Raw genomic sequence first — 200,136 nt, forward strand, 5'->3', positions numbered from 1 at the left:
CACAAAAAGAAGTAAATCCTGATACAGAAAACACAAATGGACATGGCTGTGGACATAATTTACTCGGTACAGCTTCACTTGCTGCAGCAATTGCGACAAAAGATTATATTACAGAGCACAACATACCAGCTCAAATAAAGTACTTTGGTTGTCCTGCTGAAGAAGGTGGATCCGGAAAAACATTTATGGCAAGAGCAGGAGCTTTTGATGGATTAGATATGGCTATTTGTTGGCATCCAGGAACAGACAATGCGATTTGGGGTGTAAAAACACTTGCTAATATCCAAGCAGCTTTTGAGTTCAAAGGAAAATCAGCGCATGCTGCAAATGCTCCAGATATGGGACGTAGTGCATTAGATGCATGTGAGTTAATGAATGTCGGTGGAAATTATTTACGCGAACATGTTACTCCTGAAGCGCGCTATCACTATGCCTATCTTGATGCTGGTGGATTAGCCCCAAGTGTCGTACAAGACCATGCAAAACTTTTATATTTAATTCGTGCTCCTAAAGGAAGTCAAGCAAAAGAAATTTATGACCGTTTGTGTAAAATCGCTGAAGGTGCTGCATTAATGACTGAAACTGAAGTAACAGTACATTTTGATAAAGCTTGTTCAAACTATATTCCTAACGTTATTTATTCACGAATCATGGGAGATGTGATGATGAATTATGGTGCTCCTGAATTTGATGAAGAAGATCAAGTATTTGCTAAAGCCATTCACGATACGTTAACTGAAGAAGAAAAACAATTTAGAATGGTCCCTCCAGCTACTCCTGTTGAACAAAAAGTTCTAGCTGAAAATCCAGGAAAAGTATTAGCTGATTATGTTTATCCTTTTAATGAAGTCTTAACAAACGTAACCTTACCTGGCTCGTCTGATGTTGGAGACGTTAGTTGGATTGTCCCAACTGTTCAATGTATTGTGGCAACAGAAGTACAAAATACTGCAATGCACACTTGGCAATGGGTAACAAATGGAAAAAGTGGAATTGCTAAAAAAGGGATGATACAAGCGGCTAAGATCATGGCTGCAACTGCTGTGAAAGTCATTGAAGAACCTGAGTACATTGACCAAGCAAAAGCAGAATTAAAAGCCATAACAGATATTACACCTTATGTTAATCCTATCCCTAAAGAAGTAAAACCAAATAGCTTGAAGTTTTAAAGTAAAACAAGGTTGAAGCATTAATTGCCTCAACCTTGTTTTTTATTTTATACTCACAATGGTGCGACCACTATGAGTTCCCTCCAATAGCTGTTTTGTTACTGGAAGAATGCCTTCTAAAGACACGTCATTTGAAATTGTTGATTCAACCATCTCTTTTGTTATTGATTGATTAATCGTTTGCCATAACTCTTTTTTCTCATCTGAGGTTAACTGAACGGAATCAATCCCAAACATCGTGACACCTCTTAAAATAAATGGTAATACTGTTGTATTAAATTTAATGCCACTTGCATTTCCACATAAAGCAATACCGCCACCATAAGAAATTTTAGGTAAAATAGCTTCTAGCGTTGCTCCACCAATCGTATCAATCACATAATCAAATTCTTGTTTTTGAAGCGGACGAGTATTTTCTAACATTTCATCTGTGCTAATAATATGTTGAACCCCTAATTTTTCTAAGTAATCTGTTGATTTTTTACGTGTTAATGCCGTAATATTAGTAAATCCTTGTGCTTTTAATAAATTAATTGCCATACTACCAACACCACCTGTAGCACCTGTAATTAAAATACTTGCACCTTTGTCATTGTTTAACCCAATAGATTCTAAACGATGGATTGCTTGTGCTGCCGTAATCCCTGCTGTTCCAACAAATGCTGCTACTTTTAAATCCATCTCTTGTGGCACAACTTGAATCCATTCACCCGGAACACGCGCTATTTCACTAAATCCTCCTGTATGGCTAACCCCTGTTCCTTGGCCAGTTACAACCACTTTATCGCCCACTTTTAATCCATCATGTGTTGTTTCAATAATGGTTCCTGAAAAATCGATTCCTGGAATCATAGGATAAGAACGAATGACTCCACCATTTTTTACCGTTGCTAATGCATCTTTATAATTTATCGCAGAATAATCCACTTCAACAAGTGTGTCACCTTCTGATAATTTATCAACTGACCATTCTTTTACACTTGAGATAACGCTATCATCTTGTTCATCTACAATTAACGCTTTGAATATTTTATCTGACATATTACTTATCTCCTTTATCTCTTTGATACCCTTATTTTATCACAAATAATTTAACAATGTTTGCGTAAAAAATGAATTGATTTGTTGAAAATCATCTTGTATACTACCTTGAGAAAGTAAACATAATGTTTAATATAAGAAAACTTCTGTCTTTTTAAGTTTAGTATATATAAACATTTTTGGAGGTGGTTATTATTCTAATTGGTCAAAAAATCAAAAACCTAAGATTACAAAAAAATTTAACACAAGAAGAGCTTGGTGAACGCACAGATTTAACCAAAGGATACATTTCTCAACTTGAACGGGATTTAAGTTCCCCTTCACTTGAAACATTTTTTTCCATTCTTGAAGTATTAGGTGTCTCACCTAAGCAATTCTTTGATGACAAAAATCAAAAACAACAGGTTGTTTACCCAAAAGAAGAACAGACACTTCATATAGATGAAGACAAAGGGTATGAAATTAATTGGTTGGTTGCTGATTCTAATGAAAACGATATGGAACCTATTCTTCTAACATTAGAAAAAAAAGGAGAGTACAAAGAATTTGAACCATCACAATCTGAAACCTTTGGATATGTGTTAATAGGAAAAATCTGTGTTACCATTGGTGAAGATACTTACATTGCTGAGCAAGGAGAAAGTATCTATTATCAAGCATTAAGCACACATAATATTTCCAACGCACATAATGGAACAAGCCAATTATTAATTGTTGCAACAAATTCTTATTTATAGTAAAGGTGGGAAAATATGAGTCATACAATTATTGAATTTAAAGATGTTGTAAAAGAATACGATGACACAACTGTGTTAAAAAGCGTGAGTTTTGAAATTGAGCAAGGAAAATTTTACACCTTGCTTGGCCCATCAGGTTGTGGGAAAACAACGATTTTACGTTTGATTGCTGGTTTTAGCGAACCAACTTCAGGAGAGATTTTATTTGATGGAAAAGTCATTAACAAAGTTCCCGCAAATAAACGTAAAGTAAATACCGTTTTTCAAGATTATGCTCTTTTTCCTCACATGGATGTCTATGAAAATGTCGCATTTGGTTTAAAAATCAAAAAATTACCAAAAGAACAAATTGATGTAAAAGTACGTGAAGCTCTACGTTTAGTGCAATTATCTGGCTTAGAAGAAAGACAAATTAGTGACATGTCAGGTGGACAAAGACAACGCGTGGCAATCGCTCGTGCGCTTGTAAATGAACCTGAAATTTTACTATTGGATGAACCTTTATCTGCTCTTGACTTAAAATTGCGAACAGCCATGCAATCAGAGTTACGTGAACTACAAAAACGTTTAGGCATTACCTTTATTTTTGTTACTCATGATCAAGAAGAAGCTTTAGCTATGAGTGATGAAATTTTTGTTATGCATGATGGGAAAATCGAACAAAGTGGCTCTCCTTCTGATATTTATGATGAACCAATTAACCGATTTGTTGCTGATTTTATTGGAGAAAGTAATATTGTAAAAGGGGTTATGATTGAGGATAACTTAGTTGAATTTGTCGGAAAACAATTTGAATGTGTCGACAGTGGTATGAGGGAAAATGAGCCCGTTGATGTAGTAATGCGTCCTGAAGATATTTCCCTAGTACCTGTCGAACAAGGAAAATTAAAAGCGACAGTTGATACCTTATTATTCAGAGGGGTTCATTATGAAATTTTCTGTATTGACTCTGAAGGAAATGAATGGATGGTTCATTCAACTAAGAAACCACTTGAAGGACAAGCTGTTGGGTTATTTTTCGAACCAGAAGATATTCACGTCATGCGTTTTAATGAGTCAGAAGAAGATTTTGATGCTAGATTAGAAAGCTATGACGATTAAAGGAGGCGCGACAAGTGACACAATCAAAACGATTCTATACCATTCCATATTTTTTATGGATAGCTCTATTTGTTATCGCACCAGTAATTTTAATTATTTACCAATCATTTTTTGATATTAATGGTCAATTTACTTTAAGTAATTACCAACAATATTTAACAAGTGGAACTTACCTTAGTATGACCTTTAATTCATTATTCTACGCTTTACTTATTACCTTATTTACGTTAGTCATTAGCTATCCAACGGCCTATTTTTTAACTAAGTTAAAACACAAACAACTTTGGCTAATGTTAATCATCTTACCGACATGGATTAATTTATTACTAAAGGCTTATGCATTTATTGGTATTTTTAGTATTCATGGTGGAATCAATAATTTTCTAGATACAGTCGGGATAGGAACACAACAGTTACTTTTTACAAATTTTAGCTTTTTAACTGTTGCGACCTATATTGAAATTCCATTTATGATTTTGCCTATTTTTAATGCCTTAGAAGAAATTAATCCCTCTCTTGTGTTTGCTAGTCGTGATTTAGGAGCAAGTAATTTTGAAACATTTAGACGAGTGATTTTCCCATTATCTTTAAATGGGGTAAAAAGTGGCGTTCAAGCAGTCTTTATCCCATCACTCAGCTTGTTCATGTTAACGCGATTAATCGGTGGTAACCGTGTCATCACGTTAGGGACAGCTATTGAACAGCATTTCCTTGTCACACAAAACTGGGGAATGGGATCAACCATTGGTGTTGTTCTGATTATTGCCATGTTTGTCATTATGATGTTAACAGGTGAGAAGAAAAAGAAAGGAGCGAAGAAAAAATGAGCCAACGTAAATTTAATTGGAGTCATCTCTATTTAATTTTAGTTTTCATTATTCTCTATGCCCCAATCTTTTATTTGATTTATTATTCATTCAATGCTGGTGGATCTATGACATCTTTCACTGGATTTACTTTAGAGCATTACCAAGCTGTATTTAAAGATACAAGATTGATAGGGATTGTGGTTGATACCTTTCTACTCGCTTTTCTCTCTGCATTAATAGCCACGATTATTGGAACCTTTGGCGCAATGGGAATTCATTACACCAAACAACGTGGTCTACGAAATACGCTCCTTAGTTTAAACAATATTTTAATGGTGTCTCCTGATGTTATTATTGGGGCTAGCTTTTTAATTTTATTTACTTTCTTAGGAACTTTGTTTGGTTTTCAACTAGGTTTTATATCTGTATTGTTAGCACATATTGCCTTTAGTATCCCGATTGTTGTGTTAATGGTTCTACCCAAAATGCAAGAGATGAACCCATCACTCATTGATGCTGCGAGAGATTTAGGAGCAAACAACTGGCAAGTATTAAAGCAGATTATCTTACCTTACTTGACTCCTGGTATCATTGCTGGCTATTTTATGGCGTTTACCTATTCACTAGATGATTTTGCTGTGACCTTTTTCGTAACAGGTAATGGTTTTAGTACTTTATCAGTGGAAATCTATTCTCGTGCTAGACAAGGAATTAGTTTAGAAATCAATGCTTTGAGTGCTCTTTTATTCTTATTTTCTATTTTATTAGTAACTGGTTATTACTTTATCAGTAAAGACAATAAACCAAAGTATAAAAAGAAAAAAGCACAAAAGATAGGAGGAAAATAATATGAAGAAACTTAACGCTCTTTTTTCAGGTATTCTTCTTATCATTGTCCTTTTAGCTGTTACTTCTTTTAATCTTGCAAAAACAAGTGGTGCTTCTGGAAGCCGCGTTTTGACGATTTATAATTGGGGAGACTATATAGAGCCTTCATTAATCAAACAATTTGAAAAAGAATACAACTACAAAGTGATTTATGAAACCTTTGATTCAAACGAAAGTATGATGACAAAAATCAAACAAGGTGGAACAGCCTATGATTTGACCATCCCTAGTGAATACATGATTCAAAAAATGGTCAAACAAGACATGCTCATCCCTCTTGATCATTCAAAAATAAAAGGCTTAGAAAATATCGATAGTCGCTTTTTAAATATACCGTTTGATCCTAAAAACAAATTTTCTATCCCCTATTTTTGGGGAACATTGGGAATTATATACAATGATGAATTCGTTAAAGAAGGTCAGATTAAACATTGGGATGATTTATGGAATCCCTCACTAAAAAACAATGTGATGTTAATTGATGGAGCTAGAGAAGTCATGGGATTAGCTTTAAATAGTGATGGGCATTCTCTCAATAGTAAAAATAATAAGCAATTAGAAAATGCCTCTACTAAGTTAGATAATTTAAGTCCTAATGTCAAAGCCATTGTAGCTGATGAAATCAAAATGTATATGATCAACGGCGAAAGTGCTGCGGCTGTGACGTTTTCTGGTGAAGCTGCTAGTATGTTAGAAGAAAATGAACACTTGCATTATGTGATTCCTGAAGAAGGATCTAATCTTTGGTTTGACAACTTCGTCATTCCAAAAACAGCTAAAAATATTGATGGGGCTTATGATTTTATTAATTTTATGTTGAAACCTGAAATAGCCGCTCAAAACGCGGAATACATTGGGTACTCTACACCTAATAAAAAAGCATTAGAAATTTTACCAAAAGAAATTACAAACGACCCTCAATTTTATCCGAGTGACAAAATCATTGAACATTTAGAGGTTTATGAGGATTTAGGTCAAACTTATTTAGAACTTTACAATGATTTATTTTTAAAATTTAAAATGTATCGTTAAAGATAGGAATCGTTCCTATCTTTTTTTATCATTAAATAAATCTAACGAAATAGTCATCTAAAATGTTTTATATTCGCTCTTTTTTCATGTATAATCAAACAAACGGCAATTTTTAGAAGTGGAGGTAGTCAATGGAAATCATCGAAAAAGCCCCAGCAAAAATAAATTTGGGACTTGATGTCCTTTATAAACGTGATGATGGATATCATGAACTTGAAATGATTATGGCTAGTGTCGATTTATCTGATCGTTTAATTTTTACGCCAACTAATACAAATGATATCATCATTAAAACTGATAATGGCTTCCTACCAGTAGACCGTAAAAACAATATCTATCAAGCAATTGACGTCATGAAAAAAACGTATGGATTGACTCAAGGTGTTGAAGTAAATTTAAAGAAAAACCTACCCGTTGCAGCTGGTTTAGGTGGAGGTAGCAGTGATGCTGCTGCTGCGTTTAGAGGGGTCAATCGCTTGTTTAATCTTGGTGCGACATTGGAAGAAATGGCAGAATTATCCGTTCCCATTGGCACAGATATTCCATATTGTCTTTATGGGCAAACAGCTCTTGTGACGGGCGTTGGTGATTGTGTGAAACCACTATCTCATCCAATGCCACAGTGTTGGATTGTTCTAGTCAAACCCAAAATCAGTGTATCCACTCCTCGCGTATTTTCAAAAATCCAAGTTGACTCACTTTCTCACCCAAATATAAAAGCGATATACGAAGCGATAGAGAATCAAGACTATCAAGAGATGATTCAGCACTTAGGTAACTCCCTTGAATCATACACAATGGACGTTTTTCCCATTGTCAAATATGTCAAAGAAAAAATGTTAGAATTTGGAGCTGATGCTGCCGTTATGAGCGGTAGTGGTCCTACTGTTTTAGCTCTTTGTAAAAAGCGCTCACGGGCTATACACGTAGCAAATGCTTTAAAGGGATTTTGTGATGAGGTTTATTTAGTCAGAACATTAAACAGATAAAAAGTAAGTTTAAGCTGCTTTTTATCTGTTTTATCTTACACCTTAACCAACTATCCTTGCTTTAATTCAACACACATGCTATGATTCTTTTTGTTCAAAACGTAACGCTTACGATTACGATTAAAGGAGGTTACCATGAATTATATTGATGTCCAGCATCTCACTTTCTATTATGATGATGAACCCGTACTAGAAGACGTTTCTTATACTGTTAGTCCGGGAGAATTTGTTATTTTAACTGGTGAAAACGGTGCGGCAAAATCAACTCTTATTCGAAATACATTAGGTTTATTAAAGCCTGATGAAGGAGACGTCTATCTCTCTCCTACTAATATAAATGGCGATAAATTAACAATTGGTTATATTCCCCAACAAATTGCTTCTTTCAATGCTGGATTTCCTAGCACTGTTTTAGAATTTGTTCAATCAGGTCGTTTTCAACGTGGAAAGTGGTTTAAACGGTTAGATACTATTGACCATCAACATGTTGAAAAAGCCTTAAATTCTGTTGGTATGTGGGATATGAGAAAAAAACGAATTGGTGATTTATCTGGTGGACAAAAGCAACGTGTCTGTTTAGCACGCGTGTTTGCAACTGATCCTGATTTGTTTGTCCTAGATGAACCTACTACTGGTATGGATGAATCTTCCCGTAATGATTTTTATAAATTATTGCAGCATAGTGTCAAAGAGCATAATAAAGCGATTTTAATGGTGACACATGATCATGAAGAAATCAAAGAATACATGGACAGACATATCCACCTTGTTAGAAAGGAGGAAACGGAATGGAGATGTTTTCATATGAGTTCATGAGACGCGCGTTAATCGCTGCTTCTATGATGGCAGTGATTGCTCCTTCTCTAGGAGTCTTTTTGGTACTGCGTAGACAGTCCCTCTTAGCGGATACTTTATCTCACGTATCACTAGCGGGTATTGCTTTAGGATTTTTTATTAATGTTAATCCAACTGTTACTACATTAATTGTCGTGATTGCTTCAGCTTTTGTTTTGGAATACATCAAAAATTTATATAAATCTTATTCAGAAGTATCAACAGCTATTTTAATGTCTGGTGGATTAGCTGTTGCTTTAGTTTTAATGAATTTAACTAAAGGAAAAAATTCCATGAATATCCAACAATACCTATTCGGTTCAATTGTGACAATTAATTGGCAACAAGTCAAAATACTCGCTATTTTACTTGTTATCATAGTCTTTTTATTTTTCGTTTTAAGAAAACCAATGTATGTTTTAACGTTTGATGAAGATACTGCTCATGTAGATGGATTACCTGTTCACCTACTTTCTATGATGTTCAATGTGATTACAGGAGTAGCCATCACAGTAATGATTCCTATTGCAGGAGCATTACTTGTGTCAGCTATTATGATTTTACCAGCCACCATCTCGATGAAGATTGGGAAAACTTTTTCCACTGTTATTTTAAGTAGCATTGTGGTTGGATTTATTGGGATGACTTCTGGTCTTGTTACATCGTATCAATTAGATACTCCACCAGGAGCAACTATCACGTTAATCTTCATTGCGATGTTCATTCTAATTAATTTACTAACTAATGTTCGTAAAAAAAACAAACAGGTTTCCAAATAATCTGTTCGTTTTTACGAACATTTTTTATTTATTTTTAAAAATACTTTGCTTTTTTGGAATTTCATACTATAATAGTTTATATTACTTAAATTTAACTTTAAAAGGAGTATTTTAATGAAAATAAAACGAAGTGAACGATTGATTGATATGACTGCTTATATCTTAAATCATCCCCATACATTGACTCCTCTGACTTATTTTGTTAAAAAATATGAATCAGCTAAATCTTCAATTAGTGAAGATTTAACGATTATAAAAAAAACATTTAAAGAGCGTGGCTTTGGTGTACTTGAAACTGTTGCAGGAGCAGCTGGTGGGGTTATCTTTACGCCGTCTATCCCGTTTAGTGAATCAAAAACGATGATTGATTCTTTATGTGAACGCTTATCTGAACAAGATCGCTTACTTCCTGGTGGGTACGTTTATTTATCAGATTTACTCGGAGAACCTCAACTACTTAAACAAATTGGACAAATCATTGCAACACAGTATGCTAATAAAAATATCGATGCTGTTATGACGGTGGCAACAAAAGGTGTGCCAATCGCTCAAGCGGTATCATATTACCTAAATGTTCCATTTGTTATCGTGCGTCGTGATTCTAAAATCACAGAAGGCTCTACTGTAAGTGTCAATTATGTATCAGGGTCATCTGAGAGAATTGAAAAAATGGAATTATCAAAACGTAGTTTGAAACGTGGCTCTCGAGTATTGGTCGTGGATGATTTCATGAAAGGTGGCGGGACTGTTAATGGTATGAAGGCTTTGATTGAAGAATTTGAAGCGGAACTTGTTGGTATTACTGTTTTTGCGGAATCTACTTTTAGTGGTCGTCGTATGGTAGAAGATTATACTTCACTGATTTGTGTAAAAGAAGTTGACACAAAAACTAAAAATATCACCGTTGTACCTGGAAATTACTTTTCAGTTATGGAAAAAAAGACTAGATAAAATTAAGGGCTTGAATATCAAGCTCTTTTTTTGTTAGAATAAAGTGTTTAAAACTACACTTAAGGAGTGTCAATAACGTGAAAAATAGATATGCTATTATTTTAGCAGCAGGAAAAGGCTCTCGTATGAAGTCATCATTATATAAAGTATTACATCCTGTTGCTGGAAAGCCCATGGTTGAACACGTCTTCGAACAAATTGAACCATTAAATACAACAGATATTGTAACGGTTGTAGGCTATGGTGCTGAAAAAGTGCAAGAACAATTAGGTGATCGCTCAAAATATGCCTTACAAACAGAACAATTAGGAACAGGTCATGCCGTTTTGGCAACAGCTGATTTATTGAAAGATAAAGAAGGGACTACCTTGGTAATTTGTGGTGATACTCCTCTACTAACAAAGGAAACATTAACAAAATTAGTAAATCATCATGAACAACTAAATGCAAAAGCAACAATCCTCTCTGCAGTTGCAGAAGACGCAACTGGATATGGGCGTATCATTCGAAATGACGAAAATTTAGTCGAGAAAATTGTTGAACAAAAAGACGCTTCAGAATCAGAACTTGCTATAAAAGAATTTAATACGGGTACTTACTGTTTTGATAACCAATTTTTATTTGATGCTTTAACAAAAGTTGGAAATGATAATGCTCAAGGAGAATATTATCTACCTGATGTCATTAGTATTTTAAAGCAACAAGGTGAAGTCGTGACTGCCTACACGATGGGATCAGAAGAAGAGTCTATGGGTGTAAATGATCGTGTTGCCTTAGCTAAAGCAAACCAATTAATGAAACAGCGAATTAATGAACATCATATGAAACAAGGCGTGTCATTTATTGATCCGGACAATACGTACATTGAATCAGATGTAGTTATTGGTGTAGATACTGTCATTGAACCTGGTGTCATGATCAAAGGTAACACTATTATTGGTAACAATTGTGTTATTCATTCAAATTCAACCATCATTGATAGTGTCATAGGTAACCATGTAGAAATTAAATCTTCAACCATCCAACAATCTAATATTGGTGATTATTCTGATGTAGGTCCATATGCTCACCTAAGACCTCATACTGACTTAAAAGAACATGTTCACATTGGAAATTTTGTTGAAATAAAAAATGCTTCCATTGATAATGGATCAAAGGTTGGCCATCTAACTTATGTGGGTGATGCCACTTTAGGAAAAGATATTAATATCGGTTGTGGAACTGTTTTTGCTAATTATGATGGTAAAAATAAACATCATATTACAGTTGGAAATCACGTTTTCATCGGTAGTGGGACTATTTTAGTTGCCCCACTAACTGTTGAGGACAATAGTATGACAGCCGCTGGCTCTACTATTACTAAAGATATAAGTGAAAATGACTTAGGAATTGCTCGTTCTCGCCAAGAAAATCTGAAGAATTATGCTAAAAAATTACCATATAATAAATAATTATTAATCAAACACTTGATTTATTAGTAGAAAATGTCTACTATTTGTATGTAAGTGTATACTCAGTTAAAACAAGAAAGTGGAGGTTCTCATGTCTAATCATTACTTTGATCCAAAGTTAAAAATCTTTTCGTTAAATTCAAACAAACCTTTAGCACAAAAAATTGCAGATGCAGTTGGTGTGGAACTTGGTAAGTCTGAAGTAAGAAAGTTTAGTGATGGTGAAATTCAAATCAATATCGAGCAAAGTATCCGCGGTAGTCACGTATACTTAATCCAATCTACAAGTAACCCAGTAAATGACCATTTAATGGAATTACTTATTATGATTGATGCTCTTAAACGTGCTAGTGCACAAACTATTAATATCGTTATGCCTTATTACGGCTATGCAAGACAAGATAGAAAAGCACGCTCTCGTGAGCCAATTACATCTAAACTTGTTGCGGATATGCTTGAAACAGCTGGAGCAACTCGTTTATTAACACTAGACTTACATGCTGCTCAAATTCAAGGATTTTTCGACATTCCGGTGGATCATTTAATGGCTGCACCATTACTTGCAAATTATTTCAGCGAACATGGTTACGAAGGTGATGATGTCGTTGTTGTATCACCTGATCATGGTGGTGTCACACGTGCTCGTAAATTAGCAGAACATTTAAAATCACCAATTGCGATTATTGACAAACGTCGTCCAAAAGCTAACGTTGCTGAAGTAATGAATATCATTGGTGAAGTTAAAGGGAAAAAATGTGTTATTATCGATGACATGATTGACACAGCCGGAACAATCACTTTAGCTGCGGAAGCTCTTAAAGAAAAAGGTGCTACAGAAGTTGTTGCTTGTTGTACACACCCTGTTTTATCAGGACCAGCAATTGATCGTATAAATAACTCTGCAATTGAAAAATTGATCATTACTGACTCTATCCTTTTACCAGAAGAGAAAAAATCTGATAAAATCGAAACAGTTAGTGTTGGTGAATTGATGGGTGATGCAATTAAACGTATCCATGAGAACAAACCAGTTAGCCCATTATTTGAAAAAAAACGTAAATAGAAAACCATGAGGAGTTTAAACTCCTCATGGTTTATTTTTTATCTTCAGTTTTTTCATCTTTGGTATCAGTTGCTACTTGGTTTGCTAATAACTGGCGAATATCTTTTAAAACATCCTCAGTTGTTTCAACTTGCTCTTCTTCTTTTTGTTCTTCCTCTTCTTCTGGTTTACTCATTAGAGTCTCTGCTTTATTAACAGATTTAACAATAATAAACAAAACAAAAGCTGTAATCAAAAATGTAATAATTGCTGAGATAAGTTTACCATAATCGAATGTGACACCGTTAACTATAAATGTCAAACCTTTTGTTGCATCTTCTACTGTTTCTGCACCTGGAAATAAAAAACTGATAATTAAACCAATAATCGGTGTAATCATTCCATCAACTAATGCATTAACAACACTTGTGAATGCACCACCAATGATAATACCTACCGCCATATCTATCACACTTCCACGTGCAATAAATTCCTTAAATTCTTTTACCATCTATACCCCTCCAATCAATTTCATATTATATCAAATTTTTTTCAAAAAATCATTTATTATAAATTGACATGTAACACTGTTGTAATATATGATAATATATTGTAATCATGCATATTTATTGTTAGCATTACAATTTTGTTAAATTTTAATCAAAAATATAAAATTCAATGTGTTTTCCTATCTTACCATGCTCATTTTTGGTAATCTAGAGAGTGTATCGTCATGTTAGAAACACACTATTTGACGGTAATTAAAGGAGTTTTTTTTATGACAATTAAATTAAATAACCAGGTAAATTTACATATTATTCCTACCAATAAATATAAAACTGTCCGTATTGTCGTTCGTTTCGCTACACCTCTTGATGCGATAACAAGTAGTAAACGTTCTTTACTTGCCAGTTTAATGGAAACAAATAGTTTAAACTTTCCTGATCAAGTAGCACTTAGTAAAAAATTAGCTGAATTATACGGTGCAGGGTTTTATGTCAGTGTGAATCGTACAGGAAATCAACATTATTTAAGCATTGGTTTGAATGTGATAAATGATAACATCGCACCAAATGGCGTGTCTATTTTAGAAGATTCTGTTGAATTTTTAAAGGAAATTATTTTTAACCCAAATATTAAAAATAATGCCTTTGATACTGAAACCTTTGCTCGTGAAAAAGAAAACTTAATAGTTGATATTGAATCAATTTTTGATGATAAGCAAACTTATGCTGCCATGTCTTTACAAAATCTTTTCTTTTCTGATAATAAAAATCAAAAAACACCTAGTTTTGGTGATATTAATCAAATTAAACAAGAAACCCCAGAATCAATTGCTGAGTATTACACTCATATGATTGCGCATGATAAAATTGATATTTTAGTGAGTGGTAATGTTGAAGAAGGCTATGTTGAACGCTGTTTTAAAAATTTTGGGTTTGTAGATAGAGAAGAAATGGAAACTGATTTATTTTATAAGCAACCTTTTAAAAATATTATCCAACAAAAAAGTGAAGTATTACCAGTTGTTCAATCTAAATTAAATATTGGCTATCACTGCGATGTTTATTATCATGATGATATGTATTTTCCATTAATGGTTTTTAACGGATTATTTGGTGGATTTCCACATTCTAAATTGTTCTTAAATGTTCGTGAAAAACATAGTCTTGCTTACTATGCAAGTAGTTCCATTGACCCTTTTCGTGGATTTATCAGTGTACAAACTGGGATAGATAGTTCAAACCGTGAACGTGTTTTACGTTTGGTTAATGAGCAATTAAAAAACATGACTGCTGGTGAATTTTCAGATGAATTACTTGAGCAAACAAAGAAAATGTTAATCAATCAATACTTACTATCATCTGATAATCAACGTTCTGTCGTTGAACAATATTATTTATTCTCAAATATCCCATATGCTGATTTGCCTCAAGAAGAATGGATGAGCAAAATGAATGCTGTCACAAAAGAAGATGTACAGGATGTAGCAACAGGAATTAATCTACAAGCAGTTTACTTCATGGAAGGAGGAAAATAACATGGAAAAAAACTATTATCCTTCTATTAATGAAACACTTTATACTGAAGTTTTACCAAATGGTTTAGAAGTTATGTTATTACCAAAAGAAGATTTCCATAAAACATATGGATTATTTACAACAAACTATGGCTCAATTGACAGTGAATTTGTGCCCATTGGACAAAAAGAATTCATAACTGTCCCCGATGGCATTGCTCATTTTTTGGAGCATAAATTATTTGAAAAAGAAGACGAAGATGTTTTCCAAAAGTTTGGACGACAAGGGGCTGCGTCAAATGCTTTTACAAGTTTTACTCGTACAAGCTACCTATTCTCCAGTACTGATAATGTGATGCAAAATGTCGAAACATTAATTGACTTTGTTCAAACACCTTATTTCACTGAAGAATCTGTCCAAAAAGAAAAAGGGATTATTGGTCAAGAAATCCAAATGTATCAAGATGAACCAAATTGGCGATTGTTTTTTGGTATTTTAAATAATATGTACCCAAAACACCCATTACATATTGATATTGCTGGAACCATTGAAAGTATTGAACCTATCACAGCAGAAGATTTATATACTTGCTACAATACATTTTATCATCCAAGTAATATGAACCTCTTTATTGTTGGTAAAATGAATCCTGAAGAAATGATGACTTTTATTAAAGAAAATCAAGATGCAAAAGAATTTCCAAAAGCAACCGAAATCAAACGCCATTTTCCGAAAGAAACAGCGGATGATATTATCAAAGAAGATGGTATCACCCTATCTGTTAATCGACCTAAGGCTATTGTTGGCTTAAAAGGACTGGACACACCACCTGTTGATGGCTTTGAACGGTTAAAATACCAGACAACCATTCAATTATTATTACAATTATTATTTGGTATGAGTTCTGAAAACTATTTAGCAATGTACAATAGTGGTTTAATTGATGATAGCTTTTCTTTCGAATTTTCGTTCGATCGTAGTTTCCATTTTGCAGATTTCAGCTCAGATACTGATGAGCCTGAACGATTTGCAAATCAAATTATCAATTACTTATTAAAATCTGAGGACAGTCCTGAATTAACAAAACAAAATTTAGATTTGGCTAAGAAAAAAATGATTGGAAAGCATCTAAAATCTTTAGATTCCCTTGAATATATTGCCAATCAATTTAGTGGGATGAAATACGGTGACACGACATTATTTGATTTAGTGACTGTTATTAATAGTATTGAATTAAACGATATTAAAGCAGTTCATCAGTCATTTATCAGGCCAGAAGCATTAAGTCGTTTCTTCATTTATCCCGAAGAAAGGTAATAAAATAATGAACTATGTTTTAGTAACTGGTGCAAGTGGTGACATTGGTGAAGCGTGTGTAAAGCAGTTAGCAAAGAAAGGATATTCAGTCTATTGCCATTACTTTCGCAATGAACAAAAAATTAAGTCTTTATTATCTGATTTAATCTTAAAATATCCAAAACAGGATTTCTTTGCTCTTCAAGCTGATCTAAGTTCTCCAAAATCTGTGGAGCAAATAACAAAAGATATGTTTCAATTGCATGCTATCATTTTTGCTCATGGAGATACGGTATACAAATTACTTTCTGATACAACGCCTGATGAGATGACACATTTATGGCATACTCATGTTTATAATCCCATCAGGTTATGCCAATTATGCCAGCCAAAATTAACGCAACACTCCCATAGTCAAATTGTTTTTATCAGTTCAGTCTATGGTCTGATTGGCAGTTCCATGGAAGTTATGTATAGTACAGTTAAAGGAGCTCAAATTGCTTTTGTTAAATCTTATGCAAAAGAAGTCGCCTCGATGAACCTAACAATCAATGCAATCGCTCCAGGAGCTGTTGATACAAACATGAATACGTTGTGGTCTAAAGAAGAAAAACAATCATTACTCTTAGATATACCACTTAATCGATTGGCACAGCCAAAAGAAGTTGCCTCACTTGTTTCCTACTTACTTAGTGAAGACGCATCTTATATTACAGGTTCAACCATCCCGCTAACTGGTGGGTGGTCCGTTTAATAAAATGAGAAAGAAAGGTGTAAGCTCCCGTGGATACAATCGGTGAACAATTAAAACACGCCCGTTTAGAAAAAGGGCTAACAATGGAAGATTTACAAAAAATCACCAAAATTCAGCGTCGCTACTTATCTGCTATTGAAGTAAATGACTTTGACGCAATGCCTAGTGATTACTATACGAAAACATTTATTAGACAGTATGCTGAAGCTGTTGGTCTAAATGCCCGTCCCCTAATTCGCCGATTTGAAGGAAAGCCCGATGAAACACAAGAGGAACTACCTCAAACTAAGCCAATCAGGGGTTCTCGTAAAGAAAAACATCGTAAAAAAAAGAAAAGACAACCAACCTTTAAAGATTACTTACCAGTAACTCTTCTTTCTCTAGTTGTTATTGCTATTATTGGAACCATTATCTATGCCATGCGTTTAGATATTGCTAGTGGACCTTTAGTACCAAAACCTGAAAAGGCAGTAGTCATTGGAAGTGATTCAAAAGAGAATAAGGAAGAAAGTACCTCCCAGTCTAATCCTACTGACAGTACTGAAAAAACAAAAGATTCTTCTAAAAAGAAAAAAAATGATAGTAAATTTAATATTACCTCTGATTCCATTGATTTAGTGACTTACTCTGGTAGTAATGTTTCAAAACCTATTAAACTTGATTTCACTGCCTTAGAAGGGCCTGTTTGGATTGGTCTACAACAAAGTGGAACAAGTGCTATTTATTATCAATACACATTACAAGCAGGTGAAGAGATTAGCTCTATTGTGCCAGAAGATGCAACAGGAATTGATATTATTGTTGGAGCATCTAATAATCTATCTATTAAAGTTAACGATCAAGAATTAGCTTTCAATAAATCTAATCCAACAACTGGGAAAAAAATTATCACGATTAATTTTGATAGTACTACTAAAGAAAATGAATAAAAAGGAAGGTTGTTTATAAATGAATTTACCAAATAAGTTGACAGTGATTAGAATATGTATGATTCCCTTATTTATCATTGTCGCTTTAATCCCTAACTGGGGAATGATTGATGTATTAGGTAGTCCACTGTTGATTTCTCAATTAGTTGCTGCTATTATTTTTGCCGTAGCAAGTATTACAGATTGGTTAGATGGTAAAATTGCCAGAAAACATAATCTTGTAACCAATTTTGGGAAATTTGCTGATCCACTAGCGGATAAAATGTTAGTTATGACAGCTTTTATCATATTGGTTGGACAAGGTCTTGCTCCATCTTGGGTTGTCGCTATTATTGTCTGTCGTGAATTAGCTGTTACAGGTTTACGCTTATTATTAGTGGAGGATGGCGAGGTTATGGCTGCCGCATGGCCAGGCAAAATAAAAACTGCTACTCAAATGGTTGCTATTATTTTATTACTATTGGGTAATGTTCCATTTAGTGCAATTAATTTGCCACTTGATCAGATTTTCTTATATATCTGCCTAGCTGCTACTATTTACTCTGGTATTGATTATTTCGTAAAAAATAAACACGTTTTTAAAGATTCTATGTAACGAACTGTGCTACTTCAGATAATTGCTTATACGAAGTAGCACAGTTTTAACTTTTTATTGGTTATTTTTTTGATAGACACGTATAATAACATTAGCATTAAGTTAATTTAAACAAGGAGTGATTTTATATGTCTTCTCTATTTCGTTCAATCCAACGTCATGCATTCTCTCGTGGGATTCTTTATTTACTGATAGGTATCTTAATCTTTTTAAAACCAAAACAACTATTTGATGCAGGTGTCTATCTAATCGTTGGTTATAATGTGTTACTTGGGGTAATTAATTTAGTTGGCTATTTGAAGAACAAACAAAACGGTCAAGTTTCTATGAGTATATTTTATTTTATAGTCGCGCTTATTATCTGGCTATTCGCCCAACCAATAGTTAGTATCCTTCCTATCTTTTTAGGTATTTTAATTATTATTGGTGGTGCTACACGTATTTCTCGTGCATTAAACTTAAGACAGTATGTTAACATCAGTTATCTTCCTATGTTAATCTATGGTATTGCTCTTCTTATAGCAGGTATATTTATTTTATTTAATCCATTTGGTAGTTTAATTGTATTATTCCAATTTTTTGGTATTGTATTAACATTATCAGGTATCTCAGAATTAGTTACTGCAATTAAATTACGGAATTATAAAAACCCTGATGTCTTTTAAATAAAAAAGTTGTTTTCTTTAAAAGAAAACAACTTTTTTATTTAGGTGAATTTATTTGTGGAAGAACTGGTGGTTTTTTATGATCTACTTTAACATCTAATAAATCAAGTAAAAAAACAAAAGCTGGTATTCCTATAACTAATCCCCATACACCAAAAAATTTCTCTGAAAACATTAAAATTACAAACACATAAAAAATAGGTAAATCTGTTTTACTACTCATTAATTTAGGATTTAACAAGTAAGATTCAATCGCGTGAATAATCATAATCATAATCAAAATGTAGATAACATCTTGAACACCACCCACTGTATAGGCAATTAACGATAACGGAATACAAGAAATAATGACCCCAGCTACCGGTATCAAACTTAATATGAATATCATTAATGCTAAGCTTAATAATTGATCTTGTGGGAATTTCATAAAAATTAATCCGATAATAGTCAAGATAGTATTTACTATCGCGATAATAAACTGTGCCTCTATCACTACCCCAAATGTATTAACAAATTTTTTCCCTAAATAAGCAACATCTTGACTAAATAATCCTATCTTACTTTTGAAAAAAGCTTGACCAAATGCTGTTACCCAGTCTTTTTCAATAATAAAGAAAAAACTTAAAATTAAAGACATGACAAACGTTAAGCCCATTGATCCAATACTAGTAATCGTTGTAAAGACTACTTTTGCTCCGGTTGTTAATTGTTGTTTTATCTCGTTAAATCCTACATTTTTAGCTATCCACTCATATAATTTATTATTGGTATCTGCTTTTTGATAAAATGTAAAAACATCTTCAATCATCTGAATCGTTTGATTAAATAATTTTGGTACATAAACTGTTATTGAAAAGTATAAAAAAATGATAATTAACAAATACATCACAATAGCAACTAATTTTTTAGGAAGTTTTGTTACATGATGAATACCATCTACTCCCCGAATGATTAAATACGTTAATATAAAGGTTAATAAAATTAAACTAAGGATATTACGTATCAAATATAATCCCGAACAAATAATTAGCAAAACCAGCGTTCGTCGAACGCTGTCATTCGCTTTCATACGTCGCCATAAGTCGACCATATTCTCACCCCATTGAACATTATATAACTTATTCTACGATAAAAACGAAGGAAAAGATAGTATTTCACTTGTTGACTTTGACGCAACGTCAAGCCATATACTACTTATTGAAAGGAGGAAATACAGTGTATTCGATAACTGAATTAGCTAAATTATCTGGTGTCACAACAAGAACATTACGCTACTATGATAGTATCGATTTATTAAAACCTGCTAGTATAGGTGAGAATGGATACCGTTTTTACGATGATAAAGAACTTGATTTACTTCAACAAATTTTATTTTATAAACAATTTAATTTTCCGCTAAATGATATTAAGTTACTTATATCAACGGATACCTCACAAGTAGTTGATTCCTTATCTAAGCATTTTGATAAACTTGTCACACAAAAAGAGCAACTAGAAACTTTAATTCACTCTTTAGAACAAACCATTCATTACTATAAAGGGGATATTACTATGACAAATGAAGAAAAATTTACTGCATTTAAACAACAACTACTACAAGACAACAAGGAAATATATGGTGAGGAATTACAGCAAAACTATGATGAAGAAACCATTGAACAATATAATGATAACTGGATTAATTTTTCTAGGGAAGATTATGCTAAACTAAAAAAAGTAGAAGAAACGCTTTTTATTCAATTAAATGACTTAGAAAAACAATCGATTACTGATGTTACTCACCCATTAGCAAAGGATACTTTTTTATCACATAAAGAATGGTTATCACTTGCTAGCCCTATTTACTCTCATGACTATCATAGACAAATGCTTGATATGTATCTAGCAGATGACCGTTTCACTAAGTATTATACTAAACATATTTCAAAAAATAGCTTAATATTCTTAAAAGAAATTGTCTATTACTACACATTAATTAAATGACTTTCTGTTTAATCTATCGTATAATAATCCTTGTTAGTTATCTATTCTGCGAAATAGGGACTAAATGAATAGGAGGTTTATTATGACTAAATCAACATGGATTAAGGATTTAATCTGGTATGTTTTCTTAATTATCGCACTTGTATTATTACGTGTCTATGTCTTCACACCAGTTACTGTTAGTGGTGAATCTATGATGCCAACGTTAGTCGATGGGGAAAGAAACATCGCCTTAAAAATGGGTGACACCAAACGTTTTGATATTGTCTCTTTAATAGCACCAGATGATCCTTCAAAAAATTATGTCAAACGAGTGATTGGATTACCAGGTGATACTATTGAGTACAAAAATGATGTATTATATATCAATGGAAAAAAAGTAGATGAACCTTATCTAGATGAGAAAAAAGCTGAATTAAAGCAAACAAACCCTGATGAAAATTTAACCTATGATTTTACATTAAAATCATTAACTGGGAAAGATACTGTTCCAGAAAATACTTACTTTGTTATGGGAGATAACCGACAAAATTCAAAAGATAGTCGTTTTCCTGAGGTTGGATTCATTCCAAAAGAAAATATTATCGGCAAGTCAAAAATTGCCTTTTGGCCACCTAGTAAATGGGGTATGGTTAAATAATTTAAAAAACGTATTGAAAGAGAATTTCTCTGTCAATACGTTTTTTTGTGCTATGTTTTCTCTTTTTAAAAATTTTTTATGCTACACTATGATTAAATCATTAAAGGAGTTTTAACATTATGATAGAGCTATTTATCCTAATGATGGAGCGTGTGGGTTTAATTATTCTACTTGCTTTTTTATTAGTAAATGTCCCCTACTTTAAAAAAATACTATTAAGTCGGGATAAGTATCAATCAAAGTTACAGCTTGCAATCATTTTTAGTTTATTTGCCATTATTTCAAATTTTACCGGAATCGAAATCAAAGACAATCAAATTGTTCCCAGTAGTATTTTAACTAATCTACACGATAATGTTTCCATAGCCAATACAAGAACATTAGCTATTGGCGTTTCTGGTATTGTCGGAGGACCTTTTGTTGGTGGAATGGTTGGTCTAATTGCTGGAACACATCGTTTTATTCAGGGTAGTCACTATAGTTTGTTTTATATTCCCTCTTCCCTCTTAGTTGGTTTTTTGTCAGGTAAGCTTGGAAAAAAGCTAACCAAAAAAGGGCAGTTTCCTACTGCGACTCAAGCTGCTTTTATTGGAGCTTTTATGGAAGTCGTTCAAATGTTATTTATTATGCTATTTAGTGGTGGAAATTTACAACAAGGGATAAATTTAGTCAGCTTTATTGCCTTTCCTATGATTATATTAAATAGTACGGGAACTTTTATATTCTTATCTATTTTAACCACTACCTTACAACAAGAAGAACAAGCCAAAGCTGTCCAAACACATGATGTATTAGAGTTAGCAGCTGCGACACTTCCTTACTTTAGAGAAGGTTTAAATGAACATTCAGCACAAGAAGTTGCAACTATTATTCAGCATTATACTAAGGTAAGTGCGATTAGCTTAACCGATACTCACCGAATACTTGCTCATTATGGTGCGGGCAGTGATCATCACATTCCTGAGCTAGAAGTGATTACCGAATTATCAAAAGATGTATTAAAACATGGTAAACTCTCCATTGTCCATCATAAAGAACATATTGGGTGTTCAAATCCAAATTGCCCTCTTGAAGCGGCGATTGTGATTCCTTTATTCGTTCATAAGAAAATTGTGGGAACATTAAAAATGTATTTTACTGATGCTAGTCAACTTACTCATGTTGAAGAACAACTTGCTAAAGGTTTGGGTACTATTTTTTCCACACAAATCGAGTTAGGTGAAGCAGAAGTGCAATCTAAATTATTAAAAGAAGCAGAAATTAAATCATTACAAGCACAAGTAAATCCACATTTCTTCTTTAATGCAATTAATACTATCTCTGCTTTAATGAGAAAAGATAGTGATAAGGCCAGAACACTCTTACTTCAGTTAAGCACTTATTTTAGAGGAAATTTACAAGGCGCAAGACACACACTCATCCCTTTGAAACAGGAATTAGCACAAGTAGATGCATACCTATCACTAGAGCAAGCACGTTTTCCAAATCGCTACACGGTTACTTTTGACGTTGATGATACCTTGATACACTACGTGGTTCCTCCATATGCCGTCCAAATTTTAGTGGAGAACACCATTAAACATGCCTTTGGGTCAAGAAAAGAAAATAATCACGCTCACGTTTCAATCTACAAAAAACAAGAAAAATTGATTATAAGTGTGAAAGATAACGGATTAGGTATCCCTGATGAGAGATTAACCCATCTAGGAAAAGAATCCGTTGTTTCAGAAAAAGGAACTGGTACAGCACTAGAAAATCTTTCAAAACGGATGACTAATTTGTTTGGTGAACAGGCTGAGTTTAATGTACAGAATAATTTAGATAGTGGTGTAATATTTACTTTAACCATACCACTAATAGAAGCAAACAATTCAACCACTTTAAATTAAAGGAATGATAATTTATGACACATGTCTTACTTGTTGATGATGAACCTCTTGCTCGCGAGGAACTCGCTTATTTAGTGACACAACATCCTAATATTTCATCCACTGCCGAAGCTGATTCTGTTGAAGAAGCAATGGAGCAAATAATGGATAAAAAACCAGATATTATTTTTTTAGATATTCATTTGACCGATGAAAGTGGGTTTGATTTAGCTACTAAATTAAAAAAATTAAAGAAATCTCCTTATCTGATTTTCGCTACTGCCTACGATGACTATGCGTTAAAAGCGTTTAAAGTCAATGCCATGGATTATATTTTAAAACCATTTGATGAGACTATTGTCCACGAAGCACTTGATAAAGCCATTTCTATCATTAAACCTTCTGACACCTCTCCAAAAAAGAAAACAGAGCCAATTGACGCTATTCCTATACAAGGTGAGGACCGTATTTTCTTAGTTCATCCAAAAGATATTTACCTAGTTTCTGTTGAAGATAAAGAGCTTAGCGTCCATACAAAAAATGAAGCCTATCAAACTAGCGGTAGTTTAAGTAAAATCGAAACACGATTACCAACAGATATTTTTATCAAAACGCATCGAAGTTTTATTTTAAATACAACAAAAATCCAAGAAATTCAGCCATGGTTTAATAATACATTACAAGTCACACTAGATAATGGATTAAAAGTACCTGTCAGCAGATCCTACGTCAAACCATTCAAAGAAATGATTGGCTTATCTTAAATAAAATCACTCCTTTTTGCTTCATGCATTTTGGGAGTGATTTTTTGTATTATACGCTTACATTTTTGCGTTTCACGCCAAAAGCCACACAAATCAATCCCTTTCTCCTATACTAGGTTTATCAAATGAATCAGTGAAAAGGAGTTTTACAAATGGAAAAAAAAGTTTATTCATTCTTACATCAAGCATTTATCTTTGTAGCCATTATGCTTATCTCTAAAGGAATTGCCTTCATCTTACCCATCCCTATGCCAGCATCTGTTATTGGTTTAATTCTTCTATTTGTCGCATTAAGCACTAACATTGTGAAACTAGAACAAGTTGAAGGTCTAGGGACAAGTTTAACTGGTATTATTTCTTTTCTATTTGTTCCTTCTGGTATCTCTTTATACAACTCATTAGACATCTTAAAAGTTTACGGTGTGCCAATCCTAGCTGTCATTTTTATTGCAACCTTTGTCATTCTTGCTATTACAGGTTGGAGTGCATCTTACCTATTAGGAGTTAAAGAAAAATCTGGCACTAAAGAGAGAAAATTAGCCTTTCTTAAAAAACAACAATTAGAGGAGGTGCAAAGATAATGACCCCATATATTGGTATTGTTATTTCATTCGTCGCATTTGGTGTTGGTACATTTTTATTCAAAAAAACAAAAGGATTTTTCTTATTCACCCCATTATTTGTTGCTATGATTTTAGGTGTTATCATCTTAAAAGTAACTGGTATCAACTACGAACAATATAATCAAGGTGGAACAGTCATCAGTTTCTTCTTAGAACCTGCAACCATTGCTTTTGCTATTCCTCTATACAAAAAAAGAGATTTATTGCAAAAATATTGGTTGGAAATAGTTGCTGCAATTACAATAGGATCTGCAGTATCTGTCACAAGCATTGTCGCTGTTGGAAAACTAATTCAAATGCATCCTCAAATGATGGTCTCTCTCCTACCACAAGCAGCAACAACTGCTATTGCTGTTCCAATTTCTGAATCAATGAACGGGATTGTGTCTTTAACCGCTTTTGCCGTTATCTTTAATGCCGTCATTATTTATGCCACTGGTAAGATGGCTTTAAAATTTTTTCACATCAATAATCCCATTGCTAAAGGATTAGCTCTTGGTTCTGCTGGACATGCACTAGGTGTATCTGTTGGAATTGAACTAGGTGAAACAGAAGCAGCTATGGCAAGTATTTCTATGATTCTAGTGGGAGTCATTACTGTCATCGTGGTTCCTCTTTCAGCGAGTTTATTACAACTAACTTAATCAACTAAACAAACATCATCTAACTTTTCCCTATTTAAAAGTTAGATGATGTTTTTAATTATTTCTATCAAGTAATACTTCTGTCACATGATACAAAATTTCTTTTTCTTCAATATCTGGTAATTTTTTTATACTAGTTAAAGCCTTATTAGTGAAACGCTCTGCAATCATTTCAGCTTTTTCTATGCCTTTATACTTTTCGATTAATTGTTGCACTTCTTTCATTTCATGATTTGATAACTCTGTCTTCTTCTCTAGATAAGGTAAAAATGCTACACGATTTTCATTCATTGCTAAAATAAGTGGTAACGTGTAATAGCCATTTTTCATATCTTCAAAAACAGGTTTCTGCATGTCTTCTTCTGTCGATTTATAATCAAGAATATCATCCATAATTTGAAATGCCATTCCAATATTATACCCAATTCGTTTAGCCTGTAATTGAATTGTCTTAGGAGCATGAGCATAATGCGCTCCTTCATAGCAAGAAAATTCAAATAACTGAGCCGTTTTACCTTTAATATGTTGAAAATATTGTTTCACTGTAATATCTGTATTATAGCGTAAATTCATTTGATCTAACTCCCCAACTAAAATACGTTTCATACTTTGGGCATTTAACGCGATAGTTTTTAAATCACTTGTCGCATTTGACAATAAATGAAAATACACTGTAAATAAAAAATCTCCCGTATAAACTGCGATATCTTGACCATATAAAGCTTGCACTGACGGCATTGAGCGACGTACAGGTGAATCATCGATAATATCATCATGAACAAGCGTTGCAACGTGCAAAATTTCAAGCGAGGCTGCCATACGGTAACGTTTCTTATCTGATTCTATCGTACCGAATTTTGAAAATAATAAAAAATATGCTGGACGTAATAATTTTCCACCAGCATCAAAAAATAATTGCAGTGTTTCCGTGATTTCTTTATTTCTAATTTTAACTGACTTTTCCATGACACGCTTGGTTTCAATCAATTCTTTTTGGACAGCAGGATACATTTCCCACAGTGGATGAACAGTCATAGCGGCCTCCTATAAAATCATATAATGTACAATAATTAAGCAATGAACAATTTTCAATCATTCATTTTTGAAAAATACCTACTCTAACAGTATAATAAACAGTGGATAAAATGTGAAGGAGTTTACGAATGAATTTTAAAGTATTTGCCGAATTAATCGAGCTTAAAGCAAAAGCTGCGAGTGTTTTCCCATTTATTATGGGATTTTTATATTCATGGTACCACTATCAACAAGTCAAACCAATGTATATGCTCTTATTTTTTATATCAATGCTACTATTCAATATGGCTGTCGATATATTAGATAACTACATGGACTACCATAATGCGACTGATGCGCACGACTATAAAGAAGAAACCAATATTATCGGGCGAGAAAATTTATCACTCACTCTTGTAAGAAACATGATGATTGGGTTAATTGCAATCTCTGCCATCATCGGTATATATCTTGCCTCACAAACAAGTTGGATTATTTTATGGTTAGGGATGTTTAGCTATTTTATTGGAATTAGTTATTCTGCTGGTCCAAAACCTCTCTCAAGTTTACCAGTTGGTGAAATCACATCTGGAATTACAATGGGTATTGTCATTCCTTTAATTTGTGTTTATCTCAATCTATTTGATATTGTACCATTTAATTGGAACTTTATTATAAATGTGGCTATCTTATCATTACCTACTGCTTTAGCTATCTCGAACTTGATGCTAGCTAACAATACATGTGACATGGAAGAAGATATTTTAAATAATCGTCATACACTCGTTTTCTATATTGGTAAAAAACGAGCTGTCACTTTATTTAAAACACTAGTTATTTTATCATTTGTCTTTGCTACAATTGGTGTGATATTACATATTGTTCCTATCACTTTACTTGGTATTTGGATTATTTTTCCAAAAATCTGGAAAAACACGTTAATTTACTCGAAAGAACAAGTCAAAATAAAAACATTTCCATTAGCCATTAAAAATCTAGGTATGATTGCTTCATCTCAAGTCGTTCTATTTTTTATTGGTCTATGGTTTTAATATAAAAAAGGCACCTACAGAAAAGGGAGTAACTGTAGGTGCCTTTTTTTCTATTCTTCTATTAGGAGGAAGATAGATTTAACGATAATTATCACACTAACATCAGCGGCAACTTTTGTTGTGTTTATCTCATCTATAAGCCTAGTATAATAAACATACTGACAAACTAAAATACCACAAACTGGATAAACATTAACCAATTTATGGTACAACTAAGAGTAGATTCAATATCATACTTTTGACGGAGTAACTTTCCCCTATATAATAGATACAATTATCTTATCAATTAATCTCGTGGGTGAACCTGGTGTTATAACTCAAAGAAACTACTCAACCGATTAGTCTCTATTTACTGAGGTGTAGGTTCGAATCCTACCATCCACTTAAAATAACTAATTTTATGAACAAATCTATATTTTTTGAATTTTACAATTAAGAATTATTATCACATACAAAACGCCTTGATATTCTCAAGACGTTTCTCTCTATTTACTACGCTTACTTCGTTTAGCTTCTTTAATAATTTTTAATGCACGTTTTTTTGTTTTGATATTAGGACTACTTAATCTTCTATATGCACTTGATACATCTGTTTTTTCCATTTACGACATCCCTTCTTTTGATTTTGCGAGTACTAGCTGAAAAGCCTCGCTAATTTCATTTTTATCAATATTCTTACCAATGATAACTAATTTATTACAATAAGTTTCTGTTAATCTATTAGTCAAATTAAAGTTTAACAGTTGATTAACTCCTTGAATTTCTGTTTGAAAATCCTGACCGGCAACATTCAAAAATCCCTTCATTCTAAAAATTGAATCCTGATAATTCATCATTAACCAAGACAACCAATTATGTAATAAACTTTCTTTTATACTGCCTTCAGCTTCTATGATAAATGACTCAAAGTCATGATGATGATGGTGATGTTCATCATGACTATTGTCAACTGATTGACTAAATAATTGATTATTTAATACTAATTTAGCTAATTCCTCTTTTGCATTATTTAGAGAAAACACATGACTATCAGCTAATGGATTAACTTCCTTCATTTGTTGTTTGATTTGATTGATACTCTCTAGATTCGTTACTCCTTTTTCAGAAATCAATAACCGATCTGACATGACGATTTGTTTCATTGCTTCATGATGTTTTAAATTCTCTTCAATATTCTCTGCATCTATCACACCTATCACACTATCTAAATAGAAATAAGGTTGTAAATTAGGCGTTGCTACAATCGTTTGAATAATCGGCTGTGGATCTGATATCCCACTGGTTTCTATGATGACTTGTTTGATGGGATAGCCTTGTTTAACAAACACATCTAATGTCGCTGTTAATGCATTTAACAAGTCTCCCCTTAAACTACAGCAAATACAACCACCATTCATTTGAACAATATTTTCTTTTGAGTGAATAAGTAATTCATGATCAATTCCTTCTTCACCAAACTCATTTTCTATGATAATAATTTCATCAGGTGATAATCCACTTCCTTTTATCACTTGATTGATAAGCGTTGTTTTTCCTGAACCTAAAAATCCGGAAATAATTGTTATTGGTATTCCCATAAGACTCTACCTTTCTGATAAGTATTCGGTAATTTGTAGTATAGCATCATACCCCATTTTTTCCGATTTTATTTCCTTAATTAATTGTTCTTTAAAAGAATGGCTAATTTCCCAAAACCCGTCAATTAACTGAAACTTATTTTTATCATAAGAGCAAAATATAGGATATAGATTCAAAAATTCCTCAAATGATAGATTTTCTTCCTCATAAAAATCTTTTACCCATCCTTTTTCTAAGGCCTCTTTTGTTGGAAGTCCGTACTCATCAATGACTCCAGCTGATAGCATTGACTGATACATATCTACCTTATCTTGTAAATCAATCTCTTTATCGTAAAAGTAATATGATAAACTATCTTCCACAAGAGGAGGATAAATTATGTTCATTTTATTCCCCTCCTAATCGATGACTTTTCTCCCTTTATAATACCCATCAGGTGAAATATAATGACTTCTTTTATACACTCCTAATACAGAATCATATGACACTGCATTAGAAGATGCTTTTTGATGTGTTCTTCTTGTTCGCTTTGATGCTTTTGATGTTTTTCGTTTAGGTACTGCCATTGTCTAATGTCCTCCTACTTTCTTATTACCAACTTGCTTTTTTAACGCCTGGTATTTGTCCTTTATGTGCCAACTCTCTAAAATTAATACGTGACATACCAAATTTACGCATGTAAGCTCTTGGGCGACCATCTATCTCATCTCTTAATTTCAAGCGATTAGGATTAGACTCTTTTGGTAATTTCCTCAATCCTTCATAATCTTTATTAGCCTTTAATTCTTGTCTCAGTTCTGCGTACTCTGCAACTAATTTCTTTTGTTTATTGTATTTTGCTATTTTTGATTTTTTTGCCAATGCTCTTTATCTCCTTATTTTTTAATTTCTCTAAACATCACATGTTTTCTAAGTTTAGGGGAATATTTTTTTAATTCTAACCTATCAGGTGTATTACGTTTATTTTTACTTGTTAAATACAATCTTTCTTTTGTTTCCACACATTCTAAAATAATTGGTGTCCTCATATCTGTCTTCCTTTCTTCTCTAGTGTGCTATCATTTCTTGAGCTACTTGTTTTCCTGTCAATTCTTTTGGATAGTAAGTTGGCCAATTCTCTAACTCTTTATATAAAGCTTCTTGACTGTCATTGCCAAAATAAAGGTGGAAATGAGCTACTTTTGTATCTGTAATTTCGTGGTCACTAAACTGCACATATTTAAATGCACCATTGCTTGGATCCGTTGCTTCGAAACAGTATCTTACACCTCGGTTACCTTTTTCATAGGTCAATACTTTATACCCAACATATTTATATTCAGAACCCATTTTCTTTCCATCATCGTTAATAAACGTCATCATTGAGTCCGTTATATCAATTTCTTTAATATCTGTTTTATACCCTGTTTCATAGTATTTTTTATACTCTTGTGCTGATTTATCTTGTTTCATTTTTGCTTTATAATCAAACACTTGATCTAGAGTGCCATTTTTTAATAATGGATAAACAGATTGCCACTCACCACTCCAATTTGACAATGGTCTATTTTGTATCTGACTATCTTCAAAGTAACCTGTCTGAATTGTTTTTTTGTTTTTATCATCTGAAACTATTTTAGTAGATGACACCCCTGTTGTTTTACTTAAAGACTCTAGATTTTTTTCCATAACAGTGACATAATTTTCACCATTTTCAATTTCTTTTTTACTCAGCCCCTCTAAAGGATTTAATACCAATAATTCCACACCTGTTTCTTTAGCCAATGTTTTAGCAATCGCGTCTGTTGCATTAGATTCAAAATAAATGTGTTTAATATCGTTGTCTTTAACAAATTTATTTAATTCTACCAACCTCGCTGGAGACGGTTCTTCATCAGGTGATAATCCAGATATGGGTACTTGTTTTAACCCATACTCTAACGCTAAATAACCAAAAGCCGCATGTTGTGTGACAAAACTTTTTTGCTTAGCATCATTCAATGTATTTTTATAATTTGTATCTAATTTAGCTAATTTTTCCAAATATTTTGATGCATTAGTGGTAAATACTTCTTTTTTATCTGGATAGTTTTTAATTAACTGATCTCTAATTTCTTCTACTTCTTTCATCGCTAAATTTGGTGCCAACCAAACATGAGGGTCTAACTCATGAGAATGAGAGTGCCCTTCTTCAGAATGATCATGCTCCTCTTCTTCATTCCCAGGAAGAAGTACCATGTTTTCAGTTGCTTTAATTTCATGAACACCTCCATCTTTTAATACTGATTGAATAGACGGAACCCATGTTTCCATGTTTTCATTATTGTAAACAAACACATCGCTATCTTGTATTTTCTTTAAATCTTTAGCAGAAGGTTCAAAGTCATGTGCTTCAACACCTGCTGATACAAGCATGTCAACCTCTCCCTCATCTCCTACAACTTCTTTTGTAAATTCATACATAGGATAAAATGTGGTCATCACTTTTAATTTATCAGAATGTTTTTCTACTTTTTTTTCAGAAGAGCATGCTCCCATAATCCCGCCAATTGCTATAAGTGCTATACCTAACAATATTTTCTTTTTCATTATCCTTAATCTACCTCACTTTTTATTTTAAATCGTAATTATTACGTTTTACATTTTGTAACAATATCAGACATTTTTTATATTGTCAACTAATTATTATTAAAAAATTGAGTTATATTTTCTAAAATGGTTTTTATTAAAATTTGTTTTATATCACTTATTGACACGGTCTAAAAAAAGGTTATCCTTGAGATATCTCTAATAAAACTACTTTTTTATAATACTGAAAGGAATGATTTAAATGGCAGAAGTAGAAAGTTTCACCTTAGACCATAACAAAGTTATTGCACCATATGTTCGAGTAATTACAACTGAACATGGACAAAAAGGAGATTCCATTACAAATTATGATTTACGATTTGTTCAACCCAATAAAGGAGAAATGCCAACAGGCGCTATCCACACTTTAGAGCACTTACTAGCAGATTTATTAAGAGATCGTTTAGATGGTATCATTGATATTTCACCATTTGGTTGTCGTACTGGGTTTCATTTAATTGTTTGGGATAGCTACCCTGCTGATGTTGTAGCAAAAGCGTTAAAAGAAACATTAACTCAAATTGTAGAAGAAATTTCTTGGGAAGATGTTCAAGGAACTGATGCTAAAAGTTGCGGAAATTACAAAGATCATTCTTTATTTTCTGCAAAAGAATGGGCTAAATCTGTATTAAATCAAGGAATCAGTACAGATGCTTTTGAACGAAAACCTATTTAAAATATTCCTTTATTAGATAGCCTATCTCACTGTGGTAAGGTTATCTAATATTTTTTTATGACTATCATAGTAATAGATTCTTCATCTACAACCGAATACGATACAAGAGGTAAAATAAACAGAATGGTAATTGATGGTATTAGCATTGATGTACAAATATCATTTTAGATGTTTCCATATATTTTTATGACACAACACCACCCTTAAAGACAATAAAAAAACTATCACAGTCATTTGACTATGATAGTTCATTTTTCTTTAACTAAGCAAATTTTGCTGCAAACTCACTAAACTGTTTTCCTGCACTTGCTAAAAATTCTTTTGTTGAATCATTTGTTGGTTCTAGATTTTCATCAAATAATTGATCAGAATGACCAATGTATAATTCTGGTTGTTGCATGGTTGGCATATCTAAAAATACTAACGACTGTCTTAAAATGTGATGTGCTAGTACACCTGATATGCCAGAAATTGATTGAGAAGCTACTAGAGCTGGCTTACCAGCCCAAACACTTTGTCCCCATGGTCTTGATGCTACATCCAATGCATTTTTTAATGCAGCAGAAATACTTCTATTGTGTTCTGGTGTGACAAAAATAAACGCATCTTGCGCAGCAACTTCTTCTCTAAATCTTGTGTACTCAACAGGTGAATCTACATCTAGATCTTGATTATATAAAGGTAAGTCACTAATTTTAATGAATGTTACTTTCGCATCTTCGGGTAAACCTTTTACAATCGCTTTTGCCACTGCTTCTGAATAAGAATTTTTTCTTGTTGATCCTACAATTACTCCATAATTTTTCACAATAATCGTCTCCTTAACAACTTACATTTTGTAAGTGTTTATTTATATTTTTATAATAACACCTCATTTTTTATTACGCAATTATTTTGACTCATGATAAACAAAAAAATAATATATCTTTCAATCTTTTTAGTGTATTATATTATCTATAGAAAAACATAATCAACAAACAAGAACTGAAAGGGATAAATTAATGGGAAAACAAGCACATATTCAATTAGAAAAAATGGATCATTTAACAAAAGCTATTATTGTGGGAGATCCTAAACGTGTCACAATCATCGCTTCTTGTTTAGAAAACGTAGAAAAACTTAGCAAAAATAGAGGCTATATTTCAATTAAAGGAACCTATAAAGGAACTCCTATTTTGGTTGTTTCCACTGGTATCGGGGCACCTTCTACAGCTATTGTAGTAGAAGAATTAATTAATATTGGGATAGATACTATTATTCGTGTTGGAAGCTGCGGGGCAATGCAACACCGTATTTTACTAGGAGAATTGATTATTCCAACAGGGATTGTGCGAGATGAAGGACTAACTAAAAAATATGTTCCAAGTAATTTTCCTGCTATTGCAAATGAAACTTTATTAAATTTAGCACAATTATATGCACCCAAAGCTAATTTTGGCATCACTCGTTCACATGACGGTTTCTATATGGAAGATAATGCTAAGAATGAGGCATTTTGGTCACATTTTGGTATTTTAGGAGCTGATATGGAAAGTAGTGCTCTATATGTTTTAGCTAGTTTAAAAAATGTTCGAGCATTATCTATTTTAAATAATGTTGTTTTGTATGAAGAAGATTTAAACGAAGGCGTGAATAATCTTGTAAACGAAGAAGAGATGGTAGCTCTTGGAGAATTAAAATCAATTAAGCTAGCATTAAAAATTTTACATGAGGTGGATAGTAAGCATGTCTGAAAGAAAACAGCCTTGGTTAGTCAATCAACTTTTTGTTGGTTGGAAACCCTTTGAAATCAAATATGTGTCTGTATTATTAGCACTTCAAGTTATTGTGTTCTTACTTTCACCAGATTCGGTAATTGGTATGATTAGTGGCGTTGCAGGTGTCATTTGTTTAGTTTATGGAATGAAAGGAAGAAAGATTACTTTCTTCTTTGGAATTATTCAGTGTCTGGCTATGACTTATATTGCTTGGCAAAGTCATGCTTATGGATCATTTGTGATGAATATTATTTATGTCATCTCTCAACCCATCGGCTGGTTTTTATGGGGAAATGATGAAGCTGTCCATCAATTCAAGCCAAAGACAAAACAGTTACTATTTATTGGTAGTATTATTGCTTGGTTAATTGGTTGGTTAGTGATTGGAAATTTCGGTGGTCAACTACCATATATTGATAGTGCCAATCTTGTGATTTCCCTCATCGCCCAAACTCTTTATATTTTTAAATACAAAGAAAACTGGTCATTGTGGATTTTTGTCAACATTGCCAATGTATTTTACTGGACCTTATTAGCGTTTAATTCATGGACTGGAAAATCTGATATTGGTTCTTTAGGAATTTATCTGTCACAAATTGCCTTACAAGTTGCACTTTTATTTAACAGTATTTACGCTAATAAAGTTTGGAATGACTATGAAACAGATTAATTCTATACTATACACCTAACTCAAGTTTATGATTTAGGTGTATTTTTAATGGGTATTTATTAATCTTTTTATAAAAATTAATGTACTCTTAAACAGAAATAGTTTCACTAATCACAAGGAGTGTGATTTTATGAATTATTGGTTAACCAATGTGCTACTTGACACAAATTTTATCAAAGAAAAGGACTGGGTAAAAGGAACACAAACAGAATTATCTGCTATTCATATTATAGATGGAAAAATTGTCGATATTATCCCCCAACAAGAGTTGCCTTTAATAATTGAGAATAATATAATTGTTGCTAATCATCAATTACTTCTTCCTGGATTGGTTGGAAAACACTATCATCTTGGTAAAAGTAAGTTAGGAACTCCTTGGACTCCTGTAACTCAAGCCAAAAACCTTGTCGAACGGTTTGAAACAGAAATCCCCATTTTAGATAGTTTAAACAAAACTATTAGTGAACGTGCTAATATTTTATATCAACTTGAAGTGACAAACGGTGTCACATCGTTTCGCTCACATATTGATATCGAGCCCGCCACTGAACTTCGTTACTTTGATGCTATTGTTGATTTAAGAAAGCAAGTTAATATCCCCTATTGACATCGTAGCTTTTCCACAACATGGATTACTTAGATCAAACAGTAGTCAGCTAATTGAAGAATCTCTAAAAAAGGGAGCTAATTTCGTTGGTGGTGTAGATCCTTATTCACTAGATGGAGACTACAAAGCGTCATTAGCTGAAACATTTCGTTTGGCTACCACCTATCACGTTGGCATTGACATTCATGTTCATGATAAACAAGAGGCAGAAAAAAACACCATTAAGGAAATCATTCGATTAACAAAAAAATATCATATGCAAGATAACGTATTTATCAGCCATGCATTTGGTTTAAATGATTTTGTTGGAGAAGAAAGAAAACAGGTCTTTACAGATCTAGCTGAACAGAGTGTACATATTGTAACCAGTGTGCCAATTACCCCAAATACTATCCCACCGATTATGGAATTACTTTCATATGGCGTAAAGGTTCATTTAGGTTGTGATAATATTTATGATTGTTGGTCTCCTTATGGTGATGGCTCACTTCAAGAAAAAATGGCACGTTTAGGCGAGTTATTCAATGTAAAAAATCAAGAAGACTTAACACAACTTTTAGGATTAATGACAGATAGAATCACGACGTTAGATGAATATGGCCAATCCATTTGGCCTAACATCAATGATGATGCGACTTATATACTCACTACTGCGAATTCTTCTGCTGAATTTATTGCTAGAAAATCACCTATTATCGCTAGTTTTTATAAAGGAATACCTATAAAAGAATAATATAAAAGAGCTGAAAACAGTAATTGTTTTCAGCTCTTTTATATTATGAAAATGTTCTTTTCTAAAATATTTCATAAATTAACCAAATTACTTATGTCATTTTAAGGTTATAAACCTATATATAGTAAACAAATAAAAAGATTTTACTTACAATCCAACACTTTTATTATTCCATCAAATATATTTCATCATTAATTAACTTTAAGCCTCTTTTAAGTTTAATATTTATACTTAATTATAACCTAACTACTGGAGGCGATAATTATGAATTCTATTGTTCTAATTCCAATTTTTGAACCGACTGATAAAACAATTGGGTTTATGAAAAAACTAACACAGGAACCATTTCCTATTTTTGTAGTAGATGATGGCTCTGGTGAGCTATATAAAGAAAAATTCCAACAACTCACTTTAATGGGAATCACAGTTCTTAGTTATCCAATAAACCACGGAAAAGGATATGCTCTGAAATATGGATTTAAATACATTCAGGAACTCTATCCAACAAGTCATATTGTTACTGCTGATGGAGACGGCCAACATAGCATTGATGATATCAAACGCATGATACAACGTATGGAATACTTGCCATCAGATGTTCTACTATTAGGTGTGCGACATTTTGATAAACAAACAACACCTACTAAGAGTTATTATGGTAATCGTCTGACCTCTTTCATTTACTATCTTTCCTCTGGTATTAAATTAGAGGATACTCAAACAGGTTTACGAGGCTTTCATTCCAACATGATACCAGACTTACTTAACATACCAGGAAATCGTTTTGAATACGAAATGAATCAATTAATTGATTTAGTAAAAGATGGCTATACAATGGACATTCTACCTATTGAAACAATTTATGAGAATAATAATGAACACTCTCATTTTAGAGCTATCCGGGATTCTTATCTTGTCTACCGTCCATTGTTACAATTTTTAATTTCATCGCTATCTTCGGCTTTGATTGATGTTCTATCATTTTTAATTTTAGCTACTTTATTTGGCAGTCATCCTTTTATGTTACTTGTCGCTACCATAGGATCTAGAGTTTTATCTGGACTATTTAATTTTCAGTTAAATAGGAAATATGTCTTTAAAGATCAAAAGAGAGTTCAAAAATCACTGAGTAAGTATGTTCTATTATTTAGCTGTCAGTTACTTTTTAGCTGGCTAGGTGTTATGATGCTAAGTCATTTATTACAGTCTATTCTCATTTGCAAATTATTAGTGGATGGCACATTATTTTTTATTAGTTTTAGTATACAAAAACGATTTGTTTTTAACTGACAGACTTATAGGAGGAAGATTATGAAAAAATTATTCAGAAAAAAATATAGCTGGCTTTTACTAACTATGATGAGTTTGATTGGGGCTGATTCTTTTGTTTTACTAAAAGCATTTTATCTACCTGAAGTGGGTACTACTGTCACGCAAACACAAAAAACTGAGAGTTCACAAGTCACACAGAATATAAGCAAAACGACTGAACCAACCATAACTGATACAAGCTATTCTGATGAAAATGTTCAACTTAATATTAAAAAAGATTATGCGGATGATACTAATGTATATATTGTAGATATCAAAGTTAGTGACCCAAAATTTTTAAAATCCGCTTTAGCGAATAACACATATGGTAGAAATATCACTGAGAAAACTTCGACAATGGCAGAAAATAATCAAGCAATTCTAGCTATAAATGGAGATTTTTACGGTTTTCGTAGTACTGGATATGTCATAAGAAATGGCGTTCTTTATAGAGATGTTGCCAATAGCTCTGACCAACAAGATTTAGTTATTGATAATGATGGAAACTTTTCAATCATTAATGAATCTGATACCACCGCTCAATCTTTACTAGATAATGGTGCTTGGCAAGTTCTTTCATTTGGACCATCTTTAATAGAAAATAATCAATTGAGCGTTTCAGAAGACAAAGAAGTAGGACAATCAATGGCTAGTAACCCTAGAACAGCCATTGGACAAATTGATACAAATCACTATGTCATCATAGTATCAGAAGGAAGAACAGATGACAGTAAAGGTCTCTCACTATATCAACTAGCAGAGCAATTTAAATCACTAGGGGCAAAAACAGCATATAACTTAGATGGTGGTGGGTCATCTACTTTATACTTTAACGGAAAAGTCATTAATCAAACAGTGGGTGGCGCAAAGGGCGGAAACGAGCGCTCGGTCAGTGATATTTTATATATTGGTTCATAATAGAAAGGTAGATTTTATGTCAACTAAAAAAGCAATATTAATGTATGGTTTAAGTAGTGTTTTCTTATTTGTATTTCAATTTATTTATCATAAATTTGGTCATGGAGTTATCTCAGCTAGTCTTCAGTTCATTTGGATACTCCCTTTAATTTGTGGTAGTTTTCTTATGATTCTCAACCGTCCTTTACACACTTTATCTAATCGTTTTGCTTTTAATTTATATAACATGGGAATTGCATCAATTGTAAATGGCTTTGTTTTAAAAGGAATCCTAGATATAGCAGGAAGCGATTCTCCATATCTAATCTATTTTTATATCATAGGTCTCTTATTATTGATAATAAGTATTGTATCTTTTATTATAAAAAGGTTTAGCCATCAAATGGTTTAGTCTGTTGAATGAGTTTATAATCTCTCCCCACTCTGACAGGCTAGTTAAAACAAATGAGAGACTATAACCAACATCTGTTAGTTCATATTCAACACGCGGTGGCACTGGAAGTTTATATACAGATGATTCGAAAACCCTGCAACTTAAAGACACACCAGAATTTCCAGAAGAATTTAAATTACTGGTTAACAGTATGAGTGATGGACTGGATATCTTGAGAAAAGCTGATGATGTTCACTGGGTATATGTCACCAGCTGCTGATTTCCAAGTTGATGGAGAAGAATCTGAAAATTATGCTGTTTCCGGTGAAATTTTAACGACTAACGATAGTGGGGAAAGTTATATTAATTACAAAGGTTATGCTGATGCCTTAATCAAAGAAATCCTTCATCCAACAGTAGATAAAGCACGCATTTCTATTTACACAAAATAAAACATTCCTCCTATCTTGCAAATTAAGATAGGAGGAATGTTTATTATATTGTAAATAAATATAAAACAGAAATAACTGTAATAAAATGCATCACTGTTGGTATTTCTTTCATACGTCCAGCAAAAATCATACACAATTCATAAGATAAAAATCCTAATACTAGCCCTAAAGCAATTGATCCAGTTAATGGCATCATGACAATGGTTAAAAAGGCTGGGATGACTTCTTCAAACCCTCCATCCCAATCGATACCTGTGATATTTTGCATCATAAAAATTCCAATCACAACCATGGCCGGAGTTGTTACTGCAGTGGTGACAAGAGATAAGACTGGATAAAAGAAAGCAGATAATAAAAAGAGTCCAGCAACAATCACACTCATCAAACCAGTTCTAGCTCCAGCGATTATCCCTGAGACAGATTCGATATAAGTTGATAAACTTGATGTACCCAGGATAGAACCAAAGAACGTACCTAATGCGTCTGCACTATAAATGCGTTTATTATCTTCAAAACTTTCTTGTTTAATATCAGATACTTGTGTTGCAGCTGCAGAAAGTGTTGTCGCTGTCCCGAAGAAATCTAAAAATAAAAAGGTCAAAATAATAACAATAGAATCTAATGATAACATTTTATCTAAATTTTTTACTGCAACCATAAACGTATCATTCATCATGGCATTCATTGGCTCAGTTGGAATGACAACTGGTGAGCCTTTTGGTAATTGAGGTAAGGTTGCCACAACATCTGCACTTAAATTAAACCAGTTCATTGATGCGCCGAATCGAATAAACAACCCACATACTGCGGCTCCAATCATTCCTAAAAACACGGCATATTGATTTTTTCTAACTAAGAAAAAAGCGGCTGTGATAATACCAAAGAAAGCAATAATCACATTGGGATTAGAAAACCCACCAAATGTAATAAACATGCCATCATCTGGCACGATAATACCTGAATTTTTAAAGCTGACAAAGGCAATAAAGATACCCAAACCAACTGTCCCTGCTTGTTTAACATTTGATGGAATAGCTTTAATAATTTTGGAGCGTGCCCCAGAAAAAGCCAACATTAAAAATAGAATCGAGGCTACTAACACTGAGGCTAATGCTTCTTGCCATGATTTTCCCATTTGCAAGACAACTGAATAAGCAAAAAAAGCATTCATTGACATACAAGGTGCTAGACCTAACGGAAATTTCGCCCATAATCCCATGACCAACATCGCAATGGCAGAAGACAAAATCGTCGACATAAAGACAGCATCTTTTGGCATTCCTGCTTGTCCTAAAATAATTGGATTAACAAAAATAACATACGACATCGCAAAAAACGCTGTTAATCCTCCTGTAAACTCGCGTTTAAAAGTAGAACCTGATTTTGTGATCCCAAAATAGTGATCAATCTTTTCCTTCATTTACTATTCCTCCTATTAGTAAAAAAACTCATACTGGCAGAATAATAACATTCATTTGCCAAAGTAAGTTACTTTACGGGTAACTTGTAGAAACTCCTAGACCGTATTACTAGAATTATATGGTTTTTTATTACTTTGATATCATATCAATTTTTCAAATTTTTTTCAATTTAAAAACGAACATATTTATATAATTTTCTGTTTATAGTTAATTTTTTTATAAAATAAATAAATTAACGGCTAATTAATTCTTTCTATTTAAGTTAAAACATGATATTAAAAAAGAGTTAACCACCAAAGTTAGTGATTAACCCTTTTTTTAATTATTTTCTTTTGGTAACACAATGCTGCTATATATCACAACTGTTAAAACATAATAAATAGCATACAAGAAGATAAAGATTGAAAAAGGAATCCAAATACCATGATATGGATCACTCATTAATTCTTTAAACATTTGCAAGCCAAACAATACATGAATCACACCTAAAATACCTGGCAATAAGAATAATACACCGATTTCTTTTCTCACAGCTCCTTTAAGAAGTGATGGTCTTGTCCCGATTTTTCGTAACATTTGGAATCGTGCTTTGTCTGTATTAGCAGAAGATAAAATTTTAAACATTAAACAACTTGCTAGCATAGTCAGAAATGCTAATCCTAAAAAGAATCCCATAAATTGGAAACCAGAATAGAGAGAATTGGATATTTGATACATCACATATTTTTGTGCCGTTTGATTAAATCCATCACCTGTAGCTAAGCTTGGATTATTTGCTGTGTTTTCTTCTACCAACTTTTTAATTTGAAGAAGACTCTCTTTGAAATTAGAGACACTGACTAGTTCCAAACTTGCTTCTGGTAAATCTAATTGATTAAAATCTTCTGCTGAAACCAATTTAATGTCTTTAGCTTGTTGTTCTGGTGTGCCATACCATCTTAAATTTTCCAAAATATTCGGATCATTTAACATATCCTGACCAGTATAGCTTATCACTTTTTGAGTTTGATAGTCTTTATTTTGAAGAGGACGTTCATTAAACTGTTCTTCATTATAGTATAACGTCTTATCATCTTCTTTTTGACTGTAACTATCATTTACCGTTGGATTTAACTGATTAATTTGTGTTTTGTCTATTTTTTGTGCATTGTTTAGCACCAAATCATATGTTGCTGCTTTATTTGTTGAATCAAGTGTTTGGCTTCTAAAACCTAAACCAACAGTAATGGCACCCATTGCCATGGCAAACAAAATCGCCACCATTGTTAAAATTTGTGTGTAATCACGAATTCGGAAAGTTAATTGTGATAAGGTAAAATTATTTAGTTTTTTCATAGAAATAGCATCTATACTTTTTAAGATACTTAATACAAAAATCGCAATCGCATGAAATAGTAAATAGCTTCCTAATACTATTGTGACCAAAGCGATAGCAATACCAAATAATTGATATTTATTAATATGTGCTAACATATAGTAGCCAATTCCTAAACTGATAATCCCTATGACTGTTTCTAAAAACAGTAATATTGGTCTGATTTTCAATGTTTTTGGCATTGTTTGTTCTTTTAGTAATTGCAAAATAGGTTTTTTAACGATAGAACCTGCGTTAATAAAGGCTGTAACAATAAATAGTATGCCAAAGAAAACAAATGTCCAAATCATCGCTGATACATTAAACGGTGAAAAATGCTGCACTGTGATATCCAGTTGATTAACCAATAAGGAATTAACAAGAGATGTTAATCCAATTCCAACAAGAGTCCCAATAAAGGTTGCCGCGATTCCTATGATAAATGTTTCTAAAAAAATGATTTGAGCAATTTTTTTCGTTTTTGCTCCTAACATCATGAGCATCGCATACGTTTTTTGCCGTAATGTCATCAAAAAGGAATTCGCATATAAAATGTACACTACTGTGATAATACCTAATAATACTGTCCCAAATTGAAAAATGACAGCCGCCATTTTGACTGTGTTACTACTTTCTAAAAAGGCTTTATTTGTGGCAATACTTTGAAACATATAAAAAATGGCTGAGGCAACAGCTAGACCTGAGAAGAGAATCATATAATCTCGTAATCGACTTTTTATACCTGTCATGGATAATTTCCAAATCATCGTTCATTCTCTCCTTTCTATTGTTCTAAATTACCTAAAGAAACTAATATTTCTCGGTAAAATTCATCACGTGATTTTCCTTCACGTCTCAATTCTTGATGAATGACACCGTCTTTTATAAATAAAATACGTTTACAGTAGCTAGCTGAGAACGGATCATGCGTTACCATTAAAACAGACACATTGTCCTCATAATTCAACTCATCCATCATATCAAGCAAATCTTTTGCACTTTTAGAATCCAATGCACCCGTTGGCTCATCTGCTAATAAAATACGTGGTTCAGTGACTAGTGCTCTCGCTGCAGCGACACGTTGTTTTTGTCCTCCTGATAATGCTGTAGGATATTTTTCTAAAATCTCATTAATTCCTAAACGATTTGCCACATGATTGGTTTTCTTTTTAATCATTTTAGGTTTAACACTTTGTAATGATAAAGGAATGGCGATATTTTCAGCTGCTGTCATGGTTTCAAGTAAATTGAAATCTTGAAAAATAAACCCAATTTTTTTTGCACGAAAATCTGCTAATTTATTTCCTTTTAATGTTGTCACATCTTCACTAGCGATTTTTACAGAACCATTTGTTGGTTTATCCAATGTTGATAAAATATTTAATAAGGTTGATTTTCCTGAACCAGAAGCTCCCATAATGCCAATGAACTCACCTTCTTCTACATCAAACGTTACACCGTCTAAAGCAGTTGTTTGTTTCTCATTATTTTTTCCATATACTTTTTTTAAATCTTTCACACTTACAACTGATTTCATATATATCCTCCTATACTAACTTCCAGTAATTGTTCTTTATTATGACTATACATAGATTAAACTAAAAATCCCTCTCTATCTATTGAACTAGAGGGCGATTTATTCCCCGACTTAAGACTGATTAAAAAATATTCACTAATAGACAAAAAATAGTCATCTTATATAAAAATAACATAAAATACTTTAAAAAAACAAAAAACAACAACTTAACTGTTGTTGTTTTCATTACTTTTCGTAAATAAACTGATGTGTCCCATATTTACTCAGCATCTCTTCATTTAAACTGACTCCTATCCCCTCTTTGTTAGGAACTGAAATCCGTCCATCTTCTAACACAAAAACCTCATTTATAATATCTTCTTCAAAATAGCGATTTGATGCTGAAATATCTCCTGGAAAATTAAATCCTTGTTGTGATGCAAACGCGATATTTAACGCTCTCCCTACGCCTGATTCAAACATCCCACCACACCACAGCATTAATCCTTGTTCTTTACAGTAATCAACTATTTTTTGCGCTTGAAAAATACCACCTACTCGCGAAATTTTTAAATTAACTGCTCCTAAACTTCCCAGATGATGAGCCAATGTGACATCTTCCACACTACGAATGTTTTCATCTAAACAAATTGGTGTCTTAATTTGTTTTTGTAATGTTGCATGTTCTAAAAAATCCGAATAACCAAACGGCTGCTCAATCATTGATAACTCATAACAATCTAATTCTTTAAAAATAGATACATCTTTTAATGTGTATGCTGAATTGGCATCAACCATTAACAAAATATTAGGAAAAGCTTCTCTAACTGCTTTAACAAATGAAATATCTTGATTGGGAGCTATTTTTAATTTAATGCGTCGATACCCTTCATCAACATACTCTGATACGACAGCTAATAAGTCAGAAATAGATTTTTGAATGCCAATACTCACCCCAACTTCTATATTAGAGGATTGACTATGACATAATTTTGCTAAACTCATTTGCTGTCGTTTTGCATACATGTCCCAAATAGCTGTTTCAATGGCTGATTTTGCCATCCAATTTCCACGAACAACAGATAATAAAGAGAATACGTCATTTGGATGATGTATGTTTTTGTTTATTACTAAAGGAAGTAAATGATGTTTTAACACAAGACGAGCTGTTTCTAATGTCTCTTCTGTATAATCTGGTTGTTCAAATGCGACAAGCTCACCAAACCCTTGATTGCCAAATTCATCCGTCACGACTAAAATATCCATAGCTTTATGTGTTAGATAACCGTAACTTGTTTTAAATGGAGAAAGTAATGGTAATTTTATGCGATAGCTTTCAATTTTTGTGATGTTCATTATGGTCCCTCACTTATTAAGATATCTCTTATCGTTTCAGCAAATTCATTTGGCTTTTCAAGATGAATACAGTGACCACTTTTTGAAAAAGTTATCACACGACTCCTACTTATTTTTTCAGCCATTTGATTAGCCAATGAGACAAATTTTTTATCATACTCTCCCACTAATAAGGCAACAGGTACACCATTTAATAAAGACAACTTATCCCATAATGGTGGCTGAATTCCTGTACCAAAATAGCGTAAACTCATCGCTAGTCCATATGGACTTTGAGACAGTCGTTCGTTTCTTATTGTTTCTTGAGTCAGTACTGGAAGTTTTTTTTGAGTTTCAAATAATGGGATGTTTCCCCAAAAATCAACAAAATTCTCAATCCCATAATCAATTAGTAAGCATGCTAAATGATTATCCGATGCACGTCTTTTTTTTCTTTCATCATATCCAGATAAACCTGGAGAAGAACTTTCTAATATTAACTGATTAATTTTTGTGGAATGTTTTATCGCATAAGATAACGCTAACCGTCCCCCCATTGAATAACCTAATAAATCAATTTTCTCTAAATTTAACACAGAGATTATCCAATCCAAATCAGACAGTTGAGAGGCCGTTGTGTATCGATAAGGATGAACAAACACACTCGTATCACCATGACCTATCAAATCAATCGCGATAATATTATGAGACAATCTAGCTTTGTTTAAACAATCAAATGTAGCTGATGTTCCCGTAAAACCATGAAGGCAAACAAGCGTAGGACGTGACGGATTAAACTCCGTTAAATAATGGATAAAATACGTCACACCTTTGACGTCCATTAGCATAAAAAATCACGCTCAATCGCTTTTTTTACTTGTTCCTGAAATTGACGTCTCATATCCGCGTTTTCTTCTCTATTGGTAAATACTTCAATAAATCTCGGCTTAGTCGATTTTTTACTTAATTCATCTTGCAACTGATTAATAGCATTTATTGAAACATACTCAATGTCATACATATGGGCGACATGTTCAAATGTCACACCTGTTGAGGTTGCAAATAAATCATCAAACAAATCTTTAGGTAATTCTTTTTGTGACAGCATTGAAAAAATACCACCACCATCATTATTGACTAAAATAACAGTCACAGGTAACTGGTATTTTTTTGCCATAGCTAATCCAGTTGTATCATGAAAACAAGCCAAGTCTCCGATTAGTAAACGTGTATTCATCTCTTTGTTTCTTGCTGCTAAACCTAGAGCGGTTGACGTTACCCCATCAATACCGTTCACACCACGATTACCATAAATCGAAAATCGTGTATCCGTTACCGGAAGATAGGTATCCAAATCTCGAATCGGCATACTATTTGAAACAAATAATTGCTCATTTTCTGTCATTGTTTGATAAACAGTTTGTATAATCATCGCTTCACTTAAAAACGTCTCATCTTGTTTCGTCATAGTCTCTAATACAAGTGCATCTAATGTTTTAAATCGTTCTAACCACTGCTTGTCTGTTGCAACTAACTCTTTAGACAATAACTGAAACAATAAAGAGACCACATCTGACGCAATCAATGTTGTCATCATTTTAGATGAATCTAGCCATTCAGTTTGTGACTCAACCAAATAATAAGCACCAGTAAAACTAGATAACCATTGATTCAATGGCTTAGAAACAGGTGATTTTCCAAAACGAACAATCACATCAGGTGTTATCTCTTTTTTCATGTAACGTAAGTACGTGTCATAATAAGGAGAGATTGTTTCACTTCTTCGTCCAAACGTGCGAATATTTGCCAATGGATCAGCTAAAATCGGCCATCCTAATTTTTCTGACACATCTATTAATAAATTAATCGCTTCTTGGTTAAATGAAGGCCCTACAACGAAGACGCCTTTTTTATTTGACCATTCGTCTGACAGTGTGTCGATTATTTCAGATGATAATTCAGTTTTACCAATGAATGTATTGACCTGTTTAACAGTTGGTCGAGGTAAAAGGTTATCTGGTAAAAGTGGCTCACGTAATGGGATATTAAGATGAACTGGTCCCATAGGCAACACCTGTGATAAGGTTGTCGACTTCACTCCTTGCGTGTAAGCATATTGATACATCTCTTTGGAATCCTCTGCCAAAGCAAGCTCGACAAACAGTTTGACTTGTGCCCCATATAAATTCAGTTGATTCATTGTTTGAGGAGCACCACTATTTCGTAACTCATGTGGGCGATCAGTCGTTAACACAACTAAAGGTAAATTTGATTGGTTTGCTTCTGAAATGGCTGGTAAATAATTAGCCGCAGCTGTTCCGGATGTACAAACTAGAGCAACCGGTTCTTGATAAGCTTTACTTAACCCTAAAGCAAAAAATCCCGCAGACCTTTCATCTACATCAATATACGTTGTTATCTCTGAGCATTGATGCAGCAAAATAGAAACAGGAGTTGATCGTGAGCCAGGACTAATAACTGCTTGTTTCACTCCTCCATCAATCAACCCTTGAATTAGTGCATTAATATAATTGGTCATACTACTTTGATGTGACACTTTTTTTTCCTCCTATTGCTCGCAGCATTGGTTGAAATTTCACACGTGTTTCGTTTAGTTCTTCAGTTGGAACAGAATCTGAGACAATCCCACATCCCGCATACAAAAGAGCTTCATTCTGTCTGATAAGAGCCGAGCGAATTCCTACTGCAGCCTCGCCCTCTTCTGCCATGACAGCGTACCAACCAATGGGGGAACCATAAAGCCCACGACAACCTGGTTCATATTCTTTAATCCATTTTGTCGTCAATTCTTTGGGTTCTCCACCCAAAGCAGGTGTAGGATGTAATGTCTTTATCGCTTGAAAAAAGGAAACATCTGCTTTTTTTTGACCACTAAATGGAAAAAATAAATGTTGAATGTCTCGATTTTTCAACAATGATGGTTGACCTTTTTCAGATAATGTTGTCGTGATAGTTTTCATTTCTTTTTCAATAGCATCGACCACAATATTATGTTCAGACTGATTTTTCATATCCTCTAATAATTGTTTACCTAATTTATCATCCTCTACTGTCGTCTCTCCTCGAGGAATAGATCCTGCCACACAGGCAGTTGACACGACTCCCTCAGATAATGACAATAATCGTTCCGGTGTTGCCCCAACAAAAGCGACGTCATTTAATTCTAATGCAAAAAAATAAGTATTTTCTTGTTGGGCTAAACTATTTTTTAACACCACATTAACAGAAATTGGTGATTCTGATTCTATTTTTAATTCTCTTGCTAAAACAATTTTTTTAATCGGACTATCTGACTTGATTTCATCAATGGCCTGTTCAACTGTGGTTAGCCATTCTGGAACAGATACTTCAGTCATTTCAACTGATGCGTCACTAGATGTTGATGCTATTTTTTTATTTACTACTTCTTGCCATAAAAAAGTTACTTCTTGCCATTTATCCTCTAAATCACTCCTTGACTCAGCCACTACATTAATTGTTAAAAATTGTCCATGGTGTGTTTCTGTTAGCATTATTTTAGGTAAAAATAAGTACCCATTTCCTAATTGATTCCATACTTTTTGACTATTAACAGAGTCATCAAATGGAAATCCACCTAATATCACTGGACCTGTTCCAAGTACTGATCTATTAGTAACAGTACTTTGTTGTAATATTTGCTGATAAAGTGCCATCTCTTCATAAGTTTTAGAGAAATAAGTTTGACATGCCTCAATTCCCACTAATGAAAAAGAAGCATCTGGTGTCCGCCAAAAGTAGCGTGTCTCACATGCTTCTGCTAAATAAAAATAATCAACTAAATCATGTGACACATCTGTCAATTCAAATACCCAACTAATTAAGGTTGGTGTATTTATGTCTAATTGACGTAACTGATTTGGTAATAAAAAAAACATAATGTGAACTCCTTTAATACAAGTAAAAGAAGCAGACTATGTTAAAAAACATAGTGCTTCTTTTACTTGTTTAATAATAATTTCTTAGCCACTTTTCCACTAGCTGTTCGTGGAAGGGCATCGATAACATAATATTTTTTAGGACATTTATATTTTGCTAAGGATTGTTGACATACTTGGTCTAAAAATGATGAGTCTATTTTATTTTCTGTCACAAGATAAGCAACAGGAACTTCCCCCCAATACTCGTCTTCCTCCCCGACAACAGCCACTTCTACTACTCCAGGTATTTTTTCGATACAATGTTCAATCTCAGCTGGATAAATGTTCTCACCACCTGAAATAATTAACTCACTCAGTCGACTCACAACATACAAATACCCATCACTATCTAAGTAGCCTAAATCACCTGTTTTAAAATAGCCATCTTTTGTCCAATTAGATTTAACTGGTTGATTCAAATACCTTGTGCTGATATTTTCACCAGATAATAAAATCTCACCCACTTCTAATGGCTGACAATCTTTTTCACCTTGTCTAATCATGAGCGCAATCCCCTCTAATGGAACACCTGATGAACCGATTTTATTTAAAGCATCCTGATAACTTAAAGCAATTACTTGTGAGCAAGTTTCTGTCATGCCAAATGATTGAATAACAGGAATGCTTTTTGTAAAACACTCTTGTAACATCTCTTTTGAGACAGGTCCTCCACCCACTAATAGGCATTTGAATTGATCAGAATAGCCTTGTCTGGGGTAATTAGCTAGCAGTTGTTTTAACATGACATTCACAACAGAGGCAACAGTGACATTTCCCATTTGTAATTGATTGGTCAATTGACGTGCATCAAATTTTTCGAAAAGATAAATACTACAACCTAATACCAGTTGACGAATCAGAATAGATAGCCCACTAATATGAAATAAAGGTACTGCACATGCCCAAACATCATCAGATGTAATCTGCATATTTTTTTGTGTGCTTAAACTACTTGCTTGATGATTACGAAAAGTTTGGATAACGCCTTTTGGTTTTCCTGTTGTCCCTGACGTGTACATAATAGACGCCGTATTATCCAAACAAAATTTAGTCGTTGGGATGCTCTGAATTTGATCTTGATTTTTTATCTCTGAAAAAGAAATGACTTGGCAATGACGCAATGATTTATCTAATAAACTATCTGATACAAATACTGTGTTAACCTCTGAATCACTCAATTGAAAAGATAATTCATCAGCTACTAAATGCGTATTTAAAAAAACTATTTCTTTATTCAATGTCCATAATGCTAAAATCAAAAAATATAGCTCACTTGAATTTTGACTCAAAATAGCCACACGTTTTTCTTTTTCTGGTAAAAACACCATCACTTTTTTTGCCCATTTATCCACTTCATTAGCTATTTCTTGAATTGTCCAAAATTGACTGTTAGTATATAACCCTACTTTTTTAGGGTTCGTTTCTACTTGTTTTTTTAACCATGGTAACATATCAATCACTCATTTAAGGGAATTTTGGAAATTGATCGAAGTCAGGGTCGCGTTTTTCTTTAAATGAATCGCGTCCTTCTTTTGCTTCATCCATTGTGTAATATAACAGTGTCGCATCTCCTGCCAATTGTTGAATACCAGCTAATCCATCTGTATCAGCATTCATCGCAGCTTTAATCATACGTAAAGCAATTGGACTTTTGGTTAATAGCTCTTCTGCCCACTCCATAGTCACGTCTTCTACTTTATCTAATGGCGCAATTGTATTAATCCATCCCATATCTAATGCTTCTTCAGCTGTGTACTGTTTTGTCATAAACCACACTTCTTTTGCTTTTTTATGACCAATCACACGTGCTAAATAACCAGAACCATAACCACCATCAAAACTACCAACATTTGGCCCAGTTTGACCAAACATAGCATTATCTGCTGCAATGGTTAAGTCACACACTAATTGTAAGACATTCCCTCCACCAATTGACCAACCTTTAACCATGGCAATAACCGGTTTTGGAATGACACGAATTAATCGTTGTAAATCTAAGACATTTAAACGAGGGATTTGGTCTTCTCCTACATAACCACCATGACCACGAACTTTTTGATCGCCACCAGAACAGAAAGCTAAATCTCCTTCACCAGTTAAAATAATCACTCTTATATCAGTCATGTCACGACTAATTGTAAACGCATCTATTAATTCAAACACAGTTTTAGGTGTAAATGCATTGTGTACATGTGGACGGTTAATGCTAATTTTAGCTATTTTCCCATGTTGTGTAAATAAAATCTCATCATATTCTTTAATTGTTTTCCAATCATACATTTTATAAAGTTCCCCCTTAATTTTCTACTCACCAATTATACACAATCTTATCTGAAATAGTAGAATTGATGCTTATTACTAATAAACTTTTATAAAATACTTCGCAATGTTATAATCTAGCTACTAAAATCAAAGGACTGATAACAAATGAATGCTTTAGATTATTTAGATATTAAAATCAAAGACGTTTCAAAAGAAAAGGTCACCTTAACTATGGTAATTGATGAAAAACACTTACAACCTTTTGGCTTAATGCACGGTGGGATGAATGCTATTTTGATTGAAACAGCAACAAGTATTGGAGCAAATGAGTCAATAGACACAACCAAGCAAGTTGCTGTGGGACTTGATATTCAAGTCAATCACCTTAAAAGTGCTGTCAAAGATGATACATTAACCATTGTAGCTATCCCTGATCATATCGGAAAAACAACACAAGTTTGGCAAGCAGAAATTACCAATCAAACACAACAAAAAATCAGCGTGGGAAGATGCACGCTGATGGTAAAATCTATTAGCTAAGAATCAAATAGCTGATTAAAAAAATGACTTTTTCGACTAAATACCATACCCCACTGTTCGATTATTTGAGAGTTATCTAAAGGTATCTTCTTAATACCTTCTTTTGTTATTTCTAAAATATCCACTTTTGGAAACATCATGAGTATTAGAGAATGTGTGCAAATAATAAACTGTGAATCCTATTTCACTAAATCATTCATCATTACCATTAGCTCTAGTTGTGATTGTAGTGATAATCCTGTCTCAGGTTCATCAAAAAGATAAATTCCATGACCAAAAAATCGTTCTTGTATAAGAGCTTTAATCGATTGACCTCGAGAAAAAGAATGCAATGGGCGATTAAACAAATCATTTGAAACATCCAGATTATCTAAGTCTGTCGTTAAATTATAGAATGACTCTGCCCGATAAAAATAATAATCTTTAGGATAAGCTGCATAACGTACCAATCGACAATTCCTTGCCAAATCAGATTGCGTTTCTTGGGTAATAAACTGATTATTCTTTGACCTACCTTCTAAATTTAACCTTAATAATTCAGCAATCGTTTCAAGAAAAGTTGATTTTCCAACACCGTTTTCTCCGGTAATTAAGGTTACTTGATGAGTAAAAGATATATTATTTATATTTTTTATAAAGGGTAAGTTGTAAGGAAAATAACCTTCCTCTACTCCATCATAATGTAGTTGTTTAGTGTACATTTCTACACCTCTCCCTATATAATGAACTACACCTCTCCCTATATAATGAACGATAGCCTGTCTTCCTTATGGGAAAACAGGCTATCTAACTAATCAATATTTAAGTTTTAAAGTTGTGAGTGACTATTTACTACATTTAGGTTTACTTCTCATTTAAACGACACAATCCCAAACCTCTATTGCGTCCTTGTAGCCCTATAGCTACGCCAGTTTGAATAAATTTCATTAAAATATTCCAAATTTCGCTTAATAAATATTTTTCATATTACATACATTATAACATACTTTTATAATAAAATACGATTCTCTTTACGGATATACTTGACTGAAGTCATGCATTCCTACTCGTTGGTAAATACGTCCATCTGTATACACTCTAAATTGTTTTCCTCCTCCAGTAGTACTTCCATCGTCATCATTTGTTTGAATCACTACTGAATAATAGTTACCATTTCCATCTTTATGCTGCTCTTTATTATTTTCATTGACACTAATTACCTCGATATTGGATGCATTTTTATCTTGAGTAGCGTAACTCCAAGATTCTCTATTATTTAAAAGATACTTTTTAGCATCATCAAAACTAGCTATATCAAAAGATTTCTCTGCATTATTGGAAATTTGTTCTCCTCCAACAATCTGACTAAATCCTGCTTTAATATCTGAATTTTGTGTTTCACTAAAGTGAAGGTAATTTTCATTATTTCCTTGATTTTGTTGTGTCACATAAACTTTTGGTTGCCCATTTTCAATAATAAAGAAATACACATGTTTCTGAAGGTAAGGTTGTGTGTCAGCATCTGAATATACAGCTACTAATTGGTACGCTGAACTACCTTCTCCAGTTTCTGACCATTCCACTTTTACGGGTTGATTATTAATTGCCATTGTCCATTCTCCACTAAAGATATCTCCTGGGACATTAACGCCATATAAATCCACACTACTTGTTTTGCTATATTCTTTGTAATCTTGTCCCATTTTATTACTGAATTGTGCCATAAATCCTCTTAGACTATCTCTTTTACTATCATTCCATACAGTATTTGATGCTTCTTCTTTTTTATCAGAACTCTCTGTTGTTTTTTCCTCTTTTTTACTGTCATCTTTTTCGGCTTCTTTTTTCATCTTAGATATTTCTGTTTTTTCTTTTTTAGCATACTCTACTAATTTATCAGATCCATGTTCAATTTTTATAACAGCATCTAAACTAGCCTTGGCTTCGTCGTATTCTTTCTTTTCTTTTTTATCCAGCGCATTAATGTAAAGTTTTAATTGACTTTGATAGTTTTTTGCTTCTTCATCTTTCGGTTTGCTTTCCAAAGCCATTTCTACAAATCCTTCAGCTTGTTCAAATTTCTTCTCCACAATTGCTTCTCTTGTTTTTTGCATTGATTGATCAAAGTTACCACTTTTCCCACAAGCTGTAACACTCACCAATACGCCCCATAGTAATAATATTTTTTTCCATTTTTTATTCATGATATTTCTCCTATGATAAATTAATCAACAACTATATAAATATTATACATTAAAAAATAGAAGTCTGTCTCACATTTTTTAATAACTTTCTTAATTATATTTTTGTAAAGGGTAAATGCTTTTTCCTTTTGCACACACAAATGATGTCACGCAGACAATAACAAAGAAAGGTAAGTAACTAAAACCAAATACTTCTCCTCCAATAAAAATAGGGGCAAAAAGGGTATTCGTTGCACTACCAAAAACACTCGCATATCCCAATGCTGCGGTCAGTTCTATTGGTAACCCAAGTAATTGACCCAAGACAACACCTAATGTCGCCCCAATAGAAAATAATGGTGTGACTTCCCCGCCTAGAAATCCGACTGATAAGGTTAAAACAGTCAATAACAGCTTTAACAACCAATCATAATAATGAACTGTTTGACTAGTAAATGACATCTCGATAAGATTTGTTCCTAAGCCAGAGTATCTACCTTGTCCCAATAGCATCAATAATACACTTAAAATTACCCCACCTATTCCTATTTTAATAACAGGATTTTTAATTAATTTGCTCAAGTACCCTTTAGTATGCTCTAAAAGTCCGACAAATAATAGACCAGTTAACCCAAATAATACTCCTAATAAAATTAAAATAATAAATAACGATAAATCAATGTCTAATTTTGTCGTTAATAGAACCTGAAATTTTTCCAAGCCTAATTGTTTTGATGTCTGACTAGCTACAAAAGCCCCAATCAACGTAGGAAATAGTACATCATGACGTAATGTTCCTACTACTAAAACTTCCAGCGCAAAAAAAGTTGCCGCAATAGGGGTTCTAAATAATCCAGCAAAACCTGCTGCAATCCCTATAATAATAAAATGACTTTTTAACTCCTCTTGTTTTATAAGTCGCCCAAACCAACTCGACACTGTTGCCCCAAGTTGAACAGCGACACCTTCTCTACCCGCACTTCCACCAAATAGATGCGTCATCCATGTTCCAATCATAACAAAAGGAATCAATCTCAATGTAATCTCCTGTCTTGTTTCATGCCCTGCTTCAAAAACAAGAGACATACCTTTATAACTTTCTTTACCATACTTCATAAACAAATGCATAAAAATCATACCAGAAAAGGCTAAAAATGGTATAAGCTGATAAAAATATTCCACCCTAATAGTGGATAACCAAATCAATATTTTGCCAAAAAAAGTGTCTAATCCACCAACTATTAACCCAATAATAACACTACTAATCATTAAAATGATTTGCTTTTTAATTAACTCTTTCATTTTTTCCTCCTAAAAAAATGACTCCTACACACCTAAATAAGATATGTAGAAGTCATTAGCATTTTTTGCGGTTTCAGTATCTATAACGAACTGTGGGAGACATTCATTCCCTCATATTAAGTTAATTAAATTATCTTACATGACGAGATAATTGTCAATTATTGGTTTTTCTCTGATACAAACACATTAGAAGAAGCGATAAAATATAAGACTTACCATGACTTCATTAATTTTTTGATAGAACAATAAAGGGTATTCAAATTTTTGGTAATTTTTCTTCTTTAGTTGTATTATATAGTCAGGAGGGTGATATATATGAAATTAGAAGAAACTAAACGTACATTGAATCAATTAGTAGCAGATTTAAGTCAGTTTTCAGTGGTTATTCATCAGACACATTGGTATATGAGAGGACCTGAATTTTTATCACTACACCCATTAATGGATGAGTATATGGATGAAATCAATGATCAACTGGACGTCATTTCTGAACGTTTGATTACTTTAGGTGGCGAACCTTACTCTACCTTACAAGAATTTATTGACAACACTGGTATTAAAGATGAAAAAGGAAGCTATTCTAAACCAATTCCTGAACGCCTAAAAAACTTAGTCGCTGGTTATAAATATCTAATCGGTGTTTATGAAAAAGGAATTGAAGTGAGCGAAAAAGAGGGCGACCTAGGAACTCAAGACATCTTTATTTCATTTAAGACAGATCTTGAGAAAAAAGTATGGATGTTACAAGCAACTCTTAATGAAGCTCCTGGAATTTAAACAACTAATTATAATAAAACAGAACAGATTTTTGTTCTGTTTTTTTCTTTTATTAGACTAGTTATTCTCCCTGATGTATTATCATAAAAAAGGATAACTAAATGGAGAATCATGACAAAAAAAGGAAAGAAGGATACATCATGTCTCATAATATTCTTTTTCAACAAGGAAACATGCAACTTTTAAGTGAGGGTCTTTTAGATGGAACAATTACCTTAAAAGAATTACTCTCTCATGGTAATACAGGAATTGGCACTGGTGAAGGTATTGATGGTGAACTAATTATAATCGATGGTGTTGGGTATAAAATTAATCATCACGGGGAGACCGAAATTCTTAATGACTCTTTTAACATTACTTTTGCAGATACACACTTTGATCACTATCAATTACTAACTGAAGTAGACGATGTTAATTTGACAACTTGTCTAAATGATATTAAACAACTTATTTCAGGAAACAACCTATTCTTTTCAGTTAAACTTCATGGTAACTTTAAACAGATTACAACTCGTTCAGCAAAAAAATCAGTTAAACCCTATCCTAGCTTAGAAAAAGTAGGAGAAAATCAAGTTGAATTTACAGCTAAAAATGTGACAGGCACACTTATCAGTTATTATTCTCCAATGCTATATCAGGGTGTTACTGTTGCTGGCTTTCATAGTCATTTCTTAGCTGATGACTTATCTATCGGTGGACATGTCTTAACAGCAGAAATTGATCATGTTACAGCTTATACTCAAATCTTCCGTTCATTTTTACAAAGTAATCCCATTGATGATTTTGACTTTATTCATGCTGATTTAAGTGATATCAATAAATTAGATACTGTGATTAAAAATGTTGAATAATGAACAGCTCCTCTCTAATTTATTGAGAGGGGTTTTTAATTCCAAAATACTGGATATATTTTTTGTTTTTTTTACTCTGCTACTTCTTCCTTGTCTCATAAAATAACTTTCCTAATTTTTTATCAATATTTTTAATATTATATTACATACTCTCCTCTAATTTAAATATAATATAATTTATTCATACAAATTTTGTTTTTGATAAAAAAAGTTCATTATCTTTTTTTCTGTTAATTCTACAGGAATTTGTTTAAAAAAAGACGCCTTTAACATGAAACGACCTTCTCCTGTTTCATCACAAGTTATTAATGTTAATTCTGCCTTATTGTCATTATCTTCAATGACATGGACATCTGTTGCTTGGATATACGCCATATTTGTCACTCTATACTCATAAACATTTTCCAAATCTGTTAAATAAATGGGCATATCTATTTTAGCGTGAATAATGGGCCCAAATAATACTTCTTGATTTAACATATGATGACTGGTCAAAGAATAGTTCCCTTTTCCCATCTCTTGGTCTTTTTTCATTGTTCCAGCACCCATTAAAATGGCATAATCTGAAACACCACGTAAAATAGGTAAATTTATATTTAAATCAGGTATTGTTATTCCTCCTAGTACAGGAACTTTTTCATCTTTAAAAGTTGATTTTAGTGCAGATTTAATATCTGCTTTACTTGATTTTTCAAAATCAAACTCGGAGTCTTCTGATTCATTGTGATGTTTTTTTATATCAGCTTTAGTAGTCTGGCTAATATTTGGAGCATGATGCGATTTTAATACAAATGATGTCAAAGATTCATTAAATAATAAAACCAAAGATACTAAAATAACCATAAAAGATAACCATAATATCAATTTTCTTTTTCTGTTTAGTTTTTGTTTATTTTTTCTTAATTCTTGTCTTTTTTTCATTTTATTTTACTTTTTTCCTTTTTTTGTGTTATTATATTAATGTATTATATCATAATATTGGGGGTATTATAATTGAAAAAGAAAGTTTATATTGGGTTATTTTCAGCTTTATTATTAGTTGGTGGAACATCAGTTTATTCATTAGCTGAAGAAACAACTGATGAGGTAAAAACTGAAGACGTTGCTAAAGAACAAGGAAATAATGTGAAACCTAATTTAGGAAAAGTAACATTGATTGGGTACACTAAAAATGAAGATAATCAAGATTTCAGTGATTATGCATTTTCAGTGCCAAAACCAGCAGAATTTCAAGGGTTAAAACTTGGTGAGTTAACTTTAGTAAACGTTCCGTACAGTGCAGATAATAAAAATCTAATTGGTGCTACTGAACTTTATCATACGGTTTTAGATGGTAAATTTGATACAAAAATTCGTTACGGGATATATGACGAGGGTGATCAATTACGATTCCAACCGATACTAGGAAATGTTAATGTAGGTCAAGCCAATTATCCAGGAAAAGTTGGTTTAACTCCATTTATTGGCGGGGAAATAGGCAACGGTAATGCTTTCTTTGAAACACCTAATGGCACTTATAGTGCGTTCATTAGAGTTATTTTCACTAACGTCCCTCAACCTAGTGATGATGAAAACAATGATACAAATAACGCTGTTGTAGAACAACCTGAAAATTCTACAAGCAATAGTCAAAATCAAACTGACTCAACTGATGCTAAAGATACGACAGATAACAACATAAATGCTACAAAACAAAGTGGAACAACCAATCCTAAAAACTCTACAGATAACAACACAACCCCTGCAAAACAAAATGAAAAAGAGTTTGTTAATAACATAAAAAAAACAGGTGATACTAGCGAAAAATATGCAAATAACAAAAAATTACCTCAAACTAGTCAATCAAACACTGTTTTACCTGGTTTAATGTTACTTTTACTAGGTAGTGTAACAGCTGTCTTTGCAAAATTTAAGTTTTCTACTAAATAAAATTAAAAAACTTCTAACCCATCCTAAAAGTTAGAAGTTTTTTAATTTAGTCTATTGATAGATAATCTACTGCTAATCCACGTTTTACTGCTGGTCTTTCAGCAATTCGATTTGTCCATTCGATTAAATTAGTATAGCTAGAAACATCTAAAAATTCTGCAGAACCCTCATAAAGATTACCTAATACAAGTTGCCCGTACCATGACCAAATAGCAATATCTGCAATAGTATAATTTTCTCCAGCAATATAAGATCTATCAGCTAAAACTTTGTCTAATAAATCTAATTGTCTTTTTGTTTCCATTGTATATCGATCAATTGGGTATTTTAACTTTTCAGGAGCATAGTGAAAGAAATGGCCAAATCCACCACCAACAAAAGGTCCAGCCCCTACTTGCCAAAATAGCCAATTAAGCGTTTCTGTTTTTTCATGTATATTTGATGGTAAAAATTTCCCGAATTTTTCGGCTAGATAAACTAAAATAGAGCCTGACTCAAATACATCCACTCGTGGCGTTTGACTTTGATCAACCATTGCTGGAATTTTAGAGTTTGGATTAATTGAGACAAAATCAGATCCAAACTGATCTCCTTCACCTATATTAATTTTGTATAAGTCGTAATCTGCCCCTGTTACTCCTAATTCTTTCAGTTCTTCAAATAGGATAGTAACCTTCACGCCATTAGGTGTTCCTAATGAATACACTTGAAATGGTGCTGTTCCAATTGGCAAAGTTTGATCAAATCGACTTCCTGCTGTTGGTCGATTGCCACCTCTATTGGTATTTTCATCGTCCCATTGCCAAATTTTTGGTAATTGATAGTCTGTCATAGTATCACTCCTTACTCTTATTCTACGTTTATGATAGCACTTATAAAAAAAAACTGTCCAACATTTCGTTTTTACTTTACATTTATCTCGTTAGATGACAGTCCCCAATTTATATTCAATAAATAGGTTTGATGATACTTTTGACTTAACTCTTTTAAAAAATTTTCTAATTCTTTACTTTGTAAAGGTGTTGTTTCAATTAGATCTTTGTATCTATTTTTTTCCTCAACTGTTGCAATCTTTTTAAAATATCCCCAAATATGTTGGTAAGTAACTGTCAGGGTTTTGTCTGTTGGTTGATAATCCTCTAATTCAGATAATTTGTTTGTATATTGGGTATGTTTTTCTTGAGTCCATTGATTACCTTTAGCTAGTAAACGGATATCATTGTATGCCTGTTGCGAACGAGACATCACCCAATATTTATGTTTAGTCCACGATGTTTGAAATTCTTTTAATAATTGCTTATCTGTCTGCTCCATATAATCCTCCTATCTTTCCATTGGTTTTCCTTATATATTAAGGTATATTATAAATGCAAAGACAAATCAATTAAAAGAGGTGATTCTATGGGAAAATATCAATTAGATCAAAAAGGAAAAATCGCTGTTTCTAAGTATCATGAAAAACAAACACCAAATAAAGTTGACAAAAAAGAACAACTTGCTAAATTACGTGAGAGTTACATGAAGAAAAAGAAATGAAAGCAAGTAGCCAATTTTCAGGCTACTTGTTTTCATTTATACTAATCTAAATTACCCGTTAAAAATTCATACATGTTAGGCTCGACTCTATTTTTTAACAAAAAATCCATTTCAACAACATTTTTTAATGTATTATCAGATGTTGGCTTTTTGTTCTGTTCAATTGTTTCAATGATAGGATTCATTTCTCCAACATAGTAAAAATCTGTTTCTCTGTCTTGTTGATTGTATTTACGCTTTATAAATAAATGAATCGTCCAGTTTTCTGAATCTCTTAAAATTTTTACTTCTGGAGAATCTATGGTTCTAGGAGATTTAGTAAACCAATGGAATGTCTGTTCATCAATAAATTCATCTTCATAGGCCATTAAAGATGCTTTGAAATCTTTTCCTTTGTCTAGCGTGACAAATATAACAAACTGATTATTATTATAGGTGTATCCACCAATCCCTTGTTCATTTTGATTAAATTTCATATTTAACAATCTTAATACATCTTTGCGTCGATATTTAGAATACAATTGTAAGCTGTCTGGCATACCTTTCGACTCTAATTTTTTTAATCCTGTATCAATAACATCTTTCAAAAACAAAATAAATGAATCATTTTTCTTTGCCTCTTTAAAAAATAATGTTAATTCTAATCCTTTAGATGATTTAGTAACCAGTTGTGCGGGCATATAACTTTTCTGTAAGCCCGACTCATAAAATGATAAATCCAGAACAGACATCACGGAATGTAGTATCTGAGGATTATAATTAATCCCTTTACTTTCCCACAATTCCTTTATCTCATTAACTTCGATTTCATCACGATTATTTTTTAAACACTCTTTTAGTACCAATAATTCATGAGGTCTACCACCAAATAGGAATTCAATGGATACAAATTTTAAAGCCAGTTGTTCTTTGTCATTTATAGGTGCATAACTTTCTTTCATTTTGTCTAAAAATTGATTGTATGTTTTTTCACGCTGAATAACTACCAATGGATCTAGCTCGCCCATTTCTTCAAAATCATATAACATTGGTATTCTATTTAATCTATTTTTCAAACGTTGATAACTTTTTCGAAGTTCTGCTAAAGAGTTTAATTTTGCTGCGTCTATTGATTTGAAAATCCGATCTTTCGCAACTTTTTCAAAATTAATAGCTGACAAACCTGATAAATAGTTAACATCAATAGTATCTCTTCTTAAATTATTTTTATTACGAGAAGAATCTCCAGATAAAGCCATTGGAATCATATAATTATTTTGATAATTTCCAATAAAATCAATCACCGTTACAAACTCTTTCGAATCATCTTTTCTTAAGCCACGTCCTAATTGTTGAATAAAAATAATATTAGATTCTGTATTTCTAAGCATAATCACTTGATTGATTTTTGGAATATCAATTCCCTCATTAAATATATCAACTGTAAAAATATAATGAATCGTTCCATTTTCAAGTAATTCAATCACTCTTTCACGCTCAGCAATAGTATCTTCTCCTGATAAAAAATCACTTGGAATCCCACGTTCTTTAAATAGTAAGGCTAATTGTTTAGCTTCTTCTTTTCGACTACAGAAAACTAATCCTTTAGGAATATTTCCAGAACACCCATAATAATTAATTTTTTCTATTAAAAAATCGACTCGATCAGGATAAGTTAAATAAGATAAATCAGTTGTTTCATTAATAATCAACCCATTTTTTTCATAGTCTGTTACACCAAAATAATGAAATGGGCATAGTAAATCTTCTTCTAATGCATCTTGTAAGCGAATCTCATAAGCCACATTATAATCAAATAATTCGAAAATATTAAACCCATCTGTCCTTTCTGGCGTTGCCGTCATTCCTAGTAAAAATGTTGGTTGAAAATAGTTTATAGTATTAATATAAGAAGTTGCTCCAGCTTTATGAACTTCATCTATTAAAATATAGTCAAAGGCATCAGGCCCTAAAATATCTTGATAATCCTTTTTAGAAATTGTCTGAATGGTTGAAAACAAGTATTTTGCTTCTAAATCTTTATATTGGCCTGATAAAATACCATAGTCAGAATCGTCACCACCCACAACTTTCTTAAAAGATTCTATGGCATTGTTTAATATTTGTTCCCTATGGACAATAAATAAAAATCTTTTCGGCTTTACTTTAGCTACATCAAAAGCTGCAAGATAGGTTTTCCCTGTACCCGTCGCAGATATAATTAATCCCTTGTTTGCACCTGATTTTCTTAATTTATCTAGACTATCTAATGCTTCTTTCTGCATACTATTCGGAAAAATATAACCATTGGTATTTTCTTTAATTAAATCTCTGTTCTGTATTATTCTTTTAGGTAAAGGTTGATAATTTTTTGAAAATTTTCGAATCCATTCTTTAGTCAATATAGAAGCTTGTTCCCACTCTTTTTCTAAATGATTATTAATTGTTGATATCAAATCACCATTATCTTTAGAAGTTAATTTTATGTTCCATTCATAGTTGAGCTTTAAGGCATTCATAGTCAAATTAGAACTTCCAATGATAAAAGTTTGATAATCACTATGACTAAATAAATAACCTTTTGAATGAAATCCTTCTTTTTGAGATAGACGTACCTCAATATTTGGAATTTCTAGCAATGATAAAAATACGTCTGGATTATTAAATCCTAAATAAGTAGATGTTAAAACACGACCTTTAACACCTTGTTTAGCTAAATCTGCAAGTTGTGCTTTTATCGTATTTAATCCACTTTGAGTAATAAATGCAACAGATAAAATAAACGATTGGCAAGCAACCAATTCTTGTTGAATCGTAGATAGTAGAAATTCTTTTTTCTCTTTATCATTGACAATAAATTTTGGATTAAGATATTGACTCTCCACCGTTTTATCTACAAACGCTTTTTTTAAAGCTTTATCTAATAAAGTATCATCCATCAATACCAACCTCCATCAATTTTTGAACGATTGGCCTATCTGCAGGAGCCCAATCGAGTGTATTCAGTTGTTTAATCGGTACCCATCTTGCTTGCAAATGTTCTGTTAATTTTGGTTTTCCCGATTTTAATTCACAGATAAAAGTAGTTAGATGAACAGTACCAAAATCATAATGAAACGAAACATGCGCATATTCAGGTTCCTTCATCTCAACAGAAATTTCTAATTCTTCTACTAACTCTCGAACCAGTGCCTGTTGTTTGGTCTCTCCCATTTCAATTTTGCCTCCTGGAAACTCCCATTTCTCAGCTAAAGTTTTTTCTAGTCCTCGTTGACAACAAAAAATTTTATCCTTTTTGACAATTATCGCACCAACAACATATATATCTTTCATCATCTCTATAAACCTCATTTTATTCATTATTATAAATTTAGGATCGCATATAATATTTAAACGTGCAATCATTTACTAAAAATATATAGTATAATTAAAAAAGCATTGGAGGGATTTTTATGTCAGAAAAAAAGTTGTTAAAGTCAGAAAAAATCCGTATAAAAAATGATAAATTAAGAGCTGAAGGAGTCAATTTAGAGAAAAAATGGGGTAAAAACCTTATTAATAATGGTTTAAATTCAAGTGCAATGGCAGGTTTTCCTGGAACAAATTCAACAAATATAGAGATTAAAGTAACAAAATAACTAGAAAATGTCCCTGAAAAACAATAAACTATACAAGTTATTGATACAAAAAATTTAATAATTATAATTTTCAACTTATGTTATAAACTGGTCAAATATTAAATAGTTCTTCTTTACCTTAATACAATAAAGCCCTCTGATTTAGTAAAAATCAGAGGGCTTTATTGTATTTAATTTTAATTATATTCATCCAGTTCTTTTAATTTTGCAACAAAATCTTGATAAAGTGATATAGTCCATTCTATTTCAAAATCATCAACATAATTATTCTCTTTTTCATGTGTCATTTTATTAACTTCTGTCATATAATAAGAAATCAATTCTTTAATTTCCATGATTTGTCATCCCCTAGCTCTACTTTTATATTAGACTGTTTCATTTCATAAAATAGGTCTAATTTAGGATGCAAATAAGTAATTTATGGACTAGACTAACAATGATTATAAATTAAATCGATACCCACTTCCCCAAATGGTTTCAATAGGAAAATTTTGAATTCCATGTTGCTTTAATTTTTCTCTAATACGTTTTATATGTACTGTAATTGTAGATGCATCACTATAAAAAATATCTTGTTCCCAAATCATTTCAAATAATTTCTCTTTACTCCAAACAGCATTAGGATGTGTCACTAGAAAAAGCAATAAAGAAAATTCTTTAGTTGTAAAAATGACTTCTTCAAGTTCTTGTATAAAGTTAGTTAAATTAACTCGATCGTAATGAAAAATAACAGCGTCCATATCAAATTTTGAATATAAAAATAATTCTCCTATCAATTCATTTAAACTTTGAGACTTTTTATAGATGGTTTGTAAATAACGTTATTTTTTCTCATCTGTATTGGCCACACCATCTAACATACCTTCAACATATCCCATAATGGAAGTGATTAGTGTTTTTTAATCATGCGAGATGTTAGTAATCAATTCTTTACGATTATCTTCGTACTATTCACTGATTTTTTTTGCTCTTTCTAACTCTATTCACATATTTTTAAAACCAATCTGTAAACGTTCAACTTCTTTCACAATATTCTTATCAGAAATTGGAAAAAATACCATGTTGTCCAATACTGCTAAAATATTTTTACAAAAAATAAAAGAAAACGTGAAACTCTAAAATAAAAAGTGACCTAACTAAAGTCAATCCATCGTTTTATACTATTAACTCGCTATTTTTATTAATGAGGAAATTAGCGATTGTCCTAAAGTCCTGTTTATGATGATTGCTATTACACAATTTTCACCGATTAATTTATTATTTACTCTATTGAAGATAATCAAACTAATTTTGCCATTCGTAAACAAATAAAGACTATTATTAAAAATACTAGAAGCTTTTAATAATAAAAAAGTCACACGGTCTTAATGAAGGCCATGCGACTTTTTAAAAGACATTTGGTAATTCGACAGAAAAAATCATTTTATTTAAAGTATTATTTATTAAATACACAGCAACACTACTAGGAATAACACCGTCATCACTATAATGACAAAAAACACCATATTTAAAACTACTATTAGGATGATCTAATATATAACTTGTCGCAACTCTTTCAAAGTCATCCAACGAATAATGACTACCAATTGGTGCTGGTGAGGGAGCAGAAATATGTTGAATAGTGATATTAGATTCTTTTATTGACTTTGTTTTTCTTATTTTAGTCTTACATAAGTCAGACAAATAGAGTTGGCGATAATAAAAACTATCTTTAAATAAATTATCATTTGGAACAAAATAATGAAGCTGTGGACGACTCCCACTGTTCAAATGAGCTGTACCTGTGAATAATAAATTAGTCATATCATCTCCCTCGCTTAAACAAAATCGAAAAGGCAAAAGATGTGTTCGATGGTACATTGCTTGCATACGTTTATCACACTTTATTTTTTCACTTCTAACTTCATCAAAACCTGGTACATAAGCATTATATCTATCTTCGTCATTTCTAAAAATCGATCGATTGACTTTATTTTTCCTTTCCATTAGTATGCTACGATTAATGACAACATAAGCTCCTTGAACTCTTCCCTCTTTTAACCTAGAAGTATAAACTTTCCCTAAGTGTTTTGCTTTTTTACGAGAAAAAAAAGTTTGCTTTAACTCATAAGGTTCAACCATCAAAAATTGAACACCATACTTATTAACATATGTGTCCTCCACTGTTTGTATGCCTGTTAAGCCCATAATTATATTAAACATTTTACTACTAAAACGAAATGCTCCAAAAAGTAGACTCAAAAAAAATTTACCCATTAAAAATAAAATATCACGCACAATAATTAGGCCACCTATCATCATAATAACTATACATCCATAATTAAATTGTTTTAAATCAAGTCACCTAAGTAACCTACGAATTACAACAAGATATTATTGCTATCATTTATTTTAAAAAATATCAATAACACTTAATTCAACTATATAACCAATATAAATAATAAAAACTCTAATACCAATAAAAAACGACGCACACTTTTATAATAACATTTATATATTTAAAGTGTAGACATTTCCATCTCCTATAAGATTATTACTATACTATTTATCATTAACATTACTTAGTACTGGCGTATAATGTCACTAGAAAGATAAAACATCATGATAACTATTTAATTCATTCTTTTTAATTTATAAACATATCGCATTAGGACAACTTAATGAGTTAACCGAAAAATATAATATAACTGAAAAAATGAACATATTAAAATTATTCGTGAGGTACTAAAGGACTGGACTATCAAAACGTGAGATTAGAAGTTTATCTAGAGTTAAATGATTGTAATAACCTATTACTTAATACAACCAGTTAATTAACGTTATTTAACATCATGATATAGCAAAGATTCTTATAACAAGTCGTTCGTTTTCAGTAAAGAAAATAACTCAACTTATTACATTCCATTACAAAGGATACCAAGAAGTAGTGCTAGATCGTTTTCCTCAAGCAGTGATCAAAAAAGTAGTTAAAAATCAATACACAATCTTTGAAATTAGAGCTTTTGATAATGGAATGATGCGCTGGGTTCTTAGTCAAGGCTCTCTGGTTGAAATTATCAGCCCCACTTCATTTAAAGAAAAGATAATAGCTGAACTTACGCAAATACAACAAAATTATTTATAAACATAAATACATAGGCTCCCTCCTCCTATAAGAGAGAGTCTATGTATAATAATCTTCTTTGCTTAGTTTATAAATTTAAACTATTCGACATACGTACTGGTAATCCACTAATTTTAGTCAATCATATAAAATCATAGGAATCCCTTATTAATCACTCGAATCAATACTTCACCATTGTTTAGAAATATCTATATTTTCTTTTAATTCTTGATACGTTTGATAAGATGGATGCTTTTGTAATTCTTGATTATTAATATCTAACATTTGCTTCTCTTTTATTTCTTTAGTTAATTTATCTGCAAAATTAATAGAATCATTTTTTGTTGCTTTATTGTAATCGAAAGAATAATATTTGGATTGTCGTTAGTAAGGTTTTAAAACGTCTTCTGTCATTTTTTCCTGCTCATCTGCGAAATATTCATCATACTAAACTTCTGTGATTTTATCGTTTGTCGTCACCACTTGTAATCGCCCGATTAATCCATTCGGCATTTCCTTATCATAGTCAAAATATTTATTTTCATATGGCTCTCGTATCCAATCTTTCATTTTTTCTGCCAATGGCATAAAACCTGAAGGGGCTGACGTTGAAGATCCTTTGACAGTTAAAAAGTCTCCTGTCACACGATTTTCATCTCGCATTTGTTGCTCTAAAAATGTGATACCATTCATCACAGTGACAAGTGTTTCATCTGTTCGTGTATTATCTGCTTGAAAAAAGGCATAGTCTGACAACCGTTTATTAGTCCCAGCATATTTAGGTTCATAATAACTATCACTAGCAAATTCAGTAAATTCAACATCTAAAATATCATGCGTTTTTGGTTCTGTCACTATTTCAACAATCCCATAGTTATTTCCTTGAAATAGACCCTCATTTTTATAATAATATCCCTCAAGTAACCCTAATGGCGGTTGATTTGACCAAAACATTTTCTTCATTTTTTCTTCTTTTGTATAAATGGCTAGGGGCGAGAACCAAAGGTTGTTTGCGTTACTCCTGTCACGACATCATAAGTATATTCATTATTATCAAATAAAATAGTCTCTTCTTCCGTATTATCTTGTGTCTTAAGGGATCTATTTTTTACAATAACTTGTTAACTTGTTTGTCTTCTACTTTTTCACTCGTTGTGTGCGTCGTCTGACTAGCTTTATTTCCAGAGCAACCAACTAATACTAAACTACTTAATGCCATCATCAAATATCTAAATGGTAATCTCATAACTATCAACTCTTTTCTTTGATCTACTTTATAATACTTATAATACTAAATACTAATAAACTAGAGATGACATTATCATTAATTATTCTAACATTTTATAAACAACTATGAACAAAATCCCCCCTATTTTCTGACCATTCCAATAAAATGTGTCATTCATTTATTCTTCTGTCAGATTAATCAATACTTTTTCTAATTTTTCAAATCCACTTTCATCTGCTAGGATTAAATCCTCTTTTGTTGTTGGTATACCATGTTTGTACTCCTTTGAACTGTCATACTATATTTATTATAACCAACTATTAGGCCTCCAATAAATTTATTTAAATGTTTTTCTATTCATATAAACTTTATATTTTGAATAGTCAGTTAAACACGTTATAATTTATATATCTAAAATATGTGATAAATTTATTTTAATAAAAAGGAGAGAATTTTATGTCTAATATTTATACATCAGTTGATCAATTAATTGGAAACACTCCCTTACTTGAATTAACATCTATTGAAAATACTCAAAATATTGAAGCAACTATCCTAGCTAAGGTAGAGTCATTCAATCCTGGTGGTTCTGTCAAAGATAGAATTGCAAAAGCCATGCTTGATGCAGCAGAAAAAGCGGGTAAACTAACAAAAGAAACTACCATCATCGAACCAACATCTGGAAATACTGGCATTGGCTTAGCCATGATGGCAGCGGCTCGTGGCTATAAGTTGATTATCGTCATGCCAGAAACAATGTCTGTTGAACGTCGTCAGTTAATGAAAGCTTACGGAGCTGAATTGGTTCTAACTGAAGGAGCAAAAGGAATGAAAGGGGCTATTGCTAAAGCAGAAGAATTAGCTGAAAGCATTGATAACAGTTTCATCCCTTCACAATTTTCTAATCCTGCTAATCCTGAAATACATTATCAAACAACTGGACCTGAAATCTGGAACGCAACTGAAGGAAATGTTGATATTTTTGTTGCTGGAGTCGGAACTGGTGGGACTGTGACTGGTGTGGGAAAATTTCTTAAAGAAAAAAATCCTAATATACAAATTGTAGCAGTTGAACCAACCGATTCTGCCGTTTTATCTACCGGAGTGGCTGGAAGTCATAAAATCCAAGGAATTGGCGCTGGTTTTGTTCCCTCTATTTTAGATACGACAATTTATGATGAAATTATTACCATATCTAACGAAGATGCTTTTGCAACAGGGCGACTATTAGCAGAACAAGAAGGTGTCCTTGCAGGTATTTCTTCAGGGGCTGCAGTATTTGCTGCAATGGAGCTAGCTAAACGAGATGAAAATAAAACTAAACGTATTGTAGTATTGTTACCAGATACTGGTGAACGCTATTTATCTACACCTATGTTTACAGAATAGGAAAAATTATGAATAAGAATTACATTGGGATGGATCAAGCGGTCGAACAGGTTATTTCTGACTTTTTCGCATTGCTATTTCCAGCATTTTTTGGTTCACTCGATCAAAAAATGACAACGTCAACCTTCAAACATTCTCTTAAATATTTATTATCTTTTACTGTCAAATCAAAAGATAAATGCGAGATTGTCGCAACTACATTATCACAAAATATCACACATATTAAACAGTTAATCGATACAGACATTCAAGCTGCCTATCAAGGAGACCCTGCGGCAAAAAGCACAGAAGAAATCATTTTAACATATCCCGGTTTCAAAGCTATCAGTATTCATCGACTGGCACATGAACTCTATCTGTTAGATATTCCGATTGTTCCACGTATGTTATCTGAAAAAATGCATAGTTTAACAGGGATAGATATTCATCCGGGGGCACAAATTGGCGCGTATTTTTTCATTGATCATGGAACTGGCATCGTCATTGGAGAAACAACTGTGATAGGAGAGCATGTCAGAATTTATCAAAATGTCACCTTAGGCGTGCGTAACTTTAACATAACGGAAGATGGCTCTCTAGCAAAATATGGAAAACGCCATCCAAATATTGGTGACGGTGTGGTTATTTATGCTGGGGCAACAATTCTTGGAGGAGATACGTTTATTGGTAACAATACGACTATCGGAAGTGGCACATGGATTACGCGATCCGTACCAGAAAATACAGTAATAGTAAATAAAAATTCAACTTATTAAAAAAGAACTATGAGGAAGAGACAAGCTCTCCTTCATAGTTCTTTTTTGCATTAAATACGATTCGTTTAGAAACGACATAATTAATAATCGTTGCCAATATCTGTGATAATACTGTAAAAATAAATTCATTCAATAAATAAGCATTTCCCATGTACGGACCAATTAGTGGGTGACGAAATATTAACTGTTGATAGTTAATTCGTTGTAAATGAAATACAGAAATCATTAATCTACTATACTTTTCAGCAAAAAAATATGCTATGCCAAGATCAAGCATAATCACGAAAAGTCGTCCAGCAATAAACTCAATAAATTGTTTTAATGAACGAGCCAATCCTAGTCCAGTATTTTTAAACACAAAAAATTTGTTAGCAAAGAATGAGAAAACAATCGCAACACTTTGAGCTAAAATAACACTTACTAACACATTATCTGTCCAATTTTTAGACATAAAACGGATAAAAAAATAGATAAATGTAGCAGTCGTTCCAAAGATACTATACCATAGTAGTTCACGTCGTTTAATCACCCTATCACCTCCAAATTTGGCTTGATTTCATAAAAAAAGAATGTCCGAAAACATTCTTTACTTAAAATAGTGCTTCAAAATACTTAATGCATTACGGTCAATAATTAATTCACCATACTCATCCAGTACGTCTTTTGTAATGTTAGTTAACTGCATAAATTCATATATTTTTGAGACATCATTTTTTGCTTGATTCTCAGAAGTATCTTCAAGTAAGAAAGTTAACTGTAAATAATAAGTGTTATTATAAAAATAAAGCGATGATAACACATTTAACAACTGAATATTTTTAGCTAGCTCCACAATGTCCTCAAAGTCGTTTGCTTTAAAAACTGTTTCGTAAGTTGCACCTAACATACTATCCTCTAAATAATTCAAGTCTTCACTATCTGTTGGTTCTTCAACAGAACTTTTAGCTTCAGGAGAATTCATTTGATTTTTGAGGTAATCAACAAAACCATCTGCTTGTCCATTATCTAATCCACTAAAATCAGTCGTTTCATCTATTGACGCATTTTTACTGATAAACAATTCAAGTCCATCATGATTGGGTAGCACTTGGAACGTTACAGCGTCGGTCCCTTGGAACTGTTCATCCACATCCACTTCTTCTAAAATGCTATAGAAGAAAGTCTCAATTTGTTTTTGGTTACCTAACAAATCTAAAAAAGTAATTCCACGTTCTGCAAGATCATCATTTCCAATTGATACTCGAATTGTGTTCTCATTAATTCGTTCCATTTCCATACGGCTACACCCCTTTTCAAAATTATTTATATAGTTACATTGTATAGTATATTAGCAAAAAGTAAAGAAAATCACCTTTATTTCGTCCGTTTTCCCTACGAAAATTAAGAATTTTTAAGAAAAAAAAGATACATTTGAACATAAGTCAAATCCATCTTCTTATAACCAGTTTCGCTATTTAATTATATTGTACAAAATGATCTGTTAAATACCTGCCATCAATTGTGCTTGTTTTAATTCAATCGCTCGAACATCCCTTGGTAAGAAACGACGAATCTCGTCTTCATTAAAGCCTACTTGAAGTCGTTTTTCATCAATCATAATTGGGCGACGTAACAATCCAGGATTTTGTTGAACTAATTCTAATAACTCTGGAAGTGATAACTCGTCTAAATCAACATCTAACTTTTGAAATACTTTCGAACGCGTTGATATAATTTCTTCGGTTCCATCTTCTGTCATTCGTAATATTTCCTTTAGTTCATCTTGTGTCAATGGCTCAGAAAAAATGTTGCGTTCAACAAAGTCTATTTGATTTTCTTGTAGCCAAGCACGCGCTTTTCGACAAGATGTACAGCTGGGTGAAGTGTATAATTTTAACATATCTGTCACTTCCTTTCACAAGTAATAAGTAGAAAAAATTTTATTTAACTAAAATCTAGTATGTGTAAATTGTACTATAAAAAACCTATGATTACTAGGTTTTTTTTACATTATATGACTAAACTTAATATTTTTTTAGAATATCGAAATACCTTTTTATAAAATCGAGCGTATTAAAAAACACTTTATATCATCCTTTTGATGTGTTTCAAACTACTTTTATATCTTTTCATAACAAGGTAACCGTTTAAATAAAATTTCCTTTCTTTTTATTCCCTATTTATTCTTACTTTCTAGTATAATACACTTATGACTAAAAAATTTTACGGAGGCATGATTATTTTATGAAAACTATTTTTTCAGGTATTCAACCAAGTGGTATTCCGACCATTGGAAACTATATTGGTGCGATGAAGCAATTCGTCCAACTACAAAACGACTACCATTGTTTCTTTTGTATCGTAGATGAACATGCGATTACTGTGCCACAAGATCGTTTAAAACTAAGAAAACAAATTTTACAACTAGCCTCTTTATATCTTGCTGTGGGCATTGATCCAGAAAAAGCAACTGTTTTTATCCAATCTGAAGTTTCAGCACATGCAGAAGCAGCATGGATTGTACAGTGTAACACATCTCTTGGTGAATTGGAACGTATGACACAATTTAAGGATAAATCACAAAAAGTTGGTGCAACTTCTGTTAGTGCTGGTTTACTCACTTATCCACCACTAATGGTTGCTGATATTATTCTTTATAATACTAATTTAGTACCAGTAGGAGAAGATCAAAAACAACATTTAGAATTAACAAGAGATTTTGTTGAACGCTTTAATTCTCGGTACGCAGAAAATGTAAATCAGCCACTCCTTGTCCTACCTGAAGTGAAAATTCCAGACAAAAATGCTGGTGGACGTGTCATGAGCTTGCAAGATCCTTCTAAAAAAATGAGTAAATCAGATAGTAATAGTAAAGGATTTATCTCAATGTTAGATGAGCCCAATATTATTCGTAAAAAAATCCGTTCAGCTGTCACTGACTCGAGCGGAAAAATCGAATACGACGTGGAAAATAAACCTGGTGTTTCAAATCTTTTAGTGATTTATTCTTCTTTTTCTGATTTTACAATTGATGAACTTGTTAAAAAATACGCTGACGCTGGATATGCTGAATTTAAAAATGACTTAGCGGAAGTTGTGGTTTCAACACTCGAACCTATTCAAGCTCGTTATAGAGAACTATTAAACTCTGATGAATTGCAAACCATTTTAGATGATGGAGCAGTTGAAGCTGCAAAAGTAGCTAATAAAACATTACGCAAAATGAAAAATGCAGTTGGTCTAGGTCGTAAAACTAAACGCTAATAACGCGTATATTTTAAGTATTTATGCTAAACTATTACTAGATAACGACTTGAAAGGGGATTTTATTTTATGTCAGATAAAACACAGATGGACACAAATACCATGTTAACTCAAAAAATGATTGAAACACGAACTATTTTAATTTATGGAGGAATCGATCAAGATTTAGCAAAAGAAGTTAGCAGTCAATTACTATTACTTTCATCACTAAATGATGAACCAATCACTATTTATATCAACAGTCAAGGTGGCCACGTTGAAGCTGGCGATACCATTCATGATATGATTAAATTTGTTAAACCGGAAGTAAAAATTGTAGGAACTGGTTGGGTAGCTAGTGCTGGGATTACAATTTTCTTAGCAGCAAAAAAAGAAAATCGCTACTCTCTTCCAAATACTCGATTTATGATTCATCAACCAGCTGGTGGTGTTCAAGGACAAAGTACTGAAATTCAAATCGAAGCACGTGAAATTGTAAAAATGCGTGAAAGAATTAATCGTTTAATTGCAGATGCAACTGGTCAAACCTATGAAAAAGTTGCAGAAGATACTGACCGAAACTTTTGGATGTCAGTTAATGAAGCGAAAGATTATGGTATTGTGACAAATATTATTTCTTCTGCTAGTGAGTTAGAAAAGTAACAACTTAAAGCAAATAAAAACTACTCATTATGATAATGAGTAGTTTTTTTATTGCCATTTATTAAAAAAATTGACGTATAATCTCTTTTAATGGCGGTAATGTTGGCATTTTATGCTCTTGAACAATCGATTCAACAGAAAATTTTCCATACCCTTTTGCTTCATCCCAAACAATTTTTCCTGGTAATGGTGCATCATCTGCTACATAAACATTGACTAAAGTTGGAATAGTCACTTCTTTTAAAGTAGGTAGTAACTTTTCTAATTCTTCAGGCGTACGAACAGTATACCCTACCCCTCCACATGCTTCAGCTACCTTGGCATAGTCTATATCATGTAAATCAATCTCATAATTAAGTTGACCAGCTGATTGTTGCTCATATTCAATAAAAGCAAGTTTTTGATTATTTAAGACAAATTGAACAAAGGGCAACTTATATTTTACTGCTGTTACAAAATCTTGCATCACCATAGAAAATGCCCCATCTCCTGCGATTGAAATAGTTTGTCTCTCTGGATAATTTAATTTAGCAGCCAATGCCCCTGGTAAAGCACACCCCATCGTTCCTAACCAAGCTGAAATAAGGTAAGATTGAGTTGGTTGTACCCTTAGGAATCTTGCTCCCCATGAGGTAGATGTCCCAACATCAATTGAGAAAATGGTATCTTTTTTGGCTATTTTTTCAATTGAATCCATAAGAAACGCAGGATGAATAAATTCTCCTTTTCTACTTCTTTCTTCTTCCATCCAATTATTCCAATGACTCATAGTTTGTTGACAAGCTAATAAAAAGCGATCATTTTTGTATACCTCACCATATGACAAGATAGCCTCTAAAAAATCTTTCACGTCAGCTTCTATTGCTATATCTAATGGGAATCTAGTACCCATCACATCTGGATTAATATCTACCTGAATACCACGACACCCTTTGTTAGGTAAATAATCCACGTAAGGATAGTTCGTTCCAAGTAATAAGATTAAATCTGCCTCTTTCATCGCTTCATACGCTGGTTTTGTTCCTAATTTACCAACATTTCCTAAAGAATTTGGATGATTATCAGCTATAGTACCTTTACTTGGCATTGTTTGAATAATTGGTAAATGATTTTTTTCAATAAAAGCCTTTAATTCTTTACCACTATTTTTTGCACCAACTCCGGATAGGACGATTGGATGCTTAGCTTCTTGAAGTAATTGAATAACTTTTTCAATGTCTTGCTTTTCAATGGCTGGTGTTCTAAAAATATTTTCTTTCCCAGTAACATTTTTATATGTATTTGGAATCATTTTAGCTGGTAAATCATCTGGTATTGTTAACACTGCAACACCACGTTGATTAATAGCTGTACGAATTCCTTCATCTAATAGGCGAGGTAGAGAATCTGCTGATTGTACCATCTTATTAAAAACAGCAACATCTTGGAACATCTCTGTTGTATCTACTTCTTGAAAGAAATTTGAATTAACTAAAGAGGAACTTACTTGTCCTACAATAGCTAATACTGGGACATGATCCATTTTAGCGTCATATAAACCATTTAAAAGATGAATAGCACCAGGTCCACCAATTGATAGACAAACGCCAATATTACCTGTCAACTTTGCTTCACTGGCCGCCGCTAAAGAAGCTACTTCCTCATGTCTAACTTGAATAAATTCTATTTCATCCTTCTTTTTTCGAAGGGCATCAACTGTTGTATCCACCGAATCGCCTGGTAAACCATATACACGCTCTATATTCCAAGATTCCATAACTTCCATCATGATATCAGATGCTTTTACTTTTCCCATCATTCATTCCACCTCTCCTAATTATAAGACTTATTTTACATCTTAATTCAAAAACAAACAAAAATTTAAATCTAAAAGAGATTATTTTTTTTAATATATTTTTTATGTTTCAAAACAAACATAAAAGAAATAAAAAATCGATTATCGTATTGGATAATCGATTTTTTCATTACTTTTATTTTATTATTCGGCTAATGGTTAAAATAATTAGTGTCTGCTACCTCCCATTCTTGCACCTCCTCCCATCATATTCTCAGGAATCTTATTAACTTCTTCACCATTTATAATAATTGTCCCACCATTATAAGTAGCATTTCCATCATAATCAAAGGAAGAATTTCCAGAAATTGTTATGTTACCACCATTTACAATTATGTCTCCATTTGAATCAATCGCGTCCGTATCGCCTTCTTCCATCGTGATATCAATTGTTCCATCATTGATGGCTATGATAGGATCTGAAAAATTAGAAGCTACAGCGTTAATACCGTCGTCAGACGCTTTTATTGTGATATTACCACCATTAATTGACATCAAGGTTGCCTCTAATCCTTCTACACCACTTTGAATGTCAATAGTACCATCATCTATCACCATTTTTTCCTCTGCATGTATAGCATCATCTCCGCTATTGACTGTGATACTACCACCTGCAATATAAACAAATCCTTTTGTTTCATCAGTATCATTAGTTGATTTAATACCATCTGCAGCAGCATCAATAGTAAAGGTGCCATCAACAATATAAACTGAGTCTTTTCCTCTGATACCATCATCTTCGCTTTTCACAATGTAGTTACCAGAAATAAATTTCAAGTCATCTTTCGATACAATACCGTCAGCAAAATTTGACACAACATTTAGGGTTCCAGTTCCAGTAAAAATTAAGTCATCTTTTGAATAAATTGTACCATCAATACTCTCATCACTTCGTGTTGCCGAATCTTCTAATGTGTTATTACTACCCTCAGATAATTCAATAACTGTATTTTTAGCTTGCTCTACGTAAATAGCTTCTCCGTCATTACTTTTAATTGTAACACCGTTTAAAATAAGGCGAACATTTTCCTCTGTATTAATATGAACTCCGGCTGTTGATGAACCTGTTAACTCATATGTACCAGCTTCAGTTATATTAAGAGTTTCATTATTTAAGGTTATTTTTTTAGTTGGTAGACTATCCCAATCAATGTCTTCGTCTCCATTATCTAAATCAACCTCATTTGTTTCAGTTTGACTGTCTTTAGTAGAAGTTGATATAGCACTTGTGACAATACTTTTAATTGATTCAGACGAATCATCCTTAGCAGTTAAATTGATTTGGGTAAAGAAAATTGTCCCAATAATAATGAAACATGATAATCCAATATACAACCATTTTTTTATAGATTTCATTATAAGTTCCTCCTTAATAGATTATAGTTATTTAATTTAAGACACATTTTAGCGTTAAAAACTTAAACTAACCTAAAAAAGAAAGATTATTTGGTATTTTATTAATCCTTAAACTTTCATCACTTATTAAAATGTCAAACTATTAAAAAAACCATTATTCCTATGACATACTTAAATAAATAGATTAAAAAGACAATCAGTATTCACATCTAATAGTCCTTTTAACATTTTATTTCAAAAATAATGACTTATATACCCAGTAAAAGGAGAACACATCATGTCACTCATCATTCGATTAATAAGTGAAATACACCAAGATGATATAAATCTCAAAAATGAACCCTTTCCTATTTATGGGTGACTGATTCCTTCTTATAATAATGAATCGTTGGATTATACGACTGAACTATTTGAAGAAAATAAAAAAGGAACTCTCTGTTTTCCCGGTGAACAGTATTCCTATGATGAATTAAAAAAAGAACATTTTTTTATTGGAGCATATGATAAAAATCAATGTATTGGATTGGCTATTTTTAAAAAAGGATTCTTTAAATACATGTATTTGTATGATTTAAAAGTTAATTCGAACTATCGTCAACAAGGAATTGCGACACAACTAATAAAAAAAGGATTATCATTGGCATTAAATCAAGGTGATAAAGGTATTTATACTCAATGGCAGGATAATAATCTATCAGCTTGTCTATTCTATCTAAAATGTGTTTTTGTTATAGGCGGACTTGACACTAAAGTATATCAAAGAACTCCTCAAGAATATAAAAAAGACATCTATTTCTATTTAAATGTTTAAATTTTATACTAAATTATCCAAAATAAGAAAAAGTTAGTAATTTATAAAAAAAAGTCAGATAAATCAATGGTTGATTTATCTGACTTTTTTATTTAAATATCATAGTTTCTATCACTTTTTGAACAAAATGGTTATCTAAATAAAATAAGCAATAGATAAAATAAAAGGCTCAAACCAAACAACATAATAAGTATGAGCAACCATTTGGGTAAATTTTTATATGCATCCTTTAAAGTAGAGTATTTTCGTGCATCAAAATGATTCTGTAAATTTTTAGCTCCTTGTTTTGACCAATTATCTTTGTCTGCCATATTCAATAAAAAATTAAAATCCTTATCATATTTGGAAGATTTCCCAGATTGATAAGGTATAGAAGTGGCTTCAACGATATAAGGCTTCGATTGCTTATTGATATAAATATTAAAATGATACACATATGGTTTTATCAAATCTTTTTCAACTTCTACTTTGTTAATCTCCTTTATGTTTACTTTATTATCCAATACTTCCTCCATAGAAAAATAGGCAGGCTTCAATTTATAATAATTCATTGGTAGATAATAAAAAATAACAAATATCACCACAGTACATAATGCAAACCAAACACATGCTTTGATTAGATCCATCATTGCTTTTTTTGTATTATCCAACTGACAATCTCCTTTTAATTAACATACTATCCATATCTTAATTAAGTATATAATGATTTTTTAAAAAATAGCAACAAATAAAACATAATCGTGTTAATGTTCTGTTTATTTTTTATTTATAATACATAAAACAAAAATAAACTCATTAATATATATACTCTCTATGTATCATATTTTTTAACTTTTCTTTTACTTCTACACTTGAAAAAGATGCTTCTACAGCATTTAAATTCAATTGTTTCATCTCAACTAATGTGAGATCAAAATAGGTTGCTAATAAAAAAAACTCATTAGTCAAATCCGTATTAGAGACTGTACGATTATCAGTATTTATAGAACATAAAATATGATGATCTAAAAATAATCTAAAAGGATACTCTTCCCATGTTTCTATAGCATTAGTTTGAATATTACTAGTAGGACATAATTCCAATAAGATATGTTGATTAGCACAATATTCCATTGCTTCAACACTATCTTTAATAGCCACACCATGACCAATCCTTGTTGCTCCCATTTCGATGGCTTCAATCACATGTTGAATACAACCACATTCTCCTGAGTGTAAAGTTATATTCAACTTTGATTGCTTCGCAATAGAAACAACATCCTTAATTTGTCTATTTGATACAGCTTTCTCATCCCCCGCAAAATCAAACCCAACAACTGATTTATCTTTTACCTGTTTAATACTATCTATAAGCTCCATATTCTTTGTTGTTTGATGGTGCCTCATAGCAGATATTAACAAGTTAACTTGTACATCAACTTCCTCCTGAGCCTTATCTATCCCTTTCATCACAGCTTGAATAATCTGCTCAACACTTAAGTTATTTCGCTGATGAAGTAGTGGAGCAAACCGAATCTCTATGTAACGAACATTTTCCTCTCCAACTTGTTTAACTAAATCATAAGCCGCTATTTCTAGGTTTTCTTCATTTTGAAGTAATGCCAACACACTATCAAAGCTCTCCAAGTATTCTCTCAAATCCAGACATTTTTTAGGTGCTACGACCTTCTCTAATTCCTTTAATGGAATTTCTTCTTTAATTGCTAGTTTTTTTAAAGTTTCCATTGAAATCGAACCATCTAAATGACAATGCAATTCTATTTTTGGTAATTGTTTGATTTTTTCTCTCGTTAACAAACTATCTCCCCTCTCTTATTCAGCCATGCTTGTATTTTTTACAATTATTTATAGAATCATACTAAAATCTGTTGGTTTAAGCAAATTATTATCATTTTAAGGATAGGTACCTAATCACATAGATAGTTTCATGATGATAGCTTTGGTAAATGGCAAAAAAGTTCATAAACACAATATATTAAAAGTAATATAAACATAAAAAAATACCCCCGCTGAATTCATGTAATAGAAATCAACAGAGATAGTTTTTATCATCATCACGTAAAATTTATATTTCCCTAATCTTGATACGTTTGATCTAATATTTCTTTTGTTTTTAAATAATCTTCTTCAAGTGAATGATATTTTTCTATATCCTTTTCATCAATTTTCTTATTTTGTATCTTTAATTTATCTAAATCAGTATCAGATAAAGTATCTAGTTTATTAATAAGTGGATTAGATTGTTGGTTACTTGTGAAAACTTCATTTCCAAATTCAAATGATTTAGCTTCTCTACCATTCATCATGACTTTAAAAGCACTATTCATTAAATATACTCTTCCTTGATTTGCTGTCTCATGTGGATAAGTCGTTGGTGCATAAGTCGCATCAACATAGGTTGGACTTCCTAGCCACGTAGCAATTGAGAGCTCTGGTGATGCCATCACCAGAAGCGAATCTGGAGATTTAGTTTGGCTATTGGGTACAGAACTCTCAAAATTACTTGAACCTGACTTCATCACATAAGTATCTTGACTAAAACCTGTATATTTAGGTCCAGCATACGGCTCTGATCCGTTCTCTCCAGTCACTTCTTTTAGCATGCTCACCATAGTTTTTGTCGTGCTTGAACTCATCGTTCGCTCGCTTTCAACATCAGAAAGTTTTATTTTGACAGAGTCCGTTTCAATACTTTCAATAGTTGTAGGCTCAACTCGAACGCCGTCATTTCCAAAAACGCTAAATGCAGATGACAATGCTAAAACATTCGTTGGATAATTAATTGCTTGCTCTGCTGTGTAAGTTGAACCTTTTGGGTTATAAGATGCCAAACCAAAAGGTTCCATCATGCTGTTTTTTTGTTGGTCATTTGTCATTTGAAATGCTTCTACTGCAGCCGTATTAAGTGATAAGCCTAAAGCAAAAGAAGCACTCACCCTACCAAAATTTTGATTGCCATAGTTATTAACTTTCCAATCGCCCACTGTGAAAGAACTCCCATTTTGCATCGTATTTGGTGTCAGTCCAGCATACTCAACAGCTGGAGCATAATCCAGTAAAGGTTTAATCGTAGATCCTGATGAACGTGTTGCAGTATATGGAATGACTGGGTTATCTGAATTAGTTGCAAGACCAAGGATGTGTCCTGTTTTCGTATCTACCACTGAAAGAGCAGTCAAACTTTCTTTATGCTCAATATAGCCATTAGGTAATCGGTCATCTTTAGGATAGGTTCCCTCTACTATATTGTGTAATTCTTTTAATTGATTACTATCTGCATAAGTTTTGACTGTAATCGTTGTATTTTGCGGTAAATTTAATCCGCTTAGTTCATCTTTAACTTTTGAAACATAAGATTGATATTCTTTCGGTGTACCTTGTTGCTTGTATCTTTTCAATGTAAACTCTTCATTTTCACTTTGAACTACGTCTACCGTTTGCTCATATATTTTTTTACTAATGAGTTCTTTATCTTTCATAATAGATAGAACAGTAAGAGTCCGCTCCTTGCCACTTTTTTCAAAATCTTGAACATAGACTGAAGGAGATTGACCTAAACCAGCCATATAAGCCATCTGAGCGACTTGTTTTGGATCATTTTTATCTATATTAGACATATCATTACCAAATAGCTCAATTGATGCTGCTCTAACCCCTACAGTATTAGGAGTTAAACGTAATTCATTTAAATAGGCTTTTAAAATCTCATCACGATTATATTTTAATGATAATTTTCTAGCATCAATTAATTGAATAATCTTATCTGACAATGAATTTTTATTATTTGAGCCAAAAACCATGATTTTAACTAATTGTTGCTCAATGGTTGAGCCACCTCTAGAAACAACTTTTTTCCCTAATTTCTTTCTAACTTGAGAAACTACGGCCCCCATCGTGTCTTTGATAGAAAAGCCATTTGTTTTTCTAGTATAAAAAGAAGCATCTTCTACTGCTAGTAGTGTATCTAAATATAATTGATTAACATTCCAAGTTGGATTGTATTGAACTGGATCAAATTTAACGACGACATTATTTTTATCTAATGGTTCATCATTTTTATCTAAAATAATGAAAGATTGTGTAATCTTATCATCAATGTTTTGAATTTCAAGTAAAGAGCTATAAGGACTGTATCGTTTGCTAATAATATAAGTTCCTATCGACATAGATAATATCATAAGCATGGCTACCATGCATAGAATGATTACTACTAAATGGCGACGATTAAGAAACTTTGAACGTTTCTTAGAAACTTTTTTTTGAGACATTGTAGACCTCCTTTTCCTATTTATTAATCATGCTTTTTATAGAATAACAACATGATTAATCACTTGATTCTGTTGTCTCCTCTGTACTAGGTGAGGTAGTTTCACTAGTTGTCGAAGAGATAGAAGTAGAGGTAGAAGATGAAGTAGACGAGCTACTCGATTCTGAAGAGAATGCTTTTTTAGCAATAGGTTGATTCTCAACCACTACTTGGATGGTAGACCCTTTAACAATAAATTTATAGGTTTGAGATGAAGGTTCTTGTTTTAAAATTTTATCTTTTTCATCCCTATCCCAACTTTCCATATCACGGATATCATCAGGGACTGTTTCTCCATTTTTATATGTCGTGTTGGTATAACCTTGTATACTTAAATTTAAGTTTAATTGGTTCATTTCTTTCTTAGCTTCTCTAACAGTCATACCAACTAAATCTGGCATATCGACTGATTTTTTAATTAGTTTCTCGTTAGTTTCCAAATTAGATTGAAGTTCACTATATTTTCTCTTAAACTCCTCTTCCATAGTTTTTGACTGCAGATAATTATTTGCTGAATCAATATATTCACTTAGTTCCATTCCAAATTTAGTATTCGGTGCGGGTATAGCTTCTACAAGATTACGATAAGAATAAACTTGATTTTTAATGTTATTCGCTTCAATTATATTGTCATTTATTTCATCTAATAAACTAACAGATTTTTTAAAGCTTTGCTCACTTGTGACTGTTAGCATCCCCTCTTGATTATATATTTTGTTCAATAAATCTAGTAATTCTTGTGCATCTTTACTCATCTCTTCAGCATCTGTAACAGTTGCTTCTTGAAAAATATCCCTTAATTTATCATACTGTCTCGGTAGGACACTTTTATAGTACATAATATATAATTCTTCAATATCTTCATCTTCTATAATGTCGATATGTTTCTTTAGATTCACCATAGTAGCATCAATATCTGAAATAGCTGTTTTTCCCTTCATTACTTCTAATAATAATGCTTCATTTTTAGATAGTTGTTTAACTTTTTCATCATTTGCTTCATATAACCAGGACTCAAATGCATTATTTTTTAAAGCTCTTATTAGTCTAGTATCTGTTTTTTCAATCTTAGTTAGAAGATAGATCTCTTCTTGAGTGATATTTTGTGCCTCAGGTATATCATTAATATAATGATATGCTTTGAAAAATAAATAGGCACTGGCTAAACTAATTATTAGAAAAAATGAAACAATAAATAGTTTCCAAGATTTACTTAGTTTCTTATATTTTTTATTCTTTGTTTTAGATATCCTCACACGTTTTTTCTTTTTCATTTCGGATAACCTCATGTATCTTTTATTATTAATATAGTTCTATATTTTTTTGATAAATATGTAATTAATTATACACTAAAATAGAACAAAAAAGACAAAATACCTATACTTAAAAAAATAGATTAATAGCTACCTCATCATAGTCAGTAAAACTATCCATACAAAGTTACTAAAATAAAGAACATATTTTATCGTCATGACAAAAACTATGTATATCTTTATATATTAATTTAACCTTTTTATCTGGATCACTTTCCAAAGTTAGCTTTTTATCAACTATTAAAACATTGGGATTTCCCACCGAATATTTTTTCCAAAAAAGATTCTTACCATTTGGATTCCCTGTTTTAGCAAAGTTACCAATATATTGACGCATATAATGGTCTAATCTTTTAGCTTTTAGTATATTTCCAAAATATAAATACATCCCCATATCAAATTGAATAGGTACATCAATTATATGACATGATATCTGTTAATAATTTACTATTTTCCAAAAAGTTTGGAAAATTGGGATAATGATAAATTATGTGTTGACACTCTTGTGGAGTCATATATGGAAAAAATTTCTTACCTGTCTCTTCCGACACATTTGGGGTAAATCTTGTAAAAATCCTTGCTTCATTTTTTGTACTACCAATCATCATAAGTTTTTTGCAAAAAAATATCCTTTATAAACAGATTCTGTTAAGAATATACCATCAATTACTGGGGCGAATGTCATGATTCCTAATATTTTTTCTCTAACAAACTCTTCTAATTTGTGATTAACTGCTAATAATCTATCAGTGGAAAAGTCCAATAAATCATCTACCTGATCAACTGATACTCTCCTAATAAATCTAAATACTTTTGAGAGATTGCTGTGGTCTCTTGTTGAGTAAATAGTGATTCTATACATGCACTTTCTATAATCATTTTATGAGAAAGATGCTGAGCAGAAGAAACTTTATTTAAACAAGCAATTAACATAGCTCCAGCAGATTGCCCAAATAAAGTAACATTATCAGCGTTACCTCCAAATTCATAAATATTTTCTTTAACCCATTCTAATCCGCAGATAACATCTTTAAGTCCAATATTACTATCAAAATTATCACTAAAGGATGTAAAATCTAAAAAGCCGAATACATTCAACCTATAATTAATTGTGATAATGATACACTATGTATCTTCACATAATTTTTGAGCATCATATGTTAATTCAATCCCAGTACCTTTTTTACCGATACCTCCAGATTCAAAACTCTCTCCATAAATCCACGCTGTGATTGGAATATCATCTTTAATTTCTGAAGGTTTCCAAATATTTATGACATAATGAAGCAGAAACCCTCGATGTATCCATGTAAATTTATACTTTACAAATTTTTCCTAAATTTATTTATAGCAACTGATGATTCTTTAAACAAAAAAACGCACCATTTATGATAAGGTTATCTGTACCATAAGTAAATGCGGTCTTTTTAAGCTTTAAGTTGCTTTTCAGATAGCTATTCATAAATAAAATACCAAATATATAATTTTGATGTTCCGTTATATTGTCCCATCCTCTTTTTAGATTTTAACATATCTCATATTTTTATTTACTGTTCACTTGATACTACCGTTATGTAACCTTTCTCTTTGTACTCTAATAAAAAAATAATCTACCTATAATCTTATTATATAGGTAGATTACTTAATAGAATATTACCGTAATTGATATGTCAATTCCTACTCGATTTTTTTATACGTTGTTTCTCCCATTTTCATCGTTTGATCATCAATTAATTCTAACGTCATTGTTTTATCCACCAAAACAATAGTAAGCATATCGCCATCAAGTGTTACCTCTTCCACCTGTTTTTTCTCGATTGGTTCACCTGGTCCTCTAAAGATCTCCACTTCACTATCTGAAATGATCGTGAAGAAACTATCTCCTGGTACAACTCCCCACTTACCTACCATCTCTTGTAACTTTTCTTTTCCTTTATTGGCTGAGGTTTTAACTACTTCCCCCGCCGCAATATCTGTGTCTAGTATTTGATCCCAATTTGTATCACGACTTAAATTTCTAGGTTGACCATTTCTTGGCATATCATTATACATATTGCCATCATAGTCAATCGCGATTGTTGTGCCAGGGGCTTTTTCATAACCTGGTACATAAATATTAACACTGTAACGATAATCGCCATTTGTTTTTTCATCTGATAGCACACGGTATGAATACCCATTTGCTTTTGATTGATACATATGAGCTAACACCCATTCTCCAAAGGCATCTACTGTTTTAAACAAAGCTCTAGTATCTTTGGTAAGATGCATCTCTTTTTTTGCTTCATCAAACGTTTTAACCGCTGTTTTATCCTCTGATAATATACCATATGTATCATCACTAACTGATTTATTTTTAACCTCATCTTTTTTTAACCCATATGTTAATAAGATTGATCCGTCATCTTCTAAATATAATCTTTCAAAATCTGATTTAGTACTATTTTCATCTAGTGCTAAATACTTTGAAGGATTAGTTGGCAACACAGTATAGGTTTTATTAGTAGATGGTCTTAAAATAATTTCATCATTGTGAATAATATATTCTCCTTCAGTATACGTTACACTTTTTTCTCCAACCACACTATAGTCACTAACTTCTTTGTATTTATTTCCCTTAAGAAACGTAAAAGATAGAGTATGTTTTCCCATTTTCCCCTGAAAATTTTTTCCCACAATTGATGCTTGTTTGTTCTCTGCAGAGTTTGTTGTCTTTATCTCTTTTGTCACTGCGCTTGTTGACTCTATAGTTGAATTTATAGCATCCTGTTCTTTATTTGTACATCCAGATAAAAATAACCCCATACAACAAAGCAATACCCATAAAACACGATAAATCATTTGTCTCCTCCTAATAATTTAATTTATACTTTTTTATTAAAAATAATAAAATTATTTTACCATATACTTCACTAATAATTGTACTAATTTTATAACTAATCTTGACTCACAATCGAAATAAATAGGATACTGATGGTCCAAATAATGTTAAATAAAGATTCAATACACATAATAAAACAGAACTAGGCATATTCAGTTGACTTACTCTCTATGAACTCTTTTTGAATATCAACAAGAAAATCAATAGCACCAATAAGAACAATTACTTCTTTTAATTGTTAAATATAAGCACCTCATTCATCTGTTATATTTATTAATTCTTGATTTCATCAATGATAAGTTCATAATTGATACACGTTTATTTGTAATGTAATCATTTTTTCTATCCTTATAGTTTTATTTTTTCCAATAAAGTTTCAGATAGTTTCTTTGTGGAATCAATCCCTGAGGCAAAGTTCGCGACTAAATATCCTTGATATCCCATCTCAACCACATGATTTTAAATCAACATCGTTATCAGGTCATTTTCTACCCCACCCACTGAAGCTGGCTTCAAGGTAATCACGACAACAATCGCTTGATTATCAGCTCCCCATGTTCGTTGTAATAAGTACCGGTGGTTGTGATCATCACTTAAAAAGACCTCATTTTTTATTGTATGCGTTTCTACTTTCATCTTATTCTCTCCTTAATATTCCTCTGGTAGTAACATGGTTTGTGCTTGTCCATCATCAATCGCCCATATTTTGTTTACGCTAAGTGAGCGGTATTCTTCAAACAAGTGAAGATGATATATCTGTTTAACCTCGGGGTTTTCTTGGCGATGAACAATCGTTAATAGCTCATGTTCAGTATCCACATTGAATTCAATGATTTGTAGGTAATCCATTGTTGGTTCATTATCTTTTGCCTGTTGTAAGATCAATTGCCAACAAAAGTATTGAAGTTGATACGATACCGCTTCTTGAACGCCTTTTGTCACGTAATACTGATTCTCTCTATCAAACATCTCTTTTCCTCCTTCTATTTTTGTGTACACAAAAAAGCCCAACAACCTAAATAGTTGTTGGACTCATTGTTATAATATATATTTGAAACTTAATTTATATCAATTTATCAATCTTATATATTACTTTTTTCTGTATCTAACATTCGTTTCATAAACCATTCAACTTGTTGAGGATCATCGTGGTCAAAAAAAGCTGATTCTTTTTTATCTAGTTGAGCAATCTTTTTCATGTCCTCTTCTGACAATTCAAAATCAAAAATATTAAAATTTTCTGCCATGCGTTCAGGACGAACAGATTTTGCTAAAGCAATGATATTTCTTTGCATTAACCACCGCAATACCACTTGTCCCACCGTCTTATTATACTTTTTCCCAATTTCTGCTAATTCTTGATTTTGGAATAATTCATGTCGCCCTTCCGAAAATGGTGCCCATGCTTCTATTTGAACATCATATTTTTCATGCCATTCCTGATCTTCTATCCGTTGATTCCAAGGATTGACCTCTATTTGATTGATTTGAGGTTTTACTTCATTTAACCCAACAAACTCAATCATTTTAGATGATTTAAAATTTGATATGCCAATCGCTCTCAATTTTCCTTCTTTTTGGGCAGTCATTAAGGCTCTCCAAGCTCCATAAACATCTCCATATGGTTGATGAATAAGATATAAATCTAAATAATCTAAACCCATTATGGAAAGTGAATGCTCTATGGTCTTCATTGCTTTTTCTTCCGGTGTTTGTAAAATAAACAATTTTGATGTGATAAATAGTTCCTTACGAGTAACGATACCTTCTTCAATCGCTCGTTTAACCCCTTGCCCTGTTTCTTTTTCATTTCCATAAATAGCAGCAGTATCAATTAACCTATATCCAACTTTTATGGCTTGATACACAGCCTCAGCTGTTTCTTCTAATGGTATTTGATAAACACCAAACCCAAGTTGTGGCATTTCGACTCCATTATTTAATTTAATTATATTCATATACTCGTCCTCCTAAACATTTATTAGTACACAATTAATCATAAACCTTAGAGTTCACTCTATAGCAAGTAAAAACTTATTTTTTTCTTTCCCATAATTTTTCAATATTCTCATCTGTCATCTTGCCAGCTTTAAATTTAGCTAGATGATCATCATACGTATCGATTTTATAGACTAATAGTTCTCTTACTTCATTCATTTCTGCCAACTTCTTATCTAGTTCATCCAATTGATCCAGTAATAATTGTTTTTGAGCCTCATCAACATCTTGTAATCCCCTTAATTGAGATAATTGAGCAAATTCAATCATCGACTCAATCGATAGTCCTGCACGACGCAGATTTTTAGCTAAGTAAATCCAATTTAAGTCTCTTATTTGGTAATCTCTATAACCACTCTCATTCCGATTAACTGGAGGAATAACCCCCACTCGTTCGTAATAACGCAATGTATCCGTACTCAAATCAAACATTTCTGCTGCTTTTTTGATATTCATATTCATGTCTCCTCATATTATTAATATAATATGATTATAAACCTTAGACCTTACTTCATAGCAATCCATTATTTTTAGTTTAGTAAAATTAAAATAACCGCATCATTTGTGATACGGTTCTCCATTATTAATCCTGAAAGTTCGATAAATTTGTTCTGTTAAAACCAATTTCATTAATTGATGTGGATAAGTCAGTCGACCAAATGATAATTTTTCATCACTTCTCTTTAACACATCTGTGGATAACCCAAGTGATCCTCCTATAATAAACACAAACTGACTTTTCCCACGTGTGGTCAATTTGTCTAATTTACAAGCAAATTCTTCTGAAGATAATTGCATGCCTTCAATAGCTAAAGCAAAGACGTAATCTTGGTCACTCACCTTACTTAAAATGCGTTGTCCTTCTTTGTCCTTAACTTGCTCCATCTCTATCTGGCTTAGGTTTTCTGGCGCTTTTTCATCGGACACCTCTATCATCTCTAATTTGCAATATCGACTCAAGCGTTTACTATACTCATCTATCCCCTGTCTCAAATATTTCTCTTTTAATTTGCCTACCGTAATGATTTTTATTTTCACATTTATCCATCCATTCTCTTTATTTTTATACTAAAAAAGTTATCCACATTTATCCACGGTTTTACTCACAATAAAAAAATTTCTATGATAAAGATTTTTCTACTTATCCACTAAACTGTGGGTAAGTTATGTTGATAACTTTTTTATTTTCCACCTTCATACTTTTTCCTTAAATTCATTATTTCTTCATAGTTTAAAAAAATATCTTAAGTTTTTCAAGTATTGTTACAATATAACCACTAATATTAGACTAATACCACGTTCTTATCTTATAATAAGTTAAACATAAATTTAAAGGAGGATGACATCTATGAGAAAAGACGTCACACCAAACGAAGAACAAAAGCGTGAAACTATACATAAAAAAAACAATCCCACTCCATCAAAACCCTCTCTTTTTAAACGTTTTGGTATTTCATTAGCTGCTGGAGCATTAGGTGGACTACTTGTAGTAGGGGGCTATGCTTACATAAATGACCATAATGCTTCAAGTTCCAATAATGCGTCAACTACAACTGCTCCTGTTGAAAAAGGAAAAACAACTGTTAGCAATGTGAATGTCAATGTTGAATCTGAAGTAACAAAAGCAGTTGAAAAAGTTGAAGATGCTGTTGTATCCGTTACAACTTACCAAAAAAGTAGTTCTGAATTATCCGATATAGAAAAAATATTTGGTCCTGCTTCTGGTTCACAATCATCTGAAGATGAGTTACAAGAAGCTGGCGAAGGTAGTGGTGTTATCTATAGAAAAGATAATGGAAAGGCTTATATTGTAACTAATAATCATGTTGTTTCTGGTGCTAGTGCTGTCAGTATCATGTTAAATAGTGGTAAAAAAGCTGATGCAAAAATCGTAGGAACAGATACCTATAGTGACTTAGCTGTTCTTGAAATTTCTGATAAAGACGTTACCACTATAGCTGAATTTGGTAATTCAAACAACATAAAAGTTGGTGAAACTGTTCTAGCAATCGGTTCTCCTCTTGGATCAACTTTTGCAAACTCTGTTTCTCAAGGGATTATCTCGGCGAAAGATCGTATGATTACAAATCAAACATCTGATGGAGCAATTATTAACAGTAAAGCAATCCAAACAGATGCAGCAATTAACCCAGGTAACTCAGGTGGTGCTTTGATCAATACTGCAGGACAAGTTATTGGGATTAATTCAAGTAAAATTGCTCAAGCAGCTTCTGGTGTTAGTGCTGAAGGGATGGGATTTGCTATTCCAAGTAATGAAGTAGTTAACATCATTAATCAATTAGAACAAGGTAAATCTGTGGCTCGTCCTATGCTTGGTATAAAAATGGTTAATTTAAATGTATTAAAAGCAGAAGACAAGAAAAGTGTTCTAAAATTAGATGATAAAATTACTAATGGAGTCGTGGTTGCATCTGTTGAGAAGGATACACCTGCTGCAGCGGCTGGTTTGAAACAATACGATGTCATTACTAAAATTGATGGGAAAGACATTGCAAGTACAGCTGAACTACAATCCATTCTTTATTCTAAAAATATTGGAGATAAAATTGAGTTAACATACTACCGTGACGGGAAAGAAGCAAAAACAACGGTTAACTTGACTGAAGATTCCAGTAAATTAGAAGAACAACAAAAACAGGCTCAAAAACAACAAACAGAACGAAGTAGTAACAACTCTACTAACCCTTTTAACTAATATAAATTATAAACGCCCCAATCAGTCATTATTCATGACTGATTGGGGCGTTTCTTTTTAACTAAATTGCAAATAAATCACAGGCTTTATCAGGGTCAGTGTCCATAATTTTAACTTGACCACCTGCATCAATATTATGTTGTTGTAAAATACCTGTTACCGTCATGTTAGCTAGCTCTTTCATATTATTTTCTTTACTTAAATGCCCTAAATAAATATGTTTGGTTCGATCACCAATAATTTCAGTAGCAGCTAGTGCACCATCTTCATTTGATAAATGCCCTTTGTCACCTAATATACGTTGCTTAGTGTTCCATGGATAACGACCCATCCGCAACATATTAGGGTCATGATTACTCTCTAGCAAATAAGCATCAGCATTTTTTATAACACCTTTAACTTGTTCACTACAATATCCAGTATCAGTCAAGACAACAAACGATTTATTATCCTTATAAAATCGATAAAATTGTGGCGCTATTGCATCATGGGATACACCAAAACTTTCAATATCCATATCACCGAAAGTCATAATTTTTCCCATATCAAATATATTTCGTTGTTCAACAGGAACATTCCCTATTGATTTTTCCATCGCTTGCCAAGTTAACTCATTAGCATAAATATCTAAATGATATTTCCTTGCTAAAACACCTACCCCATGAATATGATCACGATGTTCATGAGTTACCAAAATTGCATCTAAATCTTCTGGCGATCGATCAATGGATGATAATAGACTCGTAATTTTTTTTCCACTAAGGCCAGCATCAACCAGTACTTTTCGTTTATCTGTTTCAATATATAACGAATTACCAGTACTTCCACTAGCCAGTACACTAATATTAAAACTTGTTTCTGACACTATTAAATGCATCCTTCCTACTAGCTACTTATTAATAACCTCTGATACAGAAGATGAAATGACCGCATTAGTAAAGGCGTTCACACGTTCTGTTTGTGTCACATTTTTACTACTTTCAACTGAAACAAACCACGCTGGAATATAGACATCCTTTCCTCGAACCGAAAAAATACGCGTATAACCTAGATGTATCCATTTAATTGTATCACCAGATTGAATACGATTATTGGTATATAAACTAATAATCGCATCACGCTCAGAAATCACACTTTGTATTTCACGTAGTGGCTCAATACGACTAATGTGTGTTTGTTTATAGCTAGATATCTGATTACTTTCAAATTTATCTTGAGAAACAATCACAGATAATTGAGCTGTTTCATCATAAAATGGAATGCCTTCATATGTTTGATTGTAAATATAATTCTTTAACGGAATGGTTTCTTCTTCGTTTAGTACATAATCTTTTCCATATAATACATTAGATGAATTACGAATAAAATCATCAAGTGACTCAATGGCATTTGCTTTTTTTATGACGACATCAGATTGAGTCAGCATTTGACTAGTAAGTTGATTATTGTTCACTTGCCATGATTGGTCAGTCAATTTTTCACGTGCATCAGTTGCTAAGTCATCTTCTTCTGCTGAAAGATAGTACCCCTCTTTTTTCACTTTTGACAGATCTCTAGGAATCTCAATATGATCTGCCTTTAAACGTTCTTCTAAATTTTCTGAAATACTTCCTGTTGAAATATAATCTTGAGGCTCTCTTCCTTCTTGATAGATATAGAACAAAAACATGTTCAAAAATAAAAACACGATAAAAAAGATGCCTTCCACTCGCCTAAAATCCATTAAGTCTGGCCTCCTTTAGCCAGTGTTTTTTCTAGCTCTTCTTGAGTCATCCAATTGTTATCATATTTTATATACCAAGAAGGGACTAGATCAATGGCCTGTTGTGTTTCTTTATTCTGCTCCCACTTGTACCCTATCTGAATATCTATTATTTTAGACATATCTGCACCTTGATCTTTCAAATGATCAACTAATTCTTGAGTGGGCACAAGAGTCACAGAATCGTCTGAAGGTAGAGGAATTTGCAAAGTATCTTGATTGGCTTTAATAAACACATTTTTATTTTGAACAGTCGTTGCCAGACAGCCTTTCATATTATCACCAAATACAGGGAAACCTTCTACATAATTTCTATATACCACTTCATTACTAGTATCTGAAAAATATCGAAGATTACCTAAAGATGTCCCCATATCTTCTACATATTGAAACGTATCATAATATAAGCTATTTTCATTTCCAGAATGACTCTGTTTTAACTTACCAAAATAATTCACTTCACCTGTTTGACTATCAATAGTTAATGACTCTCCCTCACTATTTGATAAACTTAAGTTTTCACCTTCATTTGAGAACAAATCATTTGGTTGATTGAAAAATCCACGTGAAAACGTCGTAAAAGACTGTGTGGCAATAATATAACTATAAGTTTTGAGCTTGGCGCTATCAGCTAAATAATAGATACCTGCGACATTATCTGTAGGTAATAGGGCATTTACATAATTATTATTTTCAGCATCAAGTATTGAAGTAATACTAGAAATATTTCCTTTAACCTCAACTTCTACCCCTAATTTATTTTTGTAATTCACAAAATAAAGTTTTCCATCATCTAGGGACATAATTAACCAATTAAACATTAAGTTTTTGCTATCACGTGGCAAGGTGATAGATAAATTATTCATATTGATGAATAAAGAGGCTGGAATAGCACTTGGATAAACCAAATTAAATAAATCGCGTTGCATAGTTAGACTTTCTACTTGGCCTGTTGTCATAGTACGAGTAGTTCCAAATTCAAGTGACACAATTTTCTCATGCAAACTTGTCATGGTAGATTCTTTATTAGAGTACAGGAAATGATCTCCATTCCCATGATGATAAAATAACTTGGTTGGCATATAAACTTCCGTCATATCTTTTTTTTGCACAACGGCTTTGACTTTTGCTGTTCTATCTTGAAAACTTCGATTAGCAGGTTTTGTCCAAATTTTCCAAGATAAAAATAAACTAAGTAGCACCATGCAAATAACGCCTACTTTTAAAATATTCTCTCCCATTTTACTCATTCCCATAGATCCTCCTCGTAAGGTTCATAAGGTAGTGAAATAAAGAATGTCGAGCCTTTATTTTCTTCACTTTCAGCCCAAATATTTCCGCCATGAGCCAAGATTGATTCTTTAGATATAGCTAGTCCTAAACCAGAACCACCCATCGCACGAGATCGTGCCTTATCCACTCGGAAGAATCGATCAAATACACGTCCAAGGTTTTGTTTTGGAATACCTAATCCCTCATCTGAGATACTTAATACGACATTCTTATGCGTTTCAAGTAAGCGACATGTTATGGTCCCGCCATCAGGTGAATATTTCATTGCATTATTTAAGATATTATCCAATACTTGAATCATGCGATCAGTATCAATATCGACCCAAATCGCTCGTTGAGTAAATTCTCGTTTAATCACATAATTTCTATCACTATCTTTAATAACCATATCAAAACGATCTAACACATAATTAAACAATTCATTTAAATTGACTAATTCTTTTTGTAACTCAATTTTATTGGCATCCATACGTGATAATTGAAGTAAATCATTAATCATCCGAATCATGCGATTGGTTTCTTCTTGTGTAACTTTTAAAAATTGTGGGGCAACTTCTGAATCTTGCCATGCACCATCAAGTAAAGCTTCAATGTAGCTTTTCATACTTGTTAGCGGTGTTCTTAACTCATGAGATACATTTGAAACAAATTGGCGACGTTCTTCTTCATCTTTTTCTTTTTTGGTCACGTCATGAAGCACACACACTAATCCACTGATAAAACCAGACTCTCGCCGAATCATTGAAAACTCTGCACGAATAAGAGTTGTTTCACTAAAATCTTCACTAAAATCAAGTAACACATCTTCTTGTACTTCTAGTAAGTCCCTAAAGCTATACTTATCTCCTAATTTTAATAACTCTAAAATGGATTGATTGATGACATCTTCAGTGCCAATTCGAAGTAGATTTAACGCTGTGTCATTAATTAAAATGATGTTTCCACGACGATCAGTTCCGATAACACCATCAGACATATGAGTTAAAACACTATCTAGCCGACGCCTCTCAGCATCCATGGTTTCTTGTGTTTCTTTAACACGATAAGACAGTTCATTAAATGTCTCCCCTAATTGTCCTAACTCGTCTTTCCCATAAACTTCCACTTGTCCTGAATAATCACCATTAGCAATTCTATCTGCTTGTTGTTTCATTTCGCCAATAGGCTTTGTAATCGTTCTAGATACAAGCAACGCTATAATTAACGTAAAGATAAGCGCAATCATCGATGCATAGAAAAATATCAACGTAATCTCACTAACTTGTTGATACTTACTTTCTATATTGCTTTTAACATATAATGAACCAATTACCGTATCTCCAGTAGGGGAATATATTTGTTCAATATTAATAAATACCCTCTGCCCCGTTTGTGGGTCTGTTCGTTCTTCTTTTTTTTGATTAAATGAATTAAATAATTCATAATCATTCTTTTTTCCAACATCTCCTTGTAGATTTGGATCACTTGTTGCCATAACAATCCCTTTATCATCTACTAAACGAACTTCTAAAATTTCATTTTTAGAAAATTCATCTAAAATTCGCTTTAAATTAGATTCTTGTTGTGAATCATTTTTTTTGCTAATTTCAGAGCTTAAATTGGTCGCGAGTGTTTCAACTTGGTTAGTCACATTTTCCTCAAACGTCTGAATTGTTGATGTTTCAAGCACTCGGATAAAAATAGCTCCGATAATCTCAATCGAAATCATCAACAGTAGCACAAACACTAAAGCAATTTTAAAGTGAACCGATGAAAAAAAGGGCGTTCTATTTTTTTTCATTATACGATTCACCTAATCTTGTTCTGGATTTCTAAGATAATAACCAACACCACGCCGTGTAATTAACCAATTAGGATGACTAGCATTATCCTCTATTTTTTCTCTCAAACGTCTTACCGTCACATCTACTGTACGCACATCACCAAAATAGTCATAACCCCAAACCGTTTGAAGTAAATGCTCACGCGTCATAACTTGTCCAATATGTTTTGCAAGATAATGGAGTAATTCAAATTCACGATGTGTTAACTCAATGGTTTCCCCACGTTTTGATACCACATAGGCATCAGGGTGAATAGTTAAAGCACCTATTGTTAATTCATTATTTTGTATTTCTTCCGTTTTAGACGTTGTATTATCATGTCGACGTAAATTAGCTTTCACGCGCGCCACTAATTCACGATTAGAGAATGGTTTTGTCACATAATCATCTGCACCAAGTTCCAATCCTAATACTTTATCTATTTCGGAATCTTTGGCTGTTACCATAATAATCGGCGTATCATACTTTTTACGTACATCGCGACACACTTCTAAACCATCTTTTTTGGGTAACATTAAGTCCAAAATAATTAAATCTGGATTTACTTCATCCACCATTTCAACTGCTTCTTCACCATCAAACGCGGTAAAAACTTCATATCCTTCTTTTGTTAAATTAAATTTTACTATATCTGAAATAGGCTTCTCATCATCTACAACTAGTATTTTTTTCACTATTGGTCACCGTCCTCAATTCTTCTTCTTTTTCATAAAGGTCATCCACACTATTATACAACATTTTGAATACTTAAAAAACATTTCCGATTTTCAGAATCATTTCAGACTTTTTTGATACTTTTCAGTAAATATTACTTATTTTATTTCGGTATTTTGCGTATGTATGAGAAAAAAATGACGACTTTATATTGGTTGATATATCAATGTTTATAAACATTCTAATCTGTGTTATTTAATTAACTTGTTCTTTTTCATTGTGACTTTCCTACATATAACTTAAACTTAATATATAAATTAATTCATTTAATTTATTCGGCTAATAATTGAAGTAAGACTAGGTTTCCCCTTCCCTTACAAAGTCTAGTCTTATGGAAGCAAAAAAAGTTGAGAGTAAATCTCAACTTTTTTTGTATCTTTTTTATCATGCTAAAAAATCAAGCTTTCGCCTGTGTTTTAATTGCATTTAATTTTGACTTTAATGAATCAATATGACTTTCCGTTGGCTCAACTTCTAAACGTTCAAAGACACTAACCATAGTTTTCAACTCTTCATCATCCAAATCATCGATAATATCTAACAAATTTTGATTGTCTTGTAATTTATCTTTTACCAACAATTTATACTTTAGACGATTTACTGATTCTGTAGTTTTCTCAATACCTCTTTTAGTTAGTTTAGTTACAGCGATGAGACCCATGATGCCTGTTGCTGTAACAACACATTTTGTTGATTTTTTCATACTAATCATCCTCCATCTCTTTACTAGTTATTATAACATCAAAGAATTTTTTCTTGTACTAAAAACCCTTCTTTTTATAACGATACTCTTATCATCTCGCCACAGATTGAATTTTTAATGAAGTAAAAATAAAAAAACATTGTGGAATAAGTTCATACTAACTTATTCCACAATGTTTTTCTCATTTTATGGGCTGTAAGGGGCTTGAACCCTTGACCCACGGATTAAGAGTCCGTTGCTCTACCAACTGAGCTAACAGCCCAATAGTTAACAGATTTATTATATCACTTGTTATTTTTCCACGCAAGAAATTTTCTAGATTTTACGTACTTTCATTGAAATGATATTTCTAGACCTTGTTCCCTCATTCTGTACTAATTCGGCTAATTGGTATAAACAATCAATGTCTTCTAAGTTGCTTATGTCGAGACCTATTTCTTCACCTAATGTTAATAAATCTGCTTCTGGAGTTCCTATTAATAAATTCTCGACTTCCAGTAAAACCAATTCTTTTAAATTTTTAGTCGTCTCGGCTAATTGTAGCCCTTGTGAAAATTTTTCGTGAAAATATAGAAATTCAAAAAATTTTGCCAAAATAAGAAGAATTTTCTCAAAACATTTCTTTCCTGCAATAACTTCATGAGGAAAAATATCCAATAAGACATCTTGTAGCGCTTGCTCATTCCAATTATCTAATGTCTGAAAGTGATAATCAAACATGTATTCACTAAAGGACATAATAACTCTTTGAGACATTCTCCGTTCAGAATAATCAAGTTGTCTATAATAAAATGTTTTTTCAAATACATTTAATTTTTCTTTGGTGTCACTCATCGCTTCTTCAAATAAATGATTAGCTTTTTCTAAATAGTCATTTGCCATTATCTCACCATCTTTTCTGATATCATCTATTCTTCAAAAAGGGATATTAATATCTTGTTCATTAAATATACCATATAAAATTTAAGGTAACCACCTTTTATAAAGGTCATCTGTGCTATTCATTATTATATAAATAATTTAATATAAGTTTATGAATAGTTTCGTCTGATGAGACGACAAATTTGTTTTTTTTCCAAATTTTTTTCTATTTACTTTTATACTTAGTATGTCTATACTAGAGACTATTGGTTAAGAATTTTTATTTTATGAGATTTTTTTCTTTTTCGCCTAAAACACAATAGATAGTAGCCTTCAATAATCTGAACACAATATCTAGTGTTTCGTTATTGACTTTTTTTTATTTCAAGCTATACTTATGTTTATATAATAAAGAACAAATTAGGAGGAAAAACTCATGAGTACAATCACACTATATACAAAAAATAATTGTCCACAATGTCTAATGACTAAGAAATTTTTAGCACAAAAAAATGTTGAATTCAACGAAATTAATATAGATAAAGAACCACAATATATTGATTCATTAAAAAAAGAAGGCTTCCAAAGTGTTCCTGTTTTAAAAACAATAGATGAAGATATTACAATCGTTGGTTTTAGACCAGATCAATTAAGAACGTTGGCGGTTTAAATTATGAGATTAGTCTTTTTTTCTTTAACCGGACAGACAAGACGCTTTATTAATAAAATCGGCCTTCCATCTTATGAAATCGATACTACTAATCCTTTTCATGAAATCAACGAGGATTATCTACTAATCGTTCCTACTTATGACAAAGAAGTCACAGAAGTAGTGAACGATTTTATTGAGTACAAAACCAACCAAGAGCACTTACTAGGTGTTGCAGGTGGTGGCAATCTTAACTTTGGAGACTTATTTGTCTTTACTGCAAAAGACATTGCAAAAGATTATGGCATCCCTCTTGTGTTTTCTTTTGAATTTAGTGGCACAAATGACGATGTAAAAAATTTTAAGAAAGTAGTGAATGAATTTGAGTCTAAAAGATCTGACTGATGTAACTTATTTCGAATTAAACAACGAAATCAACCGCCCCGTAAATGATCAAATTCCCTTATATAAAGATAAAGAAGCCTTAGATGCCTTTTTTAAAGAAAATGTGGAACCAAACACGAAAAAATTTTCCTCTATAGAAGAAAAATTAACATTCTTAACTAAACACGATTATTTAGAAGAAGAATTTCTATCTCTTTACTCACTAGAATTTATTGAATCACTATATGCTTATCTAGCGTCTCAATCATTTACCTTTAAATCATTTATGGCAGCTTACAAGTTTTACTCTCAATATGCCTTAAAAACAAATGATGGCACACAATACTTAGAACGTTATGAAGACCGTGTGGCGTTTAACGCATTGTACTTTGCTAACGGTAATGAAGAACTTGCTATGAGTTTAGCTGATGAAATGATTCATCAACGTTACCAACCAGCAACACCATCCTTTTTAAATGCTGGACGTAAACGTCGTGGTGAGTTAGTATCTTGTTTCTTAGTGCAAGTAACTGATGATATGAACAGTATTGGTCGCTCAATTAACAGTGCCTTACAATTATCACGTATTGGTGGTGGTGTGGGTATCACACTATCAAACTTGCGTGAAGCTGGTGCACCAATCAAAGGATTTGAAGGAGCAGCGAGTGGAGTTGTTCCTGTGATGAAATTATTTGAGGATAGTTTTAGTTATAGTAATCAACTTGGTCAACGTCAAGGGGCTGGTGTGGTTTATTTAAACGTCTTTCACCCAGACATTGAAATGTTCTTATCAACAAAAAAAGAAAATGCGGATGAAAAAATTCGTGTTAAAACATTATCACTTGGTTTGTTAGTACCAGATAAATTCTATGAATTAGCTCGTAATAATGAAGATATGTACTTATTCAGTCCATATAGTGTGGAAAAAGAATATGGCGTACCATTTTCTTACATTGATATTACAGAGGAATATGACAACTTAGTAGCGAATCCACGTATTAGAAAACAAAAAATTGACGCTCGTTACTTAGAAAATGAAATTAGTAAATTACAACAAGAATCTGGTTATCCTTATATCATCAACATTGACACTGCCAACCGTGCCAATCCTATTGATGGTAAAATCATTATGAGTAACTTATGTTCTGAAATCTTACAAGTCCAAAAACCATCTGTCATTAACGATCGCCAAGAATATGACGTCCTTGGAACAGATATTTCTTGTAACTTAGGCTCAACTAATATTGTTAACTTAATGGATAGCCCTGACTTTGGAAAATCTGTTAAAACAATGACACGAGCACTCACTTATATCACAGACGCTTCTGATATTGAAGTTGTTCCATCGATTCAAAACGGTAACCGGCTAAATCATACAATTGGTTTAGGGGCCATGGGATTACATACTTACTTTGCTAAAAATCAAATGGAGTATGGTTCAGAAGAATCATTAGAATTTACTGATGTTTACTTTATGCTACTAAACTACTGGACTTTAGTTGAAAGTAACAATATCGCAAAAGAACGCAACGAATCATTTGATAACTTTGAAAACTCAAAATATGCTACTGGAGAATACTTTGATACGTATATTAAAGATGAAATCAAGCCTTCTTCTAATAAAGTCAAAGAATTATTTGACGGTATTTTCATTCCTACAGCAAAAGATTGGGAAGAATTAAAACAGTCTATTAAACAATATGGCTTATACCATCAAAATCGTCTAGCCGTTGCACCAAATGGCTCAATTTCTTATATCAATGATACTAGTGCTAGTATTCATCCAATTACTCGTTTAATTGAAGAACGTCAAGAAAAGAAAATTGGAAAGATTTACTATCCAGCACCTTTCTTATCTAATGACACGATGCCATACTACACATCAGCTTATGACATGGATATGCGTAAAGTGATTGATGTGTATGCGACAGCTCAAAAACATATCGATCAAGGGATGAGTTTAACGCTATTTATGCGCTCAGATATACCTGAAGGCTTGTATGAATGGAAAACAAAGACAACAAAACAAACAACACGTGATTTAAATATTTTACGTCACTACGCATTCCATAAAGGCGTTAAATCAATTTACTACATTCGTACTTATACTGATGACGATGAGGAAATTGGTAGCAACCAATGTGAAAGCTGTGTTATTTAAGGAGGAACAATAAATGACCACGTTAGACAATAGCTATTACCAAGCAATTAACTGGAATGCTGTTGAAGACATTATTGATAAGTCCACTTGGGAAAAATTGACAGAACAATTTTGGTTGGATACACGTATTCCTTTATCAAACGATTTAGATGATTGGCGTAACTTTAACGACGATCAAAAAGAAAATATCGGTCTGGTATTTGGTGGGTTAACACTACTAGATACGATTCAATCTGAAAGTGCCATCGAAGCCTTACGAAAAGACAGCCGTACACCTCATGAGGAAGCTGTGTTAAACAATATTCAATTTATGGAATCTGTTCATGCCAAAAGTTATTCATCCATCTTTAGTACACTAAACACTAAAGCTGAGATTGAAGAAATTTTTGAATGGACAAACACCAATCCTCAACTACAAAAAAAAGCTGAGATTATTAATGAAATTTATTTAAATGGATCCCCACTACAAAAAAAAGTAGCCAACGTGTATGCTGAAACGTTTCTTTTCTACTCTGGTTTTTACGCACCATTGTACTACTTAGGAAACAACAAATTAGCAAACGTAGCTGAGATTATTAAATTAATCATCCGTGATGAGTCAGTTCATGGGACTTATATTGGGTATAAATTTCAACTAGGTTTCAATGAATTAAGTAATGAAGAACAAGAAGAAATGAAAGAATGGATGTATGACTTACTCTTCACTCTTTACGAAAACGAAGAAGTCTATACTGAATTATTATATGATAAATTAGGTTGGACAGATGAGGTTAAAACATTCTTGCGTTATAATGCAAATAAAGCTCTAATGAACTTAGGGATGGTTCCATTATTCCCAGATACAGCCAATGACGTGAACCCTATTGTCATGAACGGCTTATCAACTGGTACAAGTAACCATGACTTTTTCTCTCAAGTAGGAAATGGTTATTTACTTGGGACAGTAGAAGCAATGGAAAATGATGATTACTTAATCGGTATGTAAAACCAAAAAGACTCACCCGTTTATTACAAAACTCTAAAAACACACCCGTTTTATTTCACATAAATTCAACGGGTGTGTTTTTATGGTTAAAAGAATATCTCACCCAGTAGAAGTAAAATAAAAAAGCCCTCCCTAATTATCAAGGAGAGCAATTATTAATTAAAAAAGCGATTGTATCTTTTTGTAATATATGTCACAACTAATAAACAGAGACTAGAAATGATAAGTACAATATTAACACCCAGCTTATCTGATACAATACTTAACAAGATTAAACTTAAAGAAAAAATCAATGAACATAATATACACTACTTGTTGAATAAACTGATGCAATTTTTTCTGAGGATATTTTTTGTTATGTAACTGTCACTTGAGGAATATTTTTCATTATTTTTTCTACTTTCACTTAGGTGAATAATTTCATCACCTGTTTAAATTATTTACACTAAGTGAAATGGTCTAAATTTGTCTCATAAGATGCTCCTAGCTACGATGTATTTGTTTAAGTTTACCACTTTTAAAACAAAAAATAAAACACCCCTTTATTAAAGAGTGTTTCTTCAAATAGATTAATTATCTTGTGGCATAAATAGGCTTTTATTTTTATTCAAGATTAATAGTAAAATAACCATTGTCACAACACCAGTCAGTAAACCACTTATCCCATTTGCTACTAATGAATACGTCACTGGGGATAATCCCCAAATGGCATATTTACCCCAAAAGATAAATCCGGCAATAAAATGAAAAATGTAACGCGCTAACACACCAACAAATGTTCCAGAAACAACATATCTCCAAGCATTTGATGAATTAGTTTTCAAAGTTGCTTGTAGTTTTTTACTAAACAAGCCAGAAAAACCAGCCGCTGCAAAAGCAAAAATGTATTCAATAATAACTTGAGAGACGGTTAAAAAATAAACTTGTCCCATTAAAAAATGTAGTAAGCCCCAAACTAACCCAGCATATATTCCCGGTACAGTTCCACGACGTAATGCATATAATGTTAAGGGAATCATTCCTAAGGAAACAGAAAATCCTGTCCCTATATTTAATGGAATAAACGATAATGCCATTGATAATGCGGCAACGATCGTCCCCTCTAAAATAATTCTTGACCTTTTAGACATAAAAAAACTCCTCCTATTATTGATTCATACGTGACCAATCAACAAAAGAGCAGTACTTACTTGCTACCACTTCACACAATTCCTACGATTGAATTAACAATATCAGGTTCGAGGGTTTAGAGTTTAGACTCATTCTCAGCTTGAAGGGCTCCCCTTTGTGACGGTTATGTATTTGATTTATTCCACACACAGTATGTCATGTATCCGCTTAAGAGTCAAATTAATCACTCATACTCTGTTAATCATCTAATTATTTAATTATTCAGATACAATATTTTTACAAATTTGAATAATATCAGTCATCCCTTGCGCTAAGCGATGATAGTCATTAACAAGTAAGTAGCATATTTCCTCTATCTTTTTTGCATTCTTTAAAAAATTCTGCTCCTTATTCATAACATAATCATACAAATATTACGTTAATACATAAAGAGTTCGTTGTTGAAATCCCTCACCCGTATCTTTTTTGACATCAAAAAACGCTTCACGATACTTTTTTAAACTTTTCTAGTCTTAATTTTCCTATGCCTTGTCTGAATTTAACATATATTTTATATTACTTTTCTTCTATATTCTAGTGTAAAAGCTCAATAACTCGTAACAATTTCTCTTATAAATACCAAATTTTTATCATCATTATATAAAAAGAAGCTATTTTTGATAAAATAATTTCTTTTACATAACACACTACATACATTTTTCTGTTTCATATAATTTCTAATATAGCTAAAACCATGAATAAAAAATGTGATTACTAATTTCCAATTAATTCTTGGTAAATAGTAATCACATAGATATTTTTATTATTTATATCTTATATAAAAATATTATATTAATTGAGGCAAAATAACATCACACATGATAATAGTAATAAAAAACCAATATAAATTAATTCTATATCAAATTTATCTCCAGTTTTTGGTAATTGTCGTCTGATATTTTTTTTGTCCTTAACAATAATTCTATCCGCCGTCTTTTGATTGCTCATTTTCATCTCAGTCACTTCACTGGTTTCACCTGCTTTAATCGCAAATCGTTGAGGGCTCGTGTCTAACTCATACCCCTCTGGGGCTTGAGTTTCCACAAAGTAATACGACCCCACAGATAAGCCCTCATAATTTAAAATGCCTTTCGCATTCGTGGTCAATTCACTCGCCACTTCCTCACCCGCGGCCGTATACAAACTAAATTTGGCCCCAGATAATACCTCATGCGTTAACCCATCTTCTTTGATCAATCGAACGGCCCCACGTTCTTCCGCCGTCTTTTGATTGCTCATTTTCATCTCAGTCACTTCACTGGTTTCACCCGCTTTAATCGCAAATCGTTGAGGGCTCGTGTCTAACTCATACCCCTCTGGGGCTTGAGTTTCCACAAAGTAATACGACCCCACAGATAAGCCCTCATAATTTAAAATGCCTTTCGCATTCGTGGTCAATTCACTCGCCACTTCCTCACCCGCGGCCGTATACAAACTAAATTTGGCCCCAGATAATACCTCATGCGTTAACCCATCTTCTTTGATCAATCGAACGGCCCCACGTTCTTCCGCCGTCTTTTGATTGCTCATTTTCATCTCAGTCACTTCACTGGTTTCACCCGCTTTAATCGCAAATCGTTGAGGGCTCGTGTCTAACTCATACCCCTCTGGGGCTTGAGTTTCCACAAAGTAATACGACCCCACAGATAAGCCCTCATAATTTAAAATGCCTTTCGCATTCGTGGTCAATTCACTCGCCACTTCCTCACCCGCGGCCGTATACAAACTAAATTTGGCCCCAGATAATACCTCATGCGTTAACCCATCTTCTTTGATCAATCGAACGGCCCCACGTTCTTCCGCCGTCTTTTGATTGCTCATTTTCATCTCAGTCACTTCACTGGTTTCACCCGCTTTAATCGCAAATCGTTGAGGGCTCGTGTCTAACTCATACCCCTCTGGGGCTTGAGTTTCCACAAAGTAATACGACCCCACAGATAAGCCCTCATAATTTAAAATGCCTTTCGCATTCGTGGTCAATTCACTCGCCACTTCCTCACCCGCGGCCGTATACAAACTAAATTTGGCCCCAGATAATACCTCATGCGTTAACCCATCTTCTTTGATCAATCGAACGGCCCCACGTTCTTCCGCCGTCTTTTGATTGCTCATTTTCATCTCAGTCACTTCACTGGTTTCACCCGCTTTAATCGCAAATCGTTGAGGGCTCGTGTCTAACTCATACCCCTCTGGGGCTTGAGTTTCCACAAAGTAATACGACCCCACAGATAAGCCCTCATAATTTAAAATGCCTTTCGCATTCGTGGTCAATTCACTCGCCACTTCCTCACCCGCGGCCGTATACAAACTAAATTTGGCCCCAGATAATACCTCATGCGTTAACCCATCTTCTTTGATCAATCGAACGGCCCCACGTTCTTCCGCCGTCTTTTGATTGCTCATTTTCATCTCAGTCACTTCACTGGTTTCACCCGCTTTAATCGCAAATCGTTGAGGGCTCGTGTCTAACTCATACCCCTCTGGGGCTTGAGTTTCCACAAAGTAATACGACCCCACAGATAAGCCCTCATAATTTAAAATGCCTTTCGCATTCGTGGTCAATTCACTCGCCACTTCCTCACCCGCGGCCGTATACAAACTAAATTTGGCCCCAGATAATACCTCATGCGTTAACCCATCTTCTTTGATCAATCGAACGGCCCCACGTTCTTCCGCCGTCTTTTGATTGCTCATTTTCATCTCAGTCACTTCACTGGTTTCACCTGCTTTAATCGCAAATCGTTGAGGGCTCGTGTCTAACTCATACCCCTCTGGGGCTTGAGTTTCCACAAAGTAATACGACCCCACAGATAAGCCCTCATAATTTAAAATGCCTTTCGCATTCGTGGTCAATTCACTCGCCACTTCCTCACCCGCGGCCGTATACAAACTAAATTTGGCCCCAGATAATACCTCATGCGTTAACCCATCTTCTTTGATCAAACGTACTGCTCCAAATATTGGAAAAATTGGGTTTGGATCCCATCGATGAGTCTCACTATTTATTTTAATATTTTTCCCGATTATACTACCATCAAGATTTTTATCCACATTTATATCTGCCTTTGGAGCCAAAACAGTCCCTAAAAAAGGGGCCTCTATATTTAAACCTGTAATATTATTTCCAAAGTTCCATATCAAATTAGCATCTGAAAAATCCTCTGTTTCATGGTTACTACGATTGTTATATTCTATTTTAGACAATACATTCAGTTTATTGACTTCCCCTGTAACATTTATAATGACTAATTTGTTGTAAGGATTAATAATTTGAAAAGGAGTATTACTCTCTAATAACTCACTCTTAATATTTATAAAAACGGTATCTTCTTTAATTTCGGGGACTATAAATTTTCTTATGTTTTTATCTTCAAAACTATTATTATCTAAAAATATTTTACTTAACGTATAAAAATATGATGCTTTTTGTTCTAATCTATTAAATTCATATTGAAAATCTATATATTCTTTATTGTGATCCTGATAAATAGAAGAAATCGGTACGTGATCCAATTTGATCCCGTTAAGAGACACATAACGACCATTATCTACTATATCTAACTTATTATCTTTTCCAACTACAAATTTTGTAGACCGTTGATCATTTTCGTTAATAAATGAAGAACTAACAATACTATGAACTTTATTTAAGTATACTATTTCTTGATTCAATGTTCCTTCACGAATATCCGTTCCAAAATTCGAGTTAGCATAAAAATTATTACAAGCAATATTACCATTAACATGTGCTCCTATTTCAACACTATTTTCAGCAAAAGCATGAAACTTAGATGCTATACCCAACTCACCTAAATTGGGGCCCAAATCTGAATAAATATCTCCCCCTTCTGGAAATGACTGACCACTCGCAACAGTTACAATACCCATACAGAATAAAAACAAAGTTACAAAAATCATCCAAACCCTTATAATGCTTTTTTTCATACTTCATCCTCCTCATTGCTCAAAAATTCACAATCGTTATGTCGTAATTATAACACTTTAAACGATAAAAAAGAATACTTTGTATAATAAATAAAAAGTAAAAAACATTATTATATTAAAAATAAAGTAAGAAAATACATTTTCCTACTTTATCAAATCTAACTACCATTATTATCTTTCATCAAACATTAATCCAAATTTCTTTTATCATGGTAATCTTTCTTTTTTTGATTCCATATTTTTTTATCTTTTTCACTAACTTCACGAATTAATTTAGCAGGATTTCCCCCCACAATTGTATTATCAGGAACATCTTTTGTTACTACCGATCCTGCGGCAATAACCGCATTTTTACCAACTGTTACTCCAGGTAGGATAATTGAATTTGCTCCTACCCACACATTATCTTTAATTGTAATTGGGTACCCAAATTCTAATTTTTCAATACGAATATCTGGATCAATTGGATGACCTGCTGTATATAACCCTACTCTTGGACCTAACATCACATTATTTCCAATAGTTATCTGATTAACATCCAAAAAAATACAATCCATATTAGCAAAAAAATTATCGCCTACTTTTGTATGTCTGCCATATCCTACATGAACAGGCGGAAGTATATGAGGATTGTCCCCAGTTGAATCAAACAACTCTTTTACTAATTGCTTAATCCTATCTTGGTTTTCTATAGGCTCCATATTTATTTTTTGAGCAATTATTTTTCCGTTAAGTGATTTATTTTCTTCTAAAATATGTTTTGATACATATAATTCACCATTCAACATCTCTTCATATTCAAAATCATTAGGCATAAAAAAACACTCCAATCTAGATAAAGATAAACTACAATTCAATATCATAAATTTTATCAAATATAGTAATTTAAGTACAACTTAACACTCTTATAAATATTAGAAGTGATAAAAATAGCTCTCATCCTACTATTGGCAGTAAGAAAGTTGATAGAACTTATCCAAATATATAAATCGTTGTTTCTATGAGTTAATTACTAAATATTGTCTTAGAAAACCTATAGAAAGGAAAGAAATAATGATTAAACAAATTTCAATGATACTAATATGAGAACTCATCAACCAAAAAATTAGATAGTTAGATTAGTAATTACTTTTATTATTTTAATTAATTTTTTTGGCATATCGGGCTATAGATTAGTCAGAAATACTGATATTTCTTCGAAAATTCACCTTATAACTGTTTTTAGTAATGGAGATATTTAAGTGAAAATATCCATTTTATCGTATCATGTCATCTTATATGTCTAGTAAAGATACTGAAAGTAGCGTGATATAAATAACACTTGGATATAGTTTTGACTGATCTTTTAAACACAAAGAAAGCATCATCATTCCATATGATAAAGAATTCTTTAATGGCATTGATACACTCCATATCGTCAGTCCTGATGACGAAGTGTTATCATCTATTCCTTTGGATGAAAAAAGAATTAGATATTTCCTTTCTTTCCATGATATAGTTATCCAAACAAACAACGAGGAGAAAAATATATGATTATTTGGATAAATGGGGCATTTGGCGCAGGTAAAACAACAGTGGCGACTGAATTAGTTAAACAAATTCAACCTTCCTTTTTGTATGATCCAGAAAATATTGGTGATATTTTTCGTTCAAACTTACCAATCAGTATGCAAAAAAATGATTTTCAATATTATCCTGAATGGCGTCAGTGGAATGTTTATCTACTTAAAAAAATTTATCAAGAATACGATGGAGATATCATTGTACCTATGACGATTTACAAAGCAGAAGCTGTTTCTGAGATTCTTGGAAAGTTACGTGAAGAAAATATACCAGTTTGTCATATTCAACTCGATGTGCCAAAAGAAACTATTATTTCAAGACTCCAAGAACGTCCTAAAGCATTAATTGAATGGGGTGAGAGTAAAGTCGATGAGATAATAGAAGCATTCAATGCTTTTCCACAAGACGATAAAATAATGAATGATGAGAGACCAATAAAAGAGGTCTTATCTGACATCATAAAAAAAATAGAACAGCAGAGATAAATTACCTTATCTTCTGCTGTCTTTTAATTATCTATCCAATATCTTCTGACTAACTTACCATCTGATTCATCCAACACTTTATTTTCAAGTATGCCACCATTATGTTCAATTACTTTGGCTGACCCAATATTATCATCATTACAAGTGATGAGTAATTTTTTAATAGGACTTTCTTTCTTCTCAAGTAACATCTCTTTAAGCATTCGGCTTCCATAACCTTTGTTTCTTTCAGACGGAGCGACTGAATAACCAATGTGTCCGCCAAAATGAAACAAATACTCATTCAACTCATGTCTAAAGTGAATCATTCCTATAATCTTTTTATCTGTTTCTCTAACAAATAAATACTGCTCTCCCGTGACAAAATCTGGATTAGGAATTGTTTCGTTGGATTCGTATAATACAAGATGTTCTATCCAATCTTGTATATTGGTAAAATTAGATAACCCACTTGCCCCATCTATCCAATTAACACCTGATTGACTTAAAAATTCTGTTTTATAATCTAATATCTCTTTTTCCCATTCAGTTGTTGGTTTAATTAATAACATTTTCGTCACATACTTTCTAAAGAATTTAAGAAATCATCGATTTCTTTTGAGTTCGTTAATTTGATTAAAGTTTGTTCACTAGTCAAATCCTTAAGATACTCCTCTATCAACGGCTCATGATTTTTTGAAAATTGCCAGACCCATCTGATAAACTCCCGATCTAATTTCTCTGGACAGTTTTCTTGCATATCTGGACGAGTTTTTCCACGATAACTAATAAAACGCTTAAACACATGATACAAACAAGTCATTCTTGAACGTTTTAAATAAATGATGGTGTCTGCTTCTTTTATCCGAATATCTAACGTACTACTATAATTTCCATCAATAATCCAAGAATTCTGTTTGACTATATCATACAATATCTCTCGTTGCTCTTCCTTTGTGCTCATCTTCCATTGTGGTTTCCAAAACAATTTATCTAAATGATACAATTTTATTATTAAACTATCAGCTAATTTTTTTGCTAGGGTACTTTTTCCTGTACCAGGAGAACCTATGATTATCATTTTTTGCATCTAGCATTCCACTCCTTGACATTATATGAATTTAGCTATATAGCTGATCACCTATACACATGTAGAAAAAAATCCAACCGTTAACCTGGTTGGATTTTTTCTATTTCTTCCATTACTTGTTATTTCCGTCTAAACCCACGTTTCTCTAAACGCTTATATTCTTTATAAGAATACACACTTAATAAAATACCTAATATTAAAAATACTAGACTTACTATAACTTGTACTAGCATTGGTAATTTAAGACTTTCTACAATCCATACTTTCATGTGATCGTCAATAATCGATAAATAAGTCAGTGGATTTTTCATTGATAGAATAACGGTAAAAGATACAAGTAACAAACCTGTACTCGTTATCACATAGGCAATATTTCTTACAAACACATGCTTATATCGACCGCTTGCAAAGTACAAACATAAAATTAATAAACACAATACGATAAGCGACACAATCAAAACTATTGTAGTTAATCGTTTGATTAAACTAACTCGTAAACCAATTGTTGAAATAATTTTATTATGAATTTTTCCATTATAAATCTCGATGCTTTTTGTAATGAATTGGTCGACAGACACTTGATTTTCTGCTGTAATAGGTTTATTTTCTTTTTTAGCATACTCTTCTACCGCGGTCTTTAGCCTTGATTCAACTACCTCTTGTTTTATTTCATAAGATTCGCCTTTGAACGCCTTAGTTATAAATTGATCAAAATCTTTTGTCACTTCCGATTGTGATACTATTTGATTTAATCCGTCCTGTTTTATGCCACTAGCCATCCCGATATCTTGAATCGATTGATTAATTGAATCAGTTAAACTTTTAGTATAATCACTTTCCATAGCTACCTTTATCCAATGATTTGAAGATAGCAAAAATGGTTTTGCAATCAGTATCTCACTAGCAATCAATAAACATAATACAGAAAGTAATGTTAGCAAAAATTGATAGACATGCTTTATCGTTTTATTCATCTAAACATCCTTTCTCTATTGGTTTTGGTCAATCATTTTTCCAGAAATCCGTTCAGCATAGACAAACAATCGATTATCAGTTAAACCAATCATATCTATCGGATAACACGTGTATAAAATTAATTGATTATTATCTGATTTTTTATAGAGGGTTTCAATAGCAGACTTATCGTCAAATCGAGCAACTTTTTTATGAGTTACTTTGTACTGATACGTTTCATAACTTGTTTTAATAGTAATTGTATCACCTGATTCAACTCCACCTAAGGCTGCTAAATCTGCCGTATTATGACCACCTATAAGTGTCGTTCCTTCTTCACCAGGAAAAACACTCCCATTAAATTGCCCTACTCCTTCTCTCAAATCTTCCTGAGAATCACCATAAATTAATCTTGCTTGAACATTATATTTATCTATATTAACTATCCCATACTCCGTTCCTAGACTAGGATATTCAATCTGACTCGAAGGGATTTTATTTTTTACAGATGTAATATTTTTTTGCTTAGCTTCATCAAAGATAGAACTAACTTTTTTATTTTCTGCTTTTTCTGTAATGCTAATAGCACTGACAAATAAGTCAACTGTCTCTCTAAATGGCAAGAATAATAATAATAAAATGACATAGGCAGAAATAAAAAAGAGTACTGGCATATAAACATATGCCAGTACTCTTTTATTCATTAACAACTAGCTCCTCTTCTTTTTGACAAGAAACCTGTCGCTACTGTTAATGCCACTAAACTAGCAATTGTCATGATGGCACTAGTTAGTGAAATACCGGTTGTTTTTACAACTGGATTACTACTTGTTGTCGCAACAAATACTTTTTGTCCAGCATTATTTGTAACATTTCCTTTACTATCCACAGATAAACCTAGTGCTTTTGCTGCTTCTAAAATATGATTTTGAATTTGATTCTGTATATTTTTAGGTAACTGTTTTAAGAAATCTTCCAAACCTGTTGCTTGAATACCTGCTGAATTATCAATAGCTAATTGTTTAGCCGCTTCAATATGACCAACTACAGTATTAACAGTTGTAGCACTATAATCATTGGTTTTTAAATCATTTTCAGCTTGCTGAATATCAGTTGCCGAAAAGAAAAAACGTTGGCCTTCTTTAGTCGTAATACCTGCATTCAAAGAATCTAATATACGTTGTTCATCAGTAGAGATTGCTCCAGCAGCATTCGCTGTAATCGGCAACATGACTACTAACAAAGTAAAAATAAGTGATACTAATTTTTTCATTAATTAAAACCTCCTTTTTATACCACTATATTATATCACAACCTAATGATACAACCTACTTTTTTATCTATTTTTTCTAATATTTTTCTAATCATATCTATTGTTCATTCCTTTATACGACTATATAACATAGTACTTTTTTTGATATTACATTATAATAAATAAAAGGAGGTCAAACATGAAAAAACTTCTAAAAGATAATATACTATTATTACTCAGTATTTTTTTTATTCTATTGCTACAATTATTTTTTATTTCCTCAACTAAGGTGTCCGGCGAGTCAATGAATTATACTTTACAACATAATGATCGTAGTTTAGTACTTAAAAGTAACTCTGCCAAACGATTTGATATTATTATCTTTAACAGCAATAAACTAACTGGCGAAGACAAACAATATGTTAAGCGTATTATTGGTTTACCTGGTGAAACTGTTTGCTATAAAAAGAAACAACTTTTTATCAATAATAAACAAGTAAGTGAACCCTTTGATTTAAAAAACAGAGTACATACTGGAGATTTTTCTTATAAATTAAATCGTAATGAATTTTTTGTTTTGGGTGATAATAGAGGAAATTCAATCGACAGTAGACATTTTGGTTGTATTAATAAACGCGATATTGTGGGAAAAATGATTTATCGTTTCTTTCCACTTCACTCCATTGGAAAAATAAATTAAAGGAAAGTGAGATAATATGAACTTAGGAACCATTATTACAAGTAAACGAATTGAAAAACAACTAACCCAAGATCAATTAGCGAAAAAATTACACGTTACAAAAGATACTATTATAGAGTGGGAAGATAGTACTCTCTATCCAGATATAAATGATTTAGTAGAACTTGCAAAACTATTAGGTTTTTCCTTGGATGACCTATTCCTAACAGACAATCAGACACCATTAAAGCCTATCATGAAGCAAACAAATAAACACTATTTTCAATTTTCCATCATTATGTCCCTAGTGACTTTAATTATTTTATTGGCTATTTTATTGGTATCATTGCTAAATGAAAATTCCAAGCTGATTATTTCTGGAACTATTATTTTAGGAGAATTAGTGAATCTATTTGCACTCACTTATTATATAAAAAAACTAAATTAATTAAAAAATCACAAATCTATATTTTGTGATTTTTTAATATACTTAAGTAAATCTATTAGAATCTTGCTACTTAATTCTAAATACAAATAGTTCCATTTTCATCTACTTAATATCAACTTCTCCCTGTCAATAGTGACACCTTATATTCTTTTTTATTTAACTCTTTCGAGAATTATTCTTAGAAAGTTATATTCATTACTTTTTATTATAAAATGATTAAATAATTAATAAATAATAAATATCATTAGTCTTCTAATGAAAAACTATCATAATATGACTATAATTATGATAGTTTGATTTATAAGGAGGTCTACTTTGTTACAAAAATATCTATGGCGCTTTTTTGCCGCCATCCTTTTAACCTTAAATATTTGGTGGATTTATCAAACATTGCAATATAATCAATACCATGAACCTTTAGGGAAAATTACTAAAATTGAAACAAGCAATAAACAAGACACTATTGATGAACATCAAAATAAAGACGTTCTAACAACTCAAAAGATAGAATTAATTGTATTATCCTCTCAATATAAAGGAAAAAAACTAACTCTTTCAAATACCTTTAGTCAATCAAAAATTAAGGATCAAGATTATAAAAAAGGCGAGTTAGTATTTCTATCTATCAAGGATAGTAACATGTCACAAACTACCATTCTCGATACTAAACGAGACACAGGTTTGGCTATCATGATGTTTTGTTTTGTTCTTTTACTGATACTTATAGGAAGAAAAAATGGGGTTATGTCTCTACTGGGACTTATAATAAATACTGGTCTTTTTTACTGCTTATTAATCATTTATGAACAGATTTCTAGTCAATCTCTTGTGTGGCTTTGCTTACTATTTTTTCCTATCATTGTGTCTAGTACGTTAATTATTTCAAATGGTTGGAATCAAAAAACTAATATTTCTATTTTAGCAACAATTTGTAGCACACTAGTGACTTTTATCATTGGAGTAGGCGTAATCACTTTATTAAAACATAAAGGACTTCGTTATGAAGAAATGGAATTGATTACTCGTCCCCAACATGCTCTCTTCATCTCTAGTTTATTAATTGGGACGATGGGAGCATCAATGGATATTTCCATTACACTCAGTACTGCCATGAATGAAATCGGTCAAAGACATAAGCAATTAACCCCTCAAACATTGTATCAATCAGGGATACAAGTTGGATCTGATGTCATTGGTCCAATGATTAATATTATGTTTTTTTCTTATTTAAGTGGATCCATTCCTTTAATCCTTATTTTTTTAAGAAATGGTATGTCCTTTAATTATACGTTTCCTATCTCTCTCTCGCTCGAAGTGACTCGTGCATTAATTGGAAGCATTGGGATTGTCTTAACTATCCCCATTACCAGTTTCATTGCAAGTATTTTTCTAACAAGGAGGAATGAACATGAGTGTTAACTTAGGCTTACTTCTAGTTCTTATCTTGTTATTATGGTTTTTTCAAAAAAAAAAGGGATTACTTACATTAATTACATTGGGGATTAATTTAGCGATGCTATTTTTCATGATTTTAGGAATCAACTTGGGCTTTTCTCCAATTATATTGACAGTTATAACCTCTATTTTAATCAGTGCAAATAATCTATTTAATATTAATGGGTTTAACCCTTCAACAAAGTCAGCTTTTTTAAGTAGTACATTCATTATTTTACTCATGGTTTTCCCGATATTTTTTACCACTTCCTTATTGCATCTTCAAGGAATCCCTCTTGAAGGATTGATGGAAATGGATATGTACTCGTTACATATTGGAATATCTTTTATTGATCTGAGTGTAGCTGTCCTTCTTATGACTGTCGTTGGCGCTATTAACGATATTGCTATTTCAATTACCTCATCGATGATTGAAATTAAAGAACAACTTCCTGACCTGTCTCTTTCTGAATGGAAATCTTCTGGTCTAACAGTGGGCAAAGATGTTTTAGGACCAACAATTAATACCCTCATTTTCGCGGCTATAGGTAGTCAGTTTGCGTTATTAATTTGGGTATTTGATTTGAATTATAGTCTAACACAACTGGTAAACAGTAAATTAATTGTCACAGAATGGGTTGCGATTATTTTTAGCGGGATTAGTATTTCCATCACGATTCCCATTACGATTTTCTTACTCATAAAACAAGTTAAAAATTGACAATTCATTATATTCTGTTAAAATAAAATACGATAAATGAATTTTGTTAGGTGAGGCTCCTATGCAAACACAGGCTATTGCCCAAAAACGTCGAGAGACACCAATGGGTAGAACAGGAATTGTCGTTAAGGCTTTTCATAAGATAGCTAAGATTTTTCTTTACGTTGCATAGTGCTAAAGCTCAACATATTACTTAAAATATGTTCGTTCTTTCAAGCCCTAACCTCTTTATTTGGTTAGGGCTATTTTTAATTTTAGGAGGTGGATGATTATGATGATAGTTGTTGCCATTGCAATTGTTGTGGCTCATATTGTAGGACACAATGCGACAGAAATAGTTACAGACATGCCAATATTATCTGAAGATTTTGACCCTCATCCCACTCTAGTTGGATGTCGTCAATTTAACTAAGCCTTCCTAACAATTATTTATCGAACAAAAAACAGGAGTGACTTGAAGCTCCTGTTTTTCTCTTGTTAAAATAATTAATAATTCTTTGAACAAAATAATTGAAAACGTTTGCATTTTATTTAGAAATAGGTTATTATAAGCACATAAGGAACTACAATTCCCACAATTAGTTAACAAGATATTTAGATTTTATCAGCTTTAAATGAGAAAGGTAATATTTAAAAGATTTGTAACTGGTTGACATGTAAACAGAAACACATGTAAGTGAATTACAGTTTAAACAAGATAGAAAGGCGTGGGAATTTGAAATCTTCCTTATTAACTGAATAAGACCTAACAGGTGTTTAAGAATGATTGGAGAAACAAAAAATACTCCAGCGTGAAACGTACGACAAAATCCTGTTAGGTCTATTTTTTTATCAAAAAATAAATAAATCTATTGTAGAAAAAAAGAATGATGAGGCATCTCATCATTCTTTTAATCTTTCAGGCATCATAAATTCAAGAAATTCAGTCAACCCATCTTGAATAAATAATTCTTCCCTATCATACATAGATAAAGACGTTCTAATAAGAGACTCTTTATTATCCAATATTTTTTGTGCCCAATGAGGATCAATAATCATAGAACGGCCAACTGCTACAAAATCAGCATTCGCTAGAACATTTTTGACATCTTTTAAAGTTCTCACGTCACCTATTCCAATTAAAGGGACTCTATTATTTATTTTTTGATAAACATATTCAAGCATCGATTTATCCTGATAAAAAGGAGAAATAGATTTACGATTATAATCATTTAAAGAAATATGAAGATAATCCAATCCTTTATTAGATAATTTATCGATTAAGAACAACGTATCTTCAAATTTAATACCAGGATTTTCAAACTCCTCTGGTGAGAATCGATACCCAATAATAAAATTTTCTACATCTGATTGATCAACTGTATCAATTATTTCATCAACAATAGCATCAATAAAATGGTATCTTTTTTCTAATGTACCACCCCATTCATCTTTTCGTCGATTAGAATGTGGTGAGAAAAATTGTTGAATAATATAAGTATTTGCTCCATGTATTTCAACTCCATCAAATCCTGCCTTAATTGCACGAGTTGTAGCTTGCTTGAAGCTATCGATTAAATGTAAAATATCACTTTCAGTCATTTCACGTGGCATTTCCGCATCTGGTCTTTCTGCAGCTATACTACTTGCTGAAATTGGTTGAGTACCACGCAAAATCTGAGAATCAGTCATTCTTCCAGCATGAAAGATTTGTAGAATAGCCTTGGTACCATTTTTTTTAATACTACTTGCAAGTTTACTCAAACCAGGAATCTGTCTATCGTCATAAACTCCCAATTCGCCTTCCCATCCTTTACCATCTTCTTGAACATTAGCCGCAGCTGTGATTACTGCTCCCACGCCACCTGAACGCAAACCATAATAATTTGCTTCATCCGTCGTAATAACGCCATCGTAAAAAGACATCTTAGTTGTCATTGGGGCCATAAACAATCTATTTTTTAATGTTAATCCTCGCTTAAATGTTACACTATCAGTAAAATTCTTCAACATGATCCTCACCTTTCATAAAATTTTATATAAATGCATGCGCACGCATTTTATGAATCGTATGTTATAATAAAAAAAGTCTATGAGCAAGCATAATGACTTAATCATAAACTTTCATTTAGGATAATTTCTATATATCTCTCAGCTTCAATCAACATATTTTTTCCTTTTTCTGTTAGATGGATATATATACCACGTTTATCATCTAGACACGTTTTTCTTTCTATCATACCATAATCTTCACTTTCCATTCTAACCATCATTCTAGACATCGCACTTTGACTTAAATTAAAATATTTACTTATATCAATCAATTTAATACAGTGGCTAGGTGTCTTTCCCAAATAATATAAAACATAATATTCATTTAATGATAAATTCACTTTTCTTTTTAGTGTATTTTCTAATTTCTTTTCTAGCTTATTATGCTGATTGGTATAATCTAACCATCTCTCCATTAAATTATTCTCCATACTCACATTCCTCACAGTACTATGTATCATATCTACACTATACATCATTTAAGTAACTAATAAAATTAATAATATTTTTAATGTATCAGCCTATTATTATCTGATGTCTATTGTAATAATGGTGAATTTAACAAATGTTTATAATTATTACACTATTTATTAACAAAAAATTCACAAATTATAGATATTATATGAATGTACCAACAAAACAACCCTAACAAACTTTTTCATTTTATTTACTCCTCCAAAGTAAATAAAAACAACTCCTTCCTTGAATGGTTAAGCCATTCAAGGTTTTTTTATTTCCAAACTATAAAAACAATAATGATTTAATTACTTCATTATTTCCTATTTCTAATGGTTATGAACAACAAATTATATCATCGTAAGTTAGAATCTTTGACATTCTTTTTACTTATACATAGTATTAGCGTTAAGAAATAAGAAGGGGGTCATTGAAATGAATGAAAATTATTTAACTACATCTCATGGGGCACATGTTGGAGATAATCAAAATTCCTTAACTGCAGGGGAATTTGGTCCTGTCTTAATTCAAGATGTTCATTTATTGGAAAAATTAGCACATTTTAACCGAGAACGTGTTCCTGAACGTGTTGTCCACGCAAAAGGAGCGGGTGCTCACGGTGTTTTTAAAGTAACAAATGATGTTTCTCATTATACAAAAGCAAATTTTTTATCAGAAGTTGGTAAAGAAACAGACATGTTTATTAGATTATCAACGGTAGCTGGAGAATTAGGTGCTGCTGATACATTACGTGATCCTAGAGGTTTTGCAATTAAATTTTATACGGAAGAAGGAAATTATGATTTAGTAGGAAATAATACACCAATCTTTTTTATCCGCGATCCTCTAAAATTTCCAGATTTTATACATACACAAAAACGCGATCCCAGAACCCATCTAAAAAGCCCGACTGCTATGTGGGATTTTTGGTCTCTATCGCCAGAGTCATTACACCAAGTGACTATTTTAATGAGTGATCGTGGTATTCCTGCAACGTTTCGTCATATGCATGGTTATGGTAGCCATACCTACACATGGATAAATCAAACAGGTGAAAAATATTTTATTAAATACCATTTTAGAACAAACCAAGGTGTCAAAAACTTAGATTCTTCATTAGCTGCAAAATTAGCGGGTGAAAATCCAGATTATCATATTGAAGATTTATCAAATGCTATCGAACATGGTGACTTTCCTTCTTGGACACTCTATGTTCAAATCATTCCTTTTGAAGAGGGATTAAATATGAAAGAGACTCTATTTGATGTCACAAAAACTGTATCACAAAAAACATATCCTCTCGTTGAAGTTGGGATTATGACATTAAATCGTAATCCAGAAAATTACTTTTCTGAGGTAGAACAAGCCACATTTTCTCCTGGTAACACTGTACCTGGTATTGATGTATCACCAGACAAATTATTACAAGGTCGTTTATTTGCATACGGTGATGCTCATAGATACCGTGTTGGTGCGAATAGTGCCCAACTTCCAATAAATGCTCCAAAAGCAACAGTTCATAATCACCAACAAGATGGCTCTATGGCATATAAAAATGTAAATGGAAGTATAAACTATGAGCCAAATAGCTTTGATGGAACAGTAGAAGATGAACAAGCTAAATCTACAAATTACAAAGTCACAGGAGAGGTAGGTAATTATAGTTACAACGATGATTTTTATACCCAACCTGGTCTCCTGTACAATATTTTCTCTGAAGAAGAAAAAGAACGTTTAACAGATAACATTGTTGCATCGTTATCTCTTGTTGAAAATGAAGAAATCAAAAAACGTCAAGTAGAACAATTCTACAAAGCGGATAAAGACTACGGAGAACGTGTTGCTAAGAAGTTAAACTTAAAAATATAACTGAACTGAATCATTCCTTAGAAACGTGCCAAGTATTAAAAAAGGAAATACTAAAATATCCAATCTAAACAATAGATTATAAATTTTAGTATAATGACTCGTATTTTCTTGATACAATTCAGCCATAGTCTTTTTAGATACCATTTTTATCACCTCTCTTAATATCTTGTTACACAAAACGTTTTTATTAGTAGACATATTTTATCATATAAAAAAGCCAAGAGTCAGTTTACTCTTGGCTTTTCGTCAGTTTCTAAATTGTGCGTCATATAATTTTTTATATGCTCCTTGTTTTTCTATTAACTCATCGTGTGTCCCACTTTCAACAATACCTGTTGTATCGACCACGACAATACGTGTTGCATCTTTAATTGTTGCTAAACGGTGAGCGATGATGAGAGTTGTTCGTCCTTTTGAAAGTGAACCTAATGACTCTTGAATCACTTGCTCTGTTGCGGTGTCAAGTGCGGATGTGGCTTCATCTAAAATTAAAATTGGCGGATTCTTTAAAAACATACGGGCAATCGCCACACGTTGTTTTTGACCACCGGATAGCCTCACACCACGTTCACCAATTACTGTGTTTAATCCATCAGGTAAGCCCTCTATCACTTGTTCTAAATGAGCGAGTTTCACGGCCTCTAACACATCTTCTTCTGTTGCATCTAATTTTCCATATAAAATATTTTCCTTAAGTGTTCCAGGAAATAAAAAGACATCTTGTTGGACTAATCCAATTTGTTCACGCAATGATTTTAACGTGACATCTTGAATAGTTTGACCATCTATTAAAATATCCCCACTGTCTATATCATAAAATCGTGGTAACAAATGACACAGGGTTGTTTTCCCTGCCCCACTTGGCCCAACAAAAGCCACCGTTTCACCTGATTTGATATCTAAAGATAGTTTATCAAATACTTGTGTGCCATCACTGTAGCTAAATGAAACATCTCTATATTCAATGTTTCCGTTTACTGGTTTTAAGTCAACCGCCGTTTTGCTATCTTGAATAGAAGGCTCTTTGTCTATTTCTTCGACAAAACGTTTAAATCCAGCAAAGCCTTTTGGGTAACTTTCTATCATGGTATTAATTTTTTCGATTGGTCTAGCAAACACATTGGATAACAGAATAAATCCAACAAAGTTTCCGTTGGTTATATCTCCTCTTATTGTATAGTAAGAGCCAAATAATAAGGCAAATAAATTAATTAAACGAATCATCAAATAATTATAAGACGAACTGACTGCCATCGTTTTATAAAAAGCTAGTTTTGACTGGCGATACAATTCATTTAAGCCAGAAAATCGAGTGACCTCATGCTCTTCATTGGCAAAAGCTTGTGTGACACGAATACCACTTACACTGGCTTCTATTCCTGCATTAAATTCTCCTAGATTTTCATAGATGGTTGTATTTACTTTCGTCATTTTTTTATTGAAAAAGACTAATGCAATCGTGATGAAAGGAACCATCACAGCTGTTGCAAAAGCTAGTTGTGCATGAATTTGATACATTAATAAAAATGATCCAACAAGTGTCATAATCGTGATGAATACATCTTCTGGACCATGATGAGCTAGTTCTGATATCTCAAATAAATCACTTGTTAAGCGTGTCATCAACTTTCCTGTTTTTTGATTGTCATAGTAATCATATGGTTGTTTTTGTAAATGCATAAATAATTCATTACGCATATCTGTTTCAATGTTAACCCCTAACTTATGACCAAAATAAACTACCACATATTGTAACGCAGTATTAATCACATAAAACCCAAACAACGCCGCACTAACTAATAAAATTAAGCGAATATTTTTTAGTGGCATAATTTTATCAATCACTTGATTGACAATTACGGGAAAGGATAATTCTAATAAAGCTGCTATAATTGCACACGTAAAATCGACGATGAACAATGTTTTATACGGCCGATAATACGAAAAGAAACGTTTTACCATCTGACTCCTCCTAAATAAATACTGTAAAAATAACTATATCATACAAAAAGAAAAACATGAAAGAGTGACCTTTCATGTTAATCTTCATCACCAATAGCTAAAATATGTTTGATATCGTCCATTGTCATTGATGATAATTCTGGGGCATCTTCTGAATGGAGGACTTTTTGGAATAATGCTTTTTTCTCTAATTGAAGTTGATTCATTCGCTCTTCAATTGTCCCTTCAGCCAGTAGTCGCCATACTTCTACTTTTCTTGTTTGACCGATACGATGTGCTCGCCCTGTTGCTTGTTCTTCAACGGCTGGATTCCACCATAAATCGTATAAAATGACCGTATCAGCACCCGTAAGGTTTAATCCTGTTCCACCGGCTTTAAGTGAAATCAAGAAGACATCTTTTTCGCCACGATTAAATCGCTCCACTAATTCTTGACGCTCTTTAACAGGCGTACTGCCACGCAAGTAAAATGTGCCAACATCTCTTTTAGCTAACTCATCTTCTAAAATACTTAACATTCCAGTAAATTGAGAAAATAACAGCACGCGTCTACCATTACTTTTAGCTTGTTCAATCAAATCAAGTGCCTGATTCATTTTTCCAGAACCGCCTGTATAATCCTCAATAAATAATCCTGGATGACAACAAATCTGACGTAATCGGGTGATGCCAGCTAAAATAGACATACGCTGTTTGTTAAAGTCTTTAGCGTTTAGTTTTGATAATGATTCTTGTATTTGTTTTAAATAAGCCACATAAACTGTTTTTTGCTCATCAGTTAGTTGTGAATATCTATCTGTTTCAACTTTGTCTGGCAAATCTTGTAGCACATCTTTTTTCACACGACGCAGTACAAATGGTTTAATCATTGTGGCAATTTCCGTTGTTTCAAGTTGCTTAAAGCTACGCATTGGTGGGAAGAAACCAGGCATTAATAATTTAAATAATGACCATAATTCTTCTAATCTATTTTCAATTGGTGTCCCGCTTAAAGCAAACACACGATCTGATTTTAACTCAGCTATTGATTGGAACGTTTTGGTTGCCGAATTTTTCACCATTTGTGCTTCATCCAAAATGACGCTATGGCAATCTATTTTCTTTATCTCTGCACTATCTTGACGCAATGTTGAGTAAGAAATAATCGCCACATCAACATCATCAAGTGATGCAATTTGTACACTTCTCTCTTCTTTTCCACCGATAATCAACTTAGATTTTAGGCTTGGTGCAAATTTTTCTAACTCAAGTTGCCAATTATACAACAAACTAGCTGGAGCCACAATAACACTTGGTTTTGTCAACTCGCCATCTTCTTTTTCAGACAATAAATAAGCGATTGTCTGAATCGTTTTTCCTAATCCCATATCATCTGCTAATATCCCACCAAAGTGATACTTACTTAACGTTTTAAACCATTTAAATCCCGTGATTTGGTAGTCACGTAAAGTAGCGTTTAATTGTGCTGGTAATGAGATATCAATCGTTTCAGGATGTGTTAACTCATCTACCATCGTTTCAAAGTAATCACTCGTCTCAACATCCGATAACTGTGTCATAGCTTCACTCAAGACCAAACTTCGATAAGTTGGCACTTCTAAACGATTGCCATCTAATCTAATATCTTCACGTAACAAACGAAGCATCTGATTGGTTTCCTTATATGCTTCGTCATCAAGCATTAGAACTTGGCCATTTCGCAACTGATGATATTCTTTATTTTGCATTAAACTACTTAATACATCATTAACTTCGGTTTCGTCAACAGATGAGATATCAAATTGTATGTCAAACCATGACCCATTTTCAATAATACGTGCTTTGGGTTGATGTTCATCGGCTGCCAAGTAGAGTGATTGTATCTCTTCAGATAAATGGACTTCAGTATATTTTTTAAAGGTAGGAATTTCTCTAGTGAAAAAGTAAAAACGTTCCAAATCATTTGGAAATTTTTTACTGTATCGTTGGGCATATGTGCCATAGCCATAATGACGAAGTAATGTGATTAACCGTTCTTCTTGAACTTTATCACGTAAGACAGCCCCCTCTTTTCCACTTGACGTACTGTAACTTGGTACATTTGAAAAAATATACTCACCATAACAAAAATCGACACGCACAACTAATGAGTCGTCTTCTTTATGAAAATATAATTTAATATCAAGAGGATAACGCAACACCTCATCATCCAATGACTCTGGTAAATCAAAGTCACATAATAAAGATAATTGCGGTAACACATATGAAAATAGTGAACTCACTTGGTCTTTCGTATAATAAATCGTGGGTTTATCCAATCTCTTTAACATTTGAGTTAACACTTGATAACTAGCTGCTTGTTCTTCTGTTAATTCGTAAAAACCATCTGTTCCAACAAGCCATTGGTACTCCTCTAAAAACACGATGAATGGATCAATAATCGTTAATTCATAGTCAGATAGTCGCACAGGCGAGAGAGTCACTGTCAATGGAATTTTTCCTTGATGAATGACCGCTCGTTTTATTTGAGACCCTAATCCTTTAATCATAAATGATTTATCATGTTTAAATTCATCGAATAATTGGCTAGCTACTTGTTTATTTAAAATTAAATATCGACGATCAATCACCGATTTAGCTTGTGAACGACTGTTTATAACCAAGTTTTGTTGGTCCTTCATCATTAACATCAAATGAATTAACGCATTGTCTTCAGAATTAAACGCACTAGGACCTACTTTCCAATTAATTGTGCTAATTCGAATTTCTTTATCTTGTTTATAAGCCTCTAAAAATTCATCCATATTTTTTACAATATATGTCTTTTTCGGTGTATCTCGCCTACCAATGCGTAAATGTAGTCCCAAAACAGATTGTTCTTCATGATACTCAGATGTTGAGACAATATCGACACCGTAAGTTAAAAATAAATCATCTGTTTGTCGAATCAATTTTCTCAACTCAGCATCTTGTAATCGCTCAAAGCCTTTCGTAAACACGACTGCTGGAGAAATAACTTTTGGGGCGTCTGCTTCTTTTATTTCCGTCCGAGGAATAAATCGTGAGACACCTTTTTCACGCATTGCCAGTTCTACTGCAACAGTATGCTTACAATAACCGTGTTGTTCCCAATACATACACTGGCATACATCATCTTCTTTAGCTGTTCCGTCTAGTTCAACATAAAGCATGTCACTTCCGATGACTTCAGCGTACCATACACGTCTTTCTAGATTTTTAGACCAAGAGACGACCCGACCCTCTTTGGCACACTCTCGTCCTTCTTCTATAACTTTTTCCGGTATGGACCACTTCATTTTACCACTCCTTACGTGAATTCTAGCTGTGGTGTCGCGTGACTTCTGTTGTCTTTAGACACCGATATTTTTAATTGTTGTGGAATTCTTTCTTTTAACTCATTAACGTGCGAGATGATGCCGATTAATCTATCACTTCCACCCATGGTTTCTAATGCTCTGATGGCTGTTTCTAACGCTTCTTCATCCAACGAACCAAATCCTTCATCAATAAACATTGCATCTATTTTAACGCCTCCTGATTCGCTTTGAATCACTTCAGCTAATGCTAATGCCAAAGTTAAGGAAGCAATAAAACTTTCGCCTCCTGATAAAGTATTTACTCCTCTTAAGCGACCGACATTATCATCAAAGATATCAATTTCTAACCCTGTTTTTTTCTTAGAAGATTGTTTGGCATCTCTTAAGGCAAATGTATAACGACCTCGAGTCAAGCGTTTCAGTGTATGATTTGCCACGTTTAAAATTTTGCGTAAGTAACTTTGTAACACATATCGTTCAATACTTAATTTATGGTCACTATCACCATTTAATACATCAGATAATACGCTCAACTCATGTAAAGATTGCATCTCTTCTTTAATATTTTTCATTAATCGTTGAATTGTAGCGATTGTTTTATTATTGTTTTCAAGTTGTATTTCCTCTTGACGTTTTTTATCCACTAGTTCGTCATATGTTTGAGAAATTTCTTGATAGCTTTCTTCCATATCTAAAACATTAGGTTTTTCTGTCTCTTTTGTTTTTTCTTCTAACGCTACTAAGGATTCTCTTAGTGAAAAGACTTCTTTCTCATATTGATTGATTGTTTTTTCGTAACTTGCTTTATGTGTTTTGTCTGTCAAAACAGCCTGCAACTTATCTTCATCCCATTGATAGTTGGATAGAAGCTCTATTTTTGTTGACTTCAATGTATCTAGTTCTTTTTCTTGAATTTGATTATTTTTTTCAATTTCTTCTAACCTTGTTTGAGTTTTAGTATGCTCATTCGTCGCATCAGAAATAGCTTTTTCGCACTGACGAGAAGATTGTACCCAATCTTCTAACTGATGCTGTAATTTTTTTTGCTCCGCCGTCACGTCTTCTAAGGAAGAAAACTCTTCTCCTAAACGTTTCTTTAATTGTTCGTAGCTATGTTGTTGCAGACGTTTTTCTTCTTGTGTTTGTTGCCATTCTTTTGTGACGGTAGCGAGTTGTTTTTCTATCTCTTTTGATGATTCTTTTATAGTCATTATCTCTTGTTCTTGTTGCTCCAAATTTACAAGTTGTTCTTTTAATCTATCTAACTGCTCTTGTGTTTTCCCAACTTGTTGTGTGATGTCATCAAGCCAACTGGATGATTCTTTATCCATGAATTCAGCCGATATGGTTTTCCTCATCTCGTTTAACTCTTTCTCATCATTTGACAGTTTTTCTTGCGAACTAGTTATTTGGGCATTGATATTGCTCAATTGTTGAACAGCTTCTTCTTGTCGCTGTTCTAAATGAGCGATTAACTCTTCTAATTCATTAAATTCTTCTTTCGACAGTTGTGTCACATGAGCAGGTGTAGGATGTTCTATTGCACCACACACCGGACACGGTAACCCTTCTTTTAAATCCAAACTTAAACGGGCAATTTGTCCTCGTGCCCACTGATCTTTTTTATCAGATAACGTGAGTTTAATTTGGGATAGTTCTGCATCCAACTGTTTTTGTGTATGATTTAACACGAGTAACTCACTTGAAAGAGTTGCTTTTTGTTGTTCAAGTAGTTGATAGTCCTCAATCTTAGATAACAACTTTTCTTCCCTAGACAATCTTTCTTTTAACTCTGCTTGCTCTTTATAACGAGTTGGAATACTTGCTATTGATTCTTGCAATTGCGTGTATTGACGTTGTTTAGCATTAAGACTCTGTTCTAATACCTCTTTTTTATTTGACTGTGTTTCTTTTGTCTTTTGAAGTGTTGTAAGAGTTGCTTTAATATTTTTTTCTTCTTCAAAAAGTGGCACGAGTTCTTCTAATTTGACTAATCGCTTTTCGTATTCTTTCATCACAGGCTGTTGTTTTTCTAGTGCTTGTTTTTGAGTCGTTAACTCAACTAGCTGTTGTGTCACGTCTTCTAATAAATGCCTGACTTGCTCTTGTTCTTCTTTTAGTGTTTGGATAGTTTGTTGGACTTTCAATATCTCATCTACTATTTTTTCAAGAGGTTCTACTTGAATAAAATCATTCATTTTTTCTTTTAGCAGATGAATGTTATCTGCTTCAAGTAATTTTACTTCGATTTTTTTTGTTGTTTCTTCTTTTTCCTCAAAGCATTGTGTAAGTGTCCGTGCTTTTTCTAATACAGATAACTGATTGTCTCGTTGTTTTTTTGTTGTATTAACTGTTTCATCTAAACGAGCAATGTGACGCTCTTTGCTCTCTTTTTGTTCCCCATACAAGTCTAATTTTTCATCAATTGTTAACTCATCTGTTGATTTTTCTATATATGCTTCATCCCAATTGATTTGCTCAAATAAGGTTGAAAGCTTTTGTTGTTCCTTTTTTAGTTGATTGGATTGTTCTTTTTTCTTGTCTTTTAAGCTTCTGGCAATATCTTGATACATTGTGGTATCAAACAATTGGCGTAACACTGCTTCTTTGTTGTCACTATCCGATTGTAAGAATCGTTGAAAATCACCTTGTGGTAACATCACGATTTGAGAAAATTGTTTAGCACTCAACTGTAACAAATCCTGAATACGCATGTTGACATCCATCTGTTTGGTGTACTGTGCTTCTTCTTTTCCTTCTTCGTTGTATATCGTTAAAACAGATTTGGCTTTTTCTAATTTTTCTCCATCACCACGTAACCGACGACGTAATTGTTCTGGTTCACGCATGATGTGATACGTTTTTTTATCATGTTCAAAAATAAACGTCACACGTGTTGTATCATCAATGGTTGAAAAATTTGACCGCATCTCTTTGGCTTCGCGTGATTCTCCAGATGTACTACCATAAAGAGCATAACTCATCGCATCAAAAAGGGTTGTTTTTCCAGACCCTGTTTTCCCGGAAATAAGAAACAATGATTGGGCATAAAAAGAAGAAAAATCAATGGTTTCATTTTCATAAGGACCAAAATGTTCAAGTATTAAAGTTAAAGGTTTCATTGTCTTCCTCCTATTTTTCTTTTCTTACCTCAATCATAGTATCTTCTAACCAACGACTTTGTTGCTCAGTTAACGGTTCTTCTGTCACATCTTCAAAATAATTAGTAATCAATTCTTTGGGTGATACTTGCTTTATTTCAATCGCTTCATATCGCTCATCTGAAACAACTTTTCCTTCACCTACTCGCTCTAAACTGATGAGCCTTGGATAAATTTGCCTTAATTCAGATAAAGCATTAGGGATACTTGTTTTATCAGTCAATTCAATCGCGATGTAGTCTTCACGATTAATGGTTTGATAATAGTCGTAATCTACTAACGTTGTAAATTTTTCACGCAACAATGAGACATCTCTTAAAGGGGTAATTGGTATAAACTCACTCGACACGCTAGTTTCATCCAATGTTACTATTCTGACACCTTTTTCTTGATTTCTTTCTGATAAAGAATACTTCAATAAAGAACCACTGTATTTAATTTTTTCATGTTGACCTATCGCATCTTTATAATGTAAATGACCTAATGCCACATAGTCAAATACCTCAAACATGTCCGTTGACACACTAGATAATCCACCTACTTCAAGTGGTGTTTCGGATTCGCCTTTTAAAGCACCTGTAACAAAAAAATGACTAATCAACACATGGTGTTTATCCGGTAAAAATAATGGTTTTACTTCTTCCATAATTTTTTCCATCGCTAATGGAATAGTCACTAATGTCTCATCATCAAAATATAATCTTGCATGAATTGGTTCAATATAAGGTAATAAGAAAAATTGAGTATCACCAATAACAACTGGTGAAAATGCTTGTTCAAGCTGTGTGTATAAATAAAATTGTTCCTTCTCTAGCCAAGGAGAACCAGTTGATAAACGCGTTGCACTATCATGATTACCGGATATGGCTAATACAGGAAATTTTTTCTCTAAATTCATTTCAATCATCATGGCGTTTAATAATTCAACTGCCTCAACTGATGGCATCGAGCGATCATATAAATCACCTGCCACAACAATCGCATCTACTTGTTGAGTAACGGCAATGGTTAACATTTTTTCAAACACATCTTTTTGTTCTTCAAGTAAACTAAATCCGTTTAATTTACGACCAATATGCCAATCTGCTGTATGTAAAAATTTCATCGTATCCCTCCAAAAAGGTCTTCTCACCATTATAACAAATTTTAAAGCAATTGTTTAACTGATTCTATTTTCTATCTGAATAGATATTCAAGATACTTAAACATCATAATTTTTAATTTCATTTTTTCTACAAACTTTTTTAAGCTAAATTTAAGATTATCAAGTTAAACTAGTAACATAGTTAAGTAGCACAACTTAAATATTTGTGGGTGAACGAGGTGTTTTGACTCATTGAGATTTAACAAACAGTTCATTCTCTATCCATTGAGGTGTAGGTTCGAATCCTACCATCCACTTTTATTTCTTTTACCCCAAAAAAGAAATAGAACACTAAATCATTTTTTTCATGTTTTAATCCTTCCTTCTCTCATCATTTATTATGATGAGAGTTTTTTGTTTTCAAAGCATATTAGCCTTATCTTGTAAAGTCTGTTAATATACTTATACAGATATTTTTGAACGAAAATAGTACCATAGGAGACACTATGAATCTTATTACAAAAATAACCTTTACATTCCTTTATCTCTTTTCATTATTATTATTAATGGCTAGCATATCTACAAAAGAATTTATTACAACAGGTATTGTTGTTTTACCAATAATTGCTTTAACTATTCTCTTTAGACAGTTCAGAAAATATTTCAAACGAAAAAAAGAATTAACTGAAATAAAACGAGAATTAAGAATAGCAACTAGAAGATATCAGAGGCAACAAAAAAGACTTCAACAAACAGAAGACAGATTATCAAAAAAAGACGCAAATTATCATCAACTAAAAACAGATATAAAAAAAAGAAAAAAAGAACTCCAACGTGTAGAAAGGAAACTACACCATCTAAATAAACAAATTGATGATACCCTAATGTCAAACACTCATGTAAAAGATAATCGTCTAAATCAAAAACAACTAAATATGACACACGAAAAACTTGTAGCTTATCAAAAAGATGTTAAAAAAGTAAAAAAACAACTACGTCAATATCAACGCATACAGCATAAGATACAGCATTTGCTTATCGAAGATGAACTAAGAAAAATTGATAACATGACCGGTCGACAATTTGAGATTTATTTGGCAAAACTACTGTCTATAAATGGTTACCGTACAGAAGTTACTCAAGCAAGTGGGGATCAAGGTGTTGATATTATCGCTAAAAAGAACGGTCAAACCTATGCCTTTCAAGCAAAACGCTATGTCAATCCTGTGAGCAATAAAGCTGTTCAGGAAGTCTTTTCTGGAAAACAATATTATAACTTACAACACGCAAGTGTAGTGACTAACAATACTTTTACTAAAAGCGCAAAAGAATTAGCTGAAAAAACGCACGTAACACTTATGGACAGAGGACAATTAAGACAACTGCTTGAACAGGCAATCAAAGTAAAACCAGAAAAATTTATATTATAAACATAAAAAAACCGTAAGTCAGCTTCAGATAGAAGATGGCTTCGGTTTTTTTTAGGTATGTAAATTAATAGTTGTAACAATCAATAAAAATTATACGTTCTATACATATTAATTTTTATTTTTTCAATCATTTCCTCTTTTTTAAAACTATTATTAAAAATCTGAAACATCTCCTCATAAACATTTTTGGAAACTCTAGATTGTTTACTCATAATAGTTATCAACTCATCTTTATCTTTCGGATTATTTAACACATTAATAAAATAGTTATAAAGATACATTATTTTTAAGTTCCATATTAGTTCTTTTTTCGCAATTTTTTTATTTTTACCATATACTTTACTTTTTCTATAACATATTGCTTTACTAAACAAAGGAGTATATATCCAATCAAAAAATAATTTCCGTCTAACCTTATATCTATAGGCATTATCACTAATAGAATATTGCCTAATAAGTTGTTGTTCAACTGTAGAGTAGCCACGCTTATATTTATCAATCCAAGGTTTATTTTCATAATTTATTTTCCCTTTAAAAATAACAGGATCTCTTTTTGAATCTAAAATATTAGCAAATGATAAATGACATTGTTTTCTATCGAATAAATATCTATCTTCAATATACACAACAAAAGCGACTAATTCTAACTTTTCATTTAAAAATTCTCTCTCAAAAACATCTTTAGGTTGCTTGTTATTTTTTATGCCTAAATTTATATTTTTTATTTGAGAAAAAGTTTCTCCATAAGAATTTATTCCAAAATAATCTTTTACAATAGATAAATATTGTAATATTAGGCAACTAGCAATAATTATTAAAGATATATAATAATTAAATTTAAATATATAACTTAATAAAATACCAAAAGGTAGAAAATAATTATTTGTTATAAAAAACCATGAAAAAGATGAATAGAATAATAATTGCATTCTGCTCAATTCCTTTTCTAAATCAAAAGATTCATTTAAAGAATAGGATAATCCACCTAAAAAAAGAATAGTATTAATATACCAAAAACATACACTGGAGTCGCAGAAAAAAATAGTATAATAGCGAGAATGACTGCATATGAAATTAGAACAAATTTTAATTGTTCTTGCTTTCCTTTCTTTTCATCTCCTAATCCCAAAAATATAACAGATACCGATACAAATAATGTTACAACCGCTATAAATGTGTCTAAATTATTTTGTATTAGATTAATCATCTTTATCACCCATTAAATTTTATTAAAAATAAAGACCCTTAGAACCATGTCTAAGAGTCGATTTTTTCTTTTTTAATTGGTGGCACATAAACAAAATCAGGATTTACTTGATAATCTAGTTGATTAAATGATTCTTGCATACGTCGTTCAACTTCTGCAATACCATCTTTGTCCATTTTTTTTATATCAGAAATATCTATTGGTGTGCCATACGCAATCGTTACGCGACGTTTTGTAAATAATCCACCAAACGTTAATGGTCCTTGATAAACCGCAGGGATGATTTTAACTTTCCCCATTTTAGCAATTAATGCGGCACCACCCTTTAATTCTTCAGAGTAGCGACTGCCACTAGGAAAGACCATCACACTCAAATCAGTATTTTTTAACGCTTTAACTGGTGTTTTAATCACGCTCGGACCAGGATTATCACGATCAACTGGGAACGCATGACATTTTCTCAAAATATAAGATAAAATCGGATTTTTAAACAATTCTTTTTTAGCCATAAAGGCAAATTTTTTCGGCCAAGCACCCATCGCAAAATAAAGTGGTTCAAACCACGTTCTGTGCGGACTAACCAAAACATAATTTTCATCTTTTGGTAAATTATCTTTACCAACATATCTCGCATTTGTATTAATCACAAATGTCAAAAATCGAACAACTGCTAAAAGTACTCGATACATTTTTTTCATCCTTTACATTAAAGTCCCTATTAGTATGCCGAATTCTACCAAAACTTGCAAGTTTTTCTTATTTTATTTCAATGTAATTTTGATATAATAGACAAATGATATCAAAGGATGTGACTTTATTGACAACGAAACTCTTTCCAGGGGAACGTATTGATCAACTGTTGTCCCAGAATATACAAATTATACAAAGTTCCGATGTGTTTTCCTTTTCTTTAGATGCCGTTTTATTGGCTCATTTTGCTTCTATTCCAAAAAGAGGGGCTATTGTCGACTTTTGTGCTGGAAATGGTGCTATCGGCTTATTTATGCGCCCTAGAACGCAAGCTAACATCACCGGCGTTGAGCTACAAGAAAAACTATATGATATGGCACAAAGAAGTATTGAATTAAATCAATTCAACGACTCAATGACTATGATTCATGCTGATATTAAAAATATTACTCAATTTATTAAACCGGATTCTGTCGATTTTATTACGTGTAACCCACCCTATTTTAAAGAAGCGCCCAATAGCAAAAAAAATCCTAACCCTTATTTAGCGATTGCGCGCCATGAAATTCATTTAAGCATTGATGATGTGTGTCAACAAGCTTCAAAATTGTTAAAAATGAATGGAAAAATTGCCATGGTACATAGACCTGATCGATTGATTGATATTTTACATAGCATGGAAAACAATCGTATCGCACCAAAACGAATCCAATTTGTCTATCCCAAAACGAATAAAGAAGCAAATACATTACTCATCGAGGGAATCAAAGATGGGAAAACAGATGGATTAAGAATTCTTCCCCCTCTTTATGTTTATGGTGAAGATAATGAGTATCTACCAGATATTAAGGAGATGCTTCATGGTACAAAGTAACAATCATTATTTTTACGTACTACTATGTGCTGACAATACTTTTTATGCTGGTTATACAACAGACCTTACAAGGCGCTTAGCTGAACATAATTCTGGTAAAGGGGCAAAATACACCCGGCTCAAGAAACGTCGCCCAACAAAAATGATTCATCATGAAGTGTTTAAAACAAAAAGTGATGCTATGAAAAAAGAATACGCCTTTAAACAATTAACTCGTCTTAAAAAAGAAGCTTATTTAGCCGATAATTAATCGCTATTTTTTCAAATAATTGCACATATCTATTCTTATTTATTTCATAAATAAGAGTTATTATTCTTTATGTAGTAACAAACAACCCTACAATTTTTTACTTTATTTACTCCCCCAAAGTAAATAAAACAACTCCTTTTTTCTACCAGTCAATTATGGCTGGTAGTTTTTTTGTAATAAAAAAGAGTACCACTTTTATGTGATACCCTAATTCTTATTGGTTAGCTACGATATAATCGACTGCTGCACCAACTGTTTCAATTTTTTCTGCATCTTCATCAGAAATTTCTGCATCAAAGACATCTTCTAATTCTAAAACAAATTCCATAATGCTAATTGAATCTGCTTCTAAATCTTCTTTGATATTAGTTGTTTCAGTAACTTTATCTTCATCTACTTCAAAGTGCTCAACGATAATTGTTTTGATTTTACCAAATACTTCATCTCTAGACATGTAAGTTCCTCCTTTTATTAAGCCACTCACTCTACTTAGTATTTTACTTGTAAATGCTTTTTTTGTCTATGCTTGATGCTCATCAAAATAAGCAACTAAATTGTTTACTACATCTTTTTCAAGCATGGTATGGATTTGTCTAATTGTGTGTCTCACCGCATCTGGTCCTGTTGAGCCATGTGTTTTAACAACAGGTGCTTTTACACCAAATAATACAGCACCACCATGATTTGAGTAGTCCATTTTTTGTTTCAAGTCTTTCAAACTATCTTTTAGTAGCAATGCCCCCATTTTACCTTTTAAACCACTATCTAAAATGGATGATTTTAAATTGCTCATAATTGCTTGTGCTGTTCCTTCAATGGATTTTAACACGGCATTTCCAGTAAAACCATCTGTCACAACCACATCCGCGACACCATTAAATAAATCTCTGGCTTCCACGTTCCCAACAAAATTTAGACTTGGCTCTTCTTTTAATAGTTCAAATGCTTTTTTTGTTAGCTCGCTTCCTTTTGTGTCTTCCGTCCCATTGTTTAAAAGACCGACACGAGGATTTTCCACGCCACGAACTTGACTAGCATAATAAGAAGCTAAGATACCATATGTTAACAAATGTTCCGGTTTGTTATCAGCATTTGCTCCCATATCAATAAAATCAAATCCAGCCCCTTTTTCACCTGTAAAAACTGGCATCGTTGTCATCAGTCCTGGGCGTTCAACTTGTTTGATACGTCCCACAACAAATAATCCTGCAGCTAAAAGAGCGCCTGTGTTACCAGCAGAAAACAAAGCATCTGCTTGTTTTTCTTTAACAGCCTGTGCCGCTAAAACCATTGAGGCTTGTTTTTTACGTCTAATAGCTTTTACTGGCTCATCATCACTTTCAATTTTTTCATCTGTATGAATGATGGTAATATTTTTATCGTCTGTTACATATTCTTTAATCGCTGATTCTTTTCCAAATAATAAAAATTCAATATCTGGAAAATCTTTTTTGGCTAACATCACACCTTCAACAATGGCTTTTGGTGCGTTGTCACCACCCATAGCATCTACCGCTATTTTCATGATTGGTTTCCTCACTTTTTTTACAATTTACATTTATTATATCACGTTAATCTAAATGATTTAATTGATATGTTGCACTATCAATACTCTTAGCTAATGGTGCAAACGATTTATCATGTACCCACTCAGGGTGTTTCCAAAGATTGATAGCTTCTTCTCTTGCTGTTTCTAACATAATAAAATCAGCTACCATATCACCAACTTTAAATTCTGGTAACCCTGATTGTTTCGCTCCAAAAAAGTCTCCAGGACCTCGCATTTCTAAATCTTTTTGACTTAAAACAAACCCATCTGTTGTTTCAGTCATAATCTTCATCCGTTCTTTTCCTTGTTCACTCTTTGGATTAGCTATCAACACACAATAAGACGCTTGTTGCCCACGTCCAACACGTCCGCGTAACTGGTGAAGCTGTGCTAAACCAAAACGATCTGCATCAATAATGACCATCATCGTAGCATTTGGCACATTCACGCCCACTTCAATAACAGTTGTTGAAACCAATACTTGTGTGTTATTGTCTTTGAACTTTTGCATGATGGCGTCTTTTTCATCAGCTTTCATCTTGCCATGTAATAAATCAACATGATACGTCGGAGAGAAAAAGGCAGATAAGTGCTCGTAAATTTCCGTTGCATTTTTTACATCTAGCATCTCTGACTCTTCAATCAACGGACAGATCACATATGCTTGTTGTCCTTGTTTTAGTAACTCACGCATAGTTTCTAAAATACTATCCAATTGTTTGGGCAAGGCCCAACGTGTTTCGATTGGTTTTCTTCCGGCTGGCAATTCATCAATAATCGAGACATCCATTTCACCATAAGCTGTGATAGCCAATGTTCTAGGAATCGGTGTTGCCGTCATAAACAACACATCTGGATGATTGCCTTTTTCTCGTAATATTTTTCGTTGATTCACACCAAAACGATGTTGCTCATCTGTAATGACAATCCCCAAGTTAGAAAATTGGACCTCTTCTTGAATTAAGGCATGTGTCCCAACTAAAATGTCAATCTCACCTTCTGAAAGCTCAGCTAATATTTGACGACGTGCTTTCGCTTTTGTCGAACCAGTTAATAACGCTACTCTAACTGGCGTATTTTCAAACAATTCACTTAGACTTTCCATATGTTGTTCTGCTAAAATTTCTGTTGGTACCATCAGCGCCCCTTGATAAGACGCACTATAAGCTGCGAACAACGCTAATGCCGCCACCATCGTTTTCCCACTCCCTACATCTCCTTGAAGCAAACGATGCATGTGATAAGGACTTCTCATGTCAGCACAAATTTCGTTGACAACTCGTTTTTGAGCATTGGTTAACTCAAATGGTAATGTTTGAATAAATTTTTTCAACTCTTCCACATTATATAAAATAGGATTCCCATGTTCTTTAGCTGTTTCTTCTTCTTTTAGTTGAATCATCTTTAATTGGAATAAGAAAAATTCTTCAAAAGCCAAGCGCCGTCTTGCTAAACGATTTTCTTCAATTGATTCTGGAAAATGCATGGCTTTTACAGCTTGTTGTTTAGGCATCAATCTATATTTTTCCAATAAGTAATCTGGTAAGTTTTCTTCAACCAACTCGCCATACCCTTCAAACCCCTGTTTAATCAGTTGAACTAGCGTTTGTTGTTTGATATGTTTGTTCACACTATAAATTGGCGCAAATTCTTCTTCTTGTTGCTGTGTCGCCATGATTTTGAGACCTGTTAACGACTTTCTCTTTGCGTCCCATTTACCAAAAACTGCAATTTCCTCTGACGAATGAATTTTATTTTTTAAAAAGGGTTGGTTAAAAAACGTCACAGTTATAACAGCCTGCTCCACCATCATTCGAAAAACTAAACGGCTTTTTTTATGCCCATAATAATTGACTACCCCATCAGAAATGGCAATACCTTTTAAGACTACTTTTTCTTGATCACTAATTTCTTCTAACTTTTTTTCTTGGATATCGTCATAGCGAAACGGATAATGTGTCAGTAAATCATTAATCGTTTCTATGTGTAATGTTTTGAGTGTCTCCACACGTTTTGGCCCAACACCACTAAGTGTTCCTACACTATCGCTTAATTGTTTCACTTTGACTCCTCCTTTATTTTATATGTTAAAAAAAGCCAAACCAAAGTTTGACTTTTTTATCTTATTCAGCTGCAAATAGATAAGGATAAACTGGTTGATCTCCTTGATGAATCTCAACTTCTAAATCACTATCCATTTCAAGCAATGCCTCTTCTAGTAATGAAGCTTCTTCACTTGTCCCATCTTCACCAATCAAAATCGTCACAATTTCAGTATCTTCAGTCATCATTTGTTTTAGTGTTTCTAAACTTGCATCAAAACGACTTGGGGTTGATACCACAATTTTGCCTTCAACCATTCCTAAGTTATCGTCTTTTTTAATTTCAACGCCATCAATGCTTGTGTCACGAACAGCTGTCGTTACTTGACCACTTGTTACCCCTTCAAGCATATCTAACATATTTTTTTGGTTTTCTTCTAAAGATACTTGATCATTGAAACCAAGTAACGCTGTCATTCCTTGAGAAATTGTTTTTGATGGAATCACAATGGTTGGAACATCACTGACTTCTGCTGCTTGATCTGCTGCCATAAAAATATTTTTATTATTAGGTAAAATAATCACATTTTCAGCATTTACTGCTTGAATAGCTAGCATAATATCTTCAGTACTTGGATTCATTGTTTGTCCACCACTAATTACATGATTGACGCCCATACTACTAAACAATTCCTGTATTCCCTTACCTGCTGCAATTGAAATAATACCATATGGCATTTTTTCTTTTGGCATATCAGCATTAGATGCGTTTGGTGTGTCCATTAATGATTCATGTTGCAAGCGCATATTGTCCACCTTAATTTTAATTAATGAACCAAATTTTTGGCCATAATTCATTACTTCTCCCGGATGTTCTGTATGAACATGGACTTTAATAATTTCATCATCAGCCACAACTAATAATGAATCACCAATTTCATTTAAATAATTTCTAAATGTATCATAGTCAAATGTGTCATCAACTGTTGGTCCTTCACCAATTTTCACCATGATTTCTGTACAGTAACCAAATTTAATATCATCTGTTGACATATGACTTTGTACACTACGATGATGCTCAGCATTGACCATTTCTTCCATTTGAGCTGGAGAAGGTTGATATATCTCACTTTCGACGACTTTTCCAGATAACGATTCAACAAAGCCCTCATAAATAAATACTAATCCTTGTCCACCACTATCTACAACCCCAACTTCTTTTAGAACTGGTAACATATCAGGCGTCTTAGCTAATGCTTTTTTAGCCCCTTTAAGAGCCGCTTCCATAACTTCTAAAGCGTCATCACTTTCTTTAGCTTTTTTCTCGGCTGCGATCGCTGCTCCACGTGATACTGTTAAAATGGTCCCTTCAACTGGTTTCATAACCGCTTTATATGCTACCTCAACACCATTCTTAAATGCATCTGCTAAATCTTGCGCATTTAAGACTTCTTTATCTTCAATTTTTTTAGAAAATCCTCTAAATAATTGTGATAGGATAACACCAGAATTACCACGTGCCCCCATTAAAAGACCTTTAGATAAAATAGCTGCCAACTCACCAACATGTTCACTAGTTGCTTCTCTAACAGCTTTTGCTCCACTAGTCATTGATAAATCCATATTTGTTCCCGTATCGCCATCTGGCACAGGGAAAACATTTAAAGAATTGACAAATTCTGCGTTTTGGTTCAGTCTATTGGCGCCGACTTGTACCATTGCTTGAAATTGCCCTCCGTTGATTGCTTTTAGTTCCACTAAAATGTTCCTCCTCGTATGTTTAACACATTAATCTACATGATTTTATTCAGGTTGCACACGCACACCTTGGATAAAAACATTTACTGAGTTTGCAACAACGCCAAGCATTGTTTCAAGATTATATTTAACTTTTTCTTGTACATTACGACTTACTTCAGAAATTTTTGTTCCGTAACTTACCATGATGTACACATCCACTGCTACACCATTTTCTTCTTGACGAACGACTACCCCACGAGAATAGTTTTCTTTACCTAAAATATCATTTAAATTATCTTTAATTTGATTTTTACTTGCCATACCAACAATCCCGTAAATATCTGTGGCAGCACCACCGACAACTGTTGCTATCACATCATTTGAAATTTCAATGGTTCCAGCTTGTGTTTTAATTTTTACAGCCATTTTACTACCTCCTCAAAGTCAGTATTACCCATTATCATTCTTTAGTTTATCATAAAGACGATTTTTATTAAAGAATAATTATCTTTAAACGCTTATAACATCGCTTTTATTGTAACTTTATCATATTTTTTATTGCTTTTTGTTTCTTTTTATGATAAATTATTTTAGTATGATTAATAGAATCGTAAAAATGCCAGCAAAGCAAAGGAGGGAATATCATGGCAAAACAATGTTATATAACTGGTCGTAAAGCAAGAACTGGTAACAACCGTTCTCACGCAATGAACGCATCTAAACGTACTTGGGGAGCTAATCTTCAAAAAGTCCGTATTTTAGTTGACGGTAAACCAAAAAAAGTTTGGGTTTCTGCTCGTGCTTTGAAATCTGGTAAAGTTGAACGCGTTTAATAAAATAGATATTAAAAAAGCAACCTAACTAGAGGCTGCTTTTTTTATTTGTCTTTTGATTGAATGACACACATAAGGCCACTTGCAAATGAAAAGCGAGTCGTTCCTGAAACAAACTCATTACTAGCATATGACGTTGGTTGTAATACCTCTACATCATCTAACTGATACTTTGCATCATATAAAGATAGATGTGTCATAGGTGTTAAGCACACAAATGCGAGGTATTTTTTATCTGACTCTTTTTTAATGGTGTATTCACCAGGGAAAAAATAAGAAATTGTATTCTGATTGTCTTTTATCACAAACCTTGTAGCAATCGTTTTAAACCGTTCTTGGCATGGTAGCCATAGATTAGCTAAGAAATGATCTAAACGCCCGCCAGTACCACCTATCAGGATAATTTTAGCATCATCTGATAATTCGCTAGCGACAGAAATACCAATTTCAGTATCCGTCTCATCTTTTTCAGCTGGATATTGTGTCACTTTTTCCACATGTTTTTTAACATACGAAAGTTCTTCAGGACTTAGCGAGTCAAAATCTCCTACCGCCATATCAATAGATAATCCATGACGAACACCCTCGTAAGCTCCCCTATCAACCCCAATAATATGACTAGCTTCATCAAATATATTCATGCTTGGCCACAATGTTTTATCACTACCAGCCAACACAATAATCGACTTTTTCATTACTTACCTGCTTCTTTTAATTTTTTAATTGGCTCAGCTACATCATCATATTTATAAACATATGATCCAGCAACTAACACATCTGCTCCAGCTTCAACACATTTTTTAGCCGTTTCATCATCTACACCACCGTCTACTTCAATTTCATAGATGTAATGCTTCTCTTTTCTTAATTCCGCTAGATCTGTCACTTTATCTAAACATTCAGTAATAAATTTTTGTCCGCCAAATCCTGGGTTAACAGTCATCACTAATACTAAGTCAACCATAGATAATACTGGTTTTATCATCTCGACAGGTGTTCCTGGATTAATCACCACGCCAGCTTTCACACCACTTGCTTTGATTTGTTGAATCACACGGTGCAAATGTTTCGTACTTTCAGCATGAACGGTAATAATATCAGATCCTGCCTTAGCAAATTCTTCAATAAAACGCTCTGGTTCAACCATCATCAAATGCACATCAAACACTAAATCAGTGACAGGTCGAATAGATGAAATAAGTGCTGGACCAAACGTAATATTCGGAACAAATTGACCATCCATCACATCAATATGAATGTAGTCCGCTCCTGCATGATCCACACGTTTAACGTCTTCTCCTAATTTTGAAAAATCAGCGCTTAAAATTGAAGGTGCTATTTTTACCATAATCTTTTCCCCACTTTTATTTATTTTTTTTATAAATTGGTTTTCTATTAGCAATCTCATCATAAAATTGTAAATAATGGTCATAACGACTCGCTAATATCTCCCCATTTTCCACCCGTTTTTTTACTTCACATTTTGGTTCATGACGATGTTTACATTCTCTAAATTTACAATAAACAGACGCCACAACAAATTCTGGAAAACGTTTAGGTAATTCCTCTAAAGTCATCTCTAAAAAATCAATGGAACTAAATCCCGGAGTATCCGCCACCAATCCACCAAATAAATCAACCAATTCCACATGCCTTGTTGTATGACGACCACGGCCTAAACTTTCAGATATCTCTCCCACTTTTAATGATAGTTCTGGGGATAATTGATTTAATAAAGTTGACTTTCCAGCACCTGATTGCCCCATAAATACAGTTAGTTTATCTTTGAAAAAATGCGTTAAATCCTCTAATGAGTCTTTTTCGGCTAATAAAACAGGATAGCCTATTTTTTCATATTCTGTTTGGATGACTGCCATATGATTGCGTTCTTCTCCATTGGCTAAATCCATTTTGGTCACATAAATAATCGGGTCAATGTCTTTTTCAGATAGAGTAACTAAAAAGCGATCTAAAAGATTCGTTGAAAAATTAGGTTCAACACAGCTTGATACGACAACGCCCTGATCAATATTAGCAACTGGTGGTCTAACTAAATCATTTTTACGCTCATAAACATCTAAAATATAACCGTCTGTTTCATTTGTGCTCTCAAATTCTACCCAATCTCCCACAAGGGGTGTAATATTTCGATTTCTAAAATTACCTCGTGCTCGTGTTTGATAACGTTTACCTTTATAATCAATGTAATAAAATCCACTTAATGCTTTACATATCTGTCCTTTAGGCATTTATTTCCTCCTTTAGTAGTCACATAATTCTAGTGTTATTGTACCATATTTCACTTTTATTTAAGAAAAAATATAGCACAAATAACTCTTATTAGAAAACTCTACTGCCATTATAGTAAATACAAAAGCCGTCACATCTCCAAGTTCGTCGTCATAAAAACCAAGCGGTACCAATAAAACGTTAGATAGTCATTAACAATCACTTGTACTTTTAGGTACTTCTACCATTATTACTAGTGTAGGTACTTTTATTCTTAGAATAAAATTAGTTTAATAAATAAAAAATACCCAAGAGATAGGTTGTTCCAACTTTTTACTCTTGGGTATTTTTTATTAATCTTTTTTATCTTTTGGCTCACTTTGACTAGGTTTCGTGTTGCCATTATTGTGATTATTTTGATTGTTATTTTGATTTTCTTCGCTTTCAGGTTCTGAACTCTGAGTTGTTTCACTTGATTCAGTTGTTTCACTTGAAGACGTCGTCGAACTACTTGGTTGTGTTTTAGCTGGTTCTGGACCCATCGAGTAAACCACTTGAATATAATCACCTTTTTTAACAGGTGTTCCACCAGCAGGAGATGTATAAATAACCTGACCTTGTGGAACAGTCGCACTGTATTCTTGCGATTCACCTTGAAGGATTAATCCTTCACTATCGATATAACGAAGAACTTGGTCCCTTGTATAACCCGCTAAATAAGCTAAAGAAAAATTATCTGGACCTTTGCTAATTGTTAAGGTGATTGTCTCATTCTCAGGAACAATATCTGTTCCTTGCTTGATACTTTGAGAAATAACAGTATCTTTTTCCACTTCATTTGATGACTCATTTTTCTCAAGTATATTGTCTTCTTTAAAGCCTAAATCTAATAAGGCTTTTTTTGCCTTATTAGAAGCTAATCCTTCCACTTCAATCATCGAAACAGTCTGCTTACCTTTACTTACATACAAAGTTACTTCAGATTTTTTTTTGACTCGGGTGCCAATTGGCGGTTGTGTCTTAACAACATTACCTTCTGCTATTTTATCATCTGACACTTCTTCTATTTTCGAATTAACTTTTATTTTTTTTGCATCTAATGCATTGATAGCTTCTGCCTGTGACATATTTTCGACATCAGGGATTTCTACCTCATCTTGTCGTGTCCCTAATGCAAACAATCCCACGCCAATCGCCACCAAGATAGCAAGGATACTAAAAATAATTTTATTTCTTTTAGAGGAAGGCTTTTTCTTTGGTTTTTCTTCCTCAGATAAATCTAGTTCAGATTCTTTCAAAGGTATCTTTGAAACGATTGGTTCGGGTTCTTTTACAGGTGTTAACATGATTGTTTCATCTGTCATAGAACTTGGTGTATAGATTGGTTCATTTGCTCTCTCTGGACTTAAGGATGTGCTTAAATCAGAATACATATCATTGACTGTTTTATATCGATCTGAAATTTCTTTTGCTGTAGCATGGAGTACCACATTCTCTAACGCTTGTGGGATATTAGGATTGTATTGTCGAACAGATGGAACGTCTTTTTGAAAATGCTTCAATGCTATTGAAACAGCCGACTCCCCTTCAAAAGGAACTGTTCCTGTCAATAATTCATATAAAATAATCCCTAATGCATAAATATCAGATTGTCTTGTTGACATACCACCTCTTGCTTGCTCTGGTGACAAGTAATGTACTGAACCAAGCAATGTATTTGTTTGCGTTAATGATGTCTCTGATAGAGCAATCGCAATCCCAAAATCTGTGATTTTTACATTTCCTTGTTCATCAACTAAAACATTTTGTGGTTTTAAGTCTCTATGGATAATACCATGTTCATGTGCCAAAGACACTGCAGATAAAATCTGTTCCATCATGTAAACAACTGTATCTAATGGAATAGGAGAATAATTGCGAATATAATGTTTTAAATCAGTTCCTCGAACATATTCCATTACAATATATTGCATGCCATTTTCTTCTCCTACATCATACACACTGACAATGTTAGGATGAACCATTTCTGTTGCGGCAAGAGCTTCACGTTGAAAGCGTCGAATCGCATTTTGATCATCTTGAAAATCGAAACGTAATACTTTAATTGCCACTTCACGATTTAAAATCAAGTCACGTGCCAAATAAACATTTGCCATTCCACCACTACCAATATTCCCTATTATTTCATAGCGTTCCCCTATTTTTGTTCCTATATTTATCATGGTGTATCCTCCTGTAACTCATCATCAAAGTCTATCAGTAGCACAGTAATATTATCTGTTCCGCCAGCTTCGTTTGCTTTCTCAACTAACTCATTGACTCGACTCTTCAGTGACTTGCCATTTGACATAATCAATTTAATATCTTCATTAGAGAGCATATTAGTTAAACCATCTGAACATAATAAAATTATATCTTTTTCCTGACAATTGATCAGTGATATATCAACTTCAACTTCACCCGGTACGCCGATTGATCTTACTAAAATATTTTTTTTGGGATGATTTTGAGCCATTTCAACAGATATTTCACCTGTTTTAATCAGTTCATTAACCAGCGAATGATCTTCGGTCAATTGTTTAATTTCCTGATTCCGCACTATATAAGCTCGGCTATCACCTACATGTGCTAAAATTAATTCTTTTTCTAAAAGAACAGTCGATACAATAGTCGTACCCATTCCAAACATTTCTGGATGGGAACTTCCTTTATCAAAAATTCGTGTATTTTCTTCTTGAATGTGAGAAACTAACCACTCACATACCTCGTCTTTTTGAGTTAACATGGTTTCTTCCCAAACTTCGCCTAATCCAGTAACGGCAAGATAACTTGCTGTATCTCCAGCTTGGTGTCCACCCATTCCATCTGCGACAATCGCTAATGTAATGTCTTTTTTATTTTGATAAACACCAACTGTATCTTGATTATTTTTTCTTTTACGTCCTACACTCGTTTGGAATTCAATTTGCATGCTTACACTCCCTTAATCTATGCTTTTCTTCTGAAACAACTAATAAAAAATCCATCTGTGTGATAATGATGTGGGTACAACTGCAACTGTTTATCATGATAACTCTTAGATAAATGAGTTGCTCCTAAAACATCTATTAATTCAAATTCAGGATGTTTGTTTAAAAATATCGCTACCACATCTTTATTTTCTTCATGAGTCAATGTACATGTACTATAGGTAATTATACCCCATTGTGCTACTTTTGACACAACACTTTCTAAAATTTCCAATTGAATCCGTTGTAAATTCATAAAATCTTCGGGAGTTTTATGGTATTTAATGTCTGGTTTACGTCGTAATAATCCTAATCCAGAACAAGGTGCATCAATTAAGACTCGATCAAAATAATCATCTGGAAATTCATCGTTGACTTCTCTAGCATCCAATAATTTTGTTTCAACAACATTTTCTACATGTAATCTTTCAGCATTTGATTTGATTAATTTAATTTTATGTGGATGGATATCCAAAGACACCACTTTTCCACCATCTTTTTTGTTTAAAAACGTTGCGATATGGGTTGTTTTTCCTCCAGGAGCAGCACATGCATCTAATACCGTATCACCTACATGAATTTGCATGCTTGGCGCAACCAACATTGAACTTTCATCTTGAATCGTCATTCTTCCGTCTTTAAACAATGAGCTACTTGCTAAAAATCCTTTTTCAGCAACGACTCCATAAGGTGAAATCTGACTTTCTTCTACGTCTAATCCTTCTTCACGCAACACGTTAATGGCTTTATCTCTTGCAATGACTCGCGTATCAATTCTAGCACTCACATGACTTGGCTGTAATAGTGATAAACCTAACTCTTTTGTTTCGTCAAATCCTATATCATCGACTAGACGTTTTGTTAACCATAACGGCATACTAATTTCAAGCGACAAGCGTTCTACTTCATCTTTTACTTCTTCTACTGATAGCACACCTTGACGTTGAATATTACGTAAAACACCATTAACAAATTTTCCAATTCCAGGATTTCCTTTAGCTTTGGCAATGGTCACAGCATCATTAAAAATGCCATATTCTGGTACTTTATCTAAATAAAGCATTTGATACATGGATAAATATAATAATTCTTTCACCCACGTATCGACTTTTTTTGCTTTTTTGATAAAAGGAGCAAGGTAATACTCTAGTGTTAACTTGCGACTAATCGTGCCATAAACAATCTCTGTCATTAATCTTGCATCTTTATCTGATAATTGGTGGCGTTTAATCGCTTCATTAATTAAAACATTTGAATAGGCTTGATTATTCGCAATTTTCGTCAAAAGTTCAAGAGCTGTGTACCGAGCTGTTTGTTTAATATGTTTTGGTACTTGTTTTTGTTTACTCAAGAATGTCTCCCACTTCCACTGTTTTTCCGACACCATTTAGAAAATCTGTCACACTTAATTGTCCTTTTCCAGCTGGTTGGATAGTATTTAACTGTAAAACACTCGACTTGCCACATGCCACTTGCAAGCTGTGTTTATCTTTAAGAATAATCGTTCCTGGTGATTTATCTGTTGTTTTTTCTGGCAATGGGGTCACATCCCACATTTTCCATCTCTTATCTTGATACATCGCGTAAGCTACTGGCCATGGACGCATCCCTCTAACTTGGCAATCAATTTGTCGCGCAGTTTTATTCCAATCGATTTTTTCTTCTTCTCGTGAAATATTTGGCGAAAAACTGACAAGATTCTCATCTTGTTTTTGAGGAATAATCTTTTCTTCTATCAATAATGGTAAAGTCTTTAATAATAATTCTTTCCCTAATACGCTTAATTTTTCAAACATTGTTCCAACATCATCTGTATCTAATATAGGAATCGCTTCTTGAGCTAATATATCTCCTGCATCCATTTTTTTTATCATTTCCATAATCGTGACACCTGTTTCTTTATCCCCATTAATAATAGAATAATGTACAGGAGCTCCACCACGGTATTTAGGTAGTAATGACGCATGGACATTAACGGCACCAAGCTTTGGAGCTTTTAATAAGCGTTCAGGTAAAAATTGACCAAATGCTGCAGTTACAACCAAATCAGGATTTAACGCGATAACGTCTTCTAATTCTGCTGACTGACTGATTTTTTCTGGTTGAAAAATAGGTAAATTTAAATCAAGTGCTGCCTGTTTCACTGGAGGTGGGGTTAACACACGTTTTCGTCCCACTGGTCTATCTGGCTGTGTCACCACACCAATAACGTCATACCCTTCATCTACTAATCCTTGTAAAATTGGCACTGAAAAAGCCGGTGTTCCCATAAAAACAATTTTAGTCATAACCATGTTCCTCCATGTAATCAATTAATTCATCTGGTGATAATCTTTCAATTATTTTATCTGTAAACAGTTTACCATCCAAATGTTCTATCTCATGTTGCATGACACGAGATAAATAGCCTGATACTTCTGCTTCTACTTCATATCCTTCTCTATCTACAAATCGCACAATAATGTCATCATATCTTTCGACTGTTCCATAAATGTCAGGAAAACTTAGACAACCTTCCACATCAACTGTCATACCTGATTTTTTTATAATTTTCGGGTTAATCATCTCAAATAATCCTGACTCGTCATCGACATATACAATAGCCACTCGACAAGATTCACCTAATTGATTGGCTGCAAGTCCTATCCCATCTTTTTCTGTCATGATTTGATACATCTCATCAAGTAATTCAATTAATCCATCATCTATTTCTGTAACTTTTTTTGTTGGGGTGGTTAATACAATGTTAGGATATTTTATTATTTCTCTCATGTCAAACTCCTTTGTTTTACGCACTAAATAAAGTGCTGCGGTTCCATATCAATACTAACCCGTAAGCCACTACGAATATCTTTTTGACTTTCTTGTAATATTTCTTGTAACACCTGATTTAAATTTTCTTCAAAACGGTATTTTACCACAGTTTGATAAAAATATCTGCGGTTCATACGTGCCATTGGCTTTGGTGTTGGGCCTAAAATAATCGCTTGCGGTGACAAAGCAGATTGTATTTTTTTTGCAATCTCATGCATTTTTTTTGCTGCTTGAATTTCTTTTTCATGACTCACAATTAACTGAACTGTATAATAATATGGCGGATACTTTCCTTGTCTTCTCAAATTCATTTCATGCTGATAAAACGCTTCGTAATGCTGATTTTTCGCTAAAATAATCGCATAGTGTTCTGGATTGAACGTTTGAATCAGTACTTTTCCAAGTTTATCTCCTCGTCCTGCACGACCACTAACTTGTGTTAATAATTGAAACGTCCGCTCACTTGAACGAAAATCAGGCAAATTCAATGCCGTATCTGCATTTAAAACGCCCACTAATGTGACGTTTGGAAAATCCAACCCTTTTGCAATCATTTGCGTTCCAAGTAAAATATCTGCTTCTTGTGCACCAAATTGTTGCAATAGTCGTTCATGACTCCCTTTTTTACGAGTTGTATCAACATCCATTCGTAAAATTTTAGCTTCAGGGAGTAGCTGTTGTAATTCTTCTTCTACTTTTTGTGTGCCTGTTCCATAATAACGTATCTTTTTACTGTCACAAATTGGGCAACATTGAGGAATGCTTTCTTCATGCCCACAATAGTGACACTTCATAGATTTTGTATCCATATGCAGTGTTAACGAGATATCACAATTAGGACAAGGCAAGACATACCCACAGTCACGACACATCATAAATGAAGAATAACCTCTTCGATTAAGCATTAAAACTGATTGTTCTTTTTTCACTAGTCGATCTTTTAATTCGTTTATGAGAGGCATTGAAAAACTTCCTGTGACACCTTGTTTTAATTCTGCTCGCATATCAACAATTGAAACAGTTGGTAAAAGAGCATTATTAGAAGCCCGTTTTGTCAATGTTAATAATTGGTACACATTTTTCTGTGCTCTTGCTCGTGATTCTAAAGATGGCGTCGCGCTGCCAAGCAATACAGGACACTTGTGATATTCACCTCGCCAAATCGCCAAATTTCTGGCATGATATCTTGGAGATTCATCTTGTTTATAACTTGTTTCATGTTCCTCATCAATAATAATTAACCCGATATTTTCTAGTGGGGCAAAAACAGCTGACCTAGCCCCAACGACGACTTGTGCTTCTTTACGCTCAATTTTTCGCCACTCATCGTATTTTTCACCTTGAGACAATCCACTATGTAACACTGCGACTTTATCTCCAAAGCGTCGTTTAAATCGTGTTACGGTTTGAGGAGTTAAGGAAATTTCTGGAACAAGCATAATAGCTGTTTTTCCTTCTTCTAATACATGGGAAATAGCCTGTAAATAAACTTCAGTTTTTCCACTACCCGTAATACCTTCTAATAAGAACACATCATTTTGATGAGCTGAAACAGATTGGCTGACAGCATCTAAAGCAACTTGTTGTTCTTCATTTAATACCAATGCTTCATCTTGTTGAAACAACCGATTTTTATATGGATCTCGGTAAACTTCTCGTTCTTCTTGTATTAACCAACCTAATTCCACTGCTTCTTTAATCACTTGTCTGGATAAGTCATAATATTCAACTAATTCTTTTACTGAGAATTCCCCTGTTTGTTCAGAAATAAAAAAATCTAATAGTTTGTGTTTTTGATGAGCATTTTTCCTAATGTGAGTTTGAATATCTTGTAGTGTTTCTTTGGGTAAGTTCGCTTGAACAACTTTCATCGTTTTAACTTTATTTTTTGTTGTCACTTCATAACGAATATCAACCATGCCCTCTTGCCTCAAACGATGTAGCTCCGACAAATAAGGGGTATCCTTTATTTCTTCCCAATCACGCTCTGCTAATCCTAGAAACACCTCTTCTTCAATATGAGGTGGGATATCTCCAACTGCTACTAACCATTTTTTGTAAGTTGAACGCATCACACTGGGTAACATCGTTTGAAGACATGTAATTTTAAATGAAAAAGTCGTCTTTGCCATTTCATCAGCTAAAAGCAACAACTCATCATTCACTACAGGATGTAAATCCAAAACAGCTTTTATTGGTTTTAAGTTATCTATCTCTTGTTCACTTTCTATATCAACAACAAAACCTTGTATTCGACGATTTCCATTACCAAATGGCACATCGACTCTCACACCTACTTCAATGGCTTCTTCCATATCGTTTGGAATTAAATAAGTAAAAGGCTGATCTGTTTGCATCGTTGGAACATCAACTATCACATGTGCTATTTTTGGCATTTCTTCACCTTCTTTTTTTACATTCTACTCGAATAAAAAAACCCAAGAGGTCTATCTCTTAGGTTTTTTTGTGTTACATTTTTTTCTCAAATTGGATACGTGCTTCAAGTTCTTGATGTTCGCGTCGTTTTAATGCTTTTTTTTCTTCTTCTTGTCTACGAAGTAATTCTCTTTTTAATTCAGGGTTTGGATCAATAACCACGTCTCCAATAGCGATTTCTTCAAGGGAACGACCGACATTTTTGACAGAAACAAATTTATCTGGTTCAATCATTGGTTGAGCTCCTTCATCTAGCTCATGCGCTCGCTTACTTGCAAGGATAACCAATGAATATTTTGAATCGACTTGCTCTAATAATGAATCAATTGATGGATATAACATAATTTTATAACTCCTTTAACATATTTTCATAGCGACCAATCACGTGATCTACACGGTAATGTTCGCTTTCGATAATTTTTTTAATCCGTTGTACTGCTAATTCAACCTCATCGTTGACTACCGCATAGTCATAATGACGCATCATTTCGATTTCTTCTTTTGCTTTTGACATACGCTCTTCTATCACTGATAACGCATCTGTTCCACGATTAACGATTCGTGCTTTTAATTCACTAAAATCTGGAGGGGTTAAAAAAATAAAGACACCATCTGGCATTTTTTCTTTGACTTTCATGGCTCCTTGCACTTCAATTTCTAAAAAGACATCTTTGCCTTCATCTAATGTCTGATTAACATAATCTAATGGCGTACCATAATAATTACCAACATACTCGGCATATTCTAACATTTTTCCTTCAGATATTAATTGTTCAAATTCTTCTTTTGATCGAAAGAAATAATCTACACCTTCCACTTCACCTTGACGCATTTGGCGTGTTGTCATTGAAATAGAATACTCAAATTGATTGTCATCTTTTTCAAATAACGCCTTTCTAACTGTCCCTTTTCCAACACCGGATGGACCTGATAATACAATTAATAACCCTCGTTCTGACATCGTGTCGTCCTTTCACTTACAATTTTCTTAGTTTACCTTCTATAATGCACCCTAGAGAATTTTTTTGCAAGTATCTATGAGAATTTTTATCAATTATTCAATATTTTGAACTTGTTCTCTAATTTGTTCAATCAACGTTTTCAATTGAATTACACTAGATTTAACATCTAAATTAGTTGACTTTGATCCAATTGTATTAACTTCTCGATTCATCTCTTGGATTAAAAAGTCCATTTCTTTACCAACGGGACCATTCTTTTTAAGTAGTTGTGCCATAGAATTCAAATGCACATTCAATCGATCCAATTCTTCAGAAATATCACCCTTATCCACTAAAATAGCCACTTCACTTAATAACCTAGACTCATCAATAAGAGTATCGGTCATCAAGTCCATCATTTTTTGTTTCAGTTTATCGTAATGTTCTTGTTTTATGGTTTCTGTTTTTCTTGATATCCTTGATATCTCTTGCTTAATCAAATCAATGTATTCATAAAAGAACGATTGAAGGCCCTCACCTTCAATTTGTCTACTTCTATTTAGTGCTTCTAGCGCTTGCTTAAATACGGCTAATAAATCTACCTCAATATCATTTATCACATCTTTTTTTTCTACTACCTCAACTAATGATGGATGTAATATTCCTCCTTCTAAAAATCGCTCAGCAGAAAATGGTTGCTTTTTATAACGATGAAATTCAGCATCACCTAAATCCTGAACTAATCTATCTAACACAGGCCAATTAATTATTAGCTCCTTAGAAGATGCATTTTCTTTTGTCAGAGTAATAAAACTTTCCACACGGCCTCTAAATAATTGCTTTTTTATTAACTGCTTCATTTCTATCTCAAGATGATTATATTCTCTTGGTAAACGAACTTGTGTATCTAAAAAACGGTGGTTGACTGATTTTATCTCAACCACTATCTGATAATCTTCTCTTTGACACTCTCCATGCCCATAGCCTGTCATACTCTTCATACTTTACCCCTACATGTTATTTAGAGTTTCTTTTAATACAGCAAACTCTTCGTTAGTTAACGTTATGCCTTTTCCCATTTTTTCATGATTGGGAGCCCAATCACGTAAATCAAATTTTGCTGGTCGATTATTCCAACTAATAAGATTTAATTCTTTCGTCCACCCTTTATTATTTTCAGATAATACGGCAATTTCTTCCAAAATTTCATAAGAAAATTCTTGACTCATATTTTTCTCTCCTTTAAAAAATGAATAAATAACGCTTGTAAGACTGATTTCCAACTAATATCAAATAGCCTCCCAATTATTTCTACTCTTGTTTCAATCAAATGATAATTATATGTCAAAACAGTTTTTTCAGACAGAGGAACAGTTTGTTTCACGTAATCTGCTAACCATTCGCTAAGTGATAAAAGCATTTGATCGTTGACGTCATCATTTTTCTCATTAAATACTGTGATAATTTCATCTGATAATTCATCTATAGTATATACTTTTGAAGGATCTACCGATAATATACGGGCAGTCTCTTCCAACAGATAAATGCTAAATAATTCTGGTTGAAAATGATGTTGAACCATCCACCGAGGAGTTACTTTCTTACCTAACTGTTTAATGGCTTCTTGTGATTTAAGATACGTTAAAAAATGTTTAGTTAATTTCGCCGCTTCTTTTTTATAGTTATTTGGTTCTAAAGCATACCAATTTCCCTCATATCGGTGGAAAGATCTCATTGTATCCAAATAACCTAGTTGCATATTCCAAATAGCTCGTTCTTTATCAAATAATAACACCGTGCCTAATCCCCATTTACTATTAATCGTAATCTCGAAAATATCACGAGGGGTTTTTACAGGTTTAATAACACCTGGCCCTTTCACATCGATTACAATTAATTCTTTTGCTCCATGATTAAGTAAGATATCTTTAGGTATATTATTACGATAACCACCATCTACATAATACTGTCCATTGATTTCACATGCCCTCATCGCAGGGTAAAATGACGATGTAGCTAATAGCCATTTACTTAATTCATCCTTTGGTACATCTTTTAATGACTTCACTGTTTCTTCCATTTTTGGTGCAAGAGTTGTCACAAAATAAAAATCAATTGCTTTTTTATCTGGAGCAAACATTTTTTCTTCATCAATCATCATTTCAATCATATGATACAAAGGTGTACTATCAGCACCGTTTTCTTTTAGTGCGGATAAAGTAAGGTTTTTGACGCCTTGAATCAAGTTTTCTCTTGTTTTATTTTCTTTATCATCCAGTGATAAGTTTAATATTTTATTTGTCGCAATATCACGCCACATATCTTCAGCGTCATTTAAATTACCTTGTACCATAAAAGCACCATTTAACGCACCTACTGATGTTCCACTGACCATACTATAGGTGACACCTAGCTCTTTTAACGCACGCCATGCACCTATTTGATAGGATCCTCTAGCACCACCACCACCCAAAACAATTCCAGTATGGTAGTTTACGTGATGATAATACCCTGGTTTGGGATGAGTTTTTCTAATAAAACCTAAATCTAACAATTTATTTTTAGCCAATGAAACATCAGAAAAATCAGGTAAATACACTTCTGATAAAAGACGACTTTTGGCAATCTCATCAAACAACATCATACATTCACTAAATCCAAATAAATAGGACGTACTCACAATATTTGTTACACAAAAAACATTATCCTTAATTTCACCGTCACACACAGCCAATAATTGATTTCCTTTATACCATCCAACTACTAAATGATCATCTCGCAATGAAAGACTATTTTTATAAAGTTCTTTTAATGCTTTTTTATGACTATTTTGAAATGGTAACCACTCTTTAGTTTGATAACGACTTAATTTATATAAATCTGACGGAAGCCACTCTTTTAACATTCTTTCACCACCTTTTCACATTTTTTCACATATATTCCACTGTTTTCACTACTATTATTTGTTTGACTAACCTATCTCTGCTCCGTATAATAAGAGAAAGAAAGACTTAAAAGGAGAATGACTGATGATAAAAAAGCAACCGTCTACAAAGTCTAATAAAGAAAATCATGTCAAAAAGTTTACTCGTTTTATCTCCCGTTCATCACAGAGATTTATTTCTTCTTTTTTAGATGATGAGTCAGAAAAGGAAAAGCATTTAGCTCTTATCCAGCAACAAATTAATAAAGCCATACTTCAAAAGAGTCTGGTGGTTCTTCAATATCAAGAGCCATCACAAGCTAGTTATGAAACACTTGTTGGCAGAATTTATCAACATGCGATTAATCGCAATGCCTTAGTCATTAAATTACAAAAATCGAATGAAATCCGTATGATTTCGGCTAACTATATAAGGAAAATATCCATCATCCACTCTAATCATTCTCAAAATTTATCAATTAGTAAATAAGCGAAACGACAACGATTGTTTCGTTTATTTTATTTTTCTAAAATAATCTGAGCAAAAGCTACTTCGTCTGTATGAGTAATGGACACATGAACCTGCCCTTCAAATATAGACTGATACACTATTGGTCGACCACTTTCTTCTGATAACACCTCAATATCTTGAAATCCTACTTTTCCAATGCCTGTCCCATAAGCTTTTGAAAAAGCTTCTTTACACGCAAAACGCCCCCCTAGAAATTCTGTTTGTCTCTTTATTTTTAATGTTTCAAAGATTTCCAACTCACGAGACGTTAGCACACGGGAAATAAATTTAGGATTATTCTTTATAATATCTTCTATTCGATAGAGCTCTACAGCATCTATACCAATTCCTATAATCATATTGGCACTCCCTTTTTACGATAATTTTATTATAACGACATTAAAACAAAAAAGCGAATAGAATCATTTTATTACAAATAAAAAATACCAATCTAATCTTATTAGATTGGTATAACTATTATTTATCGTTGTTACGAATAACAAATCCACGTCCACCATCTTTTTTCTGTGAAGGTTTGTTGTTTGATTTATTGTTATTATTCTTTTTAGGTGCATCAGAATTGTTATAACGTTTTTTCTTGTTATATTGTTCTTTGCCACCACGGCCGCCACCTTTGTTGTTATTACGACGATTGTAGTTACCACCTTTACCACCACGGCCGCCTTTGTTATTTCCACGACGGTTTGGTAATGGACGTTCTGGGGTAATTTTTACAGGAACTTCGGCTGCATCATCTTTAGAAATTTGTTTAATTAATAATGCCACTAAGTCTTCTGCAGTGTATTCTTCTAGTAAATCACTTGCTGCTAATTGATATTTTTCTAAGCCATTTGCAGCTAATAAATCTTTAATTTCAGTAATTGCTGCTCCAATTTGTCCTTCTACTGCTTCTTTTTTAGAAGGTGGACGAAGAGGTGTCATACGTTTTTTCGTTAAATCTTCAATGACATGCAAGTATCCCATTTCATTTGGTGTAACAAACGTTACTGACATTCCTTCTTTACCAGCACGACCAGTACGACCGATACGGTGAACATAGCTTTCAGGATCTTGTGGAATATCATAGTTATACACATGACTCACACCAGAAATATCTAATCCACGTGCTGCCACATCTGTTGCCACTAAAATATCTAACTCGCCATTTTTGAAGGCTTTTAAAATACTCATGCGTTTGTGTTGTGGTAAATCACCATGAATTCCTTCTGCTTTGTAACCACGCATTTCAAGTCCACGAGCCAATTCATCGACGCGACGTTTTGTACGACCAAAAACAATTGTCAACTCAGGTGATTGTACATCAAACAAACGTGTCATAACATCAAATTTTTCAAATTCTTTACAACGAACGTAATATTGATCAATTAGGTTAGCTGTCATTTCTTTTGCTTTGATACGGATATGTTCAGGGTCTTGCATGAATTTAACCCCAATACGTTTGATTGAATCTGGCATTGTTGCTGAGAATAATAATGTTTGGCGTTCTGCTGGAACTTTTGAGATGATGGCTTCGATATCATCTAAGAATCCCATATTTAACATTTCATCTGCTTCATCTAATACAAGTGTTTCCACTGTATCTAATTTCAACGTACGGCGGTTAATATGGTCTAATAAACGGCCAGGAGTTCCCACAACAATTTGTGGTTTGTTTTTTAACGCACGAATTTGTCGACCAATATCAGCTCCACCATAAACAGATTGAACTTTGACTTTTTTTTCTTTACCTAAACGATATAATTCTTCTTGTGTTTGGATAGCTAATTCACGCGTTGGCGCAATAACTAATGCTTGTAATACTGGTTTATTAGTATCAATTTTATTTAACATTGGTAACCCAAATGCAGCTGTTTTACCAGTACCTGTTTGAGCTTGACCAATAACATCTCTTCCTTCTAACGCTAATGGTATTGTGGCACTCTGTACAGGTGTTGCTTCCTCAAACCCAATATTTTCGATAGCTTGTAATAAACTTTTTTCTAACTGTAATTCACTAAATTTCAAATGATATCCTCCTAGTTTGTTGCTAAATCGACTGCTTTTCTTTTTATATAATGAAAAAAAATGAAAATAGGCATTCGTATAATACTATCATATTCTTAAATAATTAACAATAAAACCTTGCCTATTCATGATTTTTTAATAAAAAATCAACAACTTCATTTAATCCCATTCCATTGCTTGCTTTCAGAAAAACAGTATCTTTTGGTTGTAGTTGACTTGATAAGTGTTCCATTAATTCTTTTTTTTCTGTTTTTTGGTAAAAATGAAGAGAACCTTTTGGCATTCTATCCTTTAACAGATTATAAAGAGCGTTCATTTGCTCGCCATACAAATAAACTTGATCAATATGATTTGGTGAAATATGCTCTGCGACACTTTCATGCATCTGGCTAGATAGTTCCCCTAATTCTAGCATGTCACCTAACACAATATATTTCTTGCCTTCTAATTCTAACGCAGAAAATGTGTCTAATACTAATTTCATTGCAGTTGGATTGGCATTGTATACATCACTTAAGATATCAATGCCGTCATTTGTTTTCAACCATTCTGTTCTATTTTTAGTTAAATCAAATGTTTCTAGCCCATTTTTCATTTTTGAAACAGGTATGCCAAAATGATGTCCAACCAATAAAGCAATCAAAGCATTTTTGACATTATAGCCACCCAAAACCGGAATTGAAAATACCTCTTCTTTAAATAAATTAGTTTTAAATTGAGTATTATGTTTCGTTTCTAATATAATTTCAGCTGTTAAAGTTGCTTCTGTCCCTACACCAAAGCTTTCGACTGATTGGGGCACATCAACAACCAATCGTTTTAATAATGGCTCATCATTTGGAATAATTAAAATGCCTTCTTTTTTAAGACCTGAAGTGATTTCCATTTTAGCTTCAGCAATGCCAGCTCGTGATCCTAAATATTCGATATGAGATTCCCCAATCAATGTGATGGCTGCAATATCTGGTGTCGCAAGATTTGACAAGACTTCAATTTCACCTTTATGATCCATCCCCATCTCTAAAACTAACATCTCTGTGTCTTCTGGCATGGATAAAATCGTGTAAGGCAAGCCAATATGATTATTATAATTACCTTGTGTTTTATATGTCTTAAATGTTTGTGATAACACAGCTGCCGTCATATCTTTTGTTGTTGTTTTCCCGTTACTCCCTGTAATTCCTATTACTTTAGGTGCACTTTTTTCTAAATAAAAACGAGATAATTTTTGCAAGGCAACTAATGTATCTTCGACTTTAATATACGCAATATCTTCAGATAACTCTTTTTCTGATAAAACTAAAGAAGCTCCGTTATCAATGGCTTGCGGAATAAAATCATGACCATCTCTTGCTCCTTTTAGTGGAACAAACAAGCTATTTTCTTGCACTTTTCGTGTATCAAACTCTACAGAGGAAATCGTTTGGTCATCTAAATGGTGAGCATAATTGATGCCTTCTACCGCTGCGACAATCTCTTTAATTAATAAGTTCATAGCTCTCCTTCTTTCTCTTATCAACAAAAAAAGTTGAACAAGTGTCCAACTCTACAACTGCTCAACTTCAATTTGTTGTTTTTTTTCAAAACGTAGTTTAGCTAATTGAATCAATTCTTCTAGTAAGTCACCATAATTTAATCCCATATTTTTCCATAGTAACGGATACATACTAAATGGTGTAAAACCTGGCATCGTATTCACTTCATTTAGGAATACCTCATTATTAGCTGTTAAAAAGAAGTCACAGCGACTCAATCCACTACCATCTAGTGTTTGGTACGCTTTTTTAGCATAATATTGTAATGTTTCTTGTAATTCATCTGAAATATCTGCTGGAATTTGTAGTTCCACTTGGTTATCTAAATATTTTGATTCATAAGTATAAAATGCCACATCCTTAACAATCTCACCAGCTAAAGTTGTTCTAATTTCATCATTACCCAATACGGCAACTTCTAATTCGCGTGCTTCAATTCCTTGCTCCACAATGACACGTCGATCAAAACGAAACGCTTCATCTATCGCTTGAATTAATTCATCACGAGATTCTGCTTTATTAATTCCGACACTTGATCCCATATTTGCTGGTTTAATAAACATCGGGTAAATTAAACTACCTTCACACTCTAATAATATTTCTTCTTGATGATCTTTGTAGCCATTTTTTGTGACAGCCACATAAGGTAATTGTGGAATGCCTATTTGTTGGAATAATTGTTTGCCGATAATTTTATCCATGGCACATGCACTAGCCAAAACTCCCGCACCAACATACGGCATATTTAATACTTCAAATAACCCTTGAATCGTACCATCTTCTCCATTAGGACCATGTAATACTGGAAAAATAACCGCATTTCCTTCTTTTAAATCACTTGGTAAAATAGGTTGAGCATTGGCAATCGTTAAGTGTAGAGATTCTTTATTTAAAGGTGCCTCATGATACACAGGTCCTTTTAGCCAATTACCCTCTTTTGTAATATAAACTAATTGAACTGAATAATAGTTGTAATAAATTGCTTGTAAAATTGAAAAGGCCGATAGAATTGATACATCATGTTCAGCACTTTTACCACCATATACTAAAAAAATCTTCATGGTTGTCCTCCTAAATTTACTAGGACTTAATTATACTCCAGTTTTTAGCAAAATTCTATTCCTTATTTTTTATCTATATAAATAAAAGGAACACTGGACTAAAACAATATCGGGTTATCTACCGTCTTAAAATACCATGACATCTTTTGATGTTGATAGATTAAAACACCCACTTTTTCTTCCAAAAATAATTGATTGCTCTCAATTTTTCTAAGATTATCTTCAACGACATGTACAGGTATTTTATACTCCCCATCATCTAGACCAACTTGTGAAAACTCAAATACAGTCCCTTCTTGCATAATACTTTTTAACTCTTTTACTATATCGTATGATAAAGGCGTTATATTAGTATAGCGTTTTGAGAAGAGAGAGCGATTAGCATTTAATTGGTATAAAACTTTATCAGTAATTTTTTGAGATAAAGACTGGTAAAATTCGTCTATATTTCGATAATATACTTTCATCACTTCTTGTTCTGTCTCAAAAAAAGCATAATTGTTTTGTAATTTATAAAAAAAAGGCGAACGCAACTGCATCTTCATATGAGATAAATACAATATTTCAGCAATTTCATTTGCTGTCAAACGTTTTAACGTATCGTACTCTTCAAAATCTAGCCATTTAATTTCTCGCCTAGTATTATAATTTAAATTGCTTAAATATCGATCAACATTTTCCTGACCACGTATTACTCTAAATCCGGTATGCGCTTCATACTCTCCCTCTGGTTCACTAGCATCTAGCAATAGTAAGTTTTTGGGACGATGAATAGTATAACGATCAAAGTCTTGATGGCTAAGTCCTTTTGTTAAAACTGAGTTACTAATACCATCTAAATGAACATATATATTTTGTCGCAACACCTTCACCTATCTTTCTTCTACTAGTAATTTCCATTAATATAACTATACCATTTTTCCTTAACAAAATGAACACATAAACCCTAGTAGTTTAATTACGTTTATATTACAAATCTAGTGAGGTATTTTTAAAAAACGACATAATAACGTAACGTTTTATCGTCCTACTTTCTTTATTTTTAAAATTATTATGGTATGATAGTTGATAGAATTACATGAAAAAGGGGGTTAATATCATCTCTAACAAAAATGATTCGTCACAAAACAAACGTTCAACAAAACATCAAACAAAAAAAAAATCTGTCGGGCAACGATTTAAAAATTTCTTTTTTAATCTAATAATGATTATTCTCTTTTTAGTAGGGATTGCATTAATTTTTAATAACCAGATTAAAAATTATCTTGTAAAAGAAAATACAGCACAATATCAAGTCAATAAAATAACTCGAGATGATGTTATTAAAAATGAACAAAAAGAAGCAACTTTTGATTTTGATCAAGTAGAATCACTAGATTTCAATACTGTCACTAAATCACGTGGTCGTGATGTCGGAGATGTCGTGGGTGGTATTGCTATACCCAGCGTGGATCTAAATTTACCGATTCTAAAAGGGGTTTCTAATTACGTTATTTCTGTTGGAGCTGGAACGATGAAACCCGATCAGAAAATGGGGTTTGGAAACTATGCTTTAGCTAGTCATTATATGTATGATCCGACTCTGTTATTTGCTCCCTTAGTTCGAGTGGAACTTGGATCTTCTATTTATCTCACAGATTTAGAGTATATCTATGAATATAAAGTTACCATGAAAGAATATGTAGAACCAACAAGAGTAGATGTTATTGAAGATGTTCCTGAAAAACGTCAGGTTACTTTAGTCACTTGTGATACGTCTGGTGAACACCGTCTTATTTTACAAGGTGATCTCGTAAAAAAAGTAAATGGTAAAAAAGCACCAAAGGATATGCGTGATGCTTTTGAATTAGCACAAAATAATTATTATTAACATAGCAAAAAGCATTGAACACAAGAATTTTTTCTTATGTTCAATGCTTTTTAAATATTTGGTAAATAAAAATTTCGATTATCCAGTCCAAAAATACGTTCTGTATACTCCCCAGGATTTACTTGTTTTAATGATCCTAACATCATTTGCATCGATGCATCTAAATTATCTAAATGATGCAATATTTCTGCTTCCATAATTTTAGGCCTAACAGGTGATCCATATTCCAACAAACCATGATGTGCTAATACAACATGCTTCAGAACTAGTACTTCCTCATCTAGTTCTGAAATATTTAATTCTATACAAGCCTTTGTTATTTCTTCATCAACCATCACAATATGCCCTAATAAATTTCCTGCTAAGGTATACTCTGTTGCGACAGGCCCTGATAGTTCATGTACTTTTCCCAAATCATGCAACATAACTCCTGCATATAAGAGAGAGGGATTTAATTCTGTGTATTCTTGTGAAACAGATTTTGCTAATCGTAACATGGTTAAAGTATGGAAAGCCAATCCTCCAGCAAATGCATGGTGATTACGTTTTGCTGCTGGGTATTCAAAAAATTCTTTTTGATACTTACTAAGAATATGACGGACAATTCGATGCCATTTTGCTTGTGTAATATCTAATAAATAATCATTAAATTCTTGCTTCATCTCATCAATATCAATCGGTGCTTTTTCCATGTATAATGACGGATCTGTCGGCTCACCTTCTTTAGCCAAACGAAGATGCATAATTTTCACTTGCGGCATATTTTGATAAAGTTCACGCTTTCCATTCAACAACACAACATTTCCTGTAGTAAATGTCGCAATGTCTTCATCTGACGCACCCCAATACTTGCCATCTATTGTGCCTGAATTATCTTGGAATGTAAACGCAATGAATTTTTTTCCATTTCTCGCTACTCGAACATCCGCCGTTTTTAATAAGACAAATGCTTCAAATGTTTCATCTACAGAAAGTTCTCTTAATTTTTTCATGCTGTTTCTTCCTCTCCAATAACCAAAACAGATTGATCTTTCATTTTAAAATATTCTCTCATTGCTTTATCAGATGTTAAACAAATAACTTGATTATCTTTGCCTAACATATCTAATAAATTAAACAAAGTTGCCTTACGCGAATCATCAAAATGTAGCCAGCCATCATCTATAACAATTGGTGACCCGTAATCCTCACTATGTAAATGAATAAAAGCTAGACGAAAAGCCATATATAATTGATCTTTTGTCCCAGTAGACAGTTGATCGATTGTCCAAGACTGTTGCGTTATATCAACGACCAATAATCTACCATCTTCTATTGATACCCTATGATATTTTTTATTAGTTAATAGATTAAAATAACCTGTTACTGTACCGAGTAATGTTGGTAGTTGTTGATCTGATAAGTATTGAAATAGCCGTTGAATCAACTCTTCAGAAAATCGTAACGTTAACCATTGCTCTGTCATTTCTTCAATTTTTGCTAATTGAGTGGCTCTCTCTTGTCTCAAATCATCTAATGAGCCATTTTTTTCCATTTGCTTCATATCATAATCAATTTGTTGCCACTCTGTTTGATAAATCCGTTGTTTATCTTTCAGTTCATCCTGAATTTCTTTTACCTTCATTACTTCACGGTTAATTGAAAGTAATTTATATTCTTTAGATAGATCGAACACGTGCTCTAACTGACGTTCTAATTCGCTTAAACGTTTAGCATTTTGATTTAGCTGTTCTTGATGGTTTAACCATTCTTTAGCTATATCAATTGGCGTAGCCTCATGTTGATCAATTAATTGATTAACCAATTGTTGACTAGCCGCTTTTTGATGTCGAATAGAGGCTAATTCACTTTGAATATTGCTTGTTTCACTACCTTCCAGACGATTAATTGCTTCTTTTTGTGCCTCAACAAATTGTTTGACTTCTTTAAAGCCATCACGAATATTTTTATCTTCTAAAGGAATCCACTCTTTAGCAAAAGAAAGTGATTGTTTATAAGAATCAATTGCTTTATCAATAGTTTCAAGCTGTTGTTGCATCTCTTGTTCATTTTTTTGAATATCACGTAATTGACTAAAAACAGGTAATGTAGTTAACCACATTGAAACCGTCTCATCTGTAGAGAATCCATATGCTGTCGCCCATTGTTCTTTTTGTTTTTTTACTAACGCATCCTGTTCTTCAAAATTAGCTAGTTCTTTTTCCAATTCATATAACTCGCCAGCTAGTTGATCCGCCTCGCCTAATTGTTGTTTATATAATGTTTTGGCTTCTTCTGGGGTCACAGATGACACCTTTGGTACCCTAGATGTATTCATCAAACCATAAATACCTAACCCCGCAAAAATAACGACAATCACATATAGCCATGATACACCTAACACAATTGCCAGTAGTAGCATCATAATAGCAATCGCTATTGAGAGTCCTGAAAACATTTTTATCGTAAATGAATCAAGAAATGGGCTATTATCTAGATGTTCCTCATTAATCGATGCAGATGAAGTATCTAATTGATTTTCTGATTCAGATAATTCATGATCTAGTTTTCTCTGACGAATAGATAATCGGCTTTGTTCATTTGATAATATCACTTGTTTCCGTAATAATTCTTCCTCAACTTCTGCCAATTCTTTTAATGATATTTCTTCTTGTTCTTCAATTACCACATCAAGTAATGCATCTGATAAACGATATTTTTCATATAACTCTTTTTTATTTGATGTATAGGCATCGAGTTGCTGTTGCATAACCTCTTGTCGCTCACTGATTGATTGAACACTCAATTGATCATCTAATAATTGTTCAAATAATTCTTGATTCTCAAGATAAAATTGAACAGCTGGAGTAATGTCTTTAATGATTTCACTTTGATTTTCTAATAGTTCAGTCTCTTTTTTTGTTAAGAAACGATATTCCTGTAATGCGTCTGACACACTCTTAATGGTTGTTTGTGAGGCAGCATCTTTTTCTTTCTTTCCACCGGTCTCCCTGTTCAATGTTTGCCATTCGGTGTATAGAGGAAAATATTTTTGCTGATCTAGCAATGTCTTTTCTAAGGAATAGCTATCTTCCAACTCCTTACGTTCTTTTTCCAACAACTCTTCTAATTCTATTCGTCGGTCCCATTTATTTTGGTAAGTTTGTTCTTGTTCTTCAACTAAACGAATACTCTGTTCCAAACGATTGAATTCTTTTAATTGTTGATTTAATAACGGAATTCGTCCAGAAGGTTTATATATTTGCTGTCTATCTTTTAGAAAATCATTTGATATGGCAGTTAGTCGTTCACTTCCTGTTAAACCAACTGTCAACAGTAAACGTTGCAATCTAACTTCATTTAAATCATTTAAATCAACCAACTGTTCTTGCTGAAAGCTAAACACCTCATCAAAAATTTCACGTGTTAAAGGTGATAAAATAGTTGTTAGAAGTCTCTCGTCTCCTACTTGACCATCTTCTAAACGCACATATGCTTGCCCTTTATTTTTTTCTTTAAATCGCTCAACGTAAATTTCACCATGAACTGTGTGATCGATAATTAAATGCCCACCATATGTCGCTCCAACTACTGGTGTAAAATCACGTGTCATATCACGTTTTTTAGGAAAACCAAATAAAATAGTCCGTATAAAATGATATAATGTGGATTTTCCTGATTCATTATCACCAAAAATGAGTTGATTATCTTCTTTTAAGTTAAATACTTGATTATTAAATTTTCCAAATCCATTAATGTATAATCGTCTTATTTTCATTGGCCTACTCCATTTTTAAAAATCATTTTGTCCTTCACTAATTGGCTACTTTCTTCTACAATACGTTCCATATCTTCTTCATCAAATACAATATTCGTTCCAATTACTGGTTGTTGCACAATATCCTTCGCAACATCATAAAATTCATTACGCTTCAAGAAATGTTGTGCTAAATCATCGACTAAACTTGAATCAAATCCCATAATAAGTTGATCTATCTCGATTGGCTCAATCATTATATCGACTAACCAAATATAATAAGAAGTTTTTCTTAATAATTGACGTTGAAGATAACCTAATATTTCTTCTTTATTTAAAAGTAGCTCACTTAGTCCTTCTTCAGAAGATGGACTCAATTTTACTACTAGTAAGGTTACCTCTTTTGTATATTTTGCTGCCATGATTTCTTTTTCAATTTTTGTTAGTTGATCTGATCGTGTTATTTCTTTTAATGAGATATCTTGTTGCACCCATGCTGCTTTACTTACATCGATAAATTTTTGCGATACACTAGAGCCATTGACTTCAACCAGACTAACTCCCTTAGTCTGTCTCTCTTTTCGAGTATGCCCTTGAGGAGTTCCTGGATAAATAGTTAGTGGTTTATCTATTAACACCTCTGTCTTATGAATATGCCCTAATGCCCAATAATCATATGTTGGTTTTAAATCAGATAAAAGAAACGGAGCATATTTTCCTTCTTGTGCTATCTCGCCATGATAAAATCCAATGTGATAATCTGTTTCCCTACTTCTACTTGGATAATCTAACGCTTTATTGCCTTTAATCCACTGATGTTCATAAGAAAAACCGCTAATAGAAACACTTTGTCCATTTGTCACTTGTAAAACTTTTGTCGTAACTTCTTCAGTATCAAATAATATGACGTTTTGTGGCCATTCAAACCAGTAACGACTTTTCGTATAATAATCATGATTTCCAAAAGACATCACTACTTTGATTTGTTCTTTTTCTAGACGCCTAAATTGATCCATTACAAATTTTTGTGTATAGATAGACGATGTTGCTTGATGGAACGTATCTCCAACTATCAATAAGAAATCAACTGACTCCTTAATACAATTTTCTATAATGGTCTCAAACACTTTATAATTTATTTGTTGTATCTCTTTTTGAAATGTTACATCTTCTGTTGTAATACCAGAAAAAGGTTGATCGATATGCAAATCTGCCATATGAATAAATTTCATGTGTCACACTCCTTTTAGCCATTCATAATGTTTAATCAGAATAAGTTCTATAAAAAATATAGGTGGTTAAGCTCTTTGCTTAACCACCCATTATTGTGTCGATTAATCTAACGTATATAAATCTTGAACTGGTTGCATAATGATGCGGTTTAAGTCATTAACAATCATGCTAAATGCTTGTTCTTTTTGCATTAAATCTTGAATTAATGCTTCACCTTGAACTTTTTCGGCCATTTCTTGTGCTTGTTTAGCATCCTCATCCGAAAATTCTTCACCTTGCATTTGTTTTTGTTGTAATGTCATTTGCAATTCTTGGAAAGCTTTGAATAATTCAAAAGCTTCTTCATTTTCTTTCACTGCGTCAAAAGCATCACTCAATGCTAAGAATTCATCCATTTGGCGAATTTCACGTTCAATTTGGTTGGCACTATCATAAATATTATTTGACATATATAAGCTCCTTTAAATAGAAATTTATTCTCCTAATATTGTAACATGTTTCAAAGAAAAAGCCTACTCTTATTGAGTTACCTTACCCCAGATACCCTGCCAAGCTTCGCCAACTTTATCTAATCCTTTTTTGATACCGTCTCCCACAGTATCTGCACCTTGTTTAATTTTTCCGCCAACATCGTTTAGTTTATCACCAATTCCATCTAATTTACCATCAGTCATTGTATCATTTTCTTGATTATCGATATAATCCGTTGACTGTGTCACATCTTTCACTGGAAATGGTGTGTTTGGAGAAGCTCCTAATATACTTTGCATCTCTGTTCTGAAAATATTAGAAATATAACTACTATCATTACCTGGTAAATAATGATCCGGTCCACTTTTATCAAAACCTATCCATGTTGCGACCACCACGTCAGGGGTATAACCAATCATCCATTGATCTTTCGACATGCCATCTGCATTGATATTCTCAGTCGTTCCTGTTTTACCGGCTATTTGATAACCATATGGCTGAGCTGCAGCACCTGTTCCTGTACTATAAACCCCTTGAAGCATGCTAGTCATCTCTTCAGCTACTTCAGGTGTTGTCACACGTGTTGATTTTGGTTTTTGATTTTCATAAATAATCACACCATGAGCGTCTTCAATCTTGGTAATAAAATGCGTTTCTTTTCTGACTCCCTCATTAGCAAATACGGTGTACGCACTTGCCATATCAATGGGTCTAGCTCCTTTGGTTAGTCCACCTAATGCTAAACCGTAATACTTATCTTTTTCATCTAGTTTAACACCAAATTGTTCCACTTTTTTATATCCTCTATCAATGCCTGTCTCATGCATCAACCAAACAGCTGGAGCATTTAAACTATGGATCAAGGCATTTGTCATAGAAGTTTCACCACTGTATGTACGTGAAAAATTATGCACATCATAATAAGATAGCTCTTCATCTTTTAACATGTCCTCAGGTTTATACCCTGCTTCTAATGCCGGTGTATAAACAGATAAAGGCTTTAATGTTGAACCAGGTGATAAATAAGAATCAGTCGCACGATTCCATCCTCGATAAGTATACTCACCACGTCCACCAACAATTCCCATCACGCCACCAGAACTAGGATTAATCGCAACAGATGTTCCTTCCACTATTTCACCATCTGATGCTGCTGGTGGAAATAAACTATCATTAGCAAAGGTTTGATCCATCCCCTGTTGATACACTTGATCTAGTGCTGTGTATATTTTGTAACCACCACTTGAAATTTCAGCGTCAGTCAATTTTGTTTTATCAACTGCTTCAGAAATGACAGCGTCAAAATAATAAGGGTACTTATAGGTATCTTTATCCGGGACATATGTATCTGTTAAATAAATTGGTTGTTTCATCAGTCCATCTGCGGTTGCTTTATCTAATTTTCCATTATCCACCATCACAGATAAGACTGTGTTACGCCTATTTACAGCATAGTCCATATGATCAATCGGGTTATATAAACTAGGTCCTTTCAAGGCGCCGACTAATACAGCTGCTTCATCAACAGTCAAGTCTTTAGCATCTTTACCAAAATATTTTTTTGACGCGTCTTGAATTCCCCAAACCCCACTACCAAAGTAAGATTTATTCAAGTACATTTCCAATATTTCATCTTTTGAGTATTCTTTTTCAAGTTCGATCGCTAGAAAAAGTTCTTTTGCTTTACGAGTAAAATTTTGCTGTTGGTCTAAAAAGGCATTTTTAGCTAGCTGTTGTGTAATGGTACTACCGCCACCGCCACTATTATTTCGTCTAATGACTTTCCTAACAGCCGCTCTCATAATTCCTTTTACATCATATCCCTTATGTTTATAAAATCGACGATCTTCTGTTGAGATAAGTGCATCTACTACATGAGGGGAAATATTATCTAGCGTTACAAATGTCCCACCATTTTTTCGAAGCTTACCTGCCTCATCTCCATCTTTATCATAAATCGTCGTTGATTGTTCCAAACCAGCTTTTAAGCCTGACACATTCATACTTTTAGCCAGGTAAAATAAATAAATACTTGTGACTAAAATAAAGGTTAATGTCACTAACAAAATAATTTTATTAATATGATATTTTTTCCATATTCTTTTTTGATGGATACGAAACGTTTGCCAGTGAGGCTGCAACCACGTACCAAACCTTATTAACCAGGATTTTATCACTTCAAAATACTTCTTAATATGCTCCATGATAACGTCCTTTCTATTAAATTTTATAAATTTAGTGTATCATATTATCAGAAATAACTAATACGTCTAAAGACTTATCTTCATAAGTCACTTTAATATACCATTTAAAAATTAAATTACTACATGTTATTTTTTAAAAAACGTTTAAATTAGAAAAAGGAGTCTATATATGCAACTTTCTATTACTCTACCTCCCTCAACAACTCAAACAACTGTTCGAGAACTCTTAGAAACAGAGTGGCTTATTCCTAGAAAAGTAAGACATTTTCTTAGAACGCGTAAAAATGTGTTAAAAAATAATTCTACCGTCATGTTTCACGAAACTGTCGAGTCTGGAGATAAGATTACGTTAATCTTTGAAGAAGATGATTACACAATTCCTCATATTATTCCTGGAAATGCCAAGGCCATTAATGTGTTATGGGAAGATGACCATCTAATCATTGTGAATAAACCTTACGGACAAAAAACACATCCAAACCAACCACAAGAAACCGAGTCGTTATTAAATGACCTTGCTGCTTACTTAAAGCCTAAAAATCAAATCCCATATGTTGTCCATCGATTAGATAAGGAAACCAGTGGGGCAATTGTCTTTGCGAAGAATCCCGTTATATTACCAGTTTTAGGTAGATTGCTTGAACAAAAAGAAATAAACAGACATTATGAAGCAGAGGTAAGTGGGTTAATAAAAAATAAGCACTTTACAATCAATCAACCTATCGGGCGTCATCGTCATGATCGTAGGAAGCGAGTCATTGATTCCAAAAAAGGAGATAAAGCCATTACACACGTAACAGTCATTGAGCAATTAAATAACTCAACGCGAATAGAATGTCAACTAGATACTGGTCGCACACATCAAATACGTGTTCATCTTGAAAGTATTCATCACCCAATTATCGGTGATCCACTATACAATCCAACTTCGCATGCAAAGAGACTTCAATTACATGCTAAATCTCTTCAACTCATTCATCCTTTTACTAAGGAAGAAATAAACGTACAAGCGACACCTTTTTTATTTGACTAATTACATAATTGCACGTTACATATAGTGATAAATCTTCTAGAAACATCTAACCAAGGATGATAATAATGCTCAATTATGTATTAGCTATGATGGATACGATGTATTTGTTTATTTAAGCATGGTTGAAATACGAAAAAGTAGCATCCCTCTTGTTTTCAAATTGTTGTATTTTAAAATTTGCTTTTGACAATGGAACATTTGAATTTAGGCTCTCCGTCAAATGATGTGGATGAGTAAAATTTAGTGAATTTAAGCAACGAAAGACAACAGGTTTTCGTTGCTTATTTATTTACCTTGAAAACTAAGTAAAATTCTATATTTATAGTTTTGGAAATTTCTATAGCCATAGGCTATTCGTTTGATTAGCTTAATTTTATTGATGGTCCCTTCTAATGGTCCGTTAGAAAATGGAAACTTGAAAGTATTATTAATTCTTGGAAGATGTTTTTTTAGTGTTCTGATAGATGTTTTCATTGGTTCAGAGATTAACTCATGACTTAATAATAGTAGATCTGAGAAAGCCTCAAAATCATTGTTTTTACTACAATATAATAAGTTTTGATAGAGTCCGTATGTCTCAGATAGTTCTTTGCTTAAGCTTAGTAAATAATCCATAATATCTGTTTCAGGTAAGATATTTTTAAATAATCGTTGATAACGATAGTCTTTATAATTTAATTCGTTAGAGTCTTTTAAAAATAGCTTCCAATATCTCTTTAGTTTTCTATAATTCTTTAGATCATTAAGGTTTGATGTCTTAAACTTATTCATTGTTCTAATTCTTGTAATATTTAATGAACGACTAATTAATTGAACTAAGTGAAATCGGTCAATAACCACTGAAGCATTTGGAAAAAGTTTATTAGCTAGTTTAAAATAGCCAGCATTCATATCAACAACGATCGTTGCGACTTTATTTCTTACTTTCAAAGGGTATTTTGAAAAGTGTTTTTCTAACGTAATCCTTTTATTATCTGGTAAAATATCAATAATTTTATGTGATAAGGAGTCTGAGTAGATAAAACTGTACTTACCTTGATTGTTTTTTACAGATGTAAACTCATCAAAACATAGGTGTTGAGGCAAGTCCGTAAATTTATTTGACAGTTCTTTCCCAAATAAATTAAGAATTCTACTGATTGTAGTAGTTGATACAAAATGTCTTTTAGATAAGTCTTTCAATGAGATAGCATCGGATAACTCCATGCCAATAGACTGTTTCACTCTGTTAGCAATAAAGCAGTGCTTATCAATTTCTAAAGATTCAGCTATAAAAGAGGTGTGACATTTACGACAAAGGAACCGTTGTTTCTTTAGTGATAGATAGGTTGGATAATGGGCAACACTTAGCCATTTTATTCGAGAAGAAATAAAACCATTTTTTACAATAGAATAGTTTTCATTCTTAATTCCACAACAAGGACAAGCCAAAGGCTTATAAGTAAGTGTTCCGCTATAGATTTTACTTCTAACTCCTTTTATCATTTTTTCTTCACAAAAAATAGAATCAAAATAAATGTTTGTGTCTTTCAAATCCAGCGACACTCGGATACAATGGTTGTGAGACATATGAATCTTCCTTTCTAAAATTTGGTTTGGTCACTTTAATTTTACCTGGAAAATTCGTATGTTTCTTTTTTATGTAAAAAAATAGATGCAGATGAATTTCTTCATCCACATCAAAAATTATACAGCCTGAATTTATAGAAGCGATTAACCACACATTTTAAAAAGACAGCACCTGTTTAGGTGACTGTCTTTTTGTTATTATTAATAAGCTTTTGCCCAATGCATCATGTACTGAGCGGGCTTACCATTCCATAAATCTTTCAATCCTGTTAAATCATCTTGTTGATGGTCAAAACTCCAACAACGAGACGTAGCGCCTGTTTGTTCTTTGATTAACTCTTCCACAGCTTCATCACCTGACCACGGTGCTAATACAAATCCGCCTTCTTCAATTAATCGATTAAACTCTTCTTTTGTTGTGGCAACACGCGTTTTTTCTTCTTGACGTTTTCGCGCTTTAGCTAACATGTCATGGTGAATGGTTTCTAACAATTCAGAGATAACGGTTGGCAATGTATCATCAAACGGTACTGTCATTTTTTCTAAGGTATCTCGTCGAACGACGACAACTTGATTACTTTCAATATCTTTAGGTCCCATTTCAATACGAATAGGATAGCCTTTCATTTCAGCTTCACTAAATTTCCAGCCAGGTTGCTTGTCGCTATCATCTACTTTAATCGTTGCCACATCTGATAACATAACTTTTAATTCGTCTGCTTTATCTAAGACACCCTCTTTATGTTGGGCGATAGGGATGATGATAACCTGTGTTGGAGCAATTCGTGGAGGTAATACTAACCCACGATCGTCACTATGAACCATAATCATTCCACCAATAGTACGTGTTGTTAGCCCCCATGACGTTGTATAAACAAATTGCTCTTTTCCTTCCTTATCTGTATAAGTAATGTCAAATGCTTTACCAAAATGATCTCCTAAATGATGAGAGGTATTGATTTGCAAGGCTTTTCCATCATACATCAACGTTTCATTTGTATAAGTTTTTTCTGCTCCAGCAAATTTTTCACTTTCTGATTTAACACCTGTTACTACGGGGATAGCTAACATATTTTCACAAACATCTACATACATATCAAGAATCATTAACGCTTCTTTTTCTGCTTCTTCATGACTCACATGACAGGTATGACCTTCTTGCCAAAAAAATTCTGTTGTGCGTAGAAACGGGCGAGTATTTTTTTCCCAACGCATAACATTCGCCCATTGATTATACAATACTGGTAAATCACGATGAGAATGAATCACTGTTTTAAAATGCTCACAAAACAACACTTCTGACGTTGGACGAATTGCTAAGCGTTCGCTTAACTCCGTTTCACCGCCCATTGTTACCCAAGCAACTTCTGGAGCAAATCCCTCAACATGCTCTGCTTCTTTTAATAATAAATGCTCTGGAACAAGTAGTGGCATCATCACATTTTGATGACCTGTTTCCTTTAACCGGGAGTCCACTACATCACGGATTTTTTCCCAAATTGCCGTTCCTGTTGGTCGGATAACCATTGATCCTTTTACGCTAGAGTAATCACACAGTTCCGACTTAAGGCAAACATCTGTATACCATTTTGCAAAATCATCATCTCTACTTGTAATTTGTTTGACAAAACCTTGTTTTTTTACCATTTTATTTCTTCCCCCATCTATTTTTATACAAAAAAAAGACTCTACTTTGCAAGGACCAAAATAGGCGGTACCACCTTGCTTTAAAGTAGAATCATACTTTACAACTTCATTAGTTGATAACGTTAACTAAACGATGCTTCTTGGTAGGTTCAAGGGGGCTTAATAGAGTCTTTTCACCACCCGACTCCTCTCTAAAATAAAACTCATCCTCTACTATTCCAAGACAATATATGTATAAGGTAAATCTAGCACCTACAATAATTTTTGTCAATCACAAAAAAATCCCTAGAAAGACAATCTTTCTAAGGATAAATATTAGTTTCAAAACTAGAGCGACTCTCTAATAACTTATTATCAATAATCAAACTATTTTAGGATTCTATGACAAAGTAAATAGATTTTAAGTCAATACAATGACGACCCTTTCCCCATTAATGATTTTGTTCCAGTACTTTATTAGGATAATTGGACCGTTAATGTTTAACTTTTTGATTCAAATATTTTTTGGCTCGTTAATTAAATGAAAGAAAAAAGGATACTATAACTTTTCGTAATCTTTAATAAATCTCTTGTTCTATAGAACGATAATTCTTAATTTTTACAGATTTTCATTTAAGTAATGCCAAATAAAGAGAAAAACACACGAACTTACCTACAAAACATTGCTCTTAGACTTTTTTGATTATTGAATAAAAAACCTACTCACAAATTTTATGCTTATATGGTTTCTTTACCTTCAAATACATTTTTTTTCGGTAACTTATACTGAGTGATATCTTCACCATCAGCTATTAGTGCTTCTTCAAAATCTTCTATACTCAAATCAATTTTTCTAGATAAATCAAATACGATATGTAACATGTCATGAAAATACATTGGATTTCCTTGTTCAAAATATTCTTTATATTCTTTAGAGGTATTAGAAAAACCTGTCTCCTTTTCAAATTTATGTGCTTCTTTCACATAAATATCAAAGTTTAATTTTGTATATTCAGCAAAATGATTAAAGATTTCTATAGCCAATGATAAATCATGATACCACATATCATAACTTTTTTTAGCCAATCCTCCTTTAGCTTCAACTAATCGAAATTTATCATCACGTATATATTGTGTAATTAACATTTCTATATTTAAGCTAATACCTGTATACGAAATATTTTCAAATTCAAACTGTTTTAAATCTGATAACTCTGCTAGTAAACTTTGCGGAGTAAATTGCCTATTTTCCAAACTTTTGTATACTTTTTTTTGTTCAAACATTTCTTCTCCTCCAATACCTTTATTTACTCTTATATTATAACTTAAACACAAAAAAAGACATACTTTTATATCATCTGTTAACAGGATATTTTTGAGCATTCTTTATCAGTTTTTTCTCAATGATATCATCTATATTAAACCCTAGTTTATCTGCTAAAGTATAAGAATAAATTAATACGTCCGCTAATTCTTCTTCGAGACGTTCTGTTTGTTTCACTGCTTCTGAATTATCTAACCATTGAAATATTTCTAGTAACTCATTAGCTTCTAAAGAAATAGAAATAGCTAAATCCTTTTCCTTACCTACATGATTCCACCCACGTGCTTTTCTAAATTCATTGATTCTTTCTATTGATGTCAAATTTATCACACTTTCTATCATTTATTTCTATTATAACAAAAAAACCCTACACATATTGGTAGGGGGCTACACGAATTTTTATCGTTAATATTTAATTTTAATATGTCCATCTGGTTGTTTAATTAAATGAACATCACATATAAAAACTTTTTGTGGAGAAAAATATTGACTAGATAACACAACTGTCAATATATTCCACTTATCATTCTCTTTAATATCAAGATCATTGATTCCATTTTCTATTTTTTCCTTTAATTCATCTAATACAATCGCTAGTTTACTTTCATCGCTAAGTTTTTCTTCCACTGTTTTTAAAAACAAGTCATAATTTTCTTTTGAAATAAACAATGTATCTAACCCATTTTTCATACTAATTCCTCCCTATTTTTCTATCATATAATACTATACTACTAAAAAATGATAAAAAGTCGATTTATTTAAGAATTATTTTTATAAAAAAATACACAACATATGGCACATGATATGTTGTGTATTTTAAATTATTTAATTTTAGCGATGAATATAAGTATATCCAGATGCACTAATTGTTTGACTGTTTGGTCCAGTTGGTGAAGAAAATCCAGTACCACCTTGCGAAATTGTAATAGTATTATTTGAAGCATTGTAAGAATCAACATAAGCAACATGTCCATAAGTACCGTCTGCTGTCCATTGTCCTCCAACAGATTGACCTGCTGCAAATACCACTACTGCACCTGCTGCTGGGGTTGAATTAACAGTATAACCATCTGCCGCAGCTGAAGCTCCCCATTGGCAACCATTACCCCAATAAGTACCTACCCATGGAGCAACACTTTTCACATACCAAGTACATTGACCCACAGCATACATATTTCCTGACCCTGAATGATCTACACCACCACCGTTGGAAGTTGTATTTCCACTAGGAGTTGAACTTGGTGTTTCACTTGATGATGTAGTTGTTTCACTTGATGACGTAGTTGTCCCAGTAGTTGGTTTTTCTACAGGTTTACTTTCTTGTGCTGTTGAACTTGATTGTTCACTTGACGATGACGTACTATTCTGTGTTGTTGACTCAGTTTTCTTTTCGTCAGCTGTTTTGTCTGCTTTAACAGCTGTAACAGTTACAGGTTTTTCAGAAGCTTCTTGTTGTGCTTTTAACACTTTGATTTGTGCAGCTCTCGCTTCTTCTTTTTGTTTATTTAATTTAGCTTTATCGCCTTCAGCTGTTGCTTGTTCCGCAGCTAAAGTTGTTTTTAATACATTCAATTCAGCTTGTTGTGAAGCTAATGAATCTTTTTGGTTTTGTAATTCTTTTTGTGTTGAAGCCATTTCACTTATTTTTGCTTCATTTTCTTTAATATTTTCTTCAACTGATTGTTGGTCTCTTTTTTGTTGTTTTACTAAATCATTGTTTGCATTTACAATGGTACTCATTGCATGAACACGGCTAATCGCATCTGATAATGAATCAGCTTCTAAAACAGCATTCACATAGTTTGTACTTTGTCCATTCGTTTGTGCATCACGTGCTTGTTTTTGGATTGATTTTTCACGTTTTGCAATTCTAACTTTTAATGTTGCAATCTCACTTTGTAATTTTTCAGTGTCTTGGCTTAATGCAACTTGTTTAGCTTCTAAAGATGAAACTTTTTCATTTACAGAAGCTACTTTTGATTCTAAAGCCTCAATTTCAGCTTGTGCTTTTGCTTGTTGACCTTTTAAAGCGTTAATTTTTTCGTCTTGTTGCTTAATTTGAACATCCACAGAATCTGCTAATGCAATACTTGGACTAGCTACTGCTGTTAATGCAATAGAACATACCATAATCGTTGATAAAATATTCTTCTTCAATTTTCTTCCTCCGAATAACTTGTCTAAATTTATATAAAGTGTATTTAATTATTAATTTCTCTTTCCTTAACGACTTATCCATTCTAACATAGTGATATGTCAGATAGATAAAGGAAATGTTACAAAAACATTTCATTCTACTTTCTCTATCATGTTTTTAATCAATTTTAGATTAATTGAAACATATTATTAATCAAAAAAAATGTATATGTTTATTATTAAGATAGTGTTGTAGTCACCATAAAAAAAGTCACTAGTTTACACTAGCGACTAAAGGAGTTTGTTTATTTACTTTGGAGGAGTAAATAAAATGAAAAAGTTTGTTAGGGTTGTTTTGTTGGTATGCATATATAATAAGCAATCAATATGACGATTTCTTTGCTTAAATAAGAATATTTTTTGAATTTACTACGTATTAGTTAAATCGTTTAAAACGATCAGTATTTTCCATGTATTCTTTTTCTAAAGCAGGGGACTCAATGGATCCAATGACTAATTGGCCACGTAATTTCCAATTTTTAGGAATCCCCCATTCATTTGACACTGATTCATCAATAATTGGATTATAATGTTGTAAATTAGCTCCAATATTTTTTTCTGCAAGGGCTGTCCAAACGTTGGATTGAGTTAAACCACTTGCCTGTTCTGACCAAATAGGGAAGTTTTCAGCATATAAAGCAAAGTTTTCTTGTAATCCTTTCACGATATCTGTATCTTCAAAAAATAAAATGGTTGCTTTTCCATTAGCAAATCCTTTTAGTTTTTCCTTTGTATTTTCAAAAGCATCAGGTGGTGTTAGAGGTTTTAATAACTCTTCAGTCATACTCCATAATTTTTCATGAGCATCATCAAACAAGAAAACAACGCGTTGGCTTTGAGAATTGAACGCTGTAGGCGATTCTCTTACAACTTCTGTTACTAATTCTACAATGTCATCATTTGATAAAGAGGTATTTTTACCAAGATTATATATTGAACGACGTTTTTTTAATAATTCTACAAAATTTGACATAAGTTAGACCAATCCTTTTTGTTTATTTGTTGTTTTTACTATATCAGCTTATATAAAGTAAGTAAAATAATTTGCTTATCTTATAAAAGAAAAAGCAGTCGACTAACAAGTCAACTGCTTTCTTTTAATCCTTATCAGGATATATTTTCATAAAATAATGTTTTAACATTGGAGGGGCAATTAGAGTGGTCAGTATCACAGAAATAATAACTGTTGTATAATATTCTTGTGATAACAAACCTGTTGATAAACCTGTTGTTCCAATAATTAAAGCAACTTCCCCTCTTGACACCATACCTGAACCAACTGCTAAAGATGAGTGATTATCAAAGCCTGTTACTTTAGCTCCAAGGAATCCACCAAATAGTTTAGATAAAATAGCAACGATTGTACATGCTACAAGGAATCCAATTTGGCTAAATACTCCAGTAAAGGAAATGCTAATCCCGACACTAACATAAAAAAATGGAACAAATAAAGCATTAGCAATTGGATCAACTGTTTTTTCCACTTCATGTTGGAAAGACGTCTGAGAAATAAATAATCCTGCTAAAAAGGTTCCAATAATTCCGGCCATACCTAGCATTTCCCCAAAATAAGCAAAACCAAACGCTACAATTAACGCACCTGCGGTCACTGGAGCAGTGACTTTAAATTTTGAAAATAATGTTAAAAATTTAGGAACAATATAAACGCCCACAACAAATGCTACAACAAAGAATAGAACTTTTTTGAATAGTAACAATGGAACAGAAGAACTAGATGTATCTTCCCCCATAAAAGACATCACAAATGCTAACAACGTCACAACTAAAATATCATCCACAACGGCTGCACCTAATATGGTTGTAGCTTCTCTTGTTTGCATCATACCCATTTCTTTTAACACTTGAACGGTAATACTAACACTAGTAGCAGAGAAAAGAACGCCTAAAAAGATTCCTTCATTGAAAGAAAAACCAAATAATTCTCCCATAGCAAAGGCACTAGCAAATGGTACTATGATACCTAATACCGCCACAGCAACTGATGGTTTCCAATTTTCTTTTAATTGCTCTGCATCTGTTTCAAGTCCAGCTAGAAACATCAACAATAAAACCCCTATTTCTGAAAATTCTTGAAAAATAGCTGAGTCTTGTACTAATCCTAAAACTGCTGGTCCAATTAAAATACCAATCAGTAGTTTCCCCAAAACTGCTGGTTGACCAAGTCTAACAGATAAATGCCCAGCAACTTTAGTTGAAAATAATATTAAAACAATAGTAAATAATAATTCCAATACGTCATCCCCTACTCTTTTTTATACCTACACTAATAAATCTATCAAATCCATTCATCTCTTGTAAAGATTTATCGTATTTTTTAATCCCAATATTATAAAAAAACCCCTTTAAAAAAAGGGGCTTTTTATACTTAATCTTCATAATCTAAAATTGTTTGTAGATGACGACTGATTAGTCCATACGCTTGAATTTCTCCCCAAACTTCTTCGGTCATAACATATTTTCTTGATAACAATTTTGGAGCTTTAATATTTTCATCTAATTTTTTATAAAAGCGATCAAATTGTTTCATTTTGGGTTCAGCCCATTTTTTAAATTTAATGTCTTGCTTGTCAAGTTTTTTCCAACGTTCAGACAATAAATCAAGCTGACTTTCAAATGCTAAAAATTCTTTTTTACGAACTTTTTCTTTACCTTCTTCATCCTCAGTATCACTTAATATGCTATCAACATCGTCCATAATCGTTTCATCATCATAACCTAAAATATCGTCATCATAATCATCATCTTCGTCATAATCATAGTCATAATCGTCATCATAATCATCGTCTTCGTAATCATAATCATAGTCATAATCGTCATCTTCGTAATCATAATCGTCGTCATAATCATCATCATAACTATCATCTTCGTTATCATAATCGTCATCATAATGATCATCTTCGTCTGTATAATGATAAGACTGGTTGAGAGTATCATCTAAATCAATCTGTGGTGATGCTTCCAAGTCACTCGATTCAACTGAACTATTTTCTTCTGTCACCATATCTACTGGGTCAAATATAGGAACTTCAGGTGTCTTTGAAAGGTCAATACTTGGTGTAACAGTTTCATTTTCCAACGAAATAGAAGAAAAATCAGAATTTTGCATATTCAATTTGGAATAATTTGATTGTTTTAGTTTAGCTAATTCTTTTTCTAAATCGAATACTCGGCTAGCTGCAGTTCGATAATTAGACTCCAAACGAGTATAGTTATCTTGCCATTTAGCTTGCGTCAATTCTTGTGAATTCATTAACTGATTAACTAGTTCTTGTTGTTTTTCTAATCTTTGTGATAATCGCTTAATTTCTTCATTTTTAGAATAATTAATATTTTCAAATTCTTTATCCTTTTGATTTAGCTGATGTTGATATTCTTGTACTGCTTGTTGATGTTCAAATGTTAGTTTCTTCATTTCTTGTTCTTTATGAGTCAACTCATCAGTTAATTGTTGAATAATCAATTGTCTTTCTTCAAGCAATCGATCTAATTTATCTTGTTGATCTTGAAGACGTTCATTTTCTGAATGTAACTGTTGTTCTCGTAATTGCGATTCCTTTTGACTTAGATTATTTTCTTGTATGAGGTTTGCTAATTCATCTTCTTTTTGTTTAAGCTTAAGAGTTGCTTCTCGTAATGATTCTTGTACTTGTTCTTCAAATTGTTGATTTTCAGTAATAACTAAGCGAAGTTCTTCATTTTCATATTGGGCTTGTTGGTATCTTTGCTTCCAAGACTCCACACCTTGTTCAAGTGATGAGTTTAACTCGTTCACGTTATTTTTTAAATCTAATATTTCAGATTGCTTTATTTGTAGTTGTTGTCTGTAATCAATCTCGTTATCTTGATATGAGATTACTTTTTGTTTTAAGCTGTCATTTTCTTGACTCATTTGATTGATTTTTAATTCATACTCACGTTGTGCTGTTTTTAAATCCAATTCAAATGATTTAATGACTTGAGCATTTTCTGCAATTTTTTGTTCTAACTCATAAATTCTTTGTTGCTTTTCTAATAATCCATCATCTAAAAAATCTTGTGAATGACGATTTTGCGATGTAGATATCACTTGACTAATACTAGGTACTCTTTCTTGAGTGTTATCGTAATTATCATAATCCATACCAGTGAAAGTGCCATTAATTTGACTATTGGATGGTTGTTCTAAAATTCCTAATTGATCATATGCTTCTTTCATTGCCTCTTTAAAAATTCTTGGAGCGTTCGTTTTTATATTTCTAATTTGAGTATTAGAGTATAGTCTACTTGCATCAAATGTGACTAACAGTTCTATTCTTTCATGTGCAGTATAGTCTAAGAACACACGGTCAACAGGATATAATGAAAATGTTTTTTCCCACTCAGCCATAAATAACGTTACTGCTTTTGTAATAATTGATTGTGATAATTTTTGCTTACGGTTTGACCACTTTAATAATAATTGATTTTTCTTAGTCGTAATATTCTGAACAGGTAATAAGATAACACTTTGTTCAGTTGGTTTTTTCGTTTCATCTTGATATAATTGAACGTCTATAACAAACTCCTCTAACGGCATAATACTATGCTCCCTCCACTATTCATCTTACTCACTAACATGTACCAGTATTAATTGGTTACTCGTATTAATACTACCTTTTCTGTTGGTAATTGTAAAGTTGTTTTAGTATATTGAATCAACAAAAATATATATTTTGTTTACTTTTCAATAAAAAAGACACTCCCATTAATCAGGAGTGTCTTTTTTATTCGTAAACATCCATTTGATAAAGTTGTTCAAATCGATTATTAGTCTCTAATAACTCCTTAGGGCTACCTGACATATCAATTTTACCATCTTCAATAAAGACCACTTTATCAGCGTGATGAATTCCAACTAAGTGATGAGTAATCCAAATAACTGTTTTATTTTTTAATGCTTCAAAGACTGTTTCTAGCAACTGCTTTTCAGTTAATGGATCTAACCCTATGGTTGGTTCATCAATAATAACAATAGGTACATCTTGTAATAAAATTCTCGCTAATGCAATACGCTGCTGTTCTCCGCCAGAAAATCTTTTACCACCTTCTTCAACTAACGTATCCATTCCTTGTGGAAGACGGTCCACCACTCGTTTTAATCCAGCCGCTTCAATTGCTTCTAACACTTCTTCATCTGTTGCATTTAAATTTCCCAAACGTACATTGTTTTTTAAGCTTGTGTTAAACAAGTATGGATGTTGATTTAATACACCAAAATAATTAGCTTGCTGTCCTTCTAATTCTTTGATGTCCATACCACCTACTAAAACTTTTCCAGCTGTTGGCGTTAAATCGCCACGAATAATCTGAGTTAACGTTGTCTTCCCTGTTCCACTTTTTCCAAGTAACGCCACAACTTGTCCTTCTGGTATAGTTAGATTAAAATGAGATAATAACTCTCGTTTTCCTTGAGGATATTTAAAACCAACATCTTTTAATTCAATTGTTGTAGAGGTTAATACTATATCTGCTTTTACGCCTTGTTTGTTTTCCTTTTCAGGATTCGGTAATTGAGATAATCTTTGCACTGTATCTTCATAAATAGGTAATTCTTTTACCGAATCACTCACTGGACTAAAAGCATCTAGCAATGGAAAAAAAGATAAAACAAATGCTGCTATCCAGTTTAATGCAGCAGGAGTTCCTTGGCTAATAAAATAATTACCAGCCCATATAAATAAAGCAACAGCTATGATACCAAAAATCAATTGCTTCACAATACCTTCTAAACGAGAGTAACGATTTAATTGGTAATCCTCTTTTCTAACGTTCGCTTCTGCTTCATTGTACTGTGTTAGAAATTCTTCATAACGTCCGCTATATTGCCAATCAGCAACACCTAATACTGCATCAGTTAAATCATTATAGAGTTCATGTTTTTTCGCTTTTTTACGATATACTCTAGCATTATTAACCAACACTGCTGCTAGTGGTAATACCACTAAAATCAACGCAAATAATAACAACATCAAGCCCGCAAAAGGTAATGAAAAGTAACCCAATCCAATAATAATAAATACATATAAAATAAATGAGGTACAAATAGGAAAAATGGTTCTTAAATAAAGATTCTGAATATGATTAATGTCCTCTGCTAATATACCCAATAAACTCCCTGACTGATAATTTTCTTTCGTATTTGCTGCTTCAGTTTCAAGAGAACGATATAAACGAACACGTATATCAGAGGTCATTTTTAACACCCAATTGTGGCTTCCTAAACGCTCAATATATCGAAATGTTGGTCTTGCTATACCAAATGCACGTGTTAGCACAATTGGAACGTAAACTAACAAAATATTTTCAGGTTTTGCAGCGGACTTACTGATTAAGTAGCCAGATGTGAACATCAAAGCTGCTGCTGAAAAAAAGGTTAGAAATCCAAGAAACAAAACTAAAGCTAATAATTTTTTATACTTTTTAAAAAATGGTCTAACCCATTGATCTTTTTTAGTTAATAATAGATAATTTTGTTTCATTTCTATAACCCTCCTTTCAATTGATTTACAAAGTGTTGATAGGTACCATTTTTAGCTCGCAGTTCATGATATGTTCCTTGTTCAACTATTTTTCCATCTTCCATCACTAAAATATAGTCCATCTCTCTCATCCAATGTAGACGATGTGTGGCAAAAAATACTAACTTATTTTCAAATAATGGTAATATCGTTTCTTTTAGTTCATACTCTGTTTCCACATCCAAATGGGCGGTAGGTTCATCAAATAATAAAATATTTCGCTCTTTATCTAATAAAGCTCTAGCAACAGCAATACGTTGATACTGACCACCACTTAATAGGTGACCACCTTCACCAATCACTGTATCCCATCCTTCTGGTAATTCTTCTATAACATCAATTAGACCCGCTTGTTTCACTGCTTCAGCACATTCTTCAAAGCTAGCGTCAGGTCGATAAAATGTAATATTTTCTTTTAATGAACCATGGAATATATAAGGGTCTTGCGGAATATAAAACAATTGATCTTGCCATGCTTTTTTGTGTAGATTGGTCATGGCAGACTGATTAATATGAATATTTGGTTTTGTTGCTTCTAAGAATCCGCCTAATAGCTTAATCAACGTTGACTTACCAGATCCTGATAACCCAACAATTCCAATTTTCCCACTACCTTGCCAGTCAAAAGAAATATCCGTCAAGGTTGTTCCTTCTTGTGATTCATTATATTTTAACGACATATTTTTTAATGATAATTTATCTGATTCATTCCATGAACCTTTTAAGTCGACTGTTTCATCATTTGCTAATTCTTTTTGATCCAGTATTGAAAAAATAGATTTTAATGTATTTCCACCATCTAATGTCGCATGGTAGTCATTTGAAAAATCTCGTAATGGTAAAAAGAAATCTGGAGCTAAGACTAACGTTGTTAAAGCAGGCCACAACTCAATTTGACCATTCATTAACTTAAAACCTAAAAATACCGCGACGATAGCAACAGATAAAGTAGTAAAGAAATCCAACGCAAAGGTTGATAAGATAGCAATTTTCAACGTACTCATCGTTGCTTTTCGATAATCTTCGCTCATTTCATGTACTTTTTTCTCATATTTTTTACTAAGACCTAAAAAATAGAGTGTTTCAATTCCTCGCAGTGAATCTAAAAAATGGTTACTTAGTAGTTGAAATCCCTCATATTGCCTATCTGCTTTTGCTCGTGCCGCATATCCTAAAATGATCATAAATAAAATGATAATTGGAAAGACAAGTAATAAAATGACACCAGAACGAATATCCTGCGTGAAAACAAACAATAAAATAATCCAAGGAATCACCATCATATTCGTTAATTTCGGTAAAATTAAAGTAATATAATTCTCTACTTGGTCAATGCCTTCAATCGTCATAGTAACCATATTTCCAGTACCTTCTTTTTGAACAAAATTAGGTCCTAGTCTAAAAATCTTTTGTAACAACTGTTGGCGTACTTTTCTAGCTTCTTTATATGCATACTTATCAAGTGACTTGTCTCTTATATATAATACTAACTGTCTTCCAAAAAAACACGTAAAAAACCAAACAAGCGGCATGGTTTGAGACACAACAGTTTCACCATTCCATAACGCACTAATCCCTTTTGATAAAAAATAAGCCTGCCCGATAATTAATAAGGCTTGTAGGATTCCTAACCCTACAAGCCCAATTAAGACCGACCTAATTTTATCAATACGAAATAAATTCTTATCAATCAATTAGGTACAACTCCTTTTATCTATCTATCTTGACACGTTTTGTAAATTGTTTATATGCCCAAGCCACATAAAGTAACACAATTGGTAATAAAACTACAGTAACAATTGTCATTACTTTCAAAGTATAAGGGGTACTTGACGCATTTTCAATTAGCAAGCTAAATTGTGAGTCTTGTGCAATCATAACACGTGGGAATAACCCATTAAATAAGAATGCTACGATTCCAACAAAGACTAATCCAGTTGAAATAAATGATAATCCTTCTTTGTCTTTATAAGTACCATAAGCAGCAAGTGCCGCAAAAACAACGATTAAAACTAACAGAATTAAAGATGAAGTAAAACGTTCAGTAAAGAAGTCTGTTTTCAAATAAGCTAAAATAGCAAAAACGACTAAACCAGCAAATAATACTGGGTATAATTTTTTTGCAATAGCCAATGAACGTTCACGGACATTTCCTTCTGTTTTAAGACGTAAGTAGTTTAAACCATGTAAAAAGCTCACTAACGTCACGGCCACACCACCTACGATAGAAAATAAATTAATATAATCAGTAAAGGTAGCATTCATCACATTTTTAGTAGCATCTAGTGGAAGACCTATAACTAAGTCGACAAACATCATTCCAAATAGAAATGGAACAATAATACTTCCTAAAAACAAAGCCCACTCCCATGTATTACGCTCTTTTGCATTTTCAGAACTACTTCTAAATTTAAAAGATACGCCACGAATAATTAAACCAACTAAGATAAATAGTAAAATTAAATAGAACCCACTAAATAATGATGCGTACCACTCTGGAAATGAGGCAAACATTGCACCTCCAGCAGTAATTAACCAAACCATATTACTTTCCCAAACAGGCCCAATTGTTTCAATGACTTGATCACGTTCACGCTTGTTACGAGCAACTAGCTTAACAGCCATTCCAACACCGAAGTCGAAGCCTTCTAAGAAAAAGAATCCTGAAAATAGAACGCCGATTAAAATGAACCATAAAAATTGTAAATTACTCATTTACAGAACCCCCTTTGCAAATGGGTCAATACCATCTTTTCTAGCTTCAGACGGATCAACGTAGTAAGGTCCTTTTTTCACTGCGCGTTTACAGAAGATAAACATCACATAACCTAGTACACTAAATAATAAGAAGTAAACAATATTACTAATTAACAATGATGTTGCTGTCACACTTGGGGAAACACTGTCTGCAATAGTGAACAATCCATACACAGTCCATGGAGAACGTCCTAATTCAGTCACTAACCAACCAAATGTATTAGAAATGAATGGGAAACTAATACCTGCTACAAATAGCCATAGCATCCATTTCATACTTTGAATTTTATTTTTACGAAGGAGATATAATCCCACTATGGCCATCAATGCCATTAAAGAACCAAAACCAGCCATAAATCTGAATCCCCAGAATAACGTCTTAACTGGTAAATAGTAATCCATCTCTGAACCAAATTTCGTATCATATTCGTCATGTAATTCTTTATTGGCTTGATCCATACCAATATATTTATCTTCCCCACCTAAAATAGTTAATAAATAAGGAACAGAAATTTCCCATTTTGTTTCTTTATCTTTCGTATCAATTGATGCAATAATGTTCCAAGGAGCTGGTGAAGAGGTATCTTCATAGATTCCTTCCATTGCAGCAAATTTCATTGGTTGATCATCTGCGACAGCAATCATTTGTTGGTGTCCTGCAACAATGGTTAAAATTGAACCAACCAAACCAATAATCAAACCGATTCTCATTGATTTTTTGAAGAATTCCATGTCCTTATTTTTTAGCATTTTCCATGCTGATGAGCCAGCAATGACAAAACCACCTGTCACAATCGCTCCAAATAAAACGTGAGGGTATTCTACCCATAATTGATGATTTTTTAGTAAACCAACAAAACTTGTTAATTCTGCACGATTTGTTGCTTCATTAATTGAATAGGCTACTGGATTTTGCATAAATGAGTTTGCCGCAAGAATCCATAACGCTGATAAAGCTGTTCCGATTGATACTAACCAAATAAATAATAAGTGCAATTTTTCATTGAATTTGTCCCAACCAAACATCCATAGTCCAATAAACGTTGATTCCATAAAGAAAGCAAGTAATGCTTCAACTGCTAAAGGTGCTCCAAAAATATCCCCCATAAAACGAGAGTATTCAGACCAGTTCATTCCAAATTGAAACTCTTGGATAATCCCTGTTACAACCCCTACAGCAAAACCTATTAAGAAAATATTTCCCCAAAATTTTGCCATATCTTTATAGATTTTATCTTTTTTGACAACATACATTGTCTCCATCACCGCAACGGCGAAAGCCATTCCGATAGACATCGGCACGAAAAAGAAATGGAAAACGGTTGTCATCCCAAACTGGAAACGTGCTAAAAATTCGATATCCATAAATAATCCTCCTTATATACATCTATTTAACACACTTATTATACCCGATAGATTAGGTAGTTTCAAAATTTTTTCAATTGTTCTCACCTAATAATTAATTCAATTTACGCTATCTATCTCATTGTGACAAATTCTTCTGCTCCAGTTGGATGAATCGCGACTGTTTGATCAAAATCTGCTTTTGTTGCACCCATTCTGACTGCTACAGCAAATCCTTGTAACATCTCATCGACTCCTAAACCGATGCCGTGCAATCCAACAATCTTTTCTTCTTTACCAACACAGACGAGTTTCATCCAACATTTTTCACGTACTTCTGTAATGGCAAATTGCATTGGGGTAAATCGAGAAGTATAAACCTTTACTTCATCTTCACCATACTGCTCTTTTGCTTCTTTTTCAGTCAGTCCAACTGTTCCAATCGCTGGGTGAGAAAATACGACTGTTGGAACTGTATGATACTCAAGAAACATATTTTCTTGATTGTTAAATAATCTCTCTGATAAACGACGACCAGCAGCAATTGCAACAGGGGTTAAATTGATTTTATCAATGACATCTCCCACAGCATAAATACCTTCTTGTGTGGTGTTTTGATATTTATCTACTTTGATTGCACCTTTATTTGTTAACTCAACTTCAGTCACTTCAAGATTGAGTCCATCCACATTTGGCACACGACCAATCGCCCATACAATCTCATCGACTTCTAAAGATTTTCCATTTTCAAAGTGTAATACGTACCCTTCAGATATTTTTTCAACACGCTCTGGTACACTATTTGCATGCAACTGCATACCACTTTTTTCATAACTTTCTGTCAAACCATGAATCAACAATTCATCAAAGTTACGTAAAAAAGTATCTCGCCTAAATGCTAGATGAGTTGTTGCACCTAATCCGTGTAATACTCCTGCAATTTCAACGGCGATATATCCTGCCCCAACAACCGCCACACGTTTTGGTAACTCAGTTAATTCAAAGAAACCATTTGAATCAATTCCGTATTCTGCTCCTGGAATATTCGGACGAATGATTTTTCCGCCAGTCGCAATCAAGATATGAGGAGCCGTAAATGTTTCACCATTAACTTCCACGACATTTTTTTCTTTAAATTTAGCGTAACCTTTAATATGAGTCACTCCGTTGCTTTCTAGCCCTTTTAAATACAAGCCATTCAATCGCTTAATATATGTTTGACGATTTTCTACTAGACGAGCCATATCAAACTCGTCAACTGTCACATCAAATCCATATTCATAAGCTTGATGATGCAACATATCATTCATTTGAGAAGCAGACCACATGACTTTTTTAGGAACACAGCCAACATTAACACATGTTCCTCCAAGCTCATTGCCTTCTATTAATAACACTTTGGCACCATACATTCCAGCACGATTCGCAGAAGCAATCCCTCCACTACCGCCACCAACTACTATATAATCATATGTTTTCATCATTATAACCTCCTTCTTATTTTTGTTTTCGTATCATATCACCAGGTTTAACTGGTTGTTCAACAGGCATTTTAACAATCATCATGGCATTAGGTGCTTTTTCGATTGATTCACCATCTTCGTTCCACATCTCTTTGATGTCTTGTTCAAAATGTGTAAACCCTGGTCCATAAAATTCAATCTGATCATCCAATCTAAAATGATTGCGTTGTCTAATTGTGGCAATTTTTGTTGCTTCATCGTAGTCTAACACTTCTCCTATGAACTTATACACTGGTATTTTTCGACGTTTTCCAAATAGTTGCTCTTCATCAGTGGGTGTATGATAATAAAAACCAGTCGCTAATTCTCGTTGGGCTACCTTCCATAACTCATCAATCCATTCTTGTTTGCATTCATAATTTTCTGGATCCGATATATAGCTATCCACTGCTTTTTTATAAACATTTGAAACTGTTGACACATAATGAATCGACTTCATTCGTCCTTCAATTTTTAGACTATCGACACCATTTTTTACCAAATCAGGAATATGTTCAATCATCGACATATCCACCGCACTCATAGAAAACGGCTCACTCACTTCTCCTGTGTCTGTCAATGAACGTCTCTCTTCGCCAAAAGGCATATCAAATAAATCATATTTCCAACGACAAGATTGGGAACAGCCACCACGATTAGCATCTCTGTGACTCATATGATTTGATAACGTACAACGACCAGAATAAGAAATACACATCGCCCCGTGAATAAATGCCTCTATCTCGATATCTGTATTTTGACGGATTTTTGCTACTTCATCCATTGAAACCTCACGTCCTAGCACGACGCGTTCCAATCCTTCATTTTTCCAAAATTCAAGAGTTTCAAAATTCGTTGCTGAAGATTGTGTTGATAAATGGACAGGTAGTCCTGGTGCTTCTGTAATACAGATTTCTATTAATGCAGGGTCAGATACAATAACCGCACTAATTCCAATATCTCGTAACGTTCTAAAAAATTCACCCGAACCTTTCGCATCTCCCTCATGAGTTACCATGTTAGCCGCAACATAAACTTTTGCACCACGTTCTTTAGCAAATGCCACGCCTTCTTCCATTTCTTCATAAGAAAAGTTTCCAGCACGACTTCTTAATCCATAAGCATTTCCACCAATATAGACCGCATCAGCCCCATAATGAATGGCGACTTTTAATTTTTCAAGAGTTCCAGCTGGTGCTAATACTTCTGGTCGTTTCAATGTATTTGTCATCTTTACTCTCTCCTATTTTATTTCTTCAGGATCTAAATAATAAAAACCAGTATCTAAACTTCTCCCAATTGGATGATTTTCCATCACAATGGTTTGTAAATTTTTTGCCAATTGCTCTGTCCAAATTCCAGCAATCAACGCTTTCTTAGCTTCAATAAAGCACGATACAATCGTCACAAATGCTTCTCCAGGGGTATACATCCCATCTAATTTCCAATGGTTTAAACCTGCTTCGTATAATTCATTTAATTCAAACATTAAGTCTACATCATTCGTTGCATAAATGTGTGTGCCGTGTTTGTCTTCAAAAATAGAATAATGCGTTTCTTTATCTTTAGGCTCAGATATAAATAACCCATCCTCTTTCGATACATTGTCTTGTTGTTGAGTAAAATTAAAATAATTTGTAATCAATGGCCGTTTAGAATGGTGAATGCAGGTTGCCCCGTACACGAGTACTTCCGTAAACACATCCGCTTCTTTTCCAATATGTTGCAATTCTTCAAATGGAATTTCTCTTGCCAAGATAGCACCTTTTGCTCCACGTTTTGCCCAGAAATTAACCTGTCTCGAGCTTGTAACCATGGTTTCCGCATTATAAACATATGGCAACTGATACCCGTCACGTTGTAATACATAAATCACACCAGGATCGCCTACAATAATATCATCTACTCCAATTGATTCTAAAAACTGTAAATATTCTGGTATTTTTTCCATTTTATCTGGATGCATAATCGCGCTCACTGCAACACGAGCTTTTTTCCCATGTTTATGAGCCAATTCAACCAACTCAGACATTTCTTTTCTTGTGAAATAATGTGGTAATCTTAAGCCAAATTCTTCTTCTCCAAAACACAAAACGTCGATATCTAATTCAACTAATTGACGTGCTTGATCGAATGAATCAACCGTTACACTCATTTCTATCATATAAGACACTCCTATTCATTATAAACACTCTTATCCTACCATATAGACTAAACTTATCGCAATTCTTTCACAAGTTAAAAGCGCTAGTTATGTAAATAACTAACGCTTTTAACTACACTTGTTGCACTTGTTTAATTCGTGTATTAATTTTACCCTTAGATGCTCCTAAAGTAATTGTATCACCTGTTTGAAGTTCACCAGACAAGAGCAACTCACTCAGTCTATCTTCGACTTCTTTTTGCAAAGCACGACGAATTGGACGAGCACCATATTCCGGATCAAATCCTTCACTGCTAATAACATCAATTGCAGCAGGAGTGAGTTTTAATATAATATCTTGTTCTTTTAATCTCTCAACAACATCTTTAGACATGATCTTCACGATATCATGTAGTTGTTCTTTATTTAGTGAATGGAACACAACCACCTCATCTACACGATTTAAGAACTCAGGTCTAAATGATTTTTTCAATTCTTCTAAGATACGAGATTTCATCGCTTTATAATCTTTTGTCTCATCTACCACACTAAATCCGACTGTTTTTTCATCTCGTAAAGCTGTTGCTCCAATATTGGATGTCATGATAATAATCGTGTTTTTAAAATCGACTTTACGACCTTTAGCGTCTGTCAAATGCCCATCATCCAACACTTGTAATAAAACATTAAATACATCTGGATGAGCTTTTTCCACTTCATCAAGTAACACCACAGAATAAGGTTTTTGACGAATCCGTTCAGTCAATTGCCCTCCTTCATCATATCCAACATATCCAGGAGGTGATCCAACTAAACGACTCGTACTATGTTTTTCCATAAATTCAGACATATCAACTCGAATCAAGGCTTCTTCAGAACCAAACATCACTTCTGCAATCGTTTTGGCTAATTCTGTTTTTCCAACACCGGTTGGTCCTAAAAACATGAATGATCCTATTGGACGATTTGGACTCTTTAATCCACTTCTTGCACGTCTAATCGCACGGGATACGGAATCAACTGCTTCTTCTTGACCAACAACACGTTTATGCAGTACTTTTTCCAAATCAAGTAATCGTTCACTCTCTTTTTTCTCCAGTTGAGTCAATGGAATGCCCGTCCATTGTGAAATAATTGATTCAATATCATACTCCGTCACTTTTTGTGTATAGCCATTTTCTACTTTTTCTTGTTGTTCAACAAGTTTAGCTAATTTTTTTAAAGCTTTCTTTTCTTTTTCTCTAATCTCTACTACTTCAGAAAAATGTTGCTTAATAATAGCTTCTTCTTTTTCTTGGTAAATATTAGCTAATACCTTTTGTTGTTTTACAATAGGTGATGGTTTTTCAGCTTGATTTAATCGTACTTTTGCTGCAGCTTCATCTATCAAATCAATAGCTTTATCTGGCAATTGTCTATCATTAATATAGCGAATAGACAATTTCACAGCTGCATCAACAGCTTCTTGAGTAATTGCCACTTGATGATGTTCTTCATATTGAGATTTTAATCCTGTCAAAATATTAATCGTTTCTTCTTCAGTAGGTTCATCAACCATAATTTTAGCAAATCGACGTTCTAACGCAGAATCTTTCTCAATATATTTTTGATATTCATCTAACGTTGTTGCCCCTATTGTTTGCAATTCTCCACGAGCTAATGCTGGTTTTAGTATATTAGATGCATCTATAGCACCTTCAGCACCACCAGCACCAATCAGAGTATGCAACTCGTCAATAAATAATATAACCTGTCCATCATGATAAATTTCATCAACTAACTTCTTCATTCGATCTTCAAATTCACCACGATACTTAGTCCCAGCAACTACTGCTCCCATATCAAGCATCATCACACGTTTATTTCGCATATCTTTGGGTACATTAGCTTCGATAATCCGTTGCGCTAAACCTTCGGCAATAGCTGTTTTTCCAACACCAGGTTCTCCAACAAGTACCGGATTATTTTTAGTCCGACGACTTAAAATTTGTATCAATCGTTCAACTTCTGTCTCGCGACCAACTAAAGGATCTAATCGTTTTTCTCTAGCACTCTGTGTCAAATCTCGTGCCAAAGAATCTAGTGTAGGAGTTCCTTCACCCACCGAATTCTTAGTCGCTTTTCTATTTTTACCATTTTTATTATTTTCTGTAATACCAATTCTTCTCATTATATCTTTACGTAACCTGGGAAGTTCCACTCCTAAGTTTTTTAAAATCCTAGCAGATAATAATGTATCTTCTCTGACCAAAGCAAGTAAGATGTGTTCTGTTCCAATACTTGGCGCACCTAGCCGTTTAGCCTCTTCACCTGCGAAAGCTAATACATCCTTAGCTCGCGGAGAATAAGGAAGTAATTCGTTTTCTTTAGATTTATAACGTCCATATTGGACAATCTGTTCAACTTCATCAAACAGATAAGTATCATCAATATCAAAATATCTCATTGCTTTTCCACCAATACCTCTTGGTTCCTTCGCTAAAGCAAGTAATAAATCCTCTGTTCCAACTGCATCATGTCTAAAATATTTAGCACTTTCTTGTGCAAGATTCAGAACTTCATTAGCCCTTTTAGTAAATAATTCACCCATATCTATCACTCCTGTTCTTCATAAGTTAGTCGTTCTAATACATCAATCATCATGTTCGCCCTCAATAATTTTTCTTCTTCCGAGCGGCTAATACCTGTTAATTTAAATGCTGAATTAAGTAAATACTTTTCACGTACAGTTATTATATCATTATCTTGCAATTCATTTAAAATAGCAAATGCATCACTATCTGTCAAACCATTACTTATCATATCTGGGATTTCTTCACATATTCTGGTTTTATATTTTATCAATTTAACTTTTACAATACGAATATACCCACCACCACCACGCTTACTTTCTACCCGATAACCTTTTGGAACAGTAAACCTTGTGTTAATAACATAATTAATTTGTGATGGGACACAATTAAATTGATTGGCAATTTCAGCGCGTTTTATTTCAATAATATCTTCATTTTGTAGTAGTTCTTTTAGATAGTCTTCAATAATATCAGACATATTTTTATTTTCCATAAAAATCTCACCCTTCAAAAATAACGTAAAACTATTGACTTATATTGACCTACATTATACATAATATAATTCAATAGTTATACTAATTTGATTTGAATATACTAAAAGAGCTTTGAATGAAATCATTCAAAGCTCTTTTTACTAGATTATACCGGCGGCCGGGGTCGAACCGGCACGCCCTCAATGGGCACTGGATTTTGAGTCCAGCGCGTCTGCCAATTCCGCCACGCCGGCAAAACAAGAGGCGGTAACCGGATTTGAACCGATGATAAAGGTTTTGCAGACCTCTGCCTTACCACTTGGCTATACCGCCTTTAATAAACTGGGCTAGCTGGATTCGAACCAACGAATGACGGAGTCAAAGTCCGTTGCCTTACCGCTTGGCTATAGCCCAATAATAAAAAGGCGACTGATGGGAATCGAACCCACGAATGCCGGAGCCACAATCCGGTGCGTTAACCACTTCGCCACAGTCGCCATATTATTAACAGGGGTAGTAGGAATCGAACCCACGCTGACGGTTTTGGAGACCGTAGTTCTACCGCTAAACTATACCCCTTTAAATATGGAGGGGGGCAGATTCGAACTGCCGAACCCGAAGGAGCGGATTTACAGTCCGCCGCGTTTAGCCACTTCGCTACCCCTCCAAATGGCGCAAGACAGAATCGAACTGCCGACACACGGAGCTTCAATCCGTTGCTCTACCAACTGAGCTACTGCGCCAATAACGGTTCCGACGGGAATCGAACCCGCGATCTCCTGCGTGACAGGCAGGCATGTTAACCCCTACACCACGGAACCTGATTATGGTTTGTATTATATTTTATGACCCGTACGGGAATCGAACCCGTGTTACCGCCGTGAAAGGGCGGTGTCTTAACCGCTTGACCAACGGGCCAGTATAATAATTTCTTTTAGTATACGGAGAGTAAGGGATTCGAACCCTTGAGACAGTTATTACCGCCTACATGATTTCCAATCATGCTCCTTCGGCCAACTCGGACAACTCTCCAGAGTTTTACCTTAATTAAAAGAACTCCGGCAGTAGGACTCGAACCTACGACATCATGATTAACAGTCATGCGCTACTACCAACTGAGCTATGCCGGATAATGATATAAGCACGGCAACGTCCTACTCTCACAAAGGGAAACCCTTCACTACCCTCGGCGCTAAGAAGCTTAACTTCTGTGTTCGGCATGGTTACAGGTGTATCCTTCTTGCCATCGTCACCGCACTTATCTGTTTTTTATTGAGTGATGATTCACTCAAAACTGGATGTTAAGTTAGTATCAATATAATTGTCCACCGCTATCTTGGTTAAGTCCTCGACCGATTAGTACTAGTCCGCTCCATACATCACTGTACTTCCACTTCTAGCCTATCTACCTGATCATCTTTCAGGGGTCTTACTTCCTTAAAGGAATGGGAAATCTCATCTTGAGGGGGGCTTCACGCTTAGATGCTTTCAGCGTTTATCCCGTCCATACATAGCTACCCAGCAATGCCCTTGGCAGAACAACTGGTACACCAGAGGTATGTCCATCCCGGTCCTCTCGTACTAAGGACAGCTCCTCTCAAATTTCCAACGCCCGCGACGGATAGGGACCGAACTGTCTCACGACGTTCTGAACCCAGCTCGCGTGCCGCTTTAATGGGCGAACAGCCCAACCCTTGGGACCGACTACAGCCCCAGGATGCGACGAGCCGACATCGAGGTGCCAAACCTCCCCGTCGATGTGAACTCTTGGGGGAGATAAGCCTGTTATCCCCAGGGTAGCTTTTATCCGTTGAGCGATGGCCCTTCCATGCGGAACCACCGGATCACTAAGCCCGACTTTCGTCCCTGCTCGAGTTGTAACTCTCGCAGTCAAGCTCCCTTCTGCCTTTGCACTCTACGAATGATTTCCAACCATTCTGAGGGAACCTTTGGGCGCCTCCGTTACCTTTTGGGAGGCGACCGCCCCAGTCAAACTGTCCATCTGACACTGTCTCCCACCACGATAAGTGGTGCGGGTTAGAATGGTCATAACACAAGGGTAGTATCCCACCAGCGCCTCCATCGAAACTAGCGTTCCGATTTCTACGGCTCCTACCTATCCTGTACATGTGTCACAAACATTCAATATCAAACTACAGTAAAGCTCCATGGGGTCTTTCCGTCCTGTCGCGGGTAACCTGCATCTTCACAGGTACTAAAATTTCACCGAGTCTCTCGTTGAGACAGTGCCCAAATCGTTACGCCTTTCGTGCGGGTCGGAACTTACCCGACAAGGAATTTCGCTACCTTAGGACCGTTATAGTTACGGCCGCCGTTTACTGGGGCTTCAATTTTGAGCTTCGCTATTGCTAACCCATCCTCTTAACCTTCCAGCACCGGGCAGGCGTCAGCCCCTATACGTCATCTTTCGATTTTGCAGAGACCTGTGTTTTTGATAAACAGTCGCTTGGGCCTATTCACTGCGGCTGAACTTGCGTTCAGCACCCCTTCTCCCGAAGTTACGGGGTCATTTTGCCGAGTTCCTTAACGAGAGTTCTCTCGCTCACCTTAGGATTCTCTCCTCGACTACCTGTGTCGGTTTGCGGTACGGGTCATTTGTTTCTAACTAGAAGCTTTTCTTGACAGTGTGACATTGAGACTTCGGTACTTTATTTCCCTACTCATCACAACTTGTTCTTAAAGATAAAAGCATTTGACTCTTATCAAAACTCGTTGCTTGAACGTGCACTTCCAGTCGCACGATCTCATAGCCTCCTGTGTCCCTCCATTGTTCAAACAAAACAAACGAGTACAGGAATCTCAACCTGTTGTCCATCGCCTACGCCTATCGGCCTCAGCTTAGGTCCCGACTAACCCTGGGAGGACGAGCCTTCCCCAGGAAACCTTAGTCATTCGGTGGACAGGATTCTCACCTGTCTTTCGCTACTCATACCGGCATTCTCACTTCTAAGCGCTCCACCAGTCCTTACGATCCAGCTTCAACGCCCTTAGAACGCTCTCCTACCATAGAACCAAAGGTTCTATCCACAGCTTCGGTAACATGTTTAGCCCCGGTACATTTTCGGCGCAAGGGCACTCGACTAGTGAGCTATTACGCACTCTTTAAATGGTGGCTGCTTCTGAGCCAACATCCTAGTTGTTTGTGCACCCTCACATCCTTTTCCACTTAACATGTATTTTGGGACCTTAGCTGGTGGTCTGGGCTGTTTCCCTTTCGACAATGGATCTTATCACTCACTGTCTGACTCCCGGATATAAATGAATGGCATTCGGAGTTTATCTGAATTCGGTAACCCAAGACGGGCCCCTAGTCCAAACAGTGCTCTACCTCCATCATTCTCAAATCCGAGGCTAGCCCTAAAGCTATTTCGGAGAGAACCAGCTATCTCCAAGTTCGTTTGGAATTTCTCCGCTACCCACACCTCATCCCCGCACTTTTCAACGTACGTGGGTTCGGTCCTCCAGTGCGTTTTACCACACCTTCAACCTGGACATGGGTAGGTCACATGGTTTCGGGTCTACGACAACATACTCATTCGCCCTATTCAGACTCGCTTTCGCTACGGCTCCGCTTCTTCAGCTTAACCTCGCATGCTATCGTAACTCGCCGGTTCATTCTGCAAAAGGCACGCTATCACCCATTAACGGGCTCTAACTTCTTGTAGGCACACGGTTTCAGGTTCTATTTCACTCCCCTTCCGGGGTGCTTTTCACCTTTCCCTCACGGTACTGGTTCACTATCGGTCACTAGAGAGTATTTAGCCTTGGGAGATGGTCCTCCCGGATTCCGACGGAATTTCTCGTGTTCCGCCGTACTCAGGATACTCATAGGTGTGTTGTCAATTTCATCTACGGGGCTTTTACCCGCTACGGCTGACCTTTCCAGGTCGATTCGACTATCCACAACAGCTACCACAGCTGAGTCCTACAACCCCAATAAGCAAGCTTATTGGTTTGGGCTGTTTCCGTTTCGCTCGCCGCTACTAAGGAAATCGATTTTTCTTTCTCTTCCTGCAGGTACTTAGATGTTTCAGTTCTCTGCGTCTACCTTCTAATAGCTATGTATTCACTACTAGATAATATCCTATAAAAGATACTGGGTTCCCCCATTCGGAAATCTCCGGATCATAGCTTACTTACAGCTCCCCGAAGCATATCGGTGTTAGTCCCGTCCTTCATCGGCTTCTAGTGCCAAGGCATCCACCGTGCGCCCTTATTCACTTAACCTTTTCTAACCTTACGGTTAGCTTGTTTTTTCATTAACTATTAACTAGCGATAGATAATAGTTAATACATTTCACAGTTCTTTAAAAGAAACTGTTCAACGCGGTGTTCTCGGTTTATGTTGATGTCTAACTTCAACTATCCAGTTTTCAATGAACAATCTATTTGAGAGTAGACCTCTCAAAACTGAACAAAGTAAAAACGTAATGTGTTTTCCGTAATTATCCTTAGAAAGGAGGTGATCCAGCCGCACCTTCCGATACGGCTACCTTGTTACGACTTCACCCCAATCATCTATCCCACCTTAGGCGGCTGGCTCCAAAAGGTTACCTCACCGACTTTGGGTGTTACAAACTCTCGTGGTGTGACGGGCGGTGTGTACAAGGCCCGGGAACGTATTCACCGTGGCATGCTGATCCACGATTACTAGCGATTCCGGCTTCATGTAGGCGAGTTGCAGCCTACAATCCGAACTGAGAACAGCTTTAAGAGATTAGCTAAACCTCGCGGTCTCGCAACTCATTGTACTGTCCATTGTAGCACGTGTGTAGCCCAGGTCATAAGGGGCATGATGATTTGACGTCATCCCCACCTTCCTCCGGTTTGTCACCGGCAGTCTCGCTAGAGTGCCCAACTAAATGATGGCAACTAACAATAAGGGTTGCGCTCGTTGCGGGACTTAACCCAACATCTCACGACACGAGCTGACGACAACCATGCACCACCTGTCACTTTGTCCCCGAAGGGAAAGCTCTATC

182 protein-coding genes, 12 tRNA genes, 3 rRNA genes, 4 pseudogenes and 4 riboswitches (2 of these 205 running past the window's edge) are annotated in these 200,136 nt (G+C 33.3%); of the genes and pseudogenes, 64 read left to right on the forward strand and 137 right to left on the reverse strand.

Annotated elements, in window-relative coordinates; translation table 11 throughout:
• On the forward strand, positions 1 to 1,169 hold the 3' portion of the coding sequence (locus G314FT_RS00955) for a M20 family metallopeptidase (protein ID WP_257701688.1). 274 nt of this gene lie to the left of the window's left edge; the window shows 1,169 of its 1,443 coding nt (coding positions 275–1,443); its start codon lies beyond the left edge, outside the window; the stop codon is at positions 1,167 to 1,169.
• A gap of 42 nt (positions 1,170 to 1,211) precedes the next feature.
• On the opposite strand, the gene G314FT_RS00960 is transcribed toward G314FT_RS00955, so the two are convergent.
• Complete coding sequence (locus tag G314FT_RS00960; protein WP_257701689.1) at positions 1,212 to 2,210, reverse strand: YhdH/YhfP family quinone oxidoreductase; 999 nt, start codon at positions 2,208 to 2,210, stop codon at positions 1,212 to 1,214.
• A 194-nt stretch (positions 2,211 to 2,404) separates the two neighbouring features.
• Here G314FT_RS00960 and G314FT_RS00965 point away from each other — a divergent pair, with 194 nt between their 5' ends.
• From G314FT_RS00965 to G314FT_RS01015, 11 genes are all read left to right on the forward strand, one after another.
• On the forward strand, positions 2,405 to 2,947 hold the full coding sequence (locus tag G314FT_RS00965) for a helix-turn-helix domain-containing protein (protein WP_257702470.1): 543 nt from the start codon (positions 2,405 to 2,407) through the stop codon (positions 2,945 to 2,947).
• Between the two features lie 15 nt (positions 2,948 to 2,962).
• Positions 2,963 to 4,048 (forward strand): ABC transporter ATP-binding protein, encoded by a 1,086-nt coding sequence (locus tag G314FT_RS00970; RefSeq protein ID WP_257701690.1) that lies wholly within the window; start codon positions 2,963 to 2,965, stop codon positions 4,046 to 4,048.
• Between the two features lie 14 nt (positions 4,049 to 4,062).
• Positions 4,063 to 4,875, forward strand: coding sequence for an ABC transporter permease (locus tag G314FT_RS00975; RefSeq protein ID WP_257701691.1), 813 nt, complete (start codon positions 4,063 to 4,065; stop codon positions 4,873 to 4,875).
• Complete coding sequence (locus G314FT_RS00980; RefSeq protein ID WP_257701692.1) at positions 4,872 to 5,705, forward strand: ABC transporter permease; 834 nt, start codon at positions 4,872 to 4,874, stop codon at positions 5,703 to 5,705. The genes G314FT_RS00975 and G314FT_RS00980 overlap by 4 nt, the downstream gene beginning before the upstream one ends.
• Position 5,706: 1 nt before the next feature.
• Positions 5,707 to 6,777: an ABC transporter substrate-binding protein gene (locus G314FT_RS00985; RefSeq protein ID WP_257701693.1), complete on the forward strand. Its 1,071-nt coding sequence runs from the start codon at positions 5,707 to 5,709 to the stop codon at positions 6,775 to 6,777.
• A 131-nt stretch (positions 6,778 to 6,908) separates the two neighbouring features.
• Positions 6,909 to 7,766 (forward strand): 4-(cytidine 5'-diphospho)-2-C-methyl-D-erythritol kinase, encoded by an 858-nt coding sequence (gene ispE / locus G314FT_RS00990; protein WP_257701694.1) that lies wholly within the window; start codon positions 6,909 to 6,911, stop codon positions 7,764 to 7,766.
• 135 nt (positions 7,767 to 7,901) lie between these two features.
• Positions 7,902 to 8,582, forward strand: coding sequence for a metal ABC transporter ATP-binding protein (locus G314FT_RS00995; protein WP_257701695.1), 681 nt, complete (start codon positions 7,902 to 7,904; stop codon positions 8,580 to 8,582).
• Entirely contained in the window at positions 8,555 to 9,379 is an 825-nt protein-coding gene (locus tag G314FT_RS01000) for a metal ABC transporter permease (RefSeq protein ID WP_257701696.1), read from the forward strand. Before G314FT_RS00995 ends, G314FT_RS01000 begins: the two co-directional genes overlap by 28 nt.
• 114 nt (positions 9,380 to 9,493) lie before the next feature.
• Entirely contained in the window at positions 9,494 to 10,330 is an 837-nt protein-coding gene (purR, locus tag G314FT_RS01005) for a pur operon repressor (protein WP_257701697.1), read from the forward strand.
• Between the two features lie 125 nt (positions 10,331 to 10,455).
• Positions 10,456 to 11,781: a bifunctional UDP-N-acetylglucosamine diphosphorylase/glucosamine-1-phosphate N-acetyltransferase GlmU gene (gene glmU / locus G314FT_RS01010; protein WP_423837524.1), complete on the forward strand. Its 1,326-nt coding sequence runs from the start codon at positions 10,456 to 10,458 to the stop codon at positions 11,779 to 11,781.
• Between the two features lie 91 nt (positions 11,782 to 11,872).
• On the forward strand, positions 11,873 to 12,844 hold the full coding sequence (locus tag G314FT_RS01015) for a ribose-phosphate diphosphokinase (protein WP_257701699.1): 972 nt from the start codon (positions 11,873 to 11,875) through the stop codon (positions 12,842 to 12,844).
• A gap of 31 nt (positions 12,845 to 12,875) precedes the next feature.
• On the opposite strand, the gene mscL is transcribed toward G314FT_RS01015, so the two are convergent.
• Positions 12,876 to 13,334: a large conductance mechanosensitive channel protein MscL gene (gene mscL / locus G314FT_RS01020; protein ID WP_257701700.1), complete on the reverse strand. Its 459-nt coding sequence runs from the start codon at positions 13,332 to 13,334 to the stop codon at positions 12,876 to 12,878.
• Positions 13,335 to 13,601: 267 nt separating this feature from the next.
• Here mscL and yfmF point away from each other — a divergent pair, with 267 nt between their 5' ends.
• From yfmF to G314FT_RS01050, 6 genes are all read left to right on the forward strand, one after another.
• Complete coding sequence (yfmF, locus tag G314FT_RS01025; RefSeq protein ID WP_257701701.1) at positions 13,602 to 14,864, forward strand: EF-P 5-aminopentanol modification-associated protein YfmF; 1,263 nt, start codon at positions 13,602 to 13,604, stop codon at positions 14,862 to 14,864.
• A gap of 1 nt (position 14,865) precedes the next feature.
• Positions 14,866 to 16,161, forward strand: a complete 1,296-nt coding sequence (gene yfmH, locus G314FT_RS01030; protein ID WP_257701702.1) for an EF-P 5-aminopentanol modification-associated protein YfmH — start codon at positions 14,866 to 14,868, stop codon at positions 16,159 to 16,161.
• A gap of 7 nt (positions 16,162 to 16,168) precedes the next feature.
• Positions 16,169 to 16,894, forward strand: coding sequence for an elongation factor P 5-aminopentanone reductase (gene ymfI / locus G314FT_RS01035; protein ID WP_257701703.1), 726 nt, complete (start codon positions 16,169 to 16,171; stop codon positions 16,892 to 16,894).
• 29 nt (positions 16,895 to 16,923) lie between these two features.
• Positions 16,924 to 17,823: a helix-turn-helix domain-containing protein gene (locus G314FT_RS01040; protein ID WP_257701704.1), complete on the forward strand. Its 900-nt coding sequence runs from the start codon at positions 16,924 to 16,926 to the stop codon at positions 17,821 to 17,823.
• A 19-nt stretch (positions 17,824 to 17,842) separates the two neighbouring features.
• Positions 17,843 to 18,418 carry a CDP-diacylglycerol--glycerol-3-phosphate 3-phosphatidyltransferase gene (gene pgsA, locus G314FT_RS01045; protein ID WP_257701705.1) on the forward strand — a complete coding sequence of 192 codons (576 nt, stop codon included), beginning with the start codon at positions 17,843 to 17,845 and terminating at the stop codon, positions 18,416 to 18,418.
• 128 nt (positions 18,419 to 18,546) lie between these two features.
• Positions 18,547 to 19,083, forward strand: a complete 537-nt coding sequence (locus G314FT_RS01050) for a DUF308 domain-containing protein (protein WP_257701706.1) — start codon at positions 18,547 to 18,549, stop codon at positions 19,081 to 19,083.
• A 37-nt stretch (positions 19,084 to 19,120) separates the two neighbouring features.
• Here the strand turns inward: G314FT_RS01050 and G314FT_RS01055 are convergent, their stop codons facing one another.
• Positions 19,121 to 20,173: an AI-2E family transporter gene (locus G314FT_RS01055; RefSeq protein WP_257701707.1), complete on the reverse strand. Its 1,053-nt coding sequence runs from the start codon at positions 20,171 to 20,173 to the stop codon at positions 19,121 to 19,123.
• Positions 20,174 to 20,298: 125 nt separating this feature from the next.
• On the opposite strand from G314FT_RS01055, the gene G314FT_RS01060 reads away from it, so the two are divergent.
• The 6 genes from G314FT_RS01060 to lrgB all read left to right on the forward strand — a co-directional run bounded on the left by G314FT_RS01060 (position 20,299) and on the right by lrgB (position 25,605).
• A complete protein-coding gene (locus G314FT_RS01060; RefSeq protein ID WP_257701708.1) occupies positions 20,299 to 21,066 on the forward strand; it encodes a MerR family transcriptional regulator in 768 nt (255 codons plus the stop codon).
• Between the two features lie 82 nt (positions 21,067 to 21,148).
• Positions 21,149 to 21,706 carry a signal peptidase I gene (gene lepB, locus G314FT_RS01065; RefSeq protein ID WP_257701709.1) on the forward strand — a complete coding sequence of 186 codons (558 nt, stop codon included), beginning with the start codon at positions 21,149 to 21,151 and terminating at the stop codon, positions 21,704 to 21,706.
• Positions 21,707 to 21,825: 119 nt separating this feature from the next.
• Positions 21,826 to 23,595: a sensor histidine kinase gene (locus tag G314FT_RS01070; RefSeq protein ID WP_257701710.1), complete on the forward strand. Its 1,770-nt coding sequence runs from the start codon at positions 21,826 to 21,828 to the stop codon at positions 23,593 to 23,595.
• 14 nt (positions 23,596 to 23,609) lie between these two features.
• Entirely contained in the window at positions 23,610 to 24,338 is a 729-nt protein-coding gene (locus G314FT_RS01075; protein ID WP_257701711.1) for a LytR/AlgR family response regulator transcription factor, read from the forward strand.
• A 152-nt stretch (positions 24,339 to 24,490) separates the two neighbouring features.
• Positions 24,491 to 24,919, forward strand: coding sequence for an antiholin-like murein hydrolase modulator LrgA (lrgA, locus tag G314FT_RS01080; RefSeq protein WP_257701712.1), 429 nt, complete (start codon positions 24,491 to 24,493; stop codon positions 24,917 to 24,919).
• Positions 24,919 to 25,605 (forward strand): antiholin-like protein LrgB, encoded by a 687-nt coding sequence (lrgB, locus tag G314FT_RS01085; RefSeq protein WP_257701713.1) that lies wholly within the window; start codon positions 24,919 to 24,921, stop codon positions 25,603 to 25,605. The genes lrgA and lrgB overlap by 1 nt, the downstream gene beginning before the upstream one ends.
• A gap of 54 nt (positions 25,606 to 25,659) precedes the next feature.
• Here the strand turns inward: lrgB and G314FT_RS01090 are convergent, their stop codons facing one another.
• Positions 25,660 to 26,640: a polyprenyl synthetase family protein gene (locus G314FT_RS01090; protein ID WP_257701714.1), complete on the reverse strand. Its 981-nt coding sequence runs from the start codon at positions 26,638 to 26,640 to the stop codon at positions 25,660 to 25,662.
• A gap of 128 nt (positions 26,641 to 26,768) precedes the next feature.
• Here G314FT_RS01090 and G314FT_RS01095 point away from each other — a divergent pair, with 128 nt between their 5' ends.
• Positions 26,769 to 27,671, forward strand: coding sequence for a prenyltransferase (locus tag G314FT_RS01095; protein ID WP_257701715.1), 903 nt, complete (start codon positions 26,769 to 26,771; stop codon positions 27,669 to 27,671).
• Positions 27,672 to 28,156: 485 nt separating this feature from the next.
• Here the strand turns inward: G314FT_RS01095 and G314FT_RS01100 are convergent, their stop codons facing one another.
• From G314FT_RS01100 to G314FT_RS01130, 7 genes are read right to left on the reverse strand one after another with little or no spacing between them, the layout of a single operon-like run.
• On the reverse strand, positions 28,157 to 28,273 hold the full coding sequence (locus G314FT_RS01100; RefSeq protein ID WP_125956413.1) for a putative metal homeostasis protein: 117 nt from the start codon (positions 28,271 to 28,273) through the stop codon (positions 28,157 to 28,159).
• A complete protein-coding gene (locus G314FT_RS01105) occupies positions 28,274 to 29,248 on the reverse strand; it encodes a CobW family GTP-binding protein (protein WP_257701716.1) in 975 nt (324 codons plus the stop codon).
• Positions 29,249 to 29,254: 6 nt separating this feature from the next.
• A complete protein-coding gene (locus tag G314FT_RS01110; RefSeq protein ID WP_257701717.1) occupies positions 29,255 to 29,635 on the reverse strand; it encodes a hypothetical protein in 381 nt (126 codons plus the stop codon).
• A gap of 12 nt (positions 29,636 to 29,647) precedes the next feature.
• Positions 29,648 to 29,815 (reverse strand): 50S ribosomal protein L32, encoded by a 168-nt coding sequence (gene rpmF / locus G314FT_RS01115; RefSeq protein ID WP_257701718.1) that lies wholly within the window; start codon positions 29,813 to 29,815, stop codon positions 29,648 to 29,650.
• A 25-nt stretch (positions 29,816 to 29,840) separates the two neighbouring features.
• Complete coding sequence (gene rpsN / locus G314FT_RS01120; RefSeq protein ID WP_257701719.1) at positions 29,841 to 30,110, reverse strand: 30S ribosomal protein S14; 270 nt, start codon at positions 30,108 to 30,110, stop codon at positions 29,841 to 29,843.
• A gap of 14 nt (positions 30,111 to 30,124) precedes the next feature.
• On the reverse strand, positions 30,125 to 30,277 hold the full coding sequence (rpmG, locus tag G314FT_RS01125) for a 50S ribosomal protein L33 (RefSeq protein WP_257701720.1): 153 nt from the start codon (positions 30,275 to 30,277) through the stop codon (positions 30,125 to 30,127).
• Between the two features lie 19 nt (positions 30,278 to 30,296).
• Positions 30,297 to 31,817: a metal ABC transporter solute-binding protein, Zn/Mn family gene (locus G314FT_RS01130; protein ID WP_257701721.1), complete on the reverse strand. Its 1,521-nt coding sequence runs from the start codon at positions 31,815 to 31,817 to the stop codon at positions 30,297 to 30,299.
• A 241-nt stretch (positions 31,818 to 32,058) separates the two neighbouring features.
• Between G314FT_RS01130 and G314FT_RS01135 the strand changes: the two genes are divergently transcribed.
• The gene (locus G314FT_RS01135; protein WP_257701722.1) at positions 32,059 to 32,532 is read left to right on the forward strand and encodes an S-ribosylhomocysteine lyase; all 474 of its coding nucleotides are present in this window, start codon (positions 32,059 to 32,061) and stop codon (positions 32,530 to 32,532) included.
• 262 nt (positions 32,533 to 32,794) lie between these two features.
• On the opposite strand, the gene G314FT_RS01140 is transcribed toward G314FT_RS01135, so the two are convergent.
• Positions 32,795 to 33,340: an NADPH-dependent FMN reductase gene (locus G314FT_RS01140; RefSeq protein ID WP_257701723.1), complete on the reverse strand. Its 546-nt coding sequence runs from the start codon at positions 33,338 to 33,340 to the stop codon at positions 32,795 to 32,797.
• 193 nt (positions 33,341 to 33,533) lie between these two features.
• On the opposite strand from G314FT_RS01140, the gene G314FT_RS01145 reads away from it, so the two are divergent.
• From G314FT_RS01145 to G314FT_RS01175, 6 genes and pseudogenes are all read left to right on the forward strand, one after another.
• Complete coding sequence (locus G314FT_RS01145; protein ID WP_257701724.1) at positions 33,534 to 34,265, forward strand: nucleoside phosphorylase; 732 nt, start codon at positions 33,534 to 33,536, stop codon at positions 34,263 to 34,265.
• Positions 34,258 to 34,959, forward strand: a complete 702-nt coding sequence (gene pnuC / locus G314FT_RS01150) for a nicotinamide riboside transporter PnuC (RefSeq protein WP_257701725.1) — start codon at positions 34,258 to 34,260, stop codon at positions 34,957 to 34,959. The genes G314FT_RS01145 and pnuC overlap by 8 nt, the downstream gene beginning before the upstream one ends.
• Before the next feature lie 130 nt (positions 34,960 to 35,089).
• Positions 35,090 to 36,299, forward strand: a pseudogene (locus G314FT_RS10495) (amidohydrolase family protein).
• 264 nt (positions 36,300 to 36,563) lie between these two features.
• Positions 36,564 to 37,589 carry a bifunctional glycosyltransferase family 2/GtrA family protein gene (locus G314FT_RS01165; RefSeq protein WP_257701727.1) on the forward strand — a complete coding sequence of 342 codons (1,026 nt, stop codon included), beginning with the start codon at positions 36,564 to 36,566 and terminating at the stop codon, positions 37,587 to 37,589.
• A gap of 21 nt (positions 37,590 to 37,610) precedes the next feature.
• Positions 37,611 to 38,528: a phosphodiester glycosidase family protein gene (locus tag G314FT_RS01170; RefSeq protein ID WP_257701728.1), complete on the forward strand. Its 918-nt coding sequence runs from the start codon at positions 37,611 to 37,613 to the stop codon at positions 38,526 to 38,528.
• Positions 38,529 to 38,544: 16 nt separating this feature from the next.
• A complete protein-coding gene (locus tag G314FT_RS01175) occupies positions 38,545 to 38,919 on the forward strand; it encodes a hypothetical protein (RefSeq protein ID WP_257702581.1) in 375 nt (124 codons plus the stop codon).
• Here G314FT_RS01175 and G314FT_RS01180 read toward each other — a convergent pair.
• A complete protein-coding gene (locus tag G314FT_RS01180) occupies positions 38,860 to 39,072 on the reverse strand; it encodes a winged helix-turn-helix transcriptional regulator (protein WP_341481162.1) in 213 nt (70 codons plus the stop codon). The genes G314FT_RS01175 and G314FT_RS01180 overlap by 60 nt on opposite strands.
• Positions 39,073 to 39,146: 74 nt before the next feature.
• Between G314FT_RS01180 and G314FT_RS01185 the strand changes: the two genes are divergently transcribed.
• Positions 39,147 to 39,353 carry a Rossmann-fold NAD(P)-binding domain-containing protein gene (locus G314FT_RS01185; RefSeq protein WP_257701729.1) on the forward strand — a complete coding sequence of 69 codons (207 nt, stop codon included), beginning with the start codon at positions 39,147 to 39,149 and terminating at the stop codon, positions 39,351 to 39,353.
• A gap of 43 nt (positions 39,354 to 39,396) precedes the next feature.
• Here the strand turns inward: G314FT_RS01185 and G314FT_RS01190 are convergent, their stop codons facing one another.
• The 9 genes from G314FT_RS01190 to menB all read right to left on the reverse strand — a co-directional run bounded on the left by G314FT_RS01190 (position 39,397) and on the right by menB (position 51,218).
• Positions 39,397 to 40,773: an NCS2 family permease gene (locus tag G314FT_RS01190; RefSeq protein ID WP_257701730.1), complete on the reverse strand. Its 1,377-nt coding sequence runs from the start codon at positions 40,771 to 40,773 to the stop codon at positions 39,397 to 39,399.
• Positions 40,774 to 40,814: 41 nt separating this feature from the next.
• Positions 40,815 to 40,916, reverse strand: a riboswitch (purine riboswitch).
• A gap of 176 nt (positions 40,917 to 41,092) precedes the next feature.
• Positions 41,093 to 42,895 (reverse strand): FtsX-like permease family protein, encoded by a 1,803-nt coding sequence (locus G314FT_RS01195; RefSeq protein WP_257701731.1) that lies wholly within the window; start codon positions 42,893 to 42,895, stop codon positions 41,093 to 41,095.
• Positions 42,896 to 42,912: 17 nt separating this feature from the next.
• Positions 42,913 to 43,665 carry an ABC transporter ATP-binding protein gene (locus tag G314FT_RS01200; RefSeq protein ID WP_257701732.1) on the reverse strand — a complete coding sequence of 251 codons (753 nt, stop codon included), beginning with the start codon at positions 43,663 to 43,665 and terminating at the stop codon, positions 42,913 to 42,915.
• A 225-nt stretch (positions 43,666 to 43,890) separates the two neighbouring features.
• Complete coding sequence (menC, locus tag G314FT_RS01205; protein ID WP_257701733.1) at positions 43,891 to 45,000, reverse strand: o-succinylbenzoate synthase; 1,110 nt, start codon at positions 44,998 to 45,000, stop codon at positions 43,891 to 43,893.
• Entirely contained in the window at positions 45,000 to 45,806 is an 807-nt protein-coding gene (gene menH, locus G314FT_RS01210; RefSeq protein ID WP_257701734.1) for a 2-succinyl-6-hydroxy-2,4-cyclohexadiene-1-carboxylate synthase, read from the reverse strand. The genes menC and menH overlap by 1 nt, the downstream gene beginning before the upstream one ends.
• 14 nt (positions 45,807 to 45,820) lie before the next feature.
• Positions 45,821 to 47,536, reverse strand: coding sequence for a 2-succinyl-5-enolpyruvyl-6-hydroxy-3-cyclohexene-1-carboxylic-acid synthase (gene menD / locus G314FT_RS01215; RefSeq protein ID WP_257701735.1), 1,716 nt, complete (start codon positions 47,534 to 47,536; stop codon positions 45,821 to 45,823).
• The gene (locus G314FT_RS01220) at positions 47,520 to 48,896 is read right to left on the reverse strand and encodes an isochorismate synthase (protein WP_257701736.1); all 1,377 of its coding nucleotides are present in this window, start codon (positions 48,894 to 48,896) and stop codon (positions 47,520 to 47,522) included. The genes menD and G314FT_RS01220 overlap by 17 nt, the downstream gene beginning before the upstream one ends.
• Before the next feature lie 62 nt (positions 48,897 to 48,958).
• Positions 48,959 to 50,389 (reverse strand): o-succinylbenzoate--CoA ligase, encoded by a 1,431-nt coding sequence (locus G314FT_RS01225; protein ID WP_257701737.1) that lies wholly within the window; start codon positions 50,387 to 50,389, stop codon positions 48,959 to 48,961.
• A 13-nt stretch (positions 50,390 to 50,402) separates the two neighbouring features.
• Positions 50,403 to 51,218, reverse strand: coding sequence for a 1,4-dihydroxy-2-naphthoyl-CoA synthase (menB, locus tag G314FT_RS01230; RefSeq protein ID WP_257701738.1), 816 nt, complete (start codon positions 51,216 to 51,218; stop codon positions 50,403 to 50,405).
• A 147-nt stretch (positions 51,219 to 51,365) separates the two neighbouring features.
• Here menB and G314FT_RS01235 point away from each other — a divergent pair, with 147 nt between their 5' ends.
• Complete coding sequence (locus tag G314FT_RS01235) at positions 51,366 to 51,740, forward strand: PaaI family thioesterase (RefSeq protein ID WP_257701739.1); 375 nt, start codon at positions 51,366 to 51,368, stop codon at positions 51,738 to 51,740.
• Between the two features lie 179 nt (positions 51,741 to 51,919).
• On the opposite strand, the gene G314FT_RS01240 is transcribed toward G314FT_RS01235, so the two are convergent.
• The 3 genes from G314FT_RS01240 to G314FT_RS01250 all read right to left on the reverse strand — a co-directional run bounded on the left by G314FT_RS01240 (position 51,920) and on the right by G314FT_RS01250 (position 55,204).
• On the reverse strand, positions 51,920 to 52,441 hold the full coding sequence (locus tag G314FT_RS01240) for an ATP-binding cassette domain-containing protein (protein ID WP_257701740.1): 522 nt from the start codon (positions 52,439 to 52,441) through the stop codon (positions 51,920 to 51,922).
• Between the two features lie 309 nt (positions 52,442 to 52,750).
• A complete protein-coding gene (locus tag G314FT_RS01245) occupies positions 52,751 to 53,923 on the reverse strand; it encodes a DUF4767 domain-containing protein (RefSeq protein WP_257701741.1) in 1,173 nt (390 codons plus the stop codon).
• Between the two features lie 90 nt (positions 53,924 to 54,013).
• Positions 54,014 to 55,204, reverse strand: a complete 1,191-nt coding sequence (locus G314FT_RS01250) for a chloride channel protein (protein ID WP_257701742.1) — start codon at positions 55,202 to 55,204, stop codon at positions 54,014 to 54,016.
• A 39-nt stretch (positions 55,205 to 55,243) separates the two neighbouring features.
• Positions 55,244 to 55,324, reverse strand: a riboswitch (Fluoride riboswitch).
• A gap of 195 nt (positions 55,325 to 55,519) precedes the next feature.
• On the opposite strand from G314FT_RS01250, the gene G314FT_RS01255 reads away from it, so the two are divergent.
• The gene (locus G314FT_RS01255) at positions 55,520 to 55,981 is read left to right on the forward strand and encodes a Dps family protein (RefSeq protein WP_257701743.1); all 462 of its coding nucleotides are present in this window, start codon (positions 55,520 to 55,522) and stop codon (positions 55,979 to 55,981) included.
• A 140-nt stretch (positions 55,982 to 56,121) separates the two neighbouring features.
• Positions 56,122 to 56,832 (forward strand): acetolactate decarboxylase, encoded by a 711-nt coding sequence (gene budA / locus G314FT_RS01260; RefSeq protein WP_257701744.1) that lies wholly within the window; start codon positions 56,122 to 56,124, stop codon positions 56,830 to 56,832.
• Between the two features lie 177 nt (positions 56,833 to 57,009).
• On the opposite strand, the gene G314FT_RS01265 is transcribed toward budA, so the two are convergent.
• A complete protein-coding gene (locus G314FT_RS01265; RefSeq protein ID WP_257701745.1) occupies positions 57,010 to 57,753 on the reverse strand; it encodes a class A sortase in 744 nt (247 codons plus the stop codon).
• Between the two features lie 72 nt (positions 57,754 to 57,825).
• Between G314FT_RS01265 and G314FT_RS01270 the strand changes: the two genes are divergently transcribed.
• Positions 57,826 to 58,761 carry an LPXTG cell wall anchor domain-containing protein gene (locus G314FT_RS01270; protein WP_257701746.1) on the forward strand — a complete coding sequence of 312 codons (936 nt, stop codon included), beginning with the start codon at positions 57,826 to 57,828 and terminating at the stop codon, positions 58,759 to 58,761.
• 46 nt (positions 58,762 to 58,807) lie between these two features.
• Here the strand turns inward: G314FT_RS01270 and yghU are convergent, their stop codons facing one another.
• Both yghU and G314FT_RS01280 read right to left on the reverse strand, forming a co-directional pair.
• On the reverse strand, positions 58,808 to 59,593 hold the full coding sequence (gene yghU / locus G314FT_RS01275) for a glutathione-dependent disulfide-bond oxidoreductase (protein WP_257701747.1): 786 nt from the start codon (positions 59,591 to 59,593) through the stop codon (positions 58,808 to 58,810).
• 71 nt (positions 59,594 to 59,664) lie between these two features.
• A complete protein-coding gene (locus tag G314FT_RS01280; protein WP_257701748.1) occupies positions 59,665 to 60,075 on the reverse strand; it encodes a DUF1722 domain-containing protein in 411 nt (136 codons plus the stop codon).
• 87 nt (positions 60,076 to 60,162) lie between these two features.
• Here G314FT_RS01280 and G314FT_RS01285 point away from each other — a divergent pair, with 87 nt between their 5' ends.
• Positions 60,163 to 60,297, forward strand: coding sequence for a hypothetical protein (locus tag G314FT_RS01285; RefSeq protein ID WP_257701749.1), 135 nt, complete (start codon positions 60,163 to 60,165; stop codon positions 60,295 to 60,297).
• A gap of 41 nt (positions 60,298 to 60,338) precedes the next feature.
• On the opposite strand, the gene G314FT_RS01290 is transcribed toward G314FT_RS01285, so the two are convergent.
• Entirely contained in the window at positions 60,339 to 63,215 is a 2,877-nt protein-coding gene (locus tag G314FT_RS01290) for a DEAD/DEAH box helicase (RefSeq protein ID WP_257701750.1), read from the reverse strand.
• Positions 63,208 to 63,612, reverse strand: coding sequence for a (deoxy)nucleoside triphosphate pyrophosphohydrolase (locus G314FT_RS01295; protein WP_257701751.1), 405 nt, complete (start codon positions 63,610 to 63,612; stop codon positions 63,208 to 63,210). The genes G314FT_RS01290 and G314FT_RS01295 overlap by 8 nt, the downstream gene beginning before the upstream one ends.
• Before the next feature lie 116 nt (positions 63,613 to 63,728).
• Here G314FT_RS01295 and G314FT_RS01300 point away from each other — a divergent pair, with 116 nt between their 5' ends.
• Positions 63,729 to 63,914 (forward strand): hypothetical protein, encoded by a 186-nt coding sequence (locus G314FT_RS01300; protein WP_257701752.1) that lies wholly within the window; start codon positions 63,729 to 63,731, stop codon positions 63,912 to 63,914.
• A 176-nt stretch (positions 63,915 to 64,090) separates the two neighbouring features.
• On the opposite strand, the gene G314FT_RS01305 is transcribed toward G314FT_RS01300, so the two are convergent.
• From G314FT_RS01305 to G314FT_RS01315, 3 genes and pseudogenes are all read right to left on the reverse strand, one after another.
• Entirely contained in the window at positions 64,091 to 64,249 is a 159-nt protein-coding gene (locus G314FT_RS01305; protein WP_257701753.1) for a hypothetical protein, read from the reverse strand.
• A 105-nt stretch (positions 64,250 to 64,354) separates the two neighbouring features.
• Positions 64,355 to 64,591: pseudogene (locus tag G314FT_RS01310) on the reverse strand (winged helix-turn-helix domain-containing protein); the annotation flags it as partial.
• Between the two features lie 709 nt (positions 64,592 to 65,300).
• On the reverse strand, positions 65,301 to 66,215 hold the full coding sequence (locus tag G314FT_RS01315; protein ID WP_257701755.1) for a hypothetical protein: 915 nt from the start codon (positions 66,213 to 66,215) through the stop codon (positions 65,301 to 65,303).
• Positions 66,216 to 66,840: 625 nt separating this feature from the next.
• On the opposite strand from G314FT_RS01315, the gene G314FT_RS01320 reads away from it, so the two are divergent.
• Positions 66,841 to 67,038, forward strand: a complete 198-nt coding sequence (locus tag G314FT_RS01320; RefSeq protein ID WP_257701756.1) for a WYL domain-containing protein — start codon at positions 66,841 to 66,843, stop codon at positions 67,036 to 67,038.
• Between the two features lie 168 nt (positions 67,039 to 67,206).
• Here the strand turns inward: G314FT_RS01320 and G314FT_RS10505 are convergent.
• Positions 67,207 to 68,263: pseudogene (locus tag G314FT_RS10505) on the reverse strand (hypothetical protein).
• A gap of 438 nt (positions 68,264 to 68,701) precedes the next feature.
• On the opposite strand from G314FT_RS10505, the gene cysK reads away from it, so the two are divergent.
• Together cysK and epsC are read left to right on the forward strand one after the other, a co-directional pair.
• Positions 68,702 to 69,634, forward strand: a complete 933-nt coding sequence (cysK, locus tag G314FT_RS01335; protein ID WP_257701759.1) for a cysteine synthase A — start codon at positions 68,702 to 68,704, stop codon at positions 69,632 to 69,634.
• Between the two features lie 8 nt (positions 69,635 to 69,642).
• On the forward strand, positions 69,643 to 70,389 hold the full coding sequence (gene epsC, locus G314FT_RS01340; protein WP_257701760.1) for a serine O-acetyltransferase EpsC: 747 nt from the start codon (positions 69,643 to 69,645) through the stop codon (positions 70,387 to 70,389).
• A gap of 7 nt (positions 70,390 to 70,396) precedes the next feature.
• Here the strand turns inward: epsC and G314FT_RS01345 are convergent, their stop codons facing one another.
• From G314FT_RS01345 to spxA, 3 genes are all read right to left on the reverse strand, one after another.
• Positions 70,397 to 70,918, reverse strand: coding sequence for a GtrA family protein (locus tag G314FT_RS01345; protein ID WP_257701761.1), 522 nt, complete (start codon positions 70,916 to 70,918; stop codon positions 70,397 to 70,399).
• Positions 70,919 to 70,975: 57 nt separating this feature from the next.
• Positions 70,976 to 71,665: an adaptor protein MecA gene (locus G314FT_RS01350; RefSeq protein WP_257701762.1), complete on the reverse strand. Its 690-nt coding sequence runs from the start codon at positions 71,663 to 71,665 to the stop codon at positions 70,976 to 70,978.
• A 204-nt stretch (positions 71,666 to 71,869) separates the two neighbouring features.
• Complete coding sequence (spxA, locus tag G314FT_RS01355) at positions 71,870 to 72,268, reverse strand: transcriptional regulator SpxA (RefSeq protein WP_257701763.1); 399 nt, start codon at positions 72,266 to 72,268, stop codon at positions 71,870 to 71,872.
• 344 nt (positions 72,269 to 72,612) lie between these two features.
• Between spxA and trpS the strand changes: the two genes are divergently transcribed.
• The gene (trpS, locus tag G314FT_RS01360; protein WP_257701764.1) at positions 72,613 to 73,632 is read left to right on the forward strand and encodes a tryptophan--tRNA ligase; all 1,020 of its coding nucleotides are present in this window, start codon (positions 72,613 to 72,615) and stop codon (positions 73,630 to 73,632) included.
• A gap of 69 nt (positions 73,633 to 73,701) precedes the next feature.
• Positions 73,702 to 74,274, forward strand: coding sequence for an ATP-dependent Clp protease proteolytic subunit (locus G314FT_RS01365; protein WP_257701765.1), 573 nt, complete (start codon positions 73,702 to 73,704; stop codon positions 74,272 to 74,274).
• A 61-nt stretch (positions 74,275 to 74,335) separates the two neighbouring features.
• On the opposite strand, the gene G314FT_RS01370 is transcribed toward G314FT_RS01365, so the two are convergent.
• Positions 74,336 to 76,069, reverse strand: coding sequence for a pyruvate oxidase (locus G314FT_RS01370; protein WP_257701766.1), 1,734 nt, complete (start codon positions 76,067 to 76,069; stop codon positions 74,336 to 74,338).
• A 207-nt stretch (positions 76,070 to 76,276) separates the two neighbouring features.
• Positions 76,277 to 77,464 carry a carbohydrate-binding domain-containing protein gene (locus G314FT_RS01375; RefSeq protein WP_257701767.1) on the reverse strand — a complete coding sequence of 396 codons (1,188 nt, stop codon included), beginning with the start codon at positions 77,462 to 77,464 and terminating at the stop codon, positions 76,277 to 76,279.
• A gap of 277 nt (positions 77,465 to 77,741) precedes the next feature.
• On the opposite strand from G314FT_RS01375, the pseudogene G314FT_RS01380 reads away from it, so the two are divergent.
• Positions 77,742 to 78,275: pseudogene (locus G314FT_RS01380) on the forward strand (GNAT family N-acetyltransferase).
• A 131-nt stretch (positions 78,276 to 78,406) separates the two neighbouring features.
• On the opposite strand, the gene G314FT_RS01385 reads toward G314FT_RS01380, so the two are convergent.
• The 12 genes from G314FT_RS01385 to rlmH form a co-directional block, all read right to left on the reverse strand.
• Positions 78,407 to 78,925, reverse strand: a complete 519-nt coding sequence (locus G314FT_RS01385; protein WP_257701768.1) for a hypothetical protein — start codon at positions 78,923 to 78,925, stop codon at positions 78,407 to 78,409.
• Between the two features lie 145 nt (positions 78,926 to 79,070).
• Entirely contained in the window at positions 79,071 to 80,072 is a 1,002-nt protein-coding gene (gene add / locus G314FT_RS01390; protein WP_257701769.1) for an adenosine deaminase, read from the reverse strand.
• Between the two features lie 278 nt (positions 80,073 to 80,350).
• Positions 80,351 to 82,543, reverse strand: coding sequence for a transglycosylase domain-containing protein (locus G314FT_RS01395; RefSeq protein WP_257701770.1), 2,193 nt, complete (start codon positions 82,541 to 82,543; stop codon positions 80,351 to 80,353).
• Positions 82,544 to 82,598: 55 nt separating this feature from the next.
• A complete protein-coding gene (locus G314FT_RS01400) occupies positions 82,599 to 83,855 on the reverse strand; it encodes a PASTA domain-containing protein (protein WP_257701771.1) in 1,257 nt (418 codons plus the stop codon).
• A gap of 643 nt (positions 83,856 to 84,498) precedes the next feature.
• Positions 84,499 to 84,657, reverse strand: a complete 159-nt coding sequence (locus tag G314FT_RS01405; RefSeq protein ID WP_257701772.1) for a hypothetical protein — start codon at positions 84,655 to 84,657, stop codon at positions 84,499 to 84,501.
• Positions 84,658 to 84,665: 8 nt separating this feature from the next.
• Entirely contained in the window at positions 84,666 to 84,992 is a 327-nt protein-coding gene (locus tag G314FT_RS01410) for a carboxylesterase family protein (RefSeq protein WP_257701773.1), read from the reverse strand.
• Positions 84,993 to 85,571: 579 nt separating this feature from the next.
• Positions 85,572 to 86,735, reverse strand: a complete 1,164-nt coding sequence (locus G314FT_RS01415) for a hypothetical protein (protein ID WP_257701774.1) — start codon at positions 86,733 to 86,735, stop codon at positions 85,572 to 85,574.
• A gap of 499 nt (positions 86,736 to 87,234) precedes the next feature.
• The gene (locus G314FT_RS01420) at positions 87,235 to 87,411 is read right to left on the reverse strand and encodes a DUF1643 domain-containing protein (protein WP_257701775.1); all 177 of its coding nucleotides are present in this window, start codon (positions 87,409 to 87,411) and stop codon (positions 87,235 to 87,237) included.
• A 12-nt stretch (positions 87,412 to 87,423) separates the two neighbouring features.
• Positions 87,424 to 87,744, reverse strand: coding sequence for a DUF960 family protein (locus tag G314FT_RS01425; protein WP_257701776.1), 321 nt, complete (start codon positions 87,742 to 87,744; stop codon positions 87,424 to 87,426).
• Between the two features lie 113 nt (positions 87,745 to 87,857).
• The gene (locus G314FT_RS01430) at positions 87,858 to 88,733 is read right to left on the reverse strand and encodes an aldo/keto reductase (protein ID WP_257701777.1); all 876 of its coding nucleotides are present in this window, start codon (positions 88,731 to 88,733) and stop codon (positions 87,858 to 87,860) included.
• A 76-nt stretch (positions 88,734 to 88,809) separates the two neighbouring features.
• A complete protein-coding gene (locus tag G314FT_RS01435) occupies positions 88,810 to 89,229 on the reverse strand; it encodes a MerR family transcriptional regulator (protein WP_079346057.1) in 420 nt (139 codons plus the stop codon).
• Between the two features lie 102 nt (positions 89,230 to 89,331).
• A complete protein-coding gene (rlmH, locus tag G314FT_RS01440) occupies positions 89,332 to 89,811 on the reverse strand; it encodes a 23S rRNA (pseudouridine(1915)-N(3))-methyltransferase RlmH (protein ID WP_257701778.1) in 480 nt (159 codons plus the stop codon).
• Positions 89,812 to 90,121: 310 nt separating this feature from the next.
• Here rlmH and G314FT_RS01445 point away from each other — a divergent pair, with 310 nt between their 5' ends.
• Positions 90,122 to 91,489 carry a S1C family serine protease gene (locus G314FT_RS01445; protein WP_257701779.1) on the forward strand — a complete coding sequence of 456 codons (1,368 nt, stop codon included), beginning with the start codon at positions 90,122 to 90,124 and terminating at the stop codon, positions 91,487 to 91,489.
• Positions 91,490 to 91,550: 61 nt separating this feature from the next.
• Here G314FT_RS01445 and G314FT_RS01450 read toward each other — a convergent pair whose 3' ends face one another.
• The 8 genes from G314FT_RS01450 to G314FT_RS01485 all read right to left on the reverse strand — a co-directional run bounded on the left by G314FT_RS01450 (position 91,551) and on the right by G314FT_RS01485 (position 98,666).
• Positions 91,551 to 92,366: an MBL fold metallo-hydrolase gene (locus G314FT_RS01450; protein ID WP_257701780.1), complete on the reverse strand. Its 816-nt coding sequence runs from the start codon at positions 92,364 to 92,366 to the stop codon at positions 91,551 to 91,553.
• 12 nt (positions 92,367 to 92,378) lie between these two features.
• Positions 92,379 to 93,212 carry a two-component system regulatory protein YycI gene (locus tag G314FT_RS01455; RefSeq protein ID WP_257701781.1) on the reverse strand — a complete coding sequence of 278 codons (834 nt, stop codon included), beginning with the start codon at positions 93,210 to 93,212 and terminating at the stop codon, positions 92,379 to 92,381.
• Positions 93,212 to 94,501, reverse strand: a complete 1,290-nt coding sequence (locus G314FT_RS01460; RefSeq protein ID WP_257701782.1) for a YycH family regulatory protein — start codon at positions 94,499 to 94,501, stop codon at positions 93,212 to 93,214. The genes G314FT_RS01455 and G314FT_RS01460 overlap by 1 nt, the downstream gene beginning before the upstream one ends.
• Positions 94,498 to 96,324 carry a cell wall metabolism sensor histidine kinase WalK gene (walK, locus tag G314FT_RS01465; protein ID WP_257701783.1) on the reverse strand — a complete coding sequence of 609 codons (1,827 nt, stop codon included), beginning with the start codon at positions 96,322 to 96,324 and terminating at the stop codon, positions 94,498 to 94,500. Before walK ends, G314FT_RS01460 begins: the two co-directional genes overlap by 4 nt.
• 12 nt (positions 96,325 to 96,336) lie before the next feature.
• Positions 96,337 to 97,041, reverse strand: coding sequence for a response regulator YycF (gene yycF, locus G314FT_RS01470; protein ID WP_257701784.1), 705 nt, complete (start codon positions 97,039 to 97,041; stop codon positions 96,337 to 96,339).
• A gap of 437 nt (positions 97,042 to 97,478) precedes the next feature.
• Positions 97,479 to 97,784 (reverse strand): hypothetical protein, encoded by a 306-nt coding sequence (locus G314FT_RS01475; protein WP_257701785.1) that lies wholly within the window; start codon positions 97,782 to 97,784, stop codon positions 97,479 to 97,481.
• A 189-nt stretch (positions 97,785 to 97,973) separates the two neighbouring features.
• A tRNA-Lys gene (locus G314FT_RS01480) sits at positions 97,974 to 98,046 on the reverse strand.
• Positions 98,047 to 98,099: 53 nt separating this feature from the next.
• Positions 98,100 to 98,666 (reverse strand): hypothetical protein, encoded by a 567-nt coding sequence (locus tag G314FT_RS01485; protein WP_257701786.1) that lies wholly within the window; start codon positions 98,664 to 98,666, stop codon positions 98,100 to 98,102.
• Between the two features lie 415 nt (positions 98,667 to 99,081).
• Between G314FT_RS01485 and nrdH the strand changes: the two genes are divergently transcribed.
• The 4 genes from nrdH to nrdF are packed head-to-tail and all read left to right on the forward strand — an operon-like array spanning position 99,082 to position 102,824.
• Positions 99,082 to 99,315: a glutaredoxin-like protein NrdH gene (gene nrdH / locus G314FT_RS01490; protein ID WP_257701787.1), complete on the forward strand. Its 234-nt coding sequence runs from the start codon at positions 99,082 to 99,084 to the stop codon at positions 99,313 to 99,315.
• A 3-nt stretch (positions 99,316 to 99,318) separates the two neighbouring features.
• On the forward strand, positions 99,319 to 99,699 hold the full coding sequence (gene nrdI, locus G314FT_RS01495; RefSeq protein WP_257701788.1) for a class Ib ribonucleoside-diphosphate reductase assembly flavoprotein NrdI: 381 nt from the start codon (positions 99,319 to 99,321) through the stop codon (positions 99,697 to 99,699).
• The gene (gene nrdE, locus G314FT_RS01500; protein WP_257701789.1) at positions 99,677 to 101,839 is read left to right on the forward strand and encodes a class 1b ribonucleoside-diphosphate reductase subunit alpha; all 2,163 of its coding nucleotides are present in this window, start codon (positions 99,677 to 99,679) and stop codon (positions 101,837 to 101,839) included. Before nrdI ends, nrdE begins: the two co-directional genes overlap by 23 nt.
• 13 nt (positions 101,840 to 101,852) lie before the next feature.
• Positions 101,853 to 102,824, forward strand: coding sequence for a class 1b ribonucleoside-diphosphate reductase subunit beta (nrdF, locus tag G314FT_RS01505; RefSeq protein WP_257701790.1), 972 nt, complete (start codon positions 101,853 to 101,855; stop codon positions 102,822 to 102,824).
• Positions 102,825 to 103,393: 569 nt separating this feature from the next.
• Here nrdF and thiT read toward each other — a convergent pair.
• The 4 genes from thiT to G314FT_RS01525 form a co-directional block, all read right to left on the reverse strand.
• A complete protein-coding gene (thiT, locus tag G314FT_RS01510) occupies positions 103,394 to 103,954 on the reverse strand; it encodes an energy-coupled thiamine transporter ThiT (RefSeq protein ID WP_257701791.1) in 561 nt (186 codons plus the stop codon).
• 62 nt (positions 103,955 to 104,016) lie between these two features.
• A riboswitch (TPP riboswitch) is annotated at positions 104,017 to 104,119 on the reverse strand.
• Positions 104,120 to 104,786: 667 nt separating this feature from the next.
• The gene (locus G314FT_RS01515) at positions 104,787 to 107,939 is read right to left on the reverse strand and encodes a SpaA isopeptide-forming pilin-related protein (protein ID WP_257701792.1); all 3,153 of its coding nucleotides are present in this window, start codon (positions 107,937 to 107,939) and stop codon (positions 104,787 to 104,789) included.
• A gap of 188 nt (positions 107,940 to 108,127) precedes the next feature.
• The gene (locus G314FT_RS01520; RefSeq protein ID WP_257701793.1) at positions 108,128 to 108,754 is read right to left on the reverse strand and encodes a sugar O-acetyltransferase; all 627 of its coding nucleotides are present in this window, start codon (positions 108,752 to 108,754) and stop codon (positions 108,128 to 108,130) included.
• Between the two features lie 459 nt (positions 108,755 to 109,213).
• Positions 109,214 to 109,339 carry a hypothetical protein gene (locus tag G314FT_RS01525; RefSeq protein ID WP_257701794.1) on the reverse strand — a complete coding sequence of 42 codons (126 nt, stop codon included), beginning with the start codon at positions 109,337 to 109,339 and terminating at the stop codon, positions 109,214 to 109,216.
• A gap of 129 nt (positions 109,340 to 109,468) precedes the next feature.
• Here G314FT_RS01525 and G314FT_RS01530 point away from each other — a divergent pair, with 129 nt between their 5' ends.
• Positions 109,469 to 109,987: an ATP-binding protein gene (locus G314FT_RS01530; protein WP_257701795.1), complete on the forward strand. Its 519-nt coding sequence runs from the start codon at positions 109,469 to 109,471 to the stop codon at positions 109,985 to 109,987.
• A 23-nt stretch (positions 109,988 to 110,010) separates the two neighbouring features.
• Here the strand turns inward: G314FT_RS01530 and G314FT_RS01535 are convergent, their stop codons facing one another.
• From G314FT_RS01535 to G314FT_RS01555, 5 genes are all read right to left on the reverse strand, one after another.
• Positions 110,011 to 110,538 (reverse strand): GNAT family N-acetyltransferase, encoded by a 528-nt coding sequence (locus G314FT_RS01535; protein ID WP_257701796.1) that lies wholly within the window; start codon positions 110,536 to 110,538, stop codon positions 110,011 to 110,013.
• Between the two features lie 5 nt (positions 110,539 to 110,543).
• Positions 110,544 to 111,056: a DNA topology modulation protein gene (locus G314FT_RS01540; protein WP_257701797.1), complete on the reverse strand. Its 513-nt coding sequence runs from the start codon at positions 111,054 to 111,056 to the stop codon at positions 110,544 to 110,546.
• 119 nt (positions 111,057 to 111,175) lie between these two features.
• Positions 111,176 to 112,030, reverse strand: coding sequence for a hypothetical protein (locus G314FT_RS01545; protein ID WP_257701798.1), 855 nt, complete (start codon positions 112,028 to 112,030; stop codon positions 111,176 to 111,178).
• A 15-nt stretch (positions 112,031 to 112,045) separates the two neighbouring features.
• Positions 112,046 to 112,714 carry a class D sortase gene (locus G314FT_RS01550; protein WP_257701799.1) on the reverse strand — a complete coding sequence of 223 codons (669 nt, stop codon included), beginning with the start codon at positions 112,712 to 112,714 and terminating at the stop codon, positions 112,046 to 112,048.
• Entirely contained in the window at positions 112,714 to 113,283 is a 570-nt protein-coding gene (locus G314FT_RS01555) for a hypothetical protein (RefSeq protein WP_257701800.1), read from the reverse strand. The genes G314FT_RS01550 and G314FT_RS01555 overlap by 1 nt, the downstream gene beginning before the upstream one ends.
• A 178-nt stretch (positions 113,284 to 113,461) precedes the next feature.
• On the opposite strand from G314FT_RS01555, the gene lepB (G314FT_RS01560) reads away from it, so the two are divergent.
• The 5 genes from lepB (G314FT_RS01560) (at position 113,462) to G314FT_RS01580 (ending at position 116,956) form a co-directional block, all read left to right on the forward strand.
• Complete coding sequence (gene lepB / locus G314FT_RS01560) at positions 113,462 to 113,962, forward strand: signal peptidase I (protein ID WP_257701801.1); 501 nt, start codon at positions 113,462 to 113,464, stop codon at positions 113,960 to 113,962.
• A 16-nt stretch (positions 113,963 to 113,978) separates the two neighbouring features.
• A complete protein-coding gene (locus G314FT_RS01565) occupies positions 113,979 to 114,389 on the forward strand; it encodes a helix-turn-helix transcriptional regulator (protein WP_257701802.1) in 411 nt (136 codons plus the stop codon).
• 315 nt (positions 114,390 to 114,704) lie between these two features.
• On the forward strand, positions 114,705 to 115,808 hold the full coding sequence (locus G314FT_RS01570) for a YibE/F family protein (protein ID WP_257701803.1): 1,104 nt from the start codon (positions 114,705 to 114,707) through the stop codon (positions 115,806 to 115,808).
• Positions 115,798 to 116,544 carry a YibE/F family protein gene (locus G314FT_RS01575; RefSeq protein WP_257701804.1) on the forward strand — a complete coding sequence of 249 codons (747 nt, stop codon included), beginning with the start codon at positions 115,798 to 115,800 and terminating at the stop codon, positions 116,542 to 116,544. The genes G314FT_RS01570 and G314FT_RS01575 overlap by 11 nt, the downstream gene beginning before the upstream one ends.
• A 35-nt stretch (positions 116,545 to 116,579) precedes the next feature.
• Positions 116,580 to 116,744, forward strand: a riboswitch (M-box (ykoK) riboswitch).
• Between the two features lie 71 nt (positions 116,745 to 116,815).
• On the forward strand, positions 116,816 to 116,956 hold the full coding sequence (locus G314FT_RS01580) for a hypothetical protein (protein WP_257701805.1): 141 nt from the start codon (positions 116,816 to 116,818) through the stop codon (positions 116,954 to 116,956).
• 470 nt (positions 116,957 to 117,426) lie between these two features.
• Here the strand turns inward: G314FT_RS01580 and G314FT_RS01585 are convergent, their stop codons facing one another.
• Positions 117,427 to 118,533 (reverse strand): NADH-dependent flavin oxidoreductase, encoded by a 1,107-nt coding sequence (locus G314FT_RS01585; protein ID WP_257702476.1) that lies wholly within the window; start codon positions 118,531 to 118,533, stop codon positions 117,427 to 117,429.
• A 104-nt stretch (positions 118,534 to 118,637) separates the two neighbouring features.
• Positions 118,638 to 118,991: a MarR family winged helix-turn-helix transcriptional regulator gene (locus G314FT_RS01590; RefSeq protein WP_257701806.1), complete on the reverse strand. Its 354-nt coding sequence runs from the start codon at positions 118,989 to 118,991 to the stop codon at positions 118,638 to 118,640.
• Positions 118,992 to 119,466: 475 nt separating this feature from the next.
• On the opposite strand from G314FT_RS01590, the gene G314FT_RS01595 reads away from it, so the two are divergent.
• On the forward strand, positions 119,467 to 120,900 hold the full coding sequence (locus G314FT_RS01595) for a catalase (RefSeq protein WP_257701807.1): 1,434 nt from the start codon (positions 119,467 to 119,469) through the stop codon (positions 120,898 to 120,900).
• A 246-nt stretch (positions 120,901 to 121,146) separates the two neighbouring features.
• Here the strand turns inward: G314FT_RS01595 and G314FT_RS01600 are convergent, their stop codons facing one another.
• The 4 genes from G314FT_RS01600 to G314FT_RS01615 all read right to left on the reverse strand — a co-directional run bounded on the left by G314FT_RS01600 (position 121,147) and on the right by G314FT_RS01615 (position 130,445).
• Positions 121,147 to 122,862: an ABC transporter ATP-binding protein gene (locus G314FT_RS01600; protein ID WP_257701808.1), complete on the reverse strand. Its 1,716-nt coding sequence runs from the start codon at positions 122,860 to 122,862 to the stop codon at positions 121,147 to 121,149.
• A 77-nt stretch (positions 122,863 to 122,939) separates the two neighbouring features.
• Positions 122,940 to 126,158, reverse strand: coding sequence for a DEAD/DEAH box helicase (locus tag G314FT_RS01605; RefSeq protein ID WP_257701809.1), 3,219 nt, complete (start codon positions 126,156 to 126,158; stop codon positions 122,940 to 122,942).
• Positions 126,159 to 126,169: 11 nt separating this feature from the next.
• Positions 126,170 to 129,301 (reverse strand): AAA family ATPase, encoded by a 3,132-nt coding sequence (locus G314FT_RS01610; protein WP_257701810.1) that lies wholly within the window; start codon positions 129,299 to 129,301, stop codon positions 126,170 to 126,172.
• A 10-nt stretch (positions 129,302 to 129,311) separates the two neighbouring features.
• The gene (locus G314FT_RS01615) at positions 129,312 to 130,445 is read right to left on the reverse strand and encodes an exonuclease SbcCD subunit D (RefSeq protein WP_257701811.1); all 1,134 of its coding nucleotides are present in this window, start codon (positions 130,443 to 130,445) and stop codon (positions 129,312 to 129,314) included.
• A gap of 485 nt (positions 130,446 to 130,930) precedes the next feature.
• On the opposite strand from G314FT_RS01615, the gene G314FT_RS01620 reads away from it, so the two are divergent.
• Complete coding sequence (locus tag G314FT_RS01620) at positions 130,931 to 131,854, forward strand: restriction endonuclease (RefSeq protein WP_257701812.1); 924 nt, start codon at positions 130,931 to 130,933, stop codon at positions 131,852 to 131,854.
• 80 nt (positions 131,855 to 131,934) lie between these two features.
• Here the strand turns inward: G314FT_RS01620 and G314FT_RS01625 are convergent, their stop codons facing one another.
• Both G314FT_RS01625 and G314FT_RS01630 read right to left on the reverse strand, forming a co-directional pair.
• Positions 131,935 to 132,783 carry a hypothetical protein gene (locus tag G314FT_RS01625; protein WP_257701813.1) on the reverse strand — a complete coding sequence of 283 codons (849 nt, stop codon included), beginning with the start codon at positions 132,781 to 132,783 and terminating at the stop codon, positions 131,935 to 131,937.
• Between the two features lie 328 nt (positions 132,784 to 133,111).
• Entirely contained in the window at positions 133,112 to 133,750 is a 639-nt protein-coding gene (locus G314FT_RS01630) for a lysophospholipid acyltransferase family protein (protein WP_257701814.1), read from the reverse strand.
• 128 nt (positions 133,751 to 133,878) lie between these two features.
• Between G314FT_RS01630 and G314FT_RS01635 the strand changes: the two genes are divergently transcribed.
• Together G314FT_RS01635 and G314FT_RS01640 are read left to right on the forward strand one after the other, a co-directional pair.
• Entirely contained in the window at positions 133,879 to 134,625 is a 747-nt protein-coding gene (locus G314FT_RS01635; protein WP_257701815.1) for a tRNA1(Val) (adenine(37)-N6)-methyltransferase, read from the forward strand.
• Positions 134,612 to 134,875: a GIY-YIG nuclease family protein gene (locus tag G314FT_RS01640; protein ID WP_257701816.1), complete on the forward strand. Its 264-nt coding sequence runs from the start codon at positions 134,612 to 134,614 to the stop codon at positions 134,873 to 134,875. Before G314FT_RS01635 ends, G314FT_RS01640 begins: the two co-directional genes overlap by 14 nt.
• A 214-nt stretch (positions 134,876 to 135,089) precedes the next feature.
• On the opposite strand, the gene acpP is transcribed toward G314FT_RS01640, so the two are convergent.
• From acpP to G314FT_RS01665, 5 genes are all read right to left on the reverse strand, one after another.
• Complete coding sequence (acpP, locus tag G314FT_RS01645; RefSeq protein WP_125957720.1) at positions 135,090 to 135,329, reverse strand: acyl carrier protein; 240 nt, start codon at positions 135,327 to 135,329, stop codon at positions 135,090 to 135,092.
• A gap of 66 nt (positions 135,330 to 135,395) precedes the next feature.
• Positions 135,396 to 136,400: a phosphate acyltransferase PlsX gene (plsX, locus tag G314FT_RS01650; protein ID WP_079346757.1), complete on the reverse strand. Its 1,005-nt coding sequence runs from the start codon at positions 136,398 to 136,400 to the stop codon at positions 135,396 to 135,398.
• Positions 136,401 to 136,446: 46 nt separating this feature from the next.
• Complete coding sequence (recG, locus tag G314FT_RS01655; protein WP_257701817.1) at positions 136,447 to 138,486, reverse strand: ATP-dependent DNA helicase RecG; 2,040 nt, start codon at positions 138,484 to 138,486, stop codon at positions 136,447 to 136,449.
• Positions 138,487 to 138,547: 61 nt separating this feature from the next.
• Positions 138,548 to 140,224 carry a DAK2 domain-containing protein gene (locus G314FT_RS01660; protein WP_423837517.1) on the reverse strand — a complete coding sequence of 559 codons (1,677 nt, stop codon included), beginning with the start codon at positions 140,222 to 140,224 and terminating at the stop codon, positions 138,548 to 138,550.
• 45 nt (positions 140,225 to 140,269) lie between these two features.
• Positions 140,270 to 140,632, reverse strand: coding sequence for an Asp23/Gls24 family envelope stress response protein (locus tag G314FT_RS01665; protein WP_071456054.1), 363 nt, complete (start codon positions 140,630 to 140,632; stop codon positions 140,270 to 140,272).
• Between the two features lie 218 nt (positions 140,633 to 140,850).
• On the opposite strand from G314FT_RS01665, the gene rpmB reads away from it, so the two are divergent.
• Complete coding sequence (rpmB, locus tag G314FT_RS01670) at positions 140,851 to 141,039, forward strand: 50S ribosomal protein L28 (protein ID WP_071456053.1); 189 nt, start codon at positions 140,851 to 140,853, stop codon at positions 141,037 to 141,039.
• Between the two features lie 44 nt (positions 141,040 to 141,083).
• On the opposite strand, the gene G314FT_RS01675 is transcribed toward rpmB, so the two are convergent.
• The 14 genes from G314FT_RS01675 to G314FT_RS01740 form a co-directional block, all read right to left on the reverse strand.
• Positions 141,084 to 141,734 carry a thiamine diphosphokinase gene (locus G314FT_RS01675; protein ID WP_257701818.1) on the reverse strand — a complete coding sequence of 217 codons (651 nt, stop codon included), beginning with the start codon at positions 141,732 to 141,734 and terminating at the stop codon, positions 141,084 to 141,086.
• Positions 141,734 to 142,387, reverse strand: a complete 654-nt coding sequence (gene rpe / locus G314FT_RS01680; protein WP_257701819.1) for a ribulose-phosphate 3-epimerase — start codon at positions 142,385 to 142,387, stop codon at positions 141,734 to 141,736. The genes G314FT_RS01675 and rpe overlap by 1 nt, the downstream gene beginning before the upstream one ends.
• A gap of 16 nt (positions 142,388 to 142,403) precedes the next feature.
• Positions 142,404 to 143,288, reverse strand: coding sequence for a ribosome small subunit-dependent GTPase A (gene rsgA, locus G314FT_RS01685; RefSeq protein WP_257701820.1), 885 nt, complete (start codon positions 143,286 to 143,288; stop codon positions 142,404 to 142,406).
• Positions 143,289 to 143,621: 333 nt separating this feature from the next.
• Entirely contained in the window at positions 143,622 to 145,490 is a 1,869-nt protein-coding gene (gene pknB / locus G314FT_RS01690; protein ID WP_257701821.1) for a Stk1 family PASTA domain-containing Ser/Thr kinase, read from the reverse strand.
• A complete protein-coding gene (locus tag G314FT_RS01695; protein WP_257701822.1) occupies positions 145,487 to 146,239 on the reverse strand; it encodes a Stp1/IreP family PP2C-type Ser/Thr phosphatase in 753 nt (250 codons plus the stop codon). The genes pknB and G314FT_RS01695 overlap by 4 nt, the downstream gene beginning before the upstream one ends.
• A gap of 17 nt (positions 146,240 to 146,256) precedes the next feature.
• Positions 146,257 to 147,627 carry a 16S rRNA (cytosine(967)-C(5))-methyltransferase RsmB gene (rsmB, locus tag G314FT_RS01700; RefSeq protein ID WP_257701823.1) on the reverse strand — a complete coding sequence of 457 codons (1,371 nt, stop codon included), beginning with the start codon at positions 147,625 to 147,627 and terminating at the stop codon, positions 146,257 to 146,259.
• Complete coding sequence (fmt, locus tag G314FT_RS01705) at positions 147,620 to 148,564, reverse strand: methionyl-tRNA formyltransferase (protein WP_257701824.1); 945 nt, start codon at positions 148,562 to 148,564, stop codon at positions 147,620 to 147,622. Before fmt ends, rsmB begins: the two co-directional genes overlap by 8 nt.
• Positions 148,557 to 149,048, reverse strand: coding sequence for a peptide deformylase (gene def / locus G314FT_RS01710; protein ID WP_257701825.1), 492 nt, complete (start codon positions 149,046 to 149,048; stop codon positions 148,557 to 148,559). The genes fmt and def overlap by 8 nt, the downstream gene beginning before the upstream one ends.
• A 23-nt stretch (positions 149,049 to 149,071) precedes the next feature.
• On the reverse strand, positions 149,072 to 151,486 hold the full coding sequence (gene priA / locus G314FT_RS01715) for a primosomal protein N' (protein WP_257701826.1): 2,415 nt from the start codon (positions 151,484 to 151,486) through the stop codon (positions 149,072 to 149,074).
• 73 nt (positions 151,487 to 151,559) lie between these two features.
• On the reverse strand, positions 151,560 to 151,871 hold the full coding sequence (rpoZ, locus tag G314FT_RS01720; protein ID WP_257702479.1) for a DNA-directed RNA polymerase subunit omega: 312 nt from the start codon (positions 151,869 to 151,871) through the stop codon (positions 151,560 to 151,562).
• A gap of 1 nt (position 151,872) precedes the next feature.
• Positions 151,873 to 152,487, reverse strand: a complete 615-nt coding sequence (gmk, locus tag G314FT_RS01725; protein ID WP_257701827.1) for a guanylate kinase — start codon at positions 152,485 to 152,487, stop codon at positions 151,873 to 151,875.
• 93 nt (positions 152,488 to 152,580) lie between these two features.
• Complete coding sequence (locus G314FT_RS01730) at positions 152,581 to 153,468, reverse strand: YicC/YloC family endoribonuclease (RefSeq protein WP_257701828.1); 888 nt, start codon at positions 153,466 to 153,468, stop codon at positions 152,581 to 152,583.
• Positions 153,469 to 153,477: 9 nt separating this feature from the next.
• Complete coding sequence (locus tag G314FT_RS01735; protein ID WP_257701829.1) at positions 153,478 to 153,696, reverse strand: YdbC family protein; 219 nt, start codon at positions 153,694 to 153,696, stop codon at positions 153,478 to 153,480.
• Entirely contained in the window at positions 153,693 to 155,372 is a 1,680-nt protein-coding gene (locus G314FT_RS01740; RefSeq protein ID WP_257701830.1) for a patatin-like phospholipase family protein, read from the reverse strand. Before G314FT_RS01740 ends, G314FT_RS01735 begins: the two co-directional genes overlap by 4 nt.
• 124 nt (positions 155,373 to 155,496) lie before the next feature.
• Here G314FT_RS01740 and G314FT_RS01745 point away from each other — a divergent pair, with 124 nt between their 5' ends.
• Entirely contained in the window at positions 155,497 to 155,880 is a 384-nt protein-coding gene (locus G314FT_RS01745) for a hypothetical protein (protein WP_257701831.1), read from the forward strand.
• 29 nt (positions 155,881 to 155,909) lie between these two features.
• On the opposite strand, the gene acpS is transcribed toward G314FT_RS01745, so the two are convergent.
• The 5 genes from acpS to G314FT_RS01770 form a co-directional block, all read right to left on the reverse strand.
• A complete protein-coding gene (gene acpS, locus G314FT_RS01750) occupies positions 155,910 to 156,260 on the reverse strand; it encodes a holo-ACP synthase (RefSeq protein ID WP_257701832.1) in 351 nt (116 codons plus the stop codon).
• A 118-nt stretch (positions 156,261 to 156,378) separates the two neighbouring features.
• The gene (cshA, locus tag G314FT_RS01755; RefSeq protein WP_257701833.1) at positions 156,379 to 157,926 is read right to left on the reverse strand and encodes a degradosome RNA helicase CshA; all 1,548 of its coding nucleotides are present in this window, start codon (positions 157,924 to 157,926) and stop codon (positions 156,379 to 156,381) included.
• Positions 157,927 to 158,047: 121 nt separating this feature from the next.
• A complete protein-coding gene (locus tag G314FT_RS01760; protein WP_257701834.1) occupies positions 158,048 to 159,421 on the reverse strand; it encodes a UDP-N-acetylmuramoyl-tripeptide--D-alanyl-D-alanine ligase in 1,374 nt (457 codons plus the stop codon).
• 51 nt (positions 159,422 to 159,472) lie between these two features.
• Positions 159,473 to 160,522: a D-alanine--D-alanine ligase gene (locus tag G314FT_RS01765; RefSeq protein ID WP_257701835.1), complete on the reverse strand. Its 1,050-nt coding sequence runs from the start codon at positions 160,520 to 160,522 to the stop codon at positions 159,473 to 159,475.
• A gap of 98 nt (positions 160,523 to 160,620) precedes the next feature.
• Positions 160,621 to 161,385 carry a hypothetical protein gene (locus G314FT_RS01770; protein WP_257701836.1) on the reverse strand — a complete coding sequence of 255 codons (765 nt, stop codon included), beginning with the start codon at positions 161,383 to 161,385 and terminating at the stop codon, positions 160,621 to 160,623.
• 215 nt (positions 161,386 to 161,600) lie between these two features.
• Between G314FT_RS01770 and G314FT_RS01775 the strand changes: the two genes are divergently transcribed.
• Entirely contained in the window at positions 161,601 to 162,392 is a 792-nt protein-coding gene (locus G314FT_RS01775; protein ID WP_257701837.1) for a class A sortase, read from the forward strand.
• A gap of 50 nt (positions 162,393 to 162,442) precedes the next feature.
• Here the strand turns inward: G314FT_RS01775 and G314FT_RS01780 are convergent, their stop codons facing one another.
• From G314FT_RS01780 to G314FT_RS01800, 5 genes are all read right to left on the reverse strand, one after another.
• Positions 162,443 to 163,384 carry a 3'-5' exoribonuclease YhaM family protein gene (locus tag G314FT_RS01780; RefSeq protein WP_257701838.1) on the reverse strand — a complete coding sequence of 314 codons (942 nt, stop codon included), beginning with the start codon at positions 163,382 to 163,384 and terminating at the stop codon, positions 162,443 to 162,445.
• Complete coding sequence (locus G314FT_RS01785) at positions 163,381 to 166,149, reverse strand: AAA family ATPase (RefSeq protein WP_257701839.1); 2,769 nt, start codon at positions 166,147 to 166,149, stop codon at positions 163,381 to 163,383. The genes G314FT_RS01780 and G314FT_RS01785 overlap by 4 nt, the downstream gene beginning before the upstream one ends.
• On the reverse strand, positions 166,146 to 167,360 hold the full coding sequence (locus G314FT_RS01790; protein WP_257701840.1) for a metallophosphoesterase family protein: 1,215 nt from the start codon (positions 167,358 to 167,360) through the stop codon (positions 166,146 to 166,148). The genes G314FT_RS01785 and G314FT_RS01790 overlap by 4 nt, the downstream gene beginning before the upstream one ends.
• Positions 167,361 to 167,462: 102 nt before the next feature.
• Positions 167,463 to 167,810 carry a YlbF/YmcA family competence regulator gene (locus tag G314FT_RS01795; RefSeq protein ID WP_241699580.1) on the reverse strand — a complete coding sequence of 116 codons (348 nt, stop codon included), beginning with the start codon at positions 167,808 to 167,810 and terminating at the stop codon, positions 167,463 to 167,465.
• A 69-nt stretch (positions 167,811 to 167,879) separates the two neighbouring features.
• A complete protein-coding gene (locus G314FT_RS01800; protein ID WP_257701841.1) occupies positions 167,880 to 170,036 on the reverse strand; it encodes a PBP1A family penicillin-binding protein in 2,157 nt (718 codons plus the stop codon).
• Positions 170,037 to 170,205: 169 nt separating this feature from the next.
• Between G314FT_RS01800 and G314FT_RS01805 the strand changes: the two genes are divergently transcribed.
• Positions 170,206 to 171,069 carry an RluA family pseudouridine synthase gene (locus tag G314FT_RS01805; protein ID WP_257701842.1) on the forward strand — a complete coding sequence of 288 codons (864 nt, stop codon included), beginning with the start codon at positions 170,206 to 170,208 and terminating at the stop codon, positions 171,067 to 171,069.
• Between the two features lie 285 nt (positions 171,070 to 171,354).
• Here the strand turns inward: G314FT_RS01805 and G314FT_RS01810 are convergent, their stop codons facing one another.
• The 32 genes from G314FT_RS01810 to G314FT_RS01965 all read right to left on the reverse strand — a co-directional run.
• Positions 171,355 to 172,638: an ISL3 family transposase gene (locus tag G314FT_RS01810; RefSeq protein ID WP_257700363.1), complete on the reverse strand. Its 1,284-nt coding sequence runs from the start codon at positions 172,636 to 172,638 to the stop codon at positions 171,355 to 171,357.
• Positions 172,639 to 172,839: 201 nt separating this feature from the next.
• Entirely contained in the window at positions 172,840 to 174,285 is a 1,446-nt protein-coding gene (gene proS, locus G314FT_RS01815; RefSeq protein WP_257701843.1) for a proline--tRNA ligase, read from the reverse strand.
• A 717-nt stretch (positions 174,286 to 175,002) separates the two neighbouring features.
• The gene (locus tag G314FT_RS01820) at positions 175,003 to 175,548 is read right to left on the reverse strand and encodes a hypothetical protein (protein ID WP_257701844.1); all 546 of its coding nucleotides are present in this window, start codon (positions 175,546 to 175,548) and stop codon (positions 175,003 to 175,005) included.
• A 70-nt stretch (positions 175,549 to 175,618) separates the two neighbouring features.
• Positions 175,619 to 175,930 carry a nucleotide pyrophosphohydrolase gene (locus tag G314FT_RS01825; protein WP_423837520.1) on the reverse strand — a complete coding sequence of 104 codons (312 nt, stop codon included), beginning with the start codon at positions 175,928 to 175,930 and terminating at the stop codon, positions 175,619 to 175,621.
• A gap of 63 nt (positions 175,931 to 175,993) precedes the next feature.
• A complete protein-coding gene (locus tag G314FT_RS01830) occupies positions 175,994 to 176,278 on the reverse strand; it encodes a hypothetical protein (protein WP_257701846.1) in 285 nt (94 codons plus the stop codon).
• 141 nt (positions 176,279 to 176,419) lie between these two features.
• Positions 176,420 to 177,745, reverse strand: coding sequence for a CHAP domain-containing protein (locus G314FT_RS01835; RefSeq protein WP_257701847.1), 1,326 nt, complete (start codon positions 177,743 to 177,745; stop codon positions 176,420 to 176,422).
• 415 nt (positions 177,746 to 178,160) lie between these two features.
• A complete protein-coding gene (locus G314FT_RS01840; protein WP_257701848.1) occupies positions 178,161 to 178,757 on the reverse strand; it encodes a nitroreductase family protein in 597 nt (198 codons plus the stop codon).
• 124 nt (positions 178,758 to 178,881) lie between these two features.
• Positions 178,882 to 180,036: a cation:proton antiporter gene (locus G314FT_RS01845; protein ID WP_257701849.1), complete on the reverse strand. Its 1,155-nt coding sequence runs from the start codon at positions 180,034 to 180,036 to the stop codon at positions 178,882 to 178,884.
• A 134-nt stretch (positions 180,037 to 180,170) separates the two neighbouring features.
• Positions 180,171 to 182,360: a coiled-coil domain-containing protein gene (locus G314FT_RS01850; protein ID WP_257701850.1), complete on the reverse strand. Its 2,190-nt coding sequence runs from the start codon at positions 182,358 to 182,360 to the stop codon at positions 180,171 to 180,173.
• A 187-nt stretch (positions 182,361 to 182,547) separates the two neighbouring features.
• On the reverse strand, positions 182,548 to 184,302 hold the full coding sequence (gene cydC / locus G314FT_RS01855; RefSeq protein ID WP_257701851.1) for a thiol reductant ABC exporter subunit CydC: 1,755 nt from the start codon (positions 184,300 to 184,302) through the stop codon (positions 182,548 to 182,550).
• A gap of 2 nt (positions 184,303 to 184,304) precedes the next feature.
• Complete coding sequence (gene cydD / locus G314FT_RS01860) at positions 184,305 to 186,035, reverse strand: thiol reductant ABC exporter subunit CydD (protein WP_257701852.1); 1,731 nt, start codon at positions 186,033 to 186,035, stop codon at positions 184,305 to 184,307.
• Positions 186,036 to 186,051: 16 nt separating this feature from the next.
• Positions 186,052 to 187,056 (reverse strand): cytochrome d ubiquinol oxidase subunit II, encoded by a 1,005-nt coding sequence (gene cydB / locus G314FT_RS01865; protein WP_257701853.1) that lies wholly within the window; start codon positions 187,054 to 187,056, stop codon positions 186,052 to 186,054.
• Entirely contained in the window at positions 187,057 to 188,463 is a 1,407-nt protein-coding gene (locus tag G314FT_RS01870) for a cytochrome ubiquinol oxidase subunit I (protein WP_257701854.1), read from the reverse strand. It lies immediately after the preceding gene.
• A gap of 113 nt (positions 188,464 to 188,576) precedes the next feature.
• Positions 188,577 to 189,923 (reverse strand): glutathione-disulfide reductase, encoded by a 1,347-nt coding sequence (gene gor / locus G314FT_RS01875; protein ID WP_257701855.1) that lies wholly within the window; start codon positions 189,921 to 189,923, stop codon positions 188,577 to 188,579.
• Between the two features lie 16 nt (positions 189,924 to 189,939).
• Positions 189,940 to 191,175, reverse strand: a complete 1,236-nt coding sequence (locus G314FT_RS01880; RefSeq protein ID WP_257701856.1) for a peptidase U32 family protein — start codon at positions 191,173 to 191,175, stop codon at positions 189,940 to 189,942.
• A 12-nt stretch (positions 191,176 to 191,187) separates the two neighbouring features.
• A complete protein-coding gene (locus G314FT_RS01885) occupies positions 191,188 to 192,108 on the reverse strand; it encodes a peptidase U32 family protein (protein ID WP_257701857.1) in 921 nt (306 codons plus the stop codon).
• A 112-nt stretch (positions 192,109 to 192,220) separates the two neighbouring features.
• Positions 192,221 to 194,677 (reverse strand): ATP-dependent Clp protease ATP-binding subunit, encoded by a 2,457-nt coding sequence (locus G314FT_RS01890; protein WP_257701858.1) that lies wholly within the window; start codon positions 194,675 to 194,677, stop codon positions 192,221 to 192,223.
• 5 nt (positions 194,678 to 194,682) lie between these two features.
• The gene (locus G314FT_RS01895; RefSeq protein ID WP_257701859.1) at positions 194,683 to 195,153 is read right to left on the reverse strand and encodes a CtsR family transcriptional regulator; all 471 of its coding nucleotides are present in this window, start codon (positions 195,151 to 195,153) and stop codon (positions 194,683 to 194,685) included.
• Between the two features lie 149 nt (positions 195,154 to 195,302).
• A tRNA-Leu gene (locus G314FT_RS01900) sits at positions 195,303 to 195,387 on the reverse strand.
• Positions 195,388 to 195,395: 8 nt separating this feature from the next.
• A tRNA-Cys gene (locus tag G314FT_RS01905) sits at positions 195,396 to 195,466 on the reverse strand.
• A gap of 9 nt (positions 195,467 to 195,475) precedes the next feature.
• Positions 195,476 to 195,547: transfer RNA gene (locus G314FT_RS01910), tRNA-Gln, on the reverse strand.
• 10 nt (positions 195,548 to 195,557) lie between these two features.
• A tRNA-His gene (locus tag G314FT_RS01915) sits at positions 195,558 to 195,630 on the reverse strand.
• 11 nt (positions 195,631 to 195,641) lie between these two features.
• Positions 195,642 to 195,712 (reverse strand) — tRNA-Trp (locus tag G314FT_RS01920).
• A gap of 7 nt (positions 195,713 to 195,719) precedes the next feature.
• Positions 195,720 to 195,800: transfer RNA gene (locus G314FT_RS01925), tRNA-Tyr, on the reverse strand.
• A gap of 3 nt (positions 195,801 to 195,803) precedes the next feature.
• Positions 195,804 to 195,876: transfer RNA gene (locus G314FT_RS01930), tRNA-Phe, on the reverse strand.
• Positions 195,877 to 195,881: 5 nt separating this feature from the next.
• Positions 195,882 to 195,954 (reverse strand) — tRNA-Asp (locus G314FT_RS01935).
• 25 nt (positions 195,955 to 195,979) lie between these two features.
• Positions 195,980 to 196,051 (reverse strand) — tRNA-Glu (locus G314FT_RS01940).
• Between the two features lie 24 nt (positions 196,052 to 196,075).
• Positions 196,076 to 196,165 (reverse strand) — tRNA-Ser (locus G314FT_RS01945).
• Between the two features lie 24 nt (positions 196,166 to 196,189).
• Positions 196,190 to 196,263: transfer RNA gene (locus G314FT_RS01950), tRNA-Asn, on the reverse strand.
• An 11-nt stretch (positions 196,264 to 196,274) separates the two neighbouring features.
• A 5S ribosomal RNA gene (gene rrf, locus G314FT_RS01955) occupies positions 196,275 to 196,390 on the reverse strand.
• Between the two features lie 79 nt (positions 196,391 to 196,469).
• A 23S ribosomal RNA gene (locus tag G314FT_RS01960) occupies positions 196,470 to 199,381 on the reverse strand.
• Between the two features lie 228 nt (positions 199,382 to 199,609).
• Positions 199,610 to 200,136, reverse strand: a 16S ribosomal RNA gene (locus G314FT_RS01965); it runs 1,031 nt beyond the window's last position.
• The 16S, 23S and 5S rRNA genes sit together here with 11 tRNA genes alongside, the layout of an rRNA operon.

The organism is Vagococcus luciliae, from assembly GCF_024637875.1.
Taxonomy (GTDB): domain Bacteria; phylum Bacillota; class Bacilli; order Lactobacillales; family Vagococcaceae; genus Vagococcus; species Vagococcus luciliae.

Coding starts and splice junctions, on each gene's coding strand:
- G314FT_RS01600 (WP_257701808.1), bottom strand. CDS start 122,862: ATGGTAAAACGTTTCTTTTCGTATTATCGGCCGTATAAAACATTGTTC.
- G314FT_RS01615 (WP_257701811.1), bottom strand. CDS start 130,445: ATGAAATTTTTACATACAGCAGATTGGCATATTGGTCGTAAATTAAAC.
- trpS (WP_257701764.1), top strand. CDS start 72,613: ATGAAAACTATTTTTTCAGGTATTCAACCAAGTGGTATTCCGACCATT.
- cydC (WP_257701851.1), bottom strand. CDS start 184,302: ATGAAACAAAATTATCTATTATTAACTAAAAAAGATCAATGGGTTAGA.
- G314FT_RS01305 (WP_257701753.1), bottom strand. CDS start 64,249: ATGGAAATTAAAGAATTGATTTCTTATTATATGACAGAAGTTAATAAA.
- G314FT_RS01250 (WP_257701742.1), bottom strand. CDS start 55,204: ATGAAAGAGTTAATTAAAAAGCAAATCATTTTAATGATTAGTAGTGTT.
- G314FT_RS01765 (WP_257701835.1), bottom strand. CDS start 160,522: ATGAAGATTTTTTTAGTATATGGTGGTAAAAGTGCTGAACATGATGTA.
- G314FT_RS01610 (WP_257701810.1), bottom strand. CDS start 129,301: ATGAAACCTTTAACTTTAATACTTGAACATTTTGGTCCTTATGAAAAT.
- G314FT_RS01315 (WP_257701755.1), bottom strand. CDS start 66,215: ATGATGATAGGTGGCCTAATTATTGTGCGTGATATTTTATTTTTAATG.
- G314FT_RS01190 (WP_257701730.1), bottom strand. CDS start 40,773: ATGAAGGAAAAGATTGATCACTATTTTGGGATCACAAAATCAGGTTCT.
- G314FT_RS01475 (WP_257701785.1), bottom strand. CDS start 97,784: ATGAAAAAATCAACAAAATGTGTTGTTACAGCAACAGGCATCATGGGT.
- priA (WP_257701826.1), bottom strand. CDS start 151,486: ATGCCAAAAATAGCACATGTGATAGTTGATGTTCCAACGATGCAAACA.
- G314FT_RS01290 (WP_257701750.1), bottom strand. CDS start 63,215: ATGGATGATACTTTATTAGATAAAGCTTTAAAAAAAGCGTTTGTAGAT.
- rpmB (WP_071456053.1), top strand. CDS start 140,851: ATGGCAAAACAATGTTATATAACTGGTCGTAAAGCAAGAACTGGTAAC.
- G314FT_RS01455 (WP_257701781.1), bottom strand. CDS start 93,212: ATGGATTTTAGGCGAGTGGAAGGCATCTTTTTTATCGTGTTTTTATTT.
- G314FT_RS01740 (WP_257701830.1), bottom strand. CDS start 155,372: ATGTTAAAAGAGTGGCTTCCGTCAGATTTATATAAATTAAGTCGTTAT.
- G314FT_RS01795 (WP_241699580.1), bottom strand. CDS start 167,810: ATGTCAAATAATATTTATGATAGTGCCAACCAAATTGAACGTGAAATT.
- G314FT_RS01530 (WP_257701795.1), top strand. CDS start 109,469: ATGATTATTTGGATAAATGGGGCATTTGGCGCAGGTAAAACAACAGTG.
- spxA (WP_257701763.1), bottom strand. CDS start 72,268: ATGTTAAAATTATACACTTCACCCAGCTGTACATCTTGTCGAAAAGCG.
- G314FT_RS01620 (WP_257701812.1), top strand. CDS start 130,931: ATGAATCTTATTACAAAAATAACCTTTACATTCCTTTATCTCTTTTCA.
- G314FT_RS01195 (WP_257701731.1), bottom strand. CDS start 42,895: ATGATTTGGAAATTATCCATGACAGGTATAAAAAGTCGATTACGAGAT.
- G314FT_RS01100 (WP_125956413.1), bottom strand. CDS start 28,273: ATGGAAAAAACAGATGTATCAAGTGCATATAGAAGATTAAGTAGTCCT.
- G314FT_RS01220 (WP_257701736.1), bottom strand. CDS start 48,896: ATGTTTTTTTTATTACCAAATCAGTTACGTCAATTAGACATAAATACA.
- G314FT_RS00985 (WP_257701693.1), top strand. CDS start 5,707: ATGAAGAAACTTAACGCTCTTTTTTCAGGTATTCTTCTTATCATTGTC.
- cydB (WP_257701853.1), bottom strand. CDS start 187,056: ATGAGTAATTTACAATTTTTATGGTTCATTTTAATCGGCGTTCTATTT.
- G314FT_RS01450 (WP_257701780.1), bottom strand. CDS start 92,366: ATGCATTTAATAGTGTCAGAAACAAGTTTTAATATTAGTGTACTGGCT.
- epsC (WP_257701760.1), top strand. CDS start 69,643: ATGAATAAGAATTACATTGGGATGGATCAAGCGGTCGAACAGGTTATT.
- G314FT_RS01515 (WP_257701792.1), bottom strand. CDS start 107,939: ATGAAAAAAAGCATTATAAGGGTTTGGATGATTTTTGTAACTTTGTTT.
- G314FT_RS01095 (WP_257701715.1), top strand. CDS start 26,769: ATGAATTTTAAAGTATTTGCCGAATTAATCGAGCTTAAAGCAAAAGCT.
- gor (WP_257701855.1), bottom strand. CDS start 189,923: ATGAAAACATATGATTATATAGTAGTTGGTGGCGGTAGTGGAGGGATT.
- glmU (WP_423837524.1), top strand. CDS start 10,456: ATGAAGTCATCATTATATAAAGTATTACATCCTGTTGCTGGAAAGCCC.
- mscL (WP_257701700.1), bottom strand. CDS start 13,334: ATGGTAAAAGAATTTAAGGAATTTATTGCACGTGGAAGTGTGATAGAT.
- G314FT_RS01550 (WP_257701799.1), bottom strand. CDS start 112,714: ATGAATAAAAGAGTACTGGCATATGTTTATATGCCAGTACTCTTTTTT.
- G314FT_RS01785 (WP_257701839.1), bottom strand. CDS start 166,149: ATGAAAATAAGACGATTATACATTAATGGATTTGGAAAATTTAATAAT.
- nrdH (WP_257701787.1), top strand. CDS start 99,082: ATGAGTACAATCACACTATATACAAAAAATAATTGTCCACAATGTCTA.
- G314FT_RS01135 (WP_257701722.1), top strand. CDS start 32,059: ATGGCAGAAGTAGAAAGTTTCACCTTAGACCATAACAAAGTTATTGCA.
- rsgA (WP_257701820.1), bottom strand. CDS start 143,288: ATGCCTAAAGGACAGATATGTAAAGCATTAAGTGGATTTTATTACATT.
- G314FT_RS01050 (WP_257701706.1), top strand. CDS start 18,547: ATGTCTTCTCTATTTCGTTCAATCCAACGTCATGCATTCTCTCGTGGG.
- pknB (WP_257701821.1), bottom strand. CDS start 145,490: ATGATAAATATAGGAACAAAAATAGGGGAACGCTATGAAATAATAGGG.
- G314FT_RS01880 (WP_257701856.1), bottom strand. CDS start 191,175: ATGACAAATACATTGAAACGACCAGAAGTATTAGCACCAGCTGGAACT.
- G314FT_RS00970 (WP_257701690.1), top strand. CDS start 2,963: ATGAGTCATACAATTATTGAATTTAAAGATGTTGTAAAAGAATACGAT.
- G314FT_RS01370 (WP_257701766.1), bottom strand. CDS start 76,069: ATGGGAAAAGTAAAAGCATCTGATATCATGATGGAAGTTATGGAATCT.
- G314FT_RS01870 (WP_257701854.1), bottom strand. CDS start 188,463: ATGGATATCGAATTTTTAGCACGTTTCCAGTTTGGGATGACAACCGTT.
- G314FT_RS01780 (WP_257701838.1), bottom strand. CDS start 163,384: ATGAAAAAATTAAGAGAACTTTCTGTAGATGAAACATTTGAAGCATTT.
- G314FT_RS01170 (WP_257701728.1), top strand. CDS start 37,611: ATGAAAAAATTATTCAGAAAAAAATATAGCTGGCTTTTACTAACTATG.
- G314FT_RS01090 (WP_257701714.1), bottom strand. CDS start 26,640: ATGACTGTTCATCCACTGTGGGAAATGTATCCTGCTGTCCAAAAAGAA.
- G314FT_RS01555 (WP_257701800.1), bottom strand. CDS start 113,283: ATGAAAAAATTAGTATCACTTATTTTTACTTTGTTAGTAGTCATGTTG.
- ymfI (WP_257701703.1), top strand. CDS start 16,169: ATGAACTATGTTTTAGTAACTGGTGCAAGTGGTGACATTGGTGAAGCG.
- G314FT_RS01525 (WP_257701794.1), bottom strand. CDS start 109,339: ATGCCATTAAAGAATTCTTTATCATATGGAATGATGATGCTTTCTTTG.
- G314FT_RS01575 (WP_257701804.1), top strand. CDS start 115,798: ATGAGTGTTAACTTAGGCTTACTTCTAGTTCTTATCTTGTTATTATGG.
- lepB (WP_257701709.1), top strand. CDS start 21,149: ATGACTAAATCAACATGGATTAAGGATTTAATCTGGTATGTTTTCTTA.
- G314FT_RS01225 (WP_257701737.1), bottom strand. CDS start 50,389: ATGTTACCATGGTTAAAAAAACAAGTAGAAACGAACCCTAAAAAAGTA.
- G314FT_RS01015 (WP_257701699.1), top strand. CDS start 11,873: ATGTCTAATCATTACTTTGATCCAAAGTTAAAAATCTTTTCGTTAAAT.
- G314FT_RS01235 (WP_257701739.1), top strand. CDS start 51,366: ATGAATGCTTTAGATTATTTAGATATTAAAATCAAAGACGTTTCAAAA.
- acpP (WP_125957720.1), bottom strand. CDS start 135,329: ATGTCTAGAGATGAAGTATTTGGTAAAATCAAAACAATTATCGTTGAG.
- G314FT_RS01605 (WP_257701809.1), bottom strand. CDS start 126,158: ATGAAGTGGTCCATACCGGAAAAAGTTATAGAAGAAGGACGAGAGTGT.
- budA (WP_257701744.1), top strand. CDS start 56,122: ATGTCTCATAATATTCTTTTTCAACAAGGAAACATGCAACTTTTAAGT.
- yfmH (WP_257701702.1), top strand. CDS start 14,866: ATGGAAAAAAACTATTATCCTTCTATTAATGAAACACTTTATACTGAA.
- G314FT_RS01075 (WP_257701711.1), top strand. CDS start 23,610: ATGACACATGTCTTACTTGTTGATGATGAACCTCTTGCTCGCGAGGAA.
- G314FT_RS01840 (WP_257701848.1), bottom strand. CDS start 178,757: ATGTCAAATTTTGTAGAATTATTAAAAAAACGTCGTTCAATATATAAT.
- G314FT_RS01070 (WP_257701710.1), top strand. CDS start 21,826: ATGATAGAGCTATTTATCCTAATGATGGAGCGTGTGGGTTTAATTATT.
- G314FT_RS01830 (WP_257701846.1), bottom strand. CDS start 176,278: ATGAAAAATGGGTTAGATACATTGTTTATTTCAAAAGAAAATTATGAC.
- G314FT_RS01105 (WP_257701716.1), bottom strand. CDS start 29,248: ATGGGAATACCAATAACAATTATTTCCGGATTTTTAGGTTCAGGAAAA.
- G314FT_RS01825 (WP_423837520.1), bottom strand. CDS start 175,930: ATGATAGAAAGTGTGATAAATTTGACATCAATAGAAAGAATCAATGAA.
- thiT (WP_257701791.1), bottom strand. CDS start 103,954: ATGTCTAAAAGGTCAAGAATTATTTTAGAGGGGACGATCGTTGCCGCA.
- G314FT_RS01185 (WP_257701729.1), top strand. CDS start 39,147: ATGATGTTCACTGGGTATATGTCACCAGCTGCTGATTTCCAAGTTGAT.
- menC (WP_257701733.1), bottom strand. CDS start 45,000: ATGAACATCACAAAAATTGAAAGCTATCGCATAAAATTACCATTACTT.
- G314FT_RS01295 (WP_257701751.1), bottom strand. CDS start 63,612: ATGATGAAAGATATATATGTTGTTGGTGCGATAATTGTCAAAAAGGAT.
- G314FT_RS01000 (WP_257701696.1), top strand. CDS start 8,555: ATGGAGATGTTTTCATATGAGTTCATGAGACGCGCGTTAATCGCTGCT.
- G314FT_RS01430 (WP_257701777.1), bottom strand. CDS start 88,733: ATGAATATAATTAAATTAAATAATGGAGTCGAAATGCCACAACTTGGG.
- G314FT_RS01485 (WP_257701786.1), bottom strand. CDS start 98,666: ATGGCAAATGACTATTTAGAAAAAGCTAATCATTTATTTGAAGAAGCG.
- proS (WP_257701843.1), bottom strand. CDS start 174,285: ATGGTAAAAAAACAAGGTTTTGTCAAACAAATTACAAGTAGAGATGAT.
- def (WP_257701825.1), bottom strand. CDS start 149,048: ATGAGAGAAATAATAAAATATCCTAACATTGTATTAACCACCCCAACA.
- G314FT_RS01595 (WP_257701807.1), top strand. CDS start 119,467: ATGAATGAAAATTATTTAACTACATCTCATGGGGCACATGTTGGAGAT.
- G314FT_RS01375 (WP_257701767.1), bottom strand. CDS start 77,464: ATGAAATCTATAAAAAAATGGTTGTATATTGGATTATCATGTTTCATT.
- G314FT_RS01540 (WP_257701797.1), bottom strand. CDS start 111,056: ATGCAAAAAATGATAATCATAGGTTCTCCTGGTACAGGAAAAAGTACC.
- walK (WP_257701783.1), bottom strand. CDS start 96,324: ATGAAAAAAAATAGAACGCCCTTTTTTTCATCGGTTCACTTTAAAATT.
- G314FT_RS01400 (WP_257701771.1), bottom strand. CDS start 83,855: ATGAAAAAGAAAAAACGTGTGAGGATATCTAAAACAAAGAATAAAAAA.
- rpmF (WP_257701718.1), bottom strand. CDS start 29,815: ATGGCAGTACCTAAACGAAAAACATCAAAAGCATCAAAGCGAACAAGA.
- pnuC (WP_257701725.1), top strand. CDS start 34,258: ATGTCTGAAAGAAAACAGCCTTGGTTAGTCAATCAACTTTTTGTTGGT.
- gmk (WP_257701827.1), bottom strand. CDS start 152,487: ATGTCAGAACGAGGGTTATTAATTGTATTATCAGGTCCATCCGGTGTT.
- G314FT_RS01460 (WP_257701782.1), bottom strand. CDS start 94,501: ATGAGTAAAATGGGAGAGAATATTTTAAAAGTAGGCGTTATTTGCATG.
- G314FT_RS01640 (WP_257701816.1), top strand. CDS start 134,612: ATGGTACAAAGTAACAATCATTATTTTTACGTACTACTATGTGCTGAC.
- G314FT_RS01775 (WP_257701837.1), top strand. CDS start 161,601: ATGAAAAAGGGGGTTAATATCATCTCTAACAAAAATGATTCGTCACAA.
- G314FT_RS01665 (WP_071456054.1), bottom strand. CDS start 140,632: ATGGCTGTAAAAATTAAAACACAAGCTGGAACCATTGAAATTTCAAAT.
- G314FT_RS01895 (WP_257701859.1), bottom strand. CDS start 195,153: ATGGAAAATAAAAATATGTCTGATATTATTGAAGACTATCTAAAAGAA.
- G314FT_RS01055 (WP_257701707.1), bottom strand. CDS start 20,173: ATGGTCGACTTATGGCGACGTATGAAAGCGAATGACAGCGTTCGACGA.
- G314FT_RS01800 (WP_257701841.1), bottom strand. CDS start 170,036: ATGGAGCATATTAAGAAGTATTTTGAAGTGATAAAATCCTGGTTAATA.
- G314FT_RS01535 (WP_257701796.1), bottom strand. CDS start 110,538: ATGTTATTAATTAAACCAACAACTGAATGGGAAAAAGAGATATTAGAT.
- G314FT_RS01545 (WP_257701798.1), bottom strand. CDS start 112,030: ATGAATAAAACGATAAAGCATGTCTATCAATTTTTGCTAACATTACTT.
- G314FT_RS01425 (WP_257701776.1), bottom strand. CDS start 87,744: ATGTTTGATAGAGAGAATCAGTATTACGTGACAAAAGGCGTTCAAGAA.
- G314FT_RS01415 (WP_257701774.1), bottom strand. CDS start 86,735: ATGATTTATCGTGTTTTATGGGTATTGCTTTGTTGTATGGGGTTATTT.
- acpS (WP_257701832.1), bottom strand. CDS start 156,260: ATGATTATAGGAATTGGTATAGATGCTGTAGAGCTCTATCGAATAGAA.
- G314FT_RS01890 (WP_257701858.1), bottom strand. CDS start 194,677: ATGGGTGAATTATTTACTAAAAGGGCTAATGAAGTTCTGAATCTTGCA.
- pgsA (WP_257701705.1), top strand. CDS start 17,843: ATGAATTTACCAAATAAGTTGACAGTGATTAGAATATGTATGATTCCC.
- G314FT_RS01175 (WP_257702581.1), top strand. CDS start 38,545: ATGTCAACTAAAAAAGCAATATTAATGTATGGTTTAAGTAGTGTTTTC.
- G314FT_RS01850 (WP_257701850.1), bottom strand. CDS start 182,360: ATGCCGTTAGAGGAGTTTGTTATAGACGTTCAATTATATCAAGATGAA.
- G314FT_RS01810 (WP_257700363.1), bottom strand. CDS start 172,638: ATGTCTCACAACCATTGTATCCGAGTGTCGCTGGATTTGAAAGACACA.
- G314FT_RS01730 (WP_257701828.1), bottom strand. CDS start 153,468: ATGAAGAGTATGACAGGCTATGGGCATGGAGAGTGTCAAAGAGAAGAT.
- G314FT_RS01285 (WP_257701749.1), top strand. CDS start 60,163: ATGGGAAAATATCAATTAGATCAAAAAGGAAAAATCGCTGTTTCTAAG.
- G314FT_RS01300 (WP_257701752.1), top strand. CDS start 63,729: ATGTCAGAAAAAAAGTTGTTAAAGTCAGAAAAAATCCGTATAAAAAAT.
- lepB (WP_257701801.1), top strand. CDS start 113,462: ATGAAAAAACTTCTAAAAGATAATATACTATTATTACTCAGTATTTTT.
- G314FT_RS01590 (WP_257701806.1), bottom strand. CDS start 118,991: ATGGAGAGATGGTTAGATTATACCAATCAGCATAATAAGCTAGAAAAG.
- rpmG (WP_257701720.1), bottom strand. CDS start 30,277: ATGAGGACACCAATTATTTTAGAATGTGTGGAAACAAAAGAAAGATTG.
- rpe (WP_257701819.1), bottom strand. CDS start 142,387: ATGGTAAAAATAGCACCTTCAATTTTAAGCGCTGATTTTTCAAAATTA.
- G314FT_RS01350 (WP_257701762.1), bottom strand. CDS start 71,665: ATGGAAATGGAACGAATTAATGAGAACACAATTCGAGTATCAATTGGA.
- G314FT_RS01265 (WP_257701745.1), bottom strand. CDS start 57,753: ATGAAAAAAAGACAAGAATTAAGAAAAAATAAACAAAAACTAAACAGA.
- G314FT_RS01820 (WP_257701844.1), bottom strand. CDS start 175,548: ATGTTTGAACAAAAAAAAGTATACAAAAGTTTGGAAAATAGGCAATTT.
- nrdF (WP_257701790.1), top strand. CDS start 101,853: ATGACCACGTTAGACAATAGCTATTACCAAGCAATTAACTGGAATGCT.
- yfmF (WP_257701701.1), top strand. CDS start 13,602: ATGACAATTAAATTAAATAACCAGGTAAATTTACATATTATTCCTACC.
- G314FT_RS01245 (WP_257701741.1), bottom strand. CDS start 53,923: ATGAATAAAAAATGGAAAAAAATATTATTACTATGGGGCGTATTGGTG.
- G314FT_RS01445 (WP_257701779.1), top strand. CDS start 90,122: ATGAGAAAAGACGTCACACCAAACGAAGAACAAAAGCGTGAAACTATA.
- G314FT_RS01420 (WP_257701775.1), bottom strand. CDS start 87,411: ATGAAAGTAGAAACGCATACAATAAAAAATGAGGTCTTTTTAAGTGAT.
- yghU (WP_257701747.1), bottom strand. CDS start 59,593: ATGACAGACTATCAATTACCAAAAATTTGGCAATGGGACGATGAAAAT.
- lrgB (WP_257701713.1), top strand. CDS start 24,919: ATGACCCCATATATTGGTATTGTTATTTCATTCGTCGCATTTGGTGTT.
- purR (WP_257701697.1), top strand. CDS start 9,494: ATGAAAATAAAACGAAGTGAACGATTGATTGATATGACTGCTTATATC.
- G314FT_RS00980 (WP_257701692.1), top strand. CDS start 4,872: ATGAGCCAACGTAAATTTAATTGGAGTCATCTCTATTTAATTTTAGTT.
- G314FT_RS01255 (WP_257701743.1), top strand. CDS start 55,520: ATGAAATTAGAAGAAACTAAACGTACATTGAATCAATTAGTAGCAGAT.
- ispE (WP_257701694.1), top strand. CDS start 6,909: ATGGAAATCATCGAAAAAGCCCCAGCAAAAATAAATTTGGGACTTGAT.
- G314FT_RS01675 (WP_257701818.1), bottom strand. CDS start 141,734: ATGAAAAAGTCGATTATTGTGTTGGCTGGTAGTGATAAAACATTGTGG.
- cysK (WP_257701759.1), top strand. CDS start 68,702: ATGTCTAATATTTATACATCAGTTGATCAATTAATTGGAAACACTCCC.
- G314FT_RS01805 (WP_257701842.1), top strand. CDS start 170,206: ATGCAACTTTCTATTACTCTACCTCCCTCAACAACTCAAACAACTGTT.
- G314FT_RS01565 (WP_257701802.1), top strand. CDS start 113,979: ATGAACTTAGGAACCATTATTACAAGTAAACGAATTGAAAAACAACTA.
- G314FT_RS01630 (WP_257701814.1), bottom strand. CDS start 133,750: ATGTATCGAGTACTTTTAGCAGTTGTTCGATTTTTGACATTTGTGATT.
- menB (WP_257701738.1), bottom strand. CDS start 51,218: ATGTATGATTGGAAAACAATTAAAGAATATGATGAGATTTTATTTACA.
- G314FT_RS01695 (WP_257701822.1), bottom strand. CDS start 146,239: ATGCAAATTGAATTCCAAACGAGTGTAGGACGTAAAAGAAAAAATAAT.
- nrdI (WP_257701788.1), top strand. CDS start 99,319: ATGAGATTAGTCTTTTTTTCTTTAACCGGACAGACAAGACGCTTTATT.
- G314FT_RS01520 (WP_257701793.1), bottom strand. CDS start 108,754: ATGCCTAATGATTTTGAATATGAAGAGATGTTGAATGGTGAATTATAT.
- G314FT_RS01130 (WP_257701721.1), bottom strand. CDS start 31,817: ATGAAAAAGAAAATATTGTTAGGTATAGCACTTATAGCAATTGGCGGG.
- G314FT_RS01435 (WP_079346057.1), bottom strand. CDS start 89,229: ATGAATATCAAAAAAGCAGCAGAAATGTTTGATTTGAGTACGGATACA.
- G314FT_RS01790 (WP_257701840.1), bottom strand. CDS start 167,360: ATGAAATTTATTCATATGGCAGATTTGCATATCGATCAACCTTTTTCT.
- G314FT_RS01580 (WP_257701805.1), top strand. CDS start 116,816: ATGATGATAGTTGTTGCCATTGCAATTGTTGTGGCTCATATTGTAGGA.
- G314FT_RS01760 (WP_257701834.1), bottom strand. CDS start 159,421: ATGAACTTATTAATTAAAGAGATTGTCGCAGCGGTAGAAGGCATCAAT.
- G314FT_RS01625 (WP_257701813.1), bottom strand. CDS start 132,783: ATGCAATTATTATTCTATTCATCTTTTTCATGGTTTTTTATAACAAAT.
- G314FT_RS01165 (WP_257701727.1), top strand. CDS start 36,564: ATGAATTCTATTGTTCTAATTCCAATTTTTGAACCGACTGATAAAACA.
- G314FT_RS01745 (WP_257701831.1), top strand. CDS start 155,497: ATGATAAAAAAGCAACCGTCTACAAAGTCTAATAAAGAAAATCATGTC.
- G314FT_RS01885 (WP_257701857.1), bottom strand. CDS start 192,108: ATGATAGAAATGAGTGTAACGGTTGATTCATTCGATCAAGCACGTCAA.
- G314FT_RS01280 (WP_257701748.1), bottom strand. CDS start 60,075: ATGGAGCAGACAGATAAGCAATTATTAAAAGAATTTCAAACATCGTGG.
- G314FT_RS00960 (WP_257701689.1), bottom strand. CDS start 2,210: ATGTCAGATAAAATATTCAAAGCGTTAATTGTAGATGAACAAGATGAT.
- lrgA (WP_257701712.1), top strand. CDS start 24,491: ATGGAAAAAAAAGTTTATTCATTCTTACATCAAGCATTTATCTTTGTA.
- G314FT_RS01200 (WP_257701732.1), bottom strand. CDS start 43,665: ATGAAATCAGTTGTAAGTGTGAAAGATTTAAAAAAAGTATATGGAAAA.
- fmt (WP_257701824.1), bottom strand. CDS start 148,564: ATGACTAAAATTGTTTTTATGGGAACACCGGCTTTTTCAGTGCCAATT.
- G314FT_RS01735 (WP_257701829.1), bottom strand. CDS start 153,696: ATGAGTCAAGAATTTTCTTATGAAATTTTGGAAGAAATTGCCGTATTA.
- G314FT_RS01145 (WP_257701724.1), top strand. CDS start 33,534: ATGGGAAAACAAGCACATATTCAATTAGAAAAAATGGATCATTTAACA.
- G314FT_RS00995 (WP_257701695.1), top strand. CDS start 7,902: ATGAATTATATTGATGTCCAGCATCTCACTTTCTATTATGATGATGAA.
- G314FT_RS01110 (WP_257701717.1), bottom strand. CDS start 29,635: ATGAACATAATTTATCCTCCTCTTGTGGAAGATAGTTTATCATATTAC.
- G314FT_RS01240 (WP_257701740.1), bottom strand. CDS start 52,441: ATGTACACTAAACAACTACATTATGATGGAGTAGAGGAAGGTTATTTT.
- G314FT_RS01365 (WP_257701765.1), top strand. CDS start 73,702: ATGTCAGATAAAACACAGATGGACACAAATACCATGTTAACTCAAAAA.
- plsX (WP_079346757.1), bottom strand. CDS start 136,400: ATGAAAATAGCGGTAGATGCTATGGGTGGTGACAACGCACCAAAAGCC.
- G314FT_RS01395 (WP_257701770.1), bottom strand. CDS start 82,543: ATGTCTCAAAAAAAAGTTTCTAAGAAACGTTCAAAGTTTCTTAATCGT.